General features: G+C 54.4%; 192 protein-coding genes, 1 pseudogene and 5 riboswitches (2 of these 198 only partly in view). Of the genes and pseudogenes, 155 read left to right on the top strand and 38 right to left on the bottom strand.

The window, feature by feature from the left end; translation table 11 throughout:
• Positions 1 to 162 carry the 5' end (the start) of an AraC family transcriptional regulator gene (locus PUT07_RS08030; RefSeq protein ID WP_274467327.1) on the bottom strand. It extends 2,163 nt beyond the left edge of the window, so only the first 162 of its 2,325 coding nucleotides appear in the window; the start codon lies at positions 160 to 162; its stop codon lies beyond the left edge, outside the window.
• 155 nt (positions 163 to 317) lie between these two features.
• Here PUT07_RS08030 and PUT07_RS08025 point away from each other — a divergent pair, with 155 nt between their 5' ends.
• The 11 genes from PUT07_RS08025 (at position 318) to PUT07_RS07975 (ending at position 17,955) form a co-directional block, all read left to right on the top strand.
• The gene (locus PUT07_RS08025; RefSeq protein WP_274467326.1) at positions 318 to 1,832 is read left to right on the top strand and encodes an extracellular solute-binding protein; all 1,515 of its coding nucleotides are present in this window, start codon (positions 318 to 320) and stop codon (positions 1,830 to 1,832) included.
• Positions 1,833 to 2,455: 623 nt separating this feature from the next.
• Complete coding sequence (locus tag PUT07_RS08020) at positions 2,456 to 3,988, top strand: extracellular solute-binding protein (RefSeq protein ID WP_274467325.1); 1,533 nt, start codon at positions 2,456 to 2,458, stop codon at positions 3,986 to 3,988.
• A gap of 97 nt (positions 3,989 to 4,085) precedes the next feature.
• Positions 4,086 to 5,036: an ABC transporter permease gene (locus PUT07_RS08015; protein ID WP_274467324.1), complete on the top strand. Its 951-nt coding sequence runs from the start codon at positions 4,086 to 4,088 to the stop codon at positions 5,034 to 5,036.
• Between the two features lie 21 nt (positions 5,037 to 5,057).
• The gene (locus PUT07_RS08010; RefSeq protein ID WP_274467323.1) at positions 5,058 to 5,933 is read left to right on the top strand and encodes a carbohydrate ABC transporter permease; all 876 of its coding nucleotides are present in this window, start codon (positions 5,058 to 5,060) and stop codon (positions 5,931 to 5,933) included.
• A gap of 17 nt (positions 5,934 to 5,950) precedes the next feature.
• Positions 5,951 to 7,036, top strand: coding sequence for a hypothetical protein (locus PUT07_RS08005; RefSeq protein ID WP_274467322.1), 1,086 nt, complete (start codon positions 5,951 to 5,953; stop codon positions 7,034 to 7,036).
• Between the two features lie 61 nt (positions 7,037 to 7,097).
• Positions 7,098 to 8,201, top strand: a complete 1,104-nt coding sequence (locus tag PUT07_RS08000; protein ID WP_274467321.1) for a glycoside hydrolase family 88/105 protein — start codon at positions 7,098 to 7,100, stop codon at positions 8,199 to 8,201.
• Positions 8,202 to 8,216: 15 nt separating this feature from the next.
• Positions 8,217 to 9,734, top strand: coding sequence for a glycoside hydrolase family 28 protein (locus tag PUT07_RS07995; RefSeq protein WP_274467320.1), 1,518 nt, complete (start codon positions 8,217 to 8,219; stop codon positions 9,732 to 9,734).
• Positions 9,735 to 9,879: 145 nt separating this feature from the next.
• Positions 9,880 to 15,033, top strand: coding sequence for a bacterial Ig-like domain-containing protein (locus PUT07_RS07990; protein ID WP_274467319.1), 5,154 nt, complete (start codon positions 9,880 to 9,882; stop codon positions 15,031 to 15,033).
• A 77-nt stretch (positions 15,034 to 15,110) separates the two neighbouring features.
• On the top strand, positions 15,111 to 16,088 hold the full coding sequence (locus PUT07_RS07985; RefSeq protein WP_274467318.1) for an Rpn family recombination-promoting nuclease/putative transposase: 978 nt from the start codon (positions 15,111 to 15,113) through the stop codon (positions 16,086 to 16,088).
• Positions 16,089 to 16,245: 157 nt separating this feature from the next.
• Positions 16,246 to 16,956 carry a metallophosphoesterase family protein gene (locus PUT07_RS07980; protein ID WP_274467317.1) on the top strand — a complete coding sequence of 237 codons (711 nt, stop codon included), beginning with the start codon at positions 16,246 to 16,248 and terminating at the stop codon, positions 16,954 to 16,956.
• Positions 16,957 to 17,049: 93 nt separating this feature from the next.
• Positions 17,050 to 17,955: an AraC family transcriptional regulator gene (locus tag PUT07_RS07975; RefSeq protein WP_274467316.1), complete on the top strand. Its 906-nt coding sequence runs from the start codon at positions 17,050 to 17,052 to the stop codon at positions 17,953 to 17,955.
• 159 nt (positions 17,956 to 18,114) lie between these two features.
• On the opposite strand, the gene PUT07_RS07970 is transcribed toward PUT07_RS07975, so the two are convergent.
• From PUT07_RS07970 to PUT07_RS07960, 3 genes are all read right to left on the bottom strand, one after another.
• Complete coding sequence (locus PUT07_RS07970; protein ID WP_274467315.1) at positions 18,115 to 18,882, bottom strand: DODA-type extradiol aromatic ring-opening family dioxygenase; 768 nt, start codon at positions 18,880 to 18,882, stop codon at positions 18,115 to 18,117.
• 227 nt (positions 18,883 to 19,109) lie between these two features.
• On the bottom strand, positions 19,110 to 19,493 hold the full coding sequence (locus PUT07_RS07965) for an ArsR/SmtB family transcription factor (RefSeq protein WP_274467314.1): 384 nt from the start codon (positions 19,491 to 19,493) through the stop codon (positions 19,110 to 19,112).
• Position 19,494: 1 nt separating this feature from the next.
• Positions 19,495 to 19,917: an SRPBCC family protein gene (locus PUT07_RS07960; RefSeq protein WP_274467313.1), complete on the bottom strand. Its 423-nt coding sequence runs from the start codon at positions 19,915 to 19,917 to the stop codon at positions 19,495 to 19,497.
• 196 nt (positions 19,918 to 20,113) lie between these two features.
• On the opposite strand from PUT07_RS07960, the gene PUT07_RS07955 reads away from it, so the two are divergent.
• A complete protein-coding gene (locus tag PUT07_RS07955) occupies positions 20,114 to 20,848 on the top strand; it encodes an AAA family ATPase (protein ID WP_274467312.1) in 735 nt (244 codons plus the stop codon).
• Between the two features lie 355 nt (positions 20,849 to 21,203).
• Positions 21,204 to 22,667: a hypothetical protein gene (locus tag PUT07_RS07950; protein WP_274467310.1), complete on the top strand. Its 1,464-nt coding sequence runs from the start codon at positions 21,204 to 21,206 to the stop codon at positions 22,665 to 22,667.
• A 24-nt stretch (positions 22,668 to 22,691) separates the two neighbouring features.
• On the opposite strand, the gene yyaC is transcribed toward PUT07_RS07950, so the two are convergent.
• Positions 22,692 to 23,297, bottom strand: coding sequence for a spore protease YyaC (yyaC, locus tag PUT07_RS07945; RefSeq protein ID WP_274467308.1), 606 nt, complete (start codon positions 23,295 to 23,297; stop codon positions 22,692 to 22,694).
• Positions 23,298 to 23,451: 154 nt separating this feature from the next.
• Here yyaC and PUT07_RS07940 point away from each other — a divergent pair, with 154 nt between their 5' ends.
• The 12 genes from PUT07_RS07940 (at position 23,452) to PUT07_RS07885 (ending at position 31,963) form a co-directional block, all read left to right on the top strand.
• A complete protein-coding gene (locus PUT07_RS07940; protein ID WP_274467306.1) occupies positions 23,452 to 24,198 on the top strand; it encodes a creatininase family protein in 747 nt (248 codons plus the stop codon).
• Between the two features lie 4 nt (positions 24,199 to 24,202).
• Positions 24,203 to 25,606 (top strand): hypothetical protein, encoded by a 1,404-nt coding sequence (locus PUT07_RS07935; RefSeq protein ID WP_274467305.1) that lies wholly within the window; start codon positions 24,203 to 24,205, stop codon positions 25,604 to 25,606.
• Between the two features lie 124 nt (positions 25,607 to 25,730).
• Positions 25,731 to 26,441 carry a TenA family transcriptional regulator gene (locus PUT07_RS07930; RefSeq protein WP_274467304.1) on the top strand — a complete coding sequence of 237 codons (711 nt, stop codon included), beginning with the start codon at positions 25,731 to 25,733 and terminating at the stop codon, positions 26,439 to 26,441.
• Between the two features lie 109 nt (positions 26,442 to 26,550).
• Positions 26,551 to 28,020, top strand: coding sequence for an aldehyde dehydrogenase family protein (locus PUT07_RS07925; protein WP_274467303.1), 1,470 nt, complete (start codon positions 26,551 to 26,553; stop codon positions 28,018 to 28,020).
• 28 nt (positions 28,021 to 28,048) lie between these two features.
• Complete coding sequence (locus tag PUT07_RS07920) at positions 28,049 to 28,522, top strand: GlcG/HbpS family heme-binding protein (RefSeq protein WP_274467302.1); 474 nt, start codon at positions 28,049 to 28,051, stop codon at positions 28,520 to 28,522.
• 51 nt (positions 28,523 to 28,573) lie between these two features.
• Positions 28,574 to 29,164 (top strand): chromate transporter, encoded by a 591-nt coding sequence (locus PUT07_RS07915; RefSeq protein ID WP_274467300.1) that lies wholly within the window; start codon positions 28,574 to 28,576, stop codon positions 29,162 to 29,164.
• On the top strand, positions 29,161 to 29,691 hold the full coding sequence (locus tag PUT07_RS07910; protein ID WP_274467299.1) for a chromate transporter: 531 nt from the start codon (positions 29,161 to 29,163) through the stop codon (positions 29,689 to 29,691). Before PUT07_RS07915 ends, PUT07_RS07910 begins: the two co-directional genes overlap by 4 nt.
• 77 nt (positions 29,692 to 29,768) lie before the next feature.
• Positions 29,769 to 30,446 carry a GntR family transcriptional regulator gene (locus tag PUT07_RS07905; RefSeq protein WP_274467298.1) on the top strand — a complete coding sequence of 226 codons (678 nt, stop codon included), beginning with the start codon at positions 29,769 to 29,771 and terminating at the stop codon, positions 30,444 to 30,446.
• 44 nt (positions 30,447 to 30,490) lie between these two features.
• Entirely contained in the window at positions 30,491 to 30,775 is a 285-nt protein-coding gene (locus PUT07_RS07900; RefSeq protein WP_274467296.1) for a 2Fe-2S iron-sulfur cluster-binding protein, read from the top strand.
• Positions 30,776 to 30,821: 46 nt separating this feature from the next.
• Positions 30,822 to 31,292 carry a RidA family protein gene (locus PUT07_RS07895; protein WP_379239624.1) on the top strand — a complete coding sequence of 157 codons (471 nt, stop codon included), beginning with the start codon at positions 30,822 to 30,824 and terminating at the stop codon, positions 31,290 to 31,292.
• 36 nt (positions 31,293 to 31,328) lie between these two features.
• The gene (locus PUT07_RS07890) at positions 31,329 to 31,628 is read left to right on the top strand and encodes a hypothetical protein (RefSeq protein WP_274467293.1); all 300 of its coding nucleotides are present in this window, start codon (positions 31,329 to 31,331) and stop codon (positions 31,626 to 31,628) included.
• Positions 31,629 to 31,813: 185 nt separating this feature from the next.
• Complete coding sequence (locus tag PUT07_RS07885; RefSeq protein ID WP_274467292.1) at positions 31,814 to 31,963, top strand: hypothetical protein; 150 nt, start codon at positions 31,814 to 31,816, stop codon at positions 31,961 to 31,963.
• 477 nt (positions 31,964 to 32,440) lie between these two features.
• Here PUT07_RS07885 and PUT07_RS07880 read toward each other — a convergent pair whose 3' ends face one another.
• Positions 32,441 to 32,776 carry a 2Fe-2S iron-sulfur cluster-binding protein gene (locus PUT07_RS07880; protein ID WP_274467290.1) on the bottom strand — a complete coding sequence of 112 codons (336 nt, stop codon included), beginning with the start codon at positions 32,774 to 32,776 and terminating at the stop codon, positions 32,441 to 32,443.
• A 135-nt stretch (positions 32,777 to 32,911) separates the two neighbouring features.
• On the opposite strand from PUT07_RS07880, the gene nadX reads away from it, so the two are divergent.
• From nadX to PUT07_RS07865, 3 genes are all read left to right on the top strand, one after another.
• Positions 32,912 to 33,718 carry an aspartate dehydrogenase gene (gene nadX, locus PUT07_RS07875; protein WP_274467289.1) on the top strand — a complete coding sequence of 269 codons (807 nt, stop codon included), beginning with the start codon at positions 32,912 to 32,914 and terminating at the stop codon, positions 33,716 to 33,718.
• Positions 33,719 to 33,744: 26 nt separating this feature from the next.
• Positions 33,745 to 35,148 (top strand): NAD-dependent malic enzyme, encoded by a 1,404-nt coding sequence (locus PUT07_RS07870; RefSeq protein WP_274467506.1) that lies wholly within the window; start codon positions 33,745 to 33,747, stop codon positions 35,146 to 35,148.
• A gap of 109 nt (positions 35,149 to 35,257) precedes the next feature.
• Positions 35,258 to 36,244 (top strand): Gfo/Idh/MocA family protein, encoded by a 987-nt coding sequence (locus tag PUT07_RS07865; protein ID WP_274467288.1) that lies wholly within the window; start codon positions 35,258 to 35,260, stop codon positions 36,242 to 36,244.
• Between the two features lie 63 nt (positions 36,245 to 36,307).
• Here the strand turns inward: PUT07_RS07865 and PUT07_RS07860 are convergent, their stop codons facing one another.
• Positions 36,308 to 37,639: an APC family permease gene (locus PUT07_RS07860; RefSeq protein WP_274467287.1), complete on the bottom strand. Its 1,332-nt coding sequence runs from the start codon at positions 37,637 to 37,639 to the stop codon at positions 36,308 to 36,310.
• Positions 37,640 to 37,730: 91 nt separating this feature from the next.
• A riboswitch (guanidine-I (ykkC/yxkD leader) is annotated at positions 37,731 to 37,832 on the bottom strand.
• A 191-nt stretch (positions 37,833 to 38,023) separates the two neighbouring features.
• A riboswitch (guanidine-I (ykkC/yxkD leader) is annotated at positions 38,024 to 38,145 on the top strand.
• Between the two features lie 71 nt (positions 38,146 to 38,216).
• Here PUT07_RS07860 and PUT07_RS07855 point away from each other — a divergent pair.
• The 12 genes from PUT07_RS07855 (at position 38,217) to PUT07_RS07800 (ending at position 52,723) form a co-directional block, all read left to right on the top strand.
• Entirely contained in the window at positions 38,217 to 38,936 is a 720-nt protein-coding gene (locus PUT07_RS07855; RefSeq protein ID WP_274467285.1) for an urea amidolyase associated protein UAAP1, read from the top strand.
• 21 nt (positions 38,937 to 38,957) lie between these two features.
• Positions 38,958 to 39,608 (top strand): urea amidolyase associated protein UAAP2, encoded by a 651-nt coding sequence (locus PUT07_RS07850; RefSeq protein ID WP_274467284.1) that lies wholly within the window; start codon positions 38,958 to 38,960, stop codon positions 39,606 to 39,608.
• A gap of 24 nt (positions 39,609 to 39,632) precedes the next feature.
• Positions 39,633 to 43,253, top strand: coding sequence for an urea carboxylase (gene uca / locus PUT07_RS07845; RefSeq protein WP_274467283.1), 3,621 nt, complete (start codon positions 39,633 to 39,635; stop codon positions 43,251 to 43,253).
• Between the two features lie 15 nt (positions 43,254 to 43,268).
• The gene (atzF, locus tag PUT07_RS07840) at positions 43,269 to 45,056 is read left to right on the top strand and encodes an allophanate hydrolase (protein WP_274467282.1); all 1,788 of its coding nucleotides are present in this window, start codon (positions 43,269 to 43,271) and stop codon (positions 45,054 to 45,056) included.
• Between the two features lie 282 nt (positions 45,057 to 45,338).
• Entirely contained in the window at positions 45,339 to 45,677 is a 339-nt protein-coding gene (locus PUT07_RS07835; RefSeq protein WP_274467280.1) for an ArsR/SmtB family transcription factor, read from the top strand.
• Positions 45,646 to 46,104 carry an SRPBCC family protein gene (locus PUT07_RS07830; RefSeq protein WP_274467279.1) on the top strand — a complete coding sequence of 153 codons (459 nt, stop codon included), beginning with the start codon at positions 45,646 to 45,648 and terminating at the stop codon, positions 46,102 to 46,104. Before PUT07_RS07835 ends, PUT07_RS07830 begins: the two co-directional genes overlap by 32 nt.
• A 41-nt stretch (positions 46,105 to 46,145) precedes the next feature.
• Positions 46,146 to 46,325, top strand: coding sequence for a DUF1059 domain-containing protein (locus tag PUT07_RS07825; RefSeq protein WP_274467278.1), 180 nt, complete (start codon positions 46,146 to 46,148; stop codon positions 46,323 to 46,325).
• Positions 46,318 to 46,767 (top strand): SRPBCC family protein, encoded by a 450-nt coding sequence (locus tag PUT07_RS07820; RefSeq protein ID WP_274467276.1) that lies wholly within the window; start codon positions 46,318 to 46,320, stop codon positions 46,765 to 46,767. Before PUT07_RS07825 ends, PUT07_RS07820 begins: the two co-directional genes overlap by 8 nt.
• Positions 46,768 to 47,373: 606 nt before the next feature.
• Positions 47,374 to 50,049, top strand: a complete 2,676-nt coding sequence (locus PUT07_RS07815) for a YhgE/Pip domain-containing protein (RefSeq protein WP_274467275.1) — start codon at positions 47,374 to 47,376, stop codon at positions 50,047 to 50,049.
• A gap of 68 nt (positions 50,050 to 50,117) precedes the next feature.
• Positions 50,118 to 50,645 carry a hypothetical protein gene (locus PUT07_RS07810; RefSeq protein WP_274467274.1) on the top strand — a complete coding sequence of 176 codons (528 nt, stop codon included), beginning with the start codon at positions 50,118 to 50,120 and terminating at the stop codon, positions 50,643 to 50,645.
• 222 nt (positions 50,646 to 50,867) lie between these two features.
• The gene (locus tag PUT07_RS07805) at positions 50,868 to 51,545 is read left to right on the top strand and encodes a phosphatase PAP2 family protein (protein ID WP_274467273.1); all 678 of its coding nucleotides are present in this window, start codon (positions 50,868 to 50,870) and stop codon (positions 51,543 to 51,545) included.
• Positions 51,542 to 52,723, top strand: a complete 1,182-nt coding sequence (locus PUT07_RS07800; protein WP_274467272.1) for an MGDG synthase family glycosyltransferase — start codon at positions 51,542 to 51,544, stop codon at positions 52,721 to 52,723. The genes PUT07_RS07805 and PUT07_RS07800 overlap by 4 nt, the downstream gene beginning before the upstream one ends.
• A 179-nt stretch (positions 52,724 to 52,902) precedes the next feature.
• Here the strand turns inward: PUT07_RS07800 and PUT07_RS07795 are convergent, their stop codons facing one another.
• From PUT07_RS07795 to PUT07_RS07785, 3 genes are all read right to left on the bottom strand, one after another.
• Positions 52,903 to 53,811, bottom strand: a complete 909-nt coding sequence (locus PUT07_RS07795) for an ArsR/SmtB family transcription factor (RefSeq protein ID WP_274467270.1) — start codon at positions 53,809 to 53,811, stop codon at positions 52,903 to 52,905.
• A 148-nt stretch (positions 53,812 to 53,959) separates the two neighbouring features.
• Positions 53,960 to 54,982 (bottom strand): LacI family DNA-binding transcriptional regulator, encoded by a 1,023-nt coding sequence (locus PUT07_RS07790; protein ID WP_274467268.1) that lies wholly within the window; start codon positions 54,980 to 54,982, stop codon positions 53,960 to 53,962.
• Between the two features lie 173 nt (positions 54,983 to 55,155).
• Positions 55,156 to 55,743, bottom strand: coding sequence for an AAA family ATPase (locus PUT07_RS07785; RefSeq protein WP_274467267.1), 588 nt, complete (start codon positions 55,741 to 55,743; stop codon positions 55,156 to 55,158).
• Between the two features lie 200 nt (positions 55,744 to 55,943).
• Between PUT07_RS07785 and PUT07_RS07780 the strand changes: the two genes are divergently transcribed.
• From PUT07_RS07780 to PUT07_RS07725, 12 genes are all read left to right on the top strand, one after another.
• Entirely contained in the window at positions 55,944 to 57,086 is a 1,143-nt protein-coding gene (locus tag PUT07_RS07780) for a serine hydrolase domain-containing protein (RefSeq protein WP_274467266.1), read from the top strand.
• Between the two features lie 112 nt (positions 57,087 to 57,198).
• On the top strand, positions 57,199 to 57,675 hold the full coding sequence (locus tag PUT07_RS07775) for an alpha/beta hydrolase (RefSeq protein WP_274467265.1): 477 nt from the start codon (positions 57,199 to 57,201) through the stop codon (positions 57,673 to 57,675).
• Positions 57,676 to 57,713: 38 nt separating this feature from the next.
• Positions 57,714 to 58,046, top strand: coding sequence for a DUF3024 domain-containing protein (locus PUT07_RS07770; protein WP_274467264.1), 333 nt, complete (start codon positions 57,714 to 57,716; stop codon positions 58,044 to 58,046).
• Positions 58,047 to 58,077: 31 nt separating this feature from the next.
• Positions 58,078 to 59,523, top strand: a complete 1,446-nt coding sequence (locus PUT07_RS07765; protein WP_274467262.1) for a DEAD/DEAH box helicase — start codon at positions 58,078 to 58,080, stop codon at positions 59,521 to 59,523.
• 242 nt (positions 59,524 to 59,765) lie between these two features.
• Positions 59,766 to 60,644: a carbohydrate ABC transporter permease gene (locus tag PUT07_RS07760; protein WP_274467261.1), complete on the top strand. Its 879-nt coding sequence runs from the start codon at positions 59,766 to 59,768 to the stop codon at positions 60,642 to 60,644.
• An 18-nt stretch (positions 60,645 to 60,662) separates the two neighbouring features.
• A complete protein-coding gene (locus tag PUT07_RS07755) occupies positions 60,663 to 61,490 on the top strand; it encodes a carbohydrate ABC transporter permease (protein WP_274467259.1) in 828 nt (275 codons plus the stop codon).
• Between the two features lie 124 nt (positions 61,491 to 61,614).
• Positions 61,615 to 62,958, top strand: coding sequence for an ABC transporter substrate-binding protein (locus tag PUT07_RS07750; protein ID WP_274467258.1), 1,344 nt, complete (start codon positions 61,615 to 61,617; stop codon positions 62,956 to 62,958).
• Positions 62,959 to 63,040: 82 nt separating this feature from the next.
• Positions 63,041 to 64,828, top strand: a complete 1,788-nt coding sequence (locus tag PUT07_RS07745) for a cache domain-containing sensor histidine kinase (RefSeq protein WP_274467257.1) — start codon at positions 63,041 to 63,043, stop codon at positions 64,826 to 64,828.
• A gap of 2 nt (positions 64,829 to 64,830) precedes the next feature.
• Positions 64,831 to 66,465 carry a helix-turn-helix domain-containing protein gene (locus PUT07_RS07740; protein ID WP_274467256.1) on the top strand — a complete coding sequence of 545 codons (1,635 nt, stop codon included), beginning with the start codon at positions 64,831 to 64,833 and terminating at the stop codon, positions 66,463 to 66,465.
• Positions 66,466 to 67,242: 777 nt separating this feature from the next.
• Positions 67,243 to 70,812: an OmpL47-type beta-barrel domain-containing protein gene (locus PUT07_RS07735; RefSeq protein ID WP_274467255.1), complete on the top strand. Its 3,570-nt coding sequence runs from the start codon at positions 67,243 to 67,245 to the stop codon at positions 70,810 to 70,812.
• Between the two features lie 320 nt (positions 70,813 to 71,132).
• Positions 71,133 to 72,356, top strand: coding sequence for a multidrug effflux MFS transporter (locus tag PUT07_RS07730; RefSeq protein ID WP_274467254.1), 1,224 nt, complete (start codon positions 71,133 to 71,135; stop codon positions 72,354 to 72,356).
• 103 nt (positions 72,357 to 72,459) lie between these two features.
• Entirely contained in the window at positions 72,460 to 73,308 is an 849-nt protein-coding gene (locus PUT07_RS07725; protein ID WP_274467253.1) for a hypothetical protein, read from the top strand.
• An 87-nt stretch (positions 73,309 to 73,395) separates the two neighbouring features.
• Here PUT07_RS07725 and PUT07_RS07720 read toward each other — a convergent pair whose 3' ends face one another.
• Together PUT07_RS07720 and PUT07_RS07715 are read right to left on the bottom strand one after the other, a co-directional pair.
• Complete coding sequence (locus PUT07_RS07720; protein ID WP_274467251.1) at positions 73,396 to 73,998, bottom strand: DedA family protein; 603 nt, start codon at positions 73,996 to 73,998, stop codon at positions 73,396 to 73,398.
• Positions 73,999 to 74,022: 24 nt separating this feature from the next.
• Positions 74,023 to 74,964 carry a DNA-3-methyladenine glycosylase family protein gene (locus tag PUT07_RS07715; RefSeq protein WP_274467250.1) on the bottom strand — a complete coding sequence of 314 codons (942 nt, stop codon included), beginning with the start codon at positions 74,962 to 74,964 and terminating at the stop codon, positions 74,023 to 74,025.
• 163 nt (positions 74,965 to 75,127) lie between these two features.
• Here PUT07_RS07715 and PUT07_RS07710 point away from each other — a divergent pair, with 163 nt between their 5' ends.
• From PUT07_RS07710 to PUT07_RS07700, 3 genes are read left to right on the top strand one after another with little or no spacing between them, the layout of a single operon-like run.
• Entirely contained in the window at positions 75,128 to 75,670 is a 543-nt protein-coding gene (locus PUT07_RS07710) for a bifunctional transcriptional activator/DNA repair enzyme AdaA (protein ID WP_274467249.1), read from the top strand.
• 22 nt (positions 75,671 to 75,692) lie between these two features.
• The gene (locus PUT07_RS07705; protein ID WP_274467248.1) at positions 75,693 to 76,274 is read left to right on the top strand and encodes a methylated-DNA--[protein]-cysteine S-methyltransferase; all 582 of its coding nucleotides are present in this window, start codon (positions 75,693 to 75,695) and stop codon (positions 76,272 to 76,274) included.
• Positions 76,258 to 77,079: an SPL family radical SAM protein gene (locus tag PUT07_RS07700; protein WP_274467505.1), complete on the top strand. Its 822-nt coding sequence runs from the start codon at positions 76,258 to 76,260 to the stop codon at positions 77,077 to 77,079. Before PUT07_RS07705 ends, PUT07_RS07700 begins: the two co-directional genes overlap by 17 nt.
• 4 nt (positions 77,080 to 77,083) lie before the next feature.
• On the opposite strand, the gene PUT07_RS07695 is transcribed toward PUT07_RS07700, so the two are convergent.
• On the bottom strand, positions 77,084 to 78,019 hold the full coding sequence (locus tag PUT07_RS07695) for a helix-turn-helix domain-containing protein (RefSeq protein WP_274467246.1): 936 nt from the start codon (positions 78,017 to 78,019) through the stop codon (positions 77,084 to 77,086).
• Between the two features lie 206 nt (positions 78,020 to 78,225).
• Between PUT07_RS07695 and PUT07_RS07690 the strand changes: the two genes are divergently transcribed.
• Positions 78,226 to 78,963 carry a ThuA domain-containing protein gene (locus PUT07_RS07690; RefSeq protein WP_274467503.1) on the top strand — a complete coding sequence of 246 codons (738 nt, stop codon included), beginning with the start codon at positions 78,226 to 78,228 and terminating at the stop codon, positions 78,961 to 78,963.
• A gap of 60 nt (positions 78,964 to 79,023) precedes the next feature.
• On the opposite strand, the gene PUT07_RS07685 is transcribed toward PUT07_RS07690, so the two are convergent.
• Together PUT07_RS07685 and PUT07_RS07680 are read right to left on the bottom strand one after the other, a co-directional pair.
• The gene (locus PUT07_RS07685) at positions 79,024 to 79,527 is read right to left on the bottom strand and encodes a CBO0543 family protein (RefSeq protein WP_274467245.1); all 504 of its coding nucleotides are present in this window, start codon (positions 79,525 to 79,527) and stop codon (positions 79,024 to 79,026) included.
• A gap of 121 nt (positions 79,528 to 79,648) precedes the next feature.
• The gene (locus PUT07_RS07680) at positions 79,649 to 81,097 is read right to left on the bottom strand and encodes an aminotransferase-like domain-containing protein (protein WP_274467244.1); all 1,449 of its coding nucleotides are present in this window, start codon (positions 81,095 to 81,097) and stop codon (positions 79,649 to 79,651) included.
• Between the two features lie 125 nt (positions 81,098 to 81,222).
• Between PUT07_RS07680 and PUT07_RS07675 the strand changes: the two genes are divergently transcribed.
• The 3 genes from PUT07_RS07675 (at position 81,223) to PUT07_RS07665 (ending at position 84,143) form a co-directional block, all read left to right on the top strand.
• Positions 81,223 to 82,149: a DMT family transporter gene (locus tag PUT07_RS07675; protein ID WP_274467243.1), complete on the top strand. Its 927-nt coding sequence runs from the start codon at positions 81,223 to 81,225 to the stop codon at positions 82,147 to 82,149.
• A gap of 101 nt (positions 82,150 to 82,250) precedes the next feature.
• Positions 82,251 to 82,799, top strand: coding sequence for a CBO0543 family protein (locus PUT07_RS07670; RefSeq protein WP_274467242.1), 549 nt, complete (start codon positions 82,251 to 82,253; stop codon positions 82,797 to 82,799).
• Between the two features lie 103 nt (positions 82,800 to 82,902).
• Positions 82,903 to 83,050: riboswitch (FMN riboswitch) on the top strand.
• 124 nt (positions 83,051 to 83,174) lie between these two features.
• Entirely contained in the window at positions 83,175 to 84,143 is a 969-nt protein-coding gene (locus tag PUT07_RS07665) for a DMT family transporter (RefSeq protein WP_274467240.1), read from the top strand.
• A 304-nt stretch (positions 84,144 to 84,447) separates the two neighbouring features.
• On the opposite strand, the gene PUT07_RS07660 is transcribed toward PUT07_RS07665, so the two are convergent.
• From PUT07_RS07660 to PUT07_RS07650, 3 genes are all read right to left on the bottom strand, one after another.
• Entirely contained in the window at positions 84,448 to 86,139 is a 1,692-nt protein-coding gene (locus tag PUT07_RS07660) for a HAMP domain-containing protein (RefSeq protein WP_274467239.1), read from the bottom strand.
• Positions 86,136 to 86,831: a response regulator transcription factor gene (locus tag PUT07_RS07655; RefSeq protein ID WP_274467238.1), complete on the bottom strand. Its 696-nt coding sequence runs from the start codon at positions 86,829 to 86,831 to the stop codon at positions 86,136 to 86,138. The genes PUT07_RS07660 and PUT07_RS07655 overlap by 4 nt, the downstream gene beginning before the upstream one ends.
• A gap of 86 nt (positions 86,832 to 86,917) precedes the next feature.
• A complete protein-coding gene (locus PUT07_RS07650) occupies positions 86,918 to 87,697 on the bottom strand; it encodes a hypothetical protein (RefSeq protein WP_274467237.1) in 780 nt (259 codons plus the stop codon).
• A 171-nt stretch (positions 87,698 to 87,868) separates the two neighbouring features.
• Between PUT07_RS07650 and PUT07_RS07645 the strand changes: the two genes are divergently transcribed.
• Positions 87,869 to 88,165, top strand: coding sequence for a Rieske (2Fe-2S) protein (locus PUT07_RS07645; protein ID WP_274467236.1), 297 nt, complete (start codon positions 87,869 to 87,871; stop codon positions 88,163 to 88,165).
• Between the two features lie 50 nt (positions 88,166 to 88,215).
• Here the strand turns inward: PUT07_RS07645 and PUT07_RS07640 are convergent, their stop codons facing one another.
• Positions 88,216 to 88,557 (bottom strand): YrdB family protein, encoded by a 342-nt coding sequence (locus PUT07_RS07640; RefSeq protein WP_274467235.1) that lies wholly within the window; start codon positions 88,555 to 88,557, stop codon positions 88,216 to 88,218.
• A gap of 247 nt (positions 88,558 to 88,804) precedes the next feature.
• Here PUT07_RS07640 and PUT07_RS07635 point away from each other — a divergent pair, with 247 nt between their 5' ends.
• Together PUT07_RS07635 and PUT07_RS07630 are read left to right on the top strand one after the other, a co-directional pair.
• The gene (locus PUT07_RS07635) at positions 88,805 to 91,033 is read left to right on the top strand and encodes a sensor histidine kinase (RefSeq protein ID WP_274467234.1); all 2,229 of its coding nucleotides are present in this window, start codon (positions 88,805 to 88,807) and stop codon (positions 91,031 to 91,033) included.
• On the top strand, positions 91,030 to 91,740 hold the full coding sequence (locus PUT07_RS07630) for a response regulator transcription factor (protein WP_274467233.1): 711 nt from the start codon (positions 91,030 to 91,032) through the stop codon (positions 91,738 to 91,740). Before PUT07_RS07635 ends, PUT07_RS07630 begins: the two co-directional genes overlap by 4 nt.
• 690 nt (positions 91,741 to 92,430) lie before the next feature.
• Here the strand turns inward: PUT07_RS07630 and PUT07_RS07625 are convergent.
• The 3 genes from PUT07_RS07625 to PUT07_RS07615 form a co-directional block, all read right to left on the bottom strand.
• Entirely contained in the window at positions 92,431 to 93,612 is a 1,182-nt protein-coding gene (locus tag PUT07_RS07625) for a hypothetical protein (RefSeq protein WP_274467232.1), read from the bottom strand.
• Positions 93,613 to 93,691: 79 nt separating this feature from the next.
• Entirely contained in the window at positions 93,692 to 95,164 is a 1,473-nt protein-coding gene (locus PUT07_RS07620; protein ID WP_274467231.1) for an S-layer homology domain-containing protein, read from the bottom strand.
• Between the two features lie 204 nt (positions 95,165 to 95,368).
• Positions 95,369 to 95,971, bottom strand: a complete 603-nt coding sequence (locus PUT07_RS07615) for a biotin transporter BioY (RefSeq protein ID WP_274467230.1) — start codon at positions 95,969 to 95,971, stop codon at positions 95,369 to 95,371.
• 126 nt (positions 95,972 to 96,097) lie between these two features.
• Here PUT07_RS07615 and PUT07_RS07610 point away from each other — a divergent pair, with 126 nt between their 5' ends.
• The 6 genes from PUT07_RS07610 to PUT07_RS07585 all read left to right on the top strand — a co-directional run bounded on the left by PUT07_RS07610 (position 96,098) and on the right by PUT07_RS07585 (position 103,826).
• On the top strand, positions 96,098 to 96,943 hold the full coding sequence (locus PUT07_RS07610) for an energy-coupling factor ABC transporter ATP-binding protein (RefSeq protein ID WP_274467229.1): 846 nt from the start codon (positions 96,098 to 96,100) through the stop codon (positions 96,941 to 96,943).
• Complete coding sequence (locus PUT07_RS07605) at positions 96,934 to 98,601, top strand: ATP-binding cassette domain-containing protein (RefSeq protein WP_274467228.1); 1,668 nt, start codon at positions 96,934 to 96,936, stop codon at positions 98,599 to 98,601. Before PUT07_RS07610 ends, PUT07_RS07605 begins: the two co-directional genes overlap by 10 nt.
• Positions 98,602 to 98,784: 183 nt before the next feature.
• Positions 98,785 to 99,564, top strand: a complete 780-nt coding sequence (locus PUT07_RS07600; protein ID WP_274467227.1) for an EcsC family protein — start codon at positions 98,785 to 98,787, stop codon at positions 99,562 to 99,564.
• A gap of 431 nt (positions 99,565 to 99,995) precedes the next feature.
• On the top strand, positions 99,996 to 101,228 hold the full coding sequence (locus tag PUT07_RS07595) for an NAD(P)/FAD-dependent oxidoreductase (RefSeq protein WP_274467226.1): 1,233 nt from the start codon (positions 99,996 to 99,998) through the stop codon (positions 101,226 to 101,228).
• 187 nt (positions 101,229 to 101,415) lie between these two features.
• A riboswitch (cyclic di-AMP (ydaO/yuaA leader) is annotated at positions 101,416 to 101,575 on the top strand.
• Positions 101,576 to 101,673: 98 nt separating this feature from the next.
• Positions 101,674 to 103,509 carry an APC family permease gene (locus PUT07_RS07590; RefSeq protein ID WP_274467224.1) on the top strand — a complete coding sequence of 612 codons (1,836 nt, stop codon included), beginning with the start codon at positions 101,674 to 101,676 and terminating at the stop codon, positions 103,507 to 103,509.
• Positions 103,510 to 103,565: 56 nt separating this feature from the next.
• Complete coding sequence (locus PUT07_RS07585) at positions 103,566 to 103,826, top strand: YqkE family protein (RefSeq protein WP_274467223.1); 261 nt, start codon at positions 103,566 to 103,568, stop codon at positions 103,824 to 103,826.
• A gap of 44 nt (positions 103,827 to 103,870) precedes the next feature.
• Here the strand turns inward: PUT07_RS07585 and PUT07_RS07580 are convergent, their stop codons facing one another.
• Positions 103,871 to 104,086 (bottom strand): hypothetical protein, encoded by a 216-nt coding sequence (locus PUT07_RS07580; RefSeq protein WP_274467222.1) that lies wholly within the window; start codon positions 104,084 to 104,086, stop codon positions 103,871 to 103,873.
• A 180-nt stretch (positions 104,087 to 104,266) separates the two neighbouring features.
• Between PUT07_RS07580 and PUT07_RS07575 the strand changes: the two genes are divergently transcribed.
• The 3 genes from PUT07_RS07575 to PUT07_RS07565 all read left to right on the top strand — a co-directional run bounded on the left by PUT07_RS07575 (position 104,267) and on the right by PUT07_RS07565 (position 106,874).
• Positions 104,267 to 105,679, top strand: a complete 1,413-nt coding sequence (locus tag PUT07_RS07575) for a hypothetical protein (protein ID WP_274467221.1) — start codon at positions 104,267 to 104,269, stop codon at positions 105,677 to 105,679.
• 194 nt (positions 105,680 to 105,873) lie between these two features.
• A complete protein-coding gene (locus PUT07_RS07570; RefSeq protein ID WP_274467220.1) occupies positions 105,874 to 106,440 on the top strand; it encodes an NUDIX hydrolase in 567 nt (188 codons plus the stop codon).
• A gap of 56 nt (positions 106,441 to 106,496) precedes the next feature.
• A complete protein-coding gene (locus PUT07_RS07565; RefSeq protein WP_274467219.1) occupies positions 106,497 to 106,874 on the top strand; it encodes a DUF1284 domain-containing protein in 378 nt (125 codons plus the stop codon).
• Positions 106,875 to 107,531: 657 nt separating this feature from the next.
• Here the strand turns inward: PUT07_RS07565 and PUT07_RS07560 are convergent.
• The 4 genes from PUT07_RS07560 to PUT07_RS07545 all read right to left on the bottom strand — a co-directional run bounded on the left by PUT07_RS07560 (position 107,532) and on the right by PUT07_RS07545 (position 110,374).
• Positions 107,532 to 107,702: a hypothetical protein gene (locus tag PUT07_RS07560; RefSeq protein ID WP_274467218.1), complete on the bottom strand. Its 171-nt coding sequence runs from the start codon at positions 107,700 to 107,702 to the stop codon at positions 107,532 to 107,534.
• 315 nt (positions 107,703 to 108,017) lie between these two features.
• Positions 108,018 to 108,665, bottom strand: coding sequence for an SOS response-associated peptidase (locus PUT07_RS07555; protein ID WP_274467217.1), 648 nt, complete (start codon positions 108,663 to 108,665; stop codon positions 108,018 to 108,020).
• A 94-nt stretch (positions 108,666 to 108,759) separates the two neighbouring features.
• Positions 108,760 to 109,122, bottom strand: coding sequence for a response regulator (locus PUT07_RS07550; protein WP_274467216.1), 363 nt, complete (start codon positions 109,120 to 109,122; stop codon positions 108,760 to 108,762).
• 148 nt (positions 109,123 to 109,270) lie between these two features.
• Positions 109,271 to 110,374 (bottom strand): GGDEF domain-containing protein, encoded by a 1,104-nt coding sequence (locus tag PUT07_RS07545; protein ID WP_274467215.1) that lies wholly within the window; start codon positions 110,372 to 110,374, stop codon positions 109,271 to 109,273.
• A gap of 192 nt (positions 110,375 to 110,566) precedes the next feature.
• Between PUT07_RS07545 and PUT07_RS07540 the strand changes: the two genes are divergently transcribed.
• From PUT07_RS07540 to PUT07_RS07460, 17 genes are all read left to right on the top strand, one after another.
• Positions 110,567 to 112,762: an ATP-binding protein gene (locus PUT07_RS07540; protein ID WP_274467214.1), complete on the top strand. Its 2,196-nt coding sequence runs from the start codon at positions 110,567 to 110,569 to the stop codon at positions 112,760 to 112,762.
• 163 nt (positions 112,763 to 112,925) lie between these two features.
• A complete protein-coding gene (locus PUT07_RS07535; protein WP_274467213.1) occupies positions 112,926 to 113,504 on the top strand; it encodes a DUF4255 domain-containing protein in 579 nt (192 codons plus the stop codon).
• 12 nt (positions 113,505 to 113,516) lie between these two features.
• Positions 113,517 to 114,320, top strand: a complete 804-nt coding sequence (locus PUT07_RS07530; protein ID WP_274467212.1) for a hypothetical protein — start codon at positions 113,517 to 113,519, stop codon at positions 114,318 to 114,320.
• A 122-nt stretch (positions 114,321 to 114,442) separates the two neighbouring features.
• Entirely contained in the window at positions 114,443 to 116,176 is a 1,734-nt protein-coding gene (locus PUT07_RS07525) for a phage tail sheath family protein (protein WP_274467211.1), read from the top strand.
• A 46-nt stretch (positions 116,177 to 116,222) separates the two neighbouring features.
• Positions 116,223 to 116,657, top strand: a complete 435-nt coding sequence (locus PUT07_RS07520; protein ID WP_274467210.1) for a phage tail protein — start codon at positions 116,223 to 116,225, stop codon at positions 116,655 to 116,657.
• 85 nt (positions 116,658 to 116,742) lie between these two features.
• Positions 116,743 to 117,120: a phage tail assembly protein gene (locus PUT07_RS07515; RefSeq protein WP_274467209.1), complete on the top strand. Its 378-nt coding sequence runs from the start codon at positions 116,743 to 116,745 to the stop codon at positions 117,118 to 117,120.
• A complete protein-coding gene (locus PUT07_RS35415; protein ID WP_079410461.1) occupies positions 117,117 to 117,320 on the top strand; it encodes a DUF6760 family protein in 204 nt (67 codons plus the stop codon). The genes PUT07_RS07515 and PUT07_RS35415 overlap by 4 nt, the downstream gene beginning before the upstream one ends.
• A gap of 7 nt (positions 117,321 to 117,327) precedes the next feature.
• Positions 117,328 to 117,765, top strand: coding sequence for a phage tail protein (locus tag PUT07_RS07505; protein ID WP_274467208.1), 438 nt, complete (start codon positions 117,328 to 117,330; stop codon positions 117,763 to 117,765).
• Positions 117,766 to 117,798: 33 nt separating this feature from the next.
• Positions 117,799 to 122,784 carry a hypothetical protein gene (locus PUT07_RS07500; RefSeq protein WP_274467207.1) on the top strand — a complete coding sequence of 1,662 codons (4,986 nt, stop codon included), beginning with the start codon at positions 117,799 to 117,801 and terminating at the stop codon, positions 122,782 to 122,784.
• A gap of 38 nt (positions 122,785 to 122,822) precedes the next feature.
• Positions 122,823 to 123,449 (top strand): CIS tube protein, encoded by a 627-nt coding sequence (locus PUT07_RS07495; protein ID WP_274467206.1) that lies wholly within the window; start codon positions 122,823 to 122,825, stop codon positions 123,447 to 123,449.
• Positions 123,450 to 123,452: 3 nt separating this feature from the next.
• Positions 123,453 to 124,544 (top strand): phage late control D family protein, encoded by a 1,092-nt coding sequence (locus tag PUT07_RS07490; protein WP_274467205.1) that lies wholly within the window; start codon positions 123,453 to 123,455, stop codon positions 124,542 to 124,544.
• Entirely contained in the window at positions 124,544 to 125,269 is a 726-nt protein-coding gene (locus tag PUT07_RS07485) for a phage baseplate assembly protein V (protein WP_274467204.1), read from the top strand. The genes PUT07_RS07490 and PUT07_RS07485 overlap by 1 nt, the downstream gene beginning before the upstream one ends.
• An 18-nt stretch (positions 125,270 to 125,287) precedes the next feature.
• Complete coding sequence (locus PUT07_RS07480; RefSeq protein ID WP_274467203.1) at positions 125,288 to 125,689, top strand: GPW/gp25 family protein; 402 nt, start codon at positions 125,288 to 125,290, stop codon at positions 125,687 to 125,689.
• A gap of 53 nt (positions 125,690 to 125,742) precedes the next feature.
• Positions 125,743 to 128,814 carry a baseplate J/gp47 family protein gene (locus tag PUT07_RS07475; RefSeq protein ID WP_274467202.1) on the top strand — a complete coding sequence of 1,024 codons (3,072 nt, stop codon included), beginning with the start codon at positions 125,743 to 125,745 and terminating at the stop codon, positions 128,812 to 128,814.
• Between the two features lie 80 nt (positions 128,815 to 128,894).
• Positions 128,895 to 131,144 (top strand): putative baseplate assembly protein, encoded by a 2,250-nt coding sequence (locus tag PUT07_RS07470; RefSeq protein ID WP_274467201.1) that lies wholly within the window; start codon positions 128,895 to 128,897, stop codon positions 131,142 to 131,144.
• A gap of 119 nt (positions 131,145 to 131,263) precedes the next feature.
• Complete coding sequence (locus PUT07_RS07465; protein WP_274467200.1) at positions 131,264 to 133,381, top strand: phage tail protein; 2,118 nt, start codon at positions 131,264 to 131,266, stop codon at positions 133,379 to 133,381.
• A gap of 56 nt (positions 133,382 to 133,437) precedes the next feature.
• Positions 133,438 to 135,120 (top strand): hypothetical protein, encoded by a 1,683-nt coding sequence (locus PUT07_RS07460; RefSeq protein ID WP_274467198.1) that lies wholly within the window; start codon positions 133,438 to 133,440, stop codon positions 135,118 to 135,120.
• Between the two features lie 758 nt (positions 135,121 to 135,878).
• Here PUT07_RS07460 and PUT07_RS07455 read toward each other — a convergent pair.
• From PUT07_RS07455 to PUT07_RS07440, 4 genes are all read right to left on the bottom strand, one after another.
• Positions 135,879 to 137,300 carry an MFS transporter gene (locus PUT07_RS07455; protein WP_274467197.1) on the bottom strand — a complete coding sequence of 474 codons (1,422 nt, stop codon included), beginning with the start codon at positions 137,298 to 137,300 and terminating at the stop codon, positions 135,879 to 135,881.
• A gap of 53 nt (positions 137,301 to 137,353) precedes the next feature.
• The gene (locus tag PUT07_RS07450) at positions 137,354 to 137,935 is read right to left on the bottom strand and encodes a TetR/AcrR family transcriptional regulator (RefSeq protein WP_274467196.1); all 582 of its coding nucleotides are present in this window, start codon (positions 137,933 to 137,935) and stop codon (positions 137,354 to 137,356) included.
• Between the two features lie 66 nt (positions 137,936 to 138,001).
• Positions 138,002 to 138,865: an EamA family transporter gene (locus PUT07_RS07445; protein WP_274467194.1), complete on the bottom strand. Its 864-nt coding sequence runs from the start codon at positions 138,863 to 138,865 to the stop codon at positions 138,002 to 138,004.
• 28 nt (positions 138,866 to 138,893) lie between these two features.
• Positions 138,894 to 139,826, bottom strand: a complete 933-nt coding sequence (locus tag PUT07_RS07440) for a metallophosphoesterase family protein (RefSeq protein WP_274467193.1) — start codon at positions 139,824 to 139,826, stop codon at positions 138,894 to 138,896.
• Positions 139,827 to 140,061: 235 nt separating this feature from the next.
• Here PUT07_RS07440 and PUT07_RS07435 point away from each other — a divergent pair, with 235 nt between their 5' ends.
• The 9 genes from PUT07_RS07435 to PUT07_RS07395 all read left to right on the top strand — a co-directional run bounded on the left by PUT07_RS07435 (position 140,062) and on the right by PUT07_RS07395 (position 152,518).
• Positions 140,062 to 141,711: a DUF4091 domain-containing protein gene (locus PUT07_RS07435; protein WP_274467192.1), complete on the top strand. Its 1,650-nt coding sequence runs from the start codon at positions 140,062 to 140,064 to the stop codon at positions 141,709 to 141,711.
• A 96-nt stretch (positions 141,712 to 141,807) separates the two neighbouring features.
• Positions 141,808 to 142,578 carry a DeoR/GlpR family DNA-binding transcription regulator gene (locus PUT07_RS07430; RefSeq protein WP_274467191.1) on the top strand — a complete coding sequence of 257 codons (771 nt, stop codon included), beginning with the start codon at positions 141,808 to 141,810 and terminating at the stop codon, positions 142,576 to 142,578.
• Positions 142,579 to 142,828: 250 nt separating this feature from the next.
• Positions 142,829 to 144,472 carry an ABC transporter substrate-binding protein gene (locus PUT07_RS07425; RefSeq protein ID WP_274467190.1) on the top strand — a complete coding sequence of 548 codons (1,644 nt, stop codon included), beginning with the start codon at positions 142,829 to 142,831 and terminating at the stop codon, positions 144,470 to 144,472.
• 64 nt (positions 144,473 to 144,536) lie between these two features.
• The gene (locus tag PUT07_RS07420; protein WP_274467189.1) at positions 144,537 to 145,454 is read left to right on the top strand and encodes an ABC transporter permease; all 918 of its coding nucleotides are present in this window, start codon (positions 144,537 to 144,539) and stop codon (positions 145,452 to 145,454) included.
• Between the two features lie 19 nt (positions 145,455 to 145,473).
• Entirely contained in the window at positions 145,474 to 146,352 is an 879-nt protein-coding gene (locus tag PUT07_RS07415; RefSeq protein WP_274467188.1) for a carbohydrate ABC transporter permease, read from the top strand.
• Positions 146,353 to 146,535: 183 nt separating this feature from the next.
• The gene (locus PUT07_RS07410; protein WP_274467187.1) at positions 146,536 to 148,821 is read left to right on the top strand and encodes a helix-turn-helix domain-containing protein; all 2,286 of its coding nucleotides are present in this window, start codon (positions 146,536 to 146,538) and stop codon (positions 148,819 to 148,821) included.
• Positions 148,822 to 148,875: 54 nt separating this feature from the next.
• Positions 148,876 to 150,315 (top strand): spore germination protein, encoded by a 1,440-nt coding sequence (locus tag PUT07_RS07405; protein WP_274467186.1) that lies wholly within the window; start codon positions 148,876 to 148,878, stop codon positions 150,313 to 150,315.
• On the top strand, positions 150,312 to 151,382 hold the full coding sequence (locus tag PUT07_RS07400) for a GerAB/ArcD/ProY family transporter (protein WP_274467185.1): 1,071 nt from the start codon (positions 150,312 to 150,314) through the stop codon (positions 151,380 to 151,382). The genes PUT07_RS07405 and PUT07_RS07400 overlap by 4 nt, the downstream gene beginning before the upstream one ends.
• The gene (locus PUT07_RS07395) at positions 151,379 to 152,518 is read left to right on the top strand and encodes a Ger(x)C family spore germination protein (RefSeq protein ID WP_274467183.1); all 1,140 of its coding nucleotides are present in this window, start codon (positions 151,379 to 151,381) and stop codon (positions 152,516 to 152,518) included. Before PUT07_RS07400 ends, PUT07_RS07395 begins: the two co-directional genes overlap by 4 nt.
• 77 nt (positions 152,519 to 152,595) lie before the next feature.
• Here the strand turns inward: PUT07_RS07395 and PUT07_RS07390 are convergent, their stop codons facing one another.
• The gene (locus PUT07_RS07390) at positions 152,596 to 153,498 is read right to left on the bottom strand and encodes an AraC family transcriptional regulator (RefSeq protein ID WP_274467182.1); all 903 of its coding nucleotides are present in this window, start codon (positions 153,496 to 153,498) and stop codon (positions 152,596 to 152,598) included.
• A gap of 162 nt (positions 153,499 to 153,660) precedes the next feature.
• On the opposite strand from PUT07_RS07390, the gene PUT07_RS07385 reads away from it, so the two are divergent.
• The 11 genes from PUT07_RS07385 (at position 153,661) to abc-f (ending at position 165,291) form a co-directional block, all read left to right on the top strand.
• Entirely contained in the window at positions 153,661 to 155,424 is a 1,764-nt protein-coding gene (locus PUT07_RS07385; protein WP_274467181.1) for a glycoside hydrolase family 35 protein, read from the top strand.
• A 15-nt stretch (positions 155,425 to 155,439) separates the two neighbouring features.
• Positions 155,440 to 156,309 (top strand): alkaline phosphatase family protein, encoded by an 870-nt coding sequence (locus PUT07_RS07380; protein WP_274467180.1) that lies wholly within the window; start codon positions 155,440 to 155,442, stop codon positions 156,307 to 156,309.
• A 332-nt stretch (positions 156,310 to 156,641) separates the two neighbouring features.
• Positions 156,642 to 157,370 carry an amino acid ABC transporter ATP-binding protein gene (locus tag PUT07_RS07375; protein WP_274467179.1) on the top strand — a complete coding sequence of 243 codons (729 nt, stop codon included), beginning with the start codon at positions 156,642 to 156,644 and terminating at the stop codon, positions 157,368 to 157,370.
• Positions 157,371 to 157,400: 30 nt separating this feature from the next.
• Positions 157,401 to 158,273, top strand: coding sequence for a glutamate ABC transporter substrate-binding protein (locus PUT07_RS07370; protein ID WP_274467178.1), 873 nt, complete (start codon positions 157,401 to 157,403; stop codon positions 158,271 to 158,273).
• Positions 158,274 to 158,336: 63 nt separating this feature from the next.
• Positions 158,337 to 158,987, top strand: coding sequence for an amino acid ABC transporter permease (locus tag PUT07_RS07365; RefSeq protein WP_274467177.1), 651 nt, complete (start codon positions 158,337 to 158,339; stop codon positions 158,985 to 158,987).
• Between the two features lie 10 nt (positions 158,988 to 158,997).
• The gene (locus PUT07_RS07360; protein ID WP_274467176.1) at positions 158,998 to 159,648 is read left to right on the top strand and encodes an amino acid ABC transporter permease; all 651 of its coding nucleotides are present in this window, start codon (positions 158,998 to 159,000) and stop codon (positions 159,646 to 159,648) included.
• A gap of 35 nt (positions 159,649 to 159,683) precedes the next feature.
• Positions 159,684 to 160,445 carry a TSUP family transporter gene (locus tag PUT07_RS07355; protein WP_274467175.1) on the top strand — a complete coding sequence of 254 codons (762 nt, stop codon included), beginning with the start codon at positions 159,684 to 159,686 and terminating at the stop codon, positions 160,443 to 160,445.
• Entirely contained in the window at positions 160,430 to 161,740 is a 1,311-nt protein-coding gene (locus tag PUT07_RS07350) for a sensor histidine kinase (RefSeq protein WP_274467174.1), read from the top strand. The genes PUT07_RS07355 and PUT07_RS07350 overlap by 16 nt, the downstream gene beginning before the upstream one ends.
• Before the next feature lie 5 nt (positions 161,741 to 161,745).
• On the top strand, positions 161,746 to 162,648 hold the full coding sequence (locus PUT07_RS07345) for a response regulator (protein ID WP_274467173.1): 903 nt from the start codon (positions 161,746 to 161,748) through the stop codon (positions 162,646 to 162,648).
• 466 nt (positions 162,649 to 163,114) lie between these two features.
• Positions 163,115 to 163,282: an RAxF-45 family protein gene (locus PUT07_RS35410; protein WP_379239639.1), complete on the top strand. Its 168-nt coding sequence runs from the start codon at positions 163,115 to 163,117 to the stop codon at positions 163,280 to 163,282.
• A 98-nt stretch (positions 163,283 to 163,380) separates the two neighbouring features.
• Positions 163,381 to 165,291: a ribosomal protection-like ABC-F family protein gene (gene abc-f, locus PUT07_RS07340; RefSeq protein WP_274467172.1), complete on the top strand. Its 1,911-nt coding sequence runs from the start codon at positions 163,381 to 163,383 to the stop codon at positions 165,289 to 165,291.
• A gap of 317 nt (positions 165,292 to 165,608) precedes the next feature.
• On the opposite strand, the gene PUT07_RS07335 is transcribed toward abc-f, so the two are convergent.
• Positions 165,609 to 166,709, bottom strand: coding sequence for a GntR family transcriptional regulator (locus tag PUT07_RS07335; RefSeq protein ID WP_274467171.1), 1,101 nt, complete (start codon positions 166,707 to 166,709; stop codon positions 165,609 to 165,611).
• A gap of 333 nt (positions 166,710 to 167,042) precedes the next feature.
• On the opposite strand from PUT07_RS07335, the gene PUT07_RS07330 reads away from it, so the two are divergent.
• From PUT07_RS07330 to PUT07_RS07210, 25 genes are all read left to right on the top strand, one after another.
• Positions 167,043 to 168,344: an ABC transporter substrate-binding protein gene (locus PUT07_RS07330; protein ID WP_274467170.1), complete on the top strand. Its 1,302-nt coding sequence runs from the start codon at positions 167,043 to 167,045 to the stop codon at positions 168,342 to 168,344.
• Between the two features lie 84 nt (positions 168,345 to 168,428).
• Entirely contained in the window at positions 168,429 to 169,313 is an 885-nt protein-coding gene (locus PUT07_RS07325; RefSeq protein WP_274467168.1) for a carbohydrate ABC transporter permease, read from the top strand.
• 3 nt (positions 169,314 to 169,316) lie between these two features.
• Positions 169,317 to 170,162 (top strand): carbohydrate ABC transporter permease, encoded by an 846-nt coding sequence (locus PUT07_RS07320; protein ID WP_274467167.1) that lies wholly within the window; start codon positions 169,317 to 169,319, stop codon positions 170,160 to 170,162.
• Complete coding sequence (locus PUT07_RS07315) at positions 170,162 to 171,640, top strand: arabinan endo-1,5-alpha-L-arabinosidase (RefSeq protein WP_274467166.1); 1,479 nt, start codon at positions 170,162 to 170,164, stop codon at positions 171,638 to 171,640. Before PUT07_RS07320 ends, PUT07_RS07315 begins: the two co-directional genes overlap by 1 nt.
• Before the next feature lie 4 nt (positions 171,641 to 171,644).
• A complete protein-coding gene (locus PUT07_RS07310) occupies positions 171,645 to 172,607 on the top strand; it encodes a glycoside hydrolase family 43 protein (RefSeq protein ID WP_274467165.1) in 963 nt (320 codons plus the stop codon).
• A 147-nt stretch (positions 172,608 to 172,754) separates the two neighbouring features.
• Positions 172,755 to 173,453: a pirin family protein gene (locus PUT07_RS07305; RefSeq protein ID WP_274467164.1), complete on the top strand. Its 699-nt coding sequence runs from the start codon at positions 172,755 to 172,757 to the stop codon at positions 173,451 to 173,453.
• Positions 173,454 to 173,466: 13 nt separating this feature from the next.
• On the top strand, positions 173,467 to 173,796 hold the full coding sequence (locus PUT07_RS07300; protein ID WP_274467163.1) for a hypothetical protein: 330 nt from the start codon (positions 173,467 to 173,469) through the stop codon (positions 173,794 to 173,796).
• A gap of 106 nt (positions 173,797 to 173,902) precedes the next feature.
• Complete coding sequence (locus PUT07_RS07295) at positions 173,903 to 174,985, top strand: nitric oxide synthase oxygenase (protein WP_274467502.1); 1,083 nt, start codon at positions 173,903 to 173,905, stop codon at positions 174,983 to 174,985.
• A gap of 742 nt (positions 174,986 to 175,727) precedes the next feature.
• A complete protein-coding gene (locus tag PUT07_RS07290; protein ID WP_274467162.1) occupies positions 175,728 to 177,497 on the top strand; it encodes a sensor histidine kinase in 1,770 nt (589 codons plus the stop codon).
• Complete coding sequence (locus PUT07_RS07285) at positions 177,481 to 178,284, top strand: response regulator (protein WP_274467160.1); 804 nt, start codon at positions 177,481 to 177,483, stop codon at positions 178,282 to 178,284. The genes PUT07_RS07290 and PUT07_RS07285 overlap by 17 nt, the downstream gene beginning before the upstream one ends.
• Before the next feature lie 113 nt (positions 178,285 to 178,397).
• A complete protein-coding gene (locus PUT07_RS07280) occupies positions 178,398 to 179,750 on the top strand; it encodes an extracellular solute-binding protein (protein ID WP_274467159.1) in 1,353 nt (450 codons plus the stop codon).
• 89 nt (positions 179,751 to 179,839) lie between these two features.
• The gene (locus PUT07_RS07275) at positions 179,840 to 180,721 is read left to right on the top strand and encodes a carbohydrate ABC transporter permease (protein ID WP_274467158.1); all 882 of its coding nucleotides are present in this window, start codon (positions 179,840 to 179,842) and stop codon (positions 180,719 to 180,721) included.
• Positions 180,722 to 180,742: 21 nt separating this feature from the next.
• Positions 180,743 to 181,624, top strand: a complete 882-nt coding sequence (locus PUT07_RS07270) for a carbohydrate ABC transporter permease (RefSeq protein WP_274467157.1) — start codon at positions 180,743 to 180,745, stop codon at positions 181,622 to 181,624.
• Between the two features lie 437 nt (positions 181,625 to 182,061).
• The gene (gene rarD / locus PUT07_RS07265) at positions 182,062 to 182,976 is read left to right on the top strand and encodes an EamA family transporter RarD (protein ID WP_274467156.1); all 915 of its coding nucleotides are present in this window, start codon (positions 182,062 to 182,064) and stop codon (positions 182,974 to 182,976) included.
• A gap of 520 nt (positions 182,977 to 183,496) precedes the next feature.
• Positions 183,497 to 184,363, top strand: a complete 867-nt coding sequence (locus PUT07_RS07260; protein WP_274467154.1) for a MurR/RpiR family transcriptional regulator — start codon at positions 183,497 to 183,499, stop codon at positions 184,361 to 184,363.
• Between the two features lie 184 nt (positions 184,364 to 184,547).
• Entirely contained in the window at positions 184,548 to 185,462 is a 915-nt protein-coding gene (murQ, locus tag PUT07_RS07255) for an N-acetylmuramic acid 6-phosphate etherase (protein ID WP_274467153.1), read from the top strand.
• A gap of 31 nt (positions 185,463 to 185,493) precedes the next feature.
• A complete protein-coding gene (locus PUT07_RS07250; RefSeq protein ID WP_274467152.1) occupies positions 185,494 to 186,936 on the top strand; it encodes an ABC transporter substrate-binding protein in 1,443 nt (480 codons plus the stop codon).
• 106 nt (positions 186,937 to 187,042) lie between these two features.
• Entirely contained in the window at positions 187,043 to 187,948 is a 906-nt protein-coding gene (locus tag PUT07_RS07245; protein WP_274467151.1) for a carbohydrate ABC transporter permease, read from the top strand.
• Positions 187,949 to 187,967: 19 nt separating this feature from the next.
• A complete protein-coding gene (locus PUT07_RS07240) occupies positions 187,968 to 188,828 on the top strand; it encodes a carbohydrate ABC transporter permease (RefSeq protein WP_274467150.1) in 861 nt (286 codons plus the stop codon).
• 34 nt (positions 188,829 to 188,862) lie between these two features.
• Entirely contained in the window at positions 188,863 to 189,831 is a 969-nt protein-coding gene (locus tag PUT07_RS07235; RefSeq protein ID WP_274467149.1) for a GNAT family N-acetyltransferase, read from the top strand.
• 3 nt (positions 189,832 to 189,834) lie between these two features.
• Positions 189,835 to 190,542: a PIG-L deacetylase family protein gene (locus PUT07_RS07230; RefSeq protein WP_274467148.1), complete on the top strand. Its 708-nt coding sequence runs from the start codon at positions 189,835 to 189,837 to the stop codon at positions 190,540 to 190,542.
• A gap of 91 nt (positions 190,543 to 190,633) precedes the next feature.
• Positions 190,634 to 191,776 (top strand): exo-beta-N-acetylmuramidase NamZ family protein, encoded by a 1,143-nt coding sequence (locus PUT07_RS07225; RefSeq protein ID WP_274467147.1) that lies wholly within the window; start codon positions 190,634 to 190,636, stop codon positions 191,774 to 191,776.
• A gap of 53 nt (positions 191,777 to 191,829) precedes the next feature.
• A complete protein-coding gene (locus tag PUT07_RS07220) occupies positions 191,830 to 192,756 on the top strand; it encodes an N-acetylglucosamine kinase (protein WP_274467146.1) in 927 nt (308 codons plus the stop codon).
• Positions 192,757 to 192,818: 62 nt separating this feature from the next.
• A complete protein-coding gene (locus PUT07_RS07215; RefSeq protein WP_274467145.1) occupies positions 192,819 to 194,552 on the top strand; it encodes a glycoside hydrolase family 3 protein in 1,734 nt (577 codons plus the stop codon).
• Entirely contained in the window at positions 194,552 to 195,757 is a 1,206-nt protein-coding gene (locus tag PUT07_RS07210; protein ID WP_274467501.1) for an anhydro-N-acetylmuramic acid kinase, read from the top strand. Before PUT07_RS07215 ends, PUT07_RS07210 begins: the two co-directional genes overlap by 1 nt.
• 250 nt (positions 195,758 to 196,007) lie before the next feature.
• On the opposite strand, the gene PUT07_RS07205 is transcribed toward PUT07_RS07210, so the two are convergent.
• Together PUT07_RS07205 and PUT07_RS07200 are read right to left on the bottom strand one after the other, a co-directional pair.
• Positions 196,008 to 197,738, bottom strand: coding sequence for a hypothetical protein (locus tag PUT07_RS07205; protein WP_274467144.1), 1,731 nt, complete (start codon positions 197,736 to 197,738; stop codon positions 196,008 to 196,010).
• A 50-nt stretch (positions 197,739 to 197,788) separates the two neighbouring features.
• Positions 197,789 to 198,175 (bottom strand): DUF4280 domain-containing protein, encoded by a 387-nt coding sequence (locus PUT07_RS07200; RefSeq protein ID WP_274467143.1) that lies wholly within the window; start codon positions 198,173 to 198,175, stop codon positions 197,789 to 197,791.
• 183 nt (positions 198,176 to 198,358) lie between these two features.
• Here PUT07_RS07200 and PUT07_RS07195 point away from each other — a divergent pair, with 183 nt between their 5' ends.
• From PUT07_RS07195 to PUT07_RS07150, 10 genes are all read left to right on the top strand, one after another.
• Positions 198,359 to 201,688, top strand: a complete 3,330-nt coding sequence (locus PUT07_RS07195) for a stalk domain-containing protein (RefSeq protein WP_274467142.1) — start codon at positions 198,359 to 198,361, stop codon at positions 201,686 to 201,688.
• Positions 201,689 to 201,705: 17 nt separating this feature from the next.
• The gene (locus tag PUT07_RS07190; protein ID WP_274467141.1) at positions 201,706 to 204,471 is read left to right on the top strand and encodes an adenylate/guanylate cyclase domain-containing protein; all 2,766 of its coding nucleotides are present in this window, start codon (positions 201,706 to 201,708) and stop codon (positions 204,469 to 204,471) included.
• 20 nt (positions 204,472 to 204,491) lie between these two features.
• Entirely contained in the window at positions 204,492 to 204,986 is a 495-nt protein-coding gene (locus PUT07_RS07185) for a GNAT family N-acetyltransferase (protein ID WP_274467140.1), read from the top strand.
• 21 nt (positions 204,987 to 205,007) lie between these two features.
• The gene (locus PUT07_RS07180) at positions 205,008 to 208,055 is read left to right on the top strand and encodes a cyclic nucleotide-binding domain-containing protein (protein ID WP_274467139.1); all 3,048 of its coding nucleotides are present in this window, start codon (positions 205,008 to 205,010) and stop codon (positions 208,053 to 208,055) included.
• A 23-nt stretch (positions 208,056 to 208,078) separates the two neighbouring features.
• Positions 208,079 to 208,525, top strand: coding sequence for an ATP-binding protein (locus PUT07_RS07175; protein ID WP_274467138.1), 447 nt, complete (start codon positions 208,079 to 208,081; stop codon positions 208,523 to 208,525).
• Positions 208,522 to 208,857, top strand: coding sequence for an STAS domain-containing protein (locus tag PUT07_RS07170; RefSeq protein ID WP_274467137.1), 336 nt, complete (start codon positions 208,522 to 208,524; stop codon positions 208,855 to 208,857). Before PUT07_RS07175 ends, PUT07_RS07170 begins: the two co-directional genes overlap by 4 nt.
• A gap of 39 nt (positions 208,858 to 208,896) precedes the next feature.
• Entirely contained in the window at positions 208,897 to 210,267 is a 1,371-nt protein-coding gene (locus PUT07_RS07165) for a PP2C family protein-serine/threonine phosphatase (protein WP_274467136.1), read from the top strand.
• A 129-nt stretch (positions 210,268 to 210,396) separates the two neighbouring features.
• The gene (locus PUT07_RS07160; protein WP_274467135.1) at positions 210,397 to 211,689 is read left to right on the top strand and encodes an eCIS core domain-containing protein; all 1,293 of its coding nucleotides are present in this window, start codon (positions 210,397 to 210,399) and stop codon (positions 211,687 to 211,689) included.
• An 89-nt stretch (positions 211,690 to 211,778) separates the two neighbouring features.
• The gene (locus tag PUT07_RS07155) at positions 211,779 to 213,878 is read left to right on the top strand and encodes a hypothetical protein (protein ID WP_274467134.1); all 2,100 of its coding nucleotides are present in this window, start codon (positions 211,779 to 211,781) and stop codon (positions 213,876 to 213,878) included.
• Between the two features lie 14 nt (positions 213,879 to 213,892).
• Positions 213,893 to 214,414: a YbjN domain-containing protein gene (locus PUT07_RS07150; RefSeq protein WP_274467133.1), complete on the top strand. Its 522-nt coding sequence runs from the start codon at positions 213,893 to 213,895 to the stop codon at positions 214,412 to 214,414.
• Between the two features lie 283 nt (positions 214,415 to 214,697).
• Here PUT07_RS07150 and PUT07_RS07145 read toward each other — a convergent pair whose 3' ends face one another.
• Together PUT07_RS07145 and PUT07_RS07140 are read right to left on the bottom strand one after the other, a co-directional pair.
• Positions 214,698 to 215,372, bottom strand: coding sequence for a hypothetical protein (locus tag PUT07_RS07145; protein WP_274467132.1), 675 nt, complete (start codon positions 215,370 to 215,372; stop codon positions 214,698 to 214,700).
• A gap of 731 nt (positions 215,373 to 216,103) precedes the next feature.
• Positions 216,104 to 217,086: pseudogene (locus PUT07_RS07140) on the bottom strand (bile acid:sodium symporter family protein).
• 163 nt (positions 217,087 to 217,249) lie between these two features.
• Positions 217,250 to 217,348, top strand: a riboswitch (TPP riboswitch).
• 137 nt (positions 217,349 to 217,485) lie between these two features.
• On the opposite strand from PUT07_RS07140, the gene PUT07_RS07135 reads away from it, so the two are divergent.
• The 10 genes from PUT07_RS07135 to PUT07_RS07090 all read left to right on the top strand — a co-directional run bounded on the left by PUT07_RS07135 (position 217,486) and on the right by PUT07_RS07090 (position 226,868).
• Positions 217,486 to 218,133, top strand: a complete 648-nt coding sequence (locus tag PUT07_RS07135) for a thiamine phosphate synthase (RefSeq protein ID WP_274467131.1) — start codon at positions 217,486 to 217,488, stop codon at positions 218,131 to 218,133.
• Complete coding sequence (gene thiO, locus PUT07_RS07130) at positions 218,117 to 219,316, top strand: glycine oxidase ThiO (protein ID WP_274467130.1); 1,200 nt, start codon at positions 218,117 to 218,119, stop codon at positions 219,314 to 219,316. The genes PUT07_RS07135 and thiO overlap by 17 nt, the downstream gene beginning before the upstream one ends.
• A complete protein-coding gene (thiS, locus tag PUT07_RS07125; protein WP_274467128.1) occupies positions 219,300 to 219,503 on the top strand; it encodes a sulfur carrier protein ThiS in 204 nt (67 codons plus the stop codon). Before thiO ends, thiS begins: the two co-directional genes overlap by 17 nt.
• 8 nt (positions 219,504 to 219,511) lie before the next feature.
• Positions 219,512 to 220,279: a thiazole synthase gene (locus PUT07_RS07120; RefSeq protein ID WP_274467127.1), complete on the top strand. Its 768-nt coding sequence runs from the start codon at positions 219,512 to 219,514 to the stop codon at positions 220,277 to 220,279.
• A gap of 769 nt (positions 220,280 to 221,048) precedes the next feature.
• Positions 221,049 to 221,918 (top strand): bifunctional hydroxymethylpyrimidine kinase/phosphomethylpyrimidine kinase, encoded by an 870-nt coding sequence (gene thiD / locus PUT07_RS07115; RefSeq protein ID WP_274467126.1) that lies wholly within the window; start codon positions 221,049 to 221,051, stop codon positions 221,916 to 221,918.
• The gene (gene thiE / locus PUT07_RS07110) at positions 221,915 to 222,568 is read left to right on the top strand and encodes a thiamine phosphate synthase (protein ID WP_274467125.1); all 654 of its coding nucleotides are present in this window, start codon (positions 221,915 to 221,917) and stop codon (positions 222,566 to 222,568) included. Before thiD ends, thiE begins: the two co-directional genes overlap by 4 nt.
• Positions 222,569 to 222,695: 127 nt before the next feature.
• Positions 222,696 to 224,483, top strand: coding sequence for a phosphomethylpyrimidine synthase ThiC (thiC, locus tag PUT07_RS07105; RefSeq protein ID WP_274467124.1), 1,788 nt, complete (start codon positions 222,696 to 222,698; stop codon positions 224,481 to 224,483).
• Positions 224,484 to 224,769: 286 nt separating this feature from the next.
• Entirely contained in the window at positions 224,770 to 225,372 is a 603-nt protein-coding gene (locus PUT07_RS07100; RefSeq protein WP_274467123.1) for an ArsR/SmtB family transcription factor, read from the top strand.
• 2 nt (positions 225,373 to 225,374) lie between these two features.
• Positions 225,375 to 226,490, top strand: a complete 1,116-nt coding sequence (locus PUT07_RS07095) for an aminopeptidase (protein ID WP_274467122.1) — start codon at positions 225,375 to 225,377, stop codon at positions 226,488 to 226,490.
• 96 nt (positions 226,491 to 226,586) lie between these two features.
• Positions 226,587 to 226,868, top strand: coding sequence for a hypothetical protein (locus PUT07_RS07090; protein ID WP_274467121.1), 282 nt, complete (start codon positions 226,587 to 226,589; stop codon positions 226,866 to 226,868).
• A 186-nt stretch (positions 226,869 to 227,054) separates the two neighbouring features.
• On the opposite strand, the gene PUT07_RS07085 is transcribed toward PUT07_RS07090, so the two are convergent.
• A complete protein-coding gene (locus tag PUT07_RS07085; protein ID WP_274467120.1) occupies positions 227,055 to 227,906 on the bottom strand; it encodes an AraC family transcriptional regulator in 852 nt (283 codons plus the stop codon).
• 163 nt (positions 227,907 to 228,069) lie between these two features.
• Between PUT07_RS07085 and PUT07_RS07080 the strand changes: the two genes are divergently transcribed.
• Together PUT07_RS07080 and hutH are read left to right on the top strand one after the other, a co-directional pair.
• Positions 228,070 to 228,921: a sugar phosphate isomerase/epimerase family protein gene (locus tag PUT07_RS07080; RefSeq protein ID WP_274467119.1), complete on the top strand. Its 852-nt coding sequence runs from the start codon at positions 228,070 to 228,072 to the stop codon at positions 228,919 to 228,921.
• A 321-nt stretch (positions 228,922 to 229,242) separates the two neighbouring features.
• Positions 229,243 to 230,686, top strand: the 5' portion of a protein-coding gene (gene hutH / locus PUT07_RS07075; protein ID WP_274467500.1) for a histidine ammonia-lyase. Its footprint extends 128 nt past the window's final position; the window shows 1,444 of its 1,572 coding nt (coding positions 1-1,444); its start codon is at positions 229,243 to 229,245; its stop codon lies beyond the right edge, outside the window.

Here is a 230,686-nt window from a genome sequence, read left to right as displayed (position 1 = left end):
GGAGTTGATTTGGGTAATCAGCTGCATTTTGCCATCGCTGACATTCTTCTGAATCTCGTTTGACGAGGTCATGAAGGCGAAAGCGCCGATAAAAATAACCGGGAGCGTGCTGAGCAAGAACCCGAAGATGGTCATTTTGCTTAAGAAACTTAAATTGGGCATCGCATCCAACACCTTATCTTAGGATGAACATTTCTGTATCTATGTATTGTAGTCAAGTCTGGCGTTTTGGGCAATAATCATCTATTGGCAGGATAATCATTATCTCTGATTATGGCCATGAAACGCTGCTGCAGCAAGGGAAAGGGGTCATGTGAATGGTTAGTCGCTCGAAGCTTCGGCAAGGTTGCACCGTCCTTATCATCCTTATGTTAATAGCCGTATTGGCCGCCGGCTGTACCAACGGAAGCACCCGGGAGGCTGCTTCGGACAGCGGTGACCGCCCGGTCATTTCGATCATGGCGCCGCTGCATTTTCCGCATCCGCCGATTCCGGAGCTCGTTCAGGAGATCGAGAAGCGCACGAATACGAAGCTTGAATTGAACTGGGTGCCTGACGGCATCTATACCGATAAAATGAACACGGCACTCACCACGAACTCGCTCAAAAAAGCGACGTATGTGAAATATACGGACTACATGCTGATGAAAAACTCGATTCGTTCCGGCGCATTTTGGGATATCGGCCCCTATTTGGCAGCATACCCGAACCTGAAGCGGCTGAACAAGGAAATTTTGGGACAAGCTGCTGTCGACGGCAAAATCTACGGTTTATATACGGAACGGCCTTCGTCCCGCCAAGGCATCATTATTCGCGAAGACTGGCTGAACAATTTGAAGCTGGCCAAGCCTACGAATGTGAAAGAGCTGTATGAGGTACTCAAAGCTTTCACATACGGCGACCCGGACCGCAACGGCAAGGACGACACGATCGGGCTGACCGACCGGAACGATCTGGTGTTCGGCGCTTTCAAAACGCTGAGCTCCTACTTCGGCACGCCGAATAATTGGGGGATGGCGGAGGGCGGGAAGCTGATGCCGGAGTTCGAGACGCAGGCCTATATCGACACCATGGATTATATGAAAAAGCTGTACGACGAGAAGCTCATCAACTCGGACTTCGCCGTGACGAGCAAGGAAGTGCAGCGCGATAAGCTGATCCGCGGCATCGCGGGCGTTTATATCGGCAGCATGCAGGATGTGCAGCGGCTGTCGGACGAGGTCCAGCTCATCAATCCTGCGGCGAAATTTACGCTTGTGAATCATATCGAGGGACCGCAAGGATTCCGGATCTGGTCGATTCCGAACTACAGCGCCTTATACCTGTTTTCCAAGAAGGCCATTCGCACGGAGGCGGAGCTGAAGCAGGTCCTGCAGTTTTTTGACCGGACGATGGATAAGGACGTCGCCAATCTCATGAAGTATGGGCTGGAGGGGCGTCACTATAAGACCATTGGGGACAAAGTCCAACTGTTGGAGGAGACGTCGAAGATTCGCGTGAATGAAGTGAATGCGCTCTATGCGCTGATGATTGCGGATCTGAACAATCCGCAGGTGAAGCAGGTGGCGGAGAGCGAATCTCTGTCCCAGCTGGCGGATAAGCTCAGCTTGGATAATGAGAAATATGTCGTTAAAGATCCGACGCTGGGATTGGAATCGAAGACGTATGACGAACGCGGCGTGGAGCTGTACAAAATCATTTCCGACGCTACGTACAATTATATGCTGGGCAAACTGGACAAAGCAGGCTTCAAGCAGGAGATCGAGCGCTGGAAGCGAAACGGCGGCAGCCAGATTGTGAATGAATATAACGAAGCTTATTCGACAAAATGAAAGCTAGGAAACCGCATGCGCTGGAACGCTGCGGTTTTTTTATATAACAATACGCCAAGTTTTCACACGCAAACGGAACTATAGAGCGTTATTTAGGCAGAATCTGCAGCTTTGGGGGTTGAAGCGGAAATATAGTACCTTATTTGTTCGATGACGGAGGAATTTCCACCAAAAAAAGCAAAATAACGCTCCCTATTTCCGCCTCATCGGCTGAATGGCAGCCTTTCGGCCAATTAAGGGCCTGTATTTCCTTTTCCGCCGAACTTTTGCAAACAAACAAGTACCATCTACCATGCCATCCCCTGAACTGTCGCGAACCAGCACCATATATCTCCCCTCACCGAACTTGCCCCCCTAGAAACAACTCTACTATACCGCCTATCCACGTGCCCCATCCTGCATCTTCCCGCCTGTAACCGCCATTCAATAACCTTCAACCGCTCGTAAACACCCGATGCAGCGCCTTTGCGCCACCGCGATAATCATCTCCTTCGCCAATAATCATCATCTCATATCCCTGGTAGAACTAGGTCCTTATGAGTAAATGATTATTTCGGCACCTACCTTGGACCCTGTACTGTAGAACCTGTAGCACACCATCAATTCACGGAGGTCTAACAAATATGAAGAGAAAACTAGTCTCGATTCCGCTTAGCATAATGCTCCTATCCAGCTTTGCGCTGGCCGCTTGTTCAGACGGAGGCAAGGCAACTCCAGCAGCTACGACCGCGGGGTCAGGCACAACGGCACCGAAGGCGACGGACAACTCACCGACAGCGATCACCATCATGGCGCCGCTGAATACGGCACAAACGCCGCCGGATACGATCATTAAAGAACTGGAGAAAATGACGAACACGAAGCTGACCTATCAGTTCTTCCCGGCTGACACATATGAAGAGAAGCTGAATACGACATTCGCAACAGGCGCGCTGCCGCAAGTCACGTACCTGAAAAACCAGGCGACATTCATTCAGATGAAATCCGCCATCCGTGACGGTCAGTTCTGGGAGATCGGGCCGCTGCTCAAAGACTTCCCGAATCTCAGCAAGCTGAAATCGACAACGAATACCAATACGATGGTCGACGGCAAGCTGTACACCTTGTACCGCGGTGTAGATATCGCCCGCCAAGGACTTATCTACCGCAAAGACTGGGCGGACAAACTGGGCCTCAAGCCGCCGGCCAACACAGAAGAACTCTATGCGATGGCGAAGGCATTCACGGAGAAAGACCCGGACGGCAACGGAAAGAAAGACACGATCGGCTTAACCGACCGTAATGATCTGATCTACGGTTCTTTCAAAACTATAGCGGCTTGGCTCGGCACTCCGAACAACTGGGGCGTCAAGGACGGCAAGCTGCAGCCGGAGTTCATGTTCCCTGAGTATGTCAAATCGATGGATTACATCAAAAAGATGCGTGATGAAGGTTTAATCAATAAAGACTTCGCCGCCACAAGTAAAACGGATCAGCAAAAGCTGTTCACCAACGGTACGGCAGGTATGTACATCGGAGCGATGACTGACGTTTCGTCCTTGAACAAAGATTTGGTCAAAAACGTGCCGACAGCAGTTGTAGACGTACACAGCATGGTTGCCGGACCGGATGGCAAATTCGCCGCATGGGCGCTTCCGGGCTACGCGAACGTGGTGCTGTTCCCGAAATCCGCCATCAAGAACGAAGCTGAGCTGAGAAAAGTTCTCGCCTTCTTCGACAAAATGATGACGCCTGAAGTTGCGAACATTGCCAACTGGGGAATTAAAGATGTGAACTACAGTGTTGTTGACGGCAAAGCGAAGAAGCTGGATGAAGAGAAATGGACGCGCGAAGTGAAACCGTTCACGGATGCAGCGATCGGTGACGAAGATACGACAGGCAGATTGCTCGGCATTCCTTCCATCCCGGCGCAAGGCAAAGCGGATGAGTTGAAAATCGCCAACCTGAAGTACGCGGTACAGGATCCGGCAGCGGCGCTCGATTCCAAAACAAACTTGGAAAAAGGTGTACAGCTTCAAGATGTGATCAAGGATGCAACGAACAAATACATCTATGGCAGCATCGATAAAGCCGGCTTCGATAAAGCGATCGAGGATTGGAAGAACCGCGGCGGCAACAAAATTATCGAAGAGTACAACGCACAGTATAAAAAATAAGAAGCGGACAGGAATTCAAACTGGTTGAAAGGCGGGGGGCTGCGGCCATGAGAAGCGGTCCTCCGTTTTAAAGAAACACCAGGAAAGGAAGAGAACTATGCAGGAAGTACATGCCATGAAAAGCGTGGTGGAGAAGAAGCAAAGCAGTGAGCTCGGCAGGCGTCTATGGAGAAATAAATGGATTTATGTCATGCTGCTGCCGGGCATTTTATATTTTATCGTCTTTAAATACATCCCGATGTACGGATTGATTATTTCATTCCAGAACTACAAGCCGTTCAAAGGAATCATGGGAAGCGAATGGGTGGGTTTCGAACATTTTCAGCGCCTGTTCACGGAGCCTGACTTCTTAAATATTTTGAGCAATACGTTAATTTTGTTCGTGATGAACATTTTGTTTTATTTTCCGATTCCGATCATTATGGCTTTGATGCTGAACGAAGTGAAAAACGATTTTTTCAAGAAAACGTTTCAGACCATCGTCTATATTCCGCATTTCATGTCTTGGGTCATTATTGTTTCGATTTCTTTCGTTATGCTGACGATGGACGGCGGGATCATCAACGACATTATCGAGTATTTCGGGTTTGAGAAAATTAATTTCCTGTTAGCTCCGGAATGGTTCAGACCGATGTACATTCTTCAAGTCATCTGGCGGGAAGCCGGGTGGGGCACGATCATTTACTTGGCGGCGATCGCTTCAATCGATCCAGGGTTATATGAAGCGGCGCGTATGGACGGCGCGGGACGCATGCGTCAAATGTGGCACATTACGTTGCCGGCGCTGCGCAGCGTGATTATCGTTTTATTAATTTTGAAAATTGGTGCGGTTCTCGAACTCGGTTTCGAACATGTCTACTTGCTGCTCAACTCTATGAACCGAAATGTTGCGGAGATCATTGATACTTATGTATATACGGCAGGTTTAAAACAAGGCCAATTCAGCTACAGTTCTGCGATCGGATTGTTCAAATCGTTCATCGGACTCGTTCTGGTCATGATTGTCAACCGCATTGCGAAGAAGATGGGCGAAGAAGGCGTGTACTAAGAAAGGCAGGAGGGCTGCAGCATGGTAGAAGATAGAACATTAGGCGGGCGAATGTTTAGCATCATAAATTATTTGCTCTTAACCATAATCGGTTTAATTACATTAATTCCTTTCGTGCACGTCGTGGCAGGCTCGTTCACGACCAGCGCGGAGCTTGCGGTGAAGAAGTTCGTTATTATTCCGACCGATTGGAGCCTGGAGGCATACCGGTTTATTTTCTCGACGAATACGATCTTCAAAGCGATGGGCGTTTCCATCTGGACAACCCTGCTGGGGACGGTAATCTCGATGTTCATCACGGCGCTAATGGCGTACGGCTTGTCCCGCAGAGATGTGGACGGCCGTAAAGTGATCATGTTCCTGGTTGTTTTCACGATGCTGTTTCATGGCGGTCTGGTGCCGACGTTCCTCGTAGTGAAAGAATTGGGGATGATTGACTCCTATATGGCGCTCATTTTGCCGTCGGCGGTGTCTGCGTTTAACTTGATTATTTTGAAAAACTTCTTCCAGAACATCCCGGAAGGGCTGGAGGAGTCGGCCAAGATCGACGGCTGCAGCGATTTCGGCATTTTGTTCCGTATCGTCCTGCCGTTGTCGATGCCGGCGATCGCCACGATCTCGTTGTTCTACGCAGTGACGTACTGGAACACGTACTTGAGCGCCATCCTTTATTTGAACGAAAGCGCCATGTGGCCGATTCAGGTTCTCCTGAGACAGATTGTCGTACTGGCCAGCGGTATGGATCATAGCGTAGATCTCGACAGCGTGACTCCGCCTCCGGCGCAATCGATCAAGATGGCGGTAATCGTTGTCGCGACGCTGCCGATCCTGGTTGTCTATCCGTTCCTGCAGAAGCACTTTGCCAAAGGAGCTATGATCGGTTCCATCAAAGGGTAATAAGAAAGGACACCACCATGCAGACGCATACGCACATCGATGAAATCCGCGGGCTGCTTGCGAACATGGACGAATTGTTTGCCGGTTTCCGCGGTTGGTTGAAAAGGCAGTACGATGAAGACAGCGGCGGCTTTTATTACGCGCCAAGCTCCCGAGAAATGCCGGGCACCGGGCCGGACATTGAATCGACCGCGCAAGCGCTGGGCATCCTGGAGCGTCTGGAGGTGCCGCTGCCGGCAGAGATGAAGCGAGGGTTGATCCGCTTCTTCCAGCGCCGGCAGGATGCCGCCTCCGGGTACTTCTACGACGCGGATCCGCTCATGCGCGAGGATGAGGTGATGGTCTCGCGGGCCATCTCCTATAGCGTCGGCGCGCTGAAGAAGCTCGGCGGGCAGCCGCTGTATCCGCTGCCCTACGAGGCGAAGCAGGCCCCGGCGTACATGGATTCGCCGGAGAACTACCGCGCGTGGCTGCAGTCGGTGCCGCTCGTGAACAGCTGGCGCGGCTGCGACCGGCTGTCTACCTCCAGCGAGTATGTGCGGCAGGTGGAGCCTGCGGCGCGCCGGGAGGCTTACGCCAGAGCCGCGTTCGAGTTCTTCGCGCACACACAGCATCCGCAGACGGGGCTCTGGGGCGAAGGCTCGTATTATGTGCGGATATCGGGAACGTTCAAGCTGCACATTTTCTATGACCGCTTCGCCGTGCCGCTGCCGCGGGAGGAGCAAATATACGAAAGCATCCTAACGGCGCTTCGGCAGGAGGAAGCGGCGGATATGTGCTATATCCGCAATCCGATTCACTTGCTGTCGTACATGAAGCTGGACATCCCTGCGCACGAGCTGCGCGAAATCATCGGGATCACACTGACGAATATGCGCAAGCTGCTTCGCGCGGATGGCGGCTTCTCCCGCGAGCTCGCGCATTCGCCGACCGCCCCGAATGTCGCGCAGGTCAAGCCGGGCGAGTACTATCCCGGCATGCCGGAGGCAGTCCATATCGGCGGCGGCAAGGTGGAAGGCGATATGAATGCGGGGACACAGGCGCTGTTGATCCGGGCGGTCTGCTACCGGCTGGCGGGAATTGAAGCCCCGCGCCTTCTCTAAGCTGGATCCCCACTGAATCATGGGTGGGGTATTTGAATATTAATCGAGAGGAAGATTCACGATGATCGAACGTTCTGCCAAATCACCGATAGCGTGGGCGCGTGCCGCCTGCGATTCCATAATGAGCACCTATGCACCGATGGAGCTGCCGCCCGCCGGGCGCTGGCATTATCATCAGGGTGTGTTCCTGTGCGGCATGGAGATGCTCTGGGAATCGGATCGGGACGACCGATATGATGCATACATTCAGGCCTATGTCGACGGTCTGATTGACGATAACGGCAATCTGTACTTCGCGCGCGATGAACTGGATGCCGTACAAGCGGGGCTGCTGCTGTTCCGTTTGGAAGCCAAGACGGGGCGTAGCAAATACAGGATCGCCGCCGACAAGCTGAGAAACCTGCTGAACACGCTGAATCTGACGTCCGAGGGCGGGTATTGGCATAAAGACAAGTATGCCTATAACGTGTGGCTCGACGGCTTGTACATGGCGGGCGTCTTCTCATTGAAGTATGCCAACGCCTATGGGGATCTCGCGCTGCGCGAGACCGTACTGCATCAAGAAGGCCTGATGCGCAAACATATGAAAGATGACGCAACCGGCCTGCTGTACCATGCGTGGGACGAGAGCCGCAGAATGCCGTGGGCGAATCCGGAGACCGGCTGCTCGCCGGAATTCTGGGGCCGTTCGCTCGGGTGGTACGGTTTGGCGCTGGCCCAATTCCTCGATGAGCTGCCGGCGGAAGAGCCGGGACGCGCCGTGTTGGCCGACTCCTTGCGCGAGTTCGTTCATGCCTTGATCCGCTATCAGGATGCGGAGAGCGGTCTGTGGTACCAGGTCGTGGACAAAGGCGATCAACCGGACAACTGGTTGGAATCCTCCTGCACGAGCCTGTTCGTTTATACGATCGCCAAAGCGGTCAAGCATGGCATTGTCGGCGGGGAATGTGCAGCGGCAGCGGTGAAGGGCTATGAGGGGTTGATCCGGACGTTGAAATTCGACGAGCAGGGACGCGTCATTCTGCCGTTAATCTGCATCGGTACGTCAGCCGGCGACTATGAGAATTATGTGACTAGGCCGACCAGTGAGAACGACCTGCATGGCGTGGGGGCTTTCGTCATGGCTTGTGTGGAAGTAGAATCGTTCGTGAAACAGACGGTATAAGGGAGCGTTCAGGATATGGCTAACTACGACATCTTGGCGTATGGTGCCGTTGGCGACGGTCTAACGGACAATAGCGCAGCCATTGCGGCCGCCATTGAAGCTTGTGATGCCGGCGGCGGAGGCACTGTAGTCGTGCCTGCCGGCACGTACGTAACGGGCAGGATTGAGCTCCGCAGCCGCATGACGCTAGAGCTGGAGGCGGGCTCGCTGCTCTTGTTCGATACCGACTTCGAACGGTATCCGGTTGTCCCGACGCGGTGGTCGGGCTATGAATGCTACGGCGTTTCGCCGCTTATTTACGGCAGAGGCTTGAAGCAGGTCACGATCAAAGGCCAAGGAGTCATAGACGGTCAGGGCAGCGCCTGGTGGCAGGTCTACCGGCAGCTGCGCCGCGGCGAGAAGGTAGATAACGCTTTAACGCGCGAGATTGCCGCCAAGAATGCGGTTCTTACAGAAACGGTCAGAAGCAACATCGTGGAGTGGGATTCGCAATTTCTGCGGCCGCCGCTGCTGCAGTTGATCGATTGCGAGGAGGTCAGCTTGGAAGGGGTTACGCTGCAGAATTCACCGTTCTGGAATACGCATCTGGTGTATTGCAAGGACGTTCACATCCATGGCGTTAAAATCAAAAACCCGAGCGACACCCCTAACGGTGACGGCATGGATATCGATTCCTGCACGAATGTGCGCATCTCCGACTGCTTCTTCGATGTCGGCGATGACTGTCTATGCATCAAATCGGGAATCGACGAGGACGGACGCCGGGTGGGCAAGCCGTCGGAGAACATCGTCATCACGAACTGCACGATGCTGCGAGGCCACGGCGGTGTCGTGCTGGGCAGTGAAATGGCGGGAGGCATACGCAACGTCGTGATTTCGAACTGCATCTTCCTCGGCACGGACCGCGGCATTCGCATGAAGACGAATCGCGCTCGCGGCGGCTATATTAAGAACATTTTGGTCAGCAACATTTATATGGAAGATGTATTCTGTCCGTTAACGATTAATTCGTTCTATCGCCATGGTGTGGATGAGAGCAACCCGCTCATTGCTTCACCTGCGGCTGTTGCCGTTACGGAGAGCACGCCCGTCATCGATCACGTCCGCATCCAGCAGGTGACGGCCAAAGGCTGCCGGGCTTCGGCGGGCTTCATCTACGGCCTGCCGGAGATGCCGATTCGGGATGTGCAGCTGAGCCATGTGCACATTGAGATGACGCTGGACCCCGAGGAGAAGGGGGATGAGCCGGACATGGTGCGCGAGAAGATCATCATGGCGGGCGACGGCATGCTGTGCAAGCATGTGGAAGACATGGAGCTGCATCATGTGCGGATCGAGACGCGCCAAGGGCCGGCGCTCCGGTTAGAGAATGTTAGGGATATGGAAGTGCATGATCTGAGAATGAAGCGGCTCCACCCGGATACGCCGGTTATTGCGGCAGCTCGCGCAGAGGGCTTGTTCGTTACGGGCCGGCAATCGGCGGAGAACGGTTACTTGCAGACAGAGAACGGAACCGTCAGCTTCTGCGGCTAGCCTGTCCCACGCAGCGAAGAGAAACAGACGATAAGCAGATGGTGAAACGCTGTGACACGTCTGTTTCTTTGTGTTCGTGGGAGCGACGGATGCTAGTATTGTAATGTAAGCGCATACATAAATTGATATAAAGGGGACATGTAACTTGAATAACATACGTCGTGTGATTGCGATAATGATGTCATTGGTTTTGATGTTTGCGATGCTGCCTGCGGCATGGGCTGCGGATCCTCCTCCCATGATCAGCATTCCGGGCGGGAGTGAGTGGAAAGGCAGCGTGTTCGGAGATATAGGCGGAACGCCGACGTCAACGAATTTTGGGATTACGGAGAATGCCGGAACGGGTGCCGTTACGCTGACGGCCAAATCCGATAAAGGCAAGATTGCCTCCTCTTCGAGTGCATCCGAAGGCATCGCCTACTACTTCAAAGAAATAAGTCAGAACGATAACTTTGAACTTTCGGCCCGAGCGACAGTGAATACGTGGACGGCTAATAATCAAGTTTCTTTTGGCATCATGCTGCGAAGCAACGTTCTAGAGAATACGTCGACAAGCGGGTACACCGGTGACTATGTAGCTGTCGGCGCCCTGGACCAGAAAATGGAGGCGTTTCATAAACAAGGAGCTTTCAATGCGAGTACCAATCCTGTGAAAAAAATAACCTCGTTCACGGCGGCTCCACCGGCCAAGGACATTGCTTATCATTTAAGCATTAAGAAAACGGGCAATGTTTATCTGATCAAGATCGGGAACGAATCCACGATCATCGATCATTTTACGGGGACTCTTGCCTATGCAGGACTGTATGCGGCTAGAAACACTGTCGTCACCTTCACGGACATCACTTTCACAAAAGACTCTAGAACACCTAGCGGGCTTAAGCTCAATACGTCAGCGATGAAAACGGAGTATTACGTCAAGGATAGCTTGAACCTCACAGGTTTGAAAGTGACTGCGGTATACCCGGATCGCCATGAGGAGTTACTGTCGGCTAAGGATTACATCGTCACTGGCTTTGACAGCACGCAAGCAGGCCCCAATACCATGACCGTGCATTTTAACGGTCAGACGGCATCCGCCTCATTGGCCATCAAACCTCTAGTCGTCACCGCCATGGACATCCGTTACAAGCCGGCCCAAACCGACTACTACCTCCAGGAGTCCTTCGATCCTCAAGGATTAGTCGTGCGGGGGCAGCTCAATGGCGGAAGCGACTGGTCCGACATGGCCGATACGCAGTATACGCTCTCCATTCCGCCAGCGGCTGCAACGGTAACGGGCGCAACTTACAAATTTACGGCTGCAGGAACCCATACGGTAACCGTAAGGTCCACTGTGACATCAACGACCTATGCAACGTTTGATGTGCGAGTGAGAAGTGCCGAGCTAACGGGGCTGGAGGTCAAACAGGGGCCGCTGAAGGCGGGCTATTTCATCGGGCAGACATTCGACCCGGCCGGTTTGATCGTGGAGGCCCAATATAGCGATGGTTCCGCTGTTCGTCTGTTAAACGGCGATTATACGCTGACTGCGCCGGATATGAGCACGGCAGGTACGAAAAACATCACAATATCCTATAAAAATGTTCCGGATAAGACGGTGACATTCCCTATCACGGTAAAAGCGAAATCCATTATAGGCAGCCAAGTAACCCAATATCCGCAAACGACCTATCCGATTGGCGAGCCCTTCAACCCGGCCGGTCTGGAAGTGAAGACGGTGTATGACAGCGGAGAGACGGAACTGTTAAGTGCTGGCGACTATGCGATAGATACATCGGCTTATGACAATTCCAAGGCTGGCGTCTACGGGATCGGGATCCGTCCTGCTAGTGCAGCTATTCCGCCGACTGTACTCCAAGTGACGGTCGCCCAGCCCAGAGAGCTGGAATGGAAGACGATCCGGTTCGGACAATCGACCTCCAATACGAACAACACGGTGACGGTGAACGACGATCCATCCTTCATCAAGCTTGTCGCTTTGGAGGGCGGAGGCAAAGTAACCGGAGATCATGACGGGATCTCCTTCTATTACACGGAGCTGAACACAAAGGCGGATAACTTTGAACTCTCGGCAGATATCAAAGTGCTTGCATACGCCAAAGATCCGCACGACGGCCAGGAATCGTTCGGCCTGATGGCCAGGGATGCGATCGGCACGGCCGGCGACTCCGCTGTCTTCGCTTCCAATATAGCCGCCGTTGGCGGATACAGCGGCGGTACAACGAAGCAGAATGGCACGCAGCTGTTCGTCCGAACCGGCGTAACGGCGCCGAACGGTACGGGCAGCCAAGGCATCCAAAGCAAAATGCTGAATCCCGTGAAGCCTTCACCGGATAACACGTACCCGGCAGCCAATTATCGATTGACGCTGCGGAAGACGAATAGCGGCTTCGAAGGGCGGATCAACGATGGGATAGCGGAAAAAATTTTCGCTCCTGACATCATGACCGTTCAGGATGGCGACAACATGTACGTCGGCTTCTTCACAGCCCGGCTGGCGACGATCGAAGTGCATAATCTCCGTCTGAAAGTGACGTCAGCGCAAACCGATGCGCCGATGGAGGAGCCCGAGCAGCTTCCGGTCACGCCGAACTTGAGCTTCACCGGGCTTGCTAGTACGTCCAGCACCGCATACGCCTTAGGCGTAAAGTCGAATGTAAATGGCGTGGTGACGATCAAGCAAGGAGAGAACTACCTTGTCCGGGATGCCCAAGTGCAAGCGGGGGTTAAGCTTGTTTATAACACGACCGTTACAGCCAATACGTATACGAACTTTAGCGCAGCTTTCATTCCCGATAACACACAGAAACTAACAGGTTACGATAAAATCGTCGAGAATTTCACCGTGGATATGCATACCTTCGCGGATAACGGCGATATCTATGTCTCGCCGACGGGAACTAGCGGCGGAGACGGTACGGTCGGCAGCCCGCTTGATCTCGATACGGCCGTCGATTATGTGCAAGCAGGCCAGTCGATCATCCTGCTCGACGGCCGGTATGTACGCAGCGCCAAACTGGATATTCAGAAAGGCAATGACGGTACGGAGGCAGCTATGAAGTCGTTGATGGCGGCGCCAGGGGCGAAGCCGATTATCGATTTCGATAAGAAGTCGGAGGGCGTTGTGCTCAGCGGTAATTACTGGCATGTGAGAGGGATCGATTTCACGCGTTCCGGCGCGAATACGAAGGGCTTTACCGTAGGCGGGAGCCACAATATCGTCGAGTTGAGCAGATTTTACGAGAATGGCGACACAGGCTTGCAGATCAGCCGTACGGACGAGGCGGATACGGATATCTCGTTATGGCCCTCGTACAATTTGATTCTGAATTGCGAATCGTTCGATAATGCGGATCCGTCCAATAACAATGCCGACGGCTTTGCGGCGAAGCTGACTTCGGGCGTGGGCAATGTCTTCCGGGGCGATATTTCCCATAACAATATTGACGATGGCTGGGATCTCTACACCAAATCGGGCACGGGTGCGATCGGCCCCGTTATCATTGAGAACAGCATCGCGTACAATAATGGTACTTTGACGAACGGAGCGGTTGGTGCCGGAGATAAGAACGGCTTCAAGCTCGGCGGCGAAGGCATCCATGTGCCGCACATCATCCGGGGCAGCATCGCATTCGGGAATGGTGCGTACGGCTTCGCGAGCAACAGCAATCCGGGCGTTATCGCGGAACGTACGAACATCGGCTATAACAATGCCAAGGGGAATATGAACTTCACGACATATACGGGAATTCAGACCGATTTCCGCATCGATGGCTTTATTTCCTACCAGAAGAATTATACGGCCAAAGACACCTACCCGGCAGCGTTGAATTCGGCCTCCAACTATATGTTTAATGGGGTTAAAAGTGTCAACGCGAATGGCGTGCAGTTAAGCGACGCCAACTTCGCCAGTCTGGTTCCGGTACTTCCTTACCGGAGAGATACGAAGGGCGATATCATCTGGGGCGACTTCTTGCGCCTGGTCACTCCGGATACGTCGTCGGACTCAGGATTAGGCGGTTCGGCTTCGGGCGGCGGGGCGGCGCCAAGCAGCGCGGTTCAAGAGGTTGCAGGCGGAGTAGCCATCACAAGCGCCGTAACGGACACCGTCATAGAAGGTACCAAGGTCGCGAGAGTTGCCGTCGGTGCAGATCTGTTGATGAAGGCGATCGACCTCCTGGTCAAGAGCGATAAACAAACGATCATCGTTGATGTTCCAGGTGAGGGGCCTGCCATGGTTGATATTCCGGCAAGCAGCGCTCAGTCGGTGGCACAAACCATACCCGATGCTGAACTATCGGTTAGAGCGGGCGGTATCATCTACAATTTGCCTCTTCGCGCCCTGGATGTGAGTACGTTAGCCAAGCGTCTAGGCACAGAAGCAGCCCATGTGACCATCAGCATCACGTTGCAACAAGTAACGGGCTCAGCTGCTGACGGGATCACGGCCAGAATGAAAGAAGCCGGCGTCTCGCCTGTGGCAGCTCCGGTGGCATTCAACCTGGTGGCCGAAGGCAACGGGAAGAAGGTTGTGGTTACCGATTTCGGCAGCACATATGTGTCTCGGGTTGTGCACTTACCGGGCACGGTAGATGCGAGCCGCACCACAGCTTTATGGCTGAATCCGGCGACCGGAGAGCTGAGCTTCGTTCCGGCTGTATTCAGCACGGAGGAAGGCGGGCAATCGATCGTGACGATGAAGCGTCCGGGCAACAGCCTGTATGCGGTCGTTGCTTCCTCGCAATCCTTTGACGATTTGACAGGCCATTGGGCCAAAACGGATGTGGAGCTGCTTGCCTCCAAATTCGTCGTGAAGGGTGTGACGGCGCACACTTTCGCACCGGATGCGCCGGTTACACGGGCCGAGTTCGCCGCCCTGCTCGTGCGGGCGCTTGGCTTGAATGAATCGGCGCCCAACGGTTTCACGGATGTGCCGGCGGACAGCTGGTTCGCAGGGGCCGTTGGGGCTTCGGCGAAGGCCGGCCTCATCGAAGGCTTCGAAGACGGCTCATTCCGCCCGGGAGACCGCATCACGAGAGAGCAGATGGCGGTCATGCTCGTACGGGCGCTGGCTTTCGCCGGCGTGACGGCGGCGCCGGACCTTGCACAGCTGGCGTCATATACCGACAGCTCGAGCATTCAGGCATGGGCCCGCGCGGCCGTATCCAGTGCGGTGGGCGCAGGCCTCGTGAACGGCGTCACGAATTCGACGTTCGCGCCGGGAGCTGCTGCGACCCGCAGTGAAGCGGCGGTTATGCTGGTAAGATTGCTGAAGGCGGCGCAATTTATAAATTGAAAGAAGGACGCCCGTGAGGGCGTCCTTTTATGCTATATTATAGTAGAATATATCAAATCTAGAAATAGGAGGGTAATTTGACGAACGAAAATAATAGGATGAAAGTAGGGAATAAAGAGGCTGTGCCTCATGATGAGGCATTCAAAAAGTTATTGCAAACCTTCTTCAAGGAATTTATCGAATTGTTTTTTCCCCACCTGGATTTGCTGCTTGATCATAGTCAAACCAGATTTCTTATGCAGGAGCTTCTGGTTGATATTGTCGGTGAGGAGTCACGAAACCTTGACTTGCTGCTGGAAACCCGATACAAGGCGACTGATGCATATGTGCTGGTTCACTTTGAGCCGCAGTCTTACAAAGAGTCTGATTTCCATGAACGGATGTTCATCTATTACAGCCGTTTGTTCGAGCGCCATCGGAAAGAGCACAAGCTTATCATTCCAATCGCTATTTTTACGGGGGATGAGGCCCAAGACGAGAGAGATTCTCTGTTAATGATGATACCGGATCATGTCATTATGCAGTTTCAATTTCTGAAAGTTGAACTGCGGAGCAAGCATTGGCGGTCATTCATCGAGTCTGATAATCCGGTGGCTGCTGCGCTATTGGCCAAAATGGGATATAATAAGAAGGAAGAACGTGATGTAAGAATTGCCTATTTGAGGATGCTGCTAAGATTACAAAATAAATTGGATAGTGCCCGGTTGGCGCTCATTATGTCAGTGGCGGATTTATATTTCAAGCCCAATAAAGAAGAAGAGGAAGAAACGATATTAGCATTACTTCGCGAGCAGTATCCAGAGGAGGGAGAAGCCATTATGGAATTGATGCCTGCATGGAAACGTTGGGGATATGAGGAAGGCATGGAAGATGGGATAGAAAAGGGAATAGAGAAGGGAATCGAAAAAGGAATCGAGAAGGGGATCGAACGGGGAATTGTGCAAGGGAAAGAAGAAATCATTCGGAAATTCCTTCATAAAGGATTCTCTCCGGAGGAGATTGCCGAGACCATTGAGGTCCCCGTGGAAGAGGTTCGGAAGTTAATGAAGCAATAGGTTGAGTATGCGCGGCTGCCTCAGAAGGGCAGCTTTTTTGCTGCGCTTTTTGTATCTTCCTGCGACTTCTTCGACTCAGACAGGGAATCCCTATGCTACAATAGAATCATAGAGTAGAGTCCATAAGGTGTAAAGCCTGACATCAGGGGGATCGTAGATGAAGAGAACTTTAGTGATTAGCGATATACATGGCTGCGTCGATGAATTCAAGCAATTGCTCGAGAAAGTCGAGTTCAATGAACACGAAGACCAGCTCGTTCTGCTGGGCGATTATGTAGACCGGGGGCCGAACAGCCGGGAAACGGTCGAATATGTCATGGGGCTGGTGCGGGACAAAGGAGCGATTGCGCTCAAAGGTAACCACGACCAACGGTTCGTCGATGTGCTGGGCGAGGTAGATGCTTTGACGGAGATGAAGTTTTTTGAGCATGGCGGCATTCAAACGTTCAAAAGCTTCTGCAGCGGGGAGAATCTGGATTTGAAGCAGTCCAAAGAGCACATCAAGTCGGCATGCAGCGATCATGTATCGTTCTTGAACAGCCTCCCGCTCTACCACGAGGACGAGGGTCACATATATGTGCATGCCGGATTGAATCCGGCCTACGTCGATTGGAAAACCCAGCCGGAGCGGGATTTCCTATGGATACGGGCGCCTTTTGTCCAGCAGCGCACAGTAGTGAAGAAGACGGTTGTCTTCGGTCACACCCCGGCCAAAGATATTCACGGCAAGGCGGACGTCTGGTTCGACCGCGATAAGATCGGCATCGACGGCGGCTGCGCCTACGGCCTCCAAATCAATTGCCTTGAGATCAAGGGCAAGAATCAGTACAAGACGTACGCCGTCGCTTCCAAGGGCAGCTGGAAGTAGAGCTGCGGCATGGCTTTTAGCAAGAAACATCAAGAATCGGCAGACGGTGATGCGTACACTTGAGTAAGTGGGGGGACGTGGGAGGTGCGAACGATGAGCGCGGACTATTATGGGCAGATCCAGAAAACATTGGACTATATTGAGGAGCACCTTGCCGGGCCGTTGTCTGTGGAGGTGCTTGCTCGGGTGGCATGTTTCTCTGAATTTCATTTCCATAGAGTGTTCCAATCGATGGTGGGAGAAGCGGTGATGGACTATGTCCGCAAAAGACGGCTCGCCAGAGCAGCCTACCAAATCGCGCATTCGGATCAGAAGCTGATCGATATCGCCTTCGACCACGGGTTCCAGTCCCACGAGAATTTCACCCGGGCATTCAAGAAGGTGTTCGAGCGTACGCCGCTCGCCTATCGGAAACAAGGCATTGCGACACCGCTCTACGCCAAGGTGAATGTGCTGGGGAAGAAATTTAATCCCTATTTAGGAGGCATACGCATGGAATATCAATTAGTCACGAAGTCGGATTTCAAGCTCATTGGGTACGAATTGAGAACGACCTGCAAGGAGGGGCAAAATCACCGCGATATCCCCGCATTCTGGACGACATATCTGCAAGAGAACAAAGGAAGCCGTATCGGCAATCGCGTTCATGAGGATTCACCGGTGGAGCTGGGGATTTGCACGGATTTCAATATGGAGACCGGTGAACTGACCTATATCATCGGAATGGAAGCGACAAGCTTCGAGAATGTGGCGGAGGATTTGGTCTGCCGTGAGTTTCCGGAGGCTCATTATGCGGTGTTCACAACGCCGAAGGTGCCGGCGGAGCAGTTTTCGGCGTCTATTCAGAGCACGTGGAAATCGATTTTCGAGGAATGGTTCCCTCATTCGGGGATGGAACATGCAGGAGGCGTAGAATTTGAGTTGTACGATGAGCGCTGCCACACTGCCCTGCATGAGCTCGTGCAGATGGACATCTACATTCCAGTGAAGCCTAAATAACAGCTTGTAAACAAATATCCATCTTTTGTAATCAAAATGCAATCTTGTTTTCAGCTTCATTTAAGGTTCGGGGCCTATAATGAAATTCGACCCCCTTTTAATATATATATACCTTAAGACCCGCAGCCCGTTGCTGTGGGTCTCTTTTTGTCAAAATAGTTAGAACGACACAGCCAAATAACTAAGCGACCCGAGCTCATAGCTGCGGTGAATAACTTGCGGCTTGCGAGCCGGGTCACCGCTGCCCATCGCGATATAGAGCGGAATGAAATGCTCGGGCCTCGGCACGGCGAGGCGTGCATGGGGAGCTTCCGCGGCGTAGTTGAATAAGGCCTCCAGGTTTCGCTCCTGCATGTTGTTCACGAGCCAATCGTCGAAAGCGACCGCCCAGGCGTCTGGTTCCGCCGCTTCCCAGTTGAGCGCACGCAGGTTGTGAACGGTCGCGCCGCTTCCGACGATCAGAATGTCCTCCTGATCGAGGCCGCGCAGCGCTTCTCCGATGCGGTACTGCTCTGCAGGAGGGAGGTAAGGATGGACCGACACTTGAATGACCGGGCAGACGGGTGTAGGGAACATGCGCAGCAGCGGTACCCAGGAGCCGTGGTCCAGTCCCCGCTGGGTATCCAGATTCACCTGTATGCCGCTCGCTTGGAACCGTTCGGCAAGCTGGCCGGCGATCGCTTTGCTGCCTTTGGCCCCATATTTAATCTGGAACAGCTCCTTCGGGAACCCGCCGAAATCATAGATGGTCTCATACTCATCATCGGTAGAAGAAATGGTTAGAACTTCGGTCTCCCAATGGGCTGTGAAGATAACGATAGCTTTGGGGGAAACGCTGCGGCCATACTCGGATAGGAACTCGGTGCATGCTGTATGCTGAATAGCCATCATGGGGGAGCCATGACCTATGAAAATCGGTGAAATCATTCGAATTCGCTCCTTTTTAGTTACATTTAATAACTTAGTTACTTTATGTAACTAATAGTAAGCTATTATGGGGTGTGGGTCAAGTAAGTAATTTACTTTTTGTAAGAGGTCATACCCCTTGGATCGCTTCATCCTATTATCTCCGTTTCTCACGGCAAGTACGCAAAGGTGGGTATACGAAGTCATTTGCTTACAACAAGAAAACCTGGCCCCATAAGGCCAGGTTCTCATGAATCCTGTTTCGCAGGATCAACTAACTCCAGCGGGGAGAACGCATTCCCGCCATTCTCGTCGTCGGACTCCACGAATCTTTTCAATGCGTTTAATTTGTTTTCCCAATAACGCTCATAATAGGAAAGCCAACGCTTCAGCTCCAGCAAGGGCTCGGCCTCCAGCCTGTAGCGAGTCTCGCGTCCGACCTTCCGCTCCTTCACCAAACCCGCGTCGGCCAGGATGCGCAGATGCTTGGACACCGCGGTGCGGCTCATGGGGAAATGGCCGGAAATCACGGTAACGGGAAGCTCCTGTTCATGCAGCATCTTCAACACCTGACGCCGCGTCGGATCGGCAATCGCTTGAAACACGTCATGTTTCTGCGATGGAATAGGCATGTTAGGCCTCTACGTAAGCGCTCAGCTTCTTCACGATGCTTGCCCAGCCGTTAGACATCGTCTCGCGAACAGCCGTGTGCGGTTGGCCGAATTCCGTCACCTTATCGATATCCCAGCCGGAGTGGATGAGAGTGAATTCCGTCCGGCCATCGAGATCCTTCAATTCGAACGTCAGCGACCAATCCTTGCCCCAGGAGAAGGAAAGGCGGTTCGGAGGCGTGATGTCCGTCACTGTACACGGGGATTTGCCGAAAGGACCGGCTTCCAGATGAAACTCGTAGCCGGTTTCCGGCTTGAAGTTGTTCGGCATGAACCATGCCGCGATGCCTTCGGATGTAGCGACGGCATTCCATACTTTCTGAATCGGCGCACTGAATACAAGAGTTTGCCGAATATCCGGCAATGTGTTTGTCTGATTTGCCATAATTGAGATGACCTCCAATGAATGTTCTTGCCAATTGTGAAACCAAATGGTTGCATAACAAATTATACGAAACCTTTTGGTTTCATGTCAAGCGATTGCCCCGACGCTGCTCGTGCCAGCATATTTATAAATTTTCCTTTTTATATAATGGGACTTTATAATGTAGGTATATCAAGTTTGTGAAGGGGATCGGCAAATGTATCTTAGGAAGGTAACCGTGCTGAAGAAGGACATGCCCAATCATCGGTCATATCCGTTCTCGCTGCCCCTCGTGCAGAAGTTGGAATCCTTGGAGCTCCGGAGCAGCGTAACTTTCTTCGTAGGGGAGAATGGGTCGGGCAAATCGACGCTGCTAGAAGCTATCGCTTATCAATGCGGGTTCCATACGGCAGGCGGGGGAAGAAACAATGCTTATTTCGTCGAATCATCAGAAGCGGCGCTGGGGAATTACATTCGGCTATCGTGGCTGCCCAAGGTAACCAGCGGCTTCTTCTTGAGAGCGGAATCGTTCTTTGAGTTTGCGACGCACATCGATCAAATCGGACGGTACGATGCCTACGGTGGCCGTTCGCTGCACAGCCAATCTCATGGCGAGTCGTTCCTGAATCTGTTTAAACACCGCTTCCAAGAGAAGGGGATTTATTTACTGGACGAACCCGAGGCCGCGCTGTCGCCTTCCAGACAGCTCTCCTTGCTGCGGATTATTAAAGATTTGTCAGGCTACTCGCAGTTTATTATTGCCACTCATTCGCCGATCCTCATGGGTTACCCGGATGCCGAGATTTTGAGTTTTGACAACGACACGATCTCGCCGATGGCCTATGAGGATACGGACCATTATCAGGTTACAAGAAGATTCCTGGAGAACAGGAAGAGCATGCTTCGGTATCTGTTTGACGATAGGGAAGACGATGAGCAGGAAGAAGGATAAAATCCTGTATACCAAATACATATTTATCCTTCCACTCGCAAATGAAATCTGTTAAAATAACACTGAAATCGCTTACAGTTTCTATCAGGAATGTGAGCTAATCTGAATATGTTGAGGTGAGAAGGACATAAGCTCATAACGGACAGCAGGCATTCAACATGAAAATCGGCAAAATTGAAGCTTTTGTTAGCAGCGCTTAATACTGTGTCATGTTTTATCACGCATCATCCGCCAGATACATCTTTTCAGGGCCTATTTTTAGAATATTTTTGTATACAATGTACCGAATATCTATTCACAAGGCAGAAAATAGGGTATAATTTTCATCGATGGTCAAAAATGTTGAAAATGGGGGATGCGGATGATTACCTTATCACATGTAATGTATGCTTTAGTGACATTAAGTGTTATTGTCGTTATGCTTTTGAAACGAGGAGTCGTCATTCCCACATTAATCGGTACCTTCTTAATCGGATGGATTTACAAGGGGGATGTGATCAGCGGATTCAAAGCGGTGTACAATGCCAATCTCACTGCTGCCAAAGAGTTATTCACGATTTTCTTGATTATTACGTTTATGGTTGCTCTGCTTTCTTCCCTCAGGGATATCGGAGCAGACAAGCGCATGATTCAACCTATTCAGAAGTTAATGGTCAACGGTCACATCGCTTACATTGTTCTGGCAGTCGTTACATATGTGATTTCTCTGTTCTTCTGGCCGACGCCTGCGGTTCCGCTAATCGGAGCGCTGCTCATTCCGGCGGCCATCCGGGCGGGCTTGCCGGCCATGGGGGCGGGGATGGCGATTGCTATAGCCGGGCAGGGGATGGCGTTGTCCTCGGACTATGTCATGCAGGTCGCGCCGATGCTTAGCGCCAAAGGCGCTGGCGTCGATACCGCCGCGGTAGCCGACAAAGCGATGGTCCTGTCGCTGATCACAGGCGGAGTATCGCTTGTTGGCGCTTACCTGATGAACAGGAAGGCGATCCGCAAGCCTGAGCAGATCTCGCCGGAGGCGCGGAATAACGTACAAGCTCTCCGCAGCGTACAGACGGCTGCCGAGTTTCCTGAAGCGGCGGCAACGGTGGAGACGCTCAGTCCTGCGGTCGTGCGATGGTCCAAAATATTCGCGGTCCTCGTGCCGCTTTCCATGCTTGCCGTTATGGTTGTCATGATCATGAGCAAGATGGGCCATGAAGGCATGAGCGGCTTCGAAGGCGGTGACGGTGCGGCGTTTATCGGCGGTGTAGCCGTCATCTTGTTAATCCTGTCCTGCACCCTATTCTCCAAGGTGCAAGCACTGGATAAGATCAGCGAGCATTTGACGGAAGGCTTCGTCTTCGCGTTCAAGGCGATGGGACCGGTCATTCCGATCGCAGGCTTCTTCTTCCTCGGGAATGAAGATTTCTCGAAGAGCATCCTTTCTCTGGGCGAAGGGGATAAAGCTCCCGCCATTCTCTATGATCTGGTCATGTCCGTCCAGCACTTGATTCCATCCAGCAGCATCCTGACTTCGTTCGGCTTGCTGATCATGGGCATCATCGCCGGTTTGGAAGGATCGGGCTTCTCCGGACTTCCGCTCACTGGATCGCTCTCCGGTGCATTGGCGCCTGCCGTAGGGATGGAGCCGTCCACACTGGCCGCGATCGGTCAGATGGGCTCGGTATGGTCCGGCGGCGGTACGCTCATCGCCTGGTCGTCGCTCGTGGCGGTTGCCGGCTTCGCCGGCGTCTCGGCGATCGAGCTCGCACGTAAAAATTTCCTGCCCGTAATCATCGGTCTAAGTGTTTCAACGATCGTTGCCGTTATCATTTGGTGATAATAAAGAAGAGCGCCCGGCCATTTACGTCGCAGACGATAGATGGTCAGGCGCTTCATTAGCAACATCCGGAACCGGCAGCAGCCCGGGGATGATGTCTTGACACGATTTGACGAGAATCCGGCTGATTACGGCCGACATCTCATTCACGAACGTAAGACTCGTATGCTCCATGACTTTATGGTTGAGCAGGCTGTGATTGTTAATAATTCCTTTCACATGAATGTGTCCGATCGGCGGAAGTTCTTTGTCCATCGAGATACCGGGCTGCAGCGGCTCCTCCACCAGCTGAAGCGTTCCGATCTTATAGAACTGGCCCAAGGCGGCATCGACGGCAATCATGTAAGCTTGTTTGTGCGTTTTGCTAATATGTGCAATTGTTTTTTGCAAATTAAGGGCGTGCACAGGCTGGTCCAGCGTTCCATACAAGTGAACGTGCCGATGGCCTTCGAATCGTTCGGATAACCGCGTCCCGACCATCGGGCCGAGTGAATCCCACGTATAACGGTTCGTACCGACGCAGATAATGACAATTTCCGTGAATTTCGGTGTCGCATAATAATGGTTCGTTAAAGCTTCGGACAAGTAAGCGACAGATTTCTTATCCAGGTAATGAATATGGCGCATCATGAGGTCTAATCACCACGCTTTCTGTAAGTAATATACTCGGCAAACCTGTAAAATATTAGAGGATCTCCGCAAATGAAAAAATCATAAATCAGGCCATACCCAAATATAATTTGGTATACAATATACAATGGTAGTCATGAAGGAGAGTGGAAGTATGTCGAATGCCTATATTTTAACACAAATGACATGGCCAGAGGTAGAAGAAGCGCTCAAAACCGTCAAAATTGCTATCATTCCGCTTGGAGCTCATGAGCAGCACGGACCCCATATGGTGGAAAGCTGCGACGCCGTCCTTGCCGAAGAAATGGGCAAGAGGCTGGCAGCCAAGCTGTATCCGCAGGCTCTGGTAACGCCTACGATTAATATGGGAGTCTCGCCGCACCATCTTCATTTCCCAGGGACCATTTCGTTGGAGCCGTCAACGGTTATTGCCATTCTGCGCGATATGATCAAATCGTTAAAAAGCCAAGGCATCGATAAATTTCTCGTCATCAACTCGCATGGCGGCAACCAAGCGACATTAGGCGTCGCTGCGGATACGCTTACAGCGGAGCTGGGCGTCTCTTTATTTTACGCGAAAACAACCGCCTCCGCCAAAGACGTGATGGATCGACGCATCACATCCAAGCTCTATGGGCACAGCTGCGACCGTGAGGTATCCGAAGCGATGTATTTGGCGCCGCATCTGGTCCGGACGGAATTGCTGGAGAAAGGGGATATTCAAGAGGGAAGATGGCGCAAGCTTCGCCCCGGCAGTCCGATTCAAGGCTTCTATTATTATGAAGAAATGACCCGTAACGGCTGCATCGGCGATGCGACCCAGGCAAGCCGGGAGATCGGAGAGGAGATTGTTGAGACGGCTCTGGATCGGTTGACGCAAGCTGTCAGAGACATGATATAACCCTATGAAGCAAGCACTTTCCCTTGCAGCTGTCGCAACCTATCTGATTTCGCAGATTTATCCCGCCGACTGGCTTACCTGGGCTCAATCCGTGCTTAGTCTGGTCATTATCTTCACGGTGTTCCGTTCGGTCAAGCCGTTCGTCCGCATCCTGGGGGCAGCGTTCATAGGCGTTGGCGTTATCCTTCTTGCGGCCAATGGGGCTTCATGGACGAGTTACATACTTGGGTTCGGCAGCATGCTGGGTGTCTTAAGCTTATTCGTATTAATCCCGATGATCGCTCTTCCGATTGAACTGGGGCAGTATGCGGTTAGCATTCAATCGATGCTGTACAGCAAGGTGAAGCATTCAGGCGTGCTGTATTGCATTACCTCCTTATTGTCGTACGTGATGAGCTCCTTTATGAATTTGGCTACGCTGCCCATGGTATACCACAGCATACAGCCCTCTTTGCAATATTATCCGATCATGCATAAGGAGCGGTTCATTAGCCGTGCCATCACTCACGGGTACAGTATGCCGATATTGTGGACGCCTGTCGCACCGATCGTAGGGATCATCGTCGAGATGACCGGCGTAAGCTGGAGCTCTATTCTGCCCATTGTCATTCCGTTCAGCTTGCTTGGGCTTGCTTTGGATTGGTTCATGGCGGTCTGGGTCGCCAGCCGCAGGCTGAAGAAGCTGAGCTTGAACACGCTCGAGGAAATATCGGCCGCCAGGGAAAACGCGGGGGGGCATCAAGGAGAGTGCTCCGATGAGAGGAAGGGGCATCATCCGGGGCAGATCGTTGCCGCCGTTCTCGCCCTGAACCTGCTTGTCTTTGTGCTGGAGCCTTTGACGCATATGAGCTTTCTGCTGCTCGTCTCCATCATCGTGATTCCGTTCGCCTATGCGTGGTCCCTCGTGCTGGGGAAGGGGAAAGCGTTTCTAGCCAAGAGCAGGACCTTACTGCCGTCCCACGTGCTGAAAATGAAGGATCAGTTCGTCGTCTTCCTGAGCGCCGGCTTTATGATTTTCGCTATGAAATCAACCGGAAGCACGCATGCCATCAATGAAGGCATTATGGCTGTCCAGCATGTTCTCGGATCCGACCTGTTTCTGCTTATCATCCCGCTGATTCCGCTCACGTTGGCTTTTATCGGGCTGCATCCGGCGGTAGGACTCGCGCTGGCGGCGGAATCCTTGAATCCGCAGGCATTGGGCATTTCCGTGCAGTTAATGGCTATCGCCATGCTGACAGGGGCTTCCACCGCATTCTTAATGGGGCCTTATAACGCTACCGCAGGGATGATGTCCAGTCTGATCGGCAAGAGCGCGTATAAAGTATCTAACTGGAATGCGCCGTTTACAATAGCCTATTTGCTACTGTCCATGCTGCTGTTATTGATTCTAAAAAAAGTGGGTTGACAGTTTAGCCCAAACTAAGTCATAATAAACCCAAGATAAATTTTTGGTATACCATATACCAAATACCAAATAACCAAAAAGCTCATCTACTACAACACTTTACATTTTGAGAGGAGAGTTTTATATGACAGCAACAGCATCTGAATCCCGTTTGATGAACAAAGAGGAATTCCGCCATGCACTCGAGCAAGCAATCGAAGGTAACGCCGTCGCGAAAGCTCCTTTTACAACAATGTGGGCGAACGGCGAACTGAAGAAAGAGCATTTTGCCAGATGGGTGGAACAGCATTACGCCTATGTAGGTCCTTTCGCCGAGTATCTGGCCTACATCTATGCCAACTGTCCGCATGAAGATGCAAGAGACTTCATCCTCCAGAATATGTGGGAAGAAGAGCTTGGCGGTGACCGTCATACCGATCTGTTAATCCGCTTCGGCGAAGCTTGCGGGACGACGCGCGAACGTATTGAATCGATGGATCATTTGCTTCCCGAAACAATCGGTTTGCAATCGTGGTGCTACCGCATGGCGTTCAAGGAGAACTTTCTGTTCGCAACGGCTGCCCTGGTTGTGGGACTGGAATCCCAAGTGCCTGCCATCTATCGCAGACAAACGCCGACACTTCGCAATCACTACGGCTTCACCGATGAAGAAGTGGAATTCTTCGATCTACATATCGTATCCGACGAGATTCACGGCGAGCGCGGCTACCAAATCGTACTCGAATATGCGAGAACGGCGGAAGATCAACAACGCTGCATCCAGATCGTCGAAGAAGCTACGAAAATGCGCAGAATGTACATCGCTGCCATCTCACGCGAGTTTTGCCTGGAATAGTCCTCATACCTCATACCATACATGTTCATAGAAAAAAGATGTCTGCACGGTTCCCGGGAAGTCCGATTCTCGGGAATTGTTTCTAACTTGCAGGGGAAAGGGGAATGGCATGACAGCGACGGAGACGGCAGTTCAAACTTATAAAAATCTGATTAACGGGGAATGGGTAGAGGCGGCAAGCGGTGAAACCTTTACAACTGTGAACCCCGCTAATGTCAAAGACATTGTGGGGCGGTTTCAGGCATCGGCGGAAGCGGATGTCATCCAGGCGATGGAAGCCGCTCAGCAAGCTTTCGCAGCGTGGCGTCAGGTTCCTCCAACGAAGAGAGCCGAGATTCTGTATCGGGCGGCCGATTTGCTCGAGGCAGGTTTAGAGCAGTACGCGGAAGAGCTGACCCGCGAGGAAGGGAAGACCATCGCAAGCTCCCGGATGGAGGTCAAACGTTCCGCACAAACCTTGCGATACTACGCCTCCGAAGGATTGAACGTTGCCGGTGAAACCCTCCCATCCGATGACGCTACGACGTTCGTATACACGCGCAAGGAACCGCTCGGCGTTATCTCGGTCATCACACCGTGGAACTTCCCGATCTCGATTCCGGTACGCAAGATTGCGCCGGCACTCGTCACAGGCAACACGGTGGTATTCAAGCCGGCATCGAACACACCGCTGATCGCTTACCGCCTGGTGGAGGCGCTGCATCAAGCCGGACTTCCGGCCGGTGTCCTCAACTTCGTCACAGGCTCCGCCTCGAAGACCGGTACCCCGCTGGTCACGCATCCTGCGGTCAAAGCCGTTACCTTTACGGGTTCGACGGGCGCAGGGGAGAAGATCAACCGCCAAGTGCGGTTATCAACGCGCGTTCAGCTCGAGCTGGGCGGGAAGAATCCGCTGATCGTCATGGAGGACGCGGATCTGGATTACGCCGCAGGGCTTGCCGTGAAGGGCGGCTTCGAGCTGACGGGCCAAGCCTGCACGGGCACGAGCCGGGTTGTCGTCATGGACGCCGTGCATGACGCGTTCGTCCGGAAGCTGGTGGAGAAGACTCGGCAGCTGACGGTTGGCAACGGCCTCGCCAAAGGCGTGGAGGTCGGACCGATGGCGAATGAAAGCCAGCTGCGGAATGTGCTGGATTACGTCGCAATCGGCCAAGCCGAAGGCGCGGAGCTCGTCATTGGCGGCGAACAGCTGACCGAAGGCGAATACGCGAACGGCTATTATGTGACTCCTGCCGTGTTCACAGGCGTAGCGCCTGATATGCGGATTGCCCAGGAGGAGATCTTCGGTCCGGTCATTTCCGTGATTCGCGTGGCGAGCTTCCAAGAAGCGATGGACGTTGCGAACGATGTGGAGTTCGGTCTGTCGGCTGCGATCTGCACATCCGAGGCCGGCCAAATTCAGCATTTTATCCAAAACATCGAAACCGGCATGGTGAAAATCAACCGTCCGACGACCGGTAATGCCTACAATGCGCCGTTCGGCGGTATGAAAATGTCCAGCACGGCAACGTACCGTGAATCCGGTCGCGCAGCGTTAGATTTCTATACGCAAATCAAAACCGTATACCACGGCATATAAACCATAGACGCCTAATGGAGGAGCATACATGAAATCGGTATTGAAGCTTGAGCTAGAAGAAGCAAAGGTGATGATCGAAGCTGCCAAGAAAGCGGCTGCAGCCGTGAACGCGTTGGAATCGATCTGCATCGTGGATGACGGCGGGTACGTTATTGCGCTGGAGCGCATGAACGGCGGGCGGATTACCGGTCCGGAGATCGCGACGTCTAAGGCTTTCACAGCGAGCGGTCACAAGCGCTCTACGCATCTGTTCAACCAGCCGGGCGGACCGGCCTCGACGACGGGCGAAGCCTTCGGCATTCATGCGATGCTGCCCGGCAAATTCGCGATCTTCGTGGGCGGATTCCCTATCGTGGTCAATGGCGAGGTCATCGGCGGCGTGGGTGTCAGCGGCGGCAACGGGGAGCAGGATACGGCTGTCGGAACGGCGGCGCTCCAAGCGCTGCAGCAGCACCTGGGCGGCGAGTACGAAGTCATGACACAGGCGGATATCAAAAAATAACGCGTTCGTTCCTTGGATAAAGGAGCTGCACATGGAGAGGAAAGAGGGAAGATGGTTTACTGGAATCTGTTCCTCGGCTTTTTCCGGATCGGGCTGCTCGGCTACGGCGGCGGGCCAACGATGATCCCTTTGGTTCATGCGGAAGCTGTCCAGAAGTACCAATGGATGACGGACGATGAGTTCACCGACGTGCTGGCTATGGGCAATGCGCTGCCCGGACCGATAGCCACGAAGATGGCCGGCTATATCGGCTACAAGGTGAAAGGCTACTTGGGTTCGTTCATCGCCATAACGGCGATGGTCATCCCCGTGCTCGTCGGCATGATTCTGCTGCTTGGACTGATTTATAAATTGAAGGATTCCGGCATCGTCGGCGGCATGACGCACGGTATCCAGCCGGTCATCGGCGTCATGATGGCGGTAATGGCCTACGATTTCTTCAAGAAAGCCTGGCAGAGCTGGGTGAAGAGCAAGACGGTGGCATGGACGCTCATTTCCATCATCGCGCTTGTACTGCTGAAGCTGAATCCCGGCATACTGATCGGCGTCGCGCTTGCTTACGCATTCACAGAGTCCACCTACCTCACGAATAAAAAGAAGCGCAGGCAAGAGCGCGAAACGGACAGGGGTTTTTCCGCATGACGCTATTCGAAGTTTTCTGGGCGTTCTTCGTCCCGAACATCTTGGGCTACGGCGGCGGTCCGCCGATTATCCCTTTGCTGCAAGCGGAGGTCGTGGACCATTATGGCTGGATGACCATAGAGCAGTTCGGCGATGTGCTGGCTCTCGGCAATGCGCTGCCAAGTCCGATCGCCACCAAGCTTGCAGGATATATCGGCTATCAGGTCGCCGGTATTCCCGGAGCCATCGTTGCGCTGATTGCTACGATCCTGCCTACGGCGCTAGCCATGGTCCTGTTGTTCAAGTTCATCGACTTCTTCAAAGGAGCTCCGCAGGTGACGGCCATGACACTGATTGTCCGTCCGATCGTCGCCGTGCTTCTCGCCACATTGGCGCTGCAGTTCTTCACCAGCGCGTATCAATCTGCGGGCATCTGGCAGACGGCCTTGCTGGCGGCAGTCAGCTTCCTGGCATTGGAGAAGTGGAAGATCCACCCGGCGGCCGTTGTGGGATTAGGGCTGGTGTACGGAGCGCTCGTACTGGGTTGATCCGGTGGAAGACTTGGTTGATTGGTTGTCGCGTATCGATTACACTGTAAGAAAACGCATACGCGGAGGTATACCATATGCCGGACAATCCAGTCATTTGGAAAGATGAGGAATTAAGCCCGATTAGGGATAAAGTGTATCAATATATTAAGCAAGCCATTGTTCAGGGGATTTATAAATCCGGTGACCGCATTATCGAGAGAGAGCTGGCCGATCAATTGAACGTCAGCCGTACGCCGATCCGGGAAGCGTTGTTCCGGCTTGAATCGCAGGGCTTCGTCAAGACGCTTCCGCGCAAGGGCGTGGTCGTCTCCAAGCTTTCGCCGGAAGAAATTATCGAGATCTTCACCATTCTGTCTTCGCTTGAAAGTTTGGCGGTGAAACTGGCCGTGAAGAAATTGGAGCCGGCGCACCGCGAAGAGCTGGGGCGGATCGTAACGGAGATCGATCATGCCGTAGCCAAGCCGACGTTCGAGCCGTCGGACTGGAAGTATCATTTTGAAGCGAATGAAGTGATCTTCCGTGCTGCTCGGAGTCCGAGATTGACGCAAATGCTGGACGGCTTGTCCGATTACATCCGTGCATTCGTTCACGTAGGCTACGAGCTTCCCGGACGCCAGCGCAAAGCGATGGAAGAACACCGGGAAATTATCAAAGCCGTGCTGAGCGGAGAGGCGGAGTTTGCCGAGAACTTGACGAAGATCCATGTCGAGAACTCGAAGAAAGCCTATATGGAAGCCTTGGAAAGAGAATAATTGCCGTCATTGCCTATTTCGTGCGGCTGTATGGAGGTTGGGACATGCCGAATGTGACTTTGCACCAGAATGGCCAAGTTTATCAGCAAGAAGTGAACGCGAACAGTAACTTGGTAGTTTTAGCGGGAATTAAAAAGTTCCCCCATCTAAAATACGGCTGCGGAATGGGGAAGTGCACAAAATGCATGGTGCAGGTCGTTGCCGGAGCCGATAAGCTCCAGGAGCCTAATTGGAAAGAAAATAAAATGCTGGGCGAGAAAATCGGGGAAGGATACCGCTTGGCCTGCCAGTTATATATTTCGGAAGATATTGAGCTTCGCCAGGAATAGGGAATAGGGACAGTCAGATCAACCGTACATATGGGGGATGACCGACGTGCACGCACATGGACAAGCTGAAGCCAAGCTGGAGGAAATGAACATCCTGTTGGGAACGCCGCCGAAGCCGAGTGGAAATTATTTGCCTTATACGATGCTGCCGCCATTCGTCTATTTGAGCGGAGTGACGCCTAAGGCGGAAGGCGTTCTCCAGTATAAGGGCAAGGTAGGCCTGGAACTCACGAAAGAGGAGGGCTACCAGGCGGCCAGGCTATGCATGATCAACCAGTTAAGCGCATTAAAGTCCGCTTTGGGAGACTTGAACCGTGTCACAAACATCATCAAATTGGAAGGCTTCATTAATGCCGATCCTGCGTTTGGGGATTTGCCCTATGTATTGAACGGGGCTTCGGACTTGTTAGTTGAAGTGTTCGGAGACAAAGGTTTGCATGCCCGTTCCGCCATCGGCGTTGCCGCTTTACCCGGCGGAGCTGCTGTCGAAGTCGAATTAATTGTCGGATATAAGTGAAGTGGAACATATAAAACAAGTAGCGGAGGGTTTCCTATGAGCGAATATATTTTGGTATCCACAACTGATCGTTACCGGACGGTTACAAATAATCCGAATCTAGAGCTAGTGGCCGCTTACGAGTATCAATTCTTCGGGAAGAAGAAAACGCTGTTTGAAATATGCAAAATTGTGGCCGACGATGCCAGGATCATCATCCAGGGCGTCTCCGAGAAGTTCGCCGATAACAGCATTCCGATCAAAGTATTTCCGAAGTTTGAATCCACGGCTCAAATTGAGAAGGAAATCTATGAGCTGGATATCGATAAGGACAGCAAGATCGTTAAATTGTCATAAGGAAAAGCGCAGGCTCTGGGGCCTGTGCTTTTTTTTATGTGGCGTGAAGTGAGGGGGTGTGATGAGAAGTCGTGTGATGAGAAATGGCGTGAGGTGGGAGTAGTTTGATGAGAAGTAGGTGATGGGAAGTAATGTGAAGTGAAGTAGAGTGATGGGAAGTAGTGCCTCGTGGGAGTAATGTGTGGGTGTGGGACGATCCAAGGAGCTCCCGCTTGGGCATGGCGCTGCTGCACCAGGCGATGTACCAAATGCTAAACCAATTGAAGCACCAGCGGTACACCGATTGCTACGCAAGTTTGAGAACGGCCGGGGATTCCCTGGACAGTAACGTCTAACGGACACAGCGGCCGTTATAGTTGATGTTTACCAAACGGATTGAGGCTAACGGACTGAGGAGACGTTATTTCTAAAGTTTTGCTCTTTTTTGGGGTTGGAATCGGCTAATAGCGGTAACTGTGTCCGTTACATCCAAGAAATGCTTCAAAAGTGGCCAATAGCAGCGCTGCAGTCCGTTAGAATAAGCGTTACTGGAATTTCTCCCTTTATTTTAAGCAGATGATGCGCGTACGGGCGAGATAACTGGAAAATCTCCTGTTAAAACCGCGAAAAGTAGCGCGTTACGCCGTTATCTTCCTTTTTTAACTGGAGCAATTCCTGTTATTTGCCCAACAAGTCAATTAGACGCTAGAATAGCGGGAGTTTTTCCTTTTATCCCCATACTAGAGAGCTGGAGTCCAGCAAGACTATACAAAAAAAGCAGTCCACTCGGACTGCTTGCTTCTTGCTGCGCACCAATGCATCGCACAGCTCACTTACTGAGCCGCGTTAATTCTACGCTGAGCAATTTTGTTGAGACGGCTTAAATCCTCTTCGCCCCAGGATATGGTCACATCGCCGGTCACGAACGTCTGGCACGCAAGACGGAAGCCTTGATCCAGCTTCTCTTGGCCGAGCCGGTCCACTTCCTTTTTCATCACTCTGCTCAAGTTCTCGTGTCCGTCCACAATTTGCACACGGCAAGTTCCGCAAAGGCCACCACCGCATTTGTAAGGGACAGACCCTTCGTAACGGATCGAGGTTCTTAAGAGATTCGCGTCTTTCTCGACTTCTATCGTTTTCCCTGACGTTTGATAAGTCACTGATGGCACTTGGCATCCCTCCATGTTTTGATAGCGTAAGTATATCACAAGTTTTTGGTTTATGGTATACCAAATACAGTTTTTTTGATATGATAGAGAAACAAAGAGGGAAACTTGCTACCTTCAGAGGAGGAATGAACACGTATGCTGCGAGTTGGCATTATCGGTTATGGAACCATCGGTCAGGATGTGGCGCATGCGATTGTGCAGGGGAACGCCGGGGCCGTTCAATTGAAAGCGATTCTAGTCCGTGATGAGGCCAAATATCAGGAAGCAGGCTCCCTTGCGACTGTGATGACTTCGAGTGAAGAGGTGTTCTTCGCCCAAGATCTCGATGTCGTCGTGGAAAGCGCCGGTCACGGAGCGGTAGTCCGGTACGGCGAGAAGGTATTGGAGAGCGGAGCGGACCTGATTCTCGTCAGTGTCGGCGCGTTGGCGGACGAGTCCCTGCAGCGCGACATCATGAACAAAGCGCGGGAAACGGGACGCAGAGTGCTGGTGCCCTCAGCCGCCATCGGAGGACTCGACCGAATCGCCGCAGGGAGTGTCGGCCCTATGGACGAGGTGACGCTTGTGACAAGGAAACCGCCGAAAGCCTGGAAAGGCACGATCATCGAGCAGCAGGTGAATTTGGCGGAGCTGTCGGAACCTTACTGCGCTTTCGATGGGGTAGCGAGAGATTCCGCCCGGTTGTTTCCCGAGAGCGTGAACGTTTCGGCTGCACTCAGCCTGGCCGGTGTAGGATTTGACCGTACCAAAGTGAAAGTGTTCGTAGATCCTCACATTAGCCATAACACACATGAGATTGAGGCGAAGGGGAAATTCGGGCAAATCCGTTTGCAAATCAGCAATACGCCTTCCGCCGGAAATCCCAAAACGGGATACATCGTGGCGATGAGCGTGATCAAAGCATTAAGGGATCTAACCTCTCCATTTGTCATCGGCATTTAAATTAATAGAGAAGCGGGGATATGGATATGGCCTATAACAGCATCATTTTGCGTTTGGAATTGACTCTGGGGCGTGTGGATTTCGGCCAAGTAGCCTCGGCAATCAGCTCGGCTGGCGGAGATATTACCTCCATCGATATTATTCGCCCGGGGCATGAAGTGACGGTCCGCGATGTAACGGTGCATGTTGCGGATACGGGTGAGTCCAAAGTCGTGGAGGCCCTTCAAGCGCTGGACGGCATACGGCTCGTCAACGTATCGGACCGAACCTTCCTGGCTCATCTCGGCGGCAAAATCTCCATCCAACCAACGCTTCCAATCAAAAATCGGGACGACTTGTCCATTGTCTATACGCCAGGCGTGGCACGTGTGTGTACGGCCATCCATGAAGATCCCCAGAAAGCGTATTCCTTAACGATCAAAAGGAATACCGTTGCCGTCGTCACGGACGGGACCGCCGTCCTCGGACTCGGCGATATCGGGCCGCACGCTGCCGCTCCGGTGATGGAAGGGAAAGCGATGCTGTTTAAACAGTTGGCGGGGGTGGACGCATTCCCGATCTGCTTGGACACGCAGGATACGGAGGAGCTCATCCGCACGATCAAAGTGATGAGCCCGATCTTCGGCGGCATTAATTTGGAGGATATCAGTTCTCCGCGCTGCTTTGAAATTGAAACCAGGCTGTCCGAAGAGCTGGATATTCCGGTGTTCCACGACGATCAACATGGGACAGCCGTTGTTGTCATCGCGGGCTTGCTCAATGCGCTGAAAGTAGTGGGCAAGCGAATGGATCAGGTTCGGATCGTCGTGAACGGCATCGGAGCGGCAGGCGTATCGATTTGTAAAATGCTGCTGGCTGCCGGCGTGAGAAGGCTTGTCCCCGTCGACAGAGACGGCGCGATCGTTCGCGGAGGGGACTACTCCCATCCGATGTGGACGTGGCTGGCCGAGCAGCCTCAGGTCGAAGCCACCCCAGGCGGGCTGCGTGACATCATCGGCGGGGCCGACGTCTTCATCGGGGTGTCGAGAGGCGGACTCCTCAGCGGCAGCGATGTGCAGAAAATGGCCCCGAACAGCATCGTCTTCGCGATGGCCAATCCGGTGCCGGAGATCGATCCGAAGGAGGCGCTCCCGCATGTCCGCGTGTTTGCTACCGGACGGAGCGACTATCCGAACCAAATCAACAACGTGCTCGTGTTTCCCGGTATTTTCAGGGGGGCGCTCGACTGCCGCGCCCGCGTCATCAATGAGCCGATGAAGCTGGCGGCGGCGCGTGCGATCGCTTCGGTCGTGTCCGAGAACGAGCTTAATGACCAATACATCATACCGAGTATATTCAATGAGCAGGTCGTGAGCAAAGTACGCAATGCCGTCATCGAGGCAGCCATACTAACAGGCGTCTCCCGCCGAATTCCGCCGGACTTCAGATAGCACCTGTATGGGACTGTTGACAATGGTCAACAGTCCCATACAGGTGTTTTTTCCTATCTGAATCAGGTATAGTAGAAGCATTCGAAGATTAAACAATATGGAGGCATCTATGATACGTTTTGCCGTAATTGGAACCAACTGGATTACCGAAGAATTCATTCACGCAGCCCGCGAGACGGGAGAATTCGACCTGACAGCCGTGTACTCCCGGACGGAGGACAAGGCTGCGGAATTCGCCAATAAATTCGCTGTCCCGCACCGTTTTACAGATTTGAACCAGTTCGCGCAGAGCGATACGTTCGACGCGGTGTATATCGCGAGCCCGAACTCGCTGCATGCCCAGTATGCGGTTCACTGCATGAATCACGGCAAGCATGTGCTGTGCGAGAAGCCGGCCGCATCCAACGTGACGGAGCTGAGCGCGATGATCGAGGCTGCGCGCAGCAACAAGGTCGTCTTCATGGAGGCGCTGAAGTCTACGCTTATGCCGAACTTCCGGGCTATCCAGGACAATCTTCATAAGCTTGGCCCGATCCGCCGTTACTTCGCGAGCTACTGCCAATACTCTTCGCGTTACGATGCCTATAAGCAGGGGACGGTGCTGAACGCGTTCAATCCGGTATTTTCCAACGGCTCCTTAATGGATCTGGGCGTTTACTGCATATATCCGCTCGCCGTGCTGTTCGGCAGCCCGGAGCGTGTACAGGCAAGCGGCGTACTGCTGGAATCCGGGGTCGACGGCGAGGGCAGTCTGCTGCTTAGCTATAAAGAGATGGATGCCGTCATTATGCATTCCAAGATCTCCAGCTCATATGCACCGGCCGAAATCCAAGGCGAACACGCCACGATGATCATCGACAAAATCAACCAGCCGGAGAAGGTGGAAATCCGCTACCGTGACGGCTCGGTAGACAACCTGACGCGCGAGCAAAGCGCAAGAACCATGCGCTACGAGGCGGAGGAGTTCAGCCGCTTGATCCGGAGCGGATCGCTGGAGTCGGAGACGAATTCGCACCGCAATTCTACGATCGCTCTGCAGATCATGGACGAGGCGAGAAAGCAGATCGGGCTTGTGTTCCCCGCAGACGCCAAGTAAACAAGAAAACCGAGCGATCCCAGCAGTTTCCATAATAAGCTGCTGAGTTCTCTCGGTTTTTCTTTACTTCGTAGGCGTCAGGAACGGTTTGCCGGATACTGCCGGTGCGGCGGAGCCGGCTTTTTTGCGAATGAGGTGATACACGATGCCGATAAGGAGCCATACCCCGCCCATCCAGAGGGCGTCACGATCTAGCAGCGACAGCAGATAGCCGATGAAGCCGGCGCCAATGAGCGGAAGCGCGAGATACAGGAACGTCATCTTCACGGACCGCCTGCGCTCCTTCATATACTTTTGGGCGATGACCGAGATGTTGACGAAGAAGAAAGCCGTTAATGCTCCGAAGTTGACGAATTTCACGGCATTGTCGAGCGAGATGACCAGCGCCAGCAAGGAAACGCAGGAGACAATCACGATGTTGATGACAGGCGTATTTAACTTCGGGTGCAGGAAGCCGAACACCCGTTGCGGCAGAATGGAATCGCGGCCCATGACATACAGCAGGCGGGAGACGCTCGTTACGGACGACAGCCCCTGAGTGAAAATAGCGAGAATCAGCACAGTGATGAAAACGGTGCTAAGCAGGGCGCCGCCAACCAGCTGGACAATCTCGAACCCGGCCGAATCCACATGGACGAAGGTGAGGTGCGGATAAATGAGCTGGGTCAGTACGGACGGCACCAAGTAAAGGATGCTCGCGGTGATAATGATGATCATGATGGCGCGAGGGATCGTTTTCTGCGAATTCACCGTTTCCTCCGCCATCGTGGTTACCGTATCGAAGCCCAGGAAGGAGAAACAAATGATCGAAGCCCCGGCCAGTATAGTGGAGAAAGGGACGTCATTTTGCAGGAAAAGCCCCATTGGATGCTCATCGCCCGTCAAATTGCGGAAAAGGAACAAGCAGAAAACCGCGATGAACAGAATCTGAATCCATACGAACAGCTTGCTGATATTGGCGGAAAATTTGATCCCTATAATATTGACGATACCTAGTACGATGTTAAGCCCGACGATCCAAATATAAGCCGGGACGGACGGAAACTGCGCGTGCAGATAAATGCCGAAAGTGAGACAAGCGATGATCGGGGAGAAGAAGTAGTCCAGAAGCAGCGCCCAGCCGACGAGGAAGCCGAGGTACGGGTGGATGCTTTTTTTCGTATAGGTGTAAGCGGAGCCTGAGGTGGGATAAGCCTTGGACATGACACCATAGCTGTAGGCCGTGAAGAAGATCGCGATGAAAGCCAGCAGGTAGGCCTGCGTCAGCATCCCATGGGCATTCTCGTACGCAATTCCGTAGATGGAGAAATAGATCATTGGCGTCATCCAGGCCAGCCCCATGTAGACGACTTGATACAGGCTTAAAGACTTCTTTAGAGTAACTTGCGTTGTCATAATGGCGACACTCCTTTAACGTTGGTTCCTGTGGTCGGACAGCAGGGGCTGATATGCAAAAAAGCCAAGGAGATATCTAATAATCCAGATATCCTCCCGGGCTTTTGTCCCTCCGTGAACACAGGTGCGCTGTGCGTTTTCTCTCGGACCAGCTGAGCATAAGCCGCCTCACGGAACCCTAGAAAACTATGTATGTCATATATCATTACTTGCACTTTGAAAAGTGAGAACCATGATGTCGAAATGTTAACTATGCGTGATGCATGTAAGTTAATATAACACAACATTGATGGAGTGGGAAGTATTTTGAGTAAAAAAGGAAAAAATGCTTGAAACGATTGACACATTCATTAGTCGGTGTTATGTTTAATAACACAAACGAATACGATTGTTTACTAGGGTTCCGCGAGATAAGGCCACGAACGATTGCCTTCTGTCTCGGACTGGTCCGAGAGTAAACCGTTCCTGTAACGGGAGCGACACGGAAGGATAAAAACCTGGGAGATATCATCAAGACGATTTATGTCTTGTGATGTCTCCCTTTTTGTTTAACCAGATAACGAAGGAGATGGCAGAGATGGCGAACGTGTGGCACAAGACGATAAGCCCGGGAGGTAAGTGGTCGGGAGTGATTGGCAAGGGGAAGTTGATCCGTTTTACGGCGCTGGACGCGGGTGCGAACGTGGCGATACAGCTGTTCCATGCGAGGGATTTGACGGAGCGCTACAATATGCCGGATACGCTGAAAGCCCAATACACCGCACATCTGACCCGAGGACATGTGCTCATGAGCGATAACGGCAGGGTGCTCGCAAGCATTGTGGAGGATAGCGTCGGCTGGCACGATCCGCTCGGCGGGTACACGAGCCGTGCAGCGACGGACGCCAAATACGGGGCCACGAATTATCAGCAGCTGCGCAACGAATGGCTGCGTAGCGGACAAGAGAACTTCGCCGTGGAGCTTGTGCGAAGCGGACTTAGCATGAGAGATATGATGCCTGTGCTGAATTTGTTTTCCAAAGTGTACTGCGATGAAGAAGGGGATATGCATTACGGTTTGGATCATTGTCCGGCGGGAGCGACCGTGACGCTGCGGACGGAGATGGATACGCTGCTCGTTTTGTCCAATACGCCGAATCCGTTGGATCCCAGGACGGTTTATCCTTCCGTGCCCGTTCGAATAGAAGTGCTGCAAGCCGAACCTGTAGGTGAGGACGATGTTTGCGTTAACTTCCGTTCGGAGAATCGCCGGGCTTTTGAGAATACATGGGAATACCACGCATTGCTTGGACAGTGAAAACACGGAGGAGGAACGGTTATGGCGGTATTTAATCGAGTGGAAAGCCCTCGCGGCGTCGAGGAGGCCATCTATAGCGAAATCATTCAAGCGGGGGACGGGTGGATGCGCGAGCTGAAACCGGGCCAAGTGCTGCGTATTGTCGATCTGGAAGGGAATCAGGCGGCGGATACGCTGTTCTACGATGCTGAGAATCCGGAGGATCATTACAGTGCGACGGCGACGATAGCGGGTCAAGGGAACATCTATCTAACCGCAGGCTCCGTGCTGCGGGCGGAATCGGGCAAGGAGCTGCTGCGTATCGTAGCCGATACGTGCGGACGTCATGATACGGTCGGCGGCTCGTGTTCGGCGCAAAGCAATACCGTGCGTTACGCTCACGAGAAGCTGTCGATGCACAACTGCCGAGACACCTTTATGCTGCAGCTGGCTAAGCATGACGGCAGATATACGAAGCGGGATTTGGCGCCGAATATCAACTTCTTCATGAATGTTCCAGTAACGGCGGAGGGCGGCCTGAAATTCGACGACGGCGTATCTGCACCGGGCTGCTATGTGGAGGTGGAGTCGCTCGGCAGCTCCATGGTGCTGATCAGCAACTGCCCGCAGCTGAACAATCCTTGCAATGCGTACAATCCGACGCCGATTCAGGTGTTCATTTGGGGGAAATAGACAGGACGAAGGGGAGTGGGTTGGATGTTTACCAAAGTGCTTATCGCGAATCGCGGTGCCATCGCCGCTCGTATTGAGCGTACGTTAAAGAAGCTGGGAGTCCGATCCGTGGCGGTATATACGGCTGCGGACCAAGATAGTTTGCATGTGGACGGAGCGGATGAGGCGGTTCTGATCGGTGAGGGGCCGGCGAAGGACAGTTATCTGAATATGGAACTGATACTACGAACGGCGCGGGAAACCGGCGCGGAGGCAATCCATCCGGGATATGGCTTCCTGAGCGAGAACGCCGACTTCGCCAGAGCTTGCCGCGAGCAGGGAATTGTGTTCATCGGGCCGACGCCGGAGCAAATGGAGATGTTCGGTCTCAAGCATTCCGCCCGGGAAATCGCAGAAAGAGCGGGCGTGCCGATGCTGCCGGGAACACCGCTGATTACGGAGCTCGAAGAAGCGCTGTCCCAAGCTGCGCGGATCGGGTATCCGGTGATCCTCAAGAGCACGGCCGGCGGAGGCGGCATCGGAATGCGCGTCTGCGCGGACGAGGCGGCGCTGCGAGCCGCTTATGACGGCGTCCGCCATTTGGCGGAAACGAATTTCAAGAACGGCGGCATGTTCCTTGAGAAATATATCGCCCGGGCGCGCCATGTCGAGGTGCAAATATTCGGCAACGGCTTCGGGGAGGTGGTGGCCCTTGGCGAGCGCGATTGCTCCATTCAACGCCGGAATCAGAAGGTCATTGAAGAGAGCCCGGCGCCGAACTTGTCGGACGATGTCCGCGAGGCGATGTTCGCTTCGGCGAAGCGCTTGGCGGCGGAGGCCGGTTACCGCAGCGCGGGCACGGTGGAATATTTGTACGATCCGGAGACGTGCGAGTTCTACTTCCTGGAAGTGAATACAAGACTTCAGGTGGAGCACGGTGTCACGGAGGAAGTGCTGGGAATCGATCTGGTTGAATGGATGGTGCGCGAAGCGGCGGGTGAGCTTGCCGATCTGCAGTCCTTAGTCCGTAAGCCGTCGGGACACAGTATTCAAGCGCGCATATACGCGGAGGATTGCCTGCAGCAGTTCCGCCCGAGCGCGGGACAGCTGGACCGGGCGGTATTCTCAAGCGGGGCGCGCAACGAAACGTGGGTCAGGGACGGTCTGACGGTCACGACCTTGTACGATCCGATGCTGGCCAAAATTATCGTCCACGGCACGGATCGCCGGGACGCGATCCGCAAGCTGATCGCAGCGTTGTCCGAGACGCGCATGTATGGCATTACAACGAACCTGCAGTATTTGCAGGCTCTCCTGCAGGAACAGGACTGCGTGGACGGCAACGTCTACACGCAATTATTGACTGCGTTCGAGCCTGCCATGCGGGCGCTCGAAGTCGTCGACGGCGGCATCCAGACGACCGTGCAGGACTTCCCGGGGCGCATTCGCCATTGGGATGTGGGGGTGCCGCCTTGCGGACCGATGGATCCGTTCTCGTTCCGGATCGGCAACAAGCTGCTGGGCAACGCGGACGATGCGCCGGGATTGGAGTTGACGCTGCGCGGAGGGTCTTACAAATTCCGCAGCGGGATGTGGTTCTGCGTTACCGGGGCGGATATGCAGGCTCAGCTTGATGGAGCTGCTGTCCCGATGTATACCCCGGTGCAAGCGGCTCGCGGCCAAGTGCTCAGCTTCGGCGAGGCCAAGGAAGGAATGCGGACCTATCTGTTGGTCAGCGGAGGCTTCGATATGCCGAAGATTCTCGGCAGCTCCTCGACATTCACGCTCGGAGGTTTCGGCGGGCACGGCGGTCGTGCTCTCCGGACAGGAGACGTGCTCGAGGTGAATGCCGGCGGCAGTCCGGTACAGGAAGCGGCAGTGCTTGCAGGGCGGCATCGTCCTGCGATGACCCGGGAGTGGACGATCGGCGTCATTCCGGGACCGCACTGCACGGGAGAATTCCTTCGTGCGGAGTACCTCGAGCAGTTGACGGCAACGAGCTGGGAAGTGCATTTCAACTCCTCGCGAACAGGCGTTAGGCTGAAAGGTCCGGCACCGCTGTGGACGCGGGAAGACGGAGGCGAAGCGGGGCTTCATCCTTCCAATATTCACGATAATGCCTATGCGATCGGTACATTGGATTTGACGGGGGATATGCCGATTCTGCTAGGACCGGATGGTCCTAGTCTAGGCGGGTTCGTATGTCCGGTGACGACGGCTTCGGCGGAGTTCTGGAAGCTGGGACAGCTTCATCCGGGCGATACGATTCGGTTCCGGCTGCTGACGCTTCCGCAAGCGGAGGCGCTGCGCGAGGAGCAGGAGAGCCTGCTTGCGGCTATCGGCAGGGGGCAATTCGAGCAGCTGCCGGCTATCGACCTGCCTGCTGTTCATGGTGACATTACGCCGGAATACCCTCGTCTCTATCACAGAGCCGCAGGACGCAGGTTCCCGATCACGATCCGCTGCTGCGGCGATCAGAACTTGCTCGTGGAGTACGGCGAGCTGGAATTGGATCTGCTGCTGCGCTTCCAGGTGCAGGCTTTGATGCAAGCCATTGTGGAAAGCGGTGTGATTCCTGTCCTGGATCTAACGCCTGGCATTCGTTCTCTGCAAATTCATATTGATCCGTCGCAAATCACCGTCAGCGAGGCATGCGCCAAAGTTGTCGAGATCGACGCCGCGCTGCCGCCGCTGGAACAGTTCCGCGTGCCGTCGCGTATCGTGCGGCTGCCGCTTTCGTGGGACGATCCGGCGACACAGCTGGCCATTCAGCGCTATCAGCAAGGGGTGCGCCCGGATGCGCCGTGGTGTCCGAGCAATCTGGAGTTCATTCGCCGCATTAACGGGCTGGACACGATTGATGACGTGAAAAAGATCGTCTATGACGCCAACTATTTGGTCTTAGGGCTTGGTGACGTTTATTTGGGCGCCCCGGTAGCCACTCCGGTCGATCCGCGTCACCGGCTGGTTACGACGAAATATAATCCGGCACGCACCTGGACGCCGGAAAACGCCGTAGGTATCGGCGGTGCCTACATGTGTGTATATGGAATGGAGGGTCCGGGCGGCTACCAATTCGTCGGACGGACGATTCAGATGTGGAACCGACTGAGGTCCACAGAGAGCTTCAAGGCGGGGAAACCATGGCTGCTCCGGTTCTTTGACCAGATTCAATTCTATGAAGTTAGCCCCGATGAGCTGCTGCAGCTGCGTGAAGATTTCCCTCGGGGCAGGTTCGAAGCCGACATTCAGGAAACGACTTTCGATCTCGGGGAATATCTGCAATTCCTGACATCCATTGAGGACGGCACGGAAGAGTTCCGCAAGAATCAGCAATCTGCTTTCAGGGAAGAGCGTGAAAGCTGGAAAGCGCAAGGTCTCGCAGAATACGTATCCGAACAGGAGAGCGTCAGCGTGCAGCCGGAGAATGAGCTGCCGGCAGGCACGGTCGCCGTGCGGGGCATCATGCCGGGCAGCGTGTGGAAGGTGCTTGTTGCTCCGGGTGAGCAAGTGAAGAAGGGCGACCAACTAGCGATTCTCGAAAGTATGAAAATGGAATTCCCGCAGCATGCGCCGTGCGACGGGTATGTGTCGATGATTCAAGTGAAGCCGGGGGATCAAGTCCATGCCGGGCAGCTGATTCTCGGCATCGCCCAATCTGCTTAAGGAGAGGTGTTCATAATGACGAAAGCCGATGAGAAAGAACTTCCCGAGCAGCTGACGATCCCATGGCTTCGGGATAACTATGAGCTTGGCGCATGGTCGCCGCTAGAGGTTGTCGCTGCGATCATTCAGCGGGCGGAGAGTGAAAGGGAGATGAATATCTGGATTACGCCGCCTTCCCTGACGCACATCCAGCCTTACTTGGACCGATTGATCGATATAAATCAGGCGGATGCACCGCTCTGGGGCATTCCATTCGCCATCAAGGACAACATCGATCTGGCCGGCGTGCCGACGACGGCAGGCTGCGCGGCCTACGCCTATACGCCGGAAGAACACGCCGGCGTTGTGGAGAGATTGATTGCCGCAGGAGCGATCCCGGTCGGCAAGACGAATCTAGACCAGTTCGCGACGGGTCTGGTCGGTGCGCGCAGCCCTTACGGAGATACGCATAACGCGCTGCGTCCCGAATTGATCAGCGGCGGCTCGAGCTCCGGCTCCGCCGTTGCCGTGGCACGCGGCCAAGCAGCCTTCTCGCTTGGCACGGATACGGCAGGCTCGGGCCGCGTGCCGGCCGCATTGAACCGGCTGGTTGGCTATAAGCCGAGTCTCGGCGCTTGGCCAACCACAGGAGTCGTGCCGGCCTGCGCAAGTTTGGACTGCGTCACCGTCTTCGCGCACAGCCTGGAAGATGCGCTTGCCGTGGACGAAGCGGTGCGCGGTCTTCATGCTGACGATCCTTGGTCGCGCAGCGTTGACAGGGAAGCTTCACGACTGCCGCAAGCTTTGCTGCTGCCGGACGGGCCGCTTACCTTCTACGGTCCATATGCTTCTGAGTATGAAGCGGCATGGGGCCGCGCGGTGGCTCGACTGAAGGAGCTGAATCTGCCCATCGCTTACGTGGATGTCGCTATGTTCGCCCAAGCGGCGGCCATTCTGTACGAAGGGCCGTGGGTTGCGGAACGTTGGGCGGCGCTTGGTGCATTCGTCGATGAGAACCCGGACGCCATCTACCCTGTGACAGAGCGAATTCTACGCTCCGGCGCGGCTGCTGAACACGATGCCGCATCGGTATTTCGGGCGATGCACCGGCTTCAGCGGATCAAGCTGGAGACCCGCAAGCTGCTGCGCGGAGCCGTGCTGGCCATGCCGACCTGCGGCGGGACGTGGACCCGCGAACAGGTGCTGGCTGACCCGATTGCGACGAATCGGGATATGGGGCGCTATACGAATCATTGCAACCTGCTCGATTTGTGCGGGGTGGCCATACCGGCGGGCGAGGCGGCGCCGCACACGCCGTTCGGCATCACCCTCTTCGGGCTTGCCGATGAGGAGAGCTTGATCTGCGGCGCGGCCGAGCTGATCTTGGCGGAAGCGAGCGCATCGGCGGAGGCGGCAGCGGTCGCATGTGCGGGCGCTGCTCCGGCGACGACGCTCGTCGCCGTCTGCGGCCTGCATATGCGAGGCTATCCGCTGGAGCGGCAGATGCTAGGCTGTGGAGCGCGGTTCATCCGTGAGGATGAAACCGCCGCGAAGTACAGCCTCGTGAAGCTGCCGACGACGCCGGCGAAGCCGGGGCTCGTGAAGCGGGAGCAGGGCGGCGCGGCGATCGCCCTGGAGGTTTGGGAGATGCCGCTGGATGCCTTCGGCGGCTTCGCGGCGGCGATTCCGGCTCCGCTCGGGATCGGCAAGGTTGAGCTCCGGGACGGTACGGAGGTCCCGGGCTTTGTGTGTGAAGCTTACGCGGCTGCGGGCGCGGAAGATGTGACGGCGCTTGGCGGCTGGCGCCAAGTGGTGCCGCTTTAGGCCGGCGGGCGGGACCGGTCCGCTTCCTCTAACGGACTTCACGATGGTCACTTACTGGTTTTGTGCTGAGTGCAGCCGATTTCTAATGAAAAGCCTCCATATCCACGAACTGTGGACTTGGAGGCTTTTGTCATAAGGTCCAGAGCTTGTGTTGCTTCGACTGCGACGGACGGGCGAATGACATAACAGGTTAGGCTCAAGGTCAAAATAAATGAAAAGAGGTTGGAGTGCGGCATTATTATTTAAGTTGACACTTAATTAAGTATATGCTAAATTAATGCCATGATCGATAAAGCCATCCACGCAATAACGGAGCCAAGGCGCCGGGACATTTTACGTCTCGTCCGTGAAGGGGAGCTGACCTCCAGCGCCATTGCATCGCATTTTGACATTTCAGCACCGGCAATATCACAGCATCTCAAAGTTCTTGAAGAGGCCGGACTCGTCGTTGTCAGACGGGCCGGTACCAAACGATTCTACGGCATTAGGAGGGAAGGATTCGCCGAATTGATGCAATATATCGAGAGCTTCTGGGACGACAGCTTGCTGCGTCTGAAGGAAGCCGCGGAAGAGGAAGAGAGGAGAAAATATGGAAACAACGAGCAGTCAAAACACGATTAAGAAGGAGATTTTCATCGAATGCCGGCCGGAGACTCTGTTCTCTTTTTTCACGGATCCGGACAAATTGGTTCGTTGGATGGGCCGCCACGTATTGCTCGATCCAAGTATCGGAGGCAAATACCGGATCGATGTCAATGGAAGCGACATCGCGATGGGAGAATACAAAGAGATTATCCCCAATGAGAAGATTGTTATGACTTGGGGGTGGGAACGATCCGGAGTCGTTCCTCCCGGCTCCAGCACCGTTGAATTTCGGCTGACACCCCAAGACAGCGGCACACTGCTGGTTTTGACGCACTATAACTTGCCTGCGACAGAAGTTGCTTCTCACGTACAGGGTTGGTCGCATTACATGCCTCGCTTGCAGTCGGCGGCGCAAGATCAGGATCCGGGTAAGGATCCGTGGTCTGAGAAAGCTATGCACTAAACACTAATAAATTGAATGTGGAGATAAGGAGAATGAATAGGATGAACACATTAGTTTGTAACTGCGGATTTCAAATAACGGACGATAACAAATATAAAGTCGAGGCCGCGATGTGGCACCACGCTATCCAGGATCATGGCGATATGTTGAAGAGCATGACGGTTGAGATGCTGGAACAATGGCTGATGAACAAAGACGAGCAGCTCAAAGTCGGTGCCTAGGACGTACGTGGTCGACGTTTTTACGGAAATCAGGATTAATCGCCCTGCCGAACAGGTCGCTGCTTTCGCCTCGGATCCGGATCATGCTCCAGAATGGTATGTTAACATTCAATCAGCCGAGTGGCGAACGCCGAAGCCATTGAGAGCAGGCTCGAAGGTTGCGTTCAAGGCAGCTTTCTTAGGCAAGGAGCTGTCTTATGTGTATGAATTTGCCGAGTATATACCTGGCAGCAAGCTCGTGATGCGCACGGTTGACGGCCCTTTTCCGATGGAAACGACGTATACGTGGGAACCGGTTGGCGAGCGGATTACTCGAATGACGCTGCGCAACAGGGGGAATCCCTCGGGGTTCTCGGCCGTCTTCGCTCCTTTCATGTCTTTGATGATGAAGCGAGCGAACAAGAACGATTTGCGAAAGCTGAAGGCTTTGCTGGAGAATTAAAGAACTTGCATCTCATCATTAAACAGTTGGGAGGTTCACGTGCCGCCGCAAGGTGTCGGGTGCCTCCCTCTTTTTCACGTTTCGACGTTTCCGGTCGTACCTGTATGCTAAACCACGTCCTCCGCGGGCTCTCCCCTCATCTACACGCCCGTTCACTCCCTCCTGCAGTACGAACTACCCTCAATTTGCCGTCGCCTCTGCAAAGCCCTCACCGCACCCGCTGCATCTTTACTCTTTTACTTGTTGATGATGTTCGCCGCACATTCAGTTTCCCGCACTTGCCTCCGCATCTTCGCTCCTTGATGTACGTTCACCGCCTCGCCTCCTCAGGGCCTTCAACAGATCACTCCAACCTGCCTGCTTCCTCCCTCTTTTTTCCGGCTCCACTCACAAGCAATACACATTTATCCACAAAGTTACTCACAGTATCAACAAGTCCACAATCCCCAGTACGGAAAAGGTGTGATCCGCGTTGTACACATATCCACAGAAAGGGTTATCCACATGGGGGTACGTGTTTTTCGGGAATTGCGAACAAGCGGTTTGCATGCGTACGAACGACTCCGGTTACATTAATAACCAAATGCCAAGGGATGGTGGAGCGCGATGAAAAAAGTTTGGAGCATCTATCGGACAGATTTGACCAACTTGTGGAGGGTGCCTACAGGTCTTCTCCTCATCGTTGCGCTTGCTATTCTGCCGTCTGTGTATGCATGGATTAACCTTGAGGCGATGTGGGATCCGTATGCGAATACATCGGGAATCCGAATTGCGGTAACGAGCAACGACAAGGGGGCAACGGTCGAGGGCAAGACGATCAATATCGGTAATGAGGTTGTGGATAATTTAAAAAACAATCATACGCTCGGCTGGACCTTCGTGGACGATCAGACGGCGCTGCGCGGCGTGGAGCACGGCGATTACTACGCCAGTCTGATTATTCCGGAGGATTTCTCGCGCAAGATCACGAGCATTATCGACGGATCCTTGGAGAAACCGGAAATTGTATATACGGTGAATGAGAAAATCAATGCGGTAGCGCCCAAAATCACAAGTAAAGGCGCATCCAGCGTCACGGAGCAAATCAGTGAGAATTTTATCAAAACGGTAAGCACTTCGATTCTGACGCGCATGAAAGAGATCGGCGTCGATTTGGAGAAGGAGCTGCCGACGATTCGGAATATAGAGGGCAAAGTCCTGGAGCTGGAGAAGCGCCTGCCGGATCTTACAGCAATGGGGGAAAAGGCGCTGGCGCTGGAGCAGAAGCTGCCTGAGATTCGCGAGAAAGGGCAGAAGATCGTCCAGCTCGAGCAGAAAATCCCGGATATCAACCGTGCGGCGGACACGGTGCTGAAGATCGAGGAACGTTGGCCGAAGATTGCGGCTGTCGCACAGGAGGTGCTGGTGATCCAGCAGAAGCTGCCGGACATCCAGAAGGCTGCCAGCCGCATCGCGGAGCTGGACCAGAACTTCGGCCAAGTCGAGGAGGTGCTGAATACCGCCGTCGACACCTCTCGAAGAGCTGACGAAATCGTCAGCTCGGCCTTGAATACGCTGCCTAGAATAGAGGCGATTGCGGAGCAAGGGGGCGCTTTTGCCGAAGGGCTCGCGAATTTTTTGCAAAAGAATGAGGGCGCCTTCCAAGCTTTGATTCCGGTGGTCAAGCAAAATTTGATCCTGCTGCAGCAAACGGCGGACGCGGTCACTCAACTGACAGGCGTTCTCCAGGATGCCAATGTCGACCCTCAGAAGGCGCTGGCTGCGCTAGCTCTGGTTACCGAGCGATTGTCGGCAGGCTCATCTGTACTCGACAGCATGATTGATCTGTTCACACGCTTGAACGCGTATTTGCCCAATAGCCCGTTCACCGATGCGATCTCACGGCTTAAGAGTGTGCAGTCGAATATAGCGAACCAGATTCAAGCTGTGGATAAGCTGCAATCCGCCATCAGCCGCGGCGAACAGCCGGCCAAAGAGCTTGTGAATCATTTGAACCTGTTATCCAAAGAGGCTAGCGCAGCTCTTGGCGGCCTGCTCGCCAAGTATGACACGGAGATCGTGCCGAATATGACCAAGGCGCTGGCTCAACTGCTGAGCATCGCCCAGAACGCAGGCAGCACGCTTCAAACGTTGAAGGGGCAGCTGCCGAACATCAAGCAAATTTTGACGGATGCGCAGAACGGCATTCATTATGCCCAGACCCAGCTCGATGCCCTGCAGAAAGAGCTGCCGCAAATCCGCGCCAAGGTGCATGAGGCGTCTACGGCGCTTCAGAGCAAGCTGGACGCCTTCGTCACCGGTATGAACGAGGCGGCCCCGTTCATCCGCAATGACTTGCCCCGCATTGAGCAGAAGCTGCATGAAGCCGCGAATTTCATTCGAAGCGATCTGCCCGCAGCGGAGGAAGACATCCGCAGGGTGGCGGATCTTTACCGGACGAAGCTGCCGGAGGTGGAGGATGCCGTGCATCTGGCGGCCAATCTCGTGCGCAGCGATCTGCCGGAGTTCGAAGCGGCCGTGCACAAAGCGGCGGATCAAATCCGCAAGGTGCAGGGAAGCGGCAGTGTCGAGGAGATTCTCCGGCTGCTGCAGAACGATATCCAGAAGCAGAGCGATTTTCTTGCGAGTCCGGTGCTCATTAAGGAGGACAAGAAATTCCCCATCCCGAACTACGGCTCGGCGATGTCGCCTTTTTACACGACATTATCCCTGTGGGTGGGGGCGATGCTGCTCGTCTCTCTGATGAGAGTCGATGTGGATAACTTGGATGACTCGTTCAAGACGCACCATGTATATTTTGGGCGGATGATGATTTTCCTTACGGTCGGCTTTTTTCAAGCTCTCATTGTCACCATTGGGGATATGTATCTGCTGGGAACGTATGTTGTGGATAAGGTTTGGTTTGTTCTGATCGCGCTGCTGGTCAGCGCAGTGTTCATCACGATTACGTACACGCTTGTCTCCGTGTTTGGGAATATCGGCAAAGGGATCGCGATTATTTTCCTTGTCCTGCAGTTCTCAAGCTCGGGAGGGACGTTCCCGGTAAGCACGGCTTCGCCTTTCTTCCAGAAATTGAACCCCTTTGTGCCGTTCACTTATGCGGTCGGGGCGATGCGTGAGGCTGTAGGCGGAATGCTGCTTGGGGTTGTACTGGAGGATATCCTCTATCTCTGCCTGTTCATCCTCGTCTGCTATGTGTTGGCGTTAGCCCTGAAAAAGCCGCTCAGCGGCTATACGAAGCGGGTTGCCGAGAAGGCGAAACGAACCAAACTGATTTCTTGAATATCCTGCCCTCACCATGCAACAAAGCGTGCCGGATTGCGTCTTTGATGGTAGAGGAGGGTGATGTGATGAGAATGAGATTCCACATATTGTTGATTGCTATGGTCATCTGTGCCGCGCTGCTGCCTGACCGGGCTTTCGCCTTATCCTGCGCGGCTCCGCGCTCCATTGAAGAAAGTTATGCGTACTATGATGCGGTTGTGGTGGCTAATGTCGATGAGGTGCATGAGCGGCGAAGCGGCAAAGAGCTGAAATTGACCGTGCTCACCAGCTTCAAAGGGTTGGAAGAGCGAAACATTACCGCCATGGAGGATCTTACTTGGGGAACGAGCCGGCGGGGGACGCAGTATCTTTTCTTCTTGAAAAAGAAAGACGGAGACTGGGAACATCCCTTATGTTCGCCGACCAAAATGACGGCAGATGCTGCCCGGGAGCTGGAATATCTGAAGGAGAGGGAAATTCCCATTCCGGACGACGCCAAGCAAGGAACGGCAGATGGGAATACGCCTATGAATGGCGCTGTGGTGCCTATCGTTGCCGCATGCCTGCTGGGGGCGCTGTTATATGGAGGTGTGCGTTTCATCAAGCGAAAGTAAGGGAAGAATGGTTAGCGAGAGCACGGAATAACCCGAGGTATGTGCCTTGGGTTTTTGCTATGCGAAGGCTGCCTATATGACTTGTCCGGGCATTTAGAACTTAGCCTTTGGTCTAGGTTTTATCAAGACTTTTGGCTAAAGAAAGACAGTACCTTAGTGCGTTTAGATGGCGGCGGTTCTCCTTTATCATGAAGATAATATGAAGGAGAGCGAGTGATTGGAGTGAGAATAAGTTCGTTGTGGTCTTATTGCTTGGCCTGCAGCATGCTGCTGCTGATCCCGTTGGTAGGCCTGATCTATGTGGAGCTGAACCACGGCGGGGATGGTGCTTACAGCCTGGTCACGGACCTGGATCGGCAAATCCCTTTTCTGAAAGCTTTTGTTGTCCCTTATTTGTCCTGGTATCTGTTCCTGTTGGCAGGATTTCTGTATATGGCGTACAAGGATCGCCGGAATTACTATAGAACAGTTGTAGAATTCGTGATAGGCTTATTGCTTTGCTATGGCGTGTATGCCATATATCAGACTACTGTACCTCGGCCGGAGCTAACCGGCAGCGATTGGCTGCTGCGGATGGTAGAGTGGGTGTACCGGGCGGATCAGCCGTTCAACTGCTTCCCAAGTACACATGTGCTGACCTCGTACCTGATGATGAAAGCGTATTTGCGATCCAGACAGGCGGCGAGAATTTCAAAAATAATAGTTTCTTGTATGGCGGTGCTCATTATCCTATCCACGCAATTCGTGAAACAGCATGTTCTGCTGGACATTGCAGGAGCCATTCTTGTAGCGGAAGGCGTGATCTATATCTTGGAACGTGCAAGACGAGGCTGGCTGGCACAGCCTTCTATTCCGGCCGCAACACGGCAAAGCAAGCTTGAAGGAGGACTAAGAAGATGAAACGCAGGGACAAACTCTTGATCCTGACAGGCAGCCTGGGGGACGGACATAATAAAGCGGCGCAAGCTATTCTCGAGGCGACTCGCTTTCATAGGCCGGATGCGGATGTGAAAGTCGTGGATTTCCTGGAGTGGACACACCCTTATCTGCATGGGGTAGGCAAATACTGCTATATGCAGTGGGTGAAGAGCCTGCCGTCGCTCTATGGCTTCTTGTACCGCAAGACGCGCGAGGATAACACCATCTCCCATCTCTTCAAAAAAATGAAGTCGTTCAGCACGGACCGCATGCTGGAGCTGCTGCACGAAGAGGAGCCGACGGAAGTGGTCTGCACATTTCCTGGAGCCGCCGCGGCGATGTCGTATTTGAAATGCAACGGATGGACTACGGTACCCACGGTGACGGTAATGACCGATTACACGGATCACAGTTATTGGGTTCATCCGGGAACGGATCGCTACCTGGTCGGAGCGGAGCATGTGAAGAAAGCGCTGCTGCGCTACCGGGTGCCGGAGCAGCGAATTGTCGTGACGGGCATTCCGCTGCGAATGCCGTTCACTCGCGAGTACGACCGGATGGCGCTCCGCGACAAGCATGGGCTGCACCGGGAGATGCCGACTGTGCTCGTCATGGGCGGCGGACACGGCTTGATCGGCAAGCAGTTCAAGTCCGTGCTGCAGTCGGAGGAGCTGACGGCGCCGGTACAGTTTATTTTCGTATGCGGACGCAACGAGAAGCTCAGGCTGCACCTGGAGGAGGAGCTGGGCAGTATGAAGATGCGCCATCATGTGAAGATAACGGGCTTCGTTGATTACGTTCACGAGCTGATGGCTTTATCGGACCTCATCATCACGAAGCCCGGAGGCCTGACGATTTCTGAGGCGATGGCGCTGGAGCTTCCGATGATGCTCTATAAGCCGATCCCCGGACAGGAGCAGGAGAACGCTGCCTATCTGGTTGGCCTCGGAGCGGCGATTCAAGCGAAGAACGCGGAGGAATTGAAAAACCAGCTGCTTGAAGTGATCGCGAACCGGTCCTTGTTGTCCAAGTTGAAGGAGAACGTGAAGATGAGCCAACAGCAAGGGGATGCCATTCATATGTTGAATGCGATCTTCGAAACCCGGCACCACTTCATTCCGCAATCGGAAGACATGCGCTTCTCCTATGCCAATGGCTGATCATTGACTTTTTGGCGGTTCCTCCCTCTTTTTGTCCTGCAAAACGATGCGAGATGTTGGCGAAAATACTCGGTTGCTTGGTGCTGTCAAGTTTGCTGTCAACAAGTCATTGTGGGGCGGGAAAAAGAGTTTGGCGGGAATCGGCGGCTGTTGTACTTGACGATTATGGGTCGTAAAGCTTATTTGTCCTCATGCATCGAGACGACGATATCCTGTGCGTAGTTGCCGAAGCTTTTGCCGAATAAGGTGATGCCTCCGCAGTTGGCGGAGCTCTCCAGCGACGCGATGCGGAAGGTGATATCCTTGCCGAAGGCGACGGACAGGTCTTGGATCGTCGTGTCCGATATTTGGGTGCCGTCCAGATAGGAGCCTGTGGGGCTGACGGTGATCACTTTGAGCAGACCGTGCTGCGTATTGCTGCTGCTCCACCAATCGGGCGTCAGAATTCCCCGCTGCGCCCCGAAATCGCCCGGACTCGTCCAGTAACCGAGGGGAACGTCATTGATATAGAACGAGATGTCCGACGGCCAGTTCTCGTTGTACCCCGGTGCTTCGGAGCAGATTTCGAAGGAGATCTCCAGCGTGCGCAGCTTCTGATTGCTGTGCAGGAAGTTGGGAATGCGGTACTCCACGTAGCCGCTGGCGAACCACAGAATGCCGGCGTGCACATGACCGGGATCGGCGAAATACCGCGGATCGTCCAAGACGCCGATCAGTTGGGTCGAAGAGGCGAGTCCGCAGGTGGGCTTGACCTCGAAGGAGGCGTACTGGCCGACCGGGATGGCGATCGTGTTGGTCGGGAGCTCGCTAGGCTTCTTGGGCCTGAATTGCAGGACCGCTTGCTCCAGGTTAAGGTGGCAGATCTTCTGGGTTCCTCGAATGCCCGTCGTATTCTCGGAGACGAGGATGCCGGCTTGCTCGAGCTTCTGAACGTGCTTGGTTACGATGGCCGAGGAAATATCGAGCTTCTGCGAGAGTTGCTTGATATTGAGAGACTCGTGCTGCAGGAGCTCGATCATTTTTACGCGTGTTTCCGAGGAGAAACATTCGAGAAAAGCCATATTTTTGGTAGAGACTTCGATATGCATAGAGATAACCTCAATCTTAATGTTTTAGTTTATTGTATAACTTGCAGGTTAATTTAACAATGGCCGAGGCTTTAGAATCACTGCCCCAAAAAAAGAACGTCCCCCGCGCATAGCCCGAGGGACGTTCTTCGTAGTCTCCGCCTGACGATCAGATCCGCCGGCAAGAATCCCGCTCGATCAGCTCGCCGAAGACGGCTAGTTTCGCCGGACTGCCGCCATGCTCGAGCTTCCGGATTAGGACGTCCACGGCCTCGCGGCCCAGCTGCTCGCGCTGCACCCGGATGGTCGTGAGCCGGGGCATGATAAGCTGCGCGGATTCGATATCGTCGAAGCCGGCGACGGACACATCCTCCGGCACGCGGATGCCCTTGGCCGATAGCAGCTGAATGAGCGCGATCGCCAGCCGGTCATTCGCGCAAAACCACGCGGTAGGCAGGTCGTCGGGCTTCAGCGCATTCACATATGAAGCCAGTTCCTCTCGCGCTGCGTCCGTCATTTCGTACGCTCTGGAGGCAGAACCGGGATGGCAGTGCGCTTCATCGGCGGCCAGTCCGGCATCGGCGAGAGCGTTGTTGAACCCGTACCAGCGGTCCCTGATGCTCTTCGTCATCGGGGATGCGCCAATGAAGCCGAGCCGCCGGTGGCCGAGCCGGATCAGGTGCGACGTCATCTTGTAGGCTTCGTCCGCGTTGGCGGTTACGACGGCGTCCAGCTGCAGGCCGTCATAGCTATGATCAACCGTGACAAGCGGCAATCCTGCGGCACTGAGTTTGCGAATATAGTCCGGGTGGAAGGCGCCGACGATCAGCATGCCGCCGAACGCGATCTCGTAATAGAGATCAGGCAGGGCAAGGCGTTGTTCCATCTCCTTGGTTACGCCGCTAATAATGGCGGTATAGCCGAGGTCTTTGGCTCTCTGCTCGATCGACCAGAACACTTGATAGTAACAGCTCTTATCGTTCTGGATGGATTCGGGCACCAAAACGAGCAGATGGCTCATTTTCTTCTTGGGCTTGGCCTCAGCCGGATAATGCAGCGCTTGGGCGGCTTCGAATACCCGCATCCGCAGCTCCTCGCTGACGCCTGGCTTATGATTCAAGGCCAACGAGACGGCATTCTTGGATATGCCGAGCCGATCGGCAATGTCTTGCATGGAAGTTTTGGCGTTCATATGAATAATAGCCCCTTGAGCAGAAAGATTTGTTACTTGAATTTTATCCGTCATGAGGAATTTTGTAAAGTTGAGTTCTAGGATGATTGCTTTACATTTATTGTATTGTCAATTTAAATGTCAATCTTCCTGGGACCGATTCTTTTGTCCGTCCCATTCGTCCATCCCGCCCATCATTTCCCAATAAACGTTTCGAGCTTTGCAAGCTTGTCCGGCGAATACGGTCCCGAGTTGTCAAAATAGAGCAGCGATGCCGCATCTAGCGGCCACTTGATTTCATTTCTCTGCAGCGCAGGCCGGAACTGCTCCCAATTGTCCAGCTTCCAGACGTCCAAGGCCGAGCCTCTCGCGCGAATTCGCGCTTGGTAAGCTTCGTCGGATGGAAGGTAAACGTATATGGCCTTCACTTCAACCGCTCCAGCCGCTGCAGCCCCGATGCGCGCAAGCTCCCGGTCGAGCCAAGCGGGATCGCCGATTTCGCGGGTGAAAGGTCCGATCACGATGGCGTCCAAGCCCAGGGCGGCATTCTCAAGCGCAGCGTCCATCGTGATGCGATAGCCCAAATCGCGGCAGTGCTGCTTATAAAACGGGGAATCCCGGTCCTCGGGATCTTTCCCGGCCAAGGTCATAATGGCCGCCGCCGCCGGACGCAGCAGCGTGTCCATATCGAGAAAGGCGCCGCCATGCTTGCGCGCCCATGCCTCCGCCAGTGTCGTTTTGCCTGCTCCCGCAGGTCCTAAGAAAAAGATCAGTTTGCTCATGTCATCCTCCGAAAGGGTTCCCGTGACGGGAAGTCGTTACGCATATTGTAACATAAGAGCGGTTACGGCCATGATTTCAGCTTATGTTCAGCTTAAGTTAAGGTTTTATTAAGCTTTTCGTCATATTTGCTTCATACTTTTCATGTAAGCTAGGAAGAAAAGAAAAAGAGGGTTAAATCCAAACGGAAGGATAGATAGAGATGTCCGGAACCCCGCAACCTACATGGAAGTCGGAAAGTAAAACCATACTGTCATCAAACGCACAAAAGTCGACCGCGGCATATTGGCCAACCGCAGGTTGGAGAACGAGCACGCCGGAAGCGCAAGGCATGTTCTCAGGAACGCTGGCCAAAACGTTGGAGATGTTCGGCAGCCAAGGTGTACATAGTGTTGCTGTGATCCGCAACGGGTATTTGGTTGCCGAGGCTTACAATGCGAGCACGCAGGAGGATGTGCCGCAGGATCTCAAATCCGTAACCAAGAGCGTGACCTCCGCGCTGGTCGGCATTGCTTTACATGAACGGAAGCTTATTAGCGCGGACCAGAAAGTGGCGGAGTTCTTCCCGGAGCTGGCCAATGACCGGTTGAAGTCCAGAATGACGATCAAGCATCTGCTCAGCATGACGTCAGGCATAGCTTGGGATAATACGAACGAAAGCTCCTCTACCGAGATGATGTATTCTCCGGATTGGGTGCAGTACATTACAGGACGCCCGGGCTATGTCGAGCCAGGCTCGCTATTCAATTACAGCAACGGCGATGCGCACTTGGTGTCAGCTGTACTGTACAAGGCAACGGGCCAATCTATGCTGGAATACGCGAAGTCCCGCTTGTTCGGTCCGCTGGGCATCGATCAGGTGAGTTGGAACGAGGATCCGCAGGGCCGAACCATTGGCGCGTGGGCGTTGGCTTTAACGCTGCGGGATATGGCCAAGATCGGCTATTTGTATTTGAAAGAAGGCGAATGGGACGGTCAAACGATCATTCCCAAAGCGTGGATTCGGGATTCGCTGCAGAAGCGTGTCACCCTTAATTATAGCAACGGCACACAGGGCGGTTATGGATTGTATTGGTGGTCCAAAACGCTCGAGAAGGGACTCGTACGAGGAGGCAAGAAGCCGTACAATCTGTACTATGCCTCCGGCTCAGGCGGCAGACGGATCTTTGTGATCCCCGAGCTGCAGCTCGTCGTGGCGGCCACCGCCAATTCGCCGGACGTGGATATGCCGGAATATTTGCTGCTTCATGTGCTGCAGGCGATCAGATCGGATAAGCCGCTGCCTGAGAACCAAGAAGCCTGTGCCAAGTTGGAGCAGGCTGTGCAGTCTTTTAGACATGAATGAAAAAGGGTAGAGAGAAAACGGAGGGGCTGCCGCGGCAGCTTCTTTTTTATTTGACTAAGCAGAGGCTCGTGTTCTACCAAGATAAAAGTAAGCGGAGCGTGGAGGCGATGCGGTGAAGCCGCGCGTCGAGCGCGATTACGCCATCGACCGCAAGCGGCAGGCGATACTCGGCCACTCGCTGGGAGGGCTATTCGTTCTGCAGACGTTGTTCACAAGACCTCAGACGTTCCAGACATATGTGGCCGGGAACCCTTCGATCCATTGGAATCCCAGGCTGATCCGCGAGCAGGAAGATTGGTTCCGAATCTATGCGGAGCAAGTCGATGAGAAGCTGAATTTGCTGATCACGGCAGGCGAACTGGAGGGCGCGCACCCTAGCCGTATGACCGAGAATACCAGGGCCCTATACGAGCGCCTGGTGCTGCTGCCGAAGGATGCGCTGCAAGTGGCGTGCAAAGAGTTTGAGGGGGAAGGCCATGTATCCGTTCTTCCCGGACTTATCAAGCCGGGCATTGCGGCACATGTGACAGATATGAAGCCATCCGAAGCGCGTTTGCTGCTTCCGGTGGCTTTTTTGGCAAGATTATGAGATAGTTGGGAAAAATAAAGATGATTCCGGGGGAGATCATGATGGATGAATTTACGAAAAGACGTCTCGATAGCATACTAAAAAGATATGTTGACCAGAAAATACCCAAAGCTTATAGAGATCAGATAAGGCTGGCGTACAAGTTTAGAGGTAACAGTGTGACGCTCGTCGAGGAGAGACCTCCTTATATAGGTACGGAGTGGACCAAAAGAGATTTCGCGCAGTTCAGAATGGAAACCGATAAATGGTCGCTTTATTGGAAAGACAGCAAGAATAAGTGGCATTATGTTGATCATATCGCGCCGGATTCTGATTTTGAGAAGCAGCTGCAGCTCGTCGATCAGGACAACACGGGTGTTTTTTGGGGCTAAGGCCAGGTTATAGAAGAAAGGGCGTTCATTCATGGCGGTTAGACGTTTTACAGACTACGGTTTGAGCGAGGAGATCATCCGCGCGCTGCACAGTTTGGGCTATGAGGAGCCGACTGACGTGCAGCATGAGGTCATTCCCGTTGTGCTGCGGGAGAAGGATGTGACGGTCAAGTCGCGTACAGGAAGCGGGAAGACGGCAGCGTTCGGCATCCCGGTCTGCGAGCTGGCGGTGTGGGAGGAGAACCGCCCGCAGGCGCTGATCCTGACGCCGACCCGGGAGCTTGCGGACCAAGTGAAACAAGATATAACCAACATCGGCAGGTTCAAGCGCGTGAAGGCGGTGGCGCTGTACGGCAAGCAGCCTTTCGCCCGGCAGAAGCTGGAGCTGAACCAGAAGTGTCACGTCGTCGTGGGGACGCCGGGACGCGTGCTGGATCATATCCAGAAGGGCACACTGGACCTGGAGAAGGTGAAGATGCTCGTTATCGATGAAGCGGATGAGATGCTGCGGATGGGGTTCATCGAGCAGGTGGGGGCGATCATCGGCGAGGTGCCGGAGGACCGTACGACGATGCTGTTCTCTGCGACACTTCCGCAGGATGTGGAGCAACTGTGCCACCGATACATGATGGATCCTATCGATATTGAAATTCAGACGCCGGAAGCGGCCAAGGTCCAGATCGAACACGCCCTGGTTCCCGTAACGGAAGGGGAGAAATTTAACGTCCTTAAGGATCTGTTGGTGACGGAGAATCCGGAGAACGGCATCATTTTTTGCCGTACCCAAGAGCGGGTGGACGACCTGTTCCGGCAGCTGGATGGCCTCGGGTATCCCTGCGATGAGATCCATGGGGGCATGGTGCAGGACGACCGCTTCCTCGTGATGAACGCGTTCAAGCGGGGGGAGTTCCGGTTCCTCGTCGCTACGGATGTCGCGGCGCGGGGCATCGACGTCGAGGACATCACGCATGTCATCAATTATGACCTGCCGATGGAGAAAGAGAGCTATGTCCACCGGATCGGAAGAACGGGCCGCGCCGGCAAGACGGGCAAAGCCATCACCTTGCTCACACCCGGCGAGGAACGGTACTTGCCGGAGATCGAAGCTTATCTGGGCTTCGCCATTCCGCGCAGGAACGCTCCGACCGAGGAAGAAGTCGCTGCGGGCAGACCGGCCTTTGACCGGAAGCTGCAGGCGACTCCTGTCAGGAAGCGGGATCGCAGCGATGAACTGAACAAGGGCATCATGAAGCTCTATTTTAACGGCGGGAAAAAGAAAAAAATCAGAGCGGTAGACTTCGTCGGCACGCTAGCCAAAATTGAAGGCGTGACGGCAGCCGATATCGGAATCATCTCGATCGGGGATACGGCGTCGTATGTTGATATTTTGAACGGCAAAGGTCCAATGGTGCTCCAGGTTATGAAGCATACGACGATCAAAGGCAAACTATTGAAGGTGCATGAAGCGAATAAGTAAGGGGAAATATCCGTTAAGCCGGCCTAGGCTTAGCGGATTTTTTGCTGATTAGGTCAAAATAAGATTCGTGCCAGGTTAAAATTTTACTCAAATGAGTCAAAGAATTGACTTACTCGATTCCCGTGCAGAGGGTAGACTAGAGAAAACACGACATTTGGGGTGAATAAAAGATGGCCAACAATACACATACACACTCACACTCGAGCACCCTTTCTACACCAAAAGTAAAAAGGAAAATCTCCATGCAGCAGATTCGTGAGGATCTGACCGGATATGCCTTTGTCGCTCCAATGGTACTCGGGCTCTTCATTTTCACGTTATTTCCTATTATTGCATCCTTCTTTCTGAGCTTTACGGACTGGAACTTCGTTGCCGGCTTCTCCAAGGTGAAGTTTCTCGGATTAGATAACTTTATCAAGCTTTTCAAAGATACCGTCTTCCTCTTGTCACTGAAAAATAACATGATCTTAATGATCGTCGTTCCTTTGACGTTAATTTTCTCGTTGATTCTGGCTGTCCTCATCGACAAGAAAATCTATTTGAAAGATTTCTTTAAAGTCGTTTACTTCATTCCGTACATTTCGAGCGTCGTTGCCGTCGCGATTGTGTTCCAAGTGCTTTTCCACCCGACTTACGGCCCGATTAACCAAGTTTTGATGGACATGGGCTTCGCGAATCCGCCGAAATGGCTGGCAGATCCGGACTTCGCACTGTACTGCGTGATGGGTCTTATGATCTGGATCTCGATCGGGTATAACATGATTATTTTCATGGCCGGCCTGCAGTCGATTCCCAAAGATCTCTACGAGGCTGCGGACATTGACGGAGCATCGAAATTCAAGCAGTTCATGAGCATCACCGTACCGCTCTTATCGCCAACAACGTTCTTCCTGCTCGTGACCGGGATTATCGGCACATTCAAAGCGTTCGATGTCATCTCCGTCCTCACAGGCGGCGGTCCGGCGAATTCCACGAGCGTGGTTGTTTACCGCTTATACGAAACGGCCTTCATTAACCTGCAATCCGGTTACGCGTCTGCCATGGCTATTGTGCTTCTGGTGTTTGTCCTTCTGATTACATTGGTGCAATGGGTCGGACAGCGTAAATGGGTGAACTACTAAGAGGAGGAGGAAAACCCGATGGACAAGAATCAAAAGTTGAAAAAAATTCTCCTTACATTGGTCATGCTTGTAATTGGCATACTATTTATGTCGCCGTTCCTCTGGATGATCTCCGCTTCTATGAAGCCGGAAGCCGACGTGTTCGTTTATCCGATCCAGTGGATCCCGCAGCATTGGAATGTGATTGAAAATTATAAAGCGGTTTGGGAAACAAAATTCTCCCTGTATTATTGGAATTCCATTAAGGTTTCGGTACTGACGACGGCGTTATCCGTGCTGCTGTCTTCCATGGCGGCGTACGCTTTCTCCAAAATCAAGTTCCGCGGCCGTAACGGACTCTTCGTTCTTATCTTGGCGATCTATATGATTCCGAGCCAAGCGATTCTCGTTCCACAGTTCCTTCTGTTCCGTTGGATTGGCTTGTTCGACAGCCATTTCGGCTTGATTCTGCTAGGTTCCTTCAGCGTACTGGGCACATTCATGCTGCGCCAATTCTATCTCGGTATTCATGATGAATACATGGAGTCCGCACGGATCGACGGTGCCGGCCATCTCCGGATTTTCTGGTCGATCTGTACGCCGCTTGTTCGTCCGGCTATCGCGACATATGCGATCCTGCGTTTCATCTGGACATGGAACGACTACCAGAACCCGTTGATCTTCCTGAGAACCAAAGACTTATTCACTCTTCCGCTAGGTATTCGGTCTTTCGCCGATTTGAACGGTGAGTTCTACTCGCTGATCATGGCGGCATCTGTATCCGCGATCGTGCCTCTGCTGATTATTTTCATCATCGGTCAGAAGCAGGTTATCGAAGGAATCTCGATGGGCGGCGTGAAAGGCTAAGTCGAAAGATGTCAAAATATGAGTGCATGAGGTTAAAAAAGTGCCTCGTGTGCTCCCCCCAAGTTTGATACGATCGGTCATGTAAAGGTTTTCAAACAAAATGCTTATTTGTGGAGGGGTTCCTATGAAAAAGAGTTTATTAGTACTTAGCGGCGTGTTGGCCATCAGTGCTGCGCTTGCAGGCTGCGGTAATAAAAGTGAAACGCCTGCGGCTAATAGCGGAAATGCTGCGGGCGGAGCGAAAGCTCCGGTAACGATTAAAGTACAAGCTTGGTACACGGAAGCTCAAGGCAACTGGAATGCGACGGTAGAGGCTTACAACAAGCTGCATCCGGAAGTCAAAGTCGTCTATGAAAGCATGTCCGAGAAAGGCGATTCCCAAGAAGGGATGAAGAAGCTTGATCTTCTGGCTGCTTCCGGCGAGCAAATGGACGTAGTGATGTACTCCAGCGCATCCGATTTCGCACAGCGTGTAGGCGCAGGCATCCTGGAGCCGCTTGATGAGTACCTGAAAAAAGACGGTATCGTGGTGAAGGACGAATATAAGCTGGATCCAGTCGTGAACGGCAAGTACTACGCTCTTCCAGGTAAAATGATCGAATGGTTCGTTCTTCTGAACAAAGACAAATTGGATGAAGCGAAGCTTCCGGTTCCAACGGAATGGACATGGGATCAATACGCGGAATATGCGAAAAAGATGACAAAAGGCGAAGGCGCCGCCAAGCAATACGGCTCTTATTTCCACAACTGGAAAGACTACGCCCTGCTAGCGCTTAACAACGATATGGAGAATCCGTACCTCGTGAAATCCGACGGTACCCAAAATATCGACAACCCGAAAGTCCGTTACTCCCTTGATCTGAGAAACAAAATGGAGAACGTGGACAAAACATCCGTACCTTACTTCGAAGTCGTATCGCAAAAAATGGCTTACCGTGACGTGTTCTACGCCGGTAAAACAGCGATGCTTGCAACAGGTAACTGGATGGTGGGCGAGCTTTCCCAGAATGCGAAATTCAAAACTGTGTTCGCACCGTATCCGAAATCGGATGCGACGGCTGAGAACGGTCTGACTGAAGTAGGCGCTGACTTCATGGGTGTCGCCGCGAACTCCAAGAACAAGCAAGCTGCCTATGACTTCGTGAAATGGTACACAACGGAAGGGATCCAAACGCAAGGTCTGTTCTTCTCCGGTTGGAAAAAAGCCGATATCAACAAGAACGTTGATGCGATTCTGAAAAGCGGCAAACCGGAACAAGTGGCTATGATCGATAAAGACTCCTTGCTGGCTACTTTGAAAGTGAACAAGGCGACGAAACTGGTTGTTCCTCCGACTTATGCTCTGCAGCAAGAGAAAGAGTACTTGACGCAAGTTGAGCTGTTCCTGACAGGCAAACAAGATTTGGAGAAAACGATCCAAACTGCCAAAACGAAGATCGAAGATATCCGTAAGAGCAACGCCAAGTAAGCAATCGCGATTGCTGGTATAATGAAAAGAGGTGGCCCTGGGCCCCTCTTTTTCCCATTTTTCCGAAAGGCAGGCGAACGCGGTGCCGGGCTGGCTTCGAACCTTATCTTTACGCAATAAATTGGTGCTCACGATTCTCGTCTGTCTCGTGCTGCCATCGCTGGTCTCCATGAACGTATCCAACTTCTTCACTCGCGATGCGGTCAGGACGCAGGTAACGGAAACCTCGCGCGAATCGATGCGGATTGTCAGTCAAATCGTCAACAGCCAAATGAAGAATATGATTTATGTGATGAACTTCATTCAATTCGACGAGGAGCTGCAGCCGTCCATTCGGGAATTAGGCAAGGCCAATGAGGGAACAGATAAAGGTGATGTTCTGCAATATAAGCAAACGATCGCCAAGCGAATGACCACCGTCATTGATCCCTTCGGGAACATTAATGTGACCGTGCTGCTTCCGAATCAGGAGTATGTGGCCTCCTATACGACTTTTGCATTTGATCCGAAGGATTTTTTCAAGAAGAGTTGGTTTGGCGATGTGGAGAAAGTATCCGGTTATAATGTAAAATGGATCGGGGCTGAGCCGAACTACAGCCAGGAGACGAATCAGCCGTATTTGCTGTCGGCGGCCAAGCCGCTGCGCAAGAACGACGTCACCTACGGGTATGTGATCGTTGGGCTGGAACCCCGCGTGCTGCAAGATTTATTCAATCAATATCAAAATAATGAAATCATGGCGATCGTCGATCAGAAGGGGCGCATTCTGGTCGATAAGGATTCCTCCACGATCGGCACACCGTTTCCGTATTTCGACCAGCTGCCGAAGGAGGACGGCTCCTCGTTCGTCAAGGTGGCAGGCGAAGATTATATTCTGCTGAGCAGCCATGTGACGCCGGAATGGCAGCTCGTCAACATGAGCCCTTACAAAACGGCGGCTCAGAAAATCGAATCGTTCCGCAAGACGGACTTCTTCGTTCAGCTGTTTTTCTTAGTTTTATTTGCCGTCGTGCTGCTGTATATGGTGCGTACGCTTACGAAGCCGATTGCGCGGCTTGTCCAGACGGTCGTACGGATCGAATCCGGGCAGCTGGGCGAACGGTCGAACATCAGCGGTGTCGATGAGGTGGGACGGCTCGGCTATGTGTTCGACCGGATGATCGACCGCATCGAGCTGATGTTGGAGGAGAACCGGCGCGAACAGGAGCTCAAGCGAATGGCGGAGCTGGCGATGCTGCAGGCGCAAATCAATCCGCACTTTTTATTTAACGTGCTGAATTCCATCCGCTTGAAGATCATGATGAAAGGCGATTCGGAGAATGCGGAGCTGATCTCCTCCTTGTCGTCACTCCTGCGGATGACGATCAATCGCAATAATGAATATATCCCGCTGCATGAAGAGATTGAGATTATCGAGCATTACGTCCGGCTGCTGAATTCCAGGCACGGGGACCGGGTGGAGCTGCGCATCTCGGCGGCTTCCGATACGCTGCTGATTGAAATACCGCGATTCCTGCTCCAGCCGCTGATCGAGAATGCGTACATTCACGGGCTGAAGAGCAAGCCGGGCACGATCACGATCGCCTCGCGAATCATCGAGGACGGACGGCTGCAGCTGGAGGTAAGGGATTCCGGTGTCGGTATGGCTCCTGAGCGTCTGGCGGAGCTGCGCCAACACCTCGTGTCGGTGCCGGCGCACCACCCGCATGTGCCGCGCAGTCCGTCCTTGTCGGGGATCGGCTTGCATAACGTATTTGAACGGCTGCGTATCATTTACGGCCATCGCTTCGATTATGAGATTGAGAGCGGGCCGGATCAAGGAACACGGATTCTGCTGCGCTTCCCGCAGCAGATTGGGAAGGAGGGGTAACGATGTATTCCGTTATGATTGTGGATGATGATTTGCCTGTGCTTGAATTCCTGAGCACGGCGATTCCATGGGATAAATTAGGGTTTCGTCTGGCGGGAACCTACGAGAACCCGCTGGAAGCGCTGGAGGCGGGCCGGCGGGCCAAAGCGGACGTGCTGATCAGCGATATCGGCATGCCGGAGATGAACGGGCTGGATCTTATTCGCTCCCTCCGTGAGGAGGACCCTCATGTGAAGGCCGTCATTCTGTCCTGCCATGACGATTTTCATTACGCGCAGAGAGCGATGAAGCTATCGGTGAGCGAGTATATTTTGAAGGAAACGATGAATGTCGGGAATATTTCCGAGGTGCTCTCGCGGCTGAAGGAGCAGCTGGATGCCGAGGATAACGTGCTCTCCAAGAGCCGCAAGCTCGAGAAAGAAGCGGCGCTCCACCGGAGCTCGTCGAAGCGTCAATTTATCCGAAGCACGGTGAATGAGCCTTTGTTCGATTCGGAGGAGTGGATTCAGCAGGCGGCAGGGTTCGGCATTCGGCTCGGGCAGCACGGATTGCTTCCTGTATTCGGTTACGCCAACCGGGTGAAGGAGGCGAATCAGCGCTTCCAATCCAAAGATTTGTTCGACTACACGGTGCAGAATATCATTGAAGAGCTGCTGGTGGACCAGAAGGAGACGACGCTGTTCACGTACGATACGGGTGAAATTGTTTTGTTATTTCCGCACTATGGCAGCATTCACGTTAACAATACCCAGAAGATGGAGCAGACGCTGCGCCATTTGCAAAGCTGCTTGCAGCAATTCGCCAAGATTTCCTTCTCTTTCCTTACCGGCAGCCCGGCCAAAGATGTGCGTTCGCTCAAGGATCAGTTGAAGCGAATGGCTGAAGCCCGGAGTTCCCGCTTTTATTTGCCGGAAAGCTCGGTGGTGAAGCTGGAGCATATCCGGGAAGGATTCGGCGACGGGGGGCTGCTGTTGGCGGAATACGCCCAGACGCTGGATGAGTTCCGCAGCGTCGTCTTCGACGAACGGTCGGACTTGATCGACAGCACAGTGTCCAAATGGATCGATTTCATCCAGTATCACCGGTTTCGGCCTATGGAGGTCAAGGAATGGCTGTTGAAGATGATACTCGATGTGCGGATGCGCCTCAAGTCCCTGCAGCATTACCAGTCGACCTTCTCCTCCGAGCTGCTGCACCATGACGTGCATGAGCTGTCGTCCGTGCGGGAGCTGGAGCTGTGGCTGAAGGATTACTTGCGGCAGGCGATCCAGTGGGCGGGACAGGTGTACCGCGAGTCGCATAACCGCGAGATTCTGGAGTGCCAACGGTTCGTGTACAACCATCTCCATACGAAAATATCGCTCGAAGATGCCGCCGCGCATCTGCACCTGCATCCGAGCTATCTGAGCCGGCTCTTCAAGAAGGAAACCGGCGAGAATTTCGTGGAGTACGTGACGCGGATGAAGATGGAGAAGGCGAAGGAGCTGCTGGAGATTACGGACAAAACCGTGGAACAGATCGCCGACATGCTTGGCTATGAGAATAAAAACTATTTCGGCAAGCTGTTCAAGGCGCATACGGGCATCGTGCCCAATGCGTTCCGGGGGCATAACAAGGGGACTCAGCCGTCGTCGTAGTTTATGATGTCAGGCTGCAGTAATGGTGACAACAGCGGGAACAGCGGGAACAAGCGGAACAGCGGAAACAAGCGCAACCCATTCCGTTCGTGATCACAAAACTTACGTTCCAGATTGGGTGTGGGGAACCCATTAAGGGGAAATATAAGCCGTTATTCTCCCCAAAACAGCCGATTTGGCGAGGAAGAGGAAATACGATTCGCTATTTGAGCGGTTTCGGCTGTATTCGGCGGCTGATCGGGCTAATAAGGGCCTGTATTTCCGCTCGTTGCTGATAAGAGCTGATTTCGCTTAAATAGCGACCTGTATTTCCGCTTAAGTGAGCGTATGACATATGTGCAAAGCAAAGGAGCCTCTTTGCGTAGAAGCATCTACGCTGGGAAGCTCTTTTTTGCTAGGATGGTAACTCTATCAGTAGTTCGTTCACGTAAAGTCGCGTCGCTCTTCGTTGATGCTGAGTTGGAGGCGTTGATGACTTCGAGTCGGAACACGAAGTTTGGTCTCAGCTTTCTTGGATATTTGTGTAAGCGATTACATGTAAATTAAGGTGATATTCGTGAGCTTATGCTTGTGCTAAGAGTGGAGTTTTGCGAACGGAAGTCAACATACTGACGGTTTGCCAACTCGAGTACTTCGACAAAAAACCGAATACCTTTGTAGTCTTGCACAAATTCCCTTATCTTTACAAAAAAAATGCACTGCGCCGATTTGAACCATGGTAAAATAAGGGGCGGCATACAGCTTGTCTTGTCTTAGAAAAGCTAAGGAGGAATTGTTATGCGTAGGAAAGCAGGGTGGAAAGCAAAAGCGTTAAAAGTCGCATTAGCCTTGACGGTAGCGCTGCCTTTGCAAGTGCTGGCGACGAGCAGTTGGCAGGCGGTCATGGCGGAAGGGCCGGCGGATCCGGCACCTTTCATCGAAGCGAAGGTGGTCAATGAAAACGCAGGGAAGAAAGTGCTCTTCGACAACACCCACGAACAAACGGCCGGAGCGGCGGATTGGGTTATCGACGGAGCGTTCTCCGATTTTGCCAATGCATTAGCGAACGACGGTTATTATGTCAAGGAGCTGCGCAAAACAACACCGATCACACTCAGCGATTTGAGCGGTTACGACGTTTTCGTCGTTGCGGAGTCCAATGTTCCTTACAAGACTAGCGAACAAGATGCCCTGGCGCAGTATGTACAGGGCGGCGGCAGTATTTTCTTCATCGGCGATCATTACAATGCCGATCGAAATAAGAACCGCTGGGACGGTTCCGAGGTGTTTAACGGCTACCGCCGTGGCGCGTGGACGAACCCGGCCAGCGGCATGAGCGCGGAAGAAGCCTCATCGTCGGCGATGCAGGACGTCGCCAGCTCCGATTGGCTGGCCACGCAGTTCGGCCTGAGGTTCCGCTATAACGCGCTAGGCGATATCAACGCGAACCAGATCGTTGCGCCGGAGCAATCGTTCGGCATTACGGCGGGGGTATCCAGTGTAGCCATGCATGCGGGTTCCACACTGGCTATCATCGATCCTGCCAAGGCCAAAGGGATCGTATATTTGCCGCAAACGAACGAAGCATGGGCGAATGCGGTCGATCAAGGGGTATATAACGGCGGCGGCGTGGCCGAAGGCCCGTTTGTCGCCATAGCGAAAGCAGGCGCAGGGAAGGCCGGCTTCATCGGCGACTCTTCGCCGGTTGAGGATGCGACGCCGAAATATTTGCGCGAGGATACGGGCGCGAAGAAGACGACGTATGACGGCTTCAAAGAAGTGGACGACGGCGTCCTGCTCGTCAATATGGTGAATTGGCTGGCGAAGAAAGAAACCTATACGAGCTTCTCCGAAGTGAGCGGCATGCAGTTGGATCAGCCGACAGCGCTGCTTCCGTTCGAAGCGCCGGCTGCCTCCACGGAGCCGCAGCCCGAGCCTTGGGCTGCGCCGAATGCCGGTTACAAATGGTATGACCGCAGCACGTTCAAACCGGGCTCTTATGGCGGACCTGCGGCGACGGCTAGCGCAGCGTACAGCTTCGTACACCAGGCGACGCTGCCGAATGCGGTGGAATTCCCACTGCGGGTGGCCGTGGATAATTTGCCTCCGTCTACGACCGTCTCGGGTTTGAATGTAGGGATTTATTTGGCCGGGGGAACCCAGGTTGGACAGGTCCAGAATGCGGACGGCACATGGCCGACGGCTTACGGCTACAGTACTTCATTCTCCGTGACCTCGGATATCAACGGGCATGCGTCCAAGGACTTGACCGTTCGCGTGAAGGCGGGAACGGCAGGATCGGCGAATTTGCGCCTGCGTCAAGGTTCTACGAATTTGAAAACGGAGACGGTTACTCTCGGCGACGTTCCGGCCGAGCCGCTGCCGGGAGAGGAGAACCCGATTCCGGAGCAGATATCCATCTCGGAAGCCCGCGGTCAATCAACCGGCACTTTGGTGACGGTGGAGGGCGTTGTGACGACGGAGCCGGGTGCGTTCGGCGGTCAAGCTTTTTACCTGCAGGATGAATCCGCCGGTATTTATGTGTTCCAGAGCCAAAGCGGCTTCCATCAAGGAGATAAGGTGAAAATAACGGCTTCCACGGCGGTATTTAATACGGAGCTGGAGCTGGCCGACCCGGTGGCGATTGCCAAGACCGGCGTATCGGCGCTTCCGGTGCCTGTGCCGGTGACGGCGGTTACCAACGATAATCAGGGGCAGCTGGTCGAGCTTAGCGATGTAACGGTGACGAACATCATCAGTGCGACGCCGGCGGGATCTTTTGAATTCGATGCGGTCAAAGGGGATGTGAGCAACCATATCCGCGTAGATGGGCGGACAGGTCTGACCTTGACTTCATTCCCGTATCAAGCGGGCCAAACGGTGAATATCCGCGGTGTCGCTGCGATTTTCAAAGGCGTATTTCAATTGAAGCCAAGAGGGCTGAGCGACTTTACGGCTGCTGCGGACACCACAGCGCCTGTGACAACGGCTGTGCTGTCGGGCGAGCCGAACGGTGCAGGCTGGTATAAAGATGATGTTACGGTTACCTTGACGGCGGCGGACGATCGTGCAGGTGCCGTTACGACGCAATACAGCGTGAATGGCGGGACTGCTGCAGCCTATGAGGCGCCGGTGGTCATTCAGGCAGAGGGAACGAATGAGTTCGGCTACTTCTCCACGGATACGGCGGGGAATGCGGAAACTCCGAAAACGCTGGTCGTGAAGCTGGACAAAACGGCTCCGGCAGCCGTGCTGACACAGTCCGGTCATGCAGTAGGGGATGTAACGGAAGCGGATGCGTTGACTTTCGTATTGGCGAGCACAGATGCTCTGTCCGGTGTGGCAGAGGAGGCATTGACGCTTGACGGAGCAGCTATTCGCAGCGGTCAGACGCTTGCGGCCGGCAGCTTGGCTGTAGGCACCCACACGGTAGAGTACCGTGTAACTGATGCGGCAGGGAACATGGTGACAGCGGCTGTGCCGTTTCAAGTGAAGACGCAAGTCAAGCTAAACCAAGCGACGCTGTCTGTTGACGCGAATTCGCTGAAACCGGGCGATACGACGTCCGCGCATGTGGCCGGCACGTTAAGCAATGGAGCGCCTGCGGATTTGAGCGGGGCTGCCGTCGTGTACAGCACTAGCAACGGGGCTGTAGCGACGGTCGATGCCCAGGGCAAAGTGAGCGCGGTGGCGGAAGGTTCGGCGGCACTTACGGCTGCTGTTACTTTGAATGGAGTGACCGTGCAAACGAACGCCGTGACAATCACGGTGGTGAAGCCGTTGTCCGTCGGAGTACCCGGCAAGCCGGTGCTGTCCGATAACAGCGGACATGCGACTGGATTGAAAGACGGCAACTACACGGTGACGATGAATATGTGGTGGGGCAATAACGGTACCGTGTTCAAGCTGTACGAGAATGGCGTGCTCATTCATACGCAAACGTTGACTGACGCATCGCCGGCCGCACAAACGGCCAAAGTGGAAGTGAAAGGCAAAGCGAACGGCACTTATACGTATACGAGTGAGCTTACGAATTCTTTCGGCACGACAACCAGCTCTCCGCTGGTCGTGAAGGTAACGGATGCCGCACCGGGCAAGCCGGTATTGTCCCAGGACAACTGGGACGGCGACGGCAGCTACAAGGTGAGCATGAACATGTGGTGGGGGACGAACGCCACCGAGTACCGCCTGTATGAGAACGGCGTGCTGATCGACACGCAGGCGCTAACAGCGGCTACGCCTGGCGCGCAAAACGCGGTTACGGCGATAACGGGCCGTGGCGTTGGCGTGTATGAGTACCGCAGCGAGCTGGTCAATGCGGGGGGCGTTACCTCTAGCGAGAAGGTGACGGTTCGCGTGACGAAGTAGTCGGTCCTTTAGGCAGCGAGGCTGCTGGATGAAGCGGGCCGAGGGAGCCTCTAACAACCGTTGGTTGTTAGGGGCTCTTTTGATATGTACCCGGATTTCGGCAAAAAGCCGAAATGTGCGCTATTGTTCGAATAGAATTATCGACTTTGCCCTTTTTTGAGGGAAATCTATATGAATTTTCATATAGATTCAGGAGGAGGGGGGGCACACGCAGCCTGAAGGGATGTGCTTCGTCGCGTTAATCTGCCTAATATCTAGACAAAAATACACCGCAGTGATAGCTTATATGAACTACACTAAAATGAAAGTTTGTGATTCTTATGTCTAATCGAATGGCCTCCCAAGCCGGGCTCGCCAAAGGGCGCAGCGGCCGGTTATGGATGGTGCTCGTGCTCGGAGCGCTCGCGTCCTTCGGGCCGCTCTCGCTGGATATGTACCTGCCGGCGCTGCCGGATCTGGCCGGCGATCTTCACACCAGCACTTCGCTGGCCCAAATGAGCCTCACGGCCTGCATGCTCGGCATGTCCATCGGCCAGCTCATTGCAGGGGCGGCGAGCGATGTGCGGGGAAGAAGGATGCCGCTGCTGATCGGGCTCGTGCTGTACGCGGTCTCGTCCGTGCTCTGCATGCTCGCGCCGTCCATCGGAGTGCTGCTCGGCCTGCGCTTTGTGCAGGGACTCGCAGGAGCGGCCGGCATCGTCATTTCACGGGCGATCGTCCGCGATCTGTATGAGGGGGTAGAGCTGACGAAGTTCTTCGCCCTGCTCATGCTGGTGAACGGGGCTGCACCCATTCTGGCGCCGATAGCCGGGGGGCAGATTCTGCAGTTCACCTCGTGGCGCGGCGTATTTCTCGTCCTCGGTGCCATCGGCCTGCTGATGCTTGCAGCCGCCACATGGGGGCTGCAAGAGACGCATCCGCCGGAGCGCCGCTCCAAGGGCGGACTCGGCAATACGCTCCGCACATTCCGCAGCCTGCTCACTGACCGGCTGTTCATGGGCTACGCACTGACGCAAGGGCTCGTCTTCGCCGGCATGTTCGCTTACATCTCCGGCTCGCCGTTCGTGCTGCAAGACATTTTCGGCGTATCGCCGCAAATGTTCTCCGTCTGCTTCGCCGTCAACGGGCTGGGCGTCATCATCGCCGGGCAGGTGACAGGCCGACTCGCCGGCAAAGTGAGCGACCCCCGTCTGCTCGCCGGAGGGCTGGCCATGGCCGCGTTCGGCGGCCTGCTGCTGCTTATCGCGACGCTGCTGGGCGCGGGGCTGCCGGCTATTCTGATCGCCTTCTTCTTCATCGTATCCAGCGTCGGCCCGGTATCCGTAGCGACGACATCCCTGGCGCTGCAGAAGCAAGGGAAGACGGCAGGCAGCGCCGCCGCATTGCTCGGACTGCTCTCGTTCATCATCGGGGGCTTGATTGCGCCTGTAGTGGGACTGGGAGGCAGCCATACGGCGGTTCCGCTCGGCATCATCATTGCCTGCATGGAAATCGGGGCTATACTCAGCTTTGTGCTGATGACGAAGGAGAAGAAAGCGGCATAACCGATTTTTTTGCGAAATGGATGAAGCGCTTCAAATTTCCTTCACAATTACCCTTTATACTGAAGGAAAATAGTCCATTTCATGAAAAAGGTGGAGTTCAACGATGAAGCTTATTCCTAAGAAAGTGTTGGTCGGCACGCTCGCAGCTGGATTGCTTATTGGCGGCGGCCTCGCGCTTCAGCATAACCTGGTATTCGCGGACGAAACAAGCGGTACGGCCACACCTGCGCCGCAGAAAGACAAAGGGAAAGAGCGCCAAGATTTCCGCGGTTCCAAAGACTTCCATGGCCACGGCTTCCAAGACCACGGCCGCGGACCGGTCAAGGGCGGATTCGAATTCGGCAACAAAGGCGGCGCAATGGATTTCGCTGCTATCTTGGGCATTGACCCAACTGTGCTGAAAGAGGAGATCAAACAAGGCAAAACGATCGTCCAAATTGCCCAGGAGAAAGCGAATCTGACGGAAGAGGCGCTCTTGGCGAAACTAACGGAAGCCGAAACGAAAAAAATTGACGTTGCGCTCAGCAGCGGGAAAATCAAGCAAGAACAAGCGGACAAAATGAAAGCAGGTCTCGCTGACCGCTTGAAGAAAGTCATCGAGATGAAGCCGCAAGTGATGAGCTTCGGCCATTCCGCGCCAGCACCTTACGGCGGCGGATTCTTCGGCAGCTCCAAGGAAATTGCAGAGATTCTAGGCGTTTCTGAAGAAGAATTGAACACGCAGCGCAAAGCCGGCAAGTCGCTTGCCGAGATTGCCCAAGAGAAGGGCATCACCGAAGATCAGCTGATCGCTAAGCTGAAGGACAATTTAACCGACGAGCTCAAAAGCTTCGTCGAACGCAAAGGCGGCGCGCCGCAAGCGAAGCCGGGCCATGAAGGCTTTAAGTTCAAAGGTAAGCCGGGCCAACCGGGTACGCCGGCCCCAGCCCCAACGGCCACGCCATCAACGTAACCGCCCCATCAGTGTAACCGCTCCATATAAAAAGGTTGCCTCTCTCGATCTGACAAGACCAAAGAGGCAACCTTTTTTTTATATCCCTCATATGAACCGTTTCCGCCATTTGAACAAAAGAACCCCCGCCAGCACGGCGCATAAACCGATCATCGCATACATTATGAACTGCTCGACCCATACGAATATGGCATGCCACTGATCTCCGAACACATACCCGATCCCGAAAAAAACGATTACCCATAGGGCTGATCCCGTAAAAGCGTATACCGCAAAAATACGGTACGGAATGCGTATAATGCCTACGAAGTAGAAAATAAACTGCCGGATCCCGGGCAGAAAGAAGCTGAACAGCAGCAGTTTGTTGCCGTATTTCTCGTAATATTTGCGCGTTTTCTCCAGATGGCTTGGCTTCAGAAACAGCAGCTTGCCGAATCGCTCGATGATCGGTGTCCCCAGCTTATATCCGATCCAATACGTGATCGTCATCCCGACGATCGATCCAACCCATGCCGCCGCCATAGCCGGCGCCCATCGGAGCACCCCTTTATAGGCCAAATATCCGGTATAGGTCATGGTCGTGTTCCCCGGCGGGATCGGGAGTGCAATGACGTCCAGCGGCAGTCCGAGCAGCAGAACCAAATACCCGTATTGTGCGAATAACTGTTCGATTAATCCCAGAAATTTCACGGTGATCGTCGCTCCTTCTAAGCGCTAGTATAGAACACGCCATAGGTAAAATGTAGCGTAGGCCTCCCAGCCTTTCCATCCCTCGGCCAGCCGGCGAATCTCCGGCAGGGTCGGTTTGGCCTCCAAGCCCAGCACATGCTTAAGCGCGTTGTGCAGGCCGACGTCCGCAATGGGGAAAGCGGCGGGATTGCGCAGGCAGCGCATGAGCACATAATTGGCCGTCCAAGGGCCGATGCCCCGGATGCTCAGCAGCTCTTGCTCCATAGCTCCATAATCGCCTCGCTCCAGCAGAGCTTCTAAGCTCAAGGTGCCTTCCGCCATCAGGCGGGCGACGCCGATCAAGTACTCGGCTTTCTTCCCCGTGAATTGAAGAGCGGTCAAAGCCTCGGGGGCCAGTCCGGCAATCCGTTCCGGCGCGGGGAACGCCCAGTATGTCCGGTCCTGCCAGGTAAGCGGCGTGCCGTATGCTTCAACAAGACGCCTTTTGAGCGTATAAGCAAAGGTTAGATTGATCTGCTGCCCGATAATGCCCCAGCTCATCGCCTCGAACAAATCGGGGATGCCGAGCAGGCGCAGCCCGTAGAAGTCCTGCGTGACCCGGCTGAGGAGAGGATCGCTGCCCGCCAGCTCGTAGAATGGCTCCAGGTCGGTCTCGAGGTCGAACCACCCCCACACATAGCGGGCTATCGCCTCATGCAGGAGCGGGCTTGAGAGGTCCTCCGGACCGGACAAGATGCGAATGTGCAGCTCCTTATTATCCGGACTGTTGACAGCGATCAGCACGAGGTTATCCCCAACGGGGAGGAGCTTGTAAATATCGGAGTTATCCACATGGAATAGACACTCATTGGTAGAACGGCTTAAGTATCCGAGATTGTGCTCGTAATTGAAAATAGCAGGTAGCGGCAAAGTAAGCGTGCTTGTCTGCTCGCACCATGGCAGTGTTCCTGGCTGATATGACGGCATCGTATATGTCTCCTATTATAGGTGATGGGGGCTTCCCTTCCGCTATTATCGCCGAAAGCGGCTTTCGTAATCTTGCTTTCTCATCTCGCAGCCCTTACAAGAGCGAATTCGTTTGGGTATACTGAGTTTGTAAACATCAAGGTGCGGAAGAGGAGCGGGAGCTATGCAAGAACGATATTGGCAAGCGATTGTATCCAATGATGCGGCTTATGACGGCACATTTTATTATGCGGTTACGACAACGGGCATCTTCTGCAGGCCTTCCTGCAAATCGCGGGTGCCGAAGCGGGAGCATGTGCGTATCTTTGGCAATCGGCAGGCCGCGGCCGCCGAGAACTTCCGTCCATGCAAAAGATGCAGGCCCGACGGCATGCGGCTGCCGGACGAAGAGTGGACGGATCTCATCGCCGGTTATATAGCCGAGTCCTATGCCGAGCCGATTACGCTCGCCGTCTTGGCGGATCATTTCTACGCCAGCATTTATCATTTGCAGAGAACGTTCAAGAGAGTGAAAGGCGTTACGCCGTTAACTTATTTGCAGCAGACGCGAGTGGACGCCGCCAAGCGGCTTCTCCTGGAAACGGAAATGCCGGTGAGTATGGTCGGCGGCCGGGTAGGGATTGGGAACGCGGCGCACTTCGCCACGTTATTTCAGAAGAAAACCGGACTCACCCCAACGGAGTATCGTCAAACGGCTGCTATTTAAACATAACCGAGGAGGTTCCCATATGCAAACGAAAGAAGCCGGACCCGCTTTGAAATCGATCTATTGGGGCAGTGTACGACTGGCGGATAGCGGGTTCGTGATGGCGGCAACGGACGAAGGACTTGTCTATCTGCAATTTCATGAGGGAGCGGCGGAGGAAGGGGCGGTGAGCGAGGAAGCTTGGCGGGATTTATTCACATGGGGACAGCGCCATTTCCCGAATTATCAATGGATCCAAGATCAGGCCATGCTAGCCCCTTACACACAGCAGTTGGAGGAGTATCTGCAGGGGATGCGCGAGACGTTCACGCTGCCGGTCGCGCTGCGCGGGACGGCCTTTCAGCAGGCGGTATGGCGGGAGCTTTACCGCATCCCGCACGGGCGGACGGCCAGTTATACGGAGATCGCCCGGCAGCTCGATAAGGCAAGCGCGGTTCGGGCCGTAGGCACAGCCATTGGCGCCAACCCGGTGCTCATCGTTGTCCCGTGCCACCGTGTCGTCGGGAAGAACGGCGCTTTGACCGGCTATCGCGGAGGTGTGGCGAATAAGGACAGGCTGCTTCGTTTGGAAAAAGGGGGCGTCTATTCTGCAGATCGAGGTTAACCGCAAGACGGCCAAAGGGCTGCTCACGAAAGCAAGCGGCTTCCTAGAGGGTTATACACATACGTTAAATCCGTACATCGGCTGCGCGTTTGCCTGTTCTTATTGTTATGTGCGGCAGATGCCGGTGGCTTTGTTTCGCAGCGAAGCATGGGGCTCGTGGGTCGATGTGAAGGAGAATGCGGCGGCCTTGCTGGCGGAGGAGCTGGCCAAGGCGAAGCGCCGGGGACCTGTGACCATTTTCATGTCCTCGGCGACGGACCCTTATCAGCCCCTGGAGTATCAAGAGCGGCTTACCCGCTCGCTCCTGGAAGCGATGATCGCGGAGCCGCCGGACTTCGTGTTCGTCCAAACCCGCAGCCCGCTGGTGAAGCGGGACGCGGACCTGCTGCAGGCGCTCGGCTGCCGGGTCCGGGTCAGCATGACGGTGGAGACGGACCGCGAGGACATCCGCCGGGCGTTCGCTTCGTCCGCGCCGCCGATCCCGGCGCGGCTGGCGGCGCTGCGCGAGCTGGCCGCACGCGGCATACCCGTGCAGGCCGCGATAGCGCCGGTGCTGCCGAGCTCGGAGCATTTCGCCGAGCGGCTGGCGGGCATCGTCGAGCGGGTGTGCATCGACGATTACTTCATGGGCGACGGCAGCGGAGGCCGCCGCACGGCGCGCATCGGCGTGCGCGCCATCTACGACGCGCTGGGGCTGCCGGACTGGTACGGTCCGGACGCGTTCAAGCGCGTGCACGAACAGCTCCTGCGGCATTTCCCGCAGGAGCGTGTGCTCGTCAGCCAGGAGGGCTTCTTGCCCGGCTGACGGGTTAATCCGCTTGCGCGAGCAGGGGCGGCGCCCCTGCCTGGCTGCGCATGCGCTGTTTGAATTCTTTGGGCGAGCATTGATTATGCCGCTTGAACAGCTTGTAGAACTGGGCCATATTCAGAATGCCCACTTCGAAGCTGACATCCATCATGCTGAGGTCGCCTGTCAGAAGGAGACGCTCGGCTTTTTTGATGCGTTTGTAATTGACGTAATCCACGAAGGATATCCCCATCACTTTTTTGAAATACTTTATAAAGTAATGATAGCTCAGATTGAGCAGGGTGCAGACGTCTTCCACGGTAATTCGCTGGCTGAGATGCCGATCGATGTAGTCAAGCGCCGGCCGCAGGCGGGCGATCCCGGACTCGTCGGCATGCGCGGACAGGTTGCGGTTATCGCTGCGCAGCAGGAGCAGGAGCAGATTTTTGACCGCCGCACTGATGGCGAGCTCGTAGCCGATCTTACGTGATTGCGACTCTTCATAAATCTGATTGATCAGCTCATAAGCGGCCTGTTTCACGTCCGTATGGGTACGGAACAGCTCGTTGAACTCCTCCAGCGGATGCGTGAGCTCGGAGAAGCAGTGCAGATAGGGCATCGTACTGAGGTCAAAATGCTGCTTGAGATCGATTTGGAACACGATCTGCCGTAGAGGTCCGGCGGAATATTTGTAGGTCCGGTGCGGTTGGGACGAGCCCAGAACCATGACGTCGCCAGGCGAAAGCACCGTATGCTCATGCTTGGTTTGGATGCCGAGCAGGCCTTCCGTGACGACCAGAAACTCCACCTGCTTGTGCGAATGCCAGCTCCAGGGGCTGGGAGGCCCGAACTGCGAAGAGTCGAAGCTGAGCTCCCAGATTTTCAGGAACAGCAGCGGATTCTGATAGATGACTTCTTCATTGATAATTTCGGTGAAAGAAGTGGTTACAGGTTCCATGGATATGTAGACCTCGCTAGGTAAGGACATTTTTGAATATGTAGAACGTGCATGGAAATAAGATTTATCAACCAAAAGTATAGCATTGTTTAACCGGAAAGGACACTATTGCATAATAACTAAGCACAATCTTGTCTTTCATTCCCGGCAAGGACTGACTATACTCAGAATTAAGAATGAATACGATTTCTTGGAGGGAATAGATGATGAGTCAGAAGCTGAGAGTTACGGTTTGGAATGAGTTTCGTCATGAGAAAGAAAGTGAAATCGTACGCGCTGCCTACCCGGACGGCATTCATACTGCGATCGGCGAAGGAATCAGCGGGGATGTCGCTGTCACTTATGCAACCTTGGATGAGCCTGAGCACGGCCTGACGGAAGAGGTTTTGAATCATACGGACGTTCTGATTTGGTGGGGACATAAAGCGCATGGCGACGTGCAGGACGAAATTGTAGAGCGCGTTCAGAAGCGCGTATGGCAAGGCATGGGGCTTATCGTGCTGCATTCCGGACACTTCTCCAAAGTGTTCAAGAAGCTGATGGGCACATCCTGCGACCTCAAATGGCGTGAAGCGGACGAGAAAGAGCGCATTTGGGTCGTGGCGCCGGGCCATCCGATCGTAGAAGGCATCGGGGAGTATATTGACCTTGAAGCTGAGGAAATGTACGGCGAGCACTTCGATATCCCACAGCCGGATGAGCTGATCATGGTGTCCTGGTTCGAAGGCGGAGAAGTGTTCCGCAGCGGCTGCACGTTTAACCGCGGGAACGGGAAGATCTTCTATTTCCGCCCTGGTCATGAAACCTACCGTACGTACTATAACGAGCAAATTCGCCGCGTGATCTCCAATGCCGTTCATTGGGCTGCTCCTTCTACGCGCGAGTATCCGAAATACGGCAATCACAAACCGCTGGAAGAGATTAAAGCGAAAGTGAAAGCTTAGGTTATGAAATGAAATAAGCTGTTCCGGATGAGGTCTTAGGACCCGACGGGAACAGCTTTTTTATTTGCCTGTAAGAGGGACGCGATAGTAAATGACTAGAAAGACAACGCTTATCAAAGAAACCAGCAAGCCGGCCTTACGCCTCGTATGGAGCAGCCGGATCGTGCCGAACATGGTGAAATAGAAGGCGATTGACCAGTAGATGTTCCATCCATGCTCATAAGCAATGCGGCCAAACGCGTGCCAAATGAATTCAATGGTCGAGAACCCTGCGACCCAGATAAAGTAGTAGATCCTTTTGCTGAGCGCAGCGGCAGGATAGAAATGAAGATAGAGAAGCACGGCGCTCGGCAGCAAAATGAATGTATTTAACAGATCGGCGGTCTTATGACTCAGCAGGAAATCAGGATGAAACGCCCAGATCATATAATCATAGCACAAGAAGTTATATAGCAGATTGCAGAGCGACACAAAAAGCATCACATCATAATACTTCTGCCATTCTTTACGAGCACCTGTCGCAAGTGCCGCAGCCAAAAAGAGTAAATTAGTAATGAGTATCACGCAGAACAAGCCCCTAATAATGAGAGTAGAAAGCTATATGGTTCGTACGGTTAGTGTAACCCCCAGTTGGCAATTCTAATCGACGGCTGGCAGCTATTCTCTTAAGGCCGCGAGTGAGTGTTCAGGGGAGCCGCTCAGCTATATCGATTAACCGCCTAATCCCTTCACGGAGGCGGTTCTCATTCACGAAGGAGTAGCTCAAGCGGATACAGGACGACATCTGCTTAAGAGGATCGCAAATGACGCCGGGAATGAAAGAGACGGACTGCCGCAAGCACTCTTCCAGCAGCTCCTGTACGGGAACCTGCGGCGGGAGCTGCAGCCATAAATTGAAGCCGCCTTTGGGACTCGTCCAGTTCCACCCGGTCCGGCGCAGCTCCTCTTCGGCGATTTCTTTCCGAATCTGCAGAGCGATGCGCAGCTTCTCCAAATGCTGCTGCATGCGATCGGATTGGAAATAATGCAGGAACATCTTCTGGTTGACCAGCGGCGTACCGTTGTCAGCTAACGACTTGGCCGTGATTAGCGGCTTGAGCGCCATGGGTCTGCCCATTACGGCACAGATGCGCAGACCAGGCGCGATATATTTGCTGAAGCTCCGCAAGTAAATAACCCAGCCCTCGGTATCATAAGCGAAGAACGGCTGAGGAGGAGGCTCCTTCAGGTACATCTCGTGAATCGCATCGTCCTCAATCAGCAGGCAGCGATGCCGCTCGGCAAGCTCAACCAGCCGCTTGCGCTGCGGCGCAGGAACGGTATACCCCGTCGGATTATGAAAGGTTGGATTCATATAGAACAGCCGCGGCTTGAACTGCTTCATCAGATGCTCGACCTGATCCAGATCGTAACCGTCCCGCGTGATTTCCACGGGTAGGAGCCGGGCTCCTTGCTGCCTGAAGATATCAAGTGCTGCACTGTACGTGGGCCTCTCTACCAAGACGGGATCCATAGGCCGGAGATAGATCCTTGCAAGCAAATCGATAGCCTGCTGGCCGCCCGTTGTGATGAGCATTTCGTCTGTCGTCAGCTGCAGGCCATGTTGTTTGGCCATATAGCGGCATAGGTACTCACGAAGCTCCTCATCCCCTTGTGCGCCGGAGTAAGTGCCCATCAGTTTGGGATAAATATCGAACACCTGCTTCACATGCTCGGATAGAAACAGATTCGGGAGCAGATTAGGGTCGATCAACGCTTGCGAGAATTGGTAAGAGACAGGAACTTGCTGAATGTCCGAGAGGGCGTTATGCAGAGGGGATGAGATCGGGAGGGGGCTGCTCCCGGAGCCCGGACCGGCATGATCCGCCCATTCCGTTCCTTCCTTCGTTACGTTCGGACTTACATAGTAACCTGACTTTTCTTTCACATAAGCCCTGTTCGATTGCTTTAGCAGCTGATAAGCCCGAAATACAGTCAGCCTGTGTACCTGAAGCTCTTGGGCGAGAACCCGGACGGAAGGGAGCTTGTCATGCGCTCTCCATTCGCCCCGATCGATTCTAGCCGTTATGTGCGCGTATACTTGCTTGAAAAGCAGGTTCTTCTCAGTGGCGGATTGCGTACCAAACCGTTTCATACGGATTCCTCCCTCCATCTATGTATCTATAACTATAATAACCTAAACCACGGTTAACTGTTCTATAGATTGGCAACTGTTCTGTTCTGTCCCTTGTATGATACTTACCAAGAGGAGGCAGGGCTATGATTATTTTGAACTATTTGCTTGTTTGTTTTATTTTCGGCACGACGTTTCTGGCGATTAAAGTGGGGGTGGATGCATCGGCGCCGCCATTTTTCTCAGCGGGCTTGAGATTTATAGTAGCCGGTTTGATATTATTTGGCTGGATGGTATGGCGGGGGAAAGCCAGGTTCGCTCACCTGTTCCGCCGGGAAATGCTGCTGACGGGAATCGGACTGACCTTCGGTACGTTCTCGACTTTGTATTGGGCGGAGCAGCACGTTGCATCCGGCATTGCTGCGGTATTATCGGCCACGGGGCCGATGATGATTCTCGTGCTGCAAACCTTCGTGCTGCGGCTGAAAGCGACGAGGCTGTCCGTATTCGGCTGTATGCTGGGCTTCGCGGGCATTGTCATTCTGCTGCTTCCGAATGTGGCGATTGCGGCTAATCTCGCTTGGGTGGCGGGATGCGCAGCGATTCTCGTCGGGGAATTGTTCTATTCTTCCGGCGCTCTCTATGCCAAGCGTGTTATTCAGCAATTCCCCGAGGCTTCGCCGATCGCCCTGAACGCTGCCCAGATGATATGGGGTGGAGGCCTGCTCCTCATCCTGTCCTTTTTCACGGAGCCGTTCGACGTCTCAGGCCTGTTGAATGCGAAGGCGGCCGGTTCTCTGCTCTATTTGACCGTCATCGGATCCATGGTCGGCCACAGCTTGTTTTATTGGCTTGTAGCCAAGACGAATCCAGTCTTTCCGGCTACATGGCTGTATGTCTCGCCGCTCATTGCTCTCGCGGTCGGGGTTGTCTTTTATGGGGAAACGATCACATGGCTGACCGCAGCGGGAGTGCTGACGGTGATCGCCGGCACCATTTGTGCCAATTTCGACAGCTTGAGGGCGCTGCTTAGAAAGAACAACCGGGGGAAGCAGGTCGCGAATGCAAGTTAACCACTGTATGATTCATACGAAACAGCCATAAATGGAATACTAAGGTATCAAGCAGATGAGTGAACTTGCAGGAAGTAAAGCTTTATGAATGGAGTTAATCGATGGGTGACGCAGCAGCCTTTTTTCGTTCATCTTTACCTATAGCTATGGCCCTGCTGTGCCTGATTTCGGCGTGGCGTTTCGGGGATTGGAGAAACTGGAGAACCTACTATCCCACTATCTTGTTCGCCGTTAGTGTGGATTTCTTCATTTCTCTGCTCCTTTATAAGCACCAACTTTGGCAGTTTCATAAAACGTCGACTATTCCCAACCATACATTGGCGGATTTCATGATCGCTTTCACGAATCTCCCCTGTATTGTGCTGGTCTATTTAACGCATTATCCTTTGAAGTCGCGGATGTGGAAACAGCTTGTTTATATAGCGGCCTGGTCAATTGCTTTTACCGGCGTCGAAGCGGTGTTCTTCTTTGCGCATTTAATGACTTATCACAACAACTGGAGCTTCGCTTGGTCCATCGTTGTCTGGGTATTCATGTTCCTCGGACTCCGGCTGCATTTCGCGAAACCGCTGTGGGCTTGGTTACTTTGCTTGGTTTGTACGGCGTTCCTGATTGTGTTTTTCCATATTCCGGTTCTGGAGATGAAATAGGCTGCCGCTTTATGGCGGTTCTTGCAGATATGTCTTGCAGAAAGATGTGCAGAAATGTATTGCCAGTTAAACTGTAACATGTTAAGATACACTTCAATAGAAGTTGAACCTTCGGGGCAGGGTGTAATTCCCTACCGGCGGTGAAGATACGTCCGTTGTATCTCAAGCCCGCGACTCCCGGCCTACAGGCTGGGACTGACTTGGTGCGATTCCAAGGCCGACGGTTATAGTCCGGATGGGAGAAGGTGAAAAGCAGCTTGTCAAAAACTTATGTTTTTGGCAGGTCTGTTTGTCGATGCCCCCGCTGAATGCCAGTGGGGGCATCGTCTCTTTTCAGAAGGTTCAATTCAAAAAAATCCTTAGGAGGTTTTTGAATTGGAGAATGCATTCGAGTTGAGAAGTAAAAGCGCGGAGGTCCTGTCTACGCGCAGTCGCGGTATCAGCGGCATCTGGTACGTCGCTCTCGGCGCTACGTTATGGGGGCTTGATCCGCTGTTCCGGATTTTGCTGTTGAAGAGCTTTACCTCTGCGCAGATCGTTTTTGTCGAGCATCTGCTGCTGGCTTTGTACGCAGTGCCGGTACTGGCGAAGTACCGCAAGACACTGGCCGGCAAGCTGACGCTTGCCGTCATCGGCGCCCTGCTCTTTATCTCATGGGGCGGTTCCGCCATCGCTACGATCCTGTTCACGGCGGCTTTCTCGCACGGTAATGCCAATGCCATTTTACTTTTGCAGAAATTACAGCCCTTATTCGCTATCCTATTAGCCCGCGTGCTGCTCAAAGAAACGTTGCCCTCCAAATTTGCTGCCTATATCCTTGTTGCGCTGTTAGGCACTTATCTGTTGACGTTCGGCTTTGCTTCGCCGCAGTTGGGCTTGCATGACCTCGGCACCGTAGCTTGCCTATTCTCCATTCTGGCGGCTGCCCTGTGGGGCGGCTCGACGGTCATGGGGAAATATCTGCTCCATCAAAAGCTGGATTTCCCTGTTGTCACTTCGCTCCGCTTCCTGCTGGCAATCCCGCTGCTGACGGTCGTCCTGCTGTCGAGCGGCAATGCGTGGCATGCTAACGGATCCGGCGGAGCCATGGCGCTGATCGCGGTGAACCTGCTGTTTCAGGCGTTTTTCCCGGGGCTGCTCTCCATGCTGCTCTACTACAAAGGGCTTTCGTCCACGAAGGCGTTCTTCGCCACATTGGCTGAGCTTGCGTTCCCTGCGGTAGGGGTTCTCATGAATTGGCTCGTGTTCGGACAGAAGCTGACGCTTGGCCAGCTCGCGGGATTTATCTTGATTTGGTTCACGCTGTGGGCGATGAGCCGCAACTCCAATAAAGCGAAGGCATAAGAGTTCCTTGCTGAGCGCATGCACAATGTTCCTTTTGTGCGAATGGGAAATAGGAGGCGCTATATGGGCAAATACGGATGCATTCTTATGCCGAGCGGAAATCCAGTATCTTATTAGCCTCGAAAAGCTGCTAGTCCGGTCATTATTGGTAAAATAGAGGATTGTATTTCCCAATGCACTCGCTGCATGCTTGGTTTCAGACATCATAGCGCACTCTATTTCCTCATCCTACGCATACGACAAAGAAGCTATCCCTACGGTCTGATTATAGACCTTCTGGATAGCTTCTGTTATTATGCCTGCCCTAAGATACTTTCGGCATGGAGGCATCGCTGCCTTTGTCGGGCTCCTCAACCCCCCGCTCAATAAAAAAGGATACGCCGTCACGCTCGTTCGCAGCGCGAACCGTCATGCCGTGATGCTCAACAATTTGCTTCACAATGGCCAGTCCAAGGCCGAACTCACCGTCACCGCCGGAGCGAAACGGCTCGAACAGGCTGTCCGCTACAGCCAGTTCGATAGGCGGACCGTCGTTGCTGAGCCGCAGCAGCGAGAAGCCGTCCGCAGCCGCCGTGCATTCGCCAACTGGATGTGGCGTAAGCACAATCCGTATACAGCTCTTGGCATAGCGCAGCTGATTGTCGAGCATATTCTCGAGTGCGATCTTCCATTGATCGGGATCGCCGGTCAGCGTTACGGGGGAGAGTTCCGTCTGCCACTCGATTTCCGGGCGCCGGTAGCGCAGGCGCTCCATCACATCCTCCACGACCTCCTGCAGCGCAAAGGAACGGAACGGCTTCTCTCTGGCCGTTACATAATTCAGCTTGTTCAACAGCAGCAGGTCGCGAATCCGCTTCTCCAGCCGTTCGCCTTCTTTCATAATGACGCCTACGCTTTCACTCAGGCTGCCTTTGGGGAAAACACCGTCTTGAATCGACTGCGCGTAGCTGCGAATGACCATGACCGGCGTTTTGAGCTCATGCGAGGTGTGCTGCAGGAAAAATTGCTGCGCCCGGTCCTGGCGCACAAGGCGCTGCCGCATCGCCTCGATCGCTTTGGCCAGACGGCCGACTTCATCCTTGCGGTCCGTCTCGATCGGCTCATGCCAGTCGCGCTCGGCCATGCGTCCGACATGCCGCTCCATCTGCACGAGCGGGCGGGTGAAGTAGCGGGCGATGATCAAGCAGGGCAGCCATGAGAGGACGATGAGGCCGACCATCATCAGCATCAGTCTGCCGAACATCGTCATCACCAGATCGTTGCGGTAATTGCCCCAAGCATAGGACACGATGAAGCTGGGCTGGCCTTGGATCAATTCTTTGCGGATGACGTAGAACACGCTTTTGTTATCGATGCTCGTTGAATATTTGGCGACAGGCAGCTTCTGGGCGAAAGCATCCTGCTCCATGGCTTGCAGGAAAGGCTCACTGCTCCCTGCCGCCGTGCTCAAAGTATCTTGAGCACCCGGGGTTCCGATAATCGTAAAATGCCGAATGGCCGGAGCGCTTAATGTCGCCTTAAAGGGTGAAATGACGCGGGCGGCGATTGAGGGAGAATCCAATGCGGCTGCTGGGGCGGGTGCTTCTCCAGATGCGGCCGCTTCGGACATCGGTTGAGGCACGGGCTCAATCTGAGAAGACTCGGTCGCCGTGCTTGCTCCGATGTGGATGCGTCCTCCTTTGATAATCGGAACCGCCTGTACGGCTTCCGTATTCTCCGCCTCAGCGGAGGGGATAACAGGCTTCATATCCGTTACCAGGGAATTTCCTACCTTTGTCATAAGGGTGATGGTGGGGGATGGTGCTGTCAAAGCGGCTGCTTCCATATGAAGCCCGCTCTGCGTATCCAACAAAATATCGTAAAGCTGTTCCGTGAAAAAGTCCTTTAACGTCCAAGGGAGCAGGACGGCCAGCATCGTGAAGATCAACAGCGTCAAGGAGGCAAAAGCGCTCCATAGCTTCATGACCAGCGGCCATTGTCCGAATCGCAGCGTCATAATTTCACCATCCTATACCCGTATCCGTATACAGTTTCCAGACGAAGTTCCGGCAGCTTGCGGCGAAGTCTCCGCACCAAATCGTCCACGACGCGGTCTGTTCCGAAATAGTCGATGCCCCATACGGCTCTAAGCACCTGTTCGCGTTCCAACACCTGCCCGTGATGGCCGGTCAAGTACAGCAGCAGCTCAAACTCCTTGGAGGTGAGCTCGAATTTGCTTCCGTCCTCCCCGGTCACAATGCGCGCCTGCTCATCGATCAGATAGGGGGGCACGTTCAGCTTCGTACGGCGCTCCAGGGAAGCCGGCGCCATGCCGGCGGGATGCCCGGCATACACGCGTTCCAGCAGCTTGCGCGTGCGAATCACAAGCTCCCGGGGCAAGAAGGGCTTGGCTAAGTAATCGTCGCTCCCCATCTCCAGGCCGATAATCCGGTCAATATCGGCATCCCGGGCCGAAATGAAGATGACGGGCTGCGCAGGCTGGTCCGCTTTAATCTCACGCATCAGCTGGTACCCGTCTACGCCGGGAAGCATAATATCGAGGACCCACAAGTCCGGCCGCTCGGTAATGGCGGATCTTGCCGACGTTCCGTCAGCGAACGAACGCACTTGCCACCCCTCTTTCTCCAAATAGGCGCCTAGGACGCCTCTCAAATGTTCTTCGTCTTCGACTAAATAAATGCGGTACATGGGCCGCATTCCTCCTTCGCGATCTGTAAATGGGGAAAGGTGGAGCCGCATGCCTTCATAGGCCAATGCGGTCCACCGGTTTATTGTTACTCTTCTGCTTTGGTCGCTTGATCTTTCAACTTTTTGGCCAGGCTGCGGATATTGTCCGTCTCTTTCTTGTAATCCTCCAGCAGTTGGGGCAGAAGGCTTTGGATTGCGGCTGCGTCATCCGCTTCGACGGCTTCGGTCAGCTTCTGCTGCCGAACGAACGATTCAGGAAGAGGTACAGGCTCGAATTGCATTGACTCCATTATATCACCGGATACGGGAGCTCCCTCAAGAGGGATTGCTTGGATAAGCTTGGTGCTTTCCCCGCTGCCGTCCTTCGAGATGATGATTTTCTTGACTCGAGGCGCGGAAGAAGGTGCTTCGCCATCCGGAACGGCAGCAGGTGCAGCTTTCAGCGTGAATGTTTTCGTTTCCGCCGGATTCATCGGAGCGGCAACAGCTTCGCCTGCTTTCGTCGATGGGATTGGGCCGCCGATTGTAAGCGTAGGTTTCGGCAGTTCACTCTCCGCTTGCTTGCGGTCCTCGAGCGCTTGCTTCCATGCATCCAAGCTGTCGGGCGCATAAGCGCCGGCGAGCAGCTTCAGGTAGTTGCGCTCATGAGCCGGCTGAAACAGCAAGCCGGAGCCGATATGTGCTGCGGCAACGGTCTTCACCAGAACCGGCTTCCCCTCGGTGATGGCTGCGGCAGGTGCGGCAGTCGGTTTCGTTTCTGAAGCGGATTCATCGGCAGCCGATGCGCTGACGGCTCCGAATGCTGTGGTTAACATGAAAGCTAATAGAGTAGCTTGGCTTACGCGGCGTTTCAATTGTGTTCTCACGATGGAAAACTCCTTTCGAATTGAAGGTATGTAGGTGAGTGTCTCTCCCTTACATCCTTACTGTACCGAAACATTATGGACATCCTATCGCAACATTGTGGGAAATTATGTGTAAGAATAGCGAGATTGCAGTAAACTGAATGCAGAACGACCAACATAGGGGGAAATGCGATGAAAGAGGTACAGCTAGGATCGGAGCAAAGCTTCACCAAACTGCCGGCGGAAGTCGTGCATGACAAAAATTTGTTTTGGTTGATCCAAACGGAGGACGGACAAGCATACAAGCTTCTATCGAGCCGGTGTCCGCATGCCGGTGCGATCGTTGAAGCGGAGAAGGGTGAGTTCGTGTGCCCCATGCACGGATGGACATTCGATCTTCATTCCGGGGCGTGTCTGAATGTGCCGACCAAAAGCTTGCTGTCGTACGACGTTGTGGTCAAAGAAGGCCAACTGATCGCGTATATGTAAAAAAGAAAGGGCCTGCCTTGTCCGCGTGCGGATGGGCGGGTTCTTTTCGTTTATTGCTCCCAGACCCACATGAGCAGCAGGTTCAAGACATAAACGGCTCCGAGAAGCACAGCCAGCGAGTGTTTGCCGGTTGCGTAAAGCGCAAGGACCGCGACGGTGAACAGCGCGGCTTCCAGGGCCAGCCGGAACGGCAGCGCTATGGCAACGGAAGCTTTGGGGGAAAGGAACATGCCCCAGATGAAGGCAGTTAGCAGCGGAGTGCCGATGCCTAGAACGATTTTGAGCAGAAGTCCCCTGTCCGTATGAAAGCCCCAATAAGAAAGGGAAGCGAGCAGGCATAACTCCAGCAGAAAGCGCAAACCCAGGTTTGCGGCTTGTAAAATGGTTATCATGATCGTCGTACTCCTTTACTGAAAACTAACTATATTAGAATAATAACTAATAATATTAGTTTTGGCAAGAGGATAAAAAAAGAGACCCACAGCAACGGGCCGCGGGTCTAAGTCTATATATTTTAAAGGGGGGTCGACTTTTATTATAGGACGCGTTCATTAAAAACAGATGAAAATCACATTTCATTTTCATTACAAATTGGCTAATGGTAAAATAAAGGGATGAATGAAGACCGGAGGTACGCCTTTGAAGCATTATTCTATGCGTTCGCATTTAACCGTAACGTTCGCCATTATGGCGATGATCCCGATCTTAATCCTGGGCACCTTCCAGGTTTCGCAAATTATGCAAATCACGCAAGAGTCCAACCGGAATCAGCAGGTCACGACGTACCGGCTTGGGGATGCCGTGCAGGATTACATGTACTACCACCGCAACGCCGTGGAAACGCTGGCCGCTACGATTTCAGCCTCGGACGCTCCGTTCCGCACGCGGGAAAGCTTGACGCTTAAGCTGCAGTCCTTGCAGCAAAACTTGGCGGGCTTCGCAGGCATCTATGTGGTGGATGCAGGCGGCTTCGTCAAAGCGACGCAAACGATGGCGGATAACGGTTTGATCGGCAAGGATGTGGGGGGCCGGGATTATGCCAAGCGGGTGCAGTCCGCGCAAAACACGGTCATTTCCTCGCTGTTTCGCGGGCCCGAGGGGCTGAACCGCCCTGCCGTCGCGATTGCGGTGCCGGTCTACAAGGGGAGCAGGCAGCTCGACGGCTTCGTCCTCGCCGTGCTGGATCTGGCGCCGATCAAGGAGCTTGTGACGAAGTACGATTACGGTCAAGCGGCTTATCCGGTCGTGCTGGATCATGCGGGGAAGCCGATCTATCATCCGGATGAGCAGCTGACCGAGACGTTGGCCGATTTATCCGGGGAACCGGCAGCCCAGGACGCGCGGCAGCAGCAGAAAGGCGAAGGCACGTATCAGCTGCATACATCCGCCCAGAAAGAGCTGATTACGTACAAAGTCATTCCGGAAATCGATTGGATCGTCTGGGTCAGCAGGTCCAAAGCGGCTGCGAATGCCGCCTTCACCGAATCGCTCAGCATTACCGTGCTGCTGCTAGTCCTTACGCTCATTGTGACGGTCTTGCTGGGCAGTTTGCTGGCCAAACGATTGAACGGCACGATTCATGCCTTAGTCGGCTACACGCAGCGGCTTGCGGGCGGAACCTTCGTAGAGCCGGACAGCCAGGTCGTTCCCAAGGGAGCGCCGTTGGAGCTGCAAATGCTGGCTGATCATTTCTTGCGGATGGCCGGGCAGATCAAGGATAATCAGACGGCGCTGCTCCAGCTTAACAGCGAGCTGGAAGGGCGAGTTGAGGAGAGAACGCAGCGGCTGCAGGACGAGCACGCCACACTGAATGCGGTGCTCGAGAGCATGTCCGACGCGATTGTGCTGATCGATATGGAGCATCAGGTCGTGTACGCCAACCATCGTATGGCCGAGCTGTTCGCAATCCCGATGGGGGAACTGGCTGTGATGAGGGAGGCGGCGCTTTTTGATCGCATTGCGCAGCTGCTTCCGCAGCGTCAGGACGAGCTGAACAAGCTGAAGACGGGGGCGAGCGTGCAAGGAGCCTTCACCGTACAGAGCGGCCAAGGCAAGGAACAGTTCATCATGGTTTCGGCGTTTCAGGTAGCTAGAGACGGACGTGTCTTTGGCCGGGGTTACGTGTGGCGCGATATGACCAAGGAGCATGAAATCGACGCGTTGAAAAATGATTTGATCTCCCTGGCGTCCCATGAATTCAAAACGCCGATCACGAGCATACGAGGCAGCGTCGAAACGCTTCTGCGCGTCGATGCGCAGTGGGAGGAGAGTTTTAAGGAGGAGCTGCTTGAGGGCATCCACGAGGATATCGGACGCATCCAGGATCTGATCGATGATTGGCTCGACATATCCAAAATTGAATCCGGCGCGATGCGGATCACCCCGCAGCCGCTGCGTGTGCAGGCTGTGATCGAAGGGGCGATGCGCAGGCTTCCGCAGCAGGCTAGCGATGCGCATACGCAGTTCGAAGTGAGGGTGCCCGGGGATATGCCGCTCATCTATGGAGATAAATTGAGATTGGAGCAAGTGCTCGTGAACTTGTTCACGAATGCCGTCCGTTATAACGAGGGGCACCCGGTGATCCGGGTTTCTGCGCATGCGGACGAGCGGTATGTGCGGGTGGATGTGGAGGACAATGGCATCGGCATTGCCGAGGAGCATCTCGATAAGCTGTTCGACCGGTTCTACCGTGTCGATGTATCGTCCAGCCGGCAAACCGGCGGTACGGGACTGGGGCTGGCAATCTGCCAAGGCATTATGCAGGCGCATGGCGGAGGGATTCACGTAAAGAGCAAGCTCGGCGAGGGGAGCACATTCACGCTGACGATACCGAGATTTGCAGGGGAAAGGGATGAAGAGCGGAAATGAACAAGAAAAAAATCATGATCGTCGATGACGAGCCCAAAATCGTACGCTTCGTCGCTGCGAATCTCAAATCGTTGGATTTCGAAACGATGACGTGCCAGAGCGGAGCGGAGGCGCTGGAGAAGGTGGAGGCTTTCGACCCCGATTTGATTTTGCTTGATTTGATGATGCCCGGGATGGACGGTTTCGAAGTATTGAAGCGGCTCCGCTCCTATTCCGGCGTACCGGTCATCATGCTGACCGCGCGCAGTAACGGTGCCGACAAAGTGCAGGGGCTCAACCTCGGGGCGGATGACTATTTGACGAAGCCGTTCTCCCTGGACGAGCTGTTCGCCCGCGTGAACGCTGTGCTTCGCCGCATGGATGGGCGCATGGCACCCCCTGCCGCAGCCAGCGAGATCACGCTCGGGGCTGTGACCGTGAACCTTGCCCAGCGGCGCATATGGCTTGGCGAGACGGAAGTGAAGCTGACGGAGACCGAGTACAACTTGTTCGCGCTGCTGCTGCAGCATGCCGGGAAAGTCATGACGCACGAGCAGCTGCTCAGCGAGGTGTGGGGCAGCGAGTACCGCGACGAAGTCGAGTATCTGCGGGTCACGATCGCCCGGATCCGCCAGAAAATCAAGAGCGCTGCCGAGGGCCAGGAACTCGCGGCAGCTGAGCTTATCGTGACGTACCCGGGGGTAGGGTACATGGCGAAGCATGCTTGAGGGCGGTGCGGGAGTGGGGGTAGGAGCAGCAGCGCAAGAGTAAAGTGGAACAGAAGTAAGAGTAGTAGCAGGACAGAAGTGGGAGAAGTAGCAGGAGTAAAAACGGGGAGCGGGAGTAGAGGTAAGAGCAGCAGGGGCAGTAGTAGTAGTAGGAATAAAGTGGAACGGAAGTAAGAGCAGGACAGAAGTGGAGTAGAGCTAGGAGCAGGGGCAGTAGTAGTAGTAGGAATAAAGTGGAACGGAAGTAAGAGTAGTAGCAGGACAGAAGTGGGAGTAGACTGTGACTGGCGAGCAATAGATTACGGAGGATTGTGCAGAAATGCTAGTGGCACATACTCGCACGGTCGTCAGACAAGGCACTGCGCTTGGCTAACGGACAGAGAGGCCCTTATTCGGTGAATAGGGGCCTCTTGAATATTGTAACGGACACCAGCACCGTTATTTGGCTTATCAGGGGCAGAATTCGCCCCATATGAGCCAAATAAGGTATCTGGTGTCCGTTAGCCGCGAAACGCGGCGCTTTTCGCGCGAATAGCGGCAGCTGTGTCCGTTAGTTTGGGACGCGCTCCCCGTTGTCCGTTTCGGGAGACGATGATATCCCAAGTTAGGTGACGTTCGCCGCGGATACGCATGACTAACGGACACCAGCGCCGTTATTCGGCTGCGCCCAATCCGCGAGACAAAGCCGGCTTACCCTTCCGGAAGCAGTTGCACATCCAGCGGATAATCCGGCACCTCGAATTCGCGGACCTCGCCCGTCGACAAGTCAACGACGCTCATCCCGTTCCAGCCCGTATCGGCGTAAGTTACACCGCCTGTCAAATAGGCGAACCGGCCGTCCTTGCTGACAGCGGCCATCTGGTGCATGCGGGCAAGCGGGATGATCCGCTCCGCATACGTATCCGCATCGACCACCGTCAAGTTAGGCTTGCCGGTAGCGCTGCCGGCCGCGCCAATGCCGACGATGAACAGCCTCTTGCCGTCAGATGTCATCGCGACGCCTTCCTGATGCGTATTCCCAGTCAACGGCTTCACATCATAGCTGCCGCGGGCAGGGTCAAGGACGACGAGTCCGCGGCCTTGGTAAGGCAGGAGCAGACGGCCGTCCGCGCGAACGGCTGCATAATGCGGCTTCTCGAAGCCGCCTTTGCCATAAGGAGCCGCCTCGAACGTGCGGGTTTGAAGCTTGACTGGATCGACAGCCGTCACGGAGTAGGAGTCATGGTCGATGCTGTAAACTTCCCGGCCGTCCGGGCTCGTCACGACATCGAACGGGCGGATGCCGACGGAGACAGATCCGGTCATGGCGAGCTTCTCCGTATCCAAGATTTCGAGCTGGCTTGCCCTGCCGCGGCCGCCGGTCAAATAAACGCCGACATAAACGAATTTGCCGTCCGGGCTTGAGGCGATCCCCATGCCTCCGGGGCGGTACTCGCCGTACTGCGGCTTGCCGATTGCATCAGCTCCCAGATAAGGCACGAGAGCCAGCCGCTTGCGCTCCCGGGTGTCCACAACAGCAACGCCTTCCGCCGTTGAAACGTAAGCGCGATGATCAGTTCCCACCGCAATAGCGAAGGGCGCCGCCCCGACGGTCAGCTTCTCGAAGCCCCCTGTGGCAGGATCGAGAAAAGAGATGTAATCGCTCTTGGAATGCGTGACAAGCAGCGTCGTTTCAGGGGAAGGCATCGCAACTCCCAGACCGGGCGTAGCGGCTGGCGCCGCGCTTGGGCCGGGAACGGCAGAGCCGGCCACAGGTGAGGAACCGGCGGCCGCCGGTGGTGACACCGTTTGGGACGTACTGCATCCAACCAGCGCCAGGAACAAGGTTAGCGGGCTGACAATCGCCAAAAACGTTTTATTTCGAATCAGCATCATCATAACACCTCGATTTCGTAGTAAAAATAGGGAAACAAAGGAGCACCTTATAGAAGGTACTCCTTGTGCCTAAGCTTTATTTAGCGGCAATCAGGTTGACGCTTGTTGCTGTGGCCCACTTGCCCACCGGAGCGACGGTGTAGGTCATGCCCGGCACCAACTCGCTGTTATTCAGCAAAGCGAATGTACCGGTAGCGCCTTTGCGCGTAGTCAGCGTATATTCGGCCGTCAGCACGGAACCGTCAGTTCCAGTTAGCGTTACACGGCGTGAAACGAAGATTTCATCCTGCGGATCTTGCGAGAGCGTTACGCTAATCGTCTTCGCATCCACAGCAGAGGCGGATTGAATCGTCAGTGGAGCGATGTCTTTGGCGGTGAAGGTCGCATGCTTCAAAGTCGCCCAATCGGCGGAAACCGTGTACGTAACGCCCGGTTTGAACGTTGCCCCGTCAGGCAGCAGGAACTTAGGCGCTTGACGGCCGTCCGTTGCTTGTGTGAAAGGTAAATATTTGGCGGTCATCGGTGTACCGCCTTCCGGTGTAATTTGCACCTCGCGGTTACGCATGGAAGAAAGAATTTGGTACGTCACGCCATTGTACGTATTGCTTTCATCCACGATGAAGGAGCCCGGACGACCTTTGCTGTAAGCCGCAATGACATAGCCGTAGTCAGCCACGCCATCCGCGAGATGGGATTCAACCTCGAACGAATCGTTGGACACCTGCTGTGTGGAGTCCAAGGCAATTCTCTCCGTGCTCGCAGTGAATGTGCCCGCAGGCTGGCCTTTATATGTTAACGTGTAAGTCGTACCCGCTTTCTGTGTAGGCACAGGAACGATGTATGTCGAAGTGGCGCCTGTTTTCAAACGAGGAACGTTATTGATGGCCAGACCGTTGTCAAAAACGAAGTTTTTGGACGCTTGATCAAGCTCCAAATCGGCTGCCGGAAGGGGTGCGGAGAAGGTAACCTGCAGGGTAATGGCATTCAATGCCTCCAGTTTGGTTACATGAATAGAAGCTAATTGCTGCGCCTCAAATACAAACAGTGCGGCCTCCCCGCGGGTGATCGGGCTGCTTGTCAAAGCAGCAAAGCTTGGCAATTGCCGTATAGCGGCAGCGTCAACCTTCAGCACTTTGGCTACGATGTTCGCGAGCTGCTCGCCCGACACGGTGCTGCGGCCTTGGAATTGTCCGTTAGCCCCTTCAATAGCTCCGGCTGCTTCGAGAGCGGCAGCGTAAGAATAGAACCAGTCTCCCGACGCAACGTCTGCGAATTTGGATACAGCTCCAGAGTCTACGTTCACATGCAAGGCCAAGGTGACCATTTTGGCAATTTCGGCGCGAGTAACGGCCTGTTCAGGGTGGAAGCTGTGATCTTCATAACCGGACAGCACGTTCTGCTGAGCTAGCTGTTCAATCGCCGTTTGTACCTTGGCGGAGCTTGCGGAGTCGGAGAACGGGCTGGCGGCCAGCGCGTTGAATGGCAATATCGCGGACAAACCGATGGTTGCTGTGATTGTTAGTGCGGCTAGTTTTTTGTTCGTTGTCATCTATAACACTCCTGTTCGATAGAATGTAGTTGCTCTTGGAAAGAGCGTGAAGTTACGGTGCTGTTGTCTACATGAACTAGCTTACAGGCTGGGGCATTACAATCGAATAAAAAATAGGGCCCGCACATTACAAAATCGTAAAAATTCGCAAATGGTATAAAAAAAGCCTTACCGCCCGCGAAGCATGGGCAGTAAGGCCGTAAGTTACACGCTTAAGTCGGTATTGCGTACAACGCTATGCGATGAGGAGCCGGTAAGCCGGGCCGGCGGAAAAACTTGCCGAACCGGAGCGATAATGAGTGCAGCGACGACAGCTTTGATCGCATCGCCCAATAAGAACGGATAGCAGGCTGCGGCCATAGCTTTGTCGAACGTATAGCTTGGCACTTTGTACATCAACCAAGGCACGCCGGCCAGGTAGAGAACAAGTGATCCGAAAATTTCAAGCACGAGGAACGCAGCTACATAGCCCATAAAGCCCTGTACACGAATACGCGGCAAAATGATCCCGATGAGCATAGCGGATATCGGCCAAATCATAATGAACCCGCCCGTAGGTCCGAGGACGACGCCTAACCCGCCATTCCCATGAAGCATCGGGAAGCCGATAGCGGTCAAGATGACGACAAGGGCCATACTAAGAAAGCCATAGCGGGCTCCCAGCAAGCCTCCTGCGAGCATAACCGCCAGAGTTTGCAGGGTAATGGGCACAGGTGTGAAAGGTAAAGAAATCTGCGCAAAGCTGAATAGAACAAGAATAGCTGCAAATAGGGCACTGAAAACAACGCCGCGCAAGGTGAGTTTCATATTGTTCATCGCTCCTGTTTCTGATATTGTTATTATTGTTAACTAATATACCGGAATATTGGTTGACATATAATTTTATTCAGATCATAGCACAACTTTTTGGAAAGTGGAAGGAACATTTTACATATGGCAATGAAGGAAGAACGTGAAGTCGTGGCTTCGCTGCATCAGGCTGCCGTCGTCTATCGAACGGAATCGGGAGGCGGCAGACGGGTATGGTCGAATGTCGATTTGAATATTTATAAAGGCGAATGGTTGATGGTTATCGGGCCTAACGGCAGCGGCAAAAGCACATTGGCCAGCGTACTGCTGGGCTTGAGTCCGCTCTCAAGCGGAGAGCTGCTGCGTAATGAAGCGAGGCATATCCGAGGCGTACTCCAGCTGCCTGACGCGCAGTTCGTCGGCGATACGATCATGGAGGAGCTGGACTACCTGCCGGCAGCGCAGGAGATGTCCGAGGAGGAGCGCCATGCGTGGTACCGGGAGAGCTTGTCAGCCGTCGGCTTATCGCTTTCGCTTGAGCGACAGCTTGCCACACTGTCGGGCGGACAGAAGCAGCTCGTGAACCTGGCCGCGGCGCTGGCCGTGCAGCCGGAAATTTTGGTACTGGATGAACCGACGGCGATGCTCGACCCGGCCTCAAGGAAAGAAGTGCGCCAAGCTGTTCGCGAGGCGCATAAGCGGGGGACGACGATCGTTTGGATCACGCACCGGCTGGAGGAAGCGGCCGATGCTACGCGCATCGTCGGATTCAGCGACGGGAAGATTACGTTCGACGGGGAGCCGCGGGCGTTCTTTTACGGGGAGAATGCGGGCGATTTGCCGGTTCTAACGCCATGTATGGAAATGGGGTTCGATTCGCCCTATGTCGTCAAGACAGCGATCGGCCTGCTGCAGCAAGGCTGCAGGCTGCGGCGGCTGCCCTTGGGTATGGAAGAACTGGCTGAGGCGGTGATGGACGCATGCCCTTAACCTTACATCATGTTCAGGTTAGTGCGCCCGACAATGCCGATCATCCGCTGTTGAAGGATATCAGCCTGGATCTTCCCGACGGTTCGGTCACCGTTCTGATCGGGCGGACCGGGTCGGGTAAATCCACTTTGCTGCAGATTATGGGAGGCATTCTCGAACCTGCTGCCGGGACCGCCCTGCTGGATGGACAGCCGCTCTGGCACAAGAGGAAGGTTGACCAAGCGCATCTGCTCCGCCTAGGGCTCATTTTCCAATTCCCAGAGCAGCAATTGTTTGCGGGCAGTATCCGTCAGGAGTTTGCCTACTCCTTGCGGCCATACCGGCTGCCGGCTGCCGAACGCGAGCGGCGCATGCGATCCGCCAGTGCCGATCTCGATCCCCGCGGCGTCTTCGCCCTAGAGCGGTCGCCCTTCAGCCTGAGCGGCGGCGAGCAGCGCCGTTTGGCGCTTGCTACGACCTTCGCCACAGAGCCGGATTGGCTCCTTATGGACGAGCCAACCGCCGGCCTCGAGGCGGCGGCCGTCCGCGAATTGGTGCGCCTGATTCGCGGGAGACCGCGTGGCGGCTTCGTCATCGCCACGCATGATCTGGACACGTTCCTGCCGCTGGCTGACCGTGTCCTTGTCCTGGACCGCGGCGAGCTTGTCTTCGACGGCTCGCCGGAAGCGCTGTGCCGCGCGCCGGAGCTGCTGGCGCGCGCGGGTGTCGGCCTCCCGAGCTGTGTGGAGGCCGCTCAGGCGTTGGCGCGATACGGCATCGCCATCGCGCCGGACTTGCTGGCGCCGGCACAGGCCGTGCCGGCGATTGCGCGGGCGCTGCGCGAACGCGGCAGCGCCATGGCGGCCCCGGCGCCGCAGGCGGCAGCGCCGGAGCGCGCGCCGCGCGAGGAGCCTGCGCCGGCGAAGGCAGCCTGGCTGGCGCGGGATCCCCGCGCCAAGTGGCTGCTCTATCTGCTGCTCGTCATCGGGACGATGCAGCAGACGGGGTGGAGCGGCCTTGGGGCAGCGGGGCTGCTCCTGGGCCTCTCGTTTGCCGGACTGCCGCGCCCCGCGGTCCGCGGCAGCTGGAAGGTGGCCGTGCCGTTCTTGATCTTCATGTTCATTTCGATCGTGCTCGCCGGCCTGGAGTGGAGAGCCGCGTCCGGCGGTTATCCGCTGGGCTTCTCGCTTGCGAGCGGCTGGGGCGCGGCGTTCACACTCACCCGGCTGTTCCTTGTCCTAATGGCCGGCTATTGGTTGGCCGTGTCCACCCCGTATGGACAGCTCGTACAGGGGCTGAACTGGGCCTTGGCTTTTCTCCGCAGGCTGAAGCTGCCTGTGGAGTCGTTCGCCTTGGCCGTCTCGCTCATATTCCGCTTCATTCCGCTGATTATGCGGGAATGGCAGCGCTTCTCGGCGGTCGTCCGGGCCAGGGGCAAGGCGGCGATCCGCCCGGGAACCGTACGGATGCGGGATGTTCCTGCATTGGTCGTTCCGCTGCTGCTGGCCATGTTCCACAAAGCGGAGCAGATGACCGTAGCGATGGAAATGAAACGAATCGACGGCAAGCGGCAGCTGCAGCGAAAAAGCACCCTGCGCTGGCAAAACAGGGATACGCTGCTGGTCGCGGCGAGCGCTTTGGGGTTTGCGCTGCTGCAGATGACACGGTCATGGCTATGAGGAGCGGCTCACGGAGTGGGCTGCTTTTTTCTCGGACTGGCGTGGCGGCGGACTGGCTGTTCGCTGCTCACACTGCACTTACACTTACATAGCAAAAGTGCAGGACGCCTGTCATCTTGAGGCCGACCGTTCGCGTATACTATACTTTGACTAAGACATATCGACGATCGGCGGTGAGTAGGGATGGATACGGCTTACACCATCTATGAGCAGCAAATGCTGCGGCAAGTGAAGCGCTGGGAAATGAGGCAGCAGAAAGCGCCCAATTTGCTCGAAAAAGCATCCAAATCCGTTTCGACGAATATTAACAAGCTGATTCCGGAGAAAGTGCACAAAACAATAACTGCAACGGTCAAAGGCATGTTCCAGACGACCTTGTTCGGCATGAATTATATCCCTCAGAATGATCCGCTAACGGGAGCAACCTTGGCCGAGTGCGATGCCCGGGCAGAGGAGCTGCTGTCGCTGTACAAAAAAATCGCCGCCGCGGAGGGGGCGGGAACGGGGGCTGGAGGTATTTTGCTGGGCTTGGCCGATTTCCCGATTCTGATAGGCATTAAGCTCAAATTTTTGTTTGAGCTGGCGCATGCTTATGGCTATTCAACCAAGGACTACAGAGAGCGGTTGTTTATTCTGTATGTGTTTCAGCTAGCCTTCTCCAGTCCGCCGAAGAAGCCCGATCTGCTGGAGACGATCCGGAACTGGCATACGGTTGCCGGCTCTTTGCCGCCTGCTGAAGATTATACGAATCAAGTGGATTGGCTGCAGCTCCAGCAAGAGTACCGCGATACGATCGATTTCCGCAAAATGCTTCAGCTTGTCCCCGGCATAGGCGCCGTTGTAGGAGCTTGGGCGAATTTCGGCCTGCTGGAGGAGCTGGGCGTGGCGGGCATGAACAGCTATCGCCTGCGCCGGCTGCAGGATAAAGCAAGAGCCGGCGGGGGACCCGAGCCCGGCCGTTGATTGCCTGTCCAACAGCCGCCATTCTCGCCAAATCTAACGGACCACAGAGCTCTTGGCCTCCATTTGCCAGCTAGCAGCTGCTCTGTCCGTTAGCCGGCTAAGGTTGAAGAGAGCTGCCGCACATGTCCGTTTCTCCGCGGATGTTTCTTTTTATGCTGCTGGGTAAAGTTATGGTGATTTTTCGTACGCAAAGCCATATACTTTAAGTAGAGCCAAACCAGCCGCGTAACACGAACATGAATGTGATTTTTTTCACAAATAACTTGCCGCACTCACCCTAACTCGTCCCATACCATCCAATTCAATTTTCTCCAATGAACGAGAATTCCTAACCCAACGCGCATCCAACACAGGTCGGCAGGTTTGGTCCATCGTTTCATCAGCCTATCTATTCATAGAGCAAAGAAGAGTTAATCGGAGGAGTGAATGGTATGAACAAGAAACCGAAGGTCGTGATCCTGGGGGCAGGCTACGGCGGACTAGTGACGGCGATCCGACTGCAGAAGCAGATCAAGGCGGACGAAGCTGACGTTACCCTGGTGAACAAGCACGATTATCATTACATGACGACCCATCTGCATATGCCGGCTGCCGGGACCGATCATCACGAGAATGCGCGTGTGGCGATCAAGGATTTGATCGATGAACGGAAAATTCAGTTCGTGAAAGGGACGGTTCAAGAGATTAAGCTGGAGGAGAAGGAAATTGTTCTTCCCGACCATGTCCTGTCTTACGACTATCTGGTGATAGGTTTGGGAAGTGAGACGGAAACCTTCGGGATCCCGGGGCTGCGCGAGCACGCCATGTCGATTAACAGCATTAACAGCGTGCGATTCATTCGCCAGCATATTCAATACATGTTTGCGAAGTACAAACTGGACTCCAAGCATAAGGAATATTTGACCTTCGTTGTGGGGGGAGCCGGTTTCACGGGGACGGAATTCGTCGGAGAGTTGGCCGACCGCATTCCCGTGCTTTGCCAGACGTTCGATGTCGATCCTTCGCTTGTGAGAATCATGAATGTGGAAGCTTCGCCTACCGCGCTGCCGCCGGGACTTCCGAACGATCTGGTGGAATACGGCATGGAAGTCATGCGGCGCAAAGGGGTTCAGTATAGATTGTCAACGGCGATCAAAGCATGCGAACCGGACGGCGTCCTGCTCGGAGACGGCGAATTCATCCGTGCCGGAACAGTAATCTGGTCGGGTGGGGTCCGTGGAAACTCCTTGCTCCAGGCGGCTGGTTTTCACGTGCAGCGCGGCCGGGTGAAGGTAGACGACTATTTGCGCTCCATTCAGTATCCGGAGGTGTTCATTACGGGAGACTGCTCGATTGTGATGAGTCCGGAAGGGACGCCCTACCCGGCGAACGCCCAAATCGCGGTCCAACAAGGCTGCAACACGGCCAAAAATATAATCAACAGCTTGCGTGGAAAGCCCTTGCGTCATTTTGCTTATGATTACAAAGGAACTGTCGCTTCATTGGGCCGCGGCGATGCGGTCGGGATTCTGAAGGTGAAGAAAGTGAAGGGCAAATTCGCCGCTTTCCTCAAAAAGTTGATCGATGCCCGCTATCTGTTCTTGATTGGCGGACTCCCGCTTGTGTGGAAGAAAATGATATTCAAGCAAAAACAAGCGACGCGTAAGCATCATGTTAGAAATTAATTAGGTCCTTAAACCTAAAAATATACGTACGCCGACGATACGCCTGAAAATCAAAGAAAATGAAAGATAAGATTAATTGTAAGCGAATTATCAAATGAATGAGAGGATGGAGTCGACCTTTTTAGGTTTATTCCATCCTTTACTATGTCTCGATAAGAGAGTAGTATCAACAACGTACAATATACAGTTGAATATTTCGCTTAATTCTCTAACCGGAGAAGCGGGGGAACCACAGGTTTCAACGGGGTGAATAAGGTGCGCGTCATCTGGCATGGCGTAACTTTTAGGGCAGTTTTCTCGCAGCCCGAACCCGGCAGCTAACCTCGTAAGCGATCGTGAGAAAGGAGAACATGTGATCCCAAACACAAGGTCTATCCTTGTGTTTTTTTGCGTCCAAAAACAGACATTGAAGTTGAAATCAGGTTATTTGGGGGAATTTCGCAGCATGACAAGTGATTCATTGAAGAAGATTATGTTCGGTAAACCGCTGAAGTCCGATGAGCTGGAATCCGAAAAAATGCAGGTGTGGAAGGCGCTGCCGATCCTCTCGTCCGATGCCCTGTCGTCCGTGGCCTACGGTACGGAGCAAATTTTGCTCGAGCTGGCGACGGTCGGGGTCGCAGCATTTGCCTTCTCCCTGCCGATCGCGATCTCGATTATCGCCTTAATTATGCTGCTTGTACTCAGCTATCGCCAAGTGATTGAAGCCTACCCGATGGGAGGCGGGGCTTACATGGTGGCGAAGGAGAATCTGGGCATGATGTGGGGCAGGCTCACAGGCGTTTCCTTGCTGATCGATTATACGTTGACGGTTGCGGTTTCGATCTCGGCAGGCGTGCAGGCGATTACGTCGGCCTTTCCGTCTACGGTGCCCTATATCGTCCCGATCGCGCTGGCTCTCGTCTGGCTGATGGTGTGGCTGAACTTGCGCGGGACGTCCGAGTCGGGGACGGTATTCGCGATACCGACGTACTTTTTTATTTTGTGTATTTTGCTGCTTATCGGCAAAGGGATTTTCGATATGATGACGGGTTCGTTGAATACGCATCCGATCCAAATCGTTCCCAGCTCCATGACGAGTTCATTAACGTTGTTCGTTATTCTCAAAGCGTTCTCCTCCGGCTGCTCCGCGGTCACGGGGATTGAGGCGATTTCCGATGCGGTGCCGCATTTCCGGACGCCTTCCGTGAAAAACGCCAAGAAAACGATGGCTTCGCTCGGTACGCTGCTGGCTGTCATATTCGGAGGTGTCACCTTGCTGAGCTTGGGTTATGGGATCGCACCCGACCCGCACGGCCACACATCGGTTTTATCGATGGTGACGGAGCAGGCATTCGGCAGAGGGGCGATGTATTATGCAACGCAGATCGGCACGATGCTGATTCTGGTGCTGGCAGCGAACACGAGCTTCAACGGCTTTCCGATACTGGCGTCCATCATGGCGCAGGACAAAAACTTCCCGCGCATGTTCTCTTACCGGGGAGACCGGCTGTCGTTTCATTATGGGATTGTCACATTAGGCGTTTTGGCAAGCATTTTGCTAATTATATTCAAAGGAAAAACCGATGCACTTATTCCTCTTTATGCGATTGGCGTATTCTTGTCGTTCACGCTGGCCCAGAGCGGTCTGGTCCGCAAATGGTTCAGAGAGCGTCCGGCCGGCTGGCTGGGCAAATTCGCCATCAACGGCTTGGGCGGGCTCGTCTCGTTCGCCGTCTTGATCGTGTTCTGCATAACCAAATTCAGCGAAGGCGCGTGGATTGTCATTCTTGTGACGCCGCTGCTGCTATGGGGCATTACCAAGATCAGCAACCATTACGATGTCGTGGCCAAAGAGCTGCGTATCGACATCACACAGGAGCGCGTATGTACGAAGGAATCATTGATCATCGTGCCTGTCGCGGGCATTCACCGCGTGGTTGCGCAGTCTCTGAATTATGCCAAATCGTTGTCACCGAACGTGATTGCCTTCTACGTGGCGTTCTCGGATGAGGAAGAGGAAGCGATGCAGGAGAAATGGGACAAATGGGACCCCGGCGTCCGGCTCGTTGTGTTCAAGTCGCGCTACCGCACCATTTTGAAGCCGCTGGCTGAGTTCATTGAACGGATTGACACGCACGTATCGGAAAAGCAATCGATCATGGTTATCCTGCCGCAATTCATGCCCAAGAAGTGGTGGCATCGCCTGCTTCACAACCAGTCCGCCGCACGGATCCGCTCCAAGCTGCAAGCTGACAAAGATATCGTCGTCGCGACGGTGCCCTATCATTTGCATGAGTAGAGGTGTACAATAAAAGGGATTGCTGATGCAGAATTAGGAACAGAGGTGAACCTTTTATGGCGAAAAAGAAATGGTCGTCCGGCGCATCCGAGACCGGCGTGCAAGATAAACCAGCGACACTCAAAGATTTGCTGAGCCCTGATGTCGTAGCGGGTCTGAAAGCTCAAGCCGACAAGATGAAAGCGGAGGAGCAGGCGCGCAAAGATGCGGCCAGAGCGGAAGCGGAAGCCGCGCGGAAGGCGGAAGAGAAGCGGTTGGAGAACGACTTCGGCCATTTGCTCGAGAAGAGCAATCTGGATTGGAGAAAGCACAAATGAGGAAGCACGAGATGTGCTTCCTTTTTTGATTGCGCAGGCAAAGGCTACCGTTTCTTCATCTCAAAAAACTCGCATTCATCGCGGTCATAATAGGCCAAATCGGCGACACGAGTCTGCAATACAACGGTCTTATCGCTAAAACGCAGGACGACTGCATTCGAGTCTACGATATGATCGTCTTTGAACACGCGGACGACGGCCCCTCTCTCCACAGCCTCCTGAAAATCGGTATCCGTCACCAAACGTTGATTTCTAGCCATCCTGGCATGCTCCCTCCCTGATTCAATGGATCCTTCCATTGTACCACAAGGTGCATCTAATCTCCGAAATCCACGAACGCCTAGACTCCGCCCAGCATACAATGTAGCACCAAAGAGTCATTCTCAGGAAGCAGGACTGACTCCCAAACGCTGCGTGGGCAGAGAGGATGCGTGATCCCGATGGACATTCAATTATTGCCGATTCATTGGGTGTATTTAGTATTTATTGGTTTTATTCTAACCCTTCTTATCAGGCGCAGAGACACCACGATGATTTGTGTGGTCGGTATTTTTGCGCTCGGTTTGTTGGCGACAGAGACATTAAGCGGTTCGGTTTCAGGGGTGTTCAACAGCTTTATCTATGCCACCAAAGAGTTGATGGGAACAATCATGATTATTTCCATTATCGTGGCGATGAGCCGGGTGCTCATTCGCACAGGCATTAACGAAACGATGGTCGCGCCGTTGACCCGTTTTCTGCGGACGCCGGCACTAGCGTTCTGGGGAATCGGGATCATCATGATGATCACCTCCTGGTTCTTCTGGCCGTCTCCGGGCGTTGCGCTCATCGGTGCGGTGCTGCTGCCTGTTGCGGTGCGCGTCGGATTGCCTGCCCTAGGGGCGGCGATGGCGATGAACTTGTTCGGTCACGGGATTGCCCTTTCCGGCGATTACATTATTCAAGGAGCTCCTAAGCTGACGGCGGATGCGGCGGGGCTGCCGGTAACCTCCGTCATGGAAGCCTCCGTGCCGCTTGTGATCGTCATGGGTCTAGTTACGACCGTAACCGCTTTCTGGATGATGCGCCGGGATATGAGAAACGGCACCTGGCGCGATGGTTTGGTGGCTAGCGGAACAGGAGACGGCGGTTCGCTGCTGTCTTCCGACCAAGATGCCAAAGCCAGTCTGTCGCCGAAATTGCGCCGGATACTCGCGGTCTTCATTCCCGTGCTTTTCGCACTGGACGTCATCGCGATGTTCGTGTTGAATTTGCAAGGGGGAGACGCAACAGCGCTGGTGGGCGGTACCGCCGTGTTCATCCTTATCGGGGTGACACTGCTCGCCCATCGGGGCCATGGGCTGGAGCAAACGACGTCCTACCTCATCGAAGGCTTCGTTTTCGGCTTTAAAGTATTCGGCCCCGTGATCCCGATCGCCGCCTTCTTCTATCTCGGCGACTCCGCGTTCACGGAGCTTTATGGCAAAATCCTGCCGGAAGGCTCGCACGGCATCGTGAACGACCTCGGCGTCGCGCTTGCCGGCGTTGTACCGCTCAACGGCGCGATCGGCGCCGTTACGCTCACCGTCGTCGGCGCGATTACCGGCCTCGACGGCTCCGGCTTCTCCGGCATCTCCCTCGCGGGCTCGATCGCACAGCTCTTCGCAACGGCGATCGGTTCCGGCGCTGCGGTGCTGACCGCGCTCGGGCAAGTGGCCGCCATCTGGGTCGGCGGCGGCACCTTGATCCCGTGGGCGCTCATTCCGGCAGCGGCGATTTGCGGTGTCAGCCCCTTCGAGCTGGCGAGACGGAATTTGCTGCCCGTGCTCATCGGTCTTGCGGTGACAACGGTTGTGGCGATGTTTTTGGTCTGAATTAGCGCCTCTGGGGGCTTCGCTGCCGAAGCCCTTCAGAGGCTTTTATTCGTGAGAGAATGCAAGACAAGTGCAGGAACCATCGTCTCCAAGCTTCCCCAAGAGCGGAGAACGCACGGGATCGGGCTTGCCTATCGTCCATCAGTAGCAGTAAGCTTGACTTACAATATGCGAAGTTGGGGATGAGACGACGAATGGAAGCTAAGTTTTGTATGAACTGCGGTTCACCGATGGAAGTTCGCGATGTGGATGGTACGATGAGAAGAGCCTGCACGGCTTGCACGTTTGTCCACTGGGGCAACTATAGTATTGGCGTGGGTGCGCTTGTGACCAGGGACGAGAAAATTTTGCTCGTACGCAGAGCGCAAGAGCCGGGTAAAGGCCGGTGGACGAATCCCGGCGGATATATCGAGCAGCATGAGCTGATCCAGGACACCATTGAGCGTGAAGTGCTGGAGGAGAGCGGAGTTACGGCCAAAGTCTCGCGGTTGGTGGCGGTGCGTGATTTGCCTCGAAGCATTCATAATGTATACATCGCATTCGAAATGGATTATGTCGGCGGCGAGCCAGTGCCTGACGGGGTAGAGGTGGATGCGGCCGGCTTCTATAGCTTGAAAGAGATGGAGGAGCTGCCGGTGGCCGATTTTACGAAGTGGCTTATCGATGTGGCGCTGCACGCCAAGTCGACGGGCCTAGTTGAAGATAAGGAGCCCATTGTTTCGATGGACGGTTACGGCTTGTACCGTGTTCCCAAAGTATGAAGCAGCCGATCGGCCTGCGGGGGCATCATTTGCTGTGTTTGTTAGGGTATCGCGGGATGGGATATTCCAAAGAGTTTTGCGAGAATATGACCGGCGTCTACGAGACGCTGCGGGCTCACCCGGAGACAGTCATCCGCGTCGTGCTCGGACCTGACGACCTGTGCGCCGCTTTCCCCGCCGATCAGGTCGCGCATTGCGAGAACAGGACGGTCTATGACCGCGATGCGGAAATCGTTGCCAAGCTTGGCTTGCAGGCTGGCATGGAGCTGAGCTGGTCCGCCGTTTGCGGGAAGGTGGCGGCGCAGGTGACGCCGGGGGATATCGGCCACCTGTGTGCTACATGCCGCTGGGAGTCCTACGGCGTATGCGCCGATGGGGTGCGCATCATCCGGGAGGGCGGCGAGCTGCCGGATGTGAAGCGGGCTGGGGAGTAGTGCAGCCGGGAGGGGGACCGGCGGGCGGCGCGGGTAGGCGGAGCAGGGCAGGCAACGGAGAGTGGTGCCGGTAGGCGGAGCGGGGCAAGAAAACGGGAACGGAGCCGTGTCCTTGTCCGGCAGCGACACTGGCAGTCGGCGCCGGGTCTCCCTCGCGCCCGGCTAACGGACACAGCAGCCGCTATTTGCCGATTTTGGGCGGCAATTGGATTCTAACGGACACCAGCGCGGTTATTTGCCCGTTTGGGGCACGATTTTGCCCCGAAAACGGCAAATAAGGTCTCCAGTGTCCGTTAGAAACGGAACACGGCGCAATCCAGGGCAATAGCGTCCGTGGTGTCCGTTAGATGCACGGGACCGCGGCGAAGCGCCACCGCAAGGCCGCTGGTCGAAGAGGACGCGCCCGCGCAGCCCGGGGACTCGGGAACGGAACTCATGTCCTTGTCCACAACGGCACAGACGGTCAGAGCGCGGTGCCTCACGCCCGGCAGCGGCACTGGCAGCGCCGAGTCTCCCTCGCGTCCAGCTAACGGACACAGCAGCCGCTATTTGCCGGTTTTGGGCGGCAATTGGATCCTAACGGACACCAGCGCGGTTATTTGCCCGTTTGGGGCGCGATTTTGCCCCGAAAACGGCAAATAAGGTCTCCCGTGTCCGTTAGAATCGGAGCACGGTGCAATCCAGGGCAAAAACGTCCGTGGTGTCCGTTAGATTCGCGGGATCGCGACGAAGCGCCATCGCAAGGCCGCTGGTCGAAGAGGCAGCGCCCGCGCAGCCCGGGGATCCGGGAACGGAGCCATGTCCTGAGCCCGGAAGCGGCACTGGCAATCGGCGCCGGGTCTCCCTCGCGCTCAGCTAACGGACACAGCAGCCGCTAATTGCCGATTTTGGGCGGCAATTGGATTCTAACGGACACCAGCGCGGTTATTTGCCCTTTTGGGGCACGATTTTGCCCCGAAAATGGCAAATAAGGTCTCCCGTGTCCGTTAGAGTCGGAGCACGGCGCAATCCAGGGCAATAGCGTCCGTGGTGTCCGTTAGATTCGCGGGACCACGGCGAAGCGCCATCGCAAGGCCGCCGGCCGGCCAACACCAACAAAAAGAAGATGTCCCACCCGCTAAGCGGTCGGGACATCTTCTTTTTTTAAGCCAAAGCGTGAACGTCCTTGCCCGCGTCCAGCTTCTCCGCAGGGGAAGCGAGCACATTCGCCACCATCAGCAGTTCGTCCGCAGGACGCAGCAAGGAGCGAAGCAAGCGGCTGTCCTCCACGTCCGACTGCAGCCATTTCTCGGCCTGCTGCTGGTCGAGGATGGCGGGCATTTTGCCAAAATGCGGTGAGACCAAGTCATTGGCTTCCGTCATCAGCATCATGCAGGTACGAAGCTCGTCCTCGCCGTTCGGCGCATGCCAGACATCGTACAAGCCGGCGATCCCGAAAGTGCCGCTGCGCATTTTAAACTTGATCCATTGGGTTTCCTTGCCCTCGGTCACCTTGATATAGAAGCCGCTGCAGGGCAGAATGCACCGCTGCTTCCGAATGATACGCTCGAAGGCTGTGTTGGTGAAGATCGAATCACGCTCGCCGCAGACGGCGTCCTTCGCCCAGAAGGGCATCAAGCCCCAGCGGAATTCGTCAAGGAGACGTTCTCCCTTCTTGTTCATCACAACCGCCGAGACGGATTCCGTCGGTTTGACTTCGTAGCGGTTGGCTGTATAGGACAACAGCCTGTCGACTTGGAACTGGTTCATAATTTCATTGACATCGGCAAGAATGGATATCGAATGGCACATATGGTTTCACCTCATTTGATTTTGACTATTATTTGCCTGTTCCGCCAAAATCATGTATGAGGATTACAACTTTTTTCCAGCCGTGCCCGATCAGCTATACGACCAGCAGTTTCATCATCGTTTCCTTCATATTGCGCTCCTGAAAAGGTTTGGAGACGAACTCCTTCGCCCCCGCCTGTATCGCTTCGATAATCAACGACCTTTGCTCGAAAGCCGAGCACATCATGATGTTCGCCGAGGGGTCGAACTCTTTAATCTTACGTATAACATCTATTCCGTTCATGTCCGGCATATTGAGATCCATCGTGGTCAAGATCGGAGAATTCATTTGGTATGAAAGAATCGCTTCGGTTCCGCTGCTTGCTTCAACGACGTCGTAACCCATGGTTTGAACGAGTTGGCATAGAATGCTTCGCAGGCTCTTGACCGGATCTACGACGAGAATTTTAGGTTTCATGGGGTGTCAGATCCTCCAGTTCCTGCATAGGGTTATGTCTCTATATCGGAGGAATATGCCGGTTTCATGAGAGTCGAATTTCTGGTAATTAATTACACGGCATGCTGTGGTGCGCATAATCAAAAAAACCGAAAGCTCACGCTTCCGGCTACAGCTGGTATTGTTCGGATAAATAGGAATGAATGCAGTTTTTACCGTTTCTTTTGGCGATATATAAGCACTCGTCTACCTGCTGGAACCATGCTTTTTTCATCGTATTGCGGTTGTACGGCGCGAGTCCGATGCTCATTGTAAGAGGCTGCTCCGGCATCTCCGGAATTTGCGTATCACGAACGACTTGCATGAATTTCTCGCAGATCGCCAGCACTTCCTCGTGGGGCTTTCCAACGAACAGCACGGCGAACTCTTCGCCGCCATAACGGAACGACATATCGTCCGGGCCCAGCATTTCTTTGAGCAGGCTGCCTATCGTTTTGAGTACGACATCTCCGACCCAATGGCCGTAGGTGTCATTGATTTTTTTGAAATTGTCGATATCCATCAAAGCGAGCTCGAGCGGTGTATCGTAGGGCATATGGGAGATAAGATGGTCCGTATGCTCCTGGAATGAACGATGGTTGAATAAATCGGTCAGCGCGTCCACTTTGGATAGACGGTCGATCATCACATTGCGAATGAGCAAATCCTGCTCGCGCCTGACGGAGTCACTCAGTTGGGAGACCAGGGAGAGACCTTTGCGCATGATGCCGAAGCAGACAAGGGATGTTGCTGTCAGGACCGTGACCGACACAATCACTTCGGATGATGTGATGAGATAGCCTTTGAACAACTGGCTGAGCAGCAAGCTTGTTAAGCTGACAAGTCCCAGACTGTAAGCAAAAATAATATATTTCCGCTGGAAATAAGCAGAGGATAAAATAATCGGAATGCTCAGAAGTTCGAAGGAGCTCGCCAGCTCCGGAATACACATAATATAGATACAAACCATGGTCATGGTCCATAGGATCATGATAAAATCACTGTATCTTGGCAGCAGGTAAAACGCTGCGTAGCCGGCGCCCATCAGGGCAAGCTGCAAGCAGGTCGGGATAACCTGAAATTGAAGGAAGCCGTCGAACCATTGCGCTGGCTTATGATAGATATCGAAGAGAAAACCAATCATCGCCGCAATTTCGTAGACGAGCAGGATCCACCATAACAGATGGATAAGTTTTCGATTCCATCCATGATCGTTCGCCGGAAGTTGTTCCATCAGAAGGAGGCCACTTTCCTTTCGTGCCAGCTAAAATAGTAAATGTGTTGTGCGCTCATAAGCATGCATGGACACAAGCGCGCGCCTGAAAGGACAACGAAGCCGTTGATCCTTGCCTGTGAGAACATTGTAAAGAATAACCACCTGTTTAGGCAAGCGGGGAAAATTAAAGATCGCATCATCAGGAGGATTATGGCTGCTCAAAGTTATATACATGCATGGGAGCATTATAAGGACGAGCTCGTCTTGTTGGATAAAAAGCTGGAGCTTCTCTATAGACGCAGGCAGAAGTTTACGCCGGATCCGCAAACGGACTCGTTTCGCGGAATGTTCGTGTCCGAAGACGAGTTTATCCGGCTGATCGGCGACCACGGCGCGGACGAGGAGCTGTTCGGAGAAGAGGCGGATCTCTTGGCGGAGATCGCCAGGCTGGAGCGCTTCATCGGCCTGAGGCTGGAGGAGAGCCGGCATCAAGGCGTATTCCTGCCGCTTCTTTATGTGGCGTCGGTATTCGGCTTATCCGAGATCGAGCGGCGAATCGTTATGCTGGGGCTTGCCGTCGAGCTGGATCGCAAATACGAGCGAATCTTCGGCTTTCTGCAGGACGATCTGACCAGCAAAACGCCGAATATCTCGTTAGCGCTGCAAATCGCGTGCAGCAGTCCGGAGGAGATGCGGGCTGCACGAACGACGTTTATTGCGCCGGAGGGACGGCTCGCGCGGTATTTGCTGCAGCGGGAGGAGCGGGACAGAGGACTGTCGCTGCTGTCCAGGCCGCTGCTGCTGGATCAACGAATCGCCCTGTTCCTGCTCGATTCGGGAGAGCTCGATCCGAAGCTGAAGCCGGCGGTTGAGATGGCGTATCCGGACGACGAGCTGCCGCCCCTGCTTGTGCAGGCGGATTTCCAGGAGCGGCTGCGGGGCTTCGTCCGCGAGTCGCTCGGGGTGCCCGCAGCTGAGCGCCAAAGGCTCGCGTTCCACCTGTGGGGGAACGCGGGCGCAGGCAAGAAGCTGCACGTCAAGCATTTCAGCAGCCACTATAAGAAGCCGCTGCTGCTGGCTAATCTGGCGGAAGTGCTGCTGCACGCCGCCAGCTTCGAGGAGCAGGTGAGCGCCATCGTCCGCGAGGCGATTCTGCACCAGGCGGTGCTGTGTTTCACACGCCTGGAGGCGCTCTACCCCGAGGAGCCGGACTTCGCGGCACAGCAGCGGCTCGGGAAGTTCCATGAGCTGCTGGACGGCTACGGCGGCATGGTGTTCCTGTTAGCCGGCAAGCATCACCGGCTGAGCTGGAAGCCCAAGGAGCGGCTGCTTCTTGAGCATGAGTTGAAAGTGCCGGACGAAGGCGAGCGTGAGCGCCTATGGACGGCATTCGCGCGCGAGCTGGGCGTCAGCGCGGGGGTGAACTTCCGGGTGATGAGCGGGAAGTTCCGCTTCACCCCGGGGCAGATACACCGCGCGCTGACGCTGGCGCGCGGATATTCCGCCTGGCAGGGGGCCGGCGATGCGGCTGCTCAGGCCAGCTTGCGGACCGACGCGCTCTACAGGGCGTGCTACCAGCAGGTGCAGCACAAGCTGGAGCGCAAGGCGACGCGCATTGAGCCCCGCTATCAGTGGGGGGATATCATACTCCCTTCCGAGCAGAAGGATCAGCTCCGCAATGCGTGCAATCAAGTGAAATACCGTGGTGTCGTATATAGTGACTGGGGCTTCGAGAAGAAGCTGGCCTACGGCAAGGGGCTCAGCATGCTGTTCGCCGGTCCGCCGGGCACCGGGAAAACGATGTCGGCGCAGGTGGTGGCCGGCGACCTCCAGCTCGAGCTGTATAAGGTCGATCTCTCGCAGGTCATTTCCAAATATATCGGGGAGACGGAGAAGAACCTGCATGAGATTTTCGAAGAGGCGCAGCTCAGCAACGCCGTGCTGTTCTTCGACGAGACGGACGCGCTCTTCGGCAAGCGTTCGGAAGTGAAGGATTCGCATGATAAATATGCGAACATCGAGACGGCCTACCTGCTGCAGAAGATGGAGGAGTATCAAGGCATCACCGTGCTGGCTACGAATCTGTTGAACAATATTGACGAAGCCTTCCTGAGAAGGATCAATTATGTCATTAAATTTCCGTTTCCGGACAGCGAGTACCGGGAGAAGATTTGGCAGTCGATGTTCCCTCCTTCCGCTCCGCTCAGCGATGACGTCGACTTCAAATATTTGGCGCAGCGCTACGAGATTGCCGGAGGTAATATCAAAAACGTCGTGCTGTCCTCAGCGTTCCTGGCTGCGGAAGCGAGCGAGCCGATCCGAATGAATCATATCATCAAGTCGATCCGCCATGAGCTGCAGAAGTCCGGCAAAATTCTCGCCCGGCAGGAGTGGGAAGATTACTAGATTAACTAGATTACTAGACTGCTAGATTGAAAGTTAAAATTTGCATTAAATAAATGAAATCCTATAGTCACCGTTGCGTTTTGCAATTATAATAGAAAAAGGTACACAATGTGACATATTATCTACCGTTTCTACACATTACATAGGTATTTTGAGGCAGGAAGTGATTCCTATTGGCGATTATTCCGTAATTGCTGATGTAAGCGCATCTTTATTGAAGCTGCTTAGAGAAAATATGACACCGGATCCCATTCCCCAACCGGAGATGATCGGGCTCGCTTCGCCTGTCGATAAAGGGGATTTCTACTTATCTCTCTATTTATACAACATTCGCGAGAGCGGTAATAACCGCCAAACCCACATGATTGCCCGAGGGACCAATGCGATTCAATTTCCGCCGATGGTGGTGGACCTGAGCTATTTGTTGACCGTACAATCCCCCGCCGAGCTTCAATCCAGAGCGCTGGACGAGCACCGGATTCTGGGGCGGGCCATGCAGGTGCTTTACGATCATTCGATCCTTCGGGGCTCTATGACCGTAGGAACGCTTGCGGAGAACGACGAAGAGGTCCGCATCGTGATGGAGCCGATGAATGGCGATAGCATTCTGAATATGTGGAATTTCGCGGATACCCCGTACAGACTCTCTGTCAGCTATACCGTAGGGCCAGTCAATATCGATTCAACGCGCATCAAGACAACCAAAAGAGTTTCGGAAACCGATTTTCGTATACAGGGTTAGGGGGCTTAAGTTGTGGATCCTATTCGAATATCACAATTGAGAACCCGTGTATCCTTGGTTGTGTGCGTAGTTGACGCCATTACCTCTAGAGCTCCTCTCGGCAATACGACCACCGTTTACTTGGAAGGCACCCGTTCGAAAGCCATTAATAAATCGAATGGTTCCTATATATTTAATGATTTACCGCCCGGTGAATACCGTCTCAAGGTGAGCAACGAGCACTATTTTGAAGAACAAACTCTCATCGCTGTAGGAACCGACAATTTCATAGTGGTTGTTCAATTAAAACCGCTTCCATCCTACCCGTTTTCCTCCGGCACAGGACTTATTCGATTCATGCTGCAGGATGCGGCCGGAGCTCCGGTACGCCACGCCGGTTTGCAGGCTACGGTTGTCTCGGAGGAATGTGCCTGCGCTCGCGTCATGGCGGAGCAGCTGGATAAGGGAGCGGAGGTTATAACGCTGGGTTCGTTTACTGGCGTTATTGCAGCAGGCGATACATATTTACTTCGGGGACGAAGCGTCCAAGCCACGGAGGAGCTCATCCGGATTGCGGAAGTAATCGAGCATCAGAAGCGGTTTCGTTTAGACCGGAAATTGTCTGCAACGTTTGCGAGAGGCACGCTCTTGCTGCCCGTTCAGGAAACCCGTTCGACCGAACGCGGAGAGGCTGTCATTGCTTTTCGCGGAAACCGGATTGCCGCCTTTCAGTCTGAATTGCTCATTACATATGGCCCTAATGGGAGGCATGTCGTGAAGGACGTTCAGGTAGCTGAAGGAACGACAATGAATCTTGGCATCATCCGTCTGAACTGAACCTAATTAGTAGAATGGACACGTCCATCTTCTATACAAAAATGACAAGCAGAAAGGAGAGAACTGGTTTCAAGTCGATGGACTGGCAAAGTTATAACGCCATCTGACGGAACTGGGGAACAATGGCTGACTATTTATCACCTGGAGTCTATGTGGAAGAGTTTGACAGCGGTGCACAACCGCTTGAAGGTGCAAGCACAAGTACGGCCGGGTTTATAGGGCTTGCGCAAAGAGGGGAAATTGAAGGTGTCCCTCAATTAGTTACCAGCGTAGCTGATTTCCATCGTTTATTCGGCAGCTATTTGTCCGAGAACGAATTCGGCGAGTATCGCTTCCTTTCTTATGCCGTTGAGCATTTCTTCTTAAACGGAGGTGCACGCTGCTACGTCATGCGTGTAGCGCCAACCGATGCCAAAGTGGCGACGAACAAAGCGGAAAGCAACAAAGAATCCGCGATTCTGAGCATTGCCTCCAAAAACCCTGGAACATGGGGCAACCAAGTTCGCATCGTGGTCGTACCTTCCAGCAAAGCCAAAACACAAATCTATGAAGTGCTCAGCGAAACGCAATACCGTGTCAAGAATAACGCTGGTTTCAACGTAGGCGATGTGGTGGCTTTCGAAGCTGCAGGCCAAAAGCAATACAATAAAGTTATCGCTTCTCAGGATAACATCATCGAGCTTTCTGCGGAATTGGAAGGCGACGTCGTTGACGCAGGCCTGCTCCCATCCAAAGTATTGACGACTTGCGAATTCACGCTTCATGTCTTCTATGGCGACGAGGCTGAGACGTACGAGAAAGTTTCCTTGAACATCTCTGCAGCGAACCATGTGGAGAAAATCGTTTCCCGCTCGAACATCATCACGGTGAAGGATTTGACCGAAGGCAAAGATCTCGGCGCTGTAGCTCCTTTCGAGGTGCTTTCCGGCGAGGACGAGTCTGCAGGCAAATTCCAAATCGCTCTGTCCGGCGGAAGCAACGGTTCCATTGCTCAAGTAACGCCTGACATCTTCATGGGTGTGGACCGCGGACCTGGCAAACGTACAGGCATCCAGTCCTTCATCGACAACGACGTTGTCAGCATCATGGCGATCCCTGGTGTGACTGAGCCTACGGTTCAGCTTTCCCTCGTTGCACATTGTGAGAACTTGGGCAGCCGTTTCGCAGTGCTGGACATCCCGCGTGAGAAAACGAAAGTTGCCGATGTTATGACGCACCGCAACATTTTCGATAGCTCCTACGCAGCGATGTACAATCCTTGGCTTCAAGTGTTCGATCCATTAGACAAGAGAAACATTTACATACCGCCATCAGGCTCCGTCATCGGTATTTACTCCCGTTCCGACCAAACGCGCGGCGTTCAGAAAGCGCCTGCGAATGAAGTCGTGCGCGGTGCCGTCGGTCTTGACTGCCAATATAACAAAGGCGAGCAGGATATTTTGAACCCGCAGGGCGTGAACTTGATTCGTGCGTTCGCCGGACAAGGTATCCGCGTTTGGGGCGCACGCACAACGTCCTCCAACGGCTTGTGGAAATATGTGAACGTTAGACGTTTGTTCATCTTTATTGAAGAGTCGATCAAGAACGGTACGAACTGGGTCGTTTTCGAACCGAATGACGAGCAGCTCTGGGCTCGCGTACAGCGTACCATCGATGCGTTCCTGACACGCGTTTGGAGAGACGGCGCCTTGATGGGCGGAAGTCCTTCCGAAGCGTTCTATATTAACATCGGGCGCAGCACGATGACGCAGGACGACATTGATAATGGCCGACTCATCTGTGTGATCGGGGTAGCGCCGGTGAAACCTGCCGAGTTCGTGATCTTCCGCATTACTCAGAAAACAAGAGAAGAATAATTGGTCGAATCGTTAGATATTTCTCAGATTAGGAAAGGGGTATAACATGGCTGGCGAACGTAGGGATCCATACCGCAATTTTCGATTTAGAATTGAAGTAGAAGGTATTCAGCAAGCTGGATTCAGCGAAATCTCCGGATTTGACGCATCTTTGGCGGTAATCGAGTACCGTGAAGGAAATGAAACCATTACTCCCCGGAAGCTTCCGGGACTTGCGAAATACGGTAACATCTCACTGAAGTGGGGTGTAACGGACTCCATGGATATGTACAATTGGATGTCGGAGTCCATCCAAGGGAAGGTTTCCCGCAAAACCGTTACAATTATTGCGATTAATGAAGAAGGCGGCGACGTAGCGACGTGGCAAGTCATTGAAGCATGGCCGACGAAGTATTCGGCGCCAAGCTTCAAAGGAACGGGCAACGAAGTGGCGATCGAAAGCTTGGAGCTCGCCCACGAAGGCATGACTCGCACGAAGTAATGCAATGTTAGAGTAGGCGCCGGAGCCGCAGTCTCCGGCCCCTGGCTCTTCTTTTTTTCAGCTCAACGCTAAGGGGGAAAACATCATGGCTTTCAAAACCGAATATGAATTCGAGCTGCCTAGAGGTTATGTGGATGAGAACGGCAACCTGCACAAAAGAGGGGTTATGCGGTTGGCGACGGCGGCGGATGAAATCTTGCCGATGCGCGATCAGCGCGTTCAACAAAACCCGGGTTACTTAACGATCATCCTGCTAACGCGTGTCATCACGAGCCTCGGCGATTTGCGGGCTATCGACACACGGGTAGTGGAGAAGTTCTTCACGGCCGACCTTGCTTTCCTGCAAAACTTTTATCGCCAAATTAATGAAATGGAAGTGCCGAGAGTGCACACGAGCTGTCCGAAATGTGAGCATGAGTTCGATGTGGATGTGTCTTTTTTGGACGAGATGGCGGGGGCATAACGGGATATCCCATTGACAAGATCTATGAGGAAGCGGGTTTTATCGCTTACTATTTTCATTGGACGCATGATGAAATCATGTCAATGGAGCACCGGGAACGCCGAACGTGGTGTGAGGAAATATCCCGCATCAACCGCAATCTGAACGACGATGGCAAGAAGCAGCCAGACAATCCGTTCGATGTGTTCGGTAAGAGGTGAGTAACAGGTGACCAAATCGCATACGGTAGGCGGCGCTTTCCGGTTCGTCGTCGAGCTTGACGGGCTCATCGTCGGAGGGTTCTCCGAGGTAACCGGTATGAAATCGGAAACGGAAGTTAAGCCGTTATGGGAAGGCGGCGTGAATACGCACCCGCACTATATGATCGAACGTACGAAGTACCCGAATATTGTCCTGAAACGGGGCATCACCACATCCAGCGAGCTGTGGGACTGGTATGACAGCGTTACCCAGGGTACGATCAAACGCAAGAACGGCTCCATCATTCTGCACAATCAGGCGGGAACGGAGATGTGCCGTTGGAATTTCTTCAGTGCTTTTCCGGTCAAATGGAACGGGCCTGATTTGAACGCAACCAGCGGAAATGTGGCCATTGAATCGCTCGAGCTGGTTCATGAAGGCTTGAAGACGATTTTCAAGAAATAGTGTAAGCTTATGGAACTCTAAGGGGGATTGTTTATGAAATCTCGACAATCGCATAATCCCCGGGGGAGACGCAAGAAAGTTAAGAAGGCTGTTTTGCAGACTTCGGTGAAGAACGGCTCCTCGGCAGGTCGCACAGCCAGAGAGTCGAGCCTGTTTGCAGCGGGAATCGCCGGCAAATACGGCTTTGGGCGGAACAATTATTTAGGACTGCTAGCCCTTATATTCAAACAAAACGGTTTGAAAGGTCCTAAACAGTTAGCGGCATTAACGAACGCTAGCGATCAGGCCTGGAACATCCAATTGCAATTGCAGCTGCGCAATTTGCAGCATCCTGAGTCGGCACCGCTGATTACGAAGAAACAAACGATCCATCAGATTCAGCAGCTAATGGTGAATTCCGGATACAACACGACGGAAGCCCGTACCGGAAAAGATACATCCAATCCTTCGCCCTCATCTCCTACACAGGCGCAAGCGCCGGCGGAGAAGCCGAAAAAGAGAGGGCGCAAAAGCAAGAAAGAGCTTCAGCTTGAGACGGAGGTATCCGTCAAGGCGGGCGATCAGCAATCCGAGAAGCCTATCTCGCACAGCGAGCAAAGGACACAACCAGCAGTACTTAACCACGTTAATAAAGGAAGCTTACCGTTAATCAGCCGTTCAATCGGTCATATCGCCGCATCCGCCCGGATGTTAGGGAGCAGTCGGCGAAGTCAAGAAGAGAGAGGGCCGGTAACGGGAAACGGACATCATCATACAAGTCATCATGTGAACATTCATCAACAACATGTTCATTTATTGCATACAAAGTCATCGAAAATTAGTCATACCCAAGTAGCCAATCATGTGGAGGCCATTCATAGAAGCTCACAATGGCTGCAGCACTTCCAGGAGGGGAAACCGGCGTCGGCAAATCTTCCTGGCAACGGCTATACGGTACACGCAGGAACAACAAGTTCAGCGGAACCGACAGTTTTGCAAGCGGCCAAGCAGTATTGGAATGAAACGGTGCAGCCGCCGTTCATAAGTCGGGTTCGGCAGCCGTATGTTTTTGAGGGGCATGATGCAGGGGATGACCAAGCAGCTGCAGCTTCAGCTGCGGCAGTTAGGTCGCTTCGCAAGTTGGGTGAAGGTCCGTTTAGCGCTGAGGCAGCGCCGGCGTCCATTCAGTTTATCCAAAGCCTGCTTGTCAGGAATGCTGGACAGGATAGCTCCGCTATGGAAGTTCCGCAATCGCCTCAAATCGCAAGCGAAGCAGACTTAGAATGGAAGCCGGAGAGATCGGCTGCCAGAGGTTTTCTGACAGGAAACCGGCTCCCGCTCGCCATTAACACGGCCCGCTTGACGTCGAGCTTGCCCTTTGCCATGCATGCACAGGCACAAAGATCTAGCGGCAAGGCAGCAACGGCATGGGAAAGCGCCCCGGGGTCACAGCGCGTGTGGAGGAAGCCGCAGAACGGTCAGAGTACAAGTGCTGCCGACCAAGTACCCGGGCAGAGACAAGAACTGGAGCAGGTGTATGCGCAAGCGCAAGCAAGGATCGAAGAGCTGGCGCTTGAACAAGAGCGTGCTCAAACCCAAACGCTGATACAGGAAAAGGCAGCATCGCAGGCGCAGGATTTGGCCATAGCCCAAGCGGAGGAACTGGCAAGCGTACAAGGGCTTGAATTGGCTAGAGCGCAGGAGCGGGAACTGGCAAGAACGCAGGCAGAGATAAGAACGAAAGAACAGATAATAGCGCAAGAACAGATAAGAACGCATGAACAGATAAGAACCCAAGCAGATGTTAGTATGCAAGAACTGGAGAATGCCCGCGTACAGGAAGAGATGCACGAGCTGAATGTCACGGAGCTTGCACAGCAGATGCAGCAGTTGCAAGAACAGCTGCATGAAGGCGCGGAGAAGGGTGCAGAGAATGGGCCGCAGGCGTTAACCGGGGAGCGAGAGAACCGAAGGGCGCAAGAGCGCCGTATTAGGCAGGAACAGCATACTGCGCATCAACAAGAGGCCGAGAGCAAATCATTGCCTGGAATCGAACAGGCAAGAGCGCAAGAACAGGACAACACACGGGAACAGGATCACGAGCGAGTTCGGCTTCGTATGGAATCAGCGAACCGACTTATGCAGTCAGCCCGTGAAGAAGGGGAAACTGAGGGGCACATTCAACGCCAGCACAGGGTACAGAATGGAGTGCTTGCCGAGGTACACCGGCAGCCGGCGAATCTGACGCATAGAGAATCAAGCGCAGCAGATCAACGGGGAGAACGGCGAACGAATGGGCGAAGTGAAGTCAGTCGGGATGGTAAGGAAGCTTCCGCAAGAACGGTTCGCCCGATTGTGCCTGTAACAGACAGCAGCGGGCAGCGGCCGTTACTCGGAAGCATCGCTCAGCTTGCCGCTGCGCAAGCGGCCGAACAGGGGCTTCCCGCATTCCGGCCTCAAGAGCGTGCCTCTGTGTTTGTCCATAAGAAGCCCGGACTAGCTCGGAGCGCAGCTGAAGCCGCACCCAAAATTCAAAGCAATGAATGGTTGCTAGACCGGCTCGTTCACAAACAAAGACAGCAATCTTCTGATCATTCATCGATTGGAAGTACATATATAAACAGGAACCAAGCACGTATAGTAAGCAGAGGGCAGTCACCGGTTTTGGGAACGGCGATACGGACCAAAGGGACCGGTGTTAACTTGCCGGGCAGTTTACCGGTGAGCTTGCCAATAAACGTATCGACGGGCTTACCGAAAAGCATAATGGCAAGTGCACAGTCGGGCTCGCAAACGAGTATGCAGGTAAGCTTCGCTGCACCCGGCACCCGGCGCGTTTTCCGCAAGGCTGCCTCAACAGCGGCGCAAGCTGACGACATCCGAGAAATGACGGGGAACAAACCGGCTGGGGCAGGGACTGTGATAAACCCGCAAAGCTTATCTTCTGAGATATCTGCAAAATTATCGAGCAGCAGCATGAAGGAGCTACCCGGCGCAAATCCACCGGCAAGCGGCTTCCAAAGTGCTGCCAGAGCCGGCGTGCTAATACACGGGACTGAACGGATATTCCATTCGGCCGCAGATAGCAGTCAGGCACACTCCGCTAACGAGCAGGCCGTTGTTCGGCAGGAGGATAAACTAGCCGGCGAGGCACCAAGTAAACAGCCTTCTGCCGATTTAGCTTCTGAGATATCGGCAAGAGTTGTCGGGAACAGTATGACCCAGATCGGTTCGATCCTCTCGGCAGCAAGCAGCAGTAACGAAGAGCCGGTGAAGCGTTTAATAACGAACGGAGTTTCAGACGGTGCGGCACAGAGCGGCCGCACGGCAAGCTCGATCAGGAATGTTGCCGGTCAGTCGATGGCTACGGTTTTCCGCAGGAGGATGGTTTCGGAGGCGGAGGGAGAGAATGCCATTCCGGTCCGCAGTAACGGTCAGATTCAGCTTCCTGACGCGAAAGAAGCTGGATCCGGCTCGAACGGCAGTTTGGTTTCCGGGCATCTTGCAGCGGCAATTGCAGCCAAGATAACGGAAAGTTCGTTGAAGAGCATCGGACCGAGCCTTACTCCGGTTGCTGCGAACATCGGCATGCTGGGCAGCCTGCAAGGGGATTCTTCAGCAAGCAAGCCGACAGCAGCTGCGGTTCGGGTCGTTTGGAGAGAAAGGGAGCTTCCAGGCTCGCAGGACCAAAGAACGGAGATGGCAGAGGCAGCGGGCTCGGAAGGTACTGCTGACACAACAAGTTCGGCCGAGAGAACCAATGAGCCGTCACCGGCTTCAGTGACGACCGTTCAAGCTTCTACAGTGCCGGCAGGAACTACAGGAGCCCAAATGACGCCTGTTCCGTTGATTCGGCACAACGCTGATCGTTCGCCGAGCGGGAGTATTCATCCGCAAGTCAGAATGGGCGGATTGAGCCGTACGAATCGTTCTGACAGGGCGAACGGGGCGGGCAGCTCGAACGTGTTGTTTAGACCGAGCGGTCAGAGTGCTGCTAATCAAGCGGCTCTTGTCAATCGAATGGTTGGCAGAAGTCGGCTGGAGGAGACAACCATACGGGCTGAAGCGGAAGCGAAGCTGAAGCTTCAAGGTCGGGCAGGAAGCGGTTTGCCAACGCAGGCGCAGCCTGCCAGGGACGCTTGGCGCGGGGCGCAAGTGGAGCATCATCAGCGGCGGTCCGCCGGCGGCGAGAGCGAACGCGCGCAGCGCGCGGGAATCGGTTCGTGGCATCAAGGGGAGGCCATTGGCATCCCGTCCGATGCGGCGGAACGAACCGCGGGGGCGGGCGCGCCGGAGGTAACGCGCGCCGGGGAGCAGCCCGCTGCCGCTTCACAAGCGGCGGCAGGAGCAGACGCGCGCACGAAGCGCGCGCGGGCGGCTCGCCAGCCCGTCAGCATGACACCGCGTGTCATGCCGCCGATGCTGGCGAGCTTCGCAGGAGCCCGCACAGCGGCTCCTGCGAGCATGGCTGCGGCTTCGCCCGCCGCAGCGGTACACCTGCTGCCCGCCCGCGGGACGGGCAGCATTACCCAGGCGGCTGCCATCGGCAGAGCCGCCGCTACGGCAGCCGGCGCGCAGCGCAGCGCCGGCATGGTCCACGGCAGCAGCCCGAGTCTGGCTGCTGCAAGTCACACCCCGCTGCCCCAGCAGGTGCAGCGGCTGCTCGCCGCCGGCGCATCCGGCGACGGCATAACACAAGCGGTGCTGCCTCCAATCGGCAGCATCGCCACGCCCGCGAGGCAGGACCACCTGGCCTCGCAGACGGCGCCGATGGAGCACAAGCTGGCTCCATCGGCGCCGGCGAACAGCGCCTTGGCGGAGGCGCCGCTGGAGATGGATTGGCTGCGCGCCAAGATGGCCGCAGACGAAGCGCCGCCGCCGGCGGCCACGGCACCACAGGCGCCTCCGGAGCTGAGCCAAGAACAGCTGCAGGAGCTGGTGAAGCAGATTCCGCAGCTGGACGTCGCCAAGATTGCGGACAAGGTGTTCCGCGAAATCGAGAAAAGAATGAAGTTCGAACGGCAGCGCCGTGGACTATAGCATAACGTGGATATTATGAGAGGAAGGGACTGACACCTGTGGCGCTCAAGAAAGCGATGATCATCGTAGACAAGGGAAACAGCAAAGAGAATGTGCAAGTTCTGTTCAATCCGGGTGAGTATACCCTCGATACGAGCAACAGCTATTCTTGGAACACCGTGCCGGGTCTGTCCATGCCGATCGGTCAGTTCGTCAGTGGCGGAACGACAACGCTGACGATGGATTTATTTTTTGATACTTACGAAAAAGGGACGGACGTCCGCGAGCATACGAAGAAAATATCCGGGCTGCTCGACGTCGAGAAGGAGTTGCATGCGCCGCCGATATGCCGGTTTGTGTGGGGCTCCTTGGACTTTAAGGGCGTTGTGGAGAAGGTTAACCAGCAGTTCACCATGTTTCTGGATACCGGCGTGCCGGTGCGCGCCAAGCTCAAGGTAACCTTCCGCTCCTGGCACAGCAAGAAAGAGCAGCTGCAGACGATTCCCCGCCACTCGGCGGACAGAACGAAGCAGAAGATGCTGAAGCAAGGGGAGCAGCTATGGATGATTGCAGCGCATGAGTATGAGGATCCAAGCCAGTGGCGGGAAATCGCCAAAGCGAACGGGATCGACAATCCGCTCAAGGTCGTAACGGGGCGCCGTATATCCGTCCCTAGATTGGACTAATGTATGCCAAGTTTAAGCCTAGAATCCAGCTCCTCTACTTATGATGATTTGGCCAAAAAATATAAAGAGTTTTTCGCGCCGGGCTATGTGATTACCGTGGACGGAACGAAAATTTCCGACAATATCGCAATCTCGACGCTTCGCGTAGAAACGTCGATCGACGGAACGGCGGATTCCTTCGCATTTCGGGTGTCGAACGCCTATGATGTCACGAAGAACGAGTTCCAGTGGTTGAACGAGTTCACACTCGGCAAACCGATCGATATCAGCCTTGGCTACGTTGACAAGTTTACACCGGTGTTCACAGGCTTCATCACGTCGGTCGTCGTCGATTTCCCCGAGGATGGCGCTCCCGGTATCATTGTGCGAGGGATGGATCTGTCGTTCTTGATGATGAAGGGCACGAAATCCCGTTCGTGGAACCAAAAGAAATATAGCGATATCGTCCAGGAAATTGCCAAAACATACGGCGCGCAAGTGCATGTGGATGCGACGACGACGGTCTACCCGACGATTTCGCAGAGCCAGATTAACGACTATCATTTCATTCAAAATATGGCCAATCTTATGAATTACGATTTCTTCGTAGTCGGCAAGCATTTGTATTTCCGCAAGCCGCTCACCGAAATGAATCCGGTCATGACGCTCGAGATGGGCAAAACGCTGCGCAGCCTGTCGATCGATATGAATCTGGCTGAACAGATTACCGGTGTCAAGGTACGCGCCTGGGACAATAAGGAACTCAAGGTGATTGAAGGCGAGTCGGCGGCCATTACGAAGCTTGGCGGGAATGCCAAGACCGGGAAAGATATTCTCGCTGCCAAAGGCGATTTCCTGGAACATGTGTACACCAACGTAACTTCCGTAGAAGAAGCCAAAACTTACGCCACGGCGATCCTGGGCAGACATGCCATGAAGCTGGTCAGCGGGACGGGAGAGTGCATCGGCATACCGGAAATACGGGCGGGACGCTACCTGAAGCTGGACGGCATAGGTGAGAAGTTCAATCAGCCTTACTATATTACGGGAGCTACGCATCTGATGGACGACGGCGGCTACACAACGCGCTTTCAGTTAGGAGGGAACGCGGTATAATGTTCAAACTTCCCGATGTTACTCTAGGCGGTGTCACGAATTTTGATTCGCAGAAAATCGGCGGTGTGATGGTCGGCGTGGTCAGCAACAACAACGATCCCGACAAGCTGGGGCGCGTGAAGCTCAAGCTGCCGCTGCAGGAAACCGAGACGGAGACGGATTGGGTTCGCATCGCGACCATGATGGGCGGCAAGGATATGGGCAGCCTGTTCATACCTGAAGTGAACGATGAGGTGTTGGTTGCCTTCCATTTGGGGGAGCTGCGGCAGCCTTTCGTTATCGGCATGCTGTGGAATCCGAAGAATAAGCCGCCGGCTCCGGCCGACAAGAACGATTTGCGGATGATCAAATCACGCTCCGGTCATGAGCTTTCGTTCAATGACAAGAGCGGTGACGAGAGCATTACCATTAAGACCAAGAAGGGCCAAATCATTGAGCTGAAAGATAAAGACGACAGCATCTCGATCGCCGACCAAAGCGGCAACAACAAAATTATGATCAAAGGCGGGTCGGCGAACGAAATCTCGATCGTCAGCCAAACGTCCAAGATCACCCTGAATGCCAAAGGGGACATCGGAATCGAGAGTACGAAAGAGATTAAAATTAAATCGACGATGATTAACATCGAGGCTTCAGCCAACATGGCGCTCAAAGCGGGGGCTATGCTGGATATCAAGTCGGACGGCATGATCAATATCAAAGGCAGCATGGTCAAAATTAATTAACGTTGGGAGCGTGGCAGGGTGTCGGAAGCATTTTTGGGACGAGGCTGGAAATTCCCTATTCAGGTCGATCCTGCGACAGGGCGAATTCGGATGTCCGAGTATGAAGAAGACATCGCCGAAGCGATCCGCGTGATTCTGGGCACGACACAGGGCGAGAGGGTCATGCGTCCGGGCTTCGGCTGCGGCGTGCAGGAATTTATTTTTGGCTTAACGGACGATACGTCCTTGCACCTGCTCGAAAGCAATATCCAAGAAGCGATCCGCAACTGGGAGCCCCGGGTACACGAAGTCGATGTGAAAGCCATACCGGAAGCGGACGACCCGGGGAAAGTGATGATTCGCATCTCTTATCTCGTGCGGACAACGAACAATTTATTTAATCAGGTATATCCTTTTTATTTATATGAAGGCTCCAAGTAGAAAGGCAGCGGAAACGATGACGATACGTGCAAGAGAGGAGGTGGAATCGAGCGATGCAGCCTCCCAAAATTGATCCGAGAGAAATCCCCGATCTCATAGCGCAAATGAAGGAAATGGCGCCTTATTACACGCCGGAATGGCGGTTTACGCCGGAGAATCCCGATCCGGGATCGGCTTTGTTCCTGATGTTCGCGGATATGTTTCATGACAACATCAAGCGGTTGAACCGGGTGCCGACGAAAAATCTCATTGCGTTCCTCAACATGTTCGACGTCACCCTGCTCCCGGCGCGTCCGGCAACCGGGTACTTGACTTTTGCGCTCAATGAGGGCACGAAGGAATCGGTGTTTATCTCCGCAGGGACACAGGTGGCGGCCTCCAGCGAGGACGGCAATATTTTGTACGAAACGGCGCGCAGCGTATTGCTGACACCTGCTCAACTAACGGATGCGTATGTGACAAGCCGTAAACAGGATAAGATCGTTCGCGTTTCCGAAGATTTCCTGGCGGCGTCCAGACAGGGCTTGGCTTCTCCGACGACGTTATTCCGGTTGCAAGGCGATAATTTGCAGGAGCATGCCCTATTTCTGGAGCACAGCGCTCTCTTCACCTTATTCAGCACCGCGCGTATCGAAATCGAATTCCGCAATTCCAAGAGGCGCTTCGACGAGCTGGCGATGTCCAGCCAATTGGCGGATGGCACGCTGACGGAGTGGTTGTATGCCACGGCAGAAGGATGGGTGCCGTTTGACCGGGTCGAGGCCAAAGGCAACAAAGTGATTTTGTCGAAGTCGCGTGACGGCGAACTTGTCGCGAGCGAAGTCAACGGAGTCGAAGGGCACTGGATTCAGTGCCGTCTGAAACCGCTGCTGACCGGCGGGAAGACGCTGGCGGACAGCCGCTTGTCCATGGACCATATTTCGTTCAAAACGGATTATGAAGACGCGCTCGATGCCGGCGGCATTCAACCGGATCTCATGTTCTATAACGACATTGCTGCTGATCCGGGCGGATTTTATCCGTTTGGCGATCAGTTCGCACTGTACGGCTCCTTTTACATCGGAAGCAAGGAAGTATTCACGAAGAGGGACGGCGATATTCAGCTCAGCTTCGGACTTCGGGCGATTGAGAACCGTTTCGGACCGGACCTTACGGAAAATATCGATTGGAAGCTGGTCATGAAGAAGTCCAAGTTCGATAAGCCGCCTGTTGTCCACGTGACCGTTCTGCAAGTTGTCTGGGAATATTGGAACGGAGCGACTTGGGTGCGGCTTGAAGTAGGCAAGGAAGCGGAGAAGTTGTTTTACTACCCGCAGCAGGAGAAGGTGCGCAAGGAGATTCAATTCCGCTGTCCGCAAGATTTGGAGTCCACCTACGTGAACGGTAATGAGAACTTCTGGATACGGGCGCGGGTTCTGCATATTGAGAATGCCTACGTTGCGCAAGCGGTATATTTATCCCCGTGGATGGATGACGTCTCCATGACATACCGGTATGACGACCGGCTGTATCCCGCAGAGCGCTGCTTGGCACTGAACAACACCGTGTTCGAAGACCGGACGAGACACAGCAGGCAGTTGGATGGCGGGTTCGAGCCGTTCCAACCGCTGGAGGGCAGACATCCTGCTCTGCATCTGTGTTTCAACACGGCTCCTGTGAAAGGACCGATTTCCCTATACGTCTCGGTGAAGCAGCAGCGGTTTGCAGAGCAGGATTTGCCTATGCTGGAATGGGAGTATTTGCGGTCGGGCTTGATGCCTGGACAGCCTTCCGAATGGGTCGCCCTCAAAGTTATCGACGGAACGAACGGGATGACGCAGAGCGGAACGGTGCAGTTCGTAGGACCTTCGGATTTTGCCGGCGAAGCTTTGTTCGGCAGCGACGGATACTGGATTCGCGCTGTGAATCGGGACGATAAATACGATGATAGCGAAGGGCGCATCCTGATTCCGACGGTACGCGGACTCTATATGAACACCGTACAGGTGCTCCAGCAGGAGACGATTACCGGGGAAGTTCCCGAGGCGAAGGGACTGGATGAGACGGAGTACCAGCTCAGCCGCACCGGGATCGTAAGCGAGGAAGTATGGGTGGATGAGACGGAGTTCGTGACGGAAGAGGAAATCGCCGAGTCCGAACGCAGCGGCATGCCGCTTATGGATATATCCCGCGACTCCGAGGGGAATTTGCTGCAGGTCTGGGTGCGCTGGACACCGGTTCGGCAAATGGCGGATTCCGGCAGCCGGGACCGGCATTATAGGATTGACCGGACCTTCGGCCGCATTCGCGTGGGTGACGGGGTGCATGGCATGCACCCGCCCAAGGGCGGTTTGGAGCAGCTGAAGGTCACCTATCAGGTCACATCGGGCCAAGTCGGCAATGTCGGCGCCCGGGAGATTAACCAGATGCAGGATTCCATCGCTTTCGTCGGCGAGGTCTACAATCCGGAGCCGGCTTCAGGCGGCTGTGCGGCTGAGAAGCTGGAGTCAGCCTTGCAGCGCGGGCCGGAGATGCTGAAACACCGCGACCGTGCGGTCTCGGCCAAAGATTACGAATGGCTGGCGCGCGAAGCGTACCCGAACATTGCCAAAGTGAGTTGTATCGCGAACCGGAACGCCTATATGCAGAAGGAAATCGGCGCCATGACGCTCGTCGTGCTGCCGAAGGAAGGCCAGCAGGGAAGCTCTGCCTTCCCGGAGCTGAAGAAGCAAGTCGAAAGGTATATCATTGAGCGGGCTTCGAGTCTCGTGGCTTTCCCCGAACGGCTTCAAGTGATCGAGCCGGTTTATATGGAGATTTCCGTATCGGCCATCGTGGCCGTTGAAGGGATGGACGCCGTCGTCGCGACGGAAATTCAGGCGATGGAGAAGCTGACGCGCTTCCTCGATCCGCTTACCGGCAATTTCGACGGGAAGGGCTGGGCGATCGGTCAGCAGATTCATCCGTCCGTCTTCTATGCACTGCTGAAGACGATTCGAGCGATCAGTCATGTCGAGAAGCTGTACATGACCGTTTATAAGCTGGAGGACGGAGAGCGTACCGAGCTGGATGTGAACCGCCTTCCGGCGCTCCCGCACGGCATTATCGTCAGCGGTAAGCACAAAGTGGTTGTGAATGCTTTGTAGTGTTGGCGTGGGCGTTGGCGGTGTTGGCGGCGGAACGCATGGAGACGAAGAGACTAAGTAATCAGGGGAGGTGAGCACAAGTGCTGCCAATTCCAAATTTGGATGACCGGATGTTTGAGCAGATGGTGATGGAGGCGCGGAAGTCGATTCCGAAGTTATATCCGGAATGGACCGATGAGAACGAGCATGACCCGGGCATTACGCTGCTGGAGTTGATGTCATGGATGACCGAGATGCAGCAGTATTACTTGAACCGGATTACGGAGCGCAACGAGCGGAAGTTCCTGAAGCTGCTCGGCATTCGTCCGCGAGAGGCGGTATCGGCCGTTTGCGACGTAGCTTTCGCCGGGGTGGAGCAGCTTCTTGTGCTCCCTAAGGGCACGCCGCTGCAAGCGATGGATCAGCGCTTCGAGACGCTGCGCACGGTGCAGCTTGTGCCCGCTGCGCTGGAGAAGGTGCTGGTGCGCACGGAGACCGCTGCCGCCGATTATTCCTCGAATAACCATGCGAGAATCGCTTATTATGCTTTCGGGCCCGAAGCGGGCAAAGGGGCGCATCTGTATTTGGGCTTCGACCGGCCGCTGCCGGCAGAGACGGAAATTTCTCTGTCGTTCAAGCTGTATGACCGCTATCCGGTCAGCTTGACTCATGGGATGAACCAGGCGGCGCCGATCATTTCGTCCGCCAAAGTGGCCTGGTCGTTCGCGGGAGCGGGACAAGTCGCTGAGGGGCGGCATGGGCAGAGCGAGAGCTGGCTGCCCGTCGAGCTGATCAGCGATACCACGGTCCATCTGTCGCAGAGCGGCGAAGTGCGTTTCCGCGTCGCTTCCGAGATGAAGCCGATGGCTCTATATCCGGCGGATGACCGCAGCCGGTACTGGGTGTGCTGCACGCTGGAGGAAGAAGGCTATGAGCTGTCGCCGAAGATCGAGCGGGTAAGCCTGAACGCCGTGCAGGCGGCGCAGCAGGAGACGCTCAGCGAGGTGACGGCGTTCAACTCTTCCGGCGAGCCGGATCAGAGCTTCGAGGTCAGCACGCACCTTGCTTATAACGGCCTGCACACCGTGCAGGTGCAGGATGAGCAAGGGCGCTGGCGCGATTGGCATATCGTCGCCGAGCTGGAGGATTACGGACCGGACGATCTCGTCTGCCTGCTGCTGCAGGATTCGGTCCGGCGCACGACCCGTCTGCGGTTCGGCGACGGGGTGAACGGCAGTATCCCGCCGCAAGGCGCGCAGCGGGTGCGGCTCATCGCCTACACGGCCGAGTTCGATTACGCCCGTTACGTCGGGGGCAGCAAAGGTCTGCCTGCGCAGACCTTCGAGATCATGCGCGGCCGCACGTTCAAGCCCAGCAGCATGCTGCTGCAGGTCGGCTACCGGCCGCGCGGAGAACACAGCGTCGTCTGGGACGACTGGCAGTCCGTGGATGACTTCGACAATTCGAAGTCCACGGACCGCCATTACGTCTACGACGCCGCCGCAGGCACGATCCGCTTCGGCAATAACGAAGCGGGGCTTACCCCGCCCAAGTCCGTGGAACCGAACATTCGGTTCATTGCGCTGCAAGCGGGCGGGGGCGAGCGGGGCAACGTGAAGGACGGTCTCGTGACCGGCTTCACGGAGGAGCCCGGCGTGAGCGTGACGAATCCGTTTCCGGCGCGGGGCGGCCTGGAAGCGGAGACGCTCACGCAGGCGAAGCTGCGCGTCCGGCGCGAGCTGGACACGCCGACCCGGGCCGTGACCGGCGAGGATTATGAGCGGATCGCTTCGGCGACGCCGGGGCTGCGCGTGGCGCGGGTGAAGGCGATTCCACTGTATAAGCCCGGCATGCGGGATTACCCGAAGGTCAAGGCTCCTGCGCAGATGACCGTTGTGGTCGTGCCTTATAGCGAGAGCGATAAGCCGAAGGCGAGCCAAGGCTTCCTGCAGACGATCAAAGGCCACTTGGACAGGCATCGGCTCTTGACAACGGAGCTCCACGTCATTCCGGCGGCATACATCAAAATTACCGTACACGCCGTCGTGGTGATGGAGCCCAAGTACAAAGGCGAACAGCGCCGCATCATCCAAGAGCTTAGGCTGCTGCTTCAGCCGATGGACCATGGCCAAGGCTCCGAAGGGTGGCGTTTTGGCCGAACGGTGTTCAAAGGCGATATTTACGGGGTGATCTCCCGCATCAAAGGCGTAGTCTATGTGCAGGACCTGTGGCTGGACGCCGAAGGGACAGGCTTTCATAAGGACGGCGCCGGCGATATTCATATCCCGCCCTATGCGCTGGTGTACTCCGGCAATCATGAGGTGGAGACGATCAGTCAGGCCGATTTGTAACAAGTTCGGCAAACAAACAGATGAGCGGTTCAGTGCCAAGCATGGGGGTGCTGGGGCATATGGGCCGCCATGTCGAACGCGCAAGTATTACATAGAAATCAGAAGCGAGGTGACGAACGATGCAGGATGGGCAAACGTTTTTCTCATTAAATAAACCGCTTGACTGGGAACAGGGCTATGAGGCTAACATTCATATGCAGCCCAATGGCTTTTCGATCCGGCAGACGGAAAAATACAGTATTCATCGCATCGTTCGCACAGACGAGCTCGAAGGCGTTCATCCGGTCTTCGAGATGACGGTCGGAGGCGGCAGGAAGCTGATCATGCTGGACGAGGCTGCGAATGTGTGGGTGTACGATGATCAGAGCCGCCATCTGGAATCGTTGTTCCGTCACGGCCATGGACTGTTCAGCAACAAAGCGAAGCTGGCTTCCATGTCCGATCTTCTCGTGATAGCCGACAGCGACCGGGCATCGGAAAGACGGCTGGCGGTCTACTCTCTCTCCAACGGTCAAACGATGTGGGCGGCGGGGGACTGGCAAGGATTGGAACTGTTACCACTTACGGTGAACGCGAAGCTGGGGTCGAAGATTACGTTCTATGTAACAATTCCTTTGGATATTGAGGTTGGTATGAATGGAAGTCCGGTGATTCCCAAGGGCGGCAGGATCGGCGTCCTGGAATGGAGCTCGGCAGGGGAAGTCATTCGCGTATATGAGCATGACTCGCTCCGAATGGAAGAAGCGGTGGAACCCGCTGCGCTGGAGGGGCGTTATTTTACCGCTGCCGCAGACGGCACACTGGCTCTTCTGGACGCAGAACTCAGAACGGTTACCGTTTTTCATGAGGACGGCCGGGACCCGCTGCACTTTCCGTTGGAGCAGGAAGGGCGTTATGCTGGTATTTCCATTGATACGAATCATAATCTCTATATAGGGGACAGCGGATATGCCCAGCAGGAGGGGGTAACGGAGCGCTTTATTCTCAAATACCGCGGGAATGGCGAGCTCTTCGATAAAGTGACGAATTTCCGGGGACGTACGGATACGCTGATGCATGACAGCCGGAACAGGCTGTATGTGTTTGACCGGATGAGCGGTCAAATCACGCTGCTCGACCTCCGCAGCCGCACGATGCTGCTGGAAGGAACGCAGCTGCCGGAGGCCGTCTATTTCTCTAGCGAGCTGGATACGACCGAAACGGAGACGGAATGGCACAAAATTAGGCTGGAAGCGGACATCCCGGAGGAGACGCAGGTTCGCTTTTCCTATTTTACCTCGGATGATAGCGAAGGGTTGGTTGACGGGGACTACGTAAACTATACAAGCTATTTGACGGATCCGGACATTAGCGTGAGGGAGAAGCTGCGGGCTACGCGCGATCTCTGGTCGGAGCCGATCCTCAATCCGAAGGATGCGCTGCTCATGAACGCCAAGGGACGCTATCTCTGGTTCAAAATGGAACTCATCGGCAGCGAGCAAAAGTCGCCATACATTCGTAAACTGCGGGTCTACTACCCGAGGACATCGCTCATCGCTTATTTGCCGCCGATCTATCAGCAGGATGAGGAGCATAGTCCTTTCTTGGAACGCTTCCTCGCGATGTACAGCACATTCTTCGATGATATGGAAGACCAGATCGACCATATCTCCGCTCGTTTCGATCCGGACGCGGTGTCCGGGACGTACTTGGAGTGGCTCGGCAGATGGCTGGCCATCACCGACCATGAGGCGTGGGGGGAGAAGAAGCTGCGGGAGCTGATTAAGATGGCTCCTGTGCTTTACCAATTGCGCGGCACCCGCGAGGGGCTGATCCAAATGCTGCGGATTTACACAGGCACGGACCCCTTTTTGCTGGAGTATTTTCAGTTCAAACAGATGCAGGAGTCTTCGGAACTGCGGCAGCTTTTTGCCCAGCTGTATGGGGATAATCCCTATTGTTTCTGTGTTATGCTGAAGCCGGAAGTGGTGCGCACCGACGCGCAGCGGCTCACCATCGAGCAGATTATCGAGGACCAGAAGCCGGCCTACACCGAAGGCAAGCTGATCGTTCTGCAGCCGTGGATGTACGCGGATATGCATACGTATCTGGGCATTAATACTTACTTATCTGAGCCGACGTTATTGACGCTCGACCAGCGCTCCTCGATGCCTTACAACACGGTGCTGATCGATGTGGATCGCGATAAACGCATGGATATACATACACGTTTGGAACTGGATTCGGAGATCGAGTAAGCGACATCCACTTTGAATCGAAATCGAAATGAGCCTAGGAAGGTGAGGGGAACCGTATGAAGAAAACACGCTATTACCCGTTTGAACGCAACCGGTATTTTTATGGAAAGCTGCTGACGGTCAGGGATTTTGAGTCGGAGCAAAAGTATTTCAATGACAAGCGCAGAATGATGAACCGTCTCCTGCACGGATCCGGCGTGTTGACCGGACTGCAGGTCGTAGCCGTTGACGAGAAGTCGGTATCCGTCGAAATGGGAGCGGCGATCGATGCGCTTGGCCGGGAAATTGTCGTGCCTTCGCCGATGACCTTGAAGCTCTCGATGATGGATGGATTCAGCAACAACGAGTATGCCAAGAACGTTTATCTCTGTATTGCTTATGACGAGAAAGAAAAAGAACCCGTTCACGCGGTCGCCAACTCCTCCGTCCGTTCGGATGAAATTAACGACTACAATCGCGTGCTCGAGAGCTACCGGCTCTTCATCCGCGAAGATGCGCCGGACCCGGCTCAGCTGCCTCTGGCCAATTTGACGGATCAGACGATTGTGCTGTATCAAGATAAGCATCTGCGGGTGCTCCAAACAACACCGCGTTACGTGAACCCGGGCCAATTGTTTGAGATGAAGCTGCGCTTCGAGAAAACGTTGAAGGCAGGGCGCATCTCATTCCAATATGAACTGGCCGCTAACCGCGTTGAAGCGTTGGAGGGCAATTCGATTCAGTTCGAAGAGCCGCAAGACGCGCAAGAGAGCGAGTACGAAATGAAAGTGCTCCTGCGTGCGGACAGTACGGTCGGCGTGAAGGCTTCGGTTGGCGTGCAAATCGGCACGGCCGCGTTGAAGCTGGACGATAGACAGTTAGAACTGCACGCACAAGCAGCAGGAGAGATTCAGATTATCGGCGAAGCCTTGCGGGAGCGCCTGATGACCGATTTCGTGAAGCAATCGCTGGAGGCTTCCTTGGAAGCGCCGTCGGAGCCGTGCATTTATTTGGCCAAAATTTGCCTCATCCAAGTCGGACCGACGTACGTAATCGAGAGCGTTGAGCAAGTGCCGTTCGGCGAGTACGTATACAACTCATCGGTGATGTACAGATTGGCGCAATCCAATGAGTACCGCGATGAGACGGCCGGCCAGTTCGTGACGAAGTCCAAGGTGAAAACGTTGGCCCCGGGACAGCAGCCGGAGTTTAAAGTGAATTATAATAAAGCGATCAGCGAGCTTTCGTTCGATCTTGGCATTCCGGCAGGCGGTGGAAGCGGTATTGCCGGTATCGTCAGCGGTGTCGTGGACATTCCGGTGGAGCCGTTCACGAAGATTTCGGTATCGCCATTCGGGAAGGCGACGAAGAGCTTCTTCTCCGGCGAAATCGCGCATGGGCTGGGCGAGGGCAATGTGCTCATCATTACGAGCCTGGAGGAGAGCAGCGATGACGCATTCTCTGACATGCTGTCCAGCGGAGCGCGTGTGTATGGCGGGGCTTCGGATGTGTTCAAAGGCACCGAGTTCGAGCCGGATGCGCCGGAAGTGAAGATCGGCACGATCGCTTATCCGCAGAAGGGAACCTTCCGGATCGGTGTGAAGGTGCAGCAGTCGTCCGAGCCTGCGAACGTGCGGGTACGCTGGTGGGCGTACAGCACGGAGATGGCGGGAGCGGCCTCCGCGGGCAGCGGCTCGCTGGACGAAGCGTTGTCTGCACTGCGTGAAGCGGCTTCGGCTGGGAGCAACGAGGCGGAGTAATTTGAAGGTGTTGCCGGGCTTTGCCGGCTTTTGCGCTAGCAGAGATGGGAATTGGAATGGGGACCTCTAGTTGAGAGGTCCCCTTTTTATTCTGATTTAACAGTGGCTCATATGCAGGCTTGCGGATAATCTGTGCGATATTTCGAATAGAATTGCCGGTTACAGCGGGTTGAGGGCAAATTGTATGCTGTTTTTCATATAGATTTATCGATTTTATCGTTTTAAGGGGAAATCTATGCGATTTTTCATATAGAATTCAGGCAGGGGTGTGCGGGAAGCAGGTGTGCATGAAGATATTGCAGAAACTGCGAGCCTGAAGCAGCCAGCGTGCATGTAGATACCGCAGAAACTGGCGAGCCCGAAGCAGGCAGCGGTGCATGTAGATAGCGCAGAAACTGGGTGAACTCGAAGCAGCCAGTGTGCATGTAGATACCACAGAAAACGGGTGAACCCGAAGCAGGCAGCGTGCATGTAGATACCACAGAAACGGGGTGAGCCCGAAGCAGCCAGTGTGCATGTAGATACCGCAGAAACTGGGTGAACTTGAAGTAGGCAGCAGCGCATGTAGATACCGCAGAAACGGGGTGAACTTGAAGCAGCCAGCAGTGCATATAGATACCGCAGAAACCGGGTGAACCCGAAGCAGGCAGCGGTGCATGTAGATACCACAGAAACCGGGTGGACCCCAAGTAGCCAGCGGTGCATGTAGTTACTACAGAAACTGGAGACCCCGGAGCTAGCTGCAACACAATCCAGAATTACATGGAAGCCGATCTAGCAGGGTTCTGGGCTTGAGCGTTTGCGAGATGACCTCTCGTTCCTTCGCGTCTCCCGTCAAATGTGAAATAAAAAACGACGCAAATAATCGCGGCGAGCCCGGCAAGCACAAGGCTGATGTTGCTGAAAACAGAGCCGACCGCATCCCGATATAGCGGATTCCAGCTCGGCATCCCGCCGGCTCCAAGGTCGACGGCTTTGCTGTACAGGCCAATTGCAATGCCCTGTGCGATGAAGTTAACCATGGCGAGCATGCCCATGCCTACTCCGGCTTGTTCGGGCGGCAGTGTTCGGGACACCGAGTTCGACACGGCGATGACCATGAAGGACTGTCCGACGTTACCTAGAATAAGCAGAGCGGCGATCACAAGCGGAGAGCTTCCGGTGAACGTCGAAAGCAGTACAAAGCAGCCGAACAGCAAGCCTGAAGCGGTATAGGCGACAAAACTGTTGCCCCGAATATCCGCAAGCTTGCCGCCTTTGCGTCCGAAAATAGCGGCGGCCGCAGCAGCCGGAACCATGGCGAAGCCGATCCAGATGGAAGGCAGCTGCTGCACATGGGTCAACAGCAGCGGGCTGAGCACATAGAGGGAACAGCAGGTCCCGTTCACGAGGAAGGAGATGCTCAGCCCCAGCGTATATTTGCCGTGCCGGAAAAGCTGCGGCGCAATGAAAGGGTCCTTCGCGCTGCAGACGCGAGCGACGAAAAGGCCCAGGCCCAACGCTCCGCCGAGCAGCAGCCAAGCGCCTTCGCTCACGCTGAGCAGAAGCATGGCGATCGTAATGGCTAGCAAACCGCCGCCGATCCAATCGAAGGTACCGGCGATGACCGGGCGCTGCTCATCTTTCAAATATTTGCGGTATAGCGGGAGTACCGCCATCACGAGCAGCGGCACCGCGAACAGCCAGCGCCAATGGAAGACGCTGACGATGGCCGCTGCGACGACGGGACCGAGCGCGTTGCCGAAGGCCAGCCCGACTGCGGTCAAGCCCAGGGCGGCACCCCGCCGCTCCGGCGCGAAATAGCGCAGCGGGATGATCATCGCAATCGCCGGAATGACCGCGGCTCCCGCAGCTTGCAGGCATCGTCCGGCGAGGGCCATGGCGAATGATTGCGAAGCCAGCCCAAGGAGCGAGCCGGCTCCGAATAAGAGCAGCCCGAAGGTGACGAGGCTTCGCAGCGGATACCGGTCGGCCAGCTTCCCATAGGTGACGGCGCCGACCGCGTAGATGAGAATATAGGCCGAGGAGAGCCAGCTCACCTGAGACAGGCTTAGCGAGAACTGTTCGCTAATCTTGGGCAGAGCGATGTTGAACATGATGCCTGTCATCATGGAAATCGTCAGTGTGAACATCAGAACGCGCATTAATTGCTTACTGTTGTTAGGCACCTGAAACCACATCCTTATCTTCAGTATGACTGTCAGTACTGACTGACAATTTGGTCTTAAAAAAACTAGGGCTTCAAGGCCCTAGCAAAAACTTTGACACTCTCTTCAATGAACGGCTCGAGGCCGATGGTGGAGTAGTTCGTGCGGCTGTCAAGATCGTTCATGAACGCGCCGAACTGCATCATCATGAAGGAGAAGGCGTGCATCTCCGGTTGGTCGGATCGGATGCTGCCTCTTGCGGCCATCTCGATGAAGTAGTCCGTCAGGAACTCCAGCAGCTGGCGTGGGTGCCTCTGGGTTCGTTCGCGAAAACCGGGCAGGTCCTCTTTGAGGGAGATTTGGATCATTTTACGGTTGCGGTTCATAATGTCGTGATACGACTTCGTAATAAGCAGCAAATCGTCCTCGAGCTCCCATACCAGCTTCTCCGCGAAAAGTTTTTTCATCTCCTCGGCATAGTGGTACCGATCAAAGGCTGCTTCCAGCAGCTTCTGCTTGCTGCCGAAGTGACGAAACAGCGTCTTCTCGCTCAAACCTGCGGCCGCCGCGATCTCAAGGGTCGTGACGCCGTTATAACCTTTCTCAGCGATTAAATGGATCGCGGCCATTTGAAGCTTATCGCGGCTACCGAGGTTGCTGGCGTCCATGAAATTCCTCTCCCGAATCAATGTCAGTGCTCACTGACATCATCATATGCGTTGCGATCGGCGCTGTCAACCCCAAATTCCGATGAGCAGGATCCCGATTGTAATTAAGATCGAGCAAATAATCCGCAGCCTGCCCTGCTTTTCTTTGAGGATGACAATGCCCAGTATCGTAGCGAATACGGTGCCGATCTCCCGAATCGGTGAGATATGGGCGACCGGCGCATATTTCATAGCGAAGAGAAACAGCAAGTAGGAACCGGGATTCAGAATCGCTCCAATCAAAATAATCCGAAAGTTCAGCTTCCATTCTAGCTTCAACTGCTTCGAGGCGATGACGATGGGGGTCAGCGCTGCGACGAAGCCGATATTCGTAACCTCGAGTAGAGAGATCGCGGAGATATGCTGCAGATTCAGCTTATCGACCAGTACATAGCAGGTCGTGCACAGGCCGACGCAAAGCGCCATGAGGAATGGCTTAACTGTGCCGTATTCTCCAGCTTGGTTTGCATGTCTGCGTGAGAAAATTCCGCTCAGTGATAGAAACCCGGCGATCATGCAGAGGAGCCCAAGCCAACCGAACCACGATAAGGACTCGCGCAAGAATAGTACACCGACAATAGGAATTAATAATGTGCTGGTACCTCGCATAATCGGATAAATTTGTGATAAGTCCCCCATATTGTACGTGCGCGAGAGCAAAAGCGCATAAATGCTTTGTAAAGCCGCCGACAGCAGCAGCAATCCGTAGGAAGGCAGAGATAAGGGATGAAGCCATAGCTCTCTTATCAGGTACGGCAGCAAAATAATCGTGGTCACCATGAGGATGGACCACAGGAAGACGCTTTTGTTGCGGCTTCTCTTCGTAAACAAGCTCCAGATGGCATGTGTGAGGCCGGAAGCTATGACAAGCAGTATTGATACGATAACCAAGCCATCATCTCCAAACGAATCAAATCCATCAAGCGCCCGGCTTATGCTCGGGCTGTTCTCTTACGACGGTGCCGTCTTCCAGACGCAGCCATGTTTCGAAAGCGCGCTCGTCCTGCCGAAGCCGGATCATGCGAGCGCCGCGCGGGAAGCCTTCCTGGCCGTATGTATTGTAGCCGGTCGCTCTGCCGTAGCACAGCCGGATGCCGTGCAGCTCGCCCCAGTAGTCGTTGATGTGATCATGCCCGCAGAACGTGCCGATCACATCGCCTCTCTCAGCCATCGCAGCGAACAAGCCCGAGTTAACAGGCGGGCAGCACACATTCTCCAGCTTGTTCCCGTAGCAGGTCGAGGCGTACCATGCTTGCTGATATTCCGGCAGCGGAATATGGAAGAATGCGAGCGCCGGCAAATCTCCGCCGGCATGCGAAGCTTCCTTATACCAGGCGATTTGATCGCTGCGGATCCAATCGTAACCTTTGATATGGGACACTGGGGACATTTCGCCTGAGTCCAAAAAGACCAGCCTGGCGGCGTCCTGCCCATCGGCTCCGCGAATCGTCAGCGTATAGTTCCCTACGCCGTGAACCTCAACCGGACCGCGTTGAGTAACGGTATGCGGCAGCTTCAGCACCGCGTCCATCAGCTCCTCGCGCGTGACGATGGACTCCGTGTCGTGGTTACCGAACACGACGGCCCACGGAATGCCACGGTCGACCGCAGCCTGGACGGCTTCCCGGAACGCTTGGAGCGGCTGCTTGCAGACGGGCTCGCCGGGTTTAACGTAGCCGGTATATATAACGTCGCCCGTAAAGACGACCAAGTCCGGCCGCTCGCTATCAAGCACATCGTCCATCAATCTGCGCGTCTGCTGATCGAGCGCGCCGCCGTCCTGCCAATGCAAGTCGGTAAATTGTGTAATGGTGAAAGTCCGGTCATCGCGAAAGCTAAGTGAATGCTGCATGGAAATAACCCTCCGTTTGCCTATTTGGCGATTGTTTTCTTGTGGTTTTATATTAATTTGTTGTTGTTTGTTGACAATTGTATATGCGGTTTCCTGTACTGTCAATGAGCAATTTTTGCGCCGTCCTAATCACAAGAATCGTCTATTTCGTCAAAAAAGATCATTTACTATTTGGTCCAAATCCCATACTTTTAAAAAAGGACTAATTCTGCTTTGAAGAGAGGATGAACGCACTGTGTCAGATCTTAAGTATGAATTGCGCTGCCTGAATTCGCTTGCGAAAGTGCTGGCTCACCAAGAGCCCGATTCCCGTTATGAGCTTCAGAAGGCCTCGCTTCTCGGCAATGAAGTATTCTCGTTTCAAGTCGCTTACCGGTCGGAGAAGCTTCTGAAAGGTGTTGTGCTGGCAATTGCAACCCCACTGTCCCCTGCTGTAACGGTCCGTCAAGTCGGACTCGCTCCCAGCGAACTTACCATGTATGGGAATCACGATGGGTATATTCTCAGCGAGCAGCCGGGGCTGTACCCGGACCCGTTGCTGCCCGTCGAGGCGGGCGGGGCTACGGCTCTACCCGGATGCTGGGGCTCCTTCTGGGTGACGATCGACCTTCACGGCCAGTCGCAATCCCCGGGCTTGTATCCCGTGGTTCTCTCGCTATCCGCAGCGTCTGGCATAGAGCTGGGCACAGTCTCTATCGAGCTTGAAGTGTTAAGCGCTTCCTTGCCGGAGCAGAAGCTGATCCGGACAGAATGGTTTCACACAGACTGTTTGGCAAACTATTATCAGGTAGACGTATTCAGCGAAGAGCACTGGAGAAGGATCGAGCAGTATGTGAAGACGGCGGTCAAGCAAGGCGTCAATATGCTGCTGACGCCGCTGTTCACGCCGCCGCTCGATACGGAGGTCGGAGGCGAGCGGACGACCGTGCAGCTGGTCGGAGTGGAGCGGGACGGGCAAGCGTACCGGTTTGATTTCACACTGCTGGACCGATGGATTGCGCTCGGTGATCGCTGCGGGGTGAAATATTACGAGTTCTCGCACCTGTTTACACAATGGGGCGCACAGTTTGCCCCGAAGATTATGGCGACAGAGCAAGGGCAGCAGAAGCGAATTTTCGGCTGGGAGACCGATGCCATGGGAGATGAATACGGCTCCTTCCTCGAAGTCTTCCTGCCGGAGTTGGATCGCTACATCCAGGAGCGGGGGCTTGCAGGTCGGGTATTCTTCCACGTCTCGGATGAGCCGTCGGTGGAGCAATTGGCGTCATACCAGGCAGCCAGCGCCAAACTGAGTCAATTCCTTGGTCACTATCCGACGTTCGATGCGCTCTCGGACTATGAATTTTATGCGCACGGTCTCGTAAACACGCCGGTTGTGGCGAATAATCACATCGACGAATTCATTGCACAGGGCGTCGACAATTTGTGGACTTACTATTGCTGTGCGCAATTTAAGCGAGTGTCGAACCGCTTCTTTGTTTTTCCATCGGAGAGGAACCGGATAATCGGTTTTCAGCTGTATAAATTTAAGATTAAAGGTTTCCTGCATTGGGGTTATAATTTCTGGTACTCCCAGTACGCCCGCAAGATGGTGAATCCGTTCGTTCAGACCGACGCGGACCGGTCGTTCCCGTCCGGCGATGCCTTCCTGGTGTATCCCGGCGAAGACGGCCCTATTGAATCGATTCGGATGGTCGTCTTCTATGAAGCTTTGCAAGACGTAAGGGCGCTGGAGAAGCTGGAGAGCCTGATCGGCCGCGAAAGCACGGTCAATTTGATCGAAGAAGGTCTTGATCAACCGCTCACCTTCAGTGAATATCCGCATGATCCGCAGTGGCTCATCGGCAAACGTGAGCAGATCAACCGGCTGGTCGCCGCACGTTAACGCGTTGACAGCATAACCTCCTGCTTATACACTAGATGAAAAACAACATGAATCATCACCATGTTGCCATCATCGGTCATAGGCGGGAGGTTATTTATGTCGTTAACATTCGAGGACCGCAGGGTGAAGATCCTGAATCACTTGGAGTTGGAAGGGAAGGTGCAGGTCCTTCATTTGTCGGAGCTGCTTGGCGTTTCGACGGAAACTGTCCGGCGGGACTTGGACCGGCTGGAGAAGGAGGGCAAGCTCCGCAAAGTGTACGGGGGCGCGGTCAAAATGCGCATGGAGCTTGTCGAGCCGCCCTTCGTCAGACGGACGCAGATCATGAAGAAGGAGAAGGCGGCGATCGGCAGGGCAGCGGCTTCGCTCGTGCAGGACGGCGAAACGATTATGCTCGATAACAGCACGACGACGATCGAGATGCTGCCTTATTTGAAGGAGCGCAGCAATGTTACCTTAATTACGCATTCCGTGCCCATTCTGAATATGGCGATGGAGCTGTTCGAAGGCAGAATCATCTTCCTGGGCGGCGAAGTGAATGTGGAGTACAAGGCGGCAACCGGCGCGCTGACCGACCAAATGCTCGATCAATTCAAGGTGAACAAAGCATTCATTTCTGTAGGCGGCATCTCGCTGGCAGACGGCATCACGGACTTCCATCTGGCGGAAGCGGTCATCTCCAGGAAGATGATGCAGCGCTCGGAGGAGGCGATTCTTATGGCCGACCATTCCAAATTCGGCATGTCGACCTTCGCCCGGGTGGCCAAGCTGGACGAAATCTCAATGCTGATCACCGATTCGGGTTGTCCGAAGGAATGGATCGATACGATACAAGGGCTGGGCATTGAAGTGCTGATCGCCGAATAATTCATAGAATCGCTACCGAACCGTGGGCTGAAGCGGCGAAGGAGCGATTTTTTCTTTGTCCGGAAGGGCATTCTCATAAAAAGAAGATGCTGCAAATAGAAGCGATACTCACCATTCCTAAGAAAACAATACGACTCAAAAATAAGCGATATACGGCAGCCGCATGGGCCATGTATGCTTCATTCACAGGGCTAATCCGCAGCGCGGCTTAAGCGCCGGACTATTAACCAACATCAAGGGGAGTGTTTCTATGAGAAGAAATACAGCATGTAAAGTGCTTCCTGTACTTGCCTCCGTGCTCGTACTATCGCTTGTAACCGCTTGTGGCAATTCAGGAGCTAATAAAGAGACGGGCGGGAGCAATGCTCCGGCTGCTACGACGGCTTCCAACAATCCGGTGAAGGTGACCATGTGGACGCCGATGAATCCGAATGCCAAAGCGGTCGTCAAGAGCTTGAACGAGCTTCCGATGGTTCAGGAATGGGCGAAGAAAACGAATGTGACGTTCGAATTCCAGCATTCCTCCGGGAACACGCCGCAAGATGACGTTCAACAATATGGCGTTATGGTCGCTTCCAACAACTTGCCGGACTCCATGCTGTGGAACTGGAACAGCGTGCAGGGCGGTACGGCCAAAATGTTCAAGGATGGCACGATCATTAAGCTCAATGATTTGATTGAGAAAAACGCTCCGAATTTGAAAAAAATTCTCGACGCCAACCCGCAGATCGCCAAACAAATTAAAGCGGACAACGGCGACATCTATGCCCTGCCTCACCTGAAGGTCGGCCAGTACGGTCAGTACAAGACGTTCAGCGGCATGGTGATCCGCCAGGATTGGCTGGAGGAGCTTGGACTTCAAGCGCCGGAAACGATCGATGAGTGGGAAACGGTGCTGCGGGCATTCAAAGAGAAGAAGGGCGTCATTCCTTTCACATTGAATAAAAGCTATCCGCTTTCGTTCGCTGATTTCGCAGGTGCGTACGGCGTCGCGGGTATGTCCACGATTGCCAATGCGAGCTCCTTCTACGTCGATGGCGGCAAAGTGAAGTTCGGCCCTACGCAGCCGGAGTTCAAGCAATATTTGGCGACGATGCAGAAATGGTACAAGGAAGGTCTGATCGATCCGGACTTTGCGTCCAACGATACCAAAACGATGGATGCGAAGATTACTTCCGGCAAAGCGGGAGCGTTCTACGGCTTCATCGGCGGCAGCATCGGCACCTACACGCCGGCGCTGCAGAAGACGGATCCGAAAGCGAAGCTGGCGGCCGTGCAGTATCCGGTCCTTAAGAAAGGCGACGAGCCGAAATTCGTGCAAGCTTCTTGGGAGTATGACAATATCGGCACCGTCATTACGAGTACGAACAAGCATGCGGCGGAGACGGTCAAAGCGATCGACTACCTGTACAGCGATGAAGGTGCGATGCTGAAAAATTTCGGGATCGAAGGCCAAACGTTCACGAAGGTGGACGGCCAGCCGAAATATACCGACCTGATTTTGAAAAATCCGGACAACCTGCCTATCTCTCAAGCGATGGCCAAATATTTCATCGCGAACTATGGCTTCTCCGGTTTGGATGACGACCGCTACAACGACCAGTACTATCAATTGCAAGCTCAGAAGGACGCCGTCAAGCTGTACGCCAAATATGCAAACAACGCCTATAAAGTCATGCTGCCGCCGGTCGTTCTTTCTACGGACGAAGCCAAAGAATCCGCCAAGATCTTGAACGATGTGAGCACGCTGCTGACGGAGCAAATTACGAAAGTCGTGATGGGCGCCGCCAAGCTGGAGGATTACGACAAAACGATCGAGCAAGTGAAGAAGATGAACATCGACCGCGCAGTGGAGATTTACCAAGCAGCGACGGATCGTTATAACAAACGTTAATTGCAGGACATACGGGGGAGCCGAGTCTCCCCTGTTTCACCACACTCATAAGGGAAGTGAGACCATGGCGAATGCCATTCGGGTTCTACTCGACGACGTCAGAAGAAATCGCGCCATATACCTGATGGTACTGCCGGTTGCGCTGTACTTTTTCATTTTCAAATATTTCCCGATGTACGGCGCTGTGATCGCCTTCAAGGATTTCAGTCCCGCCAAAGGCATTTGGGGCAGCGATTGGGTAGGCTTCGAGCATTTCAAGGATTTCTTTCAAAGCTATTATTTTTTCCGCGTACTGCGCAATACGTTCCTGATCTCTTTCTATAATCTCGTCTTCGGCTTCCCGGCGCCGATCATTCTCGCCATTCTGCTGAATGAAATTCGCCAGAAGCTGTTCAAATCGATCGTTCAGACGATTTCCTACCTGCCCCACTTTATATCCATTGTCGTCATTTCCGGATTGATTATCGATTTTACGAACCGCGGCGGTATTGTGAATTCCTTCATTATGTTTTTCGGCGGGCAGGACTCTGCGCTCATGAACGATGCCGGCAATTTCCGGACCATTTTCGTTTCCACATCGATCTGGCAGGAGCTGGGCTGGTCGTCCATCATTTACTTGGCTGCGCTCAGCGGGATTAACCCGGAGTTGTATGAAGCGGTTCGCGTCGACGGGGCCGGACGTTTCCGCCAAATTTGGAGCGTCACGCTGCCCGGACTGATTCCGACGATCATGATCCTGCTTATTCTGCGGATCGGGGGGCTTATGGAGGTCGGTTTCGAGAAGATCGTCCTGCTCTACAACCCGAATACGTATGAAACGGCGGATGTGATCTCATCCTTCGTCTACCGGGAAGGGCTCGCTCAAGGGAATGATTACAGCTATACGACGGCTGTCGGACTTTTCCAATCCATGATCAACTTTATTCTACTGATTAGCGCTAACAGCATATCCCGCCGATTCTCAGGCAGCCGGTTGTGGTAGCCGACAGGAGGAACTCACAATGAAACTAAGCGCCACGGAGCGTCTATTTGATATCGGTAATGCCATTCTGATGCTTTTGCTTATCGTCTGTACGTTGTACCCGTTCTACTACGTGTTCATGGCGTCGATCAGCGATTCGAATCTGCTTATTCAGCACACGGGACCTTTGCTCGGACCGCTAGGGTTTAACTTGACGGCGTTCGAGAAAGTGATCGCGAATCCGAACATTTTGAGCGGATATGGGAACACCTTGCTGATCCTCATCACGGGTACAGCGGTTAACCTGTTTTTCACGACGCTTGGCGCCTACGCGCTGTCCAGGAAGTTCGTGCTCCGCAAGTTCATTATGATCTCCATCGTCTTTACGATGTACTTCAGCGGCGGCTTGATTCCAACCTACCTGCTCATTAACAATTACCTGCATATGGGCAACAGCTTCCTTGCGCTGATTATCCCTGTCGCGGTTTCGACGTGGAACCTGATCATTATGCGGACTTCGTTCGAAGCGATCCCCGAGGGACTGATGGAATCCGCCAAAATTGACGGCGCGGGCGAATGGCGGATTTTGTTCCAGATCGTAGTGCCCTTATCGATGCCGGTCATTGCCGTGATGGTGCTGTACTACGGTGTAGCCCATTGGAATTCCTGGTTCAACGCGATGCTTTTCCTGCATGACCGGGATAAATTTCCGCTGCAGCTCATCCTGCGGGAAATTCTCGTCCAGAACAGCACGGACTCGATGACGACCGGAACGGGCAATGCCAACGATACGCAAGCGATCGGAGAAAGTATTAAATACGCGACGATCATGGTCGCGACCCTGCCGATCCTAATCGCTTATCCGTTCCTGCAGAAGTATTTCGTGAAGGGCGTAATGGTCGGAGCGATTAAAGAATAGCAGTATGATCCCAGGGCCTGTCTTCTTTTTGGTTATTCCAAAAGAGGGCGGGATATTTGGGTTTGCGGCGTTGGCAGCATGGATATACCTAAAAAAAGACGATCGTGCAAAAATCGTAGATGTACATGCGGGGCTGAAGATGGGATAATTCGCATACAGCATGAGTAAGGGAGGGGCTTCTTCATGAAGCGCAGCGTATTTCTTTTCTGGCTATATTCGAATTTGACCATTCTCTGTATCCCCATCGTGATCACGATGCTGGTGCTCTTTCAATCGCAAAATTTGCTGAGCTCGGAGGTCATCCGGTCCAATAAAGCGCTGCTTAATCAGGTGAAGCAATCCCTGGACAACCAGTTCAAAGATATCAAAAGAATGGGTCTGCAGCTCTCATTGGACCCGAAGGTGATCAAATACGTCAATCAATCGGAATTTACTTCTTCACAAGTGAAAATCGACACGCTCGATCTTATCACGTCGCTGCGATCCTATGCAGCCTCGAACGGGGATATTACGGACCTGTATGTATACCTGAAGAAACAGCATTTCGCCGTAACCACGTCGACAATGAATCAGGATGAGCTGCTGTATCAATTGCTTCACGCCGGCAATCCGGGCCTGACGTTCGACAAATGGCAGCACAGCGTGGAGAACATTTATTTCGGCAATTTCCTGCAGCTGGCCGAGAACGACTTGGTATATTTGCAGTCGCTGCCGATTCAGAACGCCGACGAGGCGCCGGCGACGCTTGTCGTGATGCTGAATGCGGAACGGCTTAAAGCGGCTATCTCGAACATCCAGCTCGCCCAGGCCGGCACGGTGCTCATTCTGGATTCCAGCAATAAGCCGCTCATGGTCGCGGGCGAATCCCAGCATGTGCCCGATATCGATTATGCCCAAATTGCCGCCTCGGAAGGATCGTTCAGCCAGCGATGGGGCCGGGAAGAGGTGACTGTTTCCTACGTATCCTCGGTGGAGAACGAGTGGAAATATGTGTCTATCGTGCCGACCAAAATTTATTCCGCGAAAGTAGACCAACTGCGCAGCTGGATTTATGCGGGGTTATTCATGTGCATCTTCGTCGGCGGACCGATGTCCGTCTGGCTGACCCGCCGGCATTATATGCCGCTTCGCCGCATGGTGGATATGGTGTCGCCGAAGGTGAAGTCGAACATGCAGGGCATTAAGGACGAGTTCCTGCTCCTGCAGTCCTTCATGTCCGAGAACGCCGCCTTCCAGGACACGGCGAACTCAACGATCCGGAAGCAGCAGAACGTGCTGCGCAGCCACTACCTGGCGCGTCTGCTAAAGGGGCGTGTAGAGAGCGGGTCGGCGCTATCGCAATCAATCGCTTCTTTCGATCTGCAGTTCGACACGAACCGGTTCGCAGTGCTGCTGTTTCATATCGGCGATTATGAGCAGCTCTTTAACGACAACTCTTTGCGTGATGCCGAATCCAAGCTGCAGTATGTGTACTATATTGTGACGAACATTACCGAGGAATTGATCGGGCGCAAGCACAAGGTGTTCACGACGGAAGTGGACGGCATGGTCGCTTTCCTCGTCAATATCCAGCATGAGGATGAAGCCCAGGCGAAGCAGGATCTGATCGAAGTCGCCCAAGAGGCGCAAGCGATCATTCAAGGGAAGTTCTATATCCAGCTGACGATCGGCATCTCGGATATTCATCCGACGCTGGCCGGCATCCCGCATGGATTCGACGAGGCGCTGGAGGCGCTCGAATATAAATTCGTCATCGGTCCCAGCCAGATCATTCCGTTCGACCGCATCAAGCGTCCGAAGCACGAGCTGTACTATCCGCTCGATATGGAACGCCAGCTCATCAATCATATTCGGACGGGACAATACGAAGAGGCGATGGAGGCGGTCAGTGAGCTGATCGTGACGAACGTCTCGGACGGCACCTTGTCGCTGCAGCTCGGCAAGCTGCTCATGTTCGAGCTGATCGGGACGATTCTTAAGGCGATCGAGCCTCTGGATCAAGGGCCGAACGAGCTGGCCGTGGAGAAGCATGCGCTGATTAAACAGCTGACACAGTGCGAATCGTTCGCGGAAATTGAGGATGAAATCTATAAGTTTCTGAGAACGGTATGCGAATACGTCGATTCCAAAAAGAAAAGCCACAATACGAATCTGAAAGATCACGTATTGCGTTATATCGACGGCAATTTAGCGGATATGGATTTGAGCCTGACGTCCTTGTCGCTGAAATTCGAAGTGAATGCCCCGTATTTATCGCGCTTCATCAAAGAGCAGTCCGGGGAAACCTTCATCGACTACGTCAATAAGCAGCGGGTGGAGCTCGCCAAAAGGCTGATGCTCGACACCGATGATACGATTACGGAGATCACGACGAAGGTCGGATTCTCCAACAGCAATATGTTTATACGCGTTTTCAAGCGCTATGAAGGGATAACACCGGGTCAATTCCGCAAAGGCGAGCACGGATAGAAAGAAGATCATGGCAAATACTACCCGTATAGTGACAAGACGGGGGGAAGCGGTATGAATTTGCCTCAGGATTTGCCTCAGGATGGGGCCCGGATCTCGGTAGAGATGAATACGAATAGGCAGAAGCTGTTCGAACGCTTTCATTCCTCCGATGACGTACGCACCCGTGAATTTCGCCTGCATGGCGCACAGGGTGCTATTCTTTATTTGAACGCAGCGGTTGACCGGGCCAAGCTTCAGAACGATGTCTTGAAGCCGCTGCTCCAGTCGACGGAGGGCGAGCTGCAGGATATTCTTCCGATCCTTGATATGGAGACGGCGGCCGATCTGGAAGCGGCAGCCGACGGTATGCTGCAAGGCAAGTGCGCCATTCTGCTGGATGGGAGCGCGGCTATCGTTCTGGCCGATGTGAGCGCGACGATCGAGCGCAGCATCACCGAATCGCAGAATGAGCAAGTGATTCGCGGCTCTCACGAGGGCTTCGTCGACGACGCGGATATGAATATGCAGTTAATTCATAGGCGGCTTAAGAATCCCAATCTCATTGAACGGAACTTTACGCTGGGGGCGAAGAGTCCTGTTGCCGTGAAGCTGCTGTATATGAGCGATATCGCCGAGATGACCATTGTCGATGAGATCATCGCCAAGCTCATGACGAATGAAGCCGTCTTCATCAAATCGCCCGGACAGATTCTGAACCGGATGGAGAACAGCCGCTGGTCGCTGTTTCCGCAAATGCTGTATGTGGAAAGGCCTGACAGCACAGCCGCTCATTTGATGGAGGGCCGGGTCGTCCTGCTCGTGGACGGCAGTTCTTTCGCCGTCATTCTGCCCGTGACGTTCTTCATGTTCTTTCAAGTCGCAGACGATTTCAATGTCCGGTGGTGGAACGGGACTTTTTTTCGTTTCTTGCGGCTTCTGAGCGTTGTCATCGGAATCGGGCTGCCCTCGGTTTATATTGCGATCGTATCCAACCATTTCGAAGTGCTGCCGATCGATCTGCTGTTCTCACTGAAAGCCTCGCTGGAGAATGTCCCTTTCAATCCTCTTATCGAAGCCATGTTCATGATTACCGTGCTGGAGCTGCTGCGGGAAGCGGCGATTCGGCTGCCCAAACCGATTGCGTCGACATTGTCCATTGTCGGAGGTCTCGTGATCGGCAGCGAGGTTGTCAGCGCCGGGTTGGTATCTACGACGATGATCGTCGTCATTTCCTTGACTGCTGTCGCCTCCTTCAGCATACCTTCCCATGAGATGCGCCTGGCGGTTCGGCTGATCTCCTTTCCGCTCATGGTTGCGGCGCTGCTGCTTGGCTTTGCCGGAATCGGGTTCGGCTTTTCACTGCTGTTCATGCATTTGAGCAAGCTTGAAACGTTCGGTGTTCCGTATTTTTATCCGTTTACCCCCTTTGAGCCCCGCCGCATCTTGACTGCGCTCATTCAGTTTCCGAAGCGAATGTTCAGCCGCAGCGCGAAGGATGGGAGAGCGTCATGAGTCGAATGCAGCTATTTGCTTTTATTTTGCAGACACAGGTAGGCATTGGCGTGTTGTCTTTTCCGAACGTGCTGCACGAATCCGCCGGTGTGGACGGATGGATGTCCGTAATCTTGGCGGGAGCGGTCGTCCAGCTCATACTTCTTGTCTATATTGCTTTGTGCAAAAGATACCCGGGGTACAATCTCTATACGATGATGCCGGAAATATTCGGCAAGTGGCTCGGGAATGCGGTCAATGCCATCTATCTGATCCATTTCATCTTCATATCGTGTGTGATTTTGCTGCTGGAAATGGTGTTCGTCGAGCTATGGGTGCTGCCTTTCACCGATCCGTGGATGATTCTTACAGCCAATTGTCTGGTGTTCCTCTACTTCGCCGGAGAGAGTCTGCGAATCATTGCCCGCTACCAAGTCATGGTCTCGTTGCTGCTCGTCGTCATGATTGCGCTCCTGCTTACTAGCTTTCAAACGATGGATTACCGCTATATGCTTCCGATCGGACAGCAAGGCTTAATGGCGATTATGGCCGGAGTCAAAAGCTCCATCATTTCCTTCCTCGGCTTCGAGCTGTTCCTGGTCGTCGCCTCCGACGTACAGACGGAAGGGAAGAGCATGATCGCACCCGTTCTATGGGCTAACGGCATGGCTACGGTTTTCTTCCTCGTCGTGGTCGTGCTGATCTTCTTGAACTTCAGTCCGGAATCGCTCAGCTTCATTCCGCAGCCGGTGCCTTATTTCCTGAACGGGATAGCGCTGCCTTTCCTGGAGCGGATGGATTTGATCTTCCTTTCGGTGTGGCTCGTGAAGGTGACGGCTACCTTGATCAGTTACCTGTTCGCGGCAGGGAAAGGGCTGGGCTATTGGTTTCACCGCAATGAGCATAAGCGAAGCATCTACTATCTGGCCCCGGCGATCTGTCTGGCCGGTATGTTATGGCGCTCGGAGGAACGCATCCTGTGGCTTCAGAAAATCGTCGAATACGAAAGTTATGTCGTCATCGGCCTGCCGATGCTTATTTTCCTGTACGTATGGATGAGAGGCAAAAAAGGGAGGCCGGCAGTATGAAAAGACGGGGATTCTTCGGCTTGTTTGCCGTTCTGCTGCTCGCGGGGTGCAATTATCATGCGGATTTGAAAAATTTGCAGCTGATTTACGCAACCTCACTGGATACGAATGAGAACAACGAAATCGTCACGACGGTAACGATTCAATCGCCCGGCGGGGAAGAACGAACCGTACCGATTCACGAAGTGCTCTCCGCTTCCGGTCCGACCATGCAGGACGCGCTGTATAAGAAAATCGGCCTGCAAATCTCAGGCCCTATCGGCACCTCCAAGAATCAAGTGATGCTGATCAGCGACAAGCTGGCCAAAACCGATCTCTTGGGCATCCTTGATTCCACCTTCCGCAGTTCCACCGATCCTATGCTTGCCAAAGTCGCCATTGTTCACGGTACGGCAGCCGATTTGGTCAAACTGGATCGGATCGGTTCCGCTACAGCCGGGGAATATTTGCGCAAAATTCTCAAAAGCGCCCAATATGAGACGATGGTTCCGAAGGTTACCGTGCATTCGATCTATCCGGCTCTTCACGATCAAGGCAAGGATATCGTCATTCCGATTCTCCGCAAGGGCAACAGACTATCGAAGGAGTCGGATAAAGACAAAGCTGTTATTGACGGTTTGGCGCTGATTCATAAGCGCAAGTATTCAGGTTATGCCCTCACCCCGGAGCAGTCGTCCTTATTTCTGTTGATGAACGGTAGCCTGGGCAAGATTTGTGTGCTTACCCGCCAAATAGAAAAAACCGAGGGAAAGAGCGAACCGACAGACTTCTTGTCGCTGAGTATCGCCAGCTCCAAACGCAGTAAGAAGGTTACGGTTCTGCCTTCCGGGCAAATTCAGGTCAACATGCAGCTGAAGCTGAAAGCGAATGTGATTGAATACGCCAAATTCAAACTTCTGGACAGGCCGACCATCGAGCGGCTGAACGATAAGTTCTCCGAGCTGCTCACACAGGAGGCTCAGGACATCTGCAAGCTGCTGAAGCGGGCCCATTCCGACGCCTTCGGCATCGGGCGGGATCTCATCGCTATGCATCCGCAGGAATGGAAGCGATTGGATTGGGAGACGGCGTACCCGGAGACGGACTTCCAGGTTGCCGTGAAAGTGGAAATCGTAGCGCACGGGATTATTAATTGAAGAGGATGTCCGGCGGACATCCTCTTCAATGTGTTGGCCGGGGGAGACGGCCAGAACAAGCCGGGCGAAGCGCGTAGTTATTGCGTCGTATGGTGGCGCGGCTTGAATTCGCTCGGCGACTGCCCGGTCCAGCGCCGGAACTGCCGGGAGAAGTGGCTGGCCGAGTGGAAGCCGAGCTTCTCCGCGATCTCCGTCATCGGCAGATGCGTCGTGACGAGCAGCTCCTTGGCCAGCTTCAGCTTCTGCTGGCTGACGTATTGGCGGGGGGAGAGGCCGTACACCTTGGCGAACAGCTTGCTGCACCAGCTGCGGCTGAGATTCATCTCCTTCGCAACCCCCGCCACAGTTGCCTCCTCGCATAGGCCGAGCGAGAGCTTCTCTTCGATCATGTGAGCGACATCGGCGGCGAACAGCGAAGGATCTTTATCGGGAGCGGGACGGTTCACGCTCGTTGAGCCGTGCTCCCGCAGCAGGCGGAGTACGTCGTGAATGATGAGCAGCGTGTACGACTGCACCAGCAGCTTGTCCTCGAAGCGCAGCAAGGAGGGCTCCGGCATCGCTTCCTCTCCGAGCTCGCCTCGATTGCGGCGCATGACCGCCTCCAGCTCGTCTACGTAGAAGCGCAGCTTGCTGTGCCCGGCAGCTTCGCTGCGGATAAGCCGGTATGGCGTCGCGGCCAGCAGGCTGCGGATTTCCGGATCGTCGAGATCGAAATGCACGTTGAAGAAGCCGTAGTCCGAAGCCGCAAGATTCGTCGACTGGTGCCTGACGCCGGATTTGATGAGCAGCCAATCGCCTGCCTTCATCGTCACCGCATCGCGGTGCATCTCTTGCACGACCTCCCCTTGGGAGCAGTACACCAGCTCGAACAGATGATGGTGGTGCCGCGGATAGTGCCAGCCCGAAGGCTTCAAACCGAAGTGGCAGCCTATCACTTGCAGGGTGTTGACAATATTGGGGAAACGATATAATTCCTCCACCGGCGGTTCCTCCCGATTCACGTATATTTGTTTCATCATAACACGCAAGAGAACACATTTGGTATAGAAAATGACACATATGGGGATGGAGATCGGAAGGGCTTTCGGCGATGATGAATGTAACGCAAGAACGAACAGCATTCATCGTCCGGAGGGATCATTGTGGCTATTTTACTAGCGAAAGACCGACAGTTTCTATTAGATGGGAAGCCGTTTCAAATATTGTCCGGGGCCATTCACTATTTCCGTGTTGTGCCTGAATATTGGGAAGACCGGCTGCTCAAGCTTCAAGCGTGCGGTTTTAATACCGTCGAGACTTATGTGCCTTGGAACTTGCATGAACCGCAGGAGAACGAATTTAACTTCGCAGGCATCGCCGATCTCGAAAGCTTCGTAACGCTGGCGGGTAAACTCGGGCTGCATGTGATCGTGCGTCCCAGCCCTTACATTTGCGCAGAATGGGAGTTCGGCGGTTTACCCGCTTGGCTGCTGCAATATCCGTATATGAAGCTGCGCTGCATGGATGCCGGCTACCTGCAGAAAGTAGACCGTTACTACGATGAGCTGATCCCTAGGCTGGTGCCGCTGCTTAGCACGAACGGCGGGCCGATCGTGGCGATGCAGATCGAGAATGAATATGGCAGCTATGGGAACGACACCGCTTATTTAACGTACCTGCGCGATGGATTGACGCAGCGCGGGGTCGATGTCCTGCTATTCACCTCCGACGGTCCCGAGGATGGGATGCTGCAGGGCGGGACGGTTCCCGGCACCCTGGCTACCGTCAACTTCGGCTCCAGACCGGAGGAGGCGTTCGAGAAATTCCGCGAATACCGTGCGGACGAACCTCTCATGTGCATGGAGTATTGGAACGGTTGGTTCGACCATTGGCTGAAGCCGCATCATACGCGCGATGCGGGCGATGTGGCGGACGTGTTCGACCGCATGCTGCGCGCAGGCGCCTCCGTGAACTTCTATATGTTCCACGGCGGGACGAACTTTGGCTTCTATAACGGGGCGAACTATGGCGAGAAGTACGAGGCGACGATCACCAGCTATGACTATGACTCGCCGCTATCCGAATGCGGAGATGAAACGGAGAAGTTCAGAGCCGTCCGCAGCGTCATTGCACGATATTTGGGTCAAGATGAAAGTGAGTTCCCGGCGTTCCCGGCACCTCAACCGAAGAAGAACTATGGCGCGGTGCAATTATCGGAGAAAGCCGATCTGCTTGGCAGCCTGGAGCGGCTTGCCAAGCCGGTCCGGCGCACCTCTCCGGAACCGATGGAGATGATAGGTCAGAGCTATGGCTTCATCGTGTATTCGACCCGCGTCTCCGGTCCGCGTACCGGCGAGAAGCTGCACTTGCAGGACGTGCACGACCGCGCGCAAGTTTTCCTGGACGGCGTCTGCCAAGGCACCGTGGAACGCTGGAATCCGCGTCCACTGGAGGTGGACATTCCGGCCCAAGGCGCGCAGCTGGATATCGTCGTCGAGAACATGGGACGCGTGAATTACGGACCGAAGCTGAGGGATTACAAAGGCATAACGGAAGGTGTGCGTCTGAACAACCAATTTCTGTTCGACTGGACGATCTATCCGCTGCCGCTTGATCATACGGACGCCATTCCGTTCACTGGAGATAACCGGGGAGACGAGCAGACTGTGGAGCGTCCCGCGTTCTACCGCGGTTCGTTCACGGTAGAAGAACGGGGAGACACTTTCCTTCGATTGGACGGGTGGACCAAAGGCGTCGTTTGGATCAACGGCTTTAATCTGGGGCGCTATTGGGCGGAAGGCCCGCAGCGCACGCTGTACGTGCCGGCTCCGCTGCTGCGGGACGGAGTTAACGAGATCATCGTTCTGGAGCTGCACGGTACGGAGAAGCCGGTTGTTGAGCTGTCGGATACACCCGATCTGGGATGAGTCGGAGGGATGAACATGACAAACAAGAAGATGAGGCCCGAAGCAGGCGTCTCTAGTCGCTCGGATTCCTCGTATCAATCGATTCAAAGGGTTATTATTCTGGGGATTGATGGGGCAGGGGCGTTCGTCCGGGAAGCGGCGACCCCCATTATCGATGTGCTGCTGGCAGGGGGCGTGCAGACGTATGGAGCGCAGACGGTCTATCCGTCCAACAGCGGAGAGTGTTGGGGGTCGCTGCTGCATGGGGTAACGCCGGAACGGCATCGCTCCCATCTGCATATTCAGCATAATGCCAATTACCCGGCGGGCTCCCCGGTTCCATCTTTGTTTGACATGCTGTGCACGGCGCGGCCCGGCAGCGTCATGGCTTCCTTCGTTTCATGGAAGCCCATTCTCACCGGCATTATCGAGGATGTGCCGGATATCAGCAAATTCAGCGCTCCGGATGAAGAGCTGGTTCCTGCCGTCACGGCATATATCCGGACGAATCCCGGGCTTCAGCTGCTGTTCGTGCAGCTGGACGATGCGGATGCCGCCGGGCACCGGCATGGATACGGCTCGCCGGATCATCTGCAGGCGATCTCCCGGGCGGACCGGCAGATCGGCGACATCAGCCGCGCGCTGTTGGAAGCCGGGATGCTGGAGGACAGCCTGATCATCGTCACGACGGATCACGGCGGCGGCGGCCTGGATCCGTTCGAGCACGGGAGCGACGACCCGCTGGATATGACCATCTTCTGGGGCTGCCGGGGCCCCGGCATTCGTCCGGCCGCGGACTTAACCGGCCTGTCCATTATGGATACGGCGGCTGTCGCCTTGCACGCCTTGGGTCTGCCGATCCCGGGCGATTGGGACGGCAAGCTGCCGGAGGGCCTGCTGGAGTAGGCACGTCCCCCTGCCCGTGAGCGCTCCGATCCGCCGGAGCGAGAGACACCTTTACTTTGCACTTTGTGCATCGTAAAGGTGTCTTTTTTGATGCCGAAGCACGATGTTGCACAGTTCGTCTCAGTGCCGCCAGGGACAATCCTGTTTCACCCCTGCCCAAGGCGGTTAAACACATAGAGAATCGCTTGGTGTCCATACTTTATTTTTTATCTCCATGTCGGATTGTATAAGATTTCATAGTTCGACTATAAGATTTAAACACATCAAGTGTAAGTTAACATGACAAACAGTTTACATTGTTAAGTTCTTTTTAGAGCGAAGGGGGGGTTCCGTTGATCTCATTTCGGCAGGTAGAGAAGCATTACGGAGAATTTCATGTGCTCAAGGGAATTGAATTGGGGATCAAGCAGGGAGAAGTCGTTGTTGTCGTCGGACCGTCGGGTTCGGGCAAAAGCACACTGCTCCGCTGTATCAACCGGCTCGAAACCATCACCAGCGGGGAGCTGGTCGTGAACGAGTTCAAGGTTAGCGACAAGAGGACGGATATCAACAAGCTGCGCAGAGATATCGGCATGGTGTTCCAGCATTTCAATCTGTATCCGCACAAGAAGGTCATCGACAATATTACGCTCGCCCCGATGAAGGTCCTCGGCCTATCGAAGCAAGAAGCGGAAGAGACGGCGATGTATTATCTGCAGAAGGTGGGTATAGGGGATAAAGCTCAGAGCTATCCGTCCCAGCTATCCGGCGGCCAGCAGCAGCGCGTAGCTATTGCCAGAGGTTTGGCGATGAAGCCGAAAATCATGCTGTTCGACGAGCCGACCTCGGCGCTCGATCCCGAGATGGTCGGCGAGGTGCTCGATGTTATGAAAGCGCTAGCGCACGAAGGCATGACGATGGTGGTGGTCACCCACGAGATGGGCTTCGCCCGTGAGGTGGCGGACCGGGTTGTTTTTATGGACAAAGGGCAAATCGTCGAAGAATCTCCGCCGGAGCAGTTTTTCGTGAACCCGCGAGAGGAAAGGGCGAAGCTGTTTCTCAACCGCGTGCTTCGCCATTAGAACTTATAACCAATAGGGAGATGATACCGTATGATCTCAAAAAAATGGAATTTTATCGTCATGTTAACCGCCGTATTCGCACTGGCAGGCTGCGCTTCGACGTCTTCCACGGGCGGGGCGTCCAGCTCGCCGGCCGGTACGGCCGCAGCCAGCACGGCTCCGAGCAGCGCCAAGCCGGCAGGCGGAGCATCCGTTCTGGATGAAATCAAGAGCAGAGGCAAGCTGGTCGTCGGTGTCAAATACGATACGAAGCTGTTCGGACTGAAAAATCCGACCGGCGGCGAAGTCGAAGGCTTCGACGTAGATATCGCCAAAGCGCTGGCCAAGGACTTGCTCGGCGACGAGAAGAAAATCGAGCTGAAAGAAGTGACGTCCAAGACGCGCATTCCGATGCTCGACAACAAAGAAATCGACATGATCGTGGCGACGATGACGATCACGGATGAGCGCAAGAAGCAGGTGGAATTCTCGGATGTGTACTTCAAAGCCGGACAGTCCCTGCTGGTGAAGAAAGGCTCCCCGATCAAGAGTGTGGCGGATGTCAAAAAAGGCACGAAAGTGCTGGCGGTCAAAGGCGCTACATCGGTGGCGAACATCAAGGCCAAATCGCCGGAAGCAACGGTGCTGGAATTCGACAACTACCAGGATGCGTTCAGCGCGCTGAAAGCGGGGCAAGGGGACACCTTGACTACCGATAATGCGATCCTTTACGGCATGATGGCACAGGACCCGAACTTCGTCGTCGTGGGCGAGCCTTTCACGGATGAGCCTTACGGCATTGCGATGAAGAAAGGCGAGACAGCGCTGCAAACAGCGGTCAACGACAGCTTGAAGAAGCTGCAGTCCAGCGGTGAGTACGACAAGATTTATAAGAAATGGATCGGCGAGGCGCCATCCAAATAACAAGAATGAGATGGGTGGCCGCAAGCTGCCCATCTTCTGTCTATGAGGAGGGAACATAAGCCGATGCCCGATATCTCCATTTTCACGGATTACATCGATATTTACATGAAAGGCTTCGTCAATACAATCTGGGCCAGTGTCATCGCCTTGATCGGCAGCTTCGTGCTGGGCACGATCATCGCGATTTGCCGCATCTCCGCCGTGAAGCCCTTGCAGTGGTTCGGGACGGCTTACGTGGAGTTCATTCGGAACATTCCGCTTCTGTTAGTCGTTTTCGTGTTTTTCTACGGCTTGCCGTCCCTGGGCATTACGCTTAGCGGCTTCGTTTGCGGTACTTTAGGACTGACGGTGTATACGGCGTCGTTCATCGCCGAAGCGATTCGCGCCGGCATCATGTCGGTGCCGATCGGCCAAACGGAGGCGGCGAGATCTTCCGGCTTGACCTACGCGCAAACGATGCGCCATGTCGTGCTGCCGCAGGCGATCAAGATCGTCATTCCGCCGCTGAGCAATCAATTTATTAACCTCGTTAAAAATTCGTCGGTGCTGGGTGTCTTCGCCGGCTTCGATCTGATGTACTTCGGCGATCAGGTTGCCAGTGAAACCTATGCGACTTTCGATACGTACATTTTCGTCGCATTGCTGTATTTGATTTTAACGCTGCCGCTAAGTTACGGCGCTCTGCGTCTGGAGCGCAGGCTGGCCAGGGGGTGAACGGGAACGAATGGATATCATACATGCTTTCTCACCGGATAATGTGAGATTTATTCTTGAAGGCTTTTATATGACGCTGAAAGTCGCTCTGATTTCAATCATTCTGAGCTTTATCGTCGGCTGTGTGGTCGGGACGATCCGGTACACGAAGATGCCGGTCATTTCGCCTGTACTGGGCGTAATCGTGGAGCTGATCCGCAACTTGCCTCTGCTGCTCATCATCTTCTTCGCCCGGTTCGCGCTGCCGGACGTCGGCATCAAGCTAGGACCGATGAATGCGACGATCCTCGCGCTGACGCTGTTCGAGGGCGCGATGATCGCGGAGGTCGTGCGAAGCGGGCTTAACTCCATCGACAAAGGGCAGATCGAGGCGGCGCGTTCTTCCGGCCTCAGCTACCTCCAAACGCTGCAGCATATTGTGATGCCGCAGGGACTGCGGCGCATGGTTCCGCCGCTTGTGAGCCAATTCATTTCCCTGCTCAAGGACACATCGCTTGCCATCGTTATTTCCTTGCCTGAACTGATGCATCATGCGAAAATAGTAATTGGACAAAGCTATAGCTATACGCTGCCGATCTTGTTTGCAGTGGCTGTGCTGTATTTTGCAGTTAATTACGCACTTTCGCTCGCAGCGCGCAGGATGGAAGCGAAGATGGTCTAGGCGAATTATGAGCAGGAAGAGGAGTTATTGACATCATGATACACTTAAGTTGGGAAATGCTGCTGTTCGTCATTATGGGCGGATTCCTGGCAGCCTACGTCGATTCGGTCGTAGGGGGAGGCGGGCTGATCGCGCTGCCCGTTCTGCTGGCAACGGGCTTGCCTCCGGCAGTCGCGCTGGGAACGAACAAGCTGGCCGGCACCATGTCGTCGCTGACGAGCACCATTTCCTTCATGCGCTCGGGCCACATCGATATCAAAGCGGTGAAAGGCTTATTTCTTTTATCTTTATTGGGAGCTGTTAGCGGAACGCTGGTGCTGCGGCAAGTTCCTTCGGACTTCTTGAGGCCTTTGGTTGTCGTGATGCTGATCTTGATTACGATCTATACGATTTTCAGGAAGAGCTGGGGCGAGAGCTCCACGTTCCGCAGCTACACGACCAAGACCGCTCTGCTTATGGGGGGCGCAGCCTTCGGTTTAGGCTTTTACGACGGTTTTTTCGGACCGGGTACAGGCTCCTTTCTTATATTTGTATTTCTGATGCTGGGCTTTGACTTCGTGAAAGCGGCCGGCAACGCCAAAGTGTTGAATTTCGGCAGCAACATCGCCAGCCTGGCAACTTTCATGGCCCTCGGTTCGATTCATTACGGAATCGGGATTCCCATGGGCATTGCCATGATCTGCGGCTCCTACCTGGGATCGCGTATGGCGATCCGCAAAGGGACGGCCTATGTTCGGCCACTATTTTTGACCGTTTGTATACTCCTGATCGGAAAGCAGATATGGGATTTACTGTAGGGGGTGAGCGGCTGAGACGCTTACAGAACGAAGGCTTACAAATGATTCTCATCGCGATCGTGACGGCGATTGCCGGAGAGTTCAAAATCACGCCTTTCAGCGGAGAAGTGTTTCGCATCGGCCTGGGCAGCAGCGCATTCCTTCTATGCCTGCTATTGCTCAAACATTTGCCTTACATGTATACGGGCCTCATCACGGGGGTGACCGTTCTCCTGTTCCGTTCCCTGGAGGACGGCGTTACGATGCACGGAACGGTTTCGCTCGGTTGGTGCATACAGGTTCATCTGCCTGCGATGCTGTATTATATGGCTTTCGCTGCCGGAATGAGCCTGGTGAAACCGAGATTGGGGAAGTCACATCCCCTTGTCCTTGGATTGTTCCTTTCCCTTATTGACCTCATGTCAAATGAGATCGAGCTGCTGGCGCGCAGCTTTATCTTCGATACGCCGTACAAATTTTCGGAGCAGCTGGTCTATATCTCGGTGATCGCGCTCGTTAGAAGCTACTTCGTAGTGGGCATCTACAGCAGTGTGACGATTCATCAGATGCGCGTCCTTCACAACGAGCAGCAGAAGCGTATGGAGCAGATGCTGAATACGAACAGCGGGCTGTACGGCGAAGTCTTTTATCTGCGCAAGTCCATGGAGACGATCGAAGGATTAACGGCCAAGAGCCACAATTTATATGAAAAAGTGAACGGCTCGGGGTTGAAAAGCTACGCGCGTACGATACTGGAGATTACCCAGCAAATTCATGAAGTGAAGAAAGATTCCCAGCGCATCCTTGCCGGCCTGCTCAAGCTGTTCGACCGGGAATTCGCCTCGGACATGAGGCTGGCGGAGATTGTGGATTTCGCAATCAAGTCCAATCTCGGATACAGCAGTATGCTGGGCAAGCACATTCAGTTCACGACCGACTTGCGAACGGATTATGATTCGGATCACTATCTCCCTTTGTTAACGGTGTTAAATAATTTGCTCTCCAACGCTGTGGAAGCGATCGAGGAACATGGGCGGATTCATGTCAGTGTACGCGAGCAAGGGGCCGAAACGATATTGACCGTATCGGATACCGGGATGGGTATTGCGGAGCTGGAGCGGGAGATGATTTTCGCACCGGGCTATACGACCAAGTTTAATCAGGAGGGCTTTGCCGCGACCGGAATCGGGCTGTCCCATGTACGGGATATTGTGCATTCCTTGGGCGGCGACATTCATTTGCGCTCAGACGAGCCGGATGCTCAGACGACATTCGTCATTACCTTATTGACCGATACGTTGAAAAAAGGAGCGTAGAGATCATGCTGTCATTCGGAATTGTAGACGATGATGCGGTAAGCAGGCTGATGCTGCACAAAATTATCGAAAAAGGCGGATTGGGCGAAGTCGTCGGAACGGCGGGGAGCGGGATCGAGGGGGAACGCGTGCTGCTCGAAACGTCGCCCGATGTCGTCGTCATCGACCTGTTGATGCCGGATCAGGATGGCATTGAAACGATCATCCGGCTCAAGGAGCAGGGGTTTCAAGGGAAATATGTCATGATATCGCAGATAGAAAATAAGGAAATGATCGGCAAAGCTTACCAAGCCGGCGTTGAATATTATATTCAAAAGCCGATCAACAAAATTGAAGTGGAAGCGGTGCTCTCCAAGGTGAACGAGCAGTGGAAAATCAGCCGTTCCCTGCAGGAGATTCAGCAATCGTTAACGAAGCTGAGCCTGCTTGGCGCAGCCCCGGAAGCCGCCCGCAAGAAGCGGAGTGTCCGCGAGATTATGCAGCCGATCCTGATGGATATGGGGATTGTGGGGGAGAGCGGCAGCCGCGACTTGACCGACATCGTCGAGCATCTCGTCCGGCATCACCGGGGCGACAGCCTTCCTCCGCTCAAGGAGCTGTATGAGACGGCGGCCCGCAGCCATAAGCTGAAGGAAGCCGAAGCGGAGAAGGAAGGGAAAGCCGCCGAGCAGCGGATTCGCCGTGCGGTCATGGCGGCGCTGACCCATCTGGCCAGCATCGGGCTCACGGATTACAGCAATCCGAAGTTCGAGCATTATGCGCCGCTGTATTTCGAATTTCAGGAAGTCCGCACGAAGATGAAAGAAATCGATGAGAATTTGAAGACGGAGAAAAGCAAGATCAATATTAAGAAATTTCTCCAGGTTCTGCATTTGGAAGTCATGGACAAAATGCGCAGCGAGCAGTAGCCCGGTTTTTTTGAGATGTAGGGCTGTGGGAGCCGCAGCCGCTGGTTTGCGGCGACCGAAAGGTTACCCATTACTTGAAAATAGAATGGGGCGGAAATAGGGTGCGTTATTAAGCCTCCAAACAGTTGTTTGACCGGGAGGTGGAAATGAGATGCGCTATTGCGCGGTGATGGTCGAAGATGTCAGCTTTTTGGGGCAAATAAGACACTGTATTTCCGCTTAGAGGCTGAAAATCGCTGAGTTGGCCCCAATAAGGGCCTGTATTTCCGTTTCAAATCTCAATAACCCTGCTGGAAGTGTTCTTAGCTATGACTAGAAGAAATTGTCGGTCTTCGTCATACCCTAAAGGACAGGCAGCCGGCAGGAAGCATTTTCTCTAACGTTTTTTCTTACGTATGCTTGAAGAACAACTTGGGTGATCCTCATCTTGCGAATTAACCAATGGTTATGGTACTATTTACTACATATGACGAAAGGAGGTGAAGGTAGGATGAATCGAGAGTTCGTGAACAACCGTGTGAGCCAGTTACCCATCGCGATGGCTGGCATCGTTCATGCTTTTGCCGTCGACGGGAGAAGTCTGTCCATTTTCACTCATACGGTACCACAACTCACGAGAAGACACCTACCTTAACCTCAGACGGATGAATCCGCGAAGGCCGTAGGCATTTTCCTGCGGCCTTTTTTGCTGCGTTCAGGAGGGTCTCTCACAACCAAGGAGGATCCTTAACGATGTTAATTATAAACGGTCAAAATATGAAGAAATACTATGGCGCCCAACTGGTGCTGGCGGATGTTACTTTCGAAATTCATCAGGGGGAGCGCATCGGGCTGGTCGGGCGCAACGGAAGCGGCAAATCGACGCTGCTGAGGCTCATCGCCAGAATGGAGAAGCCGGACGAAGGGCAGCTGACGGTGCGCAAGGATACGCGGATCGGCTATTTGGCGCAAATACCAGCGGAATGGGAAGGCGGCACCGTGTACGATGTGCTGGCTTCGAGCTTCGCGGAGCTGCTCGCTTGCCGTGCCGCGATGACGGAGCTGGAGCAGCGCATGGCGGATCCCGCAGCCGGCGGGCAGCTGGAGCAGCTGCTGGGGCGGTATGCGCAGCTGCAGGAGCGCTTCGAGCGGGAAGGCGGCTATGAGCTCGATGCGCGGATCGATCAGGTGGCGAACGGGCTCCGGATTGCCCGGGAGACGTACGGGCGGAGCTTCGCTTCGCTGTCGGGCGGCGAGAAGACGAGGATCGCATTGGCCTCCCAGCTGATCGGCAAGCCGGATCTGCTGCTGCTTGACGAGCCGACGAACCATCTCGATCTGGCCGGTGTGGAGTGGCTGGAAGAGTATTTGACTCATTATGACGGCGCCTGTTTCATTGTGTCGCATGACCGCTACTTTTTGGACCGTGTCGTAGAGAAAATCGTGGAGCTGGAAGACGGGGAATCTGCGGTCTACTTGACTTCGTATAGTGGCTATGTGAAGGAGAAGGAGGCGCGGCTGCTGCAGCAATTCGCCGATTATCAGGAGCAGCAGAAAGTGATCCGGAAGATGAAGGAGACGATCAAGCAGCTGATGGAGTGGGGGCGCATCGGCGGCAACGAAAAGTTCTTCCGCCGGGCGGCGTCCATGCAGAAAGCGCTGGACCGGATGGAGAAGCTGAAGCGTCCGGTGCTCGATCCCAAAGCGGCGGAGTTCGCCTTGAAGGTGGATGACCGTTCCGGGAAGCGGGTCATTGCTTTCGAGAACGTGAGCAAGCGCTATGGGAACAAAGTGCTGCTGCAGCAGGCGAGCGGGCTGCTGGAATACGGTGAGAAGGTGATGCTCGTCGGACACAACGGTTCCGGGAAAACGACGCTGCTCCAGATGCTGCTTGGCGAAGTGGGCCCGGATCAGGGCAAGCTGGAGATCGGCGCGCGCGTGGACATCGGATACTTGGCGCAGCAGGAGTATCCGGAGGACGGGAAGATGACGGTTCTGGCATACTTTTGCGAAGAAGCGGCGATGGAGGAAGGGGAAGCGCGGGGCAGGTTAGCTGCTTACTTGTTCTATGGCGCGGACGTGTTCAAGCCGGTCAGCTCGCTCTCCGGCGGGGAATGGACGCGGCTAAGGCTGGCGCTGCTTGTGCTCCGGAAGCCGAACCTGCTCATTCTGGATGAGCCGACGAATCATATGGACATCGCCTCAAGAGAGGCGCTGGAGGAAGCGCTCGAGGAGTTTCCGGGCACGGTGCTGGCGGTCACGCATGACCGGTACTTCATGAACCGGCTGTCCCGGAAAATCTGGGAGCTGGATCAGGGGCGCATCACCGTCTATCTGGGCAGCTTCGACGATTACAAGGCGAAGCGTGCGCAGCTGCGCGAGGCGCGGGAGGCGGCGGCACTGCCGAAGGCCGCCGCCAAGGCGGAGCCGCGTGCGGAAGCGGCCCCGCGCGGGAAGTCGCGCAGCACGGCTGCGTTCGCGCGGGAGAAGCTGGAGCAGGCGATCGCGGAGGCGGAGGCGCGGGTTGGCGAGCTGGACCGCGCGCTGGACGCGCTGGAGATGGAGCAGCCGGATGGCGAGCTGAGCCGGCTGTGGACGGAGCGCGAAGCGGCGCACGCGGGGTTGGAGCAGCTGTATGCGGAGTGGATGCAGCTGGAGGAGTGAGTGAATCGGCGCCACGGGGAAAGAGCCAAATGTGGAAATGTATATGAATTTTGATACTCTGGTGAAGGAGCGATGCGATCTCCGGGCGCTTTTGTGGAGAATGTATATGATTTTTCATATACAATTCATGGATTTGGCGCTCCGATGGAGATTCTATATGATTTTTCATACAGAATCAGGGGTGAGCTGCTAGGCCCCCGCCTCAACACGAAGAGCCGCGACAAGTCGAATGACCTGCCGCGGCTCTTTGTGTTGAGGCGGGATTCGTTCTTACCAGGCTGCGGTCCCTGGCTGCAGCGGAGAGCAAGCTCTGGAGCTTAAACCTCCACCCACTGCACCGGCACTTCAACGCGCTGCGGCGTGTACTTGCCGTTGCACTGCTCCAGCAGCATGGAAACGGCGGACAGCGCCATCTGCTGCTCATCCTGCAGTACGTGCGAGATGCCCGGAATTTCCGGGTCATCGAAGGAGACCAGCACGGTGTGCGGGTTGAGCTCGTCCTCCACATGCAGCGCATGGTGCGTGATTCTCGCCATCTCGGCGGTCAATGCAAAAACAGCCGTAATGTTCGGATGCTGCTGCAGAAAGCTGACGACATAAGCCGAAGTGTCGCCGGTTCTCAGGATGTCGATCGGGACGTGGCACCATAAGCTTTTATCAATAAGAATGTTGCTGTCGATATAAGCTTTCTCAAAGCCCTGCGTCCGGTCCTCGATGGTCGTATTCGTATTATCCGGCGAGATGAGCGCGATTTGCCGGTGGCCTTGCTGCAGCAGCTTGCTGACGGTCTCATAGGCGCCGCCGCAATTATCGGAGGTAATCCGATAGGTATCGATATTGCGCAGATAACGGTCAATGAACACGAAAGGGTATTTATCCAGGGACAGGCGAAGCAGCGATTCGTTATAGCTCTCATCTTCCGTAGGGAAAACAATGATGCCCCGGACTCCCTGCGTATTCGTCAATTGTTGGACGGAATGAGATTCCTCCAGTGAAGATTCCCTGGTAATATGCAGGATCAGCTGGTAACCGGCTTCCTTCACATATAATTCGACATAATCCACAAGCCGCTGAATGACTTTTGTTTTCATGGTCGGAATAACCAGCCCGATATAATCGTGCGACGCAGGGGAGTTCCCGTTGGCGACTGGCCCGGCAGCTCCGACATAACGGCTTTTGGCATCCGGTATCTGGGATGTGGGATTGGAAGCTACGAACGTTCCCTTGCCTTGTATGCGTGTAACCAGTCCTTCGTCTACAAGTGCAGCCAAGGCGTTCTTCACGGTAATTTTGCTGACCATGAATTCGTCCATGAATTCCTGTTCGGAAGGAACGCGGTCTTTGGGACGAAGCTCTCCGGTCAAAATTTTATCTTTAATGGATAGATAGATTTGTTTATAGAGCGGAATTTTGTTCATTCGCGCACCACCCGATTTCTCGTTTTATACCCTTATTGTACTCAGTAAATGTCGAATTGGGAATATGTTAAATATAATAAACATAATTTTATACTGAATTGGTTATATGATTATAGGTTTTTATGTACTATAATTCGATATGTAAAGCGCTTACACGATAATCTAAGGTTCAACCAGCACTGAAACAGCCTCACAGCCTCAAGAAATGTCATCCCATTTGTACCATCAATAACTCCATCATCACATGCGACCTTCGTTCATTTTAAACGGGCGCACTTCAGTCCCATCATCAAACCATCATCAATCCAAATCCAATCAAGGGGGATCCATCGTATGAAAAGAAAGCTGCAAGTTACATCTGCCGCCGTTCTGGCATCCATGCTTTTATTATCCGCTTGCACATCCAGTCCAAGCACCTCGTCCAATGACAGCGCATCCAAATCAGGTGCGGTGAAGCTGAGCTTCTGGACGTTCAACGAGCTGCATCAGAAGTTTTTTGAAAGTATGGCGGAATCATGGAACAAGGCGCATCCGGAGCAGACGATTCAATTGGAAGCAACGACGTTCCCTTATGACGATAACCACAACAAGCTGCTGGTCGCGCTGCAATCCGGAACGGGCGCACCCGATATGGCGGACATCGAAATCAGTAAAATCGGCAATTTCTTAAAAGGCGACGTCCAACTGGTCGAATTGAACGATATCGTCGAGCCGGAGAAAGCCAACCTCGTAATGTCCCGACTCGATAACTATGCCAAAGACGGCAAATATTACGGAATCGATTACCACGTCGGAGCCCAAGTAATTTACTACAACAAGGAAATCCTCGATAAAGCAGGCGTCAATGCGGATAACATCAAAACGTGGGATGATTATGAGATAGCCGGTAAGCAGGTGCTGGAGAAAACCGGCAAGCCGATGACGACGCTCGAAACGACGGATCAATGGAGCTATTGGCCGCTCGTTGTCCAGCATGGCTCGGACTTCCTGGATAAGAGCGGCAACGTGAAGCTGAACGACCAAGCGAACAACGAAGTGCTGTCTTACATGCAGAAGCTCGTGAAAGAGAAAGTCGCTGTCGTGGCTCCTGGCGGCTTCCACCATGCGGAAGAATACTATGGCTTCATGAATAAAGGCGGCGCTGCTTCCGTTTGGATGCCGATGTGGTATATGGGCCGTTTCACCGACTATATGCCTGACCTCAAAGGCAAGATCATCATTAAACCGATGCCGGTCTTCAAGCAAGGCGAAATGCGCTCCTCCGGTATGGGCGGTACGGGAACGGTGATTACGAAGCAGTCCAAAAATCAAGATGTCGCGAAGAAATTCCTGTCCTACGCCAAATTATCCAAAGAGGGCAACATCCAGATCTGGTCACAGCTCGGCTTCGATCCGATTCGTTCGGACGTTTGGAACGATCCGGCGCTGAAAGCGGACAATAAATTTACGGCTTATTTCGGTAAAAATTTATGGGATGTTCTGATTTCCGTGAAGAGCGAGATTGCGCCTACCAATATTAAAGAGAAAACGCCGGCGGTCTCCGATTACCTCAAGACGAAAGCGATCTTCCAAGCGCTTAATGATTTGAAAGATCCGAAACAAGTGCTCGACGATGCTGTGAAAAATATTAAGTAATCCGAACATCGTTGCCGGCTTTGCCTGGGACCCTTCCTTCGGCAAGGCTGGCAGCGCTTCTAGAGAGGAGTAGCGATAAACGATATGAATAAATTTCTGTATTCCTCCCGTTTAGCTCCATATGTGTTTGTACTGCCATTCGTGCTTTCATTTCTTATCTTTTTTGCCTATCCGGTTATTACGACAATTGTGATGAGCTTTCAAGAGGTGCTCCCGGGCCAAACTCATTTTATCGGATTAAAGAACTACCAAAATTTATGGAGTGAGTCGTTCTTCACTGCGCTATGGAACAGCAGCCGTTATACGTTCTGGACGCTGCTGGTGTTAATCCCGCTGCCGCTTGTGCTGGCTGTATTTCTGAATGCGAAGCTTACCAAGGCGAGCGCGTTTTTCCGTTCCGCTTTGTTCATTCCTTCCCTTACCTCGGTTGTTGTGGCAGGGACTATATTCCGGTTAGTTTTCGGCAGTCTCGATGAATCGGTCATGAACGGGTTCCGCCATTTGCTCGGTTTGCCGAGCATCAATTGGCTGGCCAATTCGGCGACGGGCATGTTCGTGCTGATCGTTCTGGCCACTTGGCGCTTCACCGGCGTTAACATCATCTATTTCCTGTCTGCTCTGCAGAGCATCCCGCATGAATTGTACGAGTCGGCAGAGATCGACGGCGCGAACAAATGGGACCGCTTCTGGCGCATTACGCTGCCCTTATTGAAGCCGGTCGCCATCTATGTCATTACGATTTCCATTTATGGCGGTTATTCCATGTTTACGGAAAGCTTCATTCTATGGAACGGCAACCGGTCGCCGAATGACATCGGCTTGACGATGATTGGTCTGCTTTATCGGGAGGGCATCGAGCGCAACAATCTGGGATTCGGGTCCGCCATCGGGATCACGCTGTTAGGGCTCACCATGGTATTGAATGTGATTCAGCTGAAATTTTTCGGTTTGTTCCGGAAGGAGGACTAGGACATGCAAATCGAGCGACATAAGTTCCTGCAATCCTCTTTGCTGTTCCTGCTGTTCGGGGTGCTGGCCCTGCTGGCGCTGTTTCCCTTTTACAGCCTCACGCTGGCTTCGCTGAAGCCATCCAAGGAGATGCTGCGTTACGGGCTGAATGTGAGGCTGCAGCCGGAGCTGCTGTCTTTCCATAACTATTCGTTCCTGTTCTCCGCTGCGGCGAAGAAGTATCTGATTTGGTATAAAAATAGCGTTCTCATCTCGGTCGTCTATACGGTATGCTGCTTGCTCCTGTCCTCGATGGTGGGCTACGGGCTTGCGATGTACCGGTTTATCGGGAGGAACATCATCTTCCTTCTAGTGCTTCTGGTCATGATGGTTCCGGTGGAAATCATTATGCTGCCCCTGTACAAGCAGATGATCAGCTTTCATCTCATTGATACGTATGGCGGCGTCATCCTGCCTTTCGTCGTGGCGCCGCTGCCGATCTTCTTTTTCCGGCAATATGCGGCCGGTTTACCCAAAGATTTCCTCGATGCAGGGAGGATTGACGGCTGTTCGGAGTATGGCATCTTTTTCAAAATCATGATGCCCTTGATGGCTCCGGCTTTCGGGGCGATGGCGATCCTGCAGGCGCTTGCGAGCTGGAACAGCTTCGTCTGGCCGTTGATCGTACTCAAAACCGGGGAAAAGCTGACGCTGCCGATCGGACTGTCCAGTCTGGTTACGCCTTACGGCAATAACTACGATATTCTTATCGCGGGTTCCGTGCTGGCGATCGTGCCGATTCTAATCGTGTTCATTTTCTTCCAACGGTTCTTCGTATCGGGCCTCACGGTTGGCGGTGTGAAGGGGTAATGGCTTTCTTACGGGGAAGAAGAAAGCTGCTGCTGTGGACGGCGGGCTGCGCGCTCGCCATAACTGCAGCGGCAATAGCGGGGGCTGCTTATTTTAAAAGTACCGCTTCCGCTCTTGTGCAATTTCCGGAAAGACCGATCCAGTATCCGATGTATGATACCGCAAACGTTAATACCGAGTCAGGTTGGCATACGATGAATACGCACGATCCTTCTATTTACAAAGAGGGCGATACGTATTATGTGTTCTCTACAGACTTTAAGGTTGGCGCGAATAAAGATCCGCTAAGGCCGGGCATTATGGTCAGGCGATCCAAAGATCTGATCGCTTGGGACTTCGGAGGCTATGCGCTGGACGGGATTCCGAAGGAAGCCGCAGCGTGGAGCCGGGCAACGAATTTGTGGGCGCCCGATGTGTTTAAGATGGGGAAGACCTACTACTTGTATTATGCGGCTTCAACCTTCGGCAGCAATCAGTCCATGATCGGCCTGGCAACATCCGCTTCGATTACCGGTCCATGGACCGATCAAGGAGCCGTCGTGAAGACGGCCAAAGGGGATGAAGCCAATGCCATCGATCCGAATCCGGTGTTTGACGCAGAAGGCAAGCCTTGGCTTGCGTACGGCTCGTTCTTCGGCGGCCTTTACATCGTCAGGCTCGATGAGCGCACGGGCAAAGTGAAGGAAGGGGAACAGCCCGTCCTGCTTGCCCGCAGAGACAGCGGGACTGTGGCCGGAGCCGTTGAGGCGCCCTATATCATTTATCAGCCGCAGCAGCAGATGTACTACTTGTTCGTTTCCTACGATTCTTTATCCTCGGATTACAGTGTGAGGGTAGGGAGATCTACTTCAATTACGGGCCCTTACGTGGATTTCAATGGACATAAGCTGACGGATGCATCGTACCAGCCACAGGCGTTTATCGGCAATAAGCTTATCGGCAGCTACGGATTCAGCGGCAAGGAAGGCTGGATCGCGCCGGGTCATAACTCGGTGCTGAAGGATGGCGACCGGACCTTTCTAGTCCATCATGCCCGTGGCGAGAAAGATAAGAATTGGTCCTATCTCCACATCCGCGAGCTGCTGTGGACGCGCGACGGTTGGCCGGTTGCTTCGCCAGAACGCTACGCGGGAGAGAAGGCTCAGCCTTTGAACGCGAAGATGCTGACAGGGCAGTGGGAAAGATTGCCCATCCCGATGGCGTGGACAGGGACGGAACGCTCTGAGCCGATCCGCCTGCTGCGTGGCGGGAAGCTGGAGTCTGCGCATGGCGCCGGCAAGTGGACGTTCCGGGAGCCGAACGAGCTGACCTTGCAGTGGGAAGCAGGCGTCGGCAAGGAAGGGTCGTCAACCGAACGAGTGTTGGTCACACCAGCGTGGGACTGGGAAAATGATCGGCCTACGCTCGTCTTTACAGGCATGAACGAGAAGGGTATTCATATTTGGGGCAAATACATGGACAGCATTAAAGGAGACTAACGAGATGAGAAACTTGGAAACCAACGCAATCAAACCGCTTCTGGAGCAGCGAGCCGATCCATGGATATATAAGCATACGGACGGCTGCTATTATTTCACTGCATCGGTACCGGAGTACGACCGCATCGAAGTGCGTCGTTCGGCGACGATCGAAGGCTTAAGCGAGGCGCAGCCAGTGGTTGCTTGGCGAAAATATAACGAAGGACCGCTGAGCGCCAATATATGGGCGCCGGAGATCCATTTTGTGGAAGGCAAATGGTATATTTATTTTGCTGCGGCCCGAACGACGGAGACGAATGAGGGGCTTTTCGACCACCGAATGTTCGTTCTGGAGAATGGTTCCGAGAACCCGTTGGAAGGGGAGTGGGTGGAGAAAGGGCAGCTGCGCACGGAGTGGGAAAGCTTCGCACTGGATGCGACCTCCTTCGAGCACCGCGGTATCCGCTACCTGGTCTGGGCCCAGAAGGATCCTGGCATTCCGGGCAATTCGAATCTCTATATTTCCGAAATGAGCAGCCCGTGGACCTTGCAGGGTAAGCAGGTGATGATTACGACGCCGGAATATGATTGGGAAATCATCGGCTTCAAGGTGAATGAAGGCGCGGCGGTGCTGAAGCGGAACGGACGCATCTTCATCTCCTTCTCGGCAAGCGCGACAGACTTCAATTACTGTATGGGGCTGTTAACCGCAGATGAGGACGCCGACCTCCTTGACCCTCAATCGTGGTCGAAGACGAGTGAGCCTGTGCTGACGACGGATGAGAGCATCGGGATGTTCGGACCCGGACATAACAGCTTCACGGTATCGGAGGACGGTACGCAAGATATCCTCGTTTTCCATGCGAGAAATTACAAAGACATTGAAGGCGATCCGCTCTATGATCCGAATCGCCATACCTTTGTCCGCGTGCTGAAATGGCACCCGGACGGCACGCCGGATTTCATCGGTTCCGTGCTCGCCGACTAATGCGCCAAGGGCTGTCCCGGAAGGTCAGAGATGACCTGGGGACGGCTCTTGGCTTTTTTCCCCGCAATTAATCCGCCACCGTTCCGCCATGGATGTCTATGATCCGAATATGATAAGCTAAGAGTAGATATGAAGGAGGCGATAGCTGTGATACAAGTATATCCTGCACATACGCGGCATAGCTCGGATTTGGGCTGGCTCAAAGGTTACAAAAGCTTTTCATTCGGTGATTATTTTGATGAGAATAATACGGGCTTCGGCGTGATGCGCGTGTGCAACTATGACGAAATCGCAGCGGGACGCGGCTTTGGGCCTCATCCGCACAGCGATATGGAAATTGTCAGCGTCGTTCTTAGCGGGGCGATTAAACATGAGGACAGCTTAGGGCATGTCGCGGTGACGGCGGCGAACGGCGTTCAGCGCATGTCTGCAGGCAGCGGCGTCATTCACGCCGAGTACAACGCTTCAGAAACGGAGCCGCTGAGCTTGTTTCAGCTCTGGTTTATGCCGGCGAAGCGGGGGACGGAGCCATCTTTTGAGAATGTGACGTATGTGCCCGAAGCGATGCATAACGCGCTGCTGCCTGTCGTTACGCCGGAAGGCGGCGAGCATCAAGCGAAGATTCATCAGGACATGAGCATCTATCTAAGCAAGCTGGAAGCGGGCAAGGAGCTTGTCTTCCGCCAAGGAGAGAACAGACGCATCTTCCTGATGGTGATCAGCGGCAAGCTGGCGGCCAATGAGGCCGAATTGGCGGAGATGGACAGCGCCCGTATTGAGGGCGAGTCCACGGTTGCGCTGCGGGCTGTTGAGGACGCGCATTTCATGTTAATCGATCTGCCATAAGGAGGCTGCGGGGATGAAGGAACAATTTCTGGTGAAACATGCGGTCGGCGGCCGGGCGTTTATCGATACAGCCAAGCAGCCGGTAGATTACACGTGGAAACAGGTGGGGGATCAATGGATTTTCACGGTGAAGGCGGAGAAGGAGCAGGTTGCTGAGCTTCTGAAATGGAAGGATGAGTTGAATGTTTTCATCTTTCAGGCGTTTGAGAACCAGCCTACTCGGAAAGTATGGTTTTATGTCGGCGATGACGCTGTCCGTTATTCCGAGGAACAAGGTGAGCTGACGATTGTTGCGGTCTCTCAGATTGCCTATGTGCCGGAGCAGTTTAGCGCGCAATTGTAAAATAGAGAGGAAGTCCGGCCGCTGATGCTGAGTCAGGTTCAGGGTCAGGAACTTCCATCAAACGGGTTTGAGAGATGGAGTTTTTTTGGAGATTGGAGCCGTACCTATGAAAGTTCAGGACCAGCTGTTAGAGAAGGCCGTCCCTTTTATCAGGGAATGCTATAGCGAACTCGGGCTCAGCGAGAATGAGACGGAAGCTCGTATCGTCGAAGTGACTCGTTCCATCGTGCATCAGGGGTATTATGAACATACCCGCCAAGAGCTGGAGCACGGGGCCAAAATGGCATGGCGCAACAGCAACCGCTGTATTGGCCGGTTGTTCTGGGAGACGTTGTCGGTTCAGGATGCGCGGCACGTGACAACGGAGGAAGAGATGGCGGAGGCGCTGTTCCGGCATATCGCCATGGCGACGAATGACGGGAAAATTCGCCCGCTCATTACGATTTTCCCGCCCGAGCGCGAACGTGGCGGGACGCCGCGCATTCACAATGCGCAGCTCATCCGCTATGCGGGATACGAGACGGAGCACGGCATCGTGGGCGACCCGGCGTCCGTGCAGCTGACGGTGCGCTGCGAAGCTCTCGGCTGGCGGGGAGCGGGGACGCCGTTCGACGTGCTGCCGCTGCTGCTGCAGATCGGGGACCGTGCGCCGAAGTGGTTCGACATGCCGAGCGGGCTCGTCATGGAAGTGGACATTACGCATCCCGATATGGCGGGATTCGCGGCATTGGGGCTGAAGTGGTACGCCGTGCCGATCGTCTCGAACATGTACCTGGACATCGGCGGCATCCGGTATACGGCGGCCCCGTTCAACGGCTGGTACATGGGCACGGAGATCGGGGCGCGTAACTTCGCCGACGAGATGCGGTACGACATGCTGCCGCGCGTTGCGGAGGTGATGGGCCTCGACACCCGGCGCGACGCCTCGCTCTGGAAGGACCGGGCGCTGGTCGAGCTGAATGTGGCCGTGCTGCATTCGTATCAGGCGCGGGGCGTGGCCATCGTCGATCATCACACCGCGGCGCGCCAGTTCAAGCGCTTCGAGGACAACGAGGAGAAGGCGGGGCGCGACGTCACGGGCGATTGGACGTGGCTGATCCCGCCGGTTTCTCCGGCGACGACGTCTATTTTTCATCATCATTATAATGATGAGGTGAAGCTCCCGAATTTTTTCTATCGGGAGGAGTAGGCGGCGGGAGCTGGCTGGGCGAGCAGGAGCAGGTGGGCAGGCGTGCGAGTGGCAAGCGGGCAGGAGAGCAAAGCAGGTGGGGCGCTTAGGCGCCCTGCTTTTTTGTTGCGTGGGCGCTGCCTGGCGCATGTGGTGCCGACGAAAGAGGCGAGCGCTTGGCGAGCTGCCTGCGCCAGAGGCGTCAGCGAGAGCTAGTGCCTCGCTAACGGACTGAGCAGCCCTTATTCGAGGGCAGAGGGCTGCTTGGCAAATGTAACGGACAAATGCGCTGTTATTTGCCGATTGTGGGGCAGATTTCGCCCCGAAACCGGCAAATAAGGACTCTGGTGTCCGTTAGCCGCGAAATGCGGCGCTTTTCGCGAGAATAACGGCCGCTGTGTCCGTTAGATCTGTGCAGCGGCCACTGAGCTCCTCGCGCTCACGTCCATTGAAAGAGAGCTGCCGCTAATAGCTGGAAATTCTCCCGTTAAATGAGGCCTGGTAGAAGGTTGAATCACTAATAACAGGAATAACTCCCGTTAATTAGCACGATCCTGCTGCACGCAGGCCGAAAACGGATAAATTAACTGGAGAAATTCCAGCAATTGTTGGTAGAGGGTGCGATTTTACCGAAAATAACGGGAGATTTTCCCGTTATCCCCGCGCCCGCGCCAGTCTCTCCCTATATACTTACCCCTCACCTCTGTAGTATGATTTGGCAAGAATCCCTCCACAAACTACGATGCGAAAAGAGGAATCCCCCGTGTGGCAGAAGGTGGCTCAATGGAACACGCTGCGCAATCAGATGCTGGCCGGCTTCGTATCCGTCATGATCATCGTGCTCATATGCGCCGGGATCATTACGTTCAATTCGGTTTCCACCCTCCTGAACACGAAGGCGGAAACACAGATGAAACAGATCGCCTCACAGGCGAACGGCCGGTTGGAAGCGCTTATAACACAAATTGACACGCTGACGCTGCAAGCAGTCAACGATACCTACCTGCAGCAGCTGCTGCTCTCCGGCGTGCTGGGCAACGAAGTGAGCTTCAGCGAGCGCCAAGCCTTATCCAAAATCGCCAACCACATTCAAGCCTACAGCGGCGTCAGCAATGTGGAAGTATATACGACCGACTTCGTGCGGCTGTTTCCGCTCGATGAACAGAGGCTGTCCGACAGGGTGGAGCCCAATTGGATCGAACAGGCCGATAAGGAGAAAGGCAAGCTCATCTGGATCGGGAACGATCCGAAGGAGCCCGGTTCCGTGCTGGCCATTCGCCGGGTCAATTTAATTGACCGTTGGTTTTCGAATGGCGGGTATTTGCTGGTGCGCATTAATGGCAGCTATTTTGATTTCCAGAACCAAATGCAGGACACCGGACAGCGGCAATTGCTGCTGGCCGACTCCGCGGCAAGGCCTATCGTTTCCGACGGAAAGGTTCTTGAGAATATCAGCGAGCTCATGCAGACATCGTCTCAGACCGTGACGATCGGTCAGAAGCGGTACATCTTGGTCAAGCAGCCCTCCGAGCAAACCGGCTGGACGCTCATGATCCTGTATCCGGTCAGCGATATTACCGACGGGATATCCGTGCTGCGCTGGGCGATTATTGTATCCGGGGCGATCGGTTCCGTGCTGTTCATCATCCTGTCATTCCTGCTCTCGATGATGATTACCCGGCCGATTCTCAGACTGATGCGAGCGATGAGGAATACGCGGCAGGGCGTGCTGACGCCCAACCGAACGACGACGTACACAGCCGAACTGAACGATTTGAACACGACGTATAATCAAATGGTGGACCATATCAACGGACTCATCAAGCTCGTGTACGAGAAGGAAGTCATTCAGAGCAGAACGGAGCTGCGGGCGCTTCAGGCGCAGATTGATCCGCATTTTTTGTATAATACGCTGGAAGCGTTGTACTGGTCTTTGCAGGACAAAGACGAAGAAGAGCTGGCTGACCTCGTAGTGGCGATGTCGGATTTGTTCCGCTATGTCATCGACAATCCGAATGCGGATGTCTGGGTGACGATGGGGGAGGAGCTCGAGCACATCAAGCGGTATTTGAGCATTATGAGCTTCAGATTCGGCTCCCGTCTCGTTTGGGAAATGCAGGCCGATGAAGCTTACCATCATGTGCAAATCCCGAAGCTGCTTATTCAACCGCTGGTGGAGAATGCGATCCTGCACGGCTTGGAAGGAAAGACAGACCCGGGTCTCGTCTCCATCCGCGTAGAACCTTCGCCTGTGAATGCGGCGGAGCTGCGTATTACCGTCAGCGATGACGGTCCGGGGATGAGCGCGGCGAAGCTTCAAGCCGTCAAAGGGGCGGTGGATCGCGGAGACCCGACGTCCGGCAAAAGGAAGGGCGTCGCCATATCCAATGTGCAGCGCCGCATTCAATTATATTACCCGGCCCTCCCCGAGGGCGGCAGAGGCCTTGATATCCATAGCGTGCAGGGGCAGGGGACAAGCGTCTCCTTTGATATTCCGATGCATAAGGAGGAGAACGATGATTCCATCAGGTAAAACGATTTTGATTGTGGACGATGAACCGCTAACCCGCGAAGGCATTCGCAAAACGTTGGAAGCTTGGTCGGTAGGGCGTTATCAGATACTTGTCAGCAGCGGCGGCGCAGAAGCATTGGAGGTGCTGAACAGCCGTCCTGTGCATCTGCTCATCACGGATATTCGCATGCCGGAAGTGACCGGTTTGCAGGTGGTTGAGGGCACGCGCGCTTCAGGTCATAAGCAGCCAGTCGTCATTATTATTTCGGGGCACCCCGATTTCCAATATGCCCAAACGGCGATCCAACTCGGTGTCGTGAACTATTTGCTGAAGCCGATTAAGAAAAGCAAGCTGCTGGAAGCCGTCGAGCAGGCGCTGCAGATTGAGGAAGAGCGCGGGCGTGTACAAACGATGGAGAAAATGGTAGATACGCGGCTTATGCAGGCCAAGAGCGTTTCCCATAACTACAGTCCGCCGGTGCAGCAAGCCGTGCTTTATGTGGAGGAGCATTTGCAGGAGCCTCTGGGGATGAGCGAGGTGGCGGCGCATATTCATTTGAACCCGAGCTATTTCAGTGCGCTTTTCAAGGAACAGACGGGCTTTACTTTTAGCGAATATGTGACGAGAAGCCGTATCCAGAAGGCGAAAGAGCTGCTGCTGCAGACGAGGTTGACGATCGCAGACATATCCGAACGAGTCGGCTACCAGACATCGAAATATTTCATCAAGCTGTTCAAAGATTATGAAGGATTCTCGCCGAATCAATACCGCAAGATGACCGGCGGAACGGAAGAGCAGGTCAATTAGATACCTAAAAATTGTGGTATATTTCCCGATAGCCGTTACTCCCTGCTGTCTCGATGAAAGCGCTACAATAAGACTCGTAGCAAGCAAACATATAGTTTAAGGGGGAACAGCGCATGTCAAGAAAAACGCTTACATGGACGATGACGACGATGCTTAGTCTCGGTTTGGTTTTATCCGGGTGCTCCGCAGCTCCTAAGGAAAACGCCGCACAGCCGGCTCAACCAACGGCGAAGGCAAGCGGAGAGAGCGCACAACCGGCTAAGAAAGTGACGATCAAGATGATGCACCTATGGCCGACTGGAAACTCCGCAACGCAAAACAAAATTGTAAACGATATCATTAAAGAGTATCAAACCGCTAATCCGAATGTCACCATCGAACAAGAAGTGCTCGAGAATGAGCAGTATAAAAATAAAATGAAGGTATTGTCCACTTCCAACGCGCTGCCGGATGTAGGCTTCACTTGGGCGGCAGGGTACATGGACCCTTACGTGAAAGGCGACATGTTCGCACCGCTTGACGATTTGCTGCAGGGCGATCTGAAGGACAAATTCGTGAACGGAACGACGAACGCTTATGCCTTTGGCGGCAAAACCTACGGGCTTCCGGTAGAGCTCAACATCGTGCCGGTATACTATAACAAAGCGATTTTTGCGAAATATAACCTGCAGGTGCCGAAAACGTATGACGAATTCAAAAATGTCGTCAAAACGCTCAGCTCTAACGGCGTAGCGCCGATCGCGCTCGGCAACAAGGACCGCTGGACCGGCTCTCTATGGTACATGTATTTGGCGGATCGCATCGGCGGACCGGAAACATTGAAGAAAGCGATCGACCGTTCCGGCTCCTTTAACGATCCGGGCCTAGTGCGCGCCGCTTCCGAAGTGGCTCAGCTCGTCGATATGAACGCCTTCAACAAAGGCTTCAACGGCTTGTCCAACGATGAGGGCAAAGCGGAATTCATGAACAGCAAAGCAGCGATGTACATGATGGGCACATGGGAGCTGCCGAACTACACGACGAACAAGGATGTTCCGCAAGCATTCAAAGATCAAATCGGCTTCTTCAAATTCCCGACGGTCGAAGGCGGCAAAGGGAATCTGGACAGCTGGGTCGGCGGACCGGGCGTAGGCTTGTTCGTAGCGAACAACTCGAAGGTAAAAGAAGAATCCAAGAAATTCGTTTCCTTCTTCGTGCAGAAGTGGGGCGAGCATGCGATTTCCGAAGCGGGCGTTATCCCGGCGACTAAGGTCGATACGTCCAAAGTGAAGCTGCCGCAAATGTATATCGATCTTTTGAATGAACTGAATAAAGCGAGCAATATCACGCTGTTCGCCGACGTCCAAATGAAACCGGCATCCGCCGAGGTTCACTTGAACATGATTCAAGCGCTGTTCGGCAAAGCGGCATCGCCGGAAGAATTCGCGAAGAAGCATGAGGAAGCATTGGCCAAAGAAGGCAAGTAGAACGAGTGGGAAGGACATATCCCGACACGATACGGCGGCGGTATGTCCTTTTTCCTTATCGGTTGCCGGTAAGAAAGGGGAAGTCAGTTATGAATAAAGTCATGTCCAATAAATCCATGATCGCTTTGTACGTCATTCCCTCGCTGCTTCTGGTTGTGGCCCTGATCTACATGCCGATCGTCATGACGGGCTATTACGGATTAATGAAGTGGGACGGCGTGGGCAAAATGAGCTTCATCGGCTTGCAAAATTACATGGAGCTGCTGCGCGACGAATTGTTCTGGAGCAGTGCGAAGCATTCTTTCCTGCTAGCGATTTTCTCGGCGCTCAGCCTGCTCGTATACTTGCTGGTGGCCCTGGTGCTGTCGGCGAACCTTCGCGGGGCGAATCTGTTCCGCAAAATCTATCTCATTCCGATGCTGCTATCATCTGTAGCCATCGCCCAATTATGGTTGAAAATTTTCCACCCCACGAACGGGATGCTGAACCATATTTTGACGGCGCTGGGGGTCGAACAAGCTCCCGAATGGCTGTCGAATCCGTCGATCGTCCTGTATGCGATCTTCATACCGATTCTATGGCAGTATGCGGGGTTCTATATTTTGATCTACTATGCAGCCTTAAAAAATGTACCGACCTCGCTGATCGAATCAGCGCGCATCGACGGCGCCTCCCCGTGGCGCATCGCCCTATCGATTCGGGTTCCGCTGATCGCCGAAGTCATGAAAGTAACCGTCGTGCTGGCGGTTGTCGGTTCATTGAAATATTTTGACCTGATCTATGTAATGACAGGCGGCGGACCGAACGGAGCCAGCGAAGTCATGGCATCGTACATGTACCGCAAAGCGTTCAAAGGCTATGATTTCGGCTATGCCAGCGCCATCGGCTTCTTCCTGCTGATTATCTGTCTCGTCATGACGTGGCTGATCCGCAGAGCGACGGCAACCAAGGACAACATCCAATACTCGTAACGAAAGGAGCTTGATACTCAGATGAAGACACAAGCAATCGAGCGTCAGGCACAGCCTCAGGCCGTGCGCAGCAAGCTTCCGGTACAGATTGGGTATGGCGTGCTGTATGTCGTGTTAGCGGCGGTGGCCGTCATTCAGATTGTTCCGCTGCTGTGGCTGATGCTGTTCTCGCTCAAAAATAACGAAGAAATTTTCAATCTGGCGCCGATGGCTTTCCCGGAACGTTTGCGCTGGGAGAACTATGAGAAAGTGTGGACGCAGGGCCATATCAGCAGCTATTTCTTCAATAGTGTATGGATGACGGTAGTATCCGTCGCAGTAACGGTGATCCTAGCCAGCCTGGTGACCTTCGCGTTGACACGGATGAAGTGGAAGCTGCAATCCTTCGTACTTGGGCTGTTTATGGTGGGGTTGATGATCCCGGTTCATTCCACGCTCATTCCGTTGTTTAGCTTTTTCACGAAAACGCACCTGACGAACCATCCCTTGTCCATTATCTTATCGTACATCTCGTTCAATCTGCCGATTACGATTATGATTATGCTGGGCTTCTATTACACCCTGCCGCGCGAAGTGGAAGAGGCCGCCGTCATGGACGGCTGTTCGGTGAACCGGATGTTCTTCAGCATTACGCTGCCGATGACCGCTTCGGTACTGTCGACCGCTGTGATCATCAACATGATCTACAATTGGAATGAGTTCATTTTCGTGAACACGTTCATTTCCTCCGAGAAATACAAAACATTGACGGTCGGGGTGCAAAATTTCGTCGGTCAATACACGACGGATTGGGGCGCTATCGGTGCTACGCTTATGATTAGCATTTTGCCGATTTTGGTGGCTTTCATGCTGCTGAGCAACCGCATTGTGGAAGGGATTGCCGCGGGCTCCGTCAAAGGCTAAAATTAAATATCGCTATCGATTTGAACTCTCGTAGATCGGGGGTTTATTTTTTTGAGCGGAAGAATACTGCGATGTGGAATATTATGGTATAGTTTATGTTGCGTTATTCGCCATATTGGGAGGAATTTAATGAGGGTAGAATGGTCTGTATTTATAACAAATTCAATTATTTATCTTTCAATTACACTCCTGATTTTTCTTTTAATTTACAGATTTCTTTCGAAAAAAAAGTGAAATATAAATCATTTGTCACAGTAAACAGAGCTGGCTGACAACGGTCTTCAATCGTTGTCAGCTTTATGATTTGTCATCTATTTTCCTTTTACAAAAGCTTTGTGCTGCATTACAATAGGAAAATGCCTAATTGACCTGCGGACAAAATGATAGAGTTCCTGGCGTCGAGTTGTGCGACTAGATATTGAAAGAAGGATTTTGCTATGAAAAAAGGGCTCTGGTATGCTATTTTGGCGTACACCGCTTGGGGCTTGCTGCCTATTTATTGGAAGTCGTTCGAGACGCTGCTGGCTGGAGAAATTTTGGCGCACCGGGTCACGTGGTCTTTCGTCTTTATGGCGATTCTCATGCTGGTCGGGCGCGGTAAAATGGAGCAGCTTCGCCAGATGTTCACGAACCGTAAGACATTGGCCGTCGTTGCGGCAAGTTCCATCCTGATCTCTTCCAATTGGCTGATCTTCATCTGGGCCGTCAATAACGGCCATGTGATTGAGACGAGCCTGGGGTACTATATTACACCGCTTTTTAACGTGATGCTGGCGGTCCTGTTTCTGCGTGAGAAGCCTAGCGCCGGCCAATGGGTGGCGATTGCATTGGCGGCAGCCGGGGTTCTGGTCGCGACGGTCGACTACGGCCGGTTCCCGTGGGTGTCTCTATCGCTCGCGGCTTCATTCGGGGTATACAGCCTCGTGAAGAAGAAGGTGTCCTACGAAGCGACGATCGGATTGGCCGGGGAAACCGCCGTGGTCTTCCCGATCGCTGTCGGGTATATCATCTATCTGCACCTGACGCACCATGAGGGCGCGTGGTCGCTGCCTCCTGTCCCGTTCGTGCTGCTGCTATTGTCGGGTGCGGCTACTGCGATGCCGCTGCTCTGGTTCGCCAAGGCGGCGGTTCGGCTGCCTCTGTCGATGCTCGGATTCATCCAATACATCGGACCTTCCATTACGTTGATTTTAAGTATTTTCGTATTTAAAGAGAATTTCACGCCGACCCTGTTCATCTCCTTTACCCTGATCTGGGGGGCGCTGATCGTTTACGCGCTGGCTTCGGTGCGGGTGGCGAGAACGGCATCCGCCGCTGCGGCTGCGTCGACGTCGGCTGTGGAAGCGCGGTAGGCGGTTTGCGAGAGTATAATTGAAAGCATTTGTCCTCGTTTGGACGGTGCTTTCTTTTTTTATGGCTTTTGGCCGAAAGCCATGGCGTTAGAGGCTGAAGGCTCGCCGCCATGATTGAATAACAGGAATTCTTCCTGTTAAATCCCACCATTATGCGCAGTTAGAGCGTCATAACTGGAAATTCTCCCGTTAATTAGCCGTCCCGCGCCGTACAGAGGGAAGTTTCGGCAGAAATAACGGGAAGATTTCCAGTTACCCGCCAGGAAAACCGCGATTACAAACATATTAACGGGAGATTTTCCGGTTACCGCCAACTGAGAGGTTTAACCTCTTGAGTCGCTGAGGGGCATCCCGATTGGAAATAAATTTCATCCAAATTCACAAATTTTGAAATAAAACTCCTTGAATTGATGATACGAATACGGTAGGATGGAAGAGAATCATCTTGTATTTTCAAATAAATCTTCGTATGATGATAGTAATTTTAGCTGAGAGAATATAGAGCGGGTAGGGAAGAGCGATGTCAATTAACGATAATATTTTGATCAAAATTCGGGATATGAAGGATAGTTTGACACCCGTAGAGAAATTGGTAGCGGAGTATATCTTAGAGAATTTGGAAGAGATCCCTCATTTATCGATTAAGAGTCTTGCTCAATTGACCAAAACAAGTGACGCCTCCGTGCTGCGCTTCTGCAAAACGATGGGCTACAAGGGCTACCGCAACTTCATCGTCAGCATTTCCGCATCAATCGGATCCATGGACGAGGAGCAGAAGGATCAGTATACGGATATTCAACCCGGAGACGATCTGTCGATCATTATCTCCAACATTTCCCGCAATAATAGCAAATCGATTGAAGATACACTCAGTGTGATTGATAAGAATGAAATCGCCCGTGCCGTCAAGGTGCTCCGCGAGAGCAACCGGCTCGTTTTCTTCGGAATCGGCGCCTCCGGATTGGTCGGCATCGATGCGGAGCAGAAGTTTTCGCGGATTAACAAAATGTGCCACACGTACACGGACGGCCACAGCCAGCTCACGGCCGCGACGCTGATGGACAAGTCCGACGTGGCGATCTTTATTTCGAACTCCGGCAACACGATGGAAATTCTGGATGCGCTGGACATCGTGAAGAAGAACGGGGCTTGCGTCATTGCCATTACCAAATATAACAAAAGTGAGCTCGCGGAGAAGGCGGATATCGTCCTTAGCATCTCCACGCCGGAGGTGACCATCCGGAGCGGCGCCATGGGATCGCGCATTGCCATGCTGACGGTCGTGGATATATTATTTGCCGGAGTAGCCAGCGCGGAGTATAAGAAAGTGAAGAAATATTTGACCAAAACGCATGATATAATCGCGAGCAGCAAGCATCGTAAATAATAAAAAAGACAGCGGATATCCTAAGAGAATAACCGTTGTCTTTTTTTGTCGTGATCAGAAATAAAAATTCAAAAGTTTTTTGTAAAATAAAATAAAATTTCAAAAAGTATTGACCACGATGAAATTTTTCGCTAGTATGAATTTAGTAAGCTTAAAGAAACAAACGGGATAGGAGGATGGGACTATGGATGAGTATCTGTCGGGGTTGACTACGGAAGAGATTAATGAGAAAACACAGATGATAGACGAAAGTACAACAGAGCAAATGTTACGTCTGATGAACGAACAGGATGCGACGGTACCTGCTGCCGTAGAGGCGGAAATTCCGCAGATTACGAAAGCGGTTGATATTTTGCATCAAGTGCTGAAAAACGGCGGCAGAATGTTCTACGTAGGGGCCGGATCTTCTGGCAGACTCGGTGTGCTCGACGCTTCTGAATGTCCTCCTACTTTTGGAGTAGATGCCATGCTGGTGCAAGGTCATATAGCCGGTGGCGATGTGGCCCTAAGATTTGCGGTTGAAGGATTTGAGGATAACGCAGAGGAGGGGGTCGCACTCATTGAACGTTGTGGAGTGACGGAGAAGGACGCGGTCGTTGGCATTACCGCCAGCGGAAGCGCGCAATTCGTCATTGCCGCTTTGAGGAGAGCCAAGGAGATCGGTGCAGCGACTATCGGCGTTGTGAATAACAAAGCTTCGAAATTAGCACCTGTCTGTGATGTGTGTATTGCGCCTGTCGTAGGGCCGGAAGTGATTATGGGATCCACCCGATTGAAAGCGGGGACAGCACAGAAGCTGGTTCTTAATATGCTGACGACGTGTACGATGGTGAAACTGGGGAAAACGTATAATAACTTGATGGTGGATATGAAGGCTAGTAACATCAAATTATACGACCGCTCCATCCGAATCATTCGGGCGGCAACGGGCGTGGACGAAGCGACGGCAATTTCCCACTTGGAAGCTGCTTCCATGAACTGTAAACTAGCAATTATGATGATCAAAACAGGCATGAACGCCGAAGCCGCTGAGCAGGCGCTGCAGCAATGCGACGGCAGTTTGAAGAAAGCCATACGTACCTTTGTTCAAGTTGTGTAAATAACTGAAATTATTAGGAGGTCTGTTTTTCATGAAAAGAAAAATGCCCGTATTAGCATCGGTCGTAGCTTTAACAATGGCTCTAACAGCTTGTGGTGGCGGTAACTCCGGCACGAAAGAAACAACTTCGCCAGCAGCTTCCGCTCCGGCGGCAACAGCCGGCGCATCGACAGCGAAAGACACCATTACGGCTTTGCTGCCACCGGTATCTCCGAACTATCAAAAGCAATTCGAGCAAATGTCCAAAGATTTCACTGCGCTGTATCCGAACCTGACGCTGAAGATCGAACCGGCCAGCTGGGAAGATATGAAGCAGAAGCTGGATACGCAAGTGAATGCGGGAAGCCCTCCTGACATCGCTTTCGGCGGCTCGGACGGCATTCCGAAGTACATTCAGCAAGGCTTGCTGATGGACATCTCCGATGTAGCCACACCTGAGATGGTTGGCGACTATGACAAAGCGCCGCTGGATTACATGAAGAACGGCAAAGGCCTCTACGGCTTCCCGGCATACATGGAAGTTCACGCATTGGGCGGGAACAAAGAATACTTGGAGAAAGCCGGCATCGATTGGAAGAAAGTACAAACGAACGGTTGGACCTACGATGAGTTCCGTCAAGCGGTCAAAAAAGGCGTAGTAACGGAAAACGGCAAAACGCGTTATGGCTTCGTATTCGCCGTGAAAGGCGTTGCCGCAGTTGACTACTTGGGTATTATGGCTAAGAATGCCGGTATGCCGCATGCCTTTAATAAAGATTTGAAATATGCGTACACTAGCAAAAACTACCTTGGGCTGCTGAAAGATCTTCGCGCACTGATCGACGACGGTTCCATGCCGAAAGAGCTAAGCTCTGTTGATGCCGGTAAACGTTGGAACATGTTCTTGACCGGCCAAACGATGATCACAGGTAAAGGTCTTGCGGTGTTCGAGAATTCGGCGAAAACGAACAATGCCAAGCTGAAAGCGAACGACGCAAGCGCAGTGAAAGATTCCATCCCGGTCGATTATGTTGTATTGCCTGCTCCGACGTTCCAAGGCGCTAAGCCTTCCTTCGCTACGGTCGTTGACGGTTACATGACGTTCCGCGGTAAGAAAGAGCCTACGGCTGAGCACAAAGCGAACGTTGTGAAAGCGGCGTACTTCCTGGCTAGCGGCAAAAATGCAGCAACGACGAACAACGACCTGTTCGCTGCACACATCACGCAAAGCGCGAAAAAAGCGGCTGAGAGCATGAAAATCGAAAGAAGCCCTGAGAACGTAGCGGCTGTTGATTTCATGCTGAAAAATGCAACGCCGGCTCGTTCGGACATCCCGACAGAACTGGGCGCTAAAGCGATTAAATTGGAAACGGAAGTTATCGTACCGAAGTTCCAAGGTCTGATCGCAGGCGAAGTTACGCCTGAACAAATGTATGAAGCTGTGAAAACCGCTGCGATCGCCGCGTTTGGCGCAGACGGCATCGTGAAAGATTAATTTATAAAAAGCTGAAACTTCGGATAGTCGTGAAGGCAAGTTGCGCGGCTATCCGAACTATTTTAAAACCGGTTTTTTTGAAACGGGGTTAGGGGGTTAGACACAAATGGCTACGAATATCGCTAAACCGATGAAGAGAAAAGGCATCAGAGGAGAAGGGTCTTGGGGATATGCGTTCATTGCCGTCGCTTTGGTTGCTTTCGCGATGTTCACCGCGTATCCGGTCGTCAGCGCGTTCATCATCAGTCTCCAGGAATACAAACCTCTTGGTTCCACTTATGTCGGCTTAGACAACTATACCGCTACGATTAAAGACGGTTTGTTCTGGCAGGCTATGCGCAACACGGTCGTCTATACGGTACTGACCGTCCCTGTCAACTTGTTTCTTTCCTTGGTAATCGCCGTCTTGATCCTTCCGCTTAGGAAGAAGACGCAAGGGTTCTTCAAAGGTGTATATTATTTGCCGGTCGTTGCTTCCGGCGTTGCTTTATCCGTCGTCTGGCTCTGGATTTTCGATCCGATGGAAGGCGGAATTCTGAACCAACTGATTCATTTCTTCGGCATCAGCAATCAGAACTGGCTCGGCTCGAGTAAAACGGCGATGTTCTCGTTGGTGCTTATGTCATGGCTTTCCTCACATGGTACGAGCATTATCATCTACTTGGCAGGCTTGCTCGGCATTGACGATACGTACTACGAAGCGGCTGAAATGGACGGGGCGAACTTCTTCCAGAAGCTGTGGCACATCGTTGTTCCGGCACTGAAACCGGCTACGCTGTTCCTCCTGGTGACAGGCGTTATCGGCTCTTTCCAAGTGTTCCAGAATGCGTACCTGATGACGGGCGGCGGACCGAACAATGCCACGACGATGGTCGGTTTGCTCATTTTCAACAATGCGTTCACTTATTTCGAGTTTGGTAAAGCCGCGGCGCAATCGCTGATCCTGGCTGTGATCATCGCTTTGATTTCCGTGATTCAGTTTAAATATGCCGGCAAAGACGTCGAGTATTAAGAGAGGGGGATAACAACCAATGGCTTTGTACAGCAATCATACAGGAAACCCGAAGATTAAAACCATTCGCAACTCCATTATTTTTATCGCCCTTCTACTTTTTGCTCTGGCGACTATTTTTCCGATTTACTTCATGATTATTTCGTCTTTTGCCGATCCGGTTGAGGCCGGAGCCGTCGATTATTCCATCTGGCCGAGCAAGTTCACGTTCGCTTCTTTCAAATACTTCTTCGATTATAGCGAGTATTCGTACCGTTGGATTCTGAACTCGCTCATCGTGGCGACCACCGTCATGGTGTCCAACGTCATTTTCGCCAGTATGGCGGGGTATGCATTTTCCAAGCTTCGTTTCAAAGGCAGAGGCGTGCTGTTCGCTATCTTGCTCGTCTCGATGATGATTCCTTACCAAGTTACGCAAGTTCCTTTGTATATTCTGGTCGTTAACGTGTTCGAATTGCAAAATACGTACAGCGCGTTAATTATGCCGGGTATCGTGACCGTATATAATATTTTCCTGGCCAAACAGTTCATGAGCAGCATCCCGAACGAGATTATGGAGAGCGCCAAAATCGAAGGATGCAGCCAGTTTACGATCTACTGGCGGATTATTCTGCCATTGTCCAAAACCGTGCTTGCCGTTATGGCGATCCTCACGTTCATGGATAGCTGGAATACGTTCTTCTGGCCGCTGCTTGTGACCAATACGATGGATATGCAGACGATTCAGGTGGGACTGAAAAACTTCCGCTTCGCCAATACGACGTTCATCGCACCGATGATGGCGGGTGCAACCATCTCTGCATTGCCGATGTTTATTCTGTTCTTCAGTTTGCAGAAGTACTTCTTGGAAGGCGTTACGGTAGGAGCGGTCAAAGGCTGATCCAAGCCGCTCGCGGGGGAGGTATCGTTACAGTATGATCGTGTCATGGGATGAACAATATGAGCAAGCTGTTATTGATTTATGGAACGAGGAAGCCGTGAAAGAAGGATATAAGGAGCTTACCGAAACAAGCTTTCGGAGCATCTTCACGGCGAATCCGTACTTTGATCGGCAGAACGTTTTTGTCTTGTTACAACAACATGAGGTCAAAGGCTTCGCCTGCGGCTGCACGGGAGACGATCTGCCGCTCGGTGAAGTGGCGGGGTATATCACCTGCATCGTGCTGGCCGAAGATTGCAAGAACGACGAACATTACCAGGGCATGCTGGACGCTCTGGAGCACCGCTTCCAGCAGCTCGGCAAGAAGCAGGGCGATGTTTTGTTTTTTAATCCGATGTTATTGCCGTGGTACATCCCAGGTACGCCGAAGCATGAGCATAACAATGCGCCGGGTGTGCCGGTCGAAAGCGGGCTGTATGCATTTCTGCTGAAAGCCGGGTATGTGGAACGCGCCAAAGAATGCGCGATGTACTTGAAGTTGGACGGCTTCGTCATGCCCGAAGAGAGCAAAGCCAAGGAGGCCAAGGCGCAGGCCGAGGGTTATACCGTGGAGTTGTTCGATTCCGGCAAGCACAGCGGCGTTCACGAGATGCTTCAAGGTTTCAACAATCTTTTGTGGCAAAAGGAAATCGGGCAATGCACGGCAAGCGGTGTGCCAGTCGTCATTGCTGCATATAGAGATCAGGTCATCGGATTTGCCGGACCGGTCATTCGCCAAGATAACGGGCGCGGCTATTTTGCGGGAATCGGCGTGCTTCCCGAGCATGAGGGGCATGGCCTGGGCAGCATCCTGTTCTATAAGCTGTGCGAAGCCTTTCGTTCGATCGGAACCGAATATATGTCGCTCTACACGGGCAGTACGAATCCGGCGATCCGCATCTATGAGAGGGCCGGCTTTAAGACCGTCAAACAATTTTCTGTCATGAGAAGGGAGTTTGTGTAAGGTATGAGCGAGCAAAAGTTAACGATTCTGGCCATTGGCGGCCATGTAGGTGACGCGGAATTAACGGCGGGGGGCGTTCTGGCCAGCCACTTCCTGAAAGGGGACCGTATTGCCACCCTTGCGCTGACAGCAGGCGAACGCGGCGTTCCGGCCGGCCAAGATATGAACGAGTACCGCGAGCAGAAGGTGCGAGAAGCCAAGACGTTCGCTGAGATGCTCGGCGGAGAAGCGTTCGTCTTCGACGATATTCCGGACGGCGAGCTGCCGGATAGCCAGGAGCTGCGCTTCCGTGTATGCGATATCATTCGCCAAGTGCGTCCGAACGTCATTATTACGCATTGGAAGAACAGCATGCATAAGGATCATATGACAACGCACCGCATCGTCAATGATGCGCGTTTTTTCGCCGCCTTGCCGACGTTCGAACGCGAGCTTCCGGCTCACTTCGCACAGCGTCTGTACTATGCCGAGAATTGGGAAGACGCCGTCGACTACCGTCCGTACGTGTATGTCGATTACGATCAGGAAGCCTTCGATCTGTGGGTGAAAGCCGTTTCTACGCACTGGTTCGTAACCGGCAGCAAGTCGTTCAAGTACTTGGATTACTACAAGAGCTTGATGCGGGTTCGCGGCCTTGAAGCCAGAAAAGAATATGCACAAACGTTCATGATTCCAGAAGAAAATATGCGGGTGCTCAAAACTGAATTATAGCAATCATCTGACCTCTACACGCAGCCGCTTACTTGGATAAGGCTTAGGTAGAGGTTTTCTTATCATAAAATAAGGAATGAGGCGAAACATTATGGTTCTTAACGGCATTGATCGCATCGGGCAATATGCACATTTGTTCCAAGGGAAGCGGCTGGGGCTGATTACGGCGCCTACCGGACTGAATAAGGATTTCGTATCCACGATTCAGATTTTGCATGACAATTTCAATCTGACCGCATTATTTTCCCCGGAGCATGGTGTGCGTGGAGATCTAGCAGCCGGCGCTCTGGTCGATACCTACCTCGATCCCATTACGCAAGTGCCGGTATACAGCTTATACCGCAAAGATTCCAAGCGCCTGACCCCGGAGATGCTGGATGAGGTCGATATGATCGTCTATGATATTCAGGACGTAGGTACACGATATTATACATTTATTTATACCATGCTATACGCCTTGGAAGATTGCGCGAAAGCGGGCAAGTCCTTTGTAGTGCTGGACCGGATCAACCCGCTTGGCGGCGTGAAGGTGGAAGGTAACATATTGAAGCCGGAATACCAATCTTTCGTGGGCAACTATCCGCTCGCCGTACGCTACGGTCTGACGGCCGGCGAGTTGGCGATGATGGCGAACGATCAGATGAACTGGAACTGCGAGCTGCATGTCGTCCCTTGCGAGGGCTGGGAGCGCAGCATGCTGTTCCCGGAGACGGGCAAAGAGTGGATCCTGCCTTCACTGGGACTTCCGAGATTCATCTCGGCATTGTTGTACCCGGGAACGTGCATTTTCGAAGGGACGAACCTGTCGGAAGGCCGCGGGACGACCATCCCTTTCGAAGCGGTCGGCGCTCCGTTCATCGACGGACAGAAGCTGGCGGATGAAATGAACGCCATGAAGCTTCCGGGGGTTGTATTCCGTCCGGTATTTTTCAAGCCAAGTTTCTCCAAGCATCAAGGGGAATCGTGCAGCGGCGTGCAGATTCATGTGCTGGATATGCAAGCGGTACAGCCCCTGGCAACAGGCGTCAAGCTGATGTATACAATCCGGAATAATTATGAAGAGTTCGCGTTCCTGCCGCCATTCCGGGAAGGCTCGAGACCTTTCATGGATCTGCTTTGCGGGGATAACGCATACCGGCAAGAGAACGTAGACGTTGCGGCCTTACTGGAGCAGTTCCGTGAAGAAAGCCGAACGTTCGCGCAAATGAAAGAGCAGTACCATCTGTACAAATAGATCGGACGATATATGAGGAATATTTCTATGCCAAGAAAAGAGATGGGGCACCTATGAAAACATACGTAGCGGGGTTAGATGGCGGCGGAACCAAAACCGCAGTGAGAGTGGCCGACGAATCCGGTGTTGAAGTCCACAGCTTCACGTCCGGCGCCATTAATTATAACGGGCAGGATGCCGACAGCATCCGGCGCAGCTTTCTGGATATTTTCGCGGGGATCGCAGGTGCCTGCGGCGGACTTGAGCACTGCGCACAAATCGTCATCGGCGCGGCTGGCGTCAGCAATCCGGCCGTCTCCGCTCGTTTGGAAGCAAATTGCAGGGAGAGCGGTTATTCCGGGAAGCTGTTCATAACCGGTGACCAGGAGACGGCACTATGCGGCGCGCATGACAGCGAGTACGGCATCATTATGATTGCTGGCACAGGCTCGATTTGTTATGGCAAAGGCAAGGACGGACGCATTCACCGCTCCGGCGGTTACGGCCACCTCATCGACGACGAAGGCAGCGGCTACAGTATCGGCCGGGATCTGCTCGCCTCGTTGGTGAAGGCGCATGACGGGAGAATCCCGGAGACTGTAATCTCGGGGATGGTCTATGAGCAGCTGCAGCTGACCACCGTGCAGCAGATCGTTGGCTTCGTATATAGCAAAGAAACGAACAAAAAGGACATAGCCGCCTTGGCGCCGATTCTGTCTCAAGCTTGTGCGCTAGGGGACGAAGCCGCATTCGCAATTGCGGAGAAACAAGCCGCCTCGCTGGTGGAAACTGCCGTTCCCGTGGTGGAGAAGCTGTCGATGCAGCAAGGAGCTCTTGCCATGGCGGGCAGTGTGCTGCTCAACAATGACGAGATCAGGCGTTCGTTCGTGGAGAAGCTGAAGGAGCGTTATCCGCAGCTGACCTGCATGAAGCCCATCAAAGACGCGGCCAGCGGAGCGGTCCTCATGGCATTGAACCGATTGCAGGCGGACCAGGCTTAGATTGGCGGCATCAAGGGATTTAACGGCAGCATTTATGAAGTTCTAGTGAGGGAGAGACATCGATGATGAAAGACATGAAGACGATGACGCTGAGAGAGAAGATCGGGCAGATGCTCCTCTGCGGTTTTGAGGGTACACAGGTCACGGATCAATTAAAAGAGCTTATTGCCGAGCACCATATTGGCGGTGTGATTTATTTCGCCCGGAATGTGATGAATACGGCGCAGGTCGCGGAGCTATCCGCAGAACTGCAAGCGATCGCCGGACAAGCGGGAGTTGTGCCGTTATGGGTATCGATCGACCAAGAGGGCGGCATGGTCGCGCGGATTACGGAAGGCGTGGCACTCATGCCGGGTCAGATGGCTCTTACGGCTGGTGCGCTTGGAGCGGCTGATGGGACAGTAAATACAGAATCCAACGTAAATACAAGTGCAACGGGCTCCAACGAAGGAGCAAATACAAGTACAACGGACTCCAACGAAGGAGCAAATACAAGTGCAAGTGCGGACCCCAACGCGGCCTATGAGGCTGCATTGATTTCGGGGAAAGAGCTTCGTTCGCTGGGCATCAACTTGAACTTCGCACCCGTGCTTGACGTGAACAACAATCCGGATAATCCGGTGATCGGCGTACGGTCCTTCGGCGAGTCGGCAGAGCTGGTCGCGGAGTTCGGGCGCCGCGCGGTGCAGGGCTTCCAGGATGCGAACGTTGTTGCAACGGCCAAACATTTCCCGGGACATGGCGATACGAGCGTGGACTCCCACTTGGATCTGCCGACGATTGTGCATGATCAGGAGCGGATTCGTTCGTTGGAGCTGGTTCCTTTCGTGCGGGCGATCGAGAACGGCGTCGATGCCATTATGTCATCGCATATTTATTTCCCGGCGTTCGAGGCCGAGAAGCTGCCTGCGACACTGTCCAGATCCGTGTTAACCGGACTGCTGCGCGAGGAGCTGGGCTACGAAGGCGTCGTCATGACCGACTGCATGGAGATGAACGCCATCGCCGAGCATTACGGCACGGTCGCCGCCAGCGTCATGGCGATCGAAGCGGGGGCTGATCTCGTGTTGATCAGCCATCGTCTGGACCGCCAGATCGGCGCGATTGCGGCGATCGAGCAGGCTGTGCGCGAGGGGCGCATCAGCGAAGCGCGTATCGACGCTTCGGTCGAGCGATTGCTCGCGCTGAAGGCGCGCCGCGGCTTGCTGGAGCCGCAGGCGGGCGAAGTCGGGACCGCGGACCACTGCGCGGTCGCACAGCGTCTCAGCGAAGCCAGCATTACGCTCGTCAAGGACGAGCGGGGGCTGCTGCCGCTGAAGCGGGTTCGGACGCTGGCGGTCACTGTGGCCGCAGCGGTTTCCTCCGGCGTGGACGAAGCGTACGCCGGACCGGCGAGCCTCGGCGCGGCTTTGGCGGCGCGCGGCCTCGACGTGATCGACCGTGTGCTGCCGCTGGCCGAGGTCGGCGCGAGCCTTGACGCTGTGCTAGCTGCGGCTGAAGGAGTCGAGCAGATCGTTGTCGGGACGTACAACGCCAGGTTCCACGCCGCACAGGTCGAGTTGGTGCGCGCCCTGCAAGCCCTGGGTAAGCCGCTGGTCGTCGTTGGGCTGCGCGTGCCCTATGATTTACTTGAGCTTTCTGAGGTATCTACATTCATTGCGGCGTACGAAAGCCGTCCGCTGGCGCTGCAAAGCACGGCGAAAGGCTTGCTCGGCGAGCTCGAGATGAAGGGACGTCTGCCGGTTAGTTTGGGCTCCGGTTACCCGGCAGGCTGGAGATGGGAGGGCGGACTGTGATGCTCCGTACCCTCCTGAACCGGACCTCGCTCACCGTAGCGGGGCTTATGTCAGGCACTTCCTTGGACGGCATCGACGTTGCGATTGTCCGGATCGACGGCTGCGGGTTCGAGGCACAAGTGAAGCTGCTTCATTTTGAGAGCTTCCCCTTCGATGCGGAATTGCGCGAGAAGCTGAAGCGCCTGTGCTCTGTCGATCACTCCGATGTCGCGCTGCTGTGCGGCATGAACTTCGCCATCGCCGAGCGTTTTGCCGACGCGGTTATGCGCACAGCTGCGGCTGCGGGGATGGCTATGGAGGAGATCGATCTTATCTCCTCCCATGGCCAGACCGTTTGGCACATTCCGGTGGCGGATGAGGCCGACCCGTTCCTGCCGAAGTCGACGCTGCAGATCGGCGATCTGTCCGTTATTGCCAAACGGACCGGCCGCCCGGTCGTCGGCGATTTCCGCACCGCCGATATGGCGGTTGGCGGTCAGGGCGCGCCGCTCGTGCCTTACGGCGACCTCATCCTGTTCAGCGATGCCGTCAAAGGGCGCATCCTGCAGAACATCGGCGGCATCGGCAACTGCACGGCGATTCCCGCCCGGAGATCGGCCGCAGCCAGGGCCGACGGAAGCGATCTTATCGCCTTCGATACGGGGCCGGGCAACATGGTCATGGACCAAGTCGTCTATGAACTGTCGGCTGGCGCGCTGACCTATGATTCAGACGGCGCATGGGCGGCTCGCGGCCAAGTTCATGCCGAGCTGCTGGAGGAGACGCTGGCGCATCCGTATTTCGCGCAGCTTCCTCCGAAGACGACCGGCCGCGAGCTGTTCGGCAAGGCGTACACGGAGGCGTGGCTCGCATCCGACAAACAGCGAGGGTTGGCCGCTGAAGATATCGTCGCTACCGCGACGGCCTTCACCGCGCATGCCATCGCTCGTGCTTACCGCGACTTCGTCTTCCCGCAGTGTGACATTGCGGAAGTCATCGTCAGCGGCGGCGGCGCGCGCAACCGCACATTGATGAGCATGCTCCAGCAGCTGCTCCCGGACCAGACCGTCCTCACCTCCGATGAGGTCGGCATATCCGGCGACGCCAAGGAAGCCATCCTGTTCGCCCTGCTGGGCAACGACTGGATTCATGGCGTGCCGAACAACCTGCCCTCGGCCACAGGCGCGGAGCGCCCGACGGTGATGGGCAAGCTGGCTTTGCCTTAAAAAGCTGAGTTGAAAAACCTGCATAACCTGCATCAAATTCACTCTTTATAACCATAGTCGGTTATTGTAGTGAATTTGGATGTAGGAAAGGCAGGTTTTTTTCTTTATATGGCTCTTCGTTTTGCAGATGTCTCAGAAAGATCCCTGAATGGTTTACCCCTAGGGGGAAGGATAAAGGGTTTGTCCTTGGTTTAATATTCGTCGCAGAATAAGTAAAGAGCTAAGCAATTAGAATTGCTTAGCTCTTTATTTATTTCGTAGAGCTTACCTGCAATAGGTGAGCCTCTTTGGTTTGGTTAAAGTGCGTCAAGGTGAACAAGAAGTCACCTTTGTAGTAGCTGTTTGTGTAGGTGCCGATACCGGCTCTTACGCCCGTTTCCATCACGGTGTAGCCGGCATCGTTGGGCTCGCCGGGCTTGGTGACGGTCTCGATAACCGGCTGCAGCTGCGCCAAGGGCTTCGAGCCCCAAATGCTGAGGGAGGTGACGACAGCCTCCTTCGGGTTGGTCTTCGACGGTTCGACCAACAGCGAGAGTTGGTAAGCTGGATAGTTCAGCAGCAGCTTCACGCTGGCACCGGCACCGGCTGCTGGCACAGCGCCAGCGCCGCCGGTACCGGCCGAAACCGCCCCGGCTGCTGCCGCCCCGCCCGAGCCGGCGCCCGCGGCCGGCGGCTCCACCGCCGCACCTGCCGCATCGCCGGCAGGGTCAACTGCCGCGGAGGCGTCCACCGCCGCCTCCTGGCCCGCAAGCATGACGCTGTCGTCCAGCAGCGTCACTTCCCCCGGTTTGCCCAGCAAGTCTTCGACTTTTTTGCTGGACAAACCGATGAAGCTCTGCAGGCTGACCTGGCCGCCTGCAAAGAAGCTCCGCAGCAGCGGCGCGCCGTCTGCGTCAAACAGCGTGCCAAGGCCGTCATAGACGCCGACCTTGAAATCCCCTTTGTAGACGAGTTTGCCTAACTCATCATACGCTTCGCCGGCGCCGGTCAAGGCGCCGTTCACGTACGTGCCCTTGAAGCGGGGCACGGCCTTCTCATCAAAGGCGGTGCCTTCCCCGCCGTAGAGGCCCGCAAGGAACTGGCCTTTGTACCTCATGAGGCCGCTAGCGCTAAACTCAGTGCCCTCGCCGGAAAAGCTTCCGCCCAGGAAGCCGCCTTCATACACGAGCTGGCCTTTCGTATCAAAAAGCTTCCCGGCTCCGTTATACTGTCCGGCTGCGAATTCACCCTCGTACTGGGTGATGCCCCCCGAGTAGAACAGTTTGCCCGCACCGTTATACAGACCGCCGCTAAACGCGCCTTCGTAGAGAATTTCGCCGCTCGGGGCGAATAATTTGCCGGCACCGCCATACTTGCCGTTTTGGAACTCGCCGATATACAGCACTTTCTGGTTGGCATCGTATAACGTGCCGGCGCCATTGAAGGCATCTCCGGCAAAAGCCCCTTTATACAGCAGGGAGCCGCGCTCGTCATAGAGTGAGCCCGCGCCGGACTTCTGGCCTTTGTCGAAATCGCCTTCGTAGGCGAGCACGCCGTTATTGTGGTACAGTTTGCCTTTGCCGGCATACAGGCCGTCCGCCAAGCCGCCTTCGTAGCGGGCTGCCTTCTCGGCGCCAACGACTTTGCCGTTTCCGGAGAAAGCGGTCAGCTTCGTCGTGTTTTCCTGCAGCACGGGCACCCGGCCCAGCCATCGGTTCACAATCGCCGGCGGCCGGACGAAGATGAAGAAGAGGACGACAAGGATGAAAAGGACGATGAAAAGCAGCAACCTCTTGGAGACGTAGTAGGATCCGATCAGAACATAATTTTTTAACGAAGTCTCCCGCGTTTGCAGAAAGACCCGGAGCATTTGTTGGAACTTGATAATGGCCAGCTTCGGCAGCCTTCCAAGGGTTTGGATGGCTTTCATGACATGGCCGATGAACGGTGCTACGACAGGCCTTAGCACTTTCTCAAGGGTTTTGACCGGCTGAATCTCCAAATGATTTCACTCCTAAGAGGGATTGTAGGTACTGAACGCGGCCGAGAAGGTTAAGGCACTTGAATGGTCATTTGACCCGGCTGCTGAATTTGGATGACGCCGCCCCAGTTGCACATACATTTGGAAGTGTTGTTCAGAGCGGGCATGTTGGCGACGAGTACCGTCGGCGAGCCGGGTACCCAAGGGGCTGCCGTTACCGGTATGCAGGGCATGGGGGTGAGTACGCCGAATGCAGCCGCCGTTGCCGCGGCAACCATAGGGTTGGCCATTGAATTGCACATGCCGAACGGCAAAATGTTCACCATCGGCTTATTATCCATAATGTTGGCGATCGGCATGGAGGTCATCACCATATTCGCCGGGAGCACCATCAAGGAGCTGGGGGCTGCGCCGAACGTGCATTGCAGCATCGCACCGCCGCAAACGATGTTTCCCATGGGCAAATCTCCTTCCTAAATACCGGAAAACTCTATTACTTTTATACTACTAGAAAAGAAGTTAACCATCAATCTATTACTTTATTCGATTGTATTCGCTAAGTTTCTCCAAAAGATGGGTGCGAGAGAGTGGGAGATATTGTACTATAAAGAAAGAGAGATTCGTGAGCGGAGGGATTCATCATGGCAAGGGGAAATGCGGTGAAGCTGGGCCTTGCGCTGCTGCTGTCGGCGACTCCGGTGCTGGCTGCCGGGCCAAGAGCGGAAGCGGCGTCAGTGAAGGCTTTGACGATGAAAGAAGCGCTGGATCAAGGGGTGAAAGTCAGTTCCGTGCTGCGGGATGCGAAGACGGATATTGCCAAGAAGAAGCTGGAGCTGGAGCAGGCTCAGCATGCCGTGAAGAGCGAGGAAGCGAAGGCTTCCGGGCTGTTTGCCAAGCCGCGTAATTTGAGCCAGGATTTGACGACCCGGATGAAGGTGCCGGAAGCCAGGAAGCAGCTGTATATCGCACAGGAAACGCTGCGCCAGTCCATGAATACGGTTCGTTTCGACGTCATGAAGGCGTATTTGACGGCCTATCAAGATTCGGCGGCGGAAGAAGGTGCCCGCAAGCGCTGGGAGAATGCGAAGTCGGCAGTCGACACGGTCCGTACGAAGCGGAAATACGGGCTGGCGGACAGCGCCGAACAGGAGAAGGCGGATAAAGCGCTCGAGAAGGCCGCATCCGAAAATAAGCAAGCACAGCTGACGGCCAAGACGAGCCGGTTGGCGCTAGGCAAGCTGTTGGGCTTAGATATGGAGAACAAGGTCCAATTATCTTTCGAGCCCGATTATGCGAATCTGGATCAGAAGCAGCTGCCGGGCTATATCGCCAGCGCGCTGAAGTCGACGCTTAGTCTGCTGAAGGATACGGAGGACCGGCGGCTGGCGGATCACAAGCTGAGCACGGCCCGCGATCTCTACAGCTCCAAGTTCGGCAGCAGCCGAATGAAGGTCATGGACGGCATCTACAAGTCCAAGGATATCGATATGGAGATGTTGGGCGCCAGCTATGAAGCGACGCTGGCCAGAGTGAAGAAGGATTGGGAAGGGTATTTCCTGCTGCTTGGCTTTATCCCGATCCCCAAATCGCTGCTGCAAGGGGAGTTCGACGGACTGCGCTATTTGGACGATCTGCGGGATGCCCTGCCGATTGCGACGATGGAACAGAATAAGGCGGCCCTGCAGGAGAAAGAAAGCCGGAGCAGCGTCATCGCTGCCGTGCGGGCTTCCTATATGGAAGCCAAAGGGGCGGAGGAGGGCTATGCCCAGGCTTTGCGCGATAAGGAAAGCGCGGTGAGCGCTTTGGATAAAGCGTCCCGGAAGGTGAAGCTCAGCCTCATGAAAGCGGACGAGCTGCTTCCCTATCAGGAAGCGGTTGCGAAGGCTGACGAACTCATTCTATCGGCACAATTAAGCTACAAAACAGCGCTCGGGAAGCTGAACGTCGAGACCGGCGGAGCCGTGGACAAAACGTTGAAAAAGGGGATCCTCCCTTACCGGAATCTGGATGACGGGCTTGCTGCCGTCAAGCCGCAAAATCCGCAGCCTCCTGCAGGCACGTGGAAGCTGAAGTCTGCGGTAGGGCCGCTGCTTAGCGATTTCAGCGTGACGGTGAATCGGAAGCTGGGCGCGACGGAGTATGCCGTGTTCACCAAAGAAGGCCGTCCGGTCGGGAAGAAGACCAAAATCAATAAACCGGTGCGCAATCTGACGCTCAAATTCGGCCAAACCGACAATTTGAAGGTCGTATTGTATGCGAAGGGAACGCCGATCGGCGAACTGCTGCTCGAAGGCAAAGGAAACGCAGGACAGCTGGCGGCACCGGCTGCGGAAGATGCTGCGGCAGGCGGAGGAAGCGAAGGCAGTGCCGGCGGCGTAACGCAAGGTGGCGGGACAGCCGGTTCAAGCGGCGATAGCGGCACATCCGCAGGCAGCGAGGCCAAGGGACTCGGAACCGTCATTATCGGCTCCTACCAAGTGCAGCTGGAGGCGCTGACCCCGGAAGCTTACAATGCGGCGTCGGCTACGATGTCGGCATCGGGGCAAGGGATTTATTATAAGGCGGATGAGCCGGGAGCCGTCTGGTTCGGCCTGGATAATGCCGTGGAAGCCAGCGCGCTGGAGGATCCGGGCAGTGCTTCGGCGCTTTCCAAGGAAGACGAGGCAGCTTTGAAAGTTACAGTTGAAATAGCCAAACCGGGAGCGATCGCATCTTTGCAGACACCTGCACAATTGCAGCAGCAAATCGATACGCTGAAGAAGGATATCGAGAAGCTGGAGGCTGCCAAGGAAGCGGCCGTAACGGATATGAAGCTGAGCGAGATCGCCGACCTGGCGGTTGAGCTCAAGGATGCGCAGGCGCAGCTCGGCATGCTGGAGGCGCTGCAGAAGGGCGACAGCCAGGCAGCTCTGAAGCAGATGGAGCTGGTGAACAACCCGGACGCGCTGATCGCAGCGCTGGCCGAGGAAGAGCAGGCCTCGCCGGGCGAGCCGGGCGGGGAAGGTGGCGCCGACGGCTCCGCGTCGCCGGGTAAGGATGCAGCCAGCGAGGATGCGCTGGCTGCCCAAGCGGAGCTCCAGCAAGCGAAGCTGGAGCAGGCCCTTGCCGCCGGCGAGCCGGAGGCAGCGGCAGCCCTGCTGCCGCTGCTCCTGGCGACGCAGGCGGAGCTTGCGGATGCGAGGGCAGGCGCATCCGCAGGGCAGGCTTCGCTCGCCGAGGCGAAAGCGAAGCTGGAGGCTGCGCTGAAGCAGGCGCAAGCGCAGGGGGATGCGGAGCGGGCCGAGACGCTGACCCGCTCGCTGGAAGCCGTCGCCGAAGCGCAGCTGACGGCGAAGAAGGATGCGCTGTTCGCGCAGCTGGACGCCGTGGAAGAGCTTGCGGCAGCGCTGCCGCAGGAGGCGGGCGGCGTTCAGGCGCTGCTCGAACAGCAGGTAACGAAGCTGCTGAAGGAGCTGCAGCAGCAGGAGCAGGCCAAATACGCGCCGGAGGAGAAGCAGGCTCTGGCGGAGGTGTCGCAAGCGCTCGCAGGCATCACAGCCATAGACCCGGGCGCGGTTCTTGATGTGGGAACGGCGGGGGCGGACGTCCCATCGGACCCGGTACCGGTGTCCATTCAGCCGGTTCCGGCGGAGAATGTGCTTTCGCCCAATATTTTCATCAAATTCGACGCTCCGCCTGTTATAATAAACGGGCAGGCCTATTTGCCTATAAGATCCGTATCCGAGTCATTCGGTGCGGCCGTGGATTGGGACCAGGATAGTCTCACAGTAACGGTAAGTACAGAGTATACGACAATCACAAGCCGCATCTTTGAAGACCAAGCTTACGTTGACGGCGATCCCATGCAAATCGATGGACCCGCTTATCTGCTGGAAGGCCGGACGTATGTCCCACTTCGATTTATTGCAGAGTTTCTGGGGCTTCAGGTTGATTGGCATGCGCCTACGCAAATCATTCAGATTTCAAATTAAGAGGGGATTAAAGAGCGATGAAGAAATCGATCGCGGCATTGTTGATCGTATTGCTGCTGCTGGGGGCTGCCGGCACTTATTTGGGAATGAACCGGGATAGCTTCTCACTATGGCCTTTCCACAAGAGCATGCCTTTTGACGGCTTATCGAAGGCGGTCTCGGACGGGCACAACAACTTGTTCGTCATCGATAATGCGAAGAAGACGATTCACAAGCTGGACGGCAATGGCGTGCTTCAATACTCCATCACCAGCGAAACCGGCAAGAACGGCGAGGTGTACCGCTTTAACGATATGGCCGTCGACGATCAGGGCTATCTGTACACGATTCGGACCCTGCTCGATCCGTACGGCATTGCCGTGAAATCCGAGCAGATCGTCCGGTATACGCCGGACGGCCTGTTCGACCGCAGCCTCTTCACGAAAGAATACGATTCGCAAACCCAGCGGTACCGGCTGGGCTCCTTGCGGAACGTGCAGGTTCGCGAAGGGAAGGTTTACTTTTTCAATGACGACGTTCAGCAATTGACTCTCTATCAAGCTCCGGCGAATGTGGCCGTGCCGGCGGATCCGCAGTCCGTTCTCACGATTAAACTGCCGCAGAACAAATTCGTGTCCGAAGCGGACGGCTATAAACCGGGGGAAATTTATTATTCTACACGCAGCGGCGAGATTTACCGGGCTTCCGGCGACGGCCGCTCCGAGCTCGTGTATCCGCTGGACGGATTGGATCGCACAAGGCGCAATTTCCCGGAGAGCATGCATTTGGACAACGAGGGACGCCTGATTTTCATCGACTTCAACAATAAGATGATTTCCCGGCTCGATCCAGCCCATCCTTACACAATTGAAGGTCTGGTGACGGAAGAGAAGGTTAAGGCGAGCGGCGTAGAGTTAGCCTTCGATGCGACGACAAGCTCCATCTCACAGGATGGCAGTTTGATTATCGTGGAATCGGCGCAGATCAACCGCCTTCTGCCGGACGGCACGATTACGCCTTCCATGGTGGAAGCGTTGTTCAGCCAATCGGCGAAGACCCGGGCGATTCTTCTCTGGTCAGTCGCCGTAGCCGGCGTTATGCTGGTGCTGTACGCGCTCAAAATCATCTTCTTCAACCTGCTGCAGCGCCGTCTGCCGCTCATGATGAAACAAATTCTCATCCTGGTGCCGGTGATTGCCGTATCTATGATTCTATTGTCTACAGTTATTTACAACAGCTTTTCGAAGAAAATGGAAGAGGAAACGTTCAGCGAGCTGATTCTGCTGGCGAGGAACGGGCAGAACCTCGTGGACGGCGACAAGCTGGAAAGCCTTACGTCGCCATCGGATTATAACGGTGCGATTTATCAATCGTTCCGCAAGAAGATTCAATCCGTCTTCGAGAACAACGCGCAGGACGACAATCAAGGCTTCTACAAAGCCGTTTATAAATACGAGAACGGCGTCATCTACCGTATTATGGAAGATGATGACGGGATGCACATGTTTAATCCGTTCCAGCAGACGCCTGAGAACCAGCAGGTCGTCTTGGAGGGTAAGCCGGCTACGGGACAGTGGCAGGACTTCTCCGGGGAATGGCGCTATGCGATTGCACCGATTTTCAACTCCGCGGGCCGAATCGTCGGCGTGTTCGAAACAAGCAAAAATCTGGACGGCATCCTCAAACACCGCCAAACCGTATTGCAATCGATTATTCGCAATATCGCTCTCATATCGGTCGGCTTGCTGCTTGTGTTGGTGCTGATGACGTACGTGCTGCTTTCCTCCATTCGGAAGCTGCGCAACAGCGTCGGCGAGATCGCCAAGGGCAATTGGGATACGGTCGTTAGGATCAATACGAGGGATGAAGTGTCGGATTTGGGCGACAGCGTCAACACGATGGCGGCGCGCCTCCGGGACTACATCACCAAGGTTGAGAATTTCAGCCAATCTTACTATCGCTTCGTTCCCCAGCAGTTCCTGCGGTTCCTGAACAAGGAAAGCATTCTGGAGGTGGAGCTTGGCGATCAAGTGGAACAAAATATGTCGATTCTAATCTTTAACATCCGTGGCTTCTACCAGATGTCCAAGCGGCTTACGCCGGAAGAGAACTTCAATTTCGTCAATTCGTTCCTCAAAAGGTTCGGTCCCTATGTCCGGAACCATCAGGGTCTTATGAACAAGTACCTGGGCGCAGGTTTCATGGCGTTATTCCCGAACCAGGCGGATGAAGCGCTCATGGCGAGTATCGAGATGCGCAAGGAGCTGGAGCTGTACAATTCGCACCGGGCCAAAGTCGGCTATTCGCCGCTCGATTTCGGCATCGGCCTGCACAAAGGGCCGCTTCGTCTCGGCATTATCGGCGAGGAGCAGCGGCTCGAGGGCAACGTGATCTCCGACGGCGTCAATGTAGCGACAGTGCTGGAGAAAATGACGGAGCCGCTCGGCGCGTCGATCCTGATCACCGATCATGTGGTGCAGTCGCTGCAGCAGCCGGCCGGCTTCCAATTCCGGAGCCTGGGATTGATTCAGGTTGAAGGCGTGAAGGAGCCGCTTCGACTGTTCGATGTGTATCAAGGCGATCCGGACACGATCCGCGTCCTCAAGGAGAAGACCAAGGCGCTGTTCGAGCAGGCGGTCACCTACTATCAGGTAGGCCGTTTCTACGATGCCCGTGAAGCGTTCCTGATGGTCATCAAGCAGAACCGGCAGGATAAGGCGGCGCAGCTGTACTTCTATATTTGCGACGAATATTTCCAGAATGGCACGACGGCGGAATGGAATGGCACACTATCTGTTTCTTGATGAAAGAGGCGAAACCTGACATGCAAGTCCAAGAGCTAACGAATGAGAAAGACGCACTTCGCATTACCGAGTTTTATTTATCCTCGTCATCGTTTGACGACCAGCGGCATACGCCCGGCGAGCTGGATCATTTTCGCAACGCTCCCCTGCAGAGCCTGACACAGCGCAATCACCGGCACTGGTTCATTGAGAACGAGGACGGAGAGATCATCGCCGTTACGAGCTGCAAAGAAAATGAGCATCAATCCGGCGGATTCTTGTGGGATTATTTGGCTGTGCATCGCGAGTACCGCAGGCATGGGTTTGCGAAAATTTTGTTCCAAACGCTGGAGGCGTTCTCCAGAGAAGCGGGCGGGCGCTACATCCTTACTTATACGTGTGACTTGCCGGAATATCAGCCGATTCAGAGAATGTTCCGGGCGAACGGCTTTGAACTCATTGGCACTTATCCGAATTATTACTATGAAGGCGAAGCGAGACTGGCTTTCTACAAGCCGCTTGTGCAACACAAATGAACTTAGATTGGACCTGATGATATGCAAGGAAGCTTAACCAGATGGATGGGACTGCGCACAGAGGATATCCGCAAGCTGTGGATGATGCTGCCGATCTTTTATTTCAGCGGGATCGCGGAATCGTTGAATTATACTGCCTTCATGGCGCTGTTCAATCAAAGATTCGGCGTGCAGTATTTGCCCTATATCTACATTGTGGAAGCGGCGATCATGCCTCTGGAGGGCTGGCTCTTGGCTAAGCTGGCTGAACGGATGCCGAAAGCCCGGATGATGACGACGCTCTACTTGATTATGATGGGGCTGCTGCTTCTGAACGGGGCGGTGCTGCTCGGCTTCAAGGCGGGCGGCATCGATTTCCGCTACTACTATCCGATTCTGTTCCTGTCCTCCAATTTCGTCGTCAGGCAGCTGACGCTTCTTCTCTGGAGTACGGCCTTCGATCTGTGCCCGACCCAGCAGGCCAAACGATTGATGCCCGTGTTCATCGCCTCTACGACGACAGGCGGCATTACGGCCGGGCTCATCGCCCATCAAGTCGGCAAGCTGCTCGGTACCGAAGCGGTCTATGCGCTGGCTCCCGTGCTGATGGTCGGCGGCTTTCTGTTCTTCCGCAAGGCGCTGGCGCGCTACTTGGCGCCATTAACGCTGAAGGAAGATTTGCGGTCCAAACAGGGAACCGGCACGGAAGAGCAGCAGATGCCTGCCGGGTATTATTTCAAAGAGATGCTGCGCAGCCCGTTTCTGCTGTGCGCCGTCGCGTTGATGACGCTCATGCCTGCGGTGTATTTCATGATCGAATATCAGTACTTTACCGCGGCGGAGGCTCATTTCCCGGCAGAGGGCGATTTGACCTCGTTCTACGGTTTAATAACCGCTATCCAGTTTACATTCTGTCTGCTGCTGCAGACGGTGTCGACGCGTTTAATGAATTGGCTGGGTGCCAGCAATATGCTGCTCGCGATTACGATTGTATTCTTCGGCGGCTTTGGCTTGACGGCGTTGTTCATGAATGAATCACTCGGGCTGGCGATGGTGTCGGGTTCCTATGCCGTCTTTTATATTTTGCTGTATTACATTGCAGAGCCTTGTTATCAGCTGTTCTTCAAAATGATGCCCATCGCCAAGCGGGACGGCTATCGTTATTTCGCTCAAGGCGTAGCGGCCTCGGGCGGCATTCTGATCGGTTCGCTCTTGTCGCTGCTGCATGCTTTCGGTCTCATCCGGCTGTCTCCGCTGGCTTGGCTAGGCGTGTGCGTAGCGGCCGTCCTCATCCTGGTGGCCTGGTACGGCCGGCATTTGTACATTCGCGAGCTGGTCAAAAGCGTGCAGTCGCTGCACGCCGATCTGTCGGACATCGCCGAGTCCTTCATCGGGGGGATTCGCAGTTCCAAGGCGCTGTCGGCTATGCTGGGCTATTTGAAGCATCCGAACGATTACGTGCGGGAGCTGGCGCTGGAAGTGATCGGCAAAGCGAAGGATTCCGCGTTCCTCCCGCATTTGATCGGGATGATCGGAGAGGAGAGTTCGCGCATCCGCATTGCTGTGCTGCGGGCGATGAATTTGCAGAGCGCAACGATCCAAGATCTGGTGCAGGTCGCTTCGTTCCTCGAGGATGAAGATCCGGAGGTACGCGCAGAGTCCGTGAAGCTGATCTCTCGGGCTTCGCATTTGCGCAGCCAATCGCATTTCTTCATTCGCGTCAAGCTGCTGGATAGCCATCCGAAGGTGGTTCATGAAGGCGTCAAGGCGCTTTATGCACTCGAAAGCGAAGAGAGCTATCAGGCCTGCGACGAGGCGATCATCAAAATGCTCGATAACGGTGGAGAATGGGCCGTATACGGCTGCCATACGGTAGCGGATCTGAAGCTTGAGACGTACGCAGCTTGGGTGCTGTCGCTGCTAGACGATCATCGCCCGGCGGTCAAGGTCGCAGCTGCGCAATGTCTCGGTAAGCTTCGTCACATCGAAGCGATTCCGCTGCTTCTCGGCATGGTGCCGATGGCGGACCAGGAGCTGCGCAAGGCGATTCTCCAAGCCTTCGTGGATATGGGAGATCGGGCTTTACCGGCGCTGCTGGGCAGCATGGATCATGCCAATCCGTTTATATGGAACGCAGCGGTGACGGCTCTCGCCGAGCTGCTCGACGAGAGCGGTCTGAGGACGCAGCTCGTCGACCGCTCGGTTGCCCGCATGCTGGCTTCCACGCAGGAGCGCGCCCTGCCGGCAGCGCTGCAAGCGCTTGGCATGCAGGGGCTTGCCGAGCTGGCGAACCAGCGCTGCGCAGAGCTGCACAACGCGCTCGTCGGCGGCGCGTGGGCGGTGATGGCGAAGTTCGTCGACGAACGGGTCGTCGCCACGCTGCGCGAGGTGACCCAGGATGAAAGCGAAGAGGTGCGCGATAACGGGCTTGAAGTGCTCGCCGAAGGCATCGGTGACCGCAAGCTGGCGCTGGCTTTGCTGGAGTTGTTGAAGGACGATGCGCCAAGCGGCGAAGCGGAGGCGGCGGAGCCGCTGCTGCTTCTGAAGGAAGCTGCCGCATGGTCGGACAGTTGGTTGAGAGAGATCGCCGTTTATGCATTAAGTGCACGGGAGCGTGATGAGATGAAAGAAGAGCGCAAGTTTCTGACAATGCTCGATAAAGTCATTTTCTTGAAGCAGGTGTCGTTATTTGCCGACCTGTCGGTGGATGAACTGGGCTTGATTGCCGGCATTGCCACCGAGGAGGTCCATGAAGATTTAACCTATCTGCTGCGCCGTGGGCAAAGCAATTCGGCCATGTACTTGATCATCGAGGGCAATGTGGAGCTTAGCAATGAAACCGGCAGCGGCGAAACGGGAACGATCGGCGTGCTTGGACCGAAGCAGGCTTTCGGGGAAACGACGGCGCTCGACGGTTCGCCTTCCTCGATTACGGCGCAAGCGATCTTCGATGAGGTGCGCGTGCTTGCTCTGCAAGGTGAAAGTTTGTCCCGCCTGGTGAGACTTTATCCGGAAATCGGCATCGGGCTGCTTCATGCGTCCAGTGCGCGCGTTCGTTTGCTGGAAAATATGCTTTTGAAAATGGCGTAATAGGAAAAAAGGGGGGAATGGCCGTGGCCGTGTCATCGTCAGAGACGCTTGTCATGCGCAACGATCTGCAGGAGCTGGAGCGGCTCGGGGCCTTCTTACGCGGCTTGGCGCAGAGGATGGAGATCGATGAGCAGACGCTGTTCCAAATCAATTTGGTGTGTGACGAGCTTGTAACGAACATCATTCTGTACGGTCATCCCCCGGAAGAACGCGGCTTACACGCTATTCGGCTGATGATCGGGAGCCATTCGGGCGGATGGGAGCTATGTTTGTCGGATCACGGCGTCCCTTTCAATCCTTTGCTCCAATCGTCCCCGCGCGTCGATCTGGATATAGAGGAACGAGGCATCGGCGGGCTGGGCATTCATTTCGTCAGACAAGTGATGGACGATATCCGATATGAGCGCGTAAATAAACAAAACGTATTATTAATGACGAAACGCCGTATCCAGGAGGAGGGAATATCATGAACATAACGGAGCAGTTGCAAGGAGAGATCGTGCTGCTGGGCATAAGCGGCAGGCTGGATGCCAACACATCCGGAAGCTTGGAGGCCGCTTTTGCGAAATTGACCCAACAGGGGAACGGGAAGTTTGTTTTCGATCTGCAGGGGCTTGAGTATGTAAGCTCCGCAGGACTGCGAAGCCTGTTATCAGCTGCCAAAATGACCAAAGTCATCGGGGGCAAACTGGCGCTGGCGCGCATGAACGAGCACGTCAAAGAAGTGTTCGATATGTCGGGGTTTAGCTCTATTTTTGCGATCTACGCGACGGAAGCGGATGCGATCGATGCCATTTCCTAGATCCTGTCATACATGCAACGGAAAGAGGAGGCGCGCAGAATGAATGCAGCTGTTGGCGTACTTCTTCTGATCTGTTTGGCGGTCGGGACCGTCTGGCAGCTGAGCGAACGCAAGCGCAAAATCGCCGAAGCGGAGCTGCAGCGGACGATGCAGTTGTTCGATGTCAGTCTGGAAGTCAATTCGACGATACAGAAGCAGGATTTGCTGGCCCAAATAATGGAGACTTCGTCCCGCGTCATGAATGCGGAGGCTTCCTCCGTCATCCTGGTTGACGAAGCTAAGGGCGAGCTGTTCTTCGACCTTGCGCTCGGCGAGAAGGGCGACGAAGTCCGCGAGATTCGCCTCAGAATCGGCGAAGGCATCGCCGGTTGGGTCGCCCAGACCGGCCAGTCCGTCAAAATCGACGATGCGGCGCAGGACGATCGGTGGTCGTCCAAAGTCGCCAAGCGGGTCGATTACCCGACACGCAACATGCTCTGCGTGCCTCTCGTCAGCAAAGGCAAAATCATCGGCGTCCTGCAAGTGCTGAATAAGCGGGATGATGCGCATTTCACCGATCGCGATTTGCAGCTGCTGGAATCTATCGCGTCTCCAATCGCCGCTTCGTTAGAGAACGCCATGCTCTATGATGCGCTCGAGAAGACGACGAAGGCGAAGGAACGGATGGAGAGCGAGCTGCGCATTGCGACGGATATCCAGATGGGCTTCCTGCCCCGGGAAGGACTGCAGGCCGCGCACGAATCGGCCGCAGCCGAGACACGCGCTTATATTCGGCCGGCCCGGGAGGTCGGCGGGGATTTCTATGATTATTTTCGCATCGGTGAGAATAAGCTGTTCTTCGCTTTGGGCGACGTATCCGATAAAGGGATTCCGGCAGCGCTCTTCATGGCGGTCACCATGACGCTGTTGAAAGGAAAGATGGCTCCGGACATGTCGCCCGGCGAGCTGCTCACGTCCGTCAACCGCGAGCTGTACAAGGATGACTCGACCATGTTTGCTACCATTTTCTGCGGGGTATTGGACGTAAGCACAGGGAGCTTGCATTACAGCGACGGGGGGCATTGCCCGCCGTATCTGGTGCGGGAGAACGGGGACGTCGAGCAGCTCAAAGGAAAGAAGGGGCTGCCGCTTGGCGTCATGGATGACATGATCTATGCGGACAATGAGGCCTTCTTAGGCCTGGGAGACCGTATCGTCTTGTATACGGACGGCATTACGGAAGCGGAGGACCGGAAGCAGGAGCAGTACGGGTATTCGCGTCTGCATGAACGATTGAAGCGGGAGCTTGCAAGCAGTCAAGCCGAGCTGCTCGAGCGTCTGGTGCGGGACGTGGATATGTTCGCAAACGGGGCGGTTCAATCCGATGATATCGCGGTGCTCGTCGTCGATCGGAAGCGATTCAACATGTAACCTCAAACTTACAGCGGTATGATATAGTGGAATTATAGACTTCGTTGCGCTCAGAAACGGATGAGATAGGGGGCGCAAGCCATCCCCGATGGCATTTTTCCCAGCATTATCAAATCTAGGAGGGTTCATATGCCAATGCACCAATCGCGTATTAACAGGCAGCCAGATACTTCCCTACAGCGCCATCCTAACAAAAACAATGCCCAGCCGCAGCCGGCAGGATCGGACCTTATGAATATCCAGCGGACGATCGGCAACAAAGCGGTTGGCAGCATGCTTTCGATTCAGACGAAGATGACGGTCGGACCGGTTGGCGATGCCTATGAGCAGGAAGCGGATCGGGTCGGGAAAGAAGTGGCGGATCATATCGCAGCATCGGAAAGCAGCGGTGCATCGGCTGCCGTGCAGCGCAGCGAAAGCCCAGAAGCGGAAGAGGAAGAGCTGCAGATGAAGCCGTCGTCGGAGACGATCCAGCGGATGGAGGGCGAGGAAGCGGAAGAGGAAGAGCTGCAGATGAAGCCTTCGTCGGAGACGATCCAGCGGATGGAGGGCGCAGAGGCGGAAGAGGAAGAGCTGCAGATGAAGCCTTCGTCGGAGACGATCCAGCGGATGGAGGGCGCAGAGGCGGAGGAGGAAGAGCTGCAGATGAAGCCTTCGTCGGAGACGATCCAGCGGATGGAAGGCGAGGAAGCGGAGGAGGAAGAGCTGCAGATGAAGTCGTCGTCGGAGACGATCCAGCGGATGGAGGGCGAGGAAGCGGAAGAGGAAGAGCTGCAGATGAAGCCTTCGACGGAGACGATCCAGCGGATGGAAGGCGAGGAAGCGGAGGAGGAGGAGCTGCAGATGAAGCCTTCGACGGAGACGATCCAGCGGATGGAGGGCGAGGAAGCGGAAGAGGAAGAGCTGCAGATGAAGCCGTCGTCGGAGACGATCCAGCGGATGGAGGGCGAGGAAGCGGAAGAGGAAGAGCTGCAGATGAAGCCTTCGTCGGAGACGATCCAGCGGATGGAGGGCGCAGAAGCGGAAGAGGAAGAGCTGCAGATGAAGCCTTCGACGGAGACGATCCAGCGGATGGAAGGCGCAGAGGCGGAAGAGCTGCAGATGAAGCCGTCGGACGGCGGAGCGTTTGAGGCGGAGTCCGGCATCGAATCGCAGATTAAAGCCAAGCAGGGCAGCGGCGGCAAAATGGATGCTCACATCCAGGCGAAAATGGAATCGGCTTTCGGGGCGGATTTCAGCAACGTCAATATTCATAACGACTCGGAGTCGTCGAAAATCAATGAATCCTTAGGAGCGGAAGCGTTCGCGACGGGTAATGATGTTTTTTTTCGCGAGGGACGTTATAACCCGGATTCCCGTGAGGGCCAAGAGCTGCTGGGGCATGAGCTCACCCATGTTATTCAACAAAGAGGCGGCAAATAAGCCGTAACGTATGAGCAGCAGGGTTGCGTATACGCCGCCTGTTGCTTTTTTGCATGCAGAACCACTAGCACTTAAAGGAGACACGTTTGATGGCACATATGAGCCAAAATCCATTGAAAAAATCAGCAGGCCGCTCACAACAGACGGCTAGTCCCTCCATCGCATCACAGACCGGCAATATGGTGTCGTCACAAGCGTCTCCGCTAGCAGGGAATTTCTTCATGCAGATGCAGCGGACTGCAGGCAACCGTGCGACGCAGGCATATACGAACCAGTTGATCCAAAGAAACACACCGTCTGCACAAGTTGTAGCCGCACCGGCAACGCAGTCAGCGCCAGCGACGGCCACGCAAGCGGCGGCTGCGCAGTCAGCGCCAGTGGTGGCTACGCAGGCGGCACCAACGGCGGCTGCGCAGTCAGCGCCAGCGGCGGCTGCGCAGGCGGCGCCAGCAGCGGCTACGCAGTCAGCGCCAGCAGCGGCTGTGCAGTCAGCGCCAGCTGCGGCTACGCAGGCGGCGCCAGCAGCGGCAACGCAGGCGGCGCCAGCAGCGGCAACGCAGTCAGCGCCAGCAGCAGCTACGCAGTCAGCGCCAGCAGCAGCTACGCAGTCAGCGCCAGCAGCGGCAGCGGCTGAAGCGCCGGGCTCGACAGTGGAAACAGCTTCCGAGGTTATTTCTGTTTTTAGCGACAGCTTCGGCAATAAGTCGGATGATTTGAAGGATGCCTATGATTCGACCAACGATGCCAGCCTGGCGCAGCAGTCGGCCTCCCATGGTGCGGTTGCATCGACAGCGGACTTGATTGGCGGTCCTTTTCAAATTTTAAGCGCGATTCGGGAAACCCTCTCTATTTCGGAGGATAGCGACCGGACAGGTCATAACAAGCGGTGGAACTACGCAGCCACAGGCTCATCTATGGTCGAAGCCTCGGGGAAAATGGTCAGCGGGTCAGCGGGACTTGTCGATAATGCCGCCAAATCTACGGGGCATGAGGACGGAGTTGGGGCATCTTCATCCGTTAGCGATTACACAGGAACGGTTGGAGAAGCGATCTCTGCTGTGAAAAGCACGATTATGGCGGTTAAAGCCATTTATGATATGTACAGCAAGCATTCCGAGGATGGCGGGCTGGATAACCCGCAGAAGGCCAAGGGCGTTATCGAGATTGTAAGCAATGCGATCCAAGCGGCTCAATCCGGCCTCAAAGTAGCCAAAGGCATCATGGAAATCATGGAGACAAGCACGGCCAGCTTGACCACCGTTATTCCAGGAGTCAGTATCGCTGTCAGCGGTGTGAAAATCGCCATCAAAACCGTCGATGTCATCAAAGCCGGCCTGAACCGATCGGCCATGACTACGTTGAAACGCAGCTTCAAGGACAAGCATGCCGGCGCCTCGTACATCAAAGCTAAGCGATGGTTCCGCAATGCCGGGGTAGATAAAGAGAAGCTCAAACTGCATAAGCAAGCGCTCGAAACCAGAAAAGCGCAGGGCGATGCCCAGGCTGAGCAGGAACTTGAAGAAATCACACAGTACGAGCTTGCCAAGGAAATGAAGAACATCAACGTAAAACGCACGAACCGCGGTGGTCTGCAAATCGGTATCGAGTTGACGAAAATCGCCGGAGATATTGCGACATTGACCGGTGTCGGGGCGCAAGTCGGCACGCCGCTCAAAATCGTAGCGGCAGGCGTCGGAGCCGCTATGCCTGTAGCCCGGTCTTTGAAGCAAGCCGGGCGCGATCGTGCCGCGAGGCCAGGCGCTTGGGGAATCACGAAGGCGGTCTTCAATGCGGATAAATCGACGGGTAAAAAGCTGGAGCGGCGAGGGAAAGATGCGGATCTCATTATGCATATGATTCGGACGCTTCCTGCCTTAACTCCTGCTGCACCGGCAGCACCGGCACCGGCGGTACAAGTGCCGGCAACGCCAGCACCGGCAACAGCAACGCCAGCGACAGCGACAACGACGCCAGCGTCGGCAGCAGCAGCGCCAGCACCAGCAACGGCAGTATCCGCAACGGCAACGGCAGCACCTACAGGGCCAGATCTAGCTGTTCTTGCCCGGTACCAGCAGGTTAGAGACTATGTCGAAGCAGCAGGCGTAAGTTTGCCGGCCCTTGAGAAATTTAAGGGCGATCCGGATAAACTAAGAAGCAGATTGATTGAAGCAATGGGACAAAGAGAGTAGGAGGGCGGTAACGAATGCTGCCAGATCATGTACATGCGCGCCATTTGGCGCAGTTAGGGCTTTTGAAGGAGATTTTGGACGAGACGGGTCTCGCCACTAATTTGTTGGAGAAATCAGACGCAATACCGCTTCACGTGCTGATGGCCGGCTTCCAGGAGGACAAGAAAGGACGGGAACGTTTCCTGCATTTCAGCTTCCTGCCGTTAAACGACGAAGAAATCGCAGCGATCCAAATGCTGCAAATTTACAGCACACTGCCATTCCATCTCCAAGATGACAAACGTGATGAGGTTGCGGCTGTTTTACTGGAGATCAATACAAGGCTGCCGCTCGGCCACTTCGGCATTAATGAGCAAAATGAGCTGCATTACCGTTATGTTTATAGCATTTCGGCTGCACGCTCCTTTGAGAGCGATGAAGTATTGGAGATTCTGAGCTTGTTCGTCTACATGTGCGATATGTTCGCCGATCATGTGGAGTTGGTGGCCAGCGGTGAAGCCGGCAGCGAGCAAGTTGTTCAAGCATTGAGGGGCTAACAGGAAGGGCTGTCCAACATGTAGTGGAATCTACATGTCGGCAGCCCTTTTGTGTTTGGCTACAGCGAAAGGGAAATGGAGTACGCTATTTCCGCTATATCCCGCCTTCCCGCTGTTTAAGCGGAAATACAAGCGCTTATTTGCGGCAGGAACGGCACATTTTGGCCTCAACTAGCTCAATAGCGAATCCTATTTCCCATTCCTTAGGAAAAGTGCTCATAATCAGCTAAATAGCGGCCTGTAGTTCCTCATGAACCCGACCATAGGGCTAACAGGTGATTGGCTACTTCACTCTTTCCTGCAAAAGCTCCACAAGCTGCTTGCCGGGATCTCTCATTTGCCCGCCAGCACCAGCGCCAGCCCCAGGCCCGTTCCCGCCGTTTCTGCCGCCGGGGGCCTTACCGTCCGTCTTGCCTGCGTTTGTGCCAGTACCATTGCCGGCCTCAGTACCGCTTCCGGCGGAGCCGGTTGCACTTGGCGATGCGGACGGCCGCGTCGAAGGCTTTGCTTCGCGATTGCCATTGCCTGGTCCGTTCGCGCCATTCCCTCCGTTGCCTCCGCGATTGGCCATTCGGGTCGCCGCGTCTTCGACGAATTTCTTCTGCGCGTCCGTCAGCTTCTCGAGCAGTTTCGTCTTGTTCTCATCGCTGAGCTCCGATTTGCTCACGATATCCTGTGCAACGGGCAGCATAGCTGTCGCTTGCTCTTTCGTGATGGCGAGTCCGCTCTCTTTATCCATCATGACCAGCGTTTGGAAGGTAGAGAAGAGCTGACGCTGCGCCTGATTCATGGCAGGTCGGTCTGCATTATTTTGCTTGGTGGTGCCTGCTGCAGCTTGCGTACTTGCTTGAGGCTGGGAGGTGCTTGCAGCCACGGGTTGGGATGAGCTTTGGTTTCCGCAGCCGCTGAGCAGCACGGGGATCAGGACGCATAGTCCGGCGATCTGATTCATTTTCATATAGGTATGTAACACTCCTATCCTTGGATTTCATCCCCATTGTAAGCCGCAATTATGAAAATAAAGCGAAAGAAAGCTGAAACGCAGGTAAAAGTTAGCTGAAAAATTGCTGAGTAAAAGGCGCCACGTGTGCTGATGAACTTAAGATGGATTGGGACGAATAGGGAAGCTACTTTAAAAGGAGTGTTACTGACGAGCGGGGATGGGGATGCTGCTGAACTTACAGGAATTCCAGTTGAGGTCGGCCATGAGCTAGTTAAATGCGGAAATATCCGGGGAAATTCCGGTTATGGTTGCCTTCGAGCCAACGTAGTGGGGACGATTTAAAGTGGGCGGAAAGGAGTCCGGCGAGTCTGGATAGGGAAATTCATTGCACGCCGAATAGCAGCAAGCGTAACAGGGATTTCCCCTGTTAAATCGGCTCTTTGCTCCTGCTACCGTGTGATAACTGGAAAACCTCCCGTTAATTTCGCAGAAAATGCCGGATTCGTGCCTCGAGCGCAATTTTTAGCGGGAGAAATTCCAGTTAAGGTCGGGTGCGAGCCAATTAGACGTGGAAATAGCTGGAGGAAATCCAGTTATGGCTGCCTTATGGTTACCATAGCGGGGCCTTATGAATGATCGCCTTATGGTCACCTACGACCCAATCGAGTGTAGCGTAGCTGGAGAAACTCCAATTCGCCCAGTGGGCGGCTGGAGTCATGCAGGTCTGGAATCGGCAGCTCCTAAAATTAAACTTGTTTAACACCGTTCATCGTTAGCTCAGGCATATCGCGTTTCAAAGCATATCTGCGGTTCAGCAAATAGCCGAAGAGCGAGGCCAGCGATTGCTGGAACAGCATCCCGAGGACGACGGGAATCGCTACCGGCGGCGGGAAATAAGCCACAGCAAGCACGGCGCCGGCACTAATGTTGCGCATACCGCTGTTAAATGTAAGCGCCACGACTACGTCCCGGTCCCATCTCATCAGCTTCGCGACCAACCATCCCAGCATGTACCCGAGGGAAGCCAACGCAAGCACAAAAGCGGCCAGGCCGAGCAACCCGGCGTTCAAATCGCGCAGATAAGGCGCAATGACCGAGCTGTTGATGGCGACGACGATGCCCATGCATATTTTGGAGAACGGACCTAGACGGCCGCTCCACTTCTCCTTAATGCCGCCTTGCGTCCATTGATTCAACAGCATGCCCAGCAAGGAGGGGACGACGATCATGAAGAACAGCCCTTTCATCATAGCGAGAGAATCCATCTGCACTTTGGTGCCGACGAGCGCGGATAAGGTGTAAGGACGACAAAAGGCGATAGAACAGTATCCACAAGAATGATGGATAAGGTGAGCACAATATTACCGCGATAGATAGCTACCCACACGAAGCTCGTGATCCCGGTCGGAATAGCTGCGGCAAGGATGAGTCCCGTAATGGTCAGCGGTTCGTTACTGTACACGGCATGGCCAAGGCCTAGTGCGATCAACGGCATCCCCACATGCAGAACAATTAGTGTAACGATCAACGGGAGGGGCTGTGTGACCACCTTAACGAATTCCCGGAAGCTGGAGCTAATGCTGCCCGAGAATGTCATGAAGGCGAAGAGCCAAGGGGATAAGTAAGTGAATCCCGACAAATGACTGCCCAACAGGACACCGATAAGAACGCTGATTGGCGTGATGAGGGGCATGATTTTTTCTAATTTCCGATTCAATTGTGGCAGCATCTGGGTGAACATCCTTCCTGAAGTAACACATGATAGAAGTCCGAGTTAAGCATTCTCCCCATTATAAAAGCAATTTGCAGGAGTGACTAGGATAAATGTGGTGGAAATTTTTTTATTTCCAAGCGCTGGATACCGTGTTATGATAAATGACAACTGAATACCAATGTATCCCTAGGGGCGCCGTAAGGCTGAGACAGAGCAATCTGAACCCTTTGAACCTGAACTGGGTCATACCAGCGGAGGAAAGTGGAAACCGGACTTTGACGCCACATCTGTGCATGTGATTTATGCGGCTACCTGCAACCACTTTTCTTTGGAAAAGTGGTTTTTTTGCGTCTTGTACGCCCATGAGGGATGCGGCTGCATGAAAAATTACATGGCAAGGAGGCGGATTTCACCATGTCCGGGCACGAATTGCACGTCATCTCCAACGACAGGCTGGCATGGAGCGAGCTGGCGGCAATTGCCGCTAAGATTCATCCGTATGTCACGGCTATCCATATTCGAGAAAAAAAGAAGCCCATGGATGAAATTTTCATTGGTCTACAGTACTTGCTGGACCAAGGGGTGCCAGCGCAGCGGCTATGCGTTAACGGGTTTCCTTGGATGGCGGCGGCTGCCGGGCTCGGCGCGCTGCATATGCCGGAGAGCTCGCCGCCGTTCCCGGCGATTCGCGAAAGCTGCGGCGGCGGTTGGAAGCGAGCCGGCATATCCGTCCATAGCGCAGAGGAAGCGGTTAAACGGGAGCGCGAAGGTGCGGATTACGTGCTCTTCGGCCATATGTATGCGACGAATTCGAAGCCGGGCCTGCCGCCTAGAGGGCTTGAACAGCTGCGTGAGCTTGCCGCTCAAGTGAAGATTCCCGTTATCGCAATCGGCGGCATCACGCCTGAGCGTACACGGGAGGTGTTGGATGCCGGAGCCTCCGGTATTGCGGTGATGAGCGGCATTTGGGAGGCGGCGGATCCCGTGGCTGCAGTAAATGCGTACCAACATGAATTGCAACGTGATGAAAATAGAGGTGAGCTGAATGCAGCATACAAGTAGCGTCATTATTGTCGGCGGCGGTGTTATCGGCGCTTCCATCGCCTATTATTTGGCGAAGCGCGGCCGGTCCGTCACGCTGCTGGAACGGGGCAGGCTCGGGACGGAGGCTTCGGCCGCCGCAGCCGGCATGCTCGGCGCGCAGTCCGAGATGGAGGATACGGGCCCTCTTTTCAGACTGGCCCGCGTGAGCAGGGCGATGTTCCCGCAGCTGAGCGAGGAACTGAGAAGCCTCACGGACATCGACATCGGCCTCGTCCGCGAAGGACTGCTGAACGTTGCGCTCAGCGACGTTCAGGAAGAGGAGCTGCGCGCCAGAGCGAAGCTTCAGCGCGCAGCAGGCCAAAGAGCGGAGTGGCTGAGCGCAGCGGCAGCCGCAGAGCTCGAACCCGCGCTGAGCAGATCGACGCGCGGAGCCCTGTACCTGCCGGATGACGGGCAGGTGGAGGCGCCGAAGCTGGCGGCGGCGTTCGCGCAGGCAGCGCGGGCACTCGGGGCGAAGCTGCGGGAGTTCGCCCAAGTGCAAGGGCTGCTGACGGAGCGGGGGCGTGTCGTCGGGGTTATGACAAGCGAGGGCCCGCTGCACAGTGAGCAAGTCGTCGTGGCAGCAGGAACGTGGAGCGGTCACCTGCTTGCTGGCATCGGGGTCGATCTGCCGGTATATCCCGTGAAAGGGGAATGCTTCTCGGTGCTGGCCGGGAAGCGGGAACTGCACAAGACCCTGTTCACGACGGGCTGTTATATCGTGCCCAAAGCCGGAGGGCGCTTGCTGGTCGGCGCGACCGTGGTACCGAACAGCTACGACCGCAAGGTGTCGCTGGCCGGGCTCGCCGATCTCATGGAGCGAGCCCGGGGGCTGATGCCGGCGATCTCCGCTGCGGAGTGGGAGACGGCTTGGTCCGGTCTGCGGCCCCAGACCCCCGACGGACTGCCGTACATCGGCCGAGTGCCGCAGTACGAAGGGCTGTATGCGGCTTGCGGCCATTACCGCAACGGTATTTTGCTCAGCCCGGCTACCGGGCAAGCGATGGCGCAGCTGATGAGCGGCGAAGCGGATGCTGCGGTTGGGACCGAGGCTAACGCAGAGGATGCAGCCTTACAGGCGGATCTGAACGCGTTCAGCCCGGAGCGGGCCGGCGGCCGATTACAAGGAAAGGAGCTGCAAAGCCTTGAAACTGCACATTAACGGTCAACATGTGGAGGTTCCCGATGCGATCCGAACGGTCGAGGAGCTGCTTGCCCATTTTGAGCTGCAGGACAAAATGCTCGTTGTGGAGCATAACCGGAACATTTTAGAAAAAGTAGATCACAGGAAAGCGGAGCTTTCCGAAGGCCATCAAATCGAAATCGTCCATTTTGTCGGAGGGGGATAATTTTAACCATGTTAAAAATCGGTCCATATGAATTTCGTTCAAGACTTTTGCTAGGTACCGGCAAATTCCCGGATTTCCATATACAGAAGCAGGCCGTTGATGTGAGCGAGTCGCAGATTCTGACGTTTGCGGTGCGGCGGATGAATATTTTTGAGGCGAGTCAGCCGAATTTCCTATCCATGCTGGATGTGTCGAATTTCACACTGCTGCCGAACACAGCCGGGGCCAAAACGGCGGAGGAAGCGGTGCGCATCGCGAAGCTCGCCAAAGCTTCCGGTCTCTGCGACATGATTAAAGTCGAGGTCATCGGTGATGAAATGACGCTGCTGCCGGACCCGGTCGAAACGTTAAAAGCTTCCGAGATGCTGCTGGAGGAAGGCTTCATCGTACTGCCATATACGTCGGATGACGTGCTGCTTGCGAAGCGCCTGCAGGCGCTCGGGGTGCATGCCATCATGCCCGGTGCATCGCCGATCGGCACAGGTCAAGGGATTATTAATCCCCTTAACCTTAGCTTCATTATCGAGCAGGCGACAGTGCCCGTCATCGTCGATGCCGGCATCGGCGCGCCGTCGGACGCTGCGCTCGCGATGGAGATGGGAGCGGACGGCGTGCTGCTGAATACGGCGGTCTCCGGCGCGAAGGATCCGGTCAAAATGGCGTATGCCATGAAGCTTGCCATTGAGGCTGGCCGTGCGGGCTTCGAAGCGGGGCGCATTCCGAAGAAGCGGTATGCTTCGGCGAGCTCGCCGATGGAGGGTTTGAGCCGCGTTTAATGGGATTCCGAGCGGGGGCGGACACTGGTTTGGGATTGAGCGTGTGGGAGAGTTGGAAGAGCGGAGCGGAGAACCGGAGAACCGGAGAACCGGAGAACCGGAGAATCGGAGGGGCCGGGAAGTCGGGAAGCCGAAAGAGCTGGCTCTATTCCCGGAACTGTAACGGACACCAGAGCCTTTATTTGGGGGGAAATGACCTGGGATTGGAGCTAACGGACACCAGTGCCGTTAATTGGCGGATTCATAGCTGAATCAAGCGTGGAATGAGTGAATAGGGGCTCTGTGGTCCGTTAGAATCTCAAAACGCAGCAAAATCGCGAAATAAAGTCTGCTGAGTCCGTTAGACTGAGGTTAGACCGAGGTAAGACAAGAACAAGGCTAGATTAGAGCTAGATTAGATCTAGATTAGATCTAGATTAGAGCTAGACCAGATCTAGACCAAAGTTAGACCAGATCTAGACCAAAGCTAGCCCAAAGCTAGCCCAAAGCTAGCCCAAAGCTAGCCCAAAGCTAGCCCAGATCTAGACCAAAGTTAGACCAGATCTAGACCAAAGCTAGCCCAAAGCTAGACCAGATCTGGACCAGATCTAGACCAGAGTTAGACCGAAGCTGGATCAGATCTAGACCAGATCTAGACCAGATCTAGACCAGATCTTGACCAAAGCTGGACCAGATCTAGACCAGATCTAGACCAGATCTGGACCTAAAGCTAGAACTTACCGAACTTTGACGGGGACCTGTACATGACAGTCGAAAGGGGGATTGCGAAATGTCCATATCAAAAGCGCTGACGATCGCAGGGTCGGACAGCGGCGGGGGAGCCGGGATTCAAGCGGATTTGAAGACGTTTCAGGAGCTTGGCGTTTACGGAATGTCGGTCATCACCGCAGTGACCGCACAGAACACGCTGGGCGTACAGGGCGTGTACCCGATGAGCGTGGAAGCGGTTGAGCGGCAGCTTGCCTCGATCGGCGCGGACTTGCGTCCGGACGCTCTCAAGACAGGGATGCTGTTCTCCTCCGAAATCATCCGGGTTGTCGCCGCAGCGATTACCGGATATAAGTGGGGGCGGGTCGTGGTCGACCCGGTGATGATTGCCAAAGGCGGGGCCTCCTTGCTTCAGCAAGAGGCGGTGGAGGCGATGATCGAACATTTGCTGCCGCTCGCCGACGTGATCACGCCGAACATCCCTGAAGCGGAGGCGCTCAGCGGGATACGCATTACGGACGACGGAACGCGTCGGCAGGCGGCGAAGCGCATCTATGCATACGGTTGCAAGCACGTCATGATCAAAGGCGGCCACGCAGCGGATCCGGAGCATGCGACCGATTTGTTGTACGACGGGAAATCGTTCACGGAGTTTTCTTCCCGTCGTCTGGATACGGTGCATACGCACGGAACGGGCTGCACGTTCGCGGCAGCCGTCACATCCGGGCTGGCGCAGGGGTTAGCCGCTCAGGATGCGTTGCGCATTGCCAAGCATTTCATCCATTCGGCGATTGCGGAGCCGCTGAACATCGGCAGCGGTCACGGCCCGACGAATCATTGGGCTTATCAGCGCAGCAGAAGACAGGGCTCGGCAGGCTCGCCGGACGCCATTGTTGTAAGCAGCGGCGCTTACACGGGAGGGACGCGATGAACAGCGAGCAACTGCGCAAGGCGCTGCAATTGTATTTGGTGATGGGCAGCCCCAATTGCAACGGGGCAGACCCCTACACCGTGCTGGAGGAAGCGATTGCCGGCGGCATCACGATGTTTCAGTTCCGCGAGAAAGGCGCCGGCGCCCTGCAAGGGCGAGCGCTGCTCGAGCTGGGCGCGAGGCTGCGCGGCTTATGCGCGCAGCACGGGATCCCTTTCATCGTGAACGACGATGAAAGGCTGGCTCTAGAGCTGGAGGCCGACGGCATTCACGTCGGCCAAGAGGATGTTCCAGCCGCCGCTCTGCGGCAGCGGCTGAAGCATTGGATCGTGGGCGTGTCGGCTCACGATCCGGCAGAGGCGCAGTCGGCGCTGGCCTCAGGCGCCGACTATCTGGGCGTAGGCCCCCAATACGCCACGCGCACGAAGCTCGATGCGCGTGATGTCCGGGGGCCCGCCATGATAGCCCGGATACGCGAGAGCGGTATCCGGCTGCCTTTGGTCGGCATCGGGGGCATCGATGCCGCGAACGCCGCGCCCGTCATCCGCGCAGGGGCGGACGGGGTCGCGGTAGTGAGTGCGATCGCCGGCGCAAGATCGCCCCGCGAAGCGGCGGCGGAGTTGGCGCGCACGCTGATTTCATTAAGCTAGTACGGCTATCACCGATCGCTGTTCGGCGCACGATGCGCTACAGCTCCCAAGCAAGACGGCACGCCCTAGAGGGTTAGTGGCAGATGCACTTGGGAACGCATTTCAAACACACGAAGGAGGTAATCATGTGACAACAAGCAATTCAGTCAGTCCAGTGAAAGACGTTCAGGTTTCAACGTTTCCAGGCAGTAAAAAGGTGTACGTACAAGGCTCCAGACCGGATATTCAAGTTCCGGTAAGAGAGATAACGCTAGGGACATCTACGAATATTCAGGGGGAAGAAGTGGCGAACGAACCCGTGCATGTGTACGATACGAGCGGGATTTACACCGATACGGAGCGGCAGACGAACATCCGCCAAGGACTTCCGCCCAATCGCTTGGCTTGGATCGAAGAGCGCGGCGATGTGGAAGCTTACGAAGGGCGCGAGGTGAAGCCGGAGGATAACGGCCTTTCATCCCCGGATGCGCGAGGGGCGGCGGAGGTGTTCCCCGGTTTGCAGCGGAAGCCGCTGCGGGCCAAACCAGGCTGCAATGTCACGCAAATGCATTACGCCCGCCGAGGCATCGTTACGCCGGAGATGGAGTATATTGCGATCCGGGAGAATCTCGACGCGGAGTTCGTGCGTAAGGAAGTTGCTCAGGGGCGTGCGATCATTCCTTCCAACATCAACCATCCGGAAAGCGAGCCGATGATCATCGGGCGCAACTTCCTGGTGAAAATCAACGCCAACATCGGAAATTCCGCCGTCGCTTCTTCGATTGAAGAAGAGGTTGAGAAAATGACATGGGCAACCCGCTGGGGCGCAGACACGATCATGGATCTATCGACCGGCAAAAACATACATACGACGCGCGAATGGATCATTCGCAACTCGCCCGTTCCGGTGGGCACCGTGCCGCTGTACCAAGCGCTTGAGAAAGTGAACGGCAAAGCCGAAGACCTCACATGGGAAGTTTACCGCGATACATTGATCGAGCAGGCGGAGCAAGGGGTCAGCTATTTCACCATTCATGCCGGCGTACTGCTGCGCTATATTCCGATGACCGCTAAGCGGGTCACGGGCATCGTTTCCCGGGGCGGCTCGATCATGGCAGCCTGGTGCTTGGCTCACCACAAGGAGAACTTCCTGTACACCCATTTCGAAGATATTTGCGAAATTATGAAAGCTTACGACGTCGCCTTCTCCCTCGGAGACGGTTTGCGCCCCGGGTCGATCGCCGACGCGAACGACGAGGCGCAGTTCGCCGAGCTGGAGACGCTCGGTGAACTGACCAAAATCGCTTGGAAGCACGACGTCCAAGTGATGATCGAAGGACCGGGACACGTGCCGATGCACCTGATTAAGGAAAACATGGACCGTCAGCTGGAAGTGTGCGATGAAGCGCCGTTCTACACGCTGGGACCGCTGACGACGGATATTGCGCCGGGTTACGACCATATCACCTCCGCCATCGGGGCGGCGATGATCGGCTGGTTCGGTACGGCGATGCTGTGCTACGTGACCCCGAAGGAGCATCTCGGCCTCCCGAACAAGGAGGACGTCCGCGTAGGGGTCGTCACCTACAAGATCGCCGCGCATGCCGCCGATCTGGCCAAAGGGCATCCGGGCGCGCAAATCCGCGATAATGCGCTGTCGAAGGCGCGCTTTGAGTTCCGCTGGCGCGACCAGTTCAATCTGTCTCTCGATCCGGAACGGGCGATGGAGTATCATGATGAGACGCTGCCGGCCGAAGGCGCCAAAACCGCGCACTTCTGCTCCATGTGCGGACCGAAGTTCTGCTCCATGCGGATCACGCAGGATATCCGGCAGTACGCGCATGCGAACGGTCTGGATGAAGAAGTTGCGGTGAGCAGTGGGATGGAGGAGAAGTCCCAGCAGTTCCGCGAGGCGGGGAGTAAACTTTATAGTTAAAAATTACGGGACGTTTTCCACCTTTCTTGGTGACAGAAACGTCCCTTTTTGCTACCATATAGAGTAAAGCTTAACTTCGGTAATTCGTTAACGCGTTGAAACATTTAAGCGGGGAGGATGTCTATGAGCCTTGCAGAAACCGCAATTGACATGATTTCTTTTTCGCATTATGATACGGTTAAAAAGATTTGACCGTCGTTTAATTAATCTCGTTAAGAGATTAGAGTTGACCATCGCGCTTGATTTTACGGCTGTAATGGTACATTAGAGGGAGGTCGAGTCCAAGATGAAGCTGCAACCGGTTTATATCATTGAAGAGCTTGAACAACTAAAAACGATAAGTGATCCACTTCGCGCCAAGGTGCTGCTTTATCTGATCGAGAAAGCGTATACCGGCCAACAATTGGCTAAACTGTTAGGAATGGCGCGCGCCAAAGTTCATTATCATTTGAATGAGCTGGAAAAGCATGGCTTAATTTCGGTCGTACGTACGGAACTCAAAAACGGTATCGTGCAAAAATTTTACCGCGCCGTCGCGCGTGGCTTTGTGCCTAGCGAAGCGCTGCTCCCCTATGTTTCCGAAGTAGAGAATTACTACCGCGAGACGACGCTCAACGTGCTTGCCCGCGCAAGGCTTCGGGCGATCGCCGCACCGGAGGAGGCTTTCCAGATTCCTTCCTCGGACCGTGCGCAATGGCACCGGATGTCGACCCAGTTGGAAGTGAAGATGAGCAAGGAGAAGTTCGCGGAATGGCTGACGAAGTTCAGGGCATTAATTTTTGAATTGGACGGTCAGCAGGAGGAGAACGGTGAATGGTTCTATTTGACCACGGTTGGGTTTCAAATCAACGAACCATCATTTGCGGTGGATGAAGAAGAGGAGAGATAAGGATGCTAGACCCAAGACTAACCAAATTGGCTGATGTGCTCGTGAATTATTCCGTTAAAGCGAAGCCGGGGGAAAATATTTTGATCGAAGCTTACGGCATCGATAACGCTCTGGTGAAGGAACTGGTGAAAAAAGTTCATGCCGCAGGCGCGCATCCTTTCGTCAACCTGCGCGATCATGCGGTGATCCGCCAGCTCGTGATGGAAGGAACGGAGGCCCAAATGCAGACTTGGGCGGAAATCGACGCTTTCCAAATGAAGCAAATGCAAGGCTACATAGGTGTGCGCGGCGGAGCTAACATTTACGAGCTGTCGGACATTCCGGCGGACCGGATGAAGCTCTATAATTCAATTTATTATCAACAAGTGCATTTTGATGTTCGTATAAAAGATACAAGATGGGTCGTTCTGCGTTACCCGACTTCTTCGATGGCACAGCTCGCCAGCATGAGCACGGATGCTTTCGAGGAGTTCTACTTCAACGTATGTACGATGGACTACGGCAAAATGTCCAAAGCGATGGACGCTTTGAAAGAACTGATGGATCGCACGGACAAAGTGCGTTTGGTCGGTCCCGGAACGGATCTTACGTTCTCGATCAAAGGCATCGGCGGCGTCAAATGCGACGGCGAGCTGAACATTCCGGACGGCGAGGTATACTCGGCACCGGTGCGCGATTCGGTGAACGGGGTTATTTCCTTTAATACGCCGACGCCGCATGACGGTTTTATTTTCGAGAATATCGTCTTGGAATTTGAAAACGGCAAAATCATTAAAGCGACGGCCAACGATACGGATCGTATTAATGAGATTTTCGATATGGATGAAGGCGCGCGTTATGTCGGGGAATTCGCCATCGGCGTGAACCCGTACATTCAGCATCCGATGAAAGATACGCTGTTCGATGAGAAAATCGATGGCAGCTTCCATTTCACGCCAGGCAACTGCTATGACGATGCTTACAATGGCAACAAGTCTTCGCTGCACTGGGATATCGTGAACATCCAGCGTCCGGAATACGGCGGCGGGGAGATCTGGTTTGACGACGTGTTGATTCGGAAGGACGGACTTTTCGTGCTGCCGGAGCTGCTTCAGTTGAACCCGGAGAATTTGAAGTAATCCGCTTGTTAGGCTAGGGCTGAGGCTCCTATGAACCTGCTTTTTGCAGGGGAATGGGGGTCTTTTTTTGCATGTGCGCTTGGTGACTGGTGCGCTATGGAGGAGCAGATGCTGGTCAAGTTGGAGCTGGTTAGAGCAGATCCTGTACTAGCGGGAGCGAACCTGGCAGGAAAGAGCAGAACCTGTCCGAGCGTGAAGCGGACCTGGCAGGAAAGAGCGGATCCTGACCCAGCAGAAGCAGCCCCGCCTAAAGGCATGCGTAACTGGAATTTCTCCTGTTATTTCAGCGAAATGACGTTCCCGCAGACGCGACAACTGGAAAATCTCCTGTTAATTCGGCCAAAAGTGACCAAACTGGCGCCTTGTTCGATTTTTTAACTGGAGAAATTCCTGTTATTACGTCTCAAGAGCCAGTTGAGAGCTGGAATAACGGGAGTTTTTCCATTTATTGCGCCTTCATGGACACCGAGTTCGGCAAGCAGGTCCGGCTCCGACCGGTCATGATCTAATCCCTCATAAAAAAATGCCCGCAGCCATAAATGGCCGGGGCAGCACAACCTATTGTCAGACCCGCCGCTGCTGCGCTTGGTATTGGCGCGGAGGGAGGCCGACGGCTTTCTTGAACGTGCGGATGAAGTTGGAGTAGTCGTTGAAGCCGGCAAGCTGGCATGTATCGGTGACCGTCGAGCCTTCCCGGAGCAATTGCTTCGCTTTATTAATGCGTTTAAATAAAATATGCTCGTGAATGGTGCTTCCCGTATGTTTTTTGAATAATCGGCAAAGATAGGAGCGATTCATGAATACGACATGCTCCAGCACTTCCAGCGACAAGTCCCCGTCTAAATTTTCGTCGATATACGTGAAGAGGGCGGAAAGTTTGTCGGGAATAATCGTCTGCTCCTCTTGTTTGCCCTGATTAAGGAAAATCCGGTTGATAAATACAAGCAGCTCGATGAACGCGGCCACGAAGAGGATATCGGAGCCGGGCAGCGCCTGAGGCCGGGTATATTGCTCCATGCGCTCGTAAATTTTCATAATGTCGTCGATCTGCTGCGGATTCAGCCGCATCCGGTTCTGCTCGCCGAACTTGCGGTTATTGAAGCAGTGCAGCAGGTCGAACTGCGAAGAGTTCAAACGGTCGAGCAGCGCTGGCGTAAAGTGGATGACGCAATTCTCGTAGCGCTGTTTCTTGGATTGAAAGTTAGGCCGGTGCAGCTCATTGCTATGCATGATCAGGAGGTCGCCATACTGCAGGTGGTAGACCTGCTTTTCGATGAAATAGTGGACATCCCCGGTCAGGAAAAAATAAATTTCATACTGATCGTGGTGCTGATGAAAGTCCATCGGATGAGGCTCGTTCGTCACAGTATGCCGGAAATTGATCATGCGATGCAGATTGTGATATAGATCTTGCATGAGAGGTTCTCCTCTATTAACTCAGTCAATATTAGCAAACTTTCGCCCAATTAATGCAATGAATACGTTTTTATTATACTGCAAAATAAAGAAGAGATAAACAAACAAGCTGTTTGAAGCGAAATTGTGAGAATGATGATCAATACTCTAAGGAGGATTCAATATGAAGTTGTCTATTTTTACCGTATCTACACCGGATTTGACACCTGAAGAGCTGGCCAAAGCCGCTGTGGCAGCCGGGATTGAAGGAATCGAGTGGCGTTTCAAGGACGTTCCTGCGGAATTGAAAGGCGAGAAGCCTTCTTTCTGGAGAAACAATCTGTGCTCCATCGATCCAAGCGCTTCCGACGAGGAGCTGGAGCGTTTTAAACAGATCTCCCTCAGCAATAACCTGGTGAACTTGAGCGTGACGCCTTATTTGAACAACTGTAATGTCGAAGAGACGGAAGTAGCGTTCAAAGCGGCGAAAAAAGTAGGAGCTTCTTTCATCCGCTGCGGTGTGCCTAACTACGATAAAAGCGTGAATTATAACGATTTGTTTGCTAAGGCTACGGACTATCTGCACCACGTGCAGGAGTTTTCCCAGCAATATGGCATCAAAGCTTTGGCCGAAATCCACCATAATACGATTACACCTAGCGCAGGGCTTGTCCACCGTCTGGTGTCCCAATTCAACCCGGATCATATCGGGGTTCTGCACGATGCAGGCAACATGGTTCACGAAGGCTTCGAGAACTACCGGATGGGCCTTGAGCTGTTAGGGCCGTACCTGGCACATGTGCATGTGAAGAATGCGCAATGGGTACCGACAGGCGAAACGCAGGACGGCATTAAGCTGTGGAAAAGCGAGTGGTCCCCGATCGATGAAGGTATGGTGAACTGGAAGCAGCTGCTGGCTGATTTGAAAGCGGTCGGCTACGACGGCTATATCGGTATCGAGGATTTCAGCAACCAATACGGATCGCAAGAGATGCTGACCAACTTCGCTACGAAGGTAAGACAGTGGTTGGCGTAGGAAGCAAACGGGGTTCATGACGAAGCCTCGCTGAGCCACACCCTCGGGTGGGACTAAGCGAGGCTTCGTGCTGCGTAGTGAGCTGGGTGTTCGGCCATCTTGACAGGGGGCAAATCCACGTGTGACAATAAGAGCAGGTATACTTCATATTTACAAAAAAACGAAAAAAGCGAGTGAGCGCGATGAGGGATCGGCGGAAGCAGGATACCGGACAATCGCATAGAACCCTCTTTTTTAAAAAGGGACCGTATGGAAGAGAACATCTTCCGTACGGTCCCTTTCTTTTGTTAAAGCGAGAAAGGAGTCTGATCGGACATGGCGATGGTATATAAGGAAAAGCAGCAGCAGGATGACGGGGGCGGCATGAATCCTGTCTGTTTGGATGGCGAGCGGCTGACGGCGGATCAGGTAGCCGCGGTTGCTTGGGAAGGCGCGCCGGTGGTGCTGGCGGAAGATGCGGTGAGACGTGTGGCGCAATGCCGCCAGGTGGTGGAGGAGCTGGTTGCGTCAGGTCAGGTGGTGTACGGCGTCACGACGGGCTTCGGCAAGTTCAGCGACGTGCACATATCCCCGCAGGACGCCTTACGGCTGCAGCTGAACTTGATTCGCAGCCATGCGTGCGCGGTGGGCAGGCCGCTGCCGGAACCGGCCGTGCGGGCATTGATGCTGCTGCGGGCGAATGCGCTGGCCAAAGGGTACTCCGGCATTCGCCCGGAAACGCTGCAGCTGCTCGTTGACTGCATCAACAGCGGCGTGCATCCGGTCGTGCCGGAGCAGGGTTCGCTGGGCGCAAGCGGGGACTTGGCGCCGCTGTCCCATCTGGCCCTCGTGCTGATGGGCGAGGGCGAGGCCTTCTACCATGGGCAGCGTCTGCCGGGCGCTCTTGCGCTTGTCCAAGCAGGGCTGAAGCCGATTACCCTGCAGGCGAAAGAAGGGCTGGCCTTAATCAACGGCACGCAGATTATGACCTCCATCGGCACGCTGGCGTTGGTCCGGGCGGAACGCCTCGCCCGGATGGCCGATGTGATCGCGGCGATGACGGTAGAGTGCTTGCGCGGCATCCCGGATGCATACGCAGACGAAGTGCAGCGCGTGCGCCCTTATCCGGAGCAGATCGGGGTCGCGCGCAATCTGCGCACGCTGCTGCAGGGCAGCAAGCTGACGACGCGGCAGGGCGAGCTCCGCGTGCAGGATGCGTACTCCTTGCGCTGCCTGCCGCAGGTACACGGCGCGACGCGCCAAGTTCTTGGGTATGCAGGCGATAAAATCGCCATAGAGATTAATGCAGCGACAGATAATCCGCTATTATTCGCCGAACAGGGGCTCGTGATTTCCGGGGGGAATTTCCACGGGCAGCCGATCGCTTTCGCCATGGATTTCCTGAAAATCGGCATGAGCGAGCTGGCCAATATTTCGGAGCGGCGCACGGAACGGCTCGTGAATCCTGCACTGTCCGGCGGCTTGCCGGCATTTCTGAGCCATGATCCCGGCATCGGCTCGGGCATGATGATTACGCAATATGTCAGCGCCTCGCTCGTTTCGGAGAATAAGGTTCTTGCTCATCCCGCAAGCGTAGACTCAATCCCTTCCTCGGCGAACCAGGAAGACCATGTGTCCATGGGAACCACATCGGCGCGCCATGCCGCACAAGTGATCGAGAACGTGTCCAAGGTGCTCGCGATTGAACTGATCTGCGCCGCAGAAGCAGCTGAGTTCCGCGGGGCGGAGGGGCTGGCGCCGGCTACTCGTGCGCTGTATGAAAAGG

It is taken from the genome of Paenibacillus sp. MAHUQ-63, from assembly GCF_028765165.1.
GTDB lineage: Bacteria > Bacillota > Bacilli > Paenibacillales > NBRC-103111 > Paenibacillus_E.
Note: the sequence above shows the minus strand (reverse complement) of the source record. Positions and strands in the feature narration are given on the sequence as shown.

Coding starts and splice junctions, on each gene's coding strand:
- PUT07_RS08025 (WP_274467326.1), top strand. CDS start 318: ATGGTTAGTCGCTCGAAGCTTCGGCAAGGTTGCACCGTCCTTATCATC.
- PUT07_RS08020 (WP_274467325.1), top strand. CDS start 2,456: ATGAAGAGAAAACTAGTCTCGATTCCGCTTAGCATAATGCTCCTATCC.
- PUT07_RS08015 (WP_274467324.1), top strand. CDS start 4,086: ATGCAGGAAGTACATGCCATGAAAAGCGTGGTGGAGAAGAAGCAAAGC.
- PUT07_RS08010 (WP_274467323.1), top strand. CDS start 5,058: ATGGTAGAAGATAGAACATTAGGCGGGCGAATGTTTAGCATCATAAAT.
- PUT07_RS08005 (WP_274467322.1), top strand. CDS start 5,951: ATGCAGACGCATACGCACATCGATGAAATCCGCGGGCTGCTTGCGAAC.
- PUT07_RS08000 (WP_274467321.1), top strand. CDS start 7,098: ATGATCGAACGTTCTGCCAAATCACCGATAGCGTGGGCGCGTGCCGCC.
- PUT07_RS07995 (WP_274467320.1), top strand. CDS start 8,217: ATGGCTAACTACGACATCTTGGCGTATGGTGCCGTTGGCGACGGTCTA.
- PUT07_RS07980 (WP_274467317.1), top strand. CDS start 16,246: ATGAAGAGAACTTTAGTGATTAGCGATATACATGGCTGCGTCGATGAA.
- PUT07_RS07975 (WP_274467316.1), top strand. CDS start 17,050: ATGAGCGCGGACTATTATGGGCAGATCCAGAAAACATTGGACTATATT.
- PUT07_RS07970 (WP_274467315.1), bottom strand. CDS start 18,882: ATGATTTCACCGATTTTCATAGGTCATGGCTCCCCCATGATGGCTATT.
- PUT07_RS07965 (WP_274467314.1), bottom strand. CDS start 19,493: ATGCCTATTCCATCGCAGAAACATGACGTGTTTCAAGCGATTGCCGAT.
- PUT07_RS07960 (WP_274467313.1), bottom strand. CDS start 19,917: ATGGCAAATCAGACAAACACATTGCCGGATATTCGGCAAACTCTTGTA.
- PUT07_RS07955 (WP_274467312.1), top strand. CDS start 20,114: ATGTATCTTAGGAAGGTAACCGTGCTGAAGAAGGACATGCCCAATCAT.
- PUT07_RS07950 (WP_274467310.1), top strand. CDS start 21,204: ATGCGGATGATTACCTTATCACATGTAATGTATGCTTTAGTGACATTA.
- yyaC (WP_274467308.1), bottom strand. CDS start 23,297: ATGATGCGCCATATTCATTACCTGGATAAGAAATCTGTCGCTTACTTG.
- PUT07_RS07940 (WP_274467306.1), top strand. CDS start 23,452: ATGTCGAATGCCTATATTTTAACACAAATGACATGGCCAGAGGTAGAA.
- PUT07_RS07935 (WP_274467305.1), top strand. CDS start 24,203: ATGAAGCAAGCACTTTCCCTTGCAGCTGTCGCAACCTATCTGATTTCG.
- PUT07_RS07930 (WP_274467304.1), top strand. CDS start 25,731: ATGACAGCAACAGCATCTGAATCCCGTTTGATGAACAAAGAGGAATTC.
- PUT07_RS07925 (WP_274467303.1), top strand. CDS start 26,551: ATGACAGCGACGGAGACGGCAGTTCAAACTTATAAAAATCTGATTAAC.
- PUT07_RS07920 (WP_274467302.1), top strand. CDS start 28,049: ATGAAATCGGTATTGAAGCTTGAGCTAGAAGAAGCAAAGGTGATGATC.
- PUT07_RS07915 (WP_274467300.1), top strand. CDS start 28,574: ATGGTTTACTGGAATCTGTTCCTCGGCTTTTTCCGGATCGGGCTGCTC.
- PUT07_RS07910 (WP_274467299.1), top strand. CDS start 29,161: ATGACGCTATTCGAAGTTTTCTGGGCGTTCTTCGTCCCGAACATCTTG.
- PUT07_RS07905 (WP_274467298.1), top strand. CDS start 29,769: ATGCCGGACAATCCAGTCATTTGGAAAGATGAGGAATTAAGCCCGATT.
- PUT07_RS07900 (WP_274467296.1), top strand. CDS start 30,491: ATGCCGAATGTGACTTTGCACCAGAATGGCCAAGTTTATCAGCAAGAA.
- PUT07_RS07890 (WP_274467293.1), top strand. CDS start 31,329: ATGAGCGAATATATTTTGGTATCCACAACTGATCGTTACCGGACGGTT.
- nadX (WP_274467289.1), top strand. CDS start 32,912: ATGCTGCGAGTTGGCATTATCGGTTATGGAACCATCGGTCAGGATGTG.
- PUT07_RS07870 (WP_274467506.1), top strand. CDS start 33,745: ATGGCCTATAACAGCATCATTTTGCGTTTGGAATTGACTCTGGGGCGT.
- PUT07_RS07865 (WP_274467288.1), top strand. CDS start 35,258: ATGATACGTTTTGCCGTAATTGGAACCAACTGGATTACCGAAGAATTC.
- PUT07_RS07860 (WP_274467287.1), bottom strand. CDS start 37,639: ATGACAACGCAAGTTACTCTAAAGAAGTCTTTAAGCCTGTATCAAGTC.
- PUT07_RS07855 (WP_274467285.1), top strand. CDS start 38,217: ATGGCGAACGTGTGGCACAAGACGATAAGCCCGGGAGGTAAGTGGTCG.
- PUT07_RS07850 (WP_274467284.1), top strand. CDS start 38,958: ATGGCGGTATTTAATCGAGTGGAAAGCCCTCGCGGCGTCGAGGAGGCC.
- uca (WP_274467283.1), top strand. CDS start 39,633: ATGTTTACCAAAGTGCTTATCGCGAATCGCGGTGCCATCGCCGCTCGT.
- atzF (WP_274467282.1), top strand. CDS start 43,269: ATGACGAAAGCCGATGAGAAAGAACTTCCCGAGCAGCTGACGATCCCA.
- PUT07_RS07835 (WP_274467280.1), top strand. CDS start 45,339: ATGATCGATAAAGCCATCCACGCAATAACGGAGCCAAGGCGCCGGGAC.
- PUT07_RS07830 (WP_274467279.1), top strand. CDS start 45,646: ATGGAAACAACGAGCAGTCAAAACACGATTAAGAAGGAGATTTTCATC.
- PUT07_RS07825 (WP_274467278.1), top strand. CDS start 46,146: ATGAACACATTAGTTTGTAACTGCGGATTTCAAATAACGGACGATAAC.
- PUT07_RS07815 (WP_274467275.1), top strand. CDS start 47,374: ATGAAAAAAGTTTGGAGCATCTATCGGACAGATTTGACCAACTTGTGG.
- PUT07_RS07810 (WP_274467274.1), top strand. CDS start 50,118: ATGAGAATGAGATTCCACATATTGTTGATTGCTATGGTCATCTGTGCC.
- PUT07_RS07800 (WP_274467272.1), top strand. CDS start 51,542: ATGAAACGCAGGGACAAACTCTTGATCCTGACAGGCAGCCTGGGGGAC.
- PUT07_RS07795 (WP_274467270.1), bottom strand. CDS start 53,811: ATGCATATCGAAGTCTCTACCAAAAATATGGCTTTTCTCGAATGTTTC.
- PUT07_RS07790 (WP_274467268.1), bottom strand. CDS start 54,982: ATGAACGCCAAAACTTCCATGCAAGACATTGCCGATCGGCTCGGCATA.
- PUT07_RS07785 (WP_274467267.1), bottom strand. CDS start 55,743: ATGAGCAAACTGATCTTTTTCTTAGGACCTGCGGGAGCAGGCAAAACG.
- PUT07_RS07780 (WP_274467266.1), top strand. CDS start 55,944: ATGTCCGGAACCCCGCAACCTACATGGAAGTCGGAAAGTAAAACCATA.
- PUT07_RS07770 (WP_274467264.1), top strand. CDS start 57,714: ATGATGGATGAATTTACGAAAAGACGTCTCGATAGCATACTAAAAAGA.
- PUT07_RS07765 (WP_274467262.1), top strand. CDS start 58,078: ATGGCGGTTAGACGTTTTACAGACTACGGTTTGAGCGAGGAGATCATC.
- PUT07_RS07760 (WP_274467261.1), top strand. CDS start 59,766: ATGCAGCAGATTCGTGAGGATCTGACCGGATATGCCTTTGTCGCTCCA.
- PUT07_RS07755 (WP_274467259.1), top strand. CDS start 60,663: ATGGACAAGAATCAAAAGTTGAAAAAAATTCTCCTTACATTGGTCATG.
- PUT07_RS07750 (WP_274467258.1), top strand. CDS start 61,615: ATGAAAAAGAGTTTATTAGTACTTAGCGGCGTGTTGGCCATCAGTGCT.
- PUT07_RS07740 (WP_274467256.1), top strand. CDS start 64,831: ATGTATTCCGTTATGATTGTGGATGATGATTTGCCTGTGCTTGAATTC.
- PUT07_RS07735 (WP_274467255.1), top strand. CDS start 67,243: ATGCGTAGGAAAGCAGGGTGGAAAGCAAAAGCGTTAAAAGTCGCATTA.
- PUT07_RS07730 (WP_274467254.1), top strand. CDS start 71,133: ATGTCTAATCGAATGGCCTCCCAAGCCGGGCTCGCCAAAGGGCGCAGC.
- PUT07_RS07725 (WP_274467253.1), top strand. CDS start 72,460: ATGAAGCTTATTCCTAAGAAAGTGTTGGTCGGCACGCTCGCAGCTGGA.
- PUT07_RS07715 (WP_274467250.1), bottom strand. CDS start 74,964: ATGCCGTCATATCAGCCAGGAACACTGCCATGGTGCGAGCAGACAAGC.
- PUT07_RS07710 (WP_274467249.1), top strand. CDS start 75,128: ATGCAAGAACGATATTGGCAAGCGATTGTATCCAATGATGCGGCTTAT.
- PUT07_RS07705 (WP_274467248.1), top strand. CDS start 75,693: ATGCAAACGAAAGAAGCCGGACCCGCTTTGAAATCGATCTATTGGGGC.
- PUT07_RS07695 (WP_274467246.1), bottom strand. CDS start 78,019: ATGGAACCTGTAACCACTTCTTTCACCGAAATTATCAATGAAGAAGTC.
- PUT07_RS07690 (WP_274467503.1), top strand. CDS start 78,226: ATGAGTCAGAAGCTGAGAGTTACGGTTTGGAATGAGTTTCGTCATGAG.
- PUT07_RS07680 (WP_274467244.1), bottom strand. CDS start 81,097: ATGAAACGGTTTGGTACGCAATCCGCCACTGAGAAGAACCTGCTTTTC.
- PUT07_RS07675 (WP_274467243.1), top strand. CDS start 81,223: ATGATTATTTTGAACTATTTGCTTGTTTGTTTTATTTTCGGCACGACG.
- PUT07_RS07670 (WP_274467242.1), top strand. CDS start 82,251: ATGGGTGACGCAGCAGCCTTTTTTCGTTCATCTTTACCTATAGCTATG.
- PUT07_RS07660 (WP_274467239.1), bottom strand. CDS start 86,139: ATGACGCTGCGATTCGGACAATGGCCGCTGGTCATGAAGCTATGGAGC.
- PUT07_RS07655 (WP_274467238.1), bottom strand. CDS start 86,831: ATGTACCGCATTTATTTAGTCGAAGACGAAGAACATTTGAGAGGCGTC.
- PUT07_RS07645 (WP_274467236.1), top strand. CDS start 87,869: ATGAAAGAGGTACAGCTAGGATCGGAGCAAAGCTTCACCAAACTGCCG.
- PUT07_RS07640 (WP_274467235.1), bottom strand. CDS start 88,557: ATGATAACCATTTTACAAGCCGCAAACCTGGGTTTGCGCTTTCTGCTG.
- PUT07_RS07630 (WP_274467233.1), top strand. CDS start 91,030: ATGAACAAGAAAAAAATCATGATCGTCGATGACGAGCCCAAAATCGTA.
- PUT07_RS07625 (WP_274467232.1), bottom strand. CDS start 93,612: ATGCTGATTCGAAATAAAACGTTTTTGGCGATTGTCAGCCCGCTAACC.
- PUT07_RS07620 (WP_274467231.1), bottom strand. CDS start 95,164: ATGACAACGAACAAAAAACTAGCCGCACTAACAATCACAGCAACCATC.
- PUT07_RS07615 (WP_274467230.1), bottom strand. CDS start 95,971: ATGAAACTCACCTTGCGCGGCGTTGTTTTCAGTGCCCTATTTGCAGCT.
- PUT07_RS07610 (WP_274467229.1), top strand. CDS start 96,098: ATGGCAATGAAGGAAGAACGTGAAGTCGTGGCTTCGCTGCATCAGGCT.
- PUT07_RS07605 (WP_274467228.1), top strand. CDS start 96,934: ATGCCCTTAACCTTACATCATGTTCAGGTTAGTGCGCCCGACAATGCC.
- PUT07_RS07600 (WP_274467227.1), top strand. CDS start 98,785: ATGGATACGGCTTACACCATCTATGAGCAGCAAATGCTGCGGCAAGTG.
- PUT07_RS07595 (WP_274467226.1), top strand. CDS start 99,996: ATGAACAAGAAACCGAAGGTCGTGATCCTGGGGGCAGGCTACGGCGGA.
- PUT07_RS07590 (WP_274467224.1), top strand. CDS start 101,674: ATGACAAGTGATTCATTGAAGAAGATTATGTTCGGTAAACCGCTGAAG.
- PUT07_RS07585 (WP_274467223.1), top strand. CDS start 103,566: ATGGCGAAAAAGAAATGGTCGTCCGGCGCATCCGAGACCGGCGTGCAA.
- PUT07_RS07580 (WP_274467222.1), bottom strand. CDS start 104,086: ATGGCTAGAAATCAACGTTTGGTGACGGATACCGATTTTCAGGAGGCT.
- PUT07_RS07575 (WP_274467221.1), top strand. CDS start 104,267: ATGGACATTCAATTATTGCCGATTCATTGGGTGTATTTAGTATTTATT.
- PUT07_RS07570 (WP_274467220.1), top strand. CDS start 105,874: ATGGAAGCTAAGTTTTGTATGAACTGCGGTTCACCGATGGAAGTTCGC.
- PUT07_RS07565 (WP_274467219.1), top strand. CDS start 106,497: ATGGGATATTCCAAAGAGTTTTGCGAGAATATGACCGGCGTCTACGAG.
- PUT07_RS07555 (WP_274467217.1), bottom strand. CDS start 108,665: ATGTGCCATTCGATATCCATTCTTGCCGATGTCAATGAAATTATGAAC.
- PUT07_RS07550 (WP_274467216.1), bottom strand. CDS start 109,122: ATGAAACCTAAAATTCTCGTCGTAGATCCGGTCAAGAGCCTGCGAAGC.
- PUT07_RS07545 (WP_274467215.1), bottom strand. CDS start 110,374: ATGGAACAACTTCCGGCGAACGATCATGGATGGAATCGAAAACTTATC.
- PUT07_RS07540 (WP_274467214.1), top strand. CDS start 110,567: ATGGCTGCTCAAAGTTATATACATGCATGGGAGCATTATAAGGACGAG.
- PUT07_RS07525 (WP_274467211.1), top strand. CDS start 114,443: ATGGCTGACTATTTATCACCTGGAGTCTATGTGGAAGAGTTTGACAGC.
- PUT07_RS07520 (WP_274467210.1), top strand. CDS start 116,223: ATGGCTGGCGAACGTAGGGATCCATACCGCAATTTTCGATTTAGAATT.
- PUT07_RS07515 (WP_274467209.1), top strand. CDS start 116,743: ATGGCTTTCAAAACCGAATATGAATTCGAGCTGCCTAGAGGTTATGTG.
- PUT07_RS07500 (WP_274467207.1), top strand. CDS start 117,799: ATGAAATCTCGACAATCGCATAATCCCCGGGGGAGACGCAAGAAAGTT.
- PUT07_RS07490 (WP_274467205.1), top strand. CDS start 123,453: ATGCCAAGTTTAAGCCTAGAATCCAGCTCCTCTACTTATGATGATTTG.
- PUT07_RS07485 (WP_274467204.1), top strand. CDS start 124,544: ATGTTCAAACTTCCCGATGTTACTCTAGGCGGTGTCACGAATTTTGAT.
- PUT07_RS07475 (WP_274467202.1), top strand. CDS start 125,743: ATGCAGCCTCCCAAAATTGATCCGAGAGAAATCCCCGATCTCATAGCG.
- PUT07_RS07465 (WP_274467200.1), top strand. CDS start 131,264: ATGCAGGATGGGCAAACGTTTTTCTCATTAAATAAACCGCTTGACTGG.
- PUT07_RS07460 (WP_274467198.1), top strand. CDS start 133,438: ATGAAGAAAACACGCTATTACCCGTTTGAACGCAACCGGTATTTTTAT.
- PUT07_RS07455 (WP_274467197.1), bottom strand. CDS start 137,300: ATGTGGTTTCAGGTGCCTAACAACAGTAAGCAATTAATGCGCGTTCTG.
- PUT07_RS07450 (WP_274467196.1), bottom strand. CDS start 137,935: ATGGACGCCAGCAACCTCGGTAGCCGCGATAAGCTTCAAATGGCCGCG.
- PUT07_RS07440 (WP_274467193.1), bottom strand. CDS start 139,826: ATGCAGCATTCACTTAGCTTTCGCGATGACCGGACTTTCACCATTACA.
- PUT07_RS07430 (WP_274467191.1), top strand. CDS start 141,808: ATGTCGTTAACATTCGAGGACCGCAGGGTGAAGATCCTGAATCACTTG.
- PUT07_RS07425 (WP_274467190.1), top strand. CDS start 142,829: ATGAGAAGAAATACAGCATGTAAAGTGCTTCCTGTACTTGCCTCCGTG.
- PUT07_RS07420 (WP_274467189.1), top strand. CDS start 144,537: ATGGCGAATGCCATTCGGGTTCTACTCGACGACGTCAGAAGAAATCGC.
- PUT07_RS07415 (WP_274467188.1), top strand. CDS start 145,474: ATGAAACTAAGCGCCACGGAGCGTCTATTTGATATCGGTAATGCCATT.
- PUT07_RS07410 (WP_274467187.1), top strand. CDS start 146,536: ATGAAGCGCAGCGTATTTCTTTTCTGGCTATATTCGAATTTGACCATT.
- PUT07_RS07405 (WP_274467186.1), top strand. CDS start 148,876: ATGAATTTGCCTCAGGATTTGCCTCAGGATGGGGCCCGGATCTCGGTA.
- PUT07_RS07400 (WP_274467185.1), top strand. CDS start 150,312: ATGAGTCGAATGCAGCTATTTGCTTTTATTTTGCAGACACAGGTAGGC.
- PUT07_RS07395 (WP_274467183.1), top strand. CDS start 151,379: ATGAAAAGACGGGGATTCTTCGGCTTGTTTGCCGTTCTGCTGCTCGCG.
- PUT07_RS07380 (WP_274467180.1), top strand. CDS start 155,440: ATGACAAACAAGAAGATGAGGCCCGAAGCAGGCGTCTCTAGTCGCTCG.
- PUT07_RS07370 (WP_274467178.1), top strand. CDS start 157,401: ATGATCTCAAAAAAATGGAATTTTATCGTCATGTTAACCGCCGTATTC.
- PUT07_RS07365 (WP_274467177.1), top strand. CDS start 158,337: ATGCCCGATATCTCCATTTTCACGGATTACATCGATATTTACATGAAA.
- PUT07_RS07360 (WP_274467176.1), top strand. CDS start 158,998: ATGGATATCATACATGCTTTCTCACCGGATAATGTGAGATTTATTCTT.
- PUT07_RS07355 (WP_274467175.1), top strand. CDS start 159,684: ATGATACACTTAAGTTGGGAAATGCTGCTGTTCGTCATTATGGGCGGA.
- PUT07_RS07350 (WP_274467174.1), top strand. CDS start 160,430: ATGGGATTTACTGTAGGGGGTGAGCGGCTGAGACGCTTACAGAACGAA.
- PUT07_RS07345 (WP_274467173.1), top strand. CDS start 161,746: ATGCTGTCATTCGGAATTGTAGACGATGATGCGGTAAGCAGGCTGATG.
- PUT07_RS35410 (WP_379239639.1), top strand. CDS start 163,115: ATGACGAAAGGAGGTGAAGGTAGGATGAATCGAGAGTTCGTGAACAAC.
- abc-f (WP_274467172.1), top strand. CDS start 163,381: ATGTTAATTATAAACGGTCAAAATATGAAGAAATACTATGGCGCCCAA.
- PUT07_RS07335 (WP_274467171.1), bottom strand. CDS start 166,709: ATGAACAAAATTCCGCTCTATAAACAAATCTATCTATCCATTAAAGAT.
- PUT07_RS07330 (WP_274467170.1), top strand. CDS start 167,043: ATGAAAAGAAAGCTGCAAGTTACATCTGCCGCCGTTCTGGCATCCATG.
- PUT07_RS07325 (WP_274467168.1), top strand. CDS start 168,429: ATGAATAAATTTCTGTATTCCTCCCGTTTAGCTCCATATGTGTTTGTA.
- PUT07_RS07320 (WP_274467167.1), top strand. CDS start 169,317: ATGCAAATCGAGCGACATAAGTTCCTGCAATCCTCTTTGCTGTTCCTG.
- PUT07_RS07315 (WP_274467166.1), top strand. CDS start 170,162: ATGGCTTTCTTACGGGGAAGAAGAAAGCTGCTGCTGTGGACGGCGGGC.
- PUT07_RS07310 (WP_274467165.1), top strand. CDS start 171,645: ATGAGAAACTTGGAAACCAACGCAATCAAACCGCTTCTGGAGCAGCGA.
- PUT07_RS07300 (WP_274467163.1), top strand. CDS start 173,467: ATGAAGGAACAATTTCTGGTGAAACATGCGGTCGGCGGCCGGGCGTTT.
- PUT07_RS07295 (WP_274467502.1), top strand. CDS start 173,903: ATGAAAGTTCAGGACCAGCTGTTAGAGAAGGCCGTCCCTTTTATCAGG.
- PUT07_RS07285 (WP_274467160.1), top strand. CDS start 177,481: ATGATTCCATCAGGTAAAACGATTTTGATTGTGGACGATGAACCGCTA.
- PUT07_RS07280 (WP_274467159.1), top strand. CDS start 178,398: ATGTCAAGAAAAACGCTTACATGGACGATGACGACGATGCTTAGTCTC.
- PUT07_RS07275 (WP_274467158.1), top strand. CDS start 179,840: ATGAATAAAGTCATGTCCAATAAATCCATGATCGCTTTGTACGTCATT.
- PUT07_RS07270 (WP_274467157.1), top strand. CDS start 180,743: ATGAAGACACAAGCAATCGAGCGTCAGGCACAGCCTCAGGCCGTGCGC.
- rarD (WP_274467156.1), top strand. CDS start 182,062: ATGAAAAAAGGGCTCTGGTATGCTATTTTGGCGTACACCGCTTGGGGC.
- PUT07_RS07260 (WP_274467154.1), top strand. CDS start 183,497: ATGTCAATTAACGATAATATTTTGATCAAAATTCGGGATATGAAGGAT.
- murQ (WP_274467153.1), top strand. CDS start 184,548: ATGGATGAGTATCTGTCGGGGTTGACTACGGAAGAGATTAATGAGAAA.
- PUT07_RS07250 (WP_274467152.1), top strand. CDS start 185,494: ATGAAAAGAAAAATGCCCGTATTAGCATCGGTCGTAGCTTTAACAATG.
- PUT07_RS07245 (WP_274467151.1), top strand. CDS start 187,043: ATGGCTACGAATATCGCTAAACCGATGAAGAGAAAAGGCATCAGAGGA.
- PUT07_RS07240 (WP_274467150.1), top strand. CDS start 187,968: ATGGCTTTGTACAGCAATCATACAGGAAACCCGAAGATTAAAACCATT.
- PUT07_RS07235 (WP_274467149.1), top strand. CDS start 188,863: ATGATCGTGTCATGGGATGAACAATATGAGCAAGCTGTTATTGATTTA.
- PUT07_RS07230 (WP_274467148.1), top strand. CDS start 189,835: ATGAGCGAGCAAAAGTTAACGATTCTGGCCATTGGCGGCCATGTAGGT.
- PUT07_RS07225 (WP_274467147.1), top strand. CDS start 190,634: ATGGTTCTTAACGGCATTGATCGCATCGGGCAATATGCACATTTGTTC.
- PUT07_RS07220 (WP_274467146.1), top strand. CDS start 191,830: ATGAAAACATACGTAGCGGGGTTAGATGGCGGCGGAACCAAAACCGCA.
- PUT07_RS07215 (WP_274467145.1), top strand. CDS start 192,819: ATGATGAAAGACATGAAGACGATGACGCTGAGAGAGAAGATCGGGCAG.
- PUT07_RS07210 (WP_274467501.1), top strand. CDS start 194,552: ATGCTCCGTACCCTCCTGAACCGGACCTCGCTCACCGTAGCGGGGCTT.
- PUT07_RS07200 (WP_274467143.1), bottom strand. CDS start 198,175: ATGGGAAACATCGTTTGCGGCGGTGCGATGCTGCAATGCACGTTCGGC.
- PUT07_RS07195 (WP_274467142.1), top strand. CDS start 198,359: ATGGCAAGGGGAAATGCGGTGAAGCTGGGCCTTGCGCTGCTGCTGTCG.
- PUT07_RS07190 (WP_274467141.1), top strand. CDS start 201,706: ATGAAGAAATCGATCGCGGCATTGTTGATCGTATTGCTGCTGCTGGGG.
- PUT07_RS07185 (WP_274467140.1), top strand. CDS start 204,492: ATGCAAGTCCAAGAGCTAACGAATGAGAAAGACGCACTTCGCATTACC.
- PUT07_RS07180 (WP_274467139.1), top strand. CDS start 205,008: ATGCAAGGAAGCTTAACCAGATGGATGGGACTGCGCACAGAGGATATC.
- PUT07_RS07170 (WP_274467137.1), top strand. CDS start 208,522: ATGAACATAACGGAGCAGTTGCAAGGAGAGATCGTGCTGCTGGGCATA.
- PUT07_RS07165 (WP_274467136.1), top strand. CDS start 208,897: ATGAATGCAGCTGTTGGCGTACTTCTTCTGATCTGTTTGGCGGTCGGG.
- PUT07_RS07160 (WP_274467135.1), top strand. CDS start 210,397: ATGCCAATGCACCAATCGCGTATTAACAGGCAGCCAGATACTTCCCTA.
- PUT07_RS07155 (WP_274467134.1), top strand. CDS start 211,779: ATGGCACATATGAGCCAAAATCCATTGAAAAAATCAGCAGGCCGCTCA.
- PUT07_RS07150 (WP_274467133.1), top strand. CDS start 213,893: ATGCTGCCAGATCATGTACATGCGCGCCATTTGGCGCAGTTAGGGCTT.
- PUT07_RS07145 (WP_274467132.1), bottom strand. CDS start 215,372: ATGAAAATGAATCAGATCGCCGGACTATGCGTCCTGATCCCCGTGCTG.
- PUT07_RS07135 (WP_274467131.1), top strand. CDS start 217,486: ATGTCCGGGCACGAATTGCACGTCATCTCCAACGACAGGCTGGCATGG.
- thiO (WP_274467130.1), top strand. CDS start 218,117: ATGCAGCATACAAGTAGCGTCATTATTGTCGGCGGCGGTGTTATCGGC.
- PUT07_RS07120 (WP_274467127.1), top strand. CDS start 219,512: ATGTTAAAAATCGGTCCATATGAATTTCGTTCAAGACTTTTGCTAGGT.
- thiD (WP_274467126.1), top strand. CDS start 221,049: ATGTCCATATCAAAAGCGCTGACGATCGCAGGGTCGGACAGCGGCGGG.
- thiE (WP_274467125.1), top strand. CDS start 221,915: ATGAACAGCGAGCAACTGCGCAAGGCGCTGCAATTGTATTTGGTGATG.
- PUT07_RS07100 (WP_274467123.1), top strand. CDS start 224,770: ATGAAGCTGCAACCGGTTTATATCATTGAAGAGCTTGAACAACTAAAA.
- PUT07_RS07095 (WP_274467122.1), top strand. CDS start 225,375: ATGCTAGACCCAAGACTAACCAAATTGGCTGATGTGCTCGTGAATTAT.
- PUT07_RS07090 (WP_274467121.1), top strand. CDS start 226,587: ATGGAGGAGCAGATGCTGGTCAAGTTGGAGCTGGTTAGAGCAGATCCT.
- PUT07_RS07085 (WP_274467120.1), bottom strand. CDS start 227,906: ATGCAAGATCTATATCACAATCTGCATCGCATGATCAATTTCCGGCAT.
- PUT07_RS07080 (WP_274467119.1), top strand. CDS start 228,070: ATGAAGTTGTCTATTTTTACCGTATCTACACCGGATTTGACACCTGAA.